Here is a 222,979-nt window from a genome sequence, read left to right as displayed (position 1 = left end):
GCCAGACAACTTTGTGCGTGGTCAGATCGATCCCCGCGATCGTGCCCCACGGCGGCGCCGCGCACGGCAGGCCGAGCGGTGACAGGAAGGCATGGATATCGACACCGAACGGCGCGCCGTACATCGGCTGGACGCCATTCTCGCTGCCGGGAGGATGCTTGGCATTAGGCGCGGCGGGGTTCTCGGGACCGCGCGGCAACAGCTTTGAGATGAACGGCATCGCCATCGGGTTGGCGATCGCGACCTGGTGGATCGGATCGAAGGCGACGCCGCCCCACTCGAACATGCCGACGTTGCCCGGGAAGATCAGCGTACCTTCGGTCGACGGCGGGGTGAACGGGCCAGAATAGCGAAGCTTCTTGAACTGGATCCGGCACACCAACTGGTCCAGCATCGTCGCGCCCCACATGTTGGCATCGGTCAGCTTTTGTTGCGGCTGGAACGTCAGCTGAGAATAGGGTTGGGTCGGCGAGGTCCAGTCTCCGGGCGCGGCGCCCTGGGGCACGGGTGTCTCGGGCGCGGGTACGATCAACTTGCCGGTACGCCGATCGAGTACGAAGATGTTGCCGGTCTTGGCCGGCGCATAGATCGCCGGAACGACGCCCTTGGCGGTGCGCAGATCGACCAGGCTGGGCTGCGACGGCAGATCCATGTCCCACAAGTCGTGATGCACCGTCTGGTAGGACCAGGCCCGCTTTCCGGTCGCGATGTCGAGCGCCACCAGTGCGCTGGTATAGCGTTCGATCGCCTTGGAGCGGTTGCCGCCCCAGATGTCGGGCGTTGCCATGCCCATGGGCAAGTAGACGAGCCCGAGCTTCTCATCGGCCGCCGCCACCGACCACATGTTCGGGGAGTTCGGCGTATAATGGTGGGTAGCCGACGGCAGCGCGTTCTCGTCGAAGCTGCCCGAGTCCCACGCCCACAACAACTTGCCGGTGTGGACGTCGAAACCACGCACGACGCCGGATGGCTCGTTGGTGGAATAGTTGTCGATCACCGAGCCGCCCATGATCAGGACTTTCGCTGTCACGACCGGAGGGGACGTGCCCTCCCAGAAACCGGGATGCTTGACCGTCATGCCGTCCTTCATGTCGATCTGGCCATGCACGCCGAAGCCGTCGCAGAGCTTGCCGGTCGCGGCATCCAGCGCGATCAGGCGGCCGTCGTTGGTCGGCAGGAAAAGCCGGCGCGGACATTCCAGGCCAGCGGGTGTGGCGCCATTGGCCGACGCAGCGGTTTGCTCCGCATGGTAGGACAGGCCGCGACACGTAAGATGCTGGTAGCTCGGATCATCGACCACGTGCGGATCGAACTTCCACACCAGCTTGCCGGTCGCCGCATCCAACGCGAACACCCGTTGATGCGGCGAGCACAGATAGACGAGATGCCCGATCTTCAGCGGCGTGACTTCGAAGGTCGTCTCGATGGAGTCGTTGGGGCCGCGCATATCCCCGGTGTGGAAGGTCCACGCCACCTTCAGCGCCGACGCATTGGCCGGGGTTATTTCGGTGAGCGGCGAGAAGTGATCGCCAAAATTCGTTCGGCCATAGGCGTGCCACTCATCGGCAGGGATCGAGCCGATGTCCGCTTGCGACGCCGCGGCGATCTGCGGCGAAAGCTGTCCGCTGATATCGCTGGGATCTTTCCACAAGGCCGTGCAAAGGACCACCGCCGAGGCTAGCAATGCGAGCACCAGCGGCGCCCGGCGTGGTCGTGCCGGAAAGGCCCGCGTCACCCACGGCAGGATCAACACGATCCCGAGCGGAACCAGAATGTCGCCGCGTGGCGCCAGCAGCCAGAAATCCAGCCCGGCTTCGGCCACTGCCCACACCAGCGTTCCGGCGAGCAACACGGCATAGACCGTCAGCGCCTCGCGATGACCCCGGAACAGGAGGGTCGCGGTCGCGACGAGCATGACGCCGGCGATGATGTAATAGATCGAGCCGCCCAAGCTCGCGAGCCAGACACCCCCCGCGAACAGGAAAAGTCCAAGGATGGCGCAAAGAACGGCAGCCATGATGACCGGTAGCCCGCGAGCCGGGCGATCACTGCCGTGCAATGTTTCGATGACCATCGCTAGGTCCTTCCTGTGAGTGTGCAGGCGAATGGAGCGTACAATGCTATTCTTATCAAAGCGGGCCGCCCGGGTTGCGTTTGGCTTAACTACGCGTCGATCGATATTGCCGTTATCGATGGTAATGGGCGACCTATCGATTGATTGATCTTTTCGAGAATGCGGAACGCTGCGCCCGTCTCTTCGGCGCTGCATTCGCGCATCGCTTCGGTAAAGAATTCAGCGCGTGTGGCATCCAGGAGGATCGAAGCGCGCTTGCCCTCTGCCGTCACATCCAGACACTGGGTGCGCCAATTCGAAACGTGCGCGGAACGCACGATGAACCCGCGGGATTCAAGCACTTTGATCGCTCGGGCAACCTGCGCCTTGTCGCGATCGGTCGAGGCCGCCAGCGCCAGTTGCGAAATGCCCGGATTGCGCCCGATTACGCTGAGCAGTCGCGCTTGAAATGGTGCCAGCTTCAGATCTTTGATCACCGTCATTTCCGACAAACGCAGCTGGAGGTTGGTGGCAAGTTCTCGCACCAGACTCATCAGGTCGTTGTCCATAGCGCCCTACTAGACCGTCGGTTGACATAGTCAATCCATGCGTTAGACGATCTGGTCGAGAGATCGAGGCAAGGCTGTCCCTGGCCTACGCCCCGCGATCAAGAACCCTGTGACTACGCCTTGGACGAAGCGGCCCGTTCTATGGTCTTCGACGTCCCGATCCGATCACCCCGGTACCGAGGAACCTTGCGATGCAGGCCAACACGCAAAGCACAAGCACCGGCACGTCGCGAACGCTCGCCTGGCTGGTGATCGGGCTATTCTTCATCTGGGGTGGCGCCACCAGCCTGAACGACGTGCTGATCCCGAAGCTCAAGGGTCTCTATTCGCTAAGCTACTCCGAAGTGATGCTGACGCAGTTCGCTTTCTTCATGGCTTATTTCGTCGTCTCGATCCCGGCTGGTGCGCTCGTCGCGCGGATCGGCTATCTGCGCGGCATCGTTACCGGGCTGATCGTCACCGCGGCTGGCGCTTTGCTGTTCTGGCCCGCCGCACTGTCGGGCATCTACGGCAGCTTCCTCATCGCGCTGTTCGTGGTTGCCGCCGGCATCACCATCCTGCAGGTCGCGGCGAACCCCTTCATCGCGCTGCTCGGCGATGAGAAGACATCGAGCAGCCGGCTGACATTTGCACAGGCATTTAACGCGCTTGGCACGACCGTGTGGCCGTATATCGGATCCACGCTGATTTTTGGCGCCGCAGCGACGACCGATCCGAAGACCTTGTCCGGCGCCGCTCTCGATGCCTTTCGCTCTGCCGAGAGCGCCATCGTCGCGCACATCTATGTCGGTATCGCCGTCGTATTGGTGATCGTCGCCGCAATTTTCTGGATCCGCCGGAATGCGGTGCGAGACGAGCGGCCCGACGCGGTCGGCTTCGCCGACAGCTTGGCACTGCTGCTCCAGCGACGCGTGCTGTTCGGCGTCATCGCCCTGTTCGCCTATGTCGGTGCCGAAGTTTCCATCGGCAGCATGATGGTCAATTACCTGGAGCAGCCCGGAATCCTGGGTCTTGATGCCCAGACTGCCGGTCAGCGGCTGTCACTCTACTGGGGAGGCGCAATGGTCGGCCGCTTCATCGGCGCGGCTCTGCTGCAGCGCGTACCGGCTGGCAAGCTGCTCGCGGTTTTCGCGGGTTGCGCGGGCTTGCTGGTGATGCTCTCGATGGCGAGCGGCGGCCCGATCGCAGGATGGAGCCTGCTTGCCGTCGGGCTGTTCAACTCCATCATGTTCCCCACCATCTTCTCGCTATCGCTGAAGGGCCTTGGCGCGAAGACCGCGGAAGGGTCTGGCCTGCTGTGCATGGCGATCGTCGGCGGTGCCATTCTGCCACTGGCGACGGGCGCACTGGCGGACGCGACCACGATCGCGACGGCATTGCTCATTCCCGTCGTCTGCTACGTCGTAATCGCCATCTTCGGTATCGCCGATCGGGAGGAAGCCTGAAGCTACGAAGCTTTGTAAGTGGTTACGTCGGCTCCAGTTCCGCGCGGCGCGCCCAACGGCGCCTAGCGAAGCTGCAGTTCTATAGGGCGGTGACATACGACGAACGATTGGACGTTGGCATTCGTCACAGTGGACGCTCAACGCTTGCTGAAGAGCAATACCGACCGATGCTGCGCCTAAGCGGAAGATCGCCGCGAGCCAGGTGGGCGGTCATCAGGCTCCCCAGGATAGCCTCGCTACGGTTGAAATCGAACTCGCTAACTGGTTGCGCGGGCGCGCGTTGAACGGCGTACCACAGCACTGTCCTTCGAGATCTGAGGGGATGGCTGCATTGGGCCGCTTGTTCGTCAACCCGGTGGTAGCGGCGGTTGCTGCAGCCGAAGCGGGCATCGGGCTGGCAAACGTGCTCAGCTACCAGTCTGCTGCAGCGATCGCCGAAGGCAAACTCGTTGAGATGCTTGATGATTATGCGTCGCCAGCAATGCCTGTCAGCTTGCTTTACGATGCCGCTCGAAGTGCGATACCCGCGGTACGTGCGTTCATCGACGTCATCCGTACACGCGCAAGTGACGGTGCGTGGCGGTAGTGGGCTGCTGCTTGCGTGTGTAACAGCGCTGACTCAGACCGTGGGGCCATGCTGAGACGCGCCCTCATTGCGGACGTACATCGCCCGAAGTTCGAATTTTCTTCTAGGAACTTCGGGTGATCGCCGAGCATACGAGCGTCAGCGAGGCGGATGACTGCCTGGTTGTCGAAACCATTTTTTCGTGCGCCCGTGACGTGAGCGGTGGTGGGGCTTAGCTGCGGCTGCGTTGGGCGGTCTGGTGGTAGAGAAAGGCTGTAAGCGACGCGAACACCAGTGTGCCGGCCCCCAGCGTGACACTGGCCGGAAGATCGGGCATGAACGCCAGGGGGCTGTCCGATCCGGTCACCGCGACAATACCGGCGAAGGCGACACCCCACAGGCTCTCGCCCACGATCATTCCGGTGGCGGTCAGCACGCCCATGCGAAGGGCGCTGTCGGGATTGCGACTGCGCTTGGCCCGGTGGTCGTAGAACCAGCCGATGATCGAGCCGATCACAACCGGGAGGATCACCGCCATCGGCAGGTAGATGCCGATGCCCACGGCAAGCGGCGGAAAGCGCAGCAGCTTCGCCTTGCCCATGATCTCGTCAAAGATCACGAACCCGACGCCGGCGAGCGCGCCGTACTCGATCATTGGCCAATTAAGATCGCCGCCGAGTACGCCTTGCGCCAGCGCCGAGATGAGCCCGGCCTGCGGCGCGGACAGGGCGTTGGGCCCGGCTCCGGGGGCGCCAACGAAGCCGAATGCGGTGTTCAACAGGTCCAGGACGGGAGGGATGATCAGGCTTCCGAAGACGACGCCGATAACCAGCGCCACCTGCTGCTTCCACGGTGTCGCGCCGACAAGCTGGCCGGTCTTGAGGTCCTGCAGGTTGTCGTTCGAGATCGTCGAGACGCCGAACACCACCGCGGTCACGATCAGCGCGTAGGCGATCAGCGCGCGGGTGGTCTCGGGCGGGTTCTCGCGACCGAACAGTCCCGCGAGGAGCAGTGCGGCGGCGAGTACCGCCAGGATGCCGATCGCCGATACGGGCGAGTTCGACGCCCCGATCAGCCCGGCCATGTAGCCGCATACCGCAGCCACCAGCATGCCAAGTACCAGCACGAAGAGCAGGGCGCCCGTCACCAGCAGCAGTGCCGATTCCATCAGCGGACCGTCTTGGAGCGTCGACCACAGCAGCCAGGCAATCGGCACCATGAGCGCGAGGACGCCGCCAATGACGATGGTGATCGGCAGGTCGCGTTCCTCCAGCGCGAGCGCCTCGCCGCCACGCCGCGCGCGGCTTGCCTGAAAGGCGGAGCGGATGCCGCCGATGACAGGACCGGCGATCTTGATCAGGGTCCAGATCGCCGCGACGCCGATCACCCCGGCTCCGAAGAAGCGGACATCGGCGCGAAACACGGCGTTGGCCCAGCCTTCGACATCGCCCGCCATCGGATGCTGCGCGGTGAGCATGGGAAGCAGCACCCACCAGCCGGTCGCGAGGCCGAGGAGCTGCGCGAGGCCGACGGACAGCCCGACGAGATGGCCGACACCGAGCAGCGCGAAGGACAACCCCCCGGAGATGCCGGTGGCGCCCGCCCCGGCGCGGAACCAGACGGCGGCCTCGGCCACGACGAGCTTCGTCTGGGTCAGGATAGCGAAGCCGGCGGATGCAAGGCTGCTGGTGACCAGAAGCCACAGCCCGTTCGCGCTTTCCTGAGCGCCCATGTCGGTCGCCGACCCCACCTTGAGCACTTCGGCGGCGGCACGCCCTTCGGGGTAGGGCAGGTCCGTGTCGATCACCAGCGCGCGGCGCAGCGGGACCGAGAACATCACGCCCAGGATGCCGCCCAGGCCCGTGATCGCGGCGGTGGTCACATAAGGGAAGCCCTGCCACCACCCGATCATGACCAGGCCCGGGAGCACGAAGATGATCGCGGCCAGGGTGCCGGCGGCGCTCGCGATGGTCTGGACGATGTTGTTCTCGAGGATGCTGGCTCCGGGCAGATACCGCAGCACCGCCATCGAGATCACCGCCGCGGGGATCGACGTCGCGAACGTCAGCCCGACCTTGAGCCCCAGGTAGACGTTCGCGGCGGTGAACAGCAGCGTGATGATACCGCCCAGGATAACGCTGCGGACCGTCAGTTCGGCAAGCGGCTGGATCGGCTTTGAAGTCATGGCGGCTCTCTCGGGCAGTGCAGCGGCGCGCATCTGTCGCACAGCGCAAGCGTGCTGACGAGCGCGGTTCGCCTCGTGCTCTTGCTTCTTGTAAATCGCTAAAGGCTGGGTCGATCACAATGGCGCGCTGTAGCGTGTAGCTTTGACTCGGGCGCAGCCCGCTGCCGCCCTCATCGTTCGGTTCAAAGGCGGTCTCAACCGGCATCGCCGCGGGACCGACGATATCGTACGCATCGCCGCGCTCATGCGCGATCTGCCGATCGGCGTGTTCAATCGCCGCTATGTCGTCGTGGGTTATGGCGACATAGAATTCGTGGTGGTCGCCCCCGATGTTACGGTCGAAGCAACAGCGGCGCTCGGCAACATAATCATCGGTTCCCTCAACGAACGCACCCTCATTCTGGCAGCTGAAACAAGCCTAGCGGTCATGGCGAGGATCGGCGCCGCGCAATATGAGCCGGACGAAACCTGCCTGGATTTTCTCGCCAGGGCGGACGGCGCTCTCTACGACGCCGAGCGCGGTGGACGAAGCCGGCTGCGCATCGCCTCCCCCGGCACCTTGCAGTCGCTGTGTAGCCGGCCTCTGCTATTGCCGCATGTCGAGCCTTCCGCTGATGTGGAGCCGCAACGTACGAGAATATTGTTCACTTTTCGTTCCATCTGTGCCATACGGTGCCGATGGCCGACTCTTCTGTCCGCAAGATCATCCAAGTCGATATGGACGCCTTCTTCGCCTCGGTGGAGCAGCGCGACGACCCGTCTCTTCGCGGCTTGCCGCTGGCTGTGGGCTACGGCGCTGCGCGCGGTGTCGTCGCAGCTGCCAGTTACGAGGCGCGCCGGTTCGGGGTGCGCTCGGCGCTTCCGTCGGTCACGGCGATGCGGCTCTGTCCGGACCTCGTTTTCGTGCCGCCCCGGTTCGACGTCTATCGAGAAGTTTCGCGGCAGATCCATGAAGTCTTCGCCCGCTTCACGGACCTGATTCAGCCTTTGTCGCTCGACGAAGCCTACCTCGACGTGACGGCGAACAAGCTGGACATCCCCACAGCCTGGATAACAGCAAAACACATACGCGCCGCGATCCTGGAGGAAACCGGCCTCACCGCTTCCGCTGGTATTTCCTACAACAAGTTCCTCGCCAAGCTCGCCTCCGATCATCGCAAGCCGAATGGGCAGTTCGCCGTGACGCCCGACATGGGCGCGGCCTGGGTCGAGACGCTACCGGTCAGCCGGTTTCACGGCGTCGGCCCGGTAACGGCGGAGAAGATGAAGCGACTGGGGATTGAAACCGGCGCGGATTTGCGCGCCACTTCGCTCGATTTTCTGGAACGCCACTTCGGCAACTCGGCGAACTGGTACTACGCGATTGCGCGCGGCGTCGATCACCGGCCGGTAAACCCCAACCGCGAGCGCAAATCTTCAGGATCGGAGACGACTTTCGACCGGGATCTGACTGATCCTGCCGAAATCGAAGCGGGCATGCTGCGCATGGCCGAAGACGTTTGGCGCTGGTGCGAGGCGCGCGGCGCGTTCGGTCGGACTGTGACAGTGAAGGTCAAATATGCGGACTTCAAGCAGATCACGCGCAGCCGGAGCCAAGACGGCGCGGTGACGACGTTCGGAAATCTGCGTCGAGTTTCCCTCGATCTCTTGAACGCGGTTCTTCCACCGGCGAAAGGTATTCGCTTGGTTGGAGTGACCGTTTCGAATTTCGTTGAGCAGGTCGGGGTGACACAATCTGCACTGCCAATGTTCCCGGAGGGTCAGGCCGCATGATGCTCGACCTGTTCGATGCGCCGGTCCTTCCGGGACTCCGGACCCGACTGGACGTCATCGATACGAATGAGGAGCGCGCACTGATCGACCGCATCGAGGCCACGGACTTGACGCCATTTCGCTTCCAGGGCTGGACGGGCAAGCGGGTCACGACCTCGTTTGGCTTCAGCTACGACTTTGAAATCGGACGACCGCTGGACGCGCCGCATGTACCGGATTGGCTTGCTCCCTTCCGCAGTCGGGCCGCCACGTTCGCCGGGATCGATCCCGCCTGCCTCGTGCAGGCCTTGCTGATCCGCTACGATCCCGGTTCGGGCATTGGCTGGCACCGCGACCGACCGATCTATGAAGACGTGATCGGGATTTCTCTTGGGGCACCGGCGACGCTGCGGTTCCGACAGCGGCGTGGCGACGGGTTCGCGCGAGCCTTTGTGCCGCTCGAGCCGCGCGGTGCCTATCACCTGAGCGGTCCCTCGCGGCATGAATGGGAGCACAGCATTGTGGAAGGAACCAAGCCGCGCTGGTCGATGACGTTCCGCAGCTTGGCGCAGCGTAAATGATCCCTGACTTCGTCGTCATCGATGTCGAGACGGCCTGCTCGCGCGTCAGCAGCATTTGTCAGGTCGGCATCGTCGGCTTCCGAGACGGCGCCGAGGTCTTCGAATACGAAACCCTGATCGATCCGGTCGATCACTTTTCGTCATTCAACACCCGGATCCACGGGATTACGGTCGATCACGTCAGAGGTAAGCCTACCTACAGAGACGTGCATGAAATCGTCGACGGTCACCTGGCAGGGCAACTCACCGTGGCCCACTCGTATTTCGATAAAGGCGCGCTTGGCGCGGCGTGCCGCGTGCATGGTCTCGCGCCTATCGAAACCAGTTGGCTGGATAGCGTAAGGGTTGCGAAGCGGGCGTGGCCCCAACTTCAAAGCCACCGCCTGAACGTTCTGACAAAATACCTTGGTATTCATCACAAGCATCACGACGCCCTTAGCGACGCCCGTGCAGCCGGCCAGGTGATCGTGCGTGCGATCGAGCACACCGGGATTGCGCTTGCGGGTTGGGTCACGCCGGCAAGTGGCCGAGCCGGGCCGGCGCCAAAGCCTGCTTTTGATGGGCCGCTAAAAGGTCAGCGCATCGCTGTCCTCGGTGCGCCACGGAACGGTCCCCTTGCACAATACTTGGCTGCCGCAGGCGGCAGGATCGTCGCTTCGGTGGGCGTAACCACGACAATGCTGGTGATCAGCCGGGAACAGCCGTTCGGCACCTACGTCACCGCGCACGTGGATCACCGTCGCGCGGAACAGATGCAGCAATCCCGCAGTAATTTCGAGATCGTACATGAGCATGAGATTCGCGCACGCCTGCCCCTGGCATCCTGAGCGAAGGCGCATCTCGGCTTCCATCGCCAATTCGCCGTCTTCACTCTCTAGGCTCGCCGATCTCGCCTGCGATCGGCTCTTCGTCGTTTGCGTCGTTACCCCTAACCCTGTTCGGGTCGAGGTACGTTGCAACCTTGCAACGCATGACTGCTAGACTAGTGTGCCGGCCCAGTCGGGCATCATGTCCTTGGTGATTGCACGATCAGGCGGGAAGCTGACCTTGCCGTCTTTGATCAGACCTTGAAGCTGCTGCAGAAAGGCTGCACGGTTTTTCACGAATAAAGGATCCTGCGCGGGTGTCATCTTTGATGTCGGGTTCTGGATCTGCATGGGCTTGAGTAAGCCACTAAGTCCCCCGGACGTTCCGGCGAGTTGATCATGCAGGAACTGCGCATTGACCAGTTTTTGGGCCCGGTCAGTGGTGTTGTTCATGTACGAAGAAGTCAAGTTGCTGAAGAAGCGGCCATCGTCATAGCTGACCTCGCCCTTGGCGAGGTGCTCCTGAGTTTTGAAGGTGCGGACGCCTTGGGTGGCGACTGACGCGGCGCCGTTCACGGTGTTGTCGCCATACGTGCTGTCATTGTATAAATACGAGCCGATCAGCGAAAGGCTGCGCGCGACGCGGTAGGTCTGCCGCCGGCTAGCGCCAGAAGCGCTTGGTGTCACACAAGTCATCGTAGGCTTCGGCGGCGGCGGTGAGCAGCGTCTTCTTCCTGGTGGTTCCAAGCAGAACGCCGGCGTCGTCGTCGTTCTCCAGGCCAAGTTTGCGCAGTTCTTCGGGAGCCGTGGCAAGATCATTGAGTGTGCCGAGTTCATCCTGCAAAATCTCGAGTGCCGAAATAAAGCGCTTGTACCGCTTGCGCTCGCGTTTGGCGGCGAACAGCGCGGTGAAGAACTCGCTCGCATAACGCAACTTCTTGGCGTCCTTTCGCAACGTGTGGCGTGCTTCGTCGTGCGCCGCTGTCAGATTGCGACCGCCCTTCTTCACCTTGCGTCGGATACGGTCGAGCGAGGCTTCGGCAAAGACCCGCGCCGGCTGTTCACGTAGTTTGCGGGTTTCGTCGATGCGTAACCACTCGCCGTCGAGCAGCCATTCCACCAGGTCGAGCATGGCCCAGCGGGCGCGAGGGGATGCAAAAGCCGTTTCAACTTGCTCGTAGGCCGCGTCGCGGGCGGCCTGTAGGCGATCATGGAGCGGCCCGGTTGCGGCACGTGTGACCAGAACATCGAGGTTGCGTGCCTCGCCCAGTTCCGCTGCAAGCCAGCGCAATTCCTCGCGCAGGGCTGCGGCTTGTTCGTCGCCTGCCAGCAGGTGCTTGAAGATCGAGAACGCGGATCGCAGCCGACGCAGCGCGACCCGGGCCTGGTGCAGTGCCTCGACCGAGCGATCATGGCCAAGGGCGTTCTCGTTCAGCCGGAACTGGCGGATGCAGGCTTGGGCGATGTGCTGGAATGCCTCGGCGGCGTTCATCTCGGACGCAAGCGTTACCTTTCCGGCCTTGAACGAGGAACGCGGGCGGCTGGTCAGACGATAGCCACGCTCCGACTTGGACAGGACGCCGACGTGGACGGGCACATCGGCATCAAGCTTGCGCGCCAGCGCGAACAGCGCAGCCGGGGTGCCGTGCTTGAGTTCCATTTCGACTTCGCAGATCCCGTCCTGGCGTGAACCGGCGATCACCGCGCCGCTGTCGAGCACGAGCTCGATCTCGGCATCGCCTTCGTGCACGATCCAGGTTCGACGCTCGACATTCACCTCGAAAAGCGGTCCGATCTCGTCAGCGCGATCACCCAGCATCGCGCGCACCGGCGTCGCATGGTCGAGCGACGGCACGTCGCTGCTGACCGGCATCTCCCACTCCGGGCGCACGAACAGTCCGGCGCCTGCCGCACCGCTTGCCTTGATCGTCTGAATGCGCGCGTCGCCCGAGCGTCGGATACGCAGTGCGAAGCCCGCCTCAGCCAGGTCGTGATCGGTCGTATCGAAGTAGACCGCGTGCAGTTGCTCCACCTTGGGCTCGCCAGGAAGAAGCGCCGATGCCGCCAGCGCTGCCGCCGCGGTCTCGGAAATCTCGAGCTTTAGTTCCACTTCAAGCACGCGCTGACTACCTTGCAATTGGGTCGCTGCATCTAGAGCGGCGAGGCATTGCATAACGTCTCATTCACGAATTTGCTGCGCCGCTGGCGTCGCGGCGATCGACTACTCGGCAAATATTTCGGCGTAAGTTGCTCGCCTGGCTGAAGCATCGCATCGCGTGGCATCAAGGAACGTTGCCGCACCTTCTGCCCGAGTAGTAGAAGCTGGCGGCAGGTTGGGCAGCACGCAATTGCGGCTTAAGCCGGCCGGACAATCTGCGGCCGGAGGTCCGGCGACAGGGCCTTGGCAACGGGGTGGAAGAGGGTGGAGAAGGCGAGGGTGGCGTACCGCTTTCGCCCCCGTTCGAACCGCCACACCCCATGAGCATCAATGCCAGCGCACAGACGATGGTGCCATGTGCTGTGTGCTTCGTGCGTCCGATCGTCATACCGCAATTGCCCTCATCGGCGATAGACCACGGGCGCATGACAGACCCACGGCATTCCGGACGAGTTCGTTCGCTATGTAAGGCGACGGTCACGCGCCCATGCAAGGCTGCCGCCATCGCGTAGGGTGTGCCAGGACGATGAACTTGCCGATCCACACCAGCTCGACTGCCGACTTCGCGCGGATCAGGGACGAAATCGTCGACAGTTTCGACGAGGAACTGGAGATGGAGATCGACGAGAGCCGGCTCGATGCGCTCCTCGCCACTAGCGACGAACATGAGGCGCCCGAGGGGATCGATCGGCGCTCGTATCTTCGCGAGCTGTTCCGTCCTCAGCACGAACTCGTCCGATGGCAGGACTGGGTGGTGCACAAGGGGCTCAAGGTGGTGGTGATCTTCGAAGGATGCGATTCTGCGGCAAGGGCGGAGCGATCAAGCGGATTGCGCAACGCTTCAATCCACGCGTGTGCCGGGTGGCGGCGCTGCCCGCGCCCAGCGAGCGCGAGCGCAGCCATTGGTACTTTCAGCGCTACGTTGGCCACTTGCCGGTCGCGAGGGAGATCGTGCTGTTCGACCGCAGCCGGTACAACCGCGCCGGCGTGGAGCGCGTGATGGGCTTCTGCTCTGAGGACGAGGTGGAGGAGTTTTTTCGTTCGGTGCCCAAGTTCGAGCGGATGCTGGTGTGATCGGGCATCATCCTGGTCAAGTACTGGTTCTCGATCACCGACGACGAGCAGAAGTTTCGCTTCGACATGTCTGGGGGGCAGCACCGATACGGCGGTGATTTTGCCGACACGTACACGTTGGCATCGAACGTGAACCCGCCGGCTTGCAGGTTGATGTTCAGCGTCAACTCGGCCCTCGGCTGAGCGGTCGTCAGCCAGGCGATCGCGACCGGTCCGGGCAGCGGCAGGCTCGGCAGCGTGGCATTGGTGCCGAGCTTGTCGACGGCGCCATCGGCGTAAGCGTAGCCTGGTGCGACGACAGCGCAAGAATGCCTTCATCAGTCGTGGTATCGGCCGACCAGCGCCCGCCTAAGTATCCTGTCCTCCAGGGAGTAATACAGCGCGATCCGATCACCCTGCGCGACGGTCGAGGCCGCAAACGCGATATCGGTGGCTTCGCGGTTCCGCGCTGGAGGTGGCACCAGCAGCGGTTCGATCCCGCGTCCCGTTACCCGAGCAAAATCCGGACTGAAGGTGATCCAGCCGATCCGCCAGCGCGCATCGTGCGTCGCGCCATTGTAGAACATCACCGGCTCTTGACCTGCCGTCTGCCAGATTGGGCCCGTCGACAGATGCCAGTTGTCCCAGCTATCCTCGCGGATGCCAAAGGGGTCTGGCAACACGGTCCATGGTCCCTTCGGCGTGGGGCCACTCGCCATGCCGATGCGCGATGCGCCCTGCGCCGCATATTCGTAGAACAATCGCCAGTCGCCCGCCGTTGTCTGCGCAAGCGTGGCTTCCTTGATATTGCCCTCTCCTGGCGGTGCCTTCAGCACCAGATCCTCCTTGACCAGTGCCGTCAGGTCCGTCCCTGCTGCCAGGATCATGCTGCCTTGCGCGCGTGCCGCATCGACACCGGTATAATAGACGAGATATTCGTGACCGGTCATGAGGACGGTCGGATCCTCGCAGCCGCCCATGTCCTCCGCACCCGGCCCAGGCACGATCGCCAGCCCGGCGTGCATCGTGAAAGCCAGCCCATCTCGGCTCTCACCGCGTGCGATGATCCCGGTCGGATCGCGAGGGCCGAGCGGATGCGGCACGCCGCGCACCATGATCCGGTAGAGATCTCCTTCGCGCCAGACGAACGGACTCATCAGGTCCATGGTGTCGATGACCGACCCGGCGGAAATCGTGACCGTGTCGAGCTGCTCGACCACATAGGTGATCATCATGCGCCTTGCGCCACGGTCAATGACAGCGCACCATCGATGGTCACGGTCGTCCCGGTGATATAGTCCGCAGCCGGCGACAGCAGGAATGTCACGAGAGCTGCAACCTCATCGGGCCTGCCCGCGCGCTTCCAAGGGATCGCCGCCTCCTTCGCTGCCAGCTCGGTCGGATGATCGAGCGCGGACTGGTTCATCGGAGTAAGGATCATACCCGGAGCAACGCCGTTCACCGCGATGCCCTTCGGCGCAAGCTCCAAGGCCAGCGTGGCGGTCAGCTGCGATAAGCCGCCTTTGGCGGAATCATAATCAGCTCCCCCTGGGCGTGGTGCGTGTTCGTGGATCGACGAGATATTGACGATCCGCCCCCTCGCGTTTTCCGCCTCGAGAGCACGGACCAGCCGCCGGCAGGTGAGGAATGGACCATAAAGGTCGGATCGGACGACGCGGTCGAACTGAGCGAGTTCCATGTCGACGAGCATCGTGCCGCTCATGTTCAACCCAGCAGAATTAACCAGCAGACTGACTGTGCCGAACGCCTTTTCGGCTTCGGCAAATAGCCGCTCCACCGCTGCTTCGTCACTCACATCGACCTGCACCGCCATCGCGCGATCGTTACTCCCGATCGACGCGCAAACGGTCTGAGCGGCAGCCGCATCCTTGAAATATGTGATGACGACAAGAGCCCCGGCGTCGCCGAGTGCTTTGGCGCAAGCGGCGCCAATCCCGGATTCACCGCCCGTGACGATCGCGATCTGATTTTCGAATATGGTCATGACCGGTGAACCGTTGCGTACGCCGCGCGGTTTCATGAATTCGCGGTCATCTCAGCGCCACGTTCGTGCATCGTCGCCGGTAGCGAGACCGCGACCGCGACAACTGACCAAGTTCGATGGACACCGTTTGCTTGCAAGCACTTGGCTTACCCGACAATCAGGGATTGGGATCGGGAAGCTTCCCGACGATGACGCAGTTGTTCTGGTTACAGGTGCCTCGACCGGGTTGGGTCGCGCGATCGCGGCGGGGGCCGCTTTGAGGATATGATCGATGCGGGACTAATTCGGTGGCATGATGAACCAGAAGGTGTGAAAGGCTAGGTCGTCGGTGTGATCGGCGCGCTACGAGCAAGCCGTCATGCTCTCACTGGGAGGATAAAACATGACCGACAGCGATGAAATTCGCGCCAGAGAGGCAATAAAGCAAAGCAAGGCGCGTTACTTTCGCGGCGTGGATACCAGCGATGGATCGCTTGTCCGCAGCATTCTGGCTGCCGACTGCGTCCTCGATTACACCGGCTGCTGTACCGACCCGACCACGGGTGAGGACTTCCTGCCGCAAATGAACATAGTCCTGAACGGTCGTTCATCCTGGTCCGATGGCGGATTTGCGCAACAGGGCATCGTCAGTGTGCACCAGGGTTTCAACTTCGACATCAGTTTCGTCAGCGATGTGGAAGCTCGGTCGATCTGCGCCATGTGTGACCGAATGTACTTTCCGGCAGGCTCTCCTTTGACGCAGTTGACAGGCTTCGGGTACTATCAGGAAACCTACCGCCGCGATGGTGATGTCTGGCGGATCGCGACACTGCGGATTGAACGATTGAAGGTATCGGCAGAGCGCGCCGCTGCCTGAGCACGCTGGCATTCTCACCACTTCGGGACGGGCAGTTCCGATGCGACACTTTTTCAAATCTTGCCGAGGCTCGCGCGCTCACGGTGGCTGACGATCAGCACCATGGCGCGCGAGGGGCGCAGGCGAACAGCGCTGCGAGGGATTTCGCCGCGCGGCTCACCACAGCGGTCGTTGCTGCAAGGTGGCGCGGCGATCGCGGATCTGCTTGTCTCGCTGCTCGGGTGAGATGGTGCCGGTGCCCGTAGGAAGAAGCTGGCGCACTTCGGAGAGCGCGACCTTGCGCACCTGCGGCACCGGCTGGGTCGCGCACTCCATCCATCGGCCCTGAATCATCCCCGTTGGATATCCCGCCGTCGCCAGCCAGTTCGGCACGCCGGGATCCTTGGCCGAAACCACTACCCGCAGCACGCCATCCTTGTCGACCGTCGTCTGCGCGCCGTTGAGGCTGCTGAGGTTGTTGTACCAGTCGGTGGTCTCGTAGATCTCGTTGGTCAGGATCAGCGAGTTGTAGGTGCAGTCTTTGGGAACCGGCGTTTCGATGATGAGAGCCTCGTCATCCTTCAAGTCGTAAGCCCCCTCGAAATAGAACTGCCCGGCCAGGCCACCGAGCGCGTTGAAATCGACAGCCTTCAGCTTGTTGACGAAGCCTTCCTCGCGCAGTTTGCGAGGCCGGTCCACCAGCAGTGGGGCGATAAAGCCGGCCGCGGCAGGAATGGCGCGCAGCTTATTCTCGAGCACTTGCGCGCTGGGGCGCAGTCGCGCGGCAGGGACATCTAGGCGTTCGATGGAGAGCGTCGGCTCCTTCTCCTTGCCCCATTCCGAGCCGACCATGCGGACCAGCAGCGAGCGGGTGGCGGGATCGGACTGCCACCAATCCCCGGTGTAACCCACGGGGCGAACCGGGCTGAGGATAACGTCATAACGGCCCTGAGCATCGACCTTCAGCTTGTTGAAATCGTGCACCGGCCGCGGCTTGGCAGGCGCGCCCGGCGTCGCCGGCTTCGATGGCGGCGCCATCTCGGCGATACGGGCCTGGTTCATCGTCCCGCGCAAGCCCCTGAGCCGGTACGTGCCGCCCGGCGCGATCGTGGCGGCACGATAGTTGGTATCCGCGTTGGGCTGGCCCGTGGTGATGTAGTTGTTGATCTGCGGAAGGAAGACCGGATAGTCGGGATCGCTGGCAAGGGCGTCGATCGTCCCCGCGGCCACGGCCGAGAGCGCCAGCCTGCCCACCTCGGCGCGCACCTGGGGATCGTTGCGCTGGTCTTCAGGCAGCTTGGCGAGGATTCGATCGGGCAAGTCGCGTACCCCGTCGAGGAAAGCGGTCCAGCCGGGCACCGAACTCTCCTTGCCCCCACTGGCCGGGGCAGCCGGGGCGGGGGGCGCCGCGCGGGCACCAGTGGAAAGAAGCGCGCCAACCAGTGCGGCGGCTCCGAGGTAATGATGTAAGCGCATGCGATCCTCTCCCTTGTTCAGTTCGGCTTGTCGTCGGCTCGGGGGCGCTGCAGCGGTCCGAGGTCGAAAGTGACGGAGCGCAATCCGCTGATGGCGAAAGGCACCCGGTAATCATCCGTGACCGGCGTGCCGTTGTCACGCCCCACTGCGGCGTCGGGTTCGGTGAAGTTGATCGGCACGCTTTGCGTCAGCTGTCCGGTTGCGACTTGCGCGCCATCGACCTTCATCGCCAGTGCGCCGCCCTTGCCGAAGCCCTTGCCGGCGACGGTGAAGCGGACGTCCACCTTGTGCCGGCCCGGGGCGAGCCGGCCTGGCGCCGCCACCCGCGTGAGCGAAGCGGCGGTGTCGCTGCTGCGATAGAGGAAAGTCGGCACACCCTGCAGCATCACCAGGCCCCAGCCGGAGAAACGCCCGCCCTGGGTCACGATCACGCCGTCGCCGCCACTGGCCGGGACATCGAGGTCGGCCTCGATCGACCAAGAGCGATTGTTGATGCTGGGAAACACCGCGCGCGGGTAGCGCAAGGTTGAGGGGTAATAGGTGTAGCGCCCCGGCTCGAAGCCCTCCTCCGGTCGATTTTCGGGCAGCAACTGGCGCAAGCCGTCTCTGGACATCGGCAGGACGTGGTTACGCGCAGCCTCGGCATCGAAGTCGGCGCGCAGTTCCTTGACCTTGTCCGGGTGAAGCGCAGCCACATCGTGCGTCTGGCTGGGATCGCGGTTCAGGTCGTACAACTCCCAGACCGTGCCGAACTGTGGCTTGGTCGAGCCCGCTGGACCGAACGCCGTCGTCGGCGAGGCGAGCAGCCAGCCGTCCTTGTAGAGCGCGGTATTGCCGAACATCTCGAAATACTGCTTGTGGTGCTGTGCCGGTACCTTGCCGCTCGCGAACGAGTAGCCGAAGCTCACTCCGTCGATCGGCTGCTGCGCGACACCGTTGAAACTCGCCGGCGCCTGGATCCCGCTGGCCTCCAGGATCGTGGGCATAAGGTCGACCAGATGCGTGAACTGCGGCCGCACGCCGCGCGCCTTGATCTTGTCTGGCCACGACACCACCATGCCGTTGGTGATGCCACCCAGCCGCGAGGCGACCGTCTTGTAGTACGGGAACGGCGTGTTCATCGCTGACATCCAGCCCACCGGCGCGACCGAGTAGCTGCGCGGACCGCCGATGTCGTCGATCCGCGCAAGATCCGCGGATGCCGAGTCCGCATTGCCGAACCGGCCAGCGTAATTGAACAGCCCGTCGGGACCGCCCTCCGGCGTCGAACCGTTGTCTCCCTGGATGTAGACGATCAGCGTATTGTCGAGCTGCCCGCTGGGGCGCAGCGTGTCCAGCATCCGTCCGACCTGTGCATCGCTGTAGGCGAGCGCTGCGGCGTAGGCCTCCATGTAGCGGGCCGACACGCGCTTCTGGTCGGGCGTAAGGGTGGCCCAGGGCTTCACCTCGGGTGGCAGCGCGGCCACCTTGGCATCGCGCGCGATCACGCCGAGCTTCTTCTGGCGCACGAAGATGCGCTGGCGCAGGGCGTCGTAGCCATCGTCGAACTTGCCGCGAAAGCGTAGCAGCCATTCGGCCGGAGCCTGCAGCGGCGCGTGCGCGGTGCCCGGGGCGTAGTAGAGGAAGAACGGCTTGCCGCCGCCTTGCAGCTTTTGCGTGCGCAGCCACTGCACCGCGTGGTCGGTCATGTCGCGATCGAAGATGTAGTCGTGGTCGTTCGGCGGCTCGATCAGCGAGTTGTTCTCGACCAGACCCGGCGCGAACTGGTTGGCGTGACCGCCGTGAAAGCCATAGAAGTAGTCGAAACCCAGTCCGCTCATCCACTGGTCGAAGGGCCCCAACGGCCCTGCCTGCCACATCGGCACGTTATGGTGCTTGCCGAAAGCCGCCGTGCTGTAGCCGTTGGACCGCAGCACCTGCGCGATCGTCGCCGCGCTCTTCGGGATGATCGACGTATAGCCAGGATCCCCGTGGGCAAGATCGGAGACGGTGCCGAACCCTACCGCATGATGGTTGCGCCCCGTCAACAGCGCCGCTCGTGATGGCGAGCACAGCGCGGTCGTGTGGAAGTTGCTGTAGCGCAGCCCGTTGCCGGCCAGCCGGTCCATGACCGGCGTCGGGATCTCGCCGCCAAAGGTACTGGAGGATGCGAAGCCGACGTCATCGGTCATGATGACGATGACGTTGGGGGCGCCGGCGGGAGCGGTCGGGCCGGTGGGAATACCTGGCGTTGGCGTGTTGGCACACGCAGGCGACAGCGCCGTGGCAGCCAGCAGCGCGGCCGCGACGATCCTTGCACTCAGTTTCTGCCTTGCCATCGCCATCACCTCCCGTTGTTCTTTTGCCGCAGGGTACATCGCCGCCGTCACGGATTACAACTTCACGCGCAAGGTGCCGCCGATCGTGCGCGGTTCGCCGGGGCTGGCCGTGATCGCGCCGAGCGGCGACGCCGAGCGGGCAAGATAGTATTCCGCGTCCGTCAGGTTGCGCGCGAAGAACGACAGGTCGTACTTGCCGTCTGCCGTGCGCAGGCCGACCCGCAAGTTGAGCACGCCGTAAGCCGGAATCACGCCATAAGCGCTCAAGGTCGGCGTGGAGTTGGTGGCCGAGCGATGCAAATAATCCGCGCGCAGGTACACCTCGTGATCGTTGCCCAGCGGTCGTGCGGCATCGAGGCCGACGGTGTAGGCGAACTTGGGCACGTTGGGCAGGCGCCGGTCCGACAGATCCTGCACCGCGCCAAGATATGTCGACTCCACCGCCTGTTGCGCCCCGGTGTAGCTGACATACCGCGCGTCGGTGTATGCGGCCGAAGTGGAGAGGCTGAACCACTCGCTCGGTGCGATCGCCAGGCTGGCTTCGACACCCTTGGAGCGGACCTTGGGAATGTTGGCGAGATACTGGATCGTGGCGGTCGGGCTGATTTGCTCGGAGATGTTGGCCTGGTAATCGCGCACTTCGGTGAGGAAGACGGCGCCGTTCAGCGTCACCAGCCGGTTGAGCCACTGCGACTTGAAACCCACCTCGAAGTTGTCGACTTTCTCGGGATCGACGATGCCCACGTCGTCGGGATTGCTCACCGGTCGCGACAGTCCCCCGGCAGTGAGGTTGAGGCCGCCCGATTTGCTGCCATGCGAATAGGTGCCGTAAAGCAGCGCATCCGGCGTCACCTTGTAGCTCAGCGTCGCCAGACCCGACACCGCGTCGGACTTGAGATCGGCGGAAAACCCGACTTGCGGATAGATCCGGTTGCGCAGCGCCAAAGCCGCGGCGGACAGCGTGGCGGCACCCGCGCCGCTGACCCAGAACTGGCGGAACTCGCCTTCCTTGTCCTCGTGAGTGTAGCGCAAGCCGGCGGTCAACGTCAGGTCGTCGCTGATGTGCCAGTCGGCCTGGCCGAAGGCGGCGTAGCTCTTGGTAGCGGGGTTCGAATAGGTGTCGGACTCGAATCCGCCGTATGCCTGCCGGGCTGCCGTCAGCGTGGCTGCGGGGGTGGTCGCGGGATCAAAGTTCCACGCGATGTAGTCGGAACCGAACGCGTTGTAGCCGCGGCTGCGGACCACTTGCCAGAAATAGTACAGGCCGGCGACGTAATCGATGGTGTTGGTGCCGTTCGACGCCACCCGGAACTCCTGGCTGAACTGGCGCTGCCGAGTGGCGGTGTGCTGCCTGGACATGATCGACAGCGACGTGCCGTCGGTGTCGTTGGCGGGGCTCCAGTCCCAGCCGCGATAGGCCGTGATCGAGGTGAGGGTCGCGGGACCGAAGTCCCATTCGATGTGGCCCGATCCGCCATAGCTCTTGCTGTTGGCGAAGAACGGCGCATCGGCCGCTCCCTCGCGCGCAAAGGCGTCCGCCGGAGACAAGGTATAGCCGTTGCGCCGGGCTCGATCGATGAAGTTGTTGGTAATCCGGGCGCCGTTTCCCAGCGTGGTGAAGTAGCCGTCGTAAAGCGACAGGAACGCGCGCTGCTTCTGGCGCGAGTAGTCGCCGATCAGCCGTATCTTGAGGTTGTCCGCCGGCTTGATCAGCAACTGTCCGCGCAAGGTCAGGTTCTTGTAGTTCTGCGCATCGCGGCCATCGTAGGTGTTGAACGCGAAGCCATCGCGGTGCGTGTCGGTAACGCTCAACCGCACCGCCACAGTGTCCGCGATCAGCGGGGCCGAGGCGGAGGCGCGGATCTGGCGAAAGTCGTAGTCGCCCAGGTGCGCCTCGGCCGTCAGTTCCGGCGTGAAACTGGGTTCGCGGGTGGTGATGTTGATGGCGCCGGCCGTGGTGTTCTTGCCGAACAACGTGCCTTGAGGACCGTTGAGCACTTCGACCTGCTGCAGGTCGACGATGTCGAATTGCGACTGACCGGGGCGACCATAGTAGACGCCGTCGACATAGAAGCCGACGCCGTACTCGAGGCCATCGACCGCGACCGAGGAGTTCGCGCCCAAACCGCGGATGGAGATGTTGGTGTTGCGCGGGTTGATCGAGGTGATTTGCAGCGTCGGTACCTGCTGCTGGAGCTGATTAAGCGTGTAGTTGCCGGTTCGTTCAAGCGTCGCAGCGCTGACCACGCTGATGGAGATCGGAACGTCCTGCGAATTCTCCTCGCGACGGCGTGCGGTCACGACGATGTCGCTGCCCGTGGCAGACGCTTGCGCATCCTCGTTCGCGGCAAAAGCAGGCGCGCTGCCGACAAAGGCAAGTGCGGCAAAGGAAGAGTGCAGGAGTGTGGTGCCGCTAACGGCTCGCCTGAAGCGCATTGCAAGGATCCCCGAGGTGCGGCGGCGCGATGAGCCCACCCGCGCTCGACATGCGACCGCAAGGCACGCGCAATGCTTCGGCGTCGCCAAGTGTTGTGTTTTGCTCCGGCATCATGCCGGCCGAATACGTTTGAATTGCCCGCTGATCGTGCCGAAGCGCGATCAGTGCATGCGTGTCGCTTTCGAGTGCACTGCGTTCTCCATGCCCAGGGAGATCACGATGCTTGGCGTGGTCGCCTCGGCATCGCCGCTTTAGCCGTTGGTAACGCGGAGCAAGCTGTTCCCGTCAAATGCCGCGAGTCGATCAAACCCGGCGCGTCCATTCGACCACCTCAGTCGCGCCCAACAAATGTCGAGCTATGTTATAGAGTATGAACTGTCAATTGTTGAAGCTCATGCTGGCCAGCGCCCGGGCGATGGACCGCGCCAAGCGCGCCTATCATCGAGCGGAATGTTGATGTCCGTGATTGGCGCTTTGGTCAGCTGCCCTTCCCATGTCGCGAGAGCCGGCGATTGGAAGGGCAGAGCCTGGTTTTTCTCAGGTCGTTGCTTGTTGGCTACAGTGCCCAACCGCCATCCACCGAGATCGCGGCCCCGGTGACGAAGGCGCCAAGGTCGGCGCTCATCCACAGCACGGCATCGGCGATCTCTTCCGGCTTGCCCAGGCGGCCAACCGGTTCGAGGTCGATGGCTTTCTGGATGTCGCCTCCGGTGAAGCGGTCCATCATCGGGGTCTCGATATTGCCGGGAAGGATGGCGTTCACGCGAATGTTCGATTTGGCGTAGTCGAGCGCGGCGGATTTGGTCAGGCCGATTATCGCGTGCTTGGAAGCGGCGTAACTGGCGCCGCCCGCCACGCCGCGGATGCCGGCTCCGGAAGACGTGTTGACGATCACGCCGCTGCCCTGGCGAACCATCTGCGCCAGTTCGTGTTTCATGCAGACGAACGTACCGCGCAAGTTGATGTCGAGGATGCGGTCCCATTCTTCCAGTTCGATGTCGGCGACGCGAGCAGCCTTGTTCTCGACGCCGGCATTGTTGAAGGCGATGTCGAGGCGGCCGAAGGTGTCGATCGTGCGCGAGACCGCCGCCTCCACTTGGTCGGGCTGGGCCACGTCGCATGCGATGACGAGCACTTTGCCTCCCGCCTGTTCGACGGCGGCGGCAGTCTCTCGCAAGGCATCTTCGGTTCGGTCGAGAACGGCGACGTGCGCGCCTTCGGCGGCGAACGCGATGGCGGTGGCGCGGCCGATGCCGCTGGCGGCGCCGGTAACAAGAGCGACCTTGTTGGTGAAACGTTGGATCCGGGTCATGAACGTGCGCCTTTCAGTTGATGAGCTTCGGGCCAAGGCGAAGCGGTTTCAATCCTGCGTCGGCCCGGCGAGGTATTGCGCATCGGTCACCGGCTCCATCCATGTGACCGGTGAACCGTCGAGCGATTCCTGGATGGCGATGTGGGTCATGGCGGTGGTGGGCGTGGCGCCATGCCAGTGCTTCCGGTCGGCCGGGCACCACAATTGGTCTCCAGCGTGAAACTCCAGGATTTGTCCGCCCTCGACTTGGGTCCAGCCGATGCCTTCGGTGACGATCAGCGTCTGCCCGAGCGGATGCTTGTGCCACGCGGTGCGTGCGCCAGGCTCGAAGTGAACGATCGCGCCACCCACTCGAGAAGGTTCGGCACGCTGAAACTGGCCGGTGATGATCACCGTGCCGGTAAAGTTTGCCGCCGGACCGGTCGTGGTTTTCATGTCGGCTTTGCGGGTGATTTCCATGGGCTGGCTTCCTTGCTTGGCAGCGTCCGTCCGGGCTGCGGTACTGGCCGGTGCGGACATCGTGATCAGGAACGACATCGTCAGGAGTGTTGGCAGATGCGGCGTCATGTCTCTCGTCCTCCTCCAAGGTGTCGTGCAGCGTTCGTGTGTGCGCAGCTTATATGGAGGAGCGGCAAGCCCGGGGTACCGACGGCTACGTTGATGCCACGATGAGCCGAGCTCATGGGGCAAGACCTTTCAGCCGAGCGGCCGCAGCTCGCGGATCAGGTCGATCAGCAGGCGAAGTCCGGTCGGCAATTGGCGGCGACCTGAGTAGTAGATGTGAAAGCCAGGGCCGATCGATGTCCAATCGGCCAGAACGATGCGCAACTTGCCGGACTGCACCAGGGGGAGCACGCAAGCCTCGGGCAAGTAGGCGAGCGCGACATGATCGCTGGCCAGATCCAGCGCGAGCGGAGTGCTGTCGATGGTGATGACGCCCGGCACGTCGAGTGCCATTTCGTCGGTGCCCCGCTCGAATTCCCAGCGGTAGATGCTATCGTCGCCTAGCCTGATGCGTAAGCAGCGATGGTTCATCAACTCGCGCGGATGGCCAGGGGTGCCGAAACGCTCGAGATATGCGGGTGAGGCGACCACGACCCAACGGATATCTGCTGAGAGGCGCTGGGCAATCATGTCCTCGGGAACGGTGCCACCGTAGCGAATCCCGGCATCCGCGCCTTGAGCGATGACATCCACCATATGGTTGCTCACCGCGATGTCGATCTCGATGCCTGGATAACGCTCCACGAATATCGGCAGGACTTTGGCTAGAAGCAGCGAACTGCCATGCTCGAGGACGTTGAGCCGGATCCGCCCCATCGGCTCGGCACGATAGCGGTTGAGGCCCTCGACGGCGGCGCCAATCGTAGCGAACGACGGTTCGATCTGCGCCAGCAGCGCCTCGCCGGCTGCGGTGAGGGTGACGCTGCGGTTGGTGCGATTGAGCAGGCGAATGCCGATTTGGCCTTCCAGGCCCTTAGCGAATGGCTGAGCGCAGATGCGCTGACACCCAGCTCAAGACCCGCGCGCCGAAAGCTGCGATGCCTGGCGATGGCAACGAAATAGCTGAAATCTGCCAGATCGGCGCGGCTGATGTGCATGAGCGAAGGGTGCCGCGTCGATCGATGTTACGCAATCGTGTTGAACGCTTTTCACCGTCTGCAGGATCAGCCACTCGGACTTCACGTTCGTTGCTGGAAAGGGAGCCGGCGATTACGCGTGGCTGGCAGCGTTGTTGGCTGCCATGTCAGTGCAGTTCCGCCAGGTCGACGTCGACTGCGTCGAGGGCCGTATCGGTGAACTGGTCGGCCGCGTAGGCTTGAACCGCGCGCAAGGTCATGCCCTTGGCCATGGCGATCTGGGGGTTGTCCGCCATTCCCGGAAAGTGCTTCTCCAGCACGGCCCGCGCCGATGCATCGCCAAGCAAATCGCCGATGCGGCTGCTTTGGGTCGACCATGTCCTTGCTGCCACCGCAGCAGGCTCGCGTTTTTCAGGGGCGACAAAGCCTTCGGCCGGGGTCAGCTTGATGTGCATGCGATCGAGCCCGCGAATGATGAAGCTCGGCTCGTAGCTGAGATCGCTCACGCCGTTCGGATGCTTTTCGAGATCGAGCTCGATCCTGGACGTCATCTGGAGAAACTTCTCCATGATCACACGCACTTCTACGCGCGCAAGCGGCGCTCCGGCACACACGTGCTTGCCGCGCCCGAAGCCAAGATGCTCGATCGCCTTCTTGCGACCGACGATCAGCTCGTTGGGATCGTCCCAGCGACGCGGGTCACGATTGGCAGCAGACAGGGCGACCAAGATCTTGGTGCCGGCGGGGATCTCGACATCGCCGATCTTCGCATCGCGACGGGCGAGCCGCGCCGTCTGCTTGGTCGATCCCTCGATCCGCAGCACCTCTTCCAGGAAGGCTCCGATCAGCTTTGGCTCTTCACGCAGGCGGCTTTGCAGGACCTGATCCTCGACAAGGTACTTCATCGAGTTGCCGAGCAGCTTGGCCGAGGTATCCTGGCCCGCGCCGAACATGAACATGCCCAGCTGGACAAGATCGTAGATGTCGGGCGTGGAGCCGTCGTTGTACTTCGCGTTCGCGAACTGCGTCAGGATGTCGTCGCGCGGATTGGCGCGGCGATCGGCGATATAGCCATAGAAGTAAGTGCCCATGACGGCGAAGGGGTGATCCGCCCCGCCCGACATGGGATCGGTTCCATCGAGCGCGCCTGGAACCGGGCCCTTGGCAATGGCATCCATGAATATCTGCCGGTCGTCCATGGGAACGCCGAGCAGGTCGGCAACCACCATGGTGACATAGGGGGTGGCGATCTTGCTGATCAGTTCCACGCCGCCATCGGCGACCGCGTTGCTTACCATCTCGTTGCAATAGACCTGGATGAACTCCTCGCTCGCCTTGAGACGCGATGGCACGAACAAGGTGTTGACGAAGGCGCGCAACTTGGTGTGCGGTTCGTCATCGAGATTGACGATCTGGTCACCGCCGGCAAATGCCTCGCGGTGTTCCTCGATCTGCGCGGTGATGTCCGATCCGTGCGGTGTGAAGGGGAGCGGAGCCGACGCCCCTTGCAGTCCGATGACCGCCGAAAAGGCTTCATGGTCACGCAACACCTCGAGCGCTTCCTCGAAGCCGGTGACGATGTAGTAGTCCTTGCCTGGGGGGCGATACACCGGGCCCTGCTCGCGGATCGCGTTGAAGAAGGCATAGGGCGCCTTCAACACCTCGTGGTCCGAGAAGTAATCGCGTTCGATCAATTGGGTCGTCACGGGTTCGTCTCCATTCCCAAAGAGGCGGCCCTTGCCTGTTTGCCGCATCGAGGTGCGCCGCGAGACATTCGGGAACAGCCGCTTCCCATATTTATGCGATACAGTGGATCATAGTCAGGTGGATATGCTGGCGTCAAGCACCAAGGATGCGTGACTGATCACGATGCGGGACATCTGCGCCGGTGCCGGCGTGCGTTCAGCGATCTTGGAATGCATCCGCTTCGGTTTTGTCGATTGTCTCTGTCCAACAGGTGATCATCTCGCCGAAGCCGTTCAGCGATCGAGCGGGGAGGTGTGATGCTGTCGGCATGTTGCGCTAACGAGGGACAGGCCGGCAATGACCACCAGAATTGCGCAGACCAGCCACAAGGTGCCGCTACCGACCGTAGCGGGCTATGGCATCGGCCAGCTCGGCGCGCAGATCTTTCGCGATACGCCCGCGGTGCTGCTGCCGGTGTTCATGACGACGATGCTGGGGGTGCCGGCCTGGCTGTCGGGCTTCGCCATTCTGCTGCCCAAACTATGGCTGATCGTGTGCGATCCGCTGGTCGGCGTTTGGTCGGACCGGACCAAGGAGCGGCGGGGGCGTACCCCGTTCCTGCTGTGGGGCGCGATCCTGACCAGCCTGGGCTTCCTGGCGCTGTTCACCATCACCGATTATGGCGGCCCGTATCTGGCGGCGGCGGGCGTATGCGCGCTGTTTTTCGTCGCTTCGACCGCGTTCAGCCTCTACTCGGTGCCCTACCTCGCGGTCGCATCGGAGCTGTCCGAGGATCGGCACGAGCGCACCCGCATCCTCGCCTTCCGCATGGTCTCGACAATCGGCGGCGTGATCCTGGGCGTCGGCGTGGCGCAGCCGCTGGTGTTCTCGCTGGGCGGTGGCGCGCGCGGCTGGCACACGATGGGCATGATCTTCGCCGCCGTGTGCCTGGTGTCGATGATCATCCCCGCCTTCGCCTTGCGCCGCCAGAAGCTGGTCGGCAGCGGCGAGCCACCCGCCAACCTCATCGAGCAATTCCGCCCGGTGCTGGTCAACACGCCGTTCATGGTGCTGCTGGCGACGACCTTCGTGCAAGGCATCGGCCAGGCCTCGGGCTATACCGTGATCGGCTATTTCTATCTCTACGCGCTGGGCGAGGTGGACCTGATCCCCAAGTTCATCGTGGTCATGTCGGTCGGCTCGATGCTCAGCCAGCCGATATTCTACTACCTGTCGCAGCGCTTCGGGAAGGAGCGGGTCTACTGGGTGGCGTCAATCGCGTGGACGCTGATCACGGTGACGTGGTTCTTCGTGAAAGCGGGCAGTCCGGTGCTGCTCGAACTGCCGCTTCTGGGGCGCATCACCGAGCAAGGCGCGCTGGTGCTGGTGCGCGCGTTCCTGATCGGCATCACCAACACCGGCTTCATCCTGCTGGCGCTGTCGATGCTGACCGACACCATCGAATACCAGCGCCATCGCACCGGCATCGCCAACGAAGGCGTGTTCTCGGGCGTATGGTCGGCGGCGGAGAAGCTGGCCTTTGCGCTTGGCCCGTTGATCGGCGGATTGGTGATGAGCCTCTACGGCTACCGGTCGTCGCAGGGCGGGCCGGTGGCGCAGAGCCCCAGCGCGATCACAGGCATCATCCTTCTGTACTCGCTGATCCCCGCCGCGACGCAAGTGGTCAGCCTGGTGATCTTCAGCCGCTACAAGCTCGACCCTTCGCAGCTGGAAAATGGCTCACCGGTCGCCGCGATCGAGAGCTCGGAAGCCGGCCTGCATCACTGAGCGCGTAGCTTTAACCCGCACGCACCGAGTTCAGGAACCCGGCGACGATATCCGCCCAGGCCTCGGGCTGCTGGTCACAGATGTCGACGCCGCCGCCTTCCAGCGCGGCAAAGGCGAAGTCGGGACGGATCGCGTGCGCGGCCTCGGCATGTGGGTAAATCTCGTCGCCCGTGTTGGAGAAGATCAGCGTCGGTTGGGTGATCAGCGGCAGACGGTCCGCCTGGTCGTACATGAAAGCGGCATGGTGGCCGTGCCAGAACGCCCCGCGTCCGACCATCGCCTGCACCACGTAGTCGCTCAACCGGTCGTAGCCGATCGAACCGGCGGCCATGCGGTCGCGGATGTCGAACAGCTGCGCCAAGTGCGCGGCGTGCTCCTGGCCGGCAAAGCCTTGCTCCCAGTCGTTCATGCCGCCGGGTGCGAGGAATTTCTCGCGATCCTCCGATGAGACCAGCAACGGACCGTTGAGGATGAGCGCCGTCACGCGCGCGGGAAAGGCGATCGCCGCCTCGTTGGCGACCAGCGCGCCGGTGTGATGACCCAGCAGCGCGGCGGTTTGCAGGCCAAGCGCGTCGAGCACGGCAGGCACCACTTGCGCGAAATCCGCCACGGCCGGCACGCCCGGTGCGGGATCGGACTGGCCGAAGCCCGGCATATCGACGCCGATCGCCATAAACCCGCGCAAGGCCAGCGGCGCATAGACGGCATCGAACTGGCCCGACGTCATCGGCGCCTGGTGCAGCAGCACCAGCGGCGCGCCGTCCCCCAGAACCTGGAAGTGGATCTGCCCGAACGGCCCGTCGGTATAATGGCGGCGGGGGTAGGGCGGGCTGGTGGGCGATAGGGCGTTCATGCGATGTTTCCTGACAGATGGCAGTCGGACGCGTCGCCCGCCGGCGGTCAGGCGTCCTTGCGAGAGTTCGGTGGCAGGCTAGCCGGTGACGATGCCGGTGCAAGCGGGCGGCCCGGTTCGTGCCCACCTGCCGGCCAGCACTGATCGCCAGTTGAACATTCGGCTTCACCTCCCTCGCCAATGCCGCACGCCGAGTGCTTGTTCGTCGGCACAAGCCTTCTCGGAGAATCTCGAATGTCATATCGCTTGGGGGTGGACGTCGGCGGGACGTTTACCGACCTTCTCCTGCTCGATCCTCAGAACGGCTCGTTCTGGCGTCACAAGACGCCGTCGACGCCGCACGACAGCTCCGAGGGCATCCAGAACGGCGTCATCGCCATCTGCGAGAGCGCCGGGATCACGCCGTCCGAGATCGAGTTCTTCCTCCACGGCACCACCGTCGCTACCAATGCGGTGCTTGAGGGCAAGGGCGCGCGGGTCGGCCTGATCGTGAGCGAAGGTTATCGCCAGGTCATGCAGATCGCGCGCTCGTTCGTCCCCGGGGGTCTGGCCGGCTGGATCGTGTGGCCCAAGCCCGAGCCGCTGGCCGCGCTGGAAGACACCGTCGAGATCAAGGGCCGGATGGACGCGCAAGGAAACGAGCTGCGTGCGTGCGACGATGACGACATCCGCGCCGCGCTGGAGAAGCTGAAAAGCCAGGGCGTCGAGGCGCTGACGGTCAGTCTGATGAACGGCTACCTCAACGGCGCGCACGAGACCCGCGTGGGCCAGATGGCGGCGCAGATCCTGCCGGGCATTCCGGTGTCGCTCAGCCACGAAGTCCTGCCCGAGATGCAGGAGTACGAGCGCACCCTGACCACCGTCGCCAACGCCGCGGTGCGCCCGGTGGTGGGCAAGTACGTGCGCAACTTGCGCGACAAGCTGCGTGGCGGCGGCATGGCCGGATCGCTCTCGCTGCTGCGTTCGGATGGTGGGCTGATGAGCTCCGAAAAGTCCGAGGAGCATCCCGTCGCGCTGCTGATGAGCGGCCCGGCCGGTGGCGTTACCGGCGCATTGTGGGTCGGCAAGAACGCCGGCATCCGCAACATCCTCACGCTCGATGTCGGCGGCACCTCCACCGACGTCGCGCTGATCGAGAACCTGGAAGCGCGCCGGGTGCGCGCCACCGAGGTCGGGCACTTGTCGGTGCGCGCCTCGGCGCTCGACGTGAAGACCGTCGGTGCGGGGGGCGGCTCGATCGCCTACGTGCCCGAGCTGACCGGCGCGCTGCGTGTCGGCCCGCAGTCGGCAGGCGCGGTGCCGGGGCCGGTGGCCTACAGCAAGGGCGGCACCCAGCCGACCGTGACCGACGCCAACGTCGTGCTCGGCTACCTGCCCGAGAATCTGCTCGGCGGCGCGTTCAAGCTCGACCGCGAGGGCGCCAAGAAGTCGGTGCAGACCATCGCCGACAAGCTGAACATCGGCCTGATGGAAGCGGCGCGCGGCATCATCGACATCGTCAACGAGAACATGTTCGGTGCGCTGCGGATGATCTCGGTGCAGCAGGGCTACGATCCGCGCCACTTCGCGGTGATGGGCTTCGGCGGTGCCGGACCACTCCACGTCAACGCGGTCGCCAAGCTGATGGGCAGCTGGCCCGCGGTCTCGCCCGTCAGCCCCGGCGTGCTGTGCGCGTTGGGCGATGCCACCACCCGCATGCGCACCGAGACCGCACGTTCGTTTTCCAAGCGCTTCAGCGAGACGGAGGAGGCCGACGTCCTCACCGTGCTCGACGAAATGGCCGCGCAGACCCGCGAGGAGCTCAAGGCCGAAGGCATTGCCGACGCAGACATCACCGTGCAGTTTGAGCTCGACGTGCGTTACGAGGGCCAGGCCTTCGAAGTGCCGCTGTCGATCGATCCCGCTACGCTCAAGGCTGATGGCCTCGCCGGCGTGCAGGCGCGCTTCGACACCGAGCACGAGCGGCTGTTCACCTTCAACATGGACACCGAGCACGAGCTGGTGAACCTGCGTGCGGTGGCATTGGGACCGCTGCTCGAACTCGAAGCCCAGCGCTTGCCGCAAGGCAACGGCGATCCCAGCGAAGCCAAAGTCCGCGACCACCAGCTGTGGTACAACGGCGCGATGGCACCCGCCGCGATCTACGACCGCTCCAAGCTGAAAGCCGGCGACGTCATCCCTGGCCCGGCGATCGTCACCGAGATGGACTCGACCACGCTGATCGAAGGCGATTGCGTCGGCAAGGTCGACCCGGTCGGCAATATCCTTATCACCCTGGCCCAAGAGAGCAACTGACATGCCCGCACGGATCATCCAGGCGAACGACGCCCCCTTCGCCACGGTCGAGATCGACCCGGTCACGCTTGAAGTCATCGAGAACGCCCTGCGCAACGCGCGGATCGAGATGGACGCGACGCTGGTGCGCACCGCGATGTCGCCCGGCATCCGCGAGCAGGGCGACGCCTTCCCGCTGATCGCCGACCACCAGGGCCGCATGGTCGTGGGCCAGTTCGGCAGCTACATCGGGCCGTTCCTCGACGGCTACGACGGCACGGTCGAGGACGGCGACATGATCTTCCTGTCCGACCCCTACTCGGTCGGCGGCGCGATCAGCCACTCCAATGACTGGCTGGTGCTGCTGCCGGTGTTCAAGGACGGTCGCCTGATCGCCTATACCTCAATGTTCGGCCACATGTCCGACATCGGCGGCATGGTGCCAGGATCCATGCCGATCCACGCGACCGAGATCTTCCAGGAAGGCGTACGTATCCCGCCGGTGAAGATCTACAAGCAAGGCCTCTACAACGAAGATCTGGTCAAGCTGATCATGCACCAGTCGCGCACCCCGGCCTGGTGCAAGGCGGACCTGAACGCGCTGATCGCCTCGTGCCGCGTCGCCGCCAACCGCGTCGTCGAGATGGCGACGCGCTTTGGCGACGACGTGTTCGTCTCGGCCACCGACCTGCTGCTCGATCGCAACTACCGCGCGATGAAGCAGCTGATCGAAACCTCGATCGGCGAGGAGAAGGTCAGCTTCGAAGACTACATCTGCGACGACGGGATGGGTTTCGGCCCGTACAAAATCAAGTGCACGATGTGGCGTGAGAACGGCCGCGTGGTGCTCGACTTCGACGGCACCGATCCGCAGTCCAAGGCTTCGATCAACATGTTCCTCAACGAGAACATGATGCGGATGTTCTTCGGCATCTACATGATCATGATCTTCGATCCGCAGATCCTGTTCAACGACGGTTACTATCCGCTGATCGACGTGCGCATCCCCAAGGGCTCGCTGTTGAAGCCGAACTTCCCCGCCGCGCTGTCGGGCCGCACCCACGTGCTGGGGCGCCTGTTCGACATCCTGGGCGGACTGCTCGGCCAGAAGACGCCCGAGTTTCTGGCCGCCGCCGGCTTCTCGTCCAGCCCGCACTTGTTCTACGCCGGCACCGACAAGACCGGTAAGTGGTTCCAGCTGTTCCAGATCGGCTTCGGGGGCATTCCCGGCCGGCCCTTGGGCGATGGTCCCGACGGACACTCGCTGTTCCCCGGCTTCACCAACGTGCCCAACGAGTTCCTCGAACGCTACTTCCCCCTGATCATCGAGCGTTACGAGACCGTACCCGACTCCGGCGGCCCCGGCCTGCACCGCGGCGGCAACGGCATCGACATGGTCTATCGCTTCCTCGAGCCCGGCGTGATCGCGATCCACGACGACCGCTGGTTCGTGCCGCCCTGGGGCGTCAACGGCGGTGAGCCCGGTGCCCGCGCGCGCAAGCTGCTGATCAAGGCGGACGGCACCGAGATCGTCGTCGGCAACAAGCTGGAGGACTATCCGGTCGAGGCCGGCGACCAGCTGCACTTCATCACCTGGGGCGGCGGTGGCTGGGGCGATCCTCTGGAACGCGACCCGGCGCTGCTGGTCAAGGAGATCGCGCAAGGTCTGGTCACCGTCGAAGGCGCGCTGCGCTATGGCGTGGTGATCGCGGACGGCATGGTCGACGAAGCTGCGACCACGGCGTTGCGCGACAAGCTGCGCAGCGAGCGCGGTGAGATCGGAGTGTTCAACTTCGGTCCCGACATCGAGACGCTGCGCGCCAACTGCCTCGCCGAGACCGGCCTGCCGGCACCCGAAGCGCCCAAGTGGCACCACGAACTGGCCGAGGCAGCTGAATGAGCGACGATCTCACCAACGACTATGACGCCGGCGGCTTCGGCGGCGCGCTGCAGCCGGGTAAACGCCCGGCGCTGCTGCTGGTCGACGTGGTCATGGCGTACCTTACGCCGACTTGCGGCCTCTACTCGCCCCGGTTCGAGGATGCGCTCGCCTCGTGCGAGAAGCTGACCGCCGCAGCGCGCAGCTCGGGCACGCCAGTGATCTTCACCAACGTGTCGTATTGCGCCGACGGCGCCAACGGCGGGCTGTTCTATAAGAAGGTGCCGGCACTTGAGGCGTTCCTCGACGGCTCGCCTCTCGGCGCATTCCCGCTCAGTCTGCAGCCCGAGCCAGGCGACGTCGTCGTTACCAAGCAATACGCCTCGGCGTTCTTCGGCACCTCGCTGGCCTCGACGCTGACGGCGATGGGGATCGACACGCTGCTGATCACCGGCTTCTCGACTTCGGGTTGTGTTCGCGCATCCGCGCTCGATGCGCTGCAATCGGGCTTCGTGCCGCTGGTCGTGGCCGACGCCTGTGGTGATCGCGACGAACGGCCCCACGAGGCCAACCTGTTCGATCTGTCCAAGAAATATGCCGAGGTACTCAGCGAAGCGCAGGCGCTCTCGCTGCTCAAGTAGACCCGCAAAGGGTTCGCAGGAGGAAAGCGCCGGTGCCGCAAGGTGCTGGCGCTTTTCATGAGGCGCTATCGAAAGCGGATGATTTGCCTGATCGCCTCACCACGATGCATGGCGTCCATCATTTCGTTGAGATCGCCCAACTCGTGCGTCGAGCTGATCAGCTTCTCGACCGGCAGCTTGCCCGCCTGCCACATGCCGATGTAGCGCGGGATGTCGCGCGCCGGGATCGCCGATCCCATGTACGAGCCGATCAGCGTCTTGCCATCACCCACCAGCGAGAGCGGGCTGAGCGCGAAGGTCTGCTCCGGCGGGGGCAGGCCGACGGTGACGATACGGCCCCCGCGCCGTGCCGAGGCATAGGCCTGTGCCAGCACCTTGGCGTTGCCGACCGTCTCGATCACCGCGTCGGCGCCGCCCGCGGGCAAGTGCTGCGCAATCGCGTCGGCTAGGCCGTCCGGCTTGACGGCAATGGCGCCGAGCTCATTGGCCAGTGCGATCTTGGCATCGACCATGTCGACCGCGATGACCTTCGCCGCGCCGCTGCCCAATGCGCCCATTGTCGCCGCAAGACCCACGCCGCCGAGACCGAACACGATCGCGGTCTCGCCCGGCATCACTTTCGCGCTATTGATGACCGCGCCGACACCCGTGAGTACCGCGCAGCCGAACACTGCCGCGATCTCTGGCGGCAAGTCACGATCGACCTTTACCGTGGAACGCTGGTCGACCACCGCGTAGTTCGCAAAGGCGGAGACGCCGAGGTGATGGTGCACGTGAGTGCCGCATTCGTGCAGGCGACTGCCACCGCCGATCAGCTCACCCTTGCCGTTCGCCGCCGCGCCGACCGCGCAGAGGTAGCCTTCGCCCGAAAGGCACTGCACGCAGCGCCCGCACGACGGCAGGAACACCAGCACCACCCGGTCGCCCTCGACCAGCCCATCGACGCCGGGCCCGAGCGCTTCGACGATGCCGGTGCCTTCATGCCCCAGCGCCATCGGCATCGGCCGGACGCGGTCGCCGTTCACGACCGACAGGTCGGAATGGCACAGCCCCGCCGCCTCGATCCGCACCAGCACTTCGCCAGGCCCCGGAGTGTCGAGCTCCAGGTCGGCGAAGCGCATCGGCTTGCTGCCCGCATAGGGCGTCGCATTGCCCCCGGAACGATCGAGAACGGCCGAGCGGATCTGCATTACCGCGCCCACTTCTTGTCGAAGGCCCACACGTCCTCGAAGCCGATCAGCGAGCAGAACTCCTTGAAGTCGAACAGCGGCGGATCGCTGGGCTCGCCGTCGCCCTCATCGCGCAGCAGGGCGTAGGCCTTTTCGATCGCGGACGCCGCGACAAGACTGGAAAGTGACGGATAGATCGAGAACGCGAAACCGATCTCGGCGAACTCATTTGCCTTCAGCGGCGGGGTGACGCCGCCGTTGGCGACGTTGACCATGATCGGCTTGTCGAAGGTCTCGCAAACCTTGCGCATCTCTTCCTCGGTGGTGATCGCCTCGGGGAAAAGGATGTCGGCGCCGGCCTTGTCGTAGGCTTCCAGGCGGCGCAGCGTCTCGTCCAGGCCATAGGTCTGGTAAGCGTCGGTGCGGGCGATGATCAGCATCTCACGCCGCGCTTCGGCGGCGACCTTGATCTTCTCGACCATGTCCTCGGCGGGCACGACGCGCTTGCCGGGGGTGTGGCCGCACTTCTTGGGGAATTCCTGGTCCTCCAGCTGAATCGCGCTGATCCCGGCGGCCTCGTAGCCCTTGACCGTGTGATGGACGTTGAGCAGGCCACCAAAGCCGGTGTCGGCATCGGCGATGAGCGCGGAGGAGATCGTCTTCTTGATCGTCGCCATGCGGTCGAGCATCTGGGTGTAGGTGACGATGCCGGTGTCGGGCAGGCCATAGGCGCTGGCGGTGGTCCAGTAGCCGGAGCCGTAGACGATGTCGAAGCCGGCGCGCTCGGCCATGACGGCGGCGATCATGTCGTGGACGCCGGGAACGACGAAGAATTCCTTCGAGGCGAGGCGATCCTTTAGGCGCGTATCGGTCATGCGGGGTCCTTGGTCCAGAGCCAGGGTTCGCGGACGCGCTGGCTTGCTTCGAATGTGGCGATGTCGTCCCCGTGCAGGGCGAGCATGCGGGTGGTGGTGTTCCAGCCGCCAAGCACCAGCTCGCGATCGGCATCGGGAATGGTGAAGGCGGCGCGATGCTCTCCGGCCCGGACCGTCGTTTCGCGCAAGTCGACGGTCAGGTCGGCTCCCGCTTCGGCCGCCGCGACCAGCGCGGGCAGATCGGCCAGATCCACTTGCGCGGCGACTACGGCGTTGTTGGCGCAGTTGGAGCGGAAGATCTCGCCGAACGAAGGTGCGACGATGGCTTTGAGCCCGAGGTCTGCGAGTGCCCAAACGGCATGCTCGCGGCTGGAGCCGCAGCCGAAGTTGGCGCCTGCGATCAGGATCGGTGGTGAGCCGGCCAAAGCATAGGCCTCGCGGATGGCGGGGCGGTCGTGGAAGGCGAACCGGCCCAAGCCCTTCTTCTCGGTGTGGAGCAGGAACAGCGCGGGATAGATGACGTCGGTGTCGACATCGTCCAGCGGCAGGGGGAGGGCCTTGCCGGTCACGACCTCGATCCCGCTCATGCTGCTTGGTCCTGTCGCACGTCGACCAGCTTGCCGGCCAGTGCCGCCGCCGCGACCATCGCCGGGCTGGCGAGGTGGGTGCGCGCACCGGCGCCCTGGCGGCCTTCGAAGTTGCGGTTCGAGGTGGAGATGCAGCGCTTGCCCTCGGGTACGCGGTCGCCGTTCATTGCCACGCATAGCGAGCAGCCGGCGTTGTGCCACTCGAACCCGGCGGCGAGGAACAGGCGATCGAGTCCTTCGGCCTCGGCCTGCTTCTTCACCTGGGTCGAGCCGGGCACGACCATCGCCGTAACGCCCGCCGCGACGTGGCGGCCCCGGATCACGCCCGCGGCGGCGCGCAAGTCCTCGATGCGGCTGTTGGTGCAGCTGCCGATGAAAGCGTAGTCGATCGGCAGCCCGGCCAACGGCTGACCGTGCGAAAGCCCCATGTAGGCCAGCGCCAGGCTCGCGCCTTCGGGCACGACGCCGTCGATGCCGACGACCTGATCGGGTGAGGTGCCGTAGCTGACTTGCGGGGCAAGGGAGGCAGCGTCGATCGCCACTTCGCGCTCGAATGCGGCATCGCCGGAATTGAGCGTGCGCCAGTGCGCCAGTGCCGCATCCCACATCGCGCCCTTGGGTGCGCGCGGGCGGTCGGCAAGGTAGGCGAACGTCGTGTCGTCAGGCGCGACCATGCCGACGCGCGAGCCGGCCTCGATCGCCATGTTGCACAACGTCATGCGCGCTTCCATCGAGGCGGCGCCGACGGCTTCGCCGGCGAACTCGATGGCGTGGCCCATCCCGCCCGAGGCGCCGATCTTGCCGATCAGCGCCAGGATCATGTCCTTGGTAGTGACGTGGGGCGCAAGCTGCCCCTCGAACGTGACGCGCAAGTTCCTGGCCCGCGTCTGCCACAGGCACTGCGTCGCCATCACCGTGCCGCTCTCGCTCGCGCCGATCCCGAAGGCGAGCGCGCCGAACGCGCCATGGGTGGCGGTGTGGCTGTCGCCGCACACGATGGTCAGGCCGGGGAGGGTGAAGCCCTGCTCGGGCGACATGACGTGGACGATGCCCTGGCGCGCGTCGGTCAGTTCCAGCAGTTCGATGCCGAACGCGGTGCAGTTGCTTTCCAGCAGCGCGACCTGCTTCCTCGCCATCGCGTCTTGGATGGTGCCGTCGCGGGTGCGGGTGGGCACCGCATGGTCGGGTACGGCGAGCTGCGTCGCGGGGCGGTGGGCGGTCAGGCCGTTCTCGCGCAGCAGCTCGAACGACTGTGGCGTGCTCACCTCGTGGAGGAGATGGCGATCGACGTAGAGGAGGTCGTGGCCGCCGTCGCCGGTGACGACGACATGATCGTCCCAGATGCGGTCATAGAGGGTTTTGGGCTGCGGCATGGTCGATGGAGATATGAGCGCGCATGGGCGCGGTTGCGATGCCGAGACGCTCTATGTCCGTCCTACGGATAGTCGCGCCTAGGCGCAGTGGACCCGGACGATCACCACTCGCCGCCACAACCCGCCAAGGCGGGCACTCGCGCAATCGTGCTTAAAGTGGTAATAATGATCGCACTGCGGATAGAGTCGTTTTCGCCAGGCGGATAATCTGGCGGCAGACTTACAGTGTGAGTCGCAGGAGGAGCGGAAAATCCAACGACGGCACGTGCCGAATGAAAGGGTTACGCTTATGGAACGAGGTGTACCAATCCGTGCGGTTTGCCGCGCGATATCGATCCTTCAGGAAATCAACCAGATGGGATCGCTGACGATGATGCAGATCGCGAAACGCGGTGGCATCCCCTATCCGACCGCATGCCGGATCGTTCAGACGCTCATCCATGAGGGCCTGATCGAGCAGGAACCGGCGCGCAAGTACTACCGGCCCACCGCGATGGTGCAGTCGCTGTCGCAAGGCTTCCAGGCGGACAGCCTGTTGGTCGAGCGCGGCAAGCGCTACATCCGCGCGCTGACGGCGAAGATCGGCTGGCCGGTTTCGCTGACGGTGCGCATCGGCACCAACATGGTGGTGCGCGATTCCACCCACGCCGAAACCTCGCTGACGTTCGAGCGCTACTACCCCGGCTATCGCCTGCCGCTGATGGACTGCGCATCGGGCCGGGTGTGCCTGGCGCAGATGGCGCCCGAGGAACTCGATCGGGTGATGAACTGGGTTTCGCTGGTCGGTGCTCCCGAAGAGCAGGACCAGACCGCCTACGTCTCGGTCAACACGCTCAACAAGATCCGGGACGAAGGTTATGCCGCGATCGGCTGGGGCCAGCACAACCTGACGCCGGGCAAGACCTCGTCGATCGCCGTGCCGATCTTCCGCGACGGCAAGTTCGAAGCCGCGCTGACGCTGATCTACTTCGCCGCCGCCATGAAGCAGGGCGAGGCGGTGGAGCGCTACATGACCGATCTCAAGGCGACGGCGGAGGCGATCTCGGCCGAACTGAGTGCCTTCGATCGTGAAGGCGTGCTGCTCAACTAACAGGCTTACGGGCCGCAACGCTTCTCCCCGTTCACGCCAGCGCCTGAACGGGGAGCAAGGCCGCGTCAGGTGATTTCCGCCTCGCGCTCCAGGCTCTTGAACATCGCCTGCTCGACGATGTAGGCATGGCGTGCCTTCGGATCGTTCTCCAGCCGCGCCAGCATCTGCTCGCGCGCGGAGAGGCCGCCGCCGGTGGCGGTCTCTTCCGCCGCTTTCTTGTTGGCGATGGTCTGCGCCTGGACGAACTCGCGCGTCACCGTGCGGCGCTGGCGGTCGTAGAGGTCGAGCAGTTCGTCGCCCGCGCCGTCGAGGATCACCTTGCCCAGCTTGTCGGCCAGGTTCATCGAATCGTGCACGCCAGAGTTCATGCCGAAACCGCCCAGCGGATTGTTGAGGTGCGCCGAGTCTCCCACCAGCAGGATCCGCCCTTGCCGGAAGCTGGTGGCGACGCGCTGATGCACCCGGTAGCGCGTGCGGTGCGTGGTCTCGATCTGGACATTCGCGCCCAGCAGCTGCGCGAAGACCTCGTCCTTGCGCGCGTCGCTGGTCACGTCCTCGTCGCTCTCGGTGTCGCTCACCGGCACCAGCACGCGCCACTGGCCGGGCACCCGCAGGGCCACGCACCAGAACGGGTCGCCACTGACGTAGTTTACTTCCTTGAGCCAGGGCAGATGCTGTTCGATCGGGTACTGCGTCGACAGCGTCAGGAAGGTCTCGGGGTAGGTGAATCCGTCGAAGCCGATGCCCAGCCACTTGCGCACTGTGGAGTTGCCGCCATCCGCGCCGATCAGGTAATCGGCGGAGAACAGCTGGATATCGTAAGGTGTCTCGGCCGAGATGTGAACGCCGTTGGCGCCCTGATCGACTTTGAGGATGCTATGCGAGAACAGCACTTCGGCATTGGGCATCGCGGCCAGCTTGGCCGCGATCAGCCGGGTCAGCTTGAACTGCTCGCACTGCAGGCGATAGGGGTATGGTGTGACGTCGGCGATCTCGCTCATGTCGAGCGTGAAGTTGCGCCCGGTGGCGCGGTTCGAATACTGATAGACGGGTGCGCGCAGACCTTCGGCCTCGAGCGTTTCGCGCAGGCCGAGCGACTCCAGCATCTCCAGCGTGGGCGGATGCAAGGTGGAAGCGCGCATGTCCTCCATGCAGGTTGGTGCGTTTTCCAGCACGCGGACCGAGATGCCCTTCAGCGCAAGCGCATAGGCGACCACCATGCCGGCTGGACCGCCGCCTGCGACCAGCACCTGTGATCGCGAACTGTCGAATGATGTAAGCAAGCTTGCCCCCGCGTAATCGTCTCGATACCGCCGGACCGCTCGAGCCTGTGTTGCGGAGCGCTGAGTTCCTCCGGCAACCCGGATGCTCGACGTTCCCAAACCTGCGCCTGTCCTGCGAATTATCTTGTCTCGACAATGCATAGGCAAGTGGGCGACAGGGTCGTGGCATCATCGTCGGCCTGACCGCGCTGCGAATAGTTGAGGCCGGCGCGGCGCGAGGCTTTGCCCGCCATGCAAGAAGCGGCGGCACAGTTTAGCGACGGAGAACGCCATGCACCTTCAGCCAGAGCCGCAGCACCCCAGGATCGCGGCGTTGCTGACGCAGCCTTACGCCGGCCGCATGCTGATCGGCGGCGCGTGGGTCGAGGCCGAGGGTGGCAAGACACTGGAGTCGCTCGATCCCGCTACGGGGCAGGTGGTCGGACTGGTGCCGGACGCCAGCGCCAGCGACATCGACGCGGCAGTCGCGGCAGCGCGCGCAGCGCAGCCGGGCTGGGCGGCGACCCCTCCGGTCGAGCGGGCGCGCATGCTGTGGACAATCGCCGACGTGATAGAGGCGAACATCGACGAGTTGTCCGAGCTGGAAGCGCTCGACCAGGGCAAGCCGCTCTACGTCGCGCGCTGGGCCGAAATTCCCGGCGCGGTGGCGCAGTTCCGCTTTTTCGCAGGGCAGGCGATGGCGATCGAGGGCAGCACCATCACGCCGTCGATCACCTACCAGCCGCCGGGCAAGCAGATGCGCGCCTGGACCCTGCGCGAGCCGGTGGGTGTGGTGGCGGCGATCGTGCCGTGGAACTCGCCGGTGGTGCTGACCTGCATGAAACTGGCGCCCGCGTTCGCCGCTGGCTGCACCGTGGTGCTGAAGCCGGCCGAGGACACCTCGCTGACCGCGATGCGGCTGGGCGAGCTGATCGAGGAGGCAGGACTGCCCGCCGGCGTGCTCAACGTGGTAACCGGGCGCGGCGCGACGGCCGGTTCGGCGCTCGCCTCGCACGCGGATGTGGACAAGGTCGCCTTCACCGGCAGCACCCAGACCGGGCGGGCGATCCTCGATGCGTCGAAGGGCAACCTCAAGCGCGTGTCGCTGGAGCTGGGTGGCAAGTCGCCGGTGATCCTGATGGGCGATGCCGACCTCGACCTCGCGATCGGCGGCGCGGCCAACGCGATCTTCTTCAACGCAGGGCAGGTCTGCGTCGCCGGATCGCGCGCCTATGTGCATGCCTCGATCTACGACCGGGTGATCGAGGGTTTGTCGAGCTACGCCTCGGGCATCGCCATGGGCCACGGCCTGAACGCGGCAACGCAGATGGGCCCGCTGGTTTCGCCACGGCAGGCCGAGCGGGTCAGCCAGTTCATCACCAGCGCACGCGGCGAGGGTGCCGAGATCGTCACCGGCGGCGGGCGCTCTGGTCCGAACAACACCTTCATCAGCCCGACCGTGATTGCCGGTGTGACGTCCGACATGGAGATCGTACGCGAAGAAGTGTTCGGCCCGGTGCTGGCGGTACAGAAGTTTGACGATGTCGAAGAGGTGGTGCGCTCGGCCAACGACAGCGTCTACGGCCTCGCCGCCAGCGTGTGGACCGAGTCGCTCTCCGCCGCGCACCGCATGTCCTCGGCGATCAAGGCGGGCACGGTGTGGATCAACTGCCACTCGATGTACGATGCCAGCCTGCCGATCGGCGGCATGAAGCAGTCCGGTTATGGCCGCGACAGTGGGCGCGAGGCGCTGGACAGTTATCTGGAGACCAAGACTGTCTGCGCGGTGGTGTGAACCTATCCGAACAGCGGAGACTCACCGTACCGGGTTCATTATGATCTATTCTTAAGCCATATAACGAACGTCGCGTTCTAGGATCCCACCATGCTCAACACCTTCCAGCAGCAGTTCCACGGCATGCTTCCCGTGCCCACGCCCGAAGAGGCGTCGCGCCAGGAGTTCGCCAAGAGCCTCAAGCACTTCGTCCAGCAGGGCATGCTGCCCGGCCTCGGTCCGATCTTTCAGGGCCGCGCCGCGCCCAAGTTCGAGAAGGAGCATGGCCGCGCGCCGGCGGATCGCCACGACATCCGCAAGGCGATGGTGCCCGACAACTACTTCCGCCACTACGGCGCGCTCAACCGCATCAGCCAGGAACTGCTGTGGGACTCGGTGATCGACAGCGTCGAGCGCGAGGCCGAGCAGCTCGAAGGCGTCGCCGCGCAGATGTCCGGCCGCAACAAGGGCAAGCTGGTGATCCCGAAAGGCTTCGAGGTGCCCCGCTACGTCAGCGCGCTCGACATCCACTGCATGCCAGGCGGCTATGTCGGTGCGGGCGAGACGGTCGATCAGGTGCTGCCCGGCGTGCTCTACGATCGCGGCGTCTACATCTATGCGATGGGCTACACCGGGCCGTACAACGACGACATGGGCCGCTCGGTGTGCAACTACGTCAAGCGCAAGCTGCCAGAGTTCAAGCCCAGGCGCATCCTCGACATGGGCTGCACCGTTGGCCACTCGACGCTGCCCTATGCCGAGCTGTTCCCGGATGCCGAGATCTGGGGCATCGACGTGGGCGGGCCGATGGTGCGCTATGCCCACGCTCGCGCCGGCGCGATGGGCTTCGACGTCAACTTCGCGCAGATGAACGCCGAAGCGACCACGTTCGAAGACGGCTATTTCGACCTCGTCGTCAGCCACATCCTGCTGCACGAGACCAGCGGCAAGGCGATGCCCAAGATCGTCGAGGAATGCTTGCGCGTGCTGCGCCCCGGCGGCCTGATGATCCACGCCGACTTGCCGCCGTTCGACCTGATGGACCCGTTCACCCAGTTCATTCTCGACAACGAGACCTACTACAACAACGAGCCGTTCTGGGGCGCGATGCGCGAGCTGGACCAGGTTGCCATCGCCAAGGCGGCGGGCTTCGATCCCGAGACCATCCGCTTCGACACCGCGCCGATGGCGGTGATGGAATACGCCGGGTCGGGCTACACCGAGGAAGCGGCGGCCGACGTCGCCGAGCGCGAGTTCACCGCCGGTGAGTTCGCGCCGGGGGGCGGCTGGGAAGTGCTGATCGCCCAAAAGCCGGAGCTTGCGGCGTGAAGCGCGAGGCCAAGGGCAAGCGCCCGCACTTCTACCAGGACCCCGCGCTCGACCAGATGATGAGCATGATCATGGTGCTGGCGGGCGAGGTCTCGGTGCTGGCCGATCAGCTCGATTCCACCCACCGCGTGTTGGCCAATCACGGTATCGATGCCGCGCTGGAGATCGCCGCGTTGGAGTTCGACGATGAAGCGCTGCAACAGCGCGAGGGCCGTCGCCAGGCGATGCTGGAGCGCATGTTCTACCTCGTGCGAAAGGAAGCCGCCGAAGCCGGTGCGGCGGAAACCGTCGAAAGCTACATCAAGACCATCGACGAGATCGCGGTCGGATGAACGCGCCTCTCGACTGGCAGGCCCAGCTCGCCGCCACGGTGGGCACCGACGGGCTTATCGTGGAGCCTGAACGCACGGCCGCGTTCGCCACCGACGTTTACCGCGCGCAGGTTTCGCCCGCAGCTGTGGTGCGCGTCCGCAGTGTCGAGGAACTACAGGCAGTGGTGCGGATCGCCGCTGCAGCCAAGTTGCCGTTCACCGTGCGCGGGGGCGGGGCGTCCTATACCGATGGCTACAACAGCGCCGATGCCGGGCACCTGCTGATCGACCTCAGCCTGATGACACGCATCGTCGAGATCGATGAGTACGGCGGCTTCATCACCGTCGAGGCGGGCGTGACCTGGGCGCAGATGTCCGATGCGCTGGCGGCCAAGGGCTTCCGCACGCCGTTCCGTGGCCCGTTCTCCGGGCTGGCAGCGACTGTGGCCGGATCCATGTCGCAGAATTCGATCAGCCACGGTTCGGGCGCTTACGGCATCTCGGCGGAGTCGGCGCTGTCGTTCGACGTGGTGCTGACCGATGGCACCTTGCTGCGCACCGGCTCGGCGGCGGCGGGGCTCAAGCCTTTCGCGCGTCATTTCGGGCCCGACCTCACCGGCTTGTTCACCGGCGACTGCGGCGCTTACGGGATCAAGGCGCGCGTCACCCTGCCGGTCATCCGTAACCGCACGGCGCACCGCGTCGTCTCGTTCGCCTTCGCCGAGTTCGCGCATATGCACGAATCGATGCGGCGGATCGCCATCGAGCGGATCGAGGATTCGCACTTCGCGCTCGACGCGGCTCTGTCGCAGGGGCAGATCGCGCGGCAGGACCGTGCGGGCAACACGCTGGGCATGGCGCTGTCGATTCTGCGCAGTTCGCCGGGGCTGGTCTCGGGTCTGAAGCAAGTCGCCGCCGCCGGTCTCTCGGCGCGCCGGCAGATCGGCAAGTCGGCGTTCATGACGCACTACATCGTCGAGGGCTTCGACGATGCCGAAGCCAAAGCGCGCCTGCACCGCGTGCGCCAGCTCAATGCCGATCTCGCCACCGAGATCGCCGCGACGGTCCCCTCGGTGGTGCGCGGCATGCCGTTCGCGCCGCTCTACAATACGCTGGGCCCGGGCGGCGAGCGCTGGGTTCCGCTGCACGGCGTGTTCGCGCATGCCGACGTCGTGCCGTTCCATCAGGCTTTGCAGCGTTTCTATGCCGATCGCACCGCCGAGATGAAGCAACACGGTGTATGGGGCGGCGGCATGTACTCGACCGTGGGCAGCAGCGGCTTCCTCTACGAGATCGCGCTGTACTGGCCCGACGAGCAGACGCCCTACCATGCCGCGCACATTCCCGCCGACTACCTGGCGAACTTGCCGAGGTTCCCGGCGAACCCGGCAGCGCGCGAGTACGTGCATCGGCTCAAGGGCGAACTGGTGGATCTGTACGATAGCCACGGTGCGATCCACTTCCAGCTTGGCCGCGCGTACCCTTATGCGGCGCGGTTGGACGCACCGGCGGCGCGGCTGGCGGGCGCGATCAAGGCGGCGCTCGATCCGGATCGGCTGATCGGACCGGGGGTGCTGGGGCTCTGATCGTGTCATCGCCGTGCGTTCAACAATGAGAAAGAGCCAGGCCCGACCGTGCTGTCCATAACCAAATAGGTTGTAATTATCAAGGTCGTGCCGGCAAGCTCCTCACGATACGGCGGCGTAATCCAGTTCGGCGCCGGTGCGGTCCTGCTCGGCGGGGTCGTTCTCGACCAGGTTGATGAACACGCCGTCGCAGTCGCGGATGCACACTTCCAGCTGTGCGCGGTGTTCCATTGCGAAGACCTGCGGCTCGGGCGCCCAGGTGGCGCCGAGTTCTCGCAACCGCGCGACCGTAGCGATGATGTCGGTCACGTAGAACACCAGCGCCACTTCGCCGATGCGGGCAGGGCCGGTCGCGGGCGGGATTACCTCGTCGGTGGTGCCGTCGGCCAGCTTGAACAGGCCGACCATGCCGTAGTTGGGGCCCGGCCGTTTGACGATGCGGATCTGGAACGGGCGCGGATCGTCGAAGCCGAGGATGGCGGTGGCGGAAGGGTGCGCGAGGTCACCTTCGAAGTAGGTCTCGGTCAAGCCGATCGCGCGATAGAAGGCGGTCGCCTTGTCGAGGTCGCGCACGAAGATGGTGGCGCGGATCAGCGCGGAGCATGGATGGGTCATGCCGCCAGTCTGCCGTCTGCCCGCCGTTGTACCACCCGGCGCAGAACTGTGGCCGTCAGGTGAGCAATCGGCCGCGTGCGCCCTTGCCCCGCAGCTGCCTGGTTCCGACAAGCGCGCACATCGCACGGCCCGAACCAGGATACCCGCCATGACCGACTCGCTTGGATACCGGATGAAGTTCGCGGTGATCGCGCCGTCCACCAACACCAGCGTCCAGCCCGAGTACGACGCGATGCGCCCGCGCGGGGTGACCAATCACTTCGAGCGGATCTCGATCCCCGACACCCAGGTCGGTTCGGACGACAGCTTCATGGTGATGCTCAACAACATCCGCGCCGGCACGATGGACTCGATCGACGTGTCGATGTCAATGGATCCGGGCTGCCTGATCATGGGCATGTCCGCCGAGACCTTCTGGGACGGCGCCGATGGCGCGGAACGGCTGCAGAAGCGTTGCGAGGAGCGCACCAACGGCGTGCCGGTGATCATGGGCTCGCACGCGGTCGACGCGGCGATGAAGGCTTACGGCGGCATAAAGAAGATCGGCATCGTCACGCCGTACATGCCGGTGGGTGACGACAACGTGCGCCGCTTCTTCGAGGACCAGGGCTACGAGGTAACCGCGGTGAAGGGTCTGAAATCGCCCTCGCCGATGATGATCGCGCACGAAAGCAAGCAGACCCTGAAGCGCGCGGCGCAGGAAGTGTCCGAGGGCGCCGATGCGGTGATCCAGTGCGGCACCAACCTTGCCTTCGCCGAAGTGGCGGCGATGGCCGAGTTCTGGCTGGAGAAGCCGGTGATCGCGATCAACACCGCGACGTACTGGCACGCCCTGCGCAGTATGGGCATCATGGACCAGATGGACGGCTTCGGTCGCCTCTTGTCCGAATTCTGATCGGGCTTAAGCCGCCCCACAAGGCAATCGGAGTCACACCCATGGAATACGATTACGTCCCGCTTCCCCAGCGCAAGCCGCTCAAATGGCCGGACGGCAAGCGCGTCGCGCTGATCCTGACGTTCAACCTTGAGACGTGGGATCTCACCAAGGACACCGACAAGCCGTATTACGCCGGCGGCCCGTCGATCCTGCCCGATATCCTGCCCGGCAATACGCCCGATTTCCCCAACTACACCTGGCGCGAATACGGGCAGCGGGTGGGACTGTGGCGGATGCTCGACGTGTTCGACGAACTGGGCGTGAAAGCCAGCTGCACCACCAACGCTGTCACTTTCGAGCGACGCAAGGCGATGACCGACGCGGTGCTGGAACGCGGGTGGGAGCTGCTGACGCACAACTGGGAACAGGGCGAACTCCTGACCAGCTTCGCCAATGATCCGGCCAAGGAGCGGGACATCGTGCTGCGCAGCCTCGACCAGTTCGAGAAGTATACGGGGCGCAAGTCGAAGGGTTGGCTGTCCTCGTCCCTACGCGGTACCATGCGGACCGCCGACATCCTCGCCGAGTACGGTTGCACGTTTTACTGCGACATCATGAACGACGATCAGCCGTTCCTGCTGCGCACGCCGCATGGACCGATCGTATCTGTGCCGTACTCCAACGAGATCAACGACTTCACGTTCATCACTCGCAAGAATTTCACCACCGATCAGTTCGCACAAGCGCTGATCGAGGAGCTGGACGTGCTCTATGACGAGGGCGCGAAGTCCGGCCGGATCATGAACGTCGGCCTGCATCCGCACGTCACGGGACGGGCTCATCGCATCCGCGCGATCCGCGAGTTCATCGAGCATGCCAAGTCGTTGCCCGACGTTTGGTGGGCGACGCGCGAGGAGATCGCTGAGTGGTATCTGCAGAACCACGAGAGCCACATCGAAGGCCAATTGCGCTGATGTGACGAAGATGCCCGGGACCGATCGTGTCGGTTCCGGGCACTCGGCGCGGCGGGGGGCTTCAGGCTTCGACGATCAGGCGCATATGGACCGTTCCGGCGCCTTCGCGCAGCCGAGCGGCGGATCGATACGCATCCGACTGGGCGTAGGCTTTGGCGGAGGCGGCATCTGGGAAGCGGCTGACGATCACGCGTTCGTTGGGATCGATATCGCCTTCCAGAACTTCGGTGATCTTGCCGCGAACGATATATTCGCCACCATGCCGTTCGCTCAACCCCGCGATTGCCTTGGTGTATGCGCCGAACTTGTCAGGATCGGTGATGCGCACGGTGGCGACGATGTAGGCTGCCATGGTCTGGTCCTTCTTGTGAGTTGCGTTTGCCGGCGGGGATCGCGGAAAACCAATCAGGCGGCTTTCAGCGCATTGACGACTTGCAGGCGCATCGTACCCTTGACGCCGTAGTCGGCCCAGTCGGTGCCCATGCCCGAGTTCTTGATCAGCGGGAACGGGTAGCGCGGATCGAATGCCCCATGCTGGTTGACCCATCCGGTGCCGACGTTCAGCCGCGCCGCGACCTCTGCGCCATGCGCCACATCGGCAGCCCAGATAGAGCCGGTAAGGCCGTAAGGGCCACGGTTGATCCTGGCGATCACGTCGTCGAGATCGTCGTAGGCGATGATCGGCAGGATCGGGCCGAACTGCTCCTCGTCCACCAGCCGCGAGCCGTCGCCGAGGCCAGCGACCACGGTGGGCGGGTAGAAATAGCCTTCGCGATCCAACGGCGCGCCGCCGGTCAGCACTCTGCCACCGGCCGCCCTGGCATCCTCGACGAATCCGCAGATCTTGTCGAATTGCGCCTTGTTCTGGATCGGTCCCATCTCGTTCGCCGGATCCAGGCCATCGCCGATGGTGATCTTTTCCGCCGCCGAGGAGACCGCCTCGCAGACCTCGTCGTGCATCGCGGTGGGCACGTAGACGCGCTTGATCGCGGCGCAGAACTGTCCGCGGTTGGCAAGGCCGATGCGCACGGACGTATCGACCATCCTATCGACCGGGCCGCCCGGCAGCAGAATCGCGGCGTCGTTGCCGCCCAGTTCCAGCGTGACCGGTCGCAGAAACTCGGCCGATTGCCGGGCGATATGGATTCCGGTGGCCGTCGAGCCGGTGAACGAAACCTTGTCGAGACCCGGGTGCGAGACGAGCGCCGCGCCTACCGCTCTGCCGCCGCCGATTACGTTGAACACGCCCGCCGGCAGAATGTCGCACGCCAGCCGGCCGACTTCCAGTGTGCTGAGAGGCGTCAGCTCCGATGGCTTGAGGACGATCGTGTTGCCGCCGATCAGCGCGGTGACGACTTTCTGCAGGCCCAGGATTAGCGGTCCGTTCCATGGCGCGATGGCACCGACCACACCCAGCGGGCACCAGCGCTCGGTGACCATGTGGGTGTCGGTATCCGACAGAACGCTGGCATGCGCGCGCACCGCTGCGATGATGCGCAGGCTGACGACTGTTCCGACGACCTGACCCCGCGATGAGGCGACGTTCATCCCTTGCTCGAGGGTGTTCAGAACCGATAGGTACTCTGTGTTCGCCTCGATAACGTCGGCGAGCCGCCCGATATACGCTTCCCGCTCATCCCAGGTCAGCGCCGCCCAGGCGGGTTGCGCGCGGCGGGCGGCGGCGACCGCGGCATCGACTTCGGCAGGCGTGGCCGCCGGGCTCTTGTGGAAGGGTGTTCCGGTCGCGGGATTGATCACGTCCTCGAACGCGGTGGCGACCGGGGCACCGCCGATCGACTGGGTGAACTCGGTGTGCAGGATCCGTTCGACCAGGTCGTTCACTGCCGCTCTCCATAATCGCGCCAAAGGGTGCCTTCTAGCCCGACTGTCCAGCGGCGCGCACCGATCGTCGGTTGCTTGCTCACCATGCGAACAGCAGCGCGTGCCCGCAACTCCTCATCAGCCGGACAGATGCGAACGAGCGCACCAGTTCGTTTCCTCTCGCTCTAAGAAAGCGTGAGCGCCGCAACAAGGAATGTCGCATGCAGACCAAGCCCATCCAGGAAGCGGTGGTGAGCGTGTTCGATATCGAGCGGCTGGTGCGTCCGCTGGTCGAGGTCTGCGGTTATGTCGATACCCCACTGCCCGATGCCCCGCGTGAGCAGTTCGCCGCGTGGCATCTGCCGCCGCAATGCAATCGGATCGAACAACGCCTGCTCGTCCCCCGCCCGAGCAAGGCATTCGGCGCCGACGGGCGCGGGGCCTTGCGGCTGGTGCGCTTCCATGGCGTCGAGCAGAAGGTCATGCGCTCCAGCCAGAGAAGCTGGGATACCGGCGGCATCTTCGATGTCGACGTGTTCTCGGCGGATCTCGACCGCATCTATCATGGCCTGCAACGGCATGGCTGGACCGCGATGGGGGAGCCGGTCGACTACAGCGAGGCCATGTTCTCGGTTCGTCAGGTGGTCGCCATGGGTCCGGATGGCCTGGTTCTGGCCATCATCCAGCGCTACGAGCCGTTCGTCGAGGGGCTCGACCCTGCCGGCTTGCTGTCACCTGTGTTCAACTCGACCCAGATCGTGAGCGACTTCGATGGCGCGCTGCGGTTCTATGGTGAGACCTTGGGCTTCGAACTGCAGATGACCTGCAAGATCGAGAACGTCGTCGAACCCGGGGCCGACGTGTTGGGCTTGCCCTTGCCCTACGCCAGGGATGCGCGGCGCGAACTGGCGATCTTCAAGCCGCAAGGGGCGAGCGAAGGCGGCATCGAACTGGTCAGAAACCGCGACATGCATGGACGGCACTGGGATGCCGATTGCATGGCACCCAACGTCGGCATTCTGTCACTGCGCTTCGAGGTGGCGGACGCTCGCGCCTATGCCGCGCAGATCGAGGGTCGCGGTGGGGTGCTCCATACCCCGATCATGCGGCTCGATATCGCACCGCTCGGCCCAGTGACGCTGTTCTCGGTGCGCTCGCCCGAAGGCGCGATCATCGAGTTCTACAGCCTGTAGGCGCGCTGCCGCATCAACCAGGCAGCGTGGCGAGGAAATGCGTGATCGCGGCGGCAATGCCCACAGGATCGGTTGCTGTCGGCAAGTTGTCACCGCCGGTCACCGCCGCCCGTGCTTGCGGGAAGATCGCTTCGGCGCGATCGAAGTGCATGTGGAAGAAATCGCCCGGCGTCGTCAGCAGCAGCACCGGGCAGGTCACCGCGGTCGCGCGTGCGGCGGTGTCGTGCTGGGCCACGGCCATGTACGCCTGCGGCCGTCCACGCCAGGCGCGCATCAGATCTGCGGTCGAGTCCTGCATGATCGCGACGTCGCAACCGGGATTGTGCGCGGCCACATAGCCCCAATTGGTCATAAGGTGAGTGCCATCGCGCTGCGGAGTGATCGGATCGCGGTAGCCGGCGACGAAGGCGTCGCGTTCCTCGGGTGTCATGAAAACGGGACCGCCAAGCATGATCGACAACACCCGGTCGGGCGAGCGCGCGGCAATCTCGATCGCCAGGCTGGCGCCGGTGTGATGCCCGAACAGGTGGAACGTGTGCGCGCCGAGTGCATCGAGCGCGCCAAGCAGTTGGTCCGCGTAGTCTTCCAACGCCGGCCACCCTTCTGGATCGTAGGAGCCGCCAAAACCCGGCGTGTCGAGCGCGATCAATCGATTGGGCAGGTCGAGCACCCGCAGCGTCGGATCGTAGGTCTTGGCCGAAAGCGCGGTCTGGTGGAGGAAGACGATCGCCGGCTCGGTGCCCTCGACCGCATGATAATGGATCTGGCCATGCGGCGTATCGGCGTAGCCTTTGCGGATTTCACGCAAGTGTCAGCACTCCCTTGGCAAAGGTCCGGCGGGTCGTGCACCCCGCCGGACAATCGGCTTCAGAACGCGTAGCGCGCGGTGCCCAGCACCGTGCGTGGCTCGATCGCGAACTGGGGGTTGATCACGGAAAAGCCGAAGCCGGTCTGCGGCTTCACGTTGTTGGTCAGGTTCTTGCCGGTCACCTGCAATGTGACCGGGCCGTACGCATAGCTGACGTAGCCGTTAAGGACCGATCGCGGCTGGACGAAGCCGATCAGCGCGTTGTCGGGCGTGGAGTAGTATTCGTCGCTCTTGCGGAAATCCGCGCCGAGACCGAGCTTGCCGGGACCGACTTCGGCCGAGTAATCGCCGCCGACGGTGAATTGATAGTCGGGCAGTTCGGGCGGGTCGTTGCGCAGCAGTGCCGCGTTGGTCGAGCTTGAACCGGTGTATTTGCCGTCGTTGATCGCGCCGTTGCCGTACAGCGTCAGGCCCGGCAGCACCAGCAGCGACACCTCGGCCTCGATGCCGCGGATCCGCATGTCGTAGTTCACCACCAGGAACGAGCCGTCGAAGTTGTTCTGCGGCTGCTGGCGATCCTTGATGTCGTTCCAGAAGCCGGCGATGTTCAGGCGCAGCTTGCGATCGAACAAGGTGCTCTTGATGCCGGCTTCATAGGCGGTGGTGACTTGCGGCTTGAACGGCGTCGCCAGCTCGCCGATCGTCCCGGCCTGGCCATTGTAGCCGCCGGCCTTGAAGCCCTTGCTGTACGAGGCATAGAGCAGGACATCGGGCGTGATCTTGAAATCCAGCCCGGCCTTGGGGGTGAACTTCTTGTAGGTGTTCTGCAGGTTGGTGCTGCCCGAGGTCAGCGCGTCGCCGGTGTCCATCGTGCCGAACAGGTGCTTCTCGTCGACCGTGTAGCGGCCCGCCAGGATCAGCGAGAGCTTGTCGGTGAGATGCCCGGTGCCTTGCGCATAGGCGGCGAAACTGTCGGTGCGCGGCTGGAAGAACAGCGTGGTGGGGGCGAAGAAGACCGTCGTCAGCCCGTCCTGCTTGGCCTGTTCGTGGAAGTAATAGACGCCGGTCACGTAGTCGACGGCGTCGCCGAAGCTTCCTGCCAGTTGCGTCTCCTGGCTGAACTGCCACTGCTTGGAAGCCAGCTCGCGGACGAACAGCGCCACCGGCGGCGCGCCGGGGATCAGGGGAAAGCCGCCGGAGAAATCCTGCAGCCAGCTTTCCTTCATGCGCGAATAGCCGGTGATCGAGCGCAGTTCGCCGCCCGGATACTCGAACGACATGTGCAGGCGACCGCCGTACTGCGTGGTGCGGGTGTAGCTGCGTACCGGCGAGAGGACGCGGCGATAGGAGCCCGAGATTGGCTCGTAGGCCGTGCCGGCCGCGTTCAGCTGCGTGTTGACCGCGTACTGGCCGTCGCCGCCGTTGTGGTTGTAGAACCCGGTGAGGCGGATGTTCACGGGATCGGTGACGTAGGCCAGATCGACCTGGCCGCCTTCGAAGTTGTTCTTGCCCACCTTTTTGCCAAGCGTCTCGTTGTACTGCGCGCCACCGTCGCGGGCGCGGACCATGCCGTTGGCCGACAAACGCCACGTGCCCTCGGCATCGAGCGGGCTAGATACATAGGCCTTGGCGCGACGCTCGTTCCAGGTGCCGTAGCCGAGTTCGAGAAAGCCGTTCAGCGCGTCGGATGGTCCCTTGGTGATGAAGTTCACCGCGCCGGCCGACGCGTTGCGGCCATAGAGTACGCCTTGCGGCCCGCGCAGGATCTCGATCCGGTCGAGCACCGCCATGTCGACCGAACCGGCGGACAGGCGCGGCTGGTAGACGTCGTCGATGTAGATCGCGACTTCCGATTCCGACAGCACGAAGCCGCCGTCGGTGATGCCGCCGCCGCGGATATAGGGCTTGAGGCTGGTGGTGCCGCCGGTGCCGGTGTCGAACTGGATGTTGGGCGCCACGCGATTGAGGTCGACCGCGCTGATGATGTTCTTGCGCGTGATCTCTTCGCCGGAGACGGCGGTGACGCTGATCGGCACGTCCTGAAGCTTCTGATTGGTGCGCTGCGCGGTGACGACGATGTCGCCAAGCTGGTCGGCATTGGCGTCTACCACCGCTTCCTGCGGCCCTTGGGTCTGGGCTTGGGCCGAACCGGCGATGCACAATGCGATGACGGAGCCCAAGGCTCCAAAGCTGTTTCTCGTCATGACCCCTGATCCCTCATGTCGGTGTGTGCTTTCCCTGTTACGCGCGGCGCTGTTCCGATCCGTCGCGATTGGGGAAAGCTATGCTGCTGCGCGCCGGCGCCTTGGAGTATTGAGAGATTGGCCGACACGCGGACATCCTGGGCTTGCAGTTGCCCGTGCGCCCGCCGCTCTGACCGCAAGGCGGTCAGCGTCACCGGCCGGGCCTGTCGTGGTTCGAGCGCTGGCCTAGAAGGCGGTGAACGGATACTGGAGGCGCAGCCATGAAACAGGTGATCATCGCAGGCGGCGGCATCGCCGGTCTCGCAGCCGCGCTCTCGTTGCAACAGCAGGGCATCAAGGTCCGCCTGTTCGAGCAGGCGCGCGAGTTCGGGGAAGTCGGCGCCGGCATCAGCCTGTCTCAGCCGGCGAGCCGTGGCCTGTTCTCGCTCGGGCTGAAGGACGCCATCGTCAAGGCTGCCGACATCCCGCAGCGCGCGGGCTCCGTCGATTTCGCGACCGGCGTGCCGGAAGGCGGCCCCGACCTCATGCAAGCCTCGCGCGATGCTGGCGAGATCCCCTATTACTACCAGATCCATCGCGCCGACCTGCACCAGATCCTGGTGGATGCCGTCATGGCCCATGATCCCCGGACGATCGCGCTCAACAAGCGGATCGTCGATGTATCGCAGGATGCCGGCAGCGCGACGGCCGTCTTCCACGACGGCACCAGCGCCACCGGCGACGTGCTGCTGGGGGCCGACGGCATCAACTCACGGGTACGTGCCTGCCTGTTCGGCGATGAGCATCCTCGCTTCACTGGCCAGGTCGCCTACCGCTTCCTGGTGCCGGTGGCCGACGTCCGCGAGTTTCTGGGCCACGGGGCATCGGTGAAGTATGCCGGCATCGGCAAGATGGTGCTGCGCTACATCGTGCGGCATGGCACCTTGGTAAACGGCGTCGGCTTCGTGCCGACCGCATCGTGGACGGGCGAGGGCTGGTCGACGCCAGTCCCGCGCGAGGAGCTGCTGGAGAAGTTTTCCGGTGCCAATCCCGATCTGACCGGACTGTTGGAGCGCGCGCCGCTCGACGGTACGCGCAAGTGGGCGCTATTCGACCGCGACCCGCTCGACCAATGGGTCGATGGTCGCATCGCCCTGATGGGGGACGGCGCGCACCCGATGCTGCCGTTCCTAGGCCTGGGCGCCGCGATGGGCATCGAAGACGCGGTCGTCATCGGTCGGGCACTGACAACAGGGCTCCCGGCGATCGAAGCGCTCAAGGCCTTCGAGGATACGCGCAAGGACCGCGCCAATGGCGTACTGCTCGCATCGCGTGGGCAGGGTTTGGTGGACCAAAACGGCCAGATCGCACAAGCGCCACGCATAAGCATGGCTGAACTCGTGAGTTACGACCCTTCGATGGTGCCGCTGGCGGCCTGACGGTCGGCTTCAACCTGCGCCGCAAAGCGCGACGGTCCAAGTCGCGCCTTGCGGCGTTTTCGTGCCTGGCGAGTGCCCCGGTGCGCGCCGTTCTGGTGCCGCACTTCACCACTTTGGCGCATCGCCTAAGCGTTTCGTAGCCGCAGATGATCAACGCCCCTGGCGCGGTCGATCAAACGGTAGTGCCGAGTGCGCGAACGCGCCAGAACGCAGCTGGAGTGGCCACAACGGCAATGGCCCGCCGCTACGAATTGTAGCGGCGGGCCTGTATCGTGCCTTGAGTGGCGATCAGAACTTGTACTTCGCCTCGACCCCGTAAGTCCGCAGGTCGGGCAGGCCCAGCAGCACGCGCGAGCTGTAGGCACTGTACCGGAAGTCCGGTGTCAGCACCGAACCATAGTCGACCGAGATCGGCGTCTTGGTGTTGAAGATGTTGTTCACGAAACCGCTGATCGAAAAGTTGTCAGTGTCGATGCCGGTGCGCGCATTGAAGAAGTGCGTCGCCGGGGTGCGAAGTTCGTTCGCCTGGGTCGCATAGAGTCCCGACTTGAACGACCAATCGCCGCGCACGAACCACTCACCGAATCCGGCCTGTCCGGTGTACTGAATACCCGCGTTGGCATTGTAGCGCGAGGTGTTCGGATTGTGGTTGCCGCTGAAATCGGTGACGCCGGTCAGCTGCGTCACGGTGGCATTGGTGAAGCTGTTGATATCGCTGTCGTTGAACGAGGCGCCGAAGTTCACGTCGACCGCGCCGAGCTTGAGATTACCCTCCAGTTCGACGCCCTTCATATCCACCGAGCCGCTGTTCGCCGAGGCACGCAGGATCTGCAGGGTGGCACCGTTGACGAAGTTGAAGGTCACCGGGTTGATCTGGTTGCGCCACGGCGCGTAATACGCCGCCAGGGTGAAGGTCAGCTTGCGATCCAACAGGCGGCCCTTCAGACCGACTTCGTAGTTCGTAACCTTTTCGGGCTCGACGGCGATCGACAGGCCGAGATTGCCCGCCGCCTCGACTTGCGCCGGGGTGAAGCTGAGGAACGCGGTGTTGAACGTACCCGGGTTCACGCCCTTCGAATAGGACGCATAGACCATCATGTCCCGGGCGACGTCGTATTGGACGATCAAGCGGGGTAGGAAGTTCTTGTACGTCTGGTCAACCAGCAGCGATTTGCCGGGGTAAGTGCCGCGCGGCAGGAATGCATCGTTGGTCGCGGTGAAGCCTTGCGGCGGGGCATAGGCATAAAGCTTGTCGATCTGATAACGGCCTTCCGCGCTGATCGAAAGTCCGTCGGTGACCTCGTAGGTCAGGCCGAAGAACGCACCGAACGTGCGGGACTTGGTGGCACCGCTCGGAACCGAGAGGCCGGTGGGGATTGCCGCCACACCAGGGCTGACCGGGCGCGCAGGAGAGCCGAGCACCACGTTGCCGCCGCCCAGACCGCCGACCTGCCAGGAACGAAGGTAGCTGACCCCGAAAGTTCCCTTGAGGGATCCACCATCGTCATAGCTGGCGCGCAGCTCTTGCGACCAGTCCTTGTACTTGCGCTCGACGTAGAACGGATAGTCGAAGTAGCTGCGGGCGCCCGCGGCGACATAGGCCGGAACATTGGCAATGCCGTCGCTGCCGTAGTTGTCGATGTCGGCGAGCTGGCTGTAATACTCGTTGTTGTAACCGGTGAGCGACGACAGTGTCACGCCACCACCGATATCCCAGTCCGCGACGAAGTGCAGGTGGTAGTACTGGCGCTTCAGCCCGTAACCCTTCACGCCGTCTTCCGGGTCGACGTAACGACCGGCAGGATTGGAAAGAAAGTTCTTGATATACGGATCTTCGCGCGTGTTCGAGGAAGGCTGGCGCGAGTAGTCGATCTTGGGCGTCACGCCGCAGAACCATGGGTTTGGGTGCGCGGCGCCAGCGGCGGTCACACCGGGCAGGGTGCAATTGCTCTGGTTGGCAGCGACGATGTTGCCCGCCGAATCGCGTACTTCCACCGCCGAAACCAAGGCCTGCGCCGAAGGGCCGTCGTTATCTTCGGAAAACAGGCCGAACGCCTTGAGCTTCAGGCTGGGTGTCGGCTCGGCGTAGAGGGTCAGCGTGGCCGAGTCCGTGCGCTGGTCGCCCAGGGTTTCGCTGGGATTGAAGCGGTTCTTGTATGAGCCGTTCTTGTTGAAGCGATCACCGGTCACGCGAAAGCGCAGCCAGTCCCCGGCAAGCGGTCCTTCCAGTTCGCCATGCAGGCGATAGTAGTCGCGCGTGCCCAGCGTGCCACCGATCGCACCACCAAGCTCCTTGGCGGGCGTCTTGTTCACGACGTTCACGGCGCCGGCGAAGGTGTTTCGCCCGAAGTAGGCGCTTTGCGGGCCCTTCAGAACTTCTACGCGCTCAGGCGAGCTGATGATCGAAATGGCGCTCGACGAACTCACGGGCACGCCGTCGATAAACAGCGACGCGGTTGGGTTGGTGAAAGCCGAGGGCGTAAAGCCGCGCACGATCAACTGCTGCGCGGAACGGTCGTTGCGGCTGGCCGAGTTATTGTTGACGTTGATGCTGGGCGTGAAGCGCGCGATGTCGTTGATCGATGCGATACCGCGCTTCTCGATGTCCTCGGACGTGACGGCCGACACCGACAGCGGCACGTCGAGAATCGACTCGTTGCTTTTGCGGGCAGTGACGACGATGTCGCCGAGCGCCGCGGCATCGTTGCCAGACGCTGTCGCCTGTGGCGCCTCAGCCTGCGCATAAACCGCTGTCGGCAGCGTCACGACGAGGGTCGCGCCGCAGAGCAGCAAGGATTTGCGGTGGAATGTCATGGAACTGAACATATTATCCCCCATAGGAGCCAAAAGCGCGTGAGACCGTTCATGTAAAGACTGGGGGCTATGGCTGGCCTTGGCCGGCGACCGGCCAGGAGTGCCGCCCCTTTTGGCATTGTTCTATGACAATTGGCTGGAGCGCGAATCGTTGGCCGGTCTTTGTCCGACAGACGACCACGGTGACGTCATGGCCGAACGGCGCATGAAGACGAGCCGCTGATCAACGTAAGTAATAACGAGCGCGCGGATCGATCGGGAACGATGGCGACATGATGGACGGACTGCCATCTGCTGCCGATCCGTGGCGATCCAGAAATGCCAGTGATGCGCCGATGGCGAGCCGCAGGGTGGATCTCTGATCGGGGCCCTGCTTGGATGGATCGCAGATCAGCCCGCCGAAATAATGATCCACTCCCTCCAGCACGAGACCATAGTGATCGCGGGTGGGCGCGCTGCGCGCAAAAGCCATGAGGTGACCACGCCAGCTTTGCGGATCGCTCGCCGCGGACGGGAGGACATCGCGTGTTCCGGTCTGGATCAGGGCCGGACGGGCGAGCATGGCATAACCTGCCTCGGTGATGAGCGTCGGGGCAGGTGGCGGCGGCGAGAACGCCAGGACGGCCGTGACCCGCTTGTCCGCCAAGGGCCCGGTGATGCCGGTGGGCACGACCGCCCCCGCTCCACCCAGCACCAACGCCCCCAGCGCGCCGAAGCTGTGACCGGCAGAGATGTACCGTCCCTCGATCGACCTGGCGACCGCGCGCATATCCTCGATCCGCGTCGCCCAAATGGCGGGTCCGGCAAAAACGCCTGGTTGCGGGTACTCACGCGAGTCCACGTGCAGGGGCGCGATCACCTCGTAGCCGGCGTGCGTCCACGCCTGGATGAAATCCGGATAGAAGCGCGGCGAAGAACCGAACCCCGGCGAGAACGCGATTATTCCCTTGCGCTGCCCGACCGCCTGCCAGCTGGTCACTTCGACATCGCGCATGGGTGTCGCGGCGATGCGGCGGACACGAGGGGCAGACTGCGCCGCGAGTGCACGGGCGGCGGTGGATACGGCGATCGGAGCTGCTGCGAGCAGCGAGACGAAGGCGCGACGCGGCAGTTTGTTACCCGTCATGCCCCGGTTGCTGATTTCGCGCCAGACGCCTCGCGCAAGTTCGCAGCCTGCAGGAACGCGCGGATGTCGTTGGCGAATCGGTCAGGGATTTCCCACATCGGCCAGTGACCCACATGAGGGTAGTCCACCACCTTCACCTGCGTGTTGGCGAAGCGTTTGACCGTCGCCTCTGGCCCTTGCGAGATGACGGTATCTTCGCGGCACCATTGCAACAACACCGGAGCCGTCACCGTCTGCGCGATGGCGCCGACGTCGGTGGTCTTGAACAGACGGGTGTTGTCCGCAAGGAACTGGTCTTGGTGGGCGATCGCATGCGGCAGATTGGCCATGTCGTAGCTCATTTGCGGCAGGAAGTCGGGCGGGTTCCAACCCTTGTGCCCGGTATCCTGGTACATCCACTCATAGAAGATCTTCGGATGGTAGTAGGGCAGGGCCGCCTTGTGAAACGCCGCCGCCCACTGCAGTTTCCAGTCGACCTTGCGGGTCTGGCTCGGCCGCTCGAGCGGGAGGATCGAAAACGCCATGGCCGCGATCCTGCCCGGATTGCGCTTGTTCACCTCTAGCGCGATCAGCCCGCCATTCGAGGTGGCAACCGTCGCCACACGCTGCAGGCCAAGCTTGTCGAGCAGATGATTCACCAGGCGACCGGCTTCGGGGGTGGTATAGCCGCGGGGGTTGTCGCCGGTCAGGCCATAAGGCGGCCAGTCCATGCGAACGACCATGTATTCGTTCTTCAACCGCTCGGCGAGCGGGTCCCACTCGCGCAAATTGACACCGGTGGTTCCGTGAAACAGCACGACGGGAAAGCCCTTGCCCTCGATGCGGACGTGCATGGGCACCCCGTCGACCTCGATGAAGCGAGACGGCGGATCCGCATACTTGGCGCTCATCGCATCGCGGTCGCTCGCCAGCCAGCCCAGCTTGGCCGGTATGAACCAGGCGAGGAAGGCCACACCCGACAGCAGCAGGACGATCCCCACCAATCGAACGATCCGCCTGGTCATTGGTACTCCCCTTGGTTGCCTTGGTAGTTGTCGTTCGTCAGCGGTCGCGGCGAACGAAGGCGTCGATCACGTCGGCCACCGCTTCGGGCGATTCCATCGGCGGGTAATGGCCCACCGTGTCGAGCGCCACGAACGAGCGGCTCTTGGCATTTACGAGGAATTTCTCGAGATCGTACGCCTGCTCGGGTGGCAGCACATAGTCACGCATGCCCCAGACCAGCAGCACCGGCGCCGTGACTTTGGCGAGCTGCGCCATGGTCTTGTCGGCGTTCGCGGTGAGCGCATGAAGTCCGTAGACGTTGGGTTCTTTCACCCGCAGGTTGGTCCGGTAGTAATAGTCGACCAACCCGGGTGTCATGCGCGACGTCTCGCCATAAAGCGAGCCGAGATAGGCGGCCCAGAAATCCTCGCCCTCGATCCCGGTCTGCTTGGCACGCGCGGTCGCTGCGGCGAGATCGGGCGGCGTCGTGACCTTCAAGTTGGGCACTGCGTTCGACGGCGTGTTCGAGAGGATCAGGTTTTCGACCCGCTGCGGATAGGCGGCGGCAAAGTAGTACGACAAGGTACCGCCGCTGGAGACGCCGACGATGTTCACGCGTTCGATCTTCAGCGCGTCCAGAAAGCCCGCGACCAGCGCTTCCGGAGAACCGACCGCTGATTTTGCGGCATCGCTGAGCGGTCCCGACAGTCCGTTCGCGGGCATATCGAAACGCACGATGCGGTATCGGCCTTTGAGGTGTGCGGCGACACCATCCCACTGGTTCAACGTCGAGCGCGAACCATGGTTGAGCAGCAGTACCGGCGCATTTCGCGGGCCATCGTCGCGGTAGCGCAGCTCGACACCCTTGATGGTGAGGTATTTGTCACCAGGCTTGCCGAACGTCTTGCGCAACTCGGCAAGCGGAACGCGTTGCGCCGGAGCTTCGGCGCTGGTCGGGGCGGCAAGCGCGGGCGTGGGCAGTAGGACGCTAAGTGCCGCGAGGCATCCGCCCATCACAAGCGCGTTGCGTGATCTCGCAAGCAAAGCCTGCATCAGGCGACGCCCGACGCGATGAACCACGAGCGGAACACGCCCTCGTTCTCCGGTCCGAAGCGGAACGGCCCCTGGCGCGCCGCTTGGCTGGTCGGCTGGAAGCCGATCATCACATCCTTGAAACCGGCCGAGTCCATCAGGCTCTGGTAATCGGCGGTGAGTGCGCCCTTCCAGTTGGGCTCGTTGTTGTACTGCGCTTCCAGCGCTCCGTTGAGTTCCACCCAGGTGTCGGAGTTGTCGTGCAGTCCCGGCACCTCAAGGTGCACGGCCAGGCCACCCGGACGCAACAGGCGGCGCGACTCAGCCACGATGTTCATCATCGCCGCTTGCGAGGTTTCGTGGAACAGGACGCAGCTGAACACGAGGTCGAAGCTGCCATCGGCAAAGTCGGTCCGCTCGGCGCTCTGCTGCGAGAAGTGGACCGCCGCACCCAAATGCTCGGCGCGGGCATGCGCGTACCGCAGCATAGAGGCGCCGACATCGACACCATGCACTTCGGCCGCGGGGAATGCGGTCGCGGCCGGCACGGTGCTGGTGCCGATTCCGCAGCCCATGTCGAGTATGCGCGTGGGTGCAAAGTCGGGAAAGCGCGTCAGCACATGTGCCATCGCGGTCTGACCGCGCAAGTCGTTGAGCATGCCGCCGTTGCGGCCGAGCATGTAGACCGCGCCCCCTCGATCCATGACCGCGCCCTGCAGCAGCGAGCCGTCATCGTGGGCATTGCCGCCGGGCATCAGGTGGATGTCGCCGCGCTGTATATAGGCGGGAGCCTCGAACGCGGCGTCGGTGCGCACCGAACCGAGCGGCGCGTCGACTTGCGCCAGGCGTTCCAGCTCGTCGGCCTGGCGCTCGACGCTGTTGGCGACGGTGGCCCACAAGTGGCGCTGGCTTTCACGCTTCATCGCGAGCCAGGTGCGGAAGCTCTCGTGGCCGGCCATGCGCTCGCGCAGGGCGTCCGCACGATTGTTCGAGACGGTCTCGGGCAGCGCCTGATCTTCGACACGCGCGATTTGCGCCTGCACAGGTTCGAGCTGGCTCCCGACAAACATCTTGAAGTCGCGCACGAAGAGTTGTTCGACGAGTTCGTCGTGGCTCGGTACCGCGATCAGCGGATGGTCGAGCTGGGTGCGCTGCTCGGAAATCTCGATCATCGGCTGGACTCCTCCTGGGCGGTGGCAAGATCCTGTTGTGCGGCTTCTCGCAAAGGTCGGAACACCTTGTTGACGGTCGCCAGACGCAACGCCTCGCGTTCCTGTTGCGCGACGTCGTCGGGCTCGTAATTGTCGATCGAACCCGCAGGCAGCGCGCCGCCCTGGATCAGCAAGCGCTCGGCGGCATCCAGGCGTGCGCGCAGGACGGTGACTTCGGATGCCAGAGCGACGATCATGCCCATGAACTGCTCGTCGAGCGCGCGACTGCCTTCGATCTGATCGAGGCGCTTGGGCAGGCGTGGAAGCGGCGTGCGGGTCATGTCGTGCTTTCCGTGAGGCCAAGGTGCGGGGCCGCCGCTTCGGCGATCTGTCCGGCGGTCGCGAACCACACGCCGTCGCGCGCGGCGAGGCAGTCGAGCAAACCTTCCAGCGCACCGATGCGATATGGAAGACCGGAGATATAGGGTGTCAGGTGGATCGGCAGCATACGGCCACCGAACTGCGCGGCTTCGGTCAACAACCAGTCGCAGGCATCTTCGAGTTGCTGCGCGTAACTGTCCATCGACTGCTGTTGCACGGTCACGATCTGGCGATCCGAGAGCTCGTGATTGAGCGGCACGTTGACCAGCGCACCCTTGGCGGTGTCGAAGCGATAGGGCAGCTCGTCGTTCACCCAGTCGAGCATGTATGCGACGCCGTTCGCCGCCAGGACCTCTGGCGTGTCCATCGCCTGCGAGCGGGCGATGGAGAGCCACCCCTTCGGCCTCGTTCCGGTCACCGCTTCAAGCGTGGCGAGGCTCTCCGCCACGATCGCCTCGTGCTCCGCTGCGTTCATGCCGGAGGCGATGGTACCGTTCATGTCGGTGCCGTGCGCCACGATCTCGTGTCCTTCGGCGACGAGGTCGGCGATGATCTCGGGATAGCGTGTCGCAATGGCGGCGTTGGTCGCGATGCTCGCCGCGATCCCGCGCGCCTTGAAGGCGTCGAGCATGCGGTAGAGGCCGACCCGCGTGCCGTATTCGCGAGAGGTGTAGTGGCGAAAGTCCGGGTAGGCCGTCTGCATGTGCCCGGGTGCGCGGAACGGCTTGTCCTCCGGCAGGATCGGGAACCACTCCAGGCTGACGACGATTGCCACCGCCACGCGGCCCTGCGGCCACGTCAGTGGCGCGCGCTCGAACAGGTTGCTGAAGGCGTAGCGGTCATGATCCATGCCGCGGCGGCGCTTGGGATACTCGAGGTAGGCGGGATCGAGGCTCATGACGCGGCCTCCGTGATCGTCGTCAGATAGTACTCGGCGATGTCGCCCGAACGGGTGATCCAGGCGCGGCCATCGGCGGCGATGTGGCGCAGCACCTCTTCGAACGCGCCGATCCGGTGCGGTTGGCCGATCAGGTAGGAGTGCAGCGGAATGCACATCACGGTGCCGCCGTGTTCGCCCTCGGCCGCGAGCCGCTCGAACTGGCGGATCAGCGTGTCGGCATATTCGCGCGGGCTCATGTTGTAGACGAAGAAGCCGTAGTGGTCGTTGACCTCCAGGCTGTATGGCATCGAGATCAGCCGGCCAGACGCGACCGCAACCTCGCCCGGCTGGTCGTCGTGGTACAGGTCACAGGTGTAGGTCAAGCCGTACTCGGCGATGAGGTCCAGCGTGCGCGGCGTATGGGTGAGAGCGGGGGCGAGCCAGCCCTTGATTGTCTGCCCGGTGAGGTCGCGCACCGTGCGGATCGAATCCTCTATGATCGCGCGTTCCTGCGCCTCGTCCATGCCGTAGGTGTAGCGGGTGTTGTAGATTCCATGGCTGAAGAACTCCCAGCCGCGTGCGTTGGCGTCCTCGACCACTTCGGGGATGTGATCGCACAACGCGACCGACAGGCTGACAGAACCCGGAAAGCCGTGCCTGGTCATGACCTCTGCCATGCGCCAGTGGCCGACCCGGTTGGCGTAGTCGCGGTGAGAGTAGCCGACGACGTCGGGGTGCGGCTTGGCCCAGGCCTTGCGATTGGGGTTCAGCGGCGGGTCGAGTTCATAGAACTCGAGGTTGGGAGAGATCCAGACCGCGACCTGCTTGTCGCCGGGCCAGCGGATGGGCGCACGATCGCGCCAGCGGCGAAAGCCATAGAGCTCGGGATCGCCGGAACCCTCCCGCATCAGCGCGCCTCCAGCCAGTCGACGACCGTCTGCACCGGTTCGACGTCGGCATACTTCAACTGCAGGTCGGTGAGATTGGCGAAGTGATAGGACTCGTGCTTGTCGGCGCACGTCTCGATCGGCACGATCGTGCGGTAACCGCGGCTGAGGCTATCTACGGCGGTGGCGCGGATGCAGCCCGAGGTCGAGCCACCGGTGATCACCACCGTGTCGACCTTGTGCCACACCAAAAGGCTCTGCAGCGGCGTTTCGAAGAAGGCCGAAGGCATGCGCTTGGTGTAGATCGCATCATTGGCACCCAGTTCGCAGCGCGCGTCGAAGGCATGGCGATCGCTATCGACCTTGATGTTCTGCAGCGAGTCCGGCGTGTTCGTGCGGGTGCCCCAGACACCGGCGTCCGCCGCATCGTCCATGTAGGCGACGTGGGTCCAGATGACCGGCATGCCCTTGGCGCGCGCCAAGGCCGAGATCGTGTTCACGTGCTCGATCTGGCGCGGATCCGTTTCGTAGGCCGTCTTGTACGTGTTGATCCGGGTATAGGCGTTCTGGAAGTCGACGTTCACGATCGCCAGCTTCTCGCCGAAGCCGAACTTGGTACGCGCCGGGTTTGCCATGACCTCTTCGAAGATCTGGCGGGCGGTCTTGTCCTCGCGGATCATCCTGGTGCCAATCATGCGGCCATGTCGCTTTCACGCTCCATCTGCTTGTGGCCCAGTGGCAGGCCTGCCTCCGTAACGAACCCGTAGAGTGGCTCGCCGGGTAGCGCCTGTGTCAGGATTGACCGAACAGCGAACAGCTTGTCCAGATCGATGCCGGTATCCAGCCCCATCGCATCGAGCATGAAGGCGAGGTCTTCGGTGACGATGTTGCCGCTGGCGCCGGGGGCGAACGGGCACCCGCCAAGGCCGCCAAGCGAGGAGTCCAACGTTTCCAGCCCCGCGTCCAGCGCGGCAAGGGCATTGGCCAGACCCAGTCCGCGCGTATTGTGCAAGTGGATGCCGGTGACCGCAGCATCGCCGACGGCGCCGCGCACCAGCCTTATCATGCGCTTCACGGCGGCGGGATCGGCATAGCCGGTGGTGTCCGAAAGGCCGACCTCGTCGCAACCAGCTGCCATTAGCTGTTCGGCGCAACCAAGGATCGTAGCGTCGGCGACCTGGCCCTCCAGCGTGCAGCCGAACACCGTCGATAAGCTGCCCTCGAGGTGCGGGCGCTGGCTCTCGGGCAGATCGGCGATCATGGCGGCGATCTGGCGCGCCTCGGCAAAGACCTGTTCGTGCGTGCGATTGAGATTGCGCAGCGAATGAGTTTCGGAAACCGAGAGCGGCAGCGTCAGCTTGTGCGCGCCGGCGGCGATCGCGTTGGCCGCACCGCGAGCATTGGGAACAAGCACCGCTACCGTCAGGCCCGGGATCGTGCGAGCAAAAGCCACGACCTCGGCGGTGTCGGCAAGTTGTGGCAGCACTCTGGCCGGGACAAAGCTGCCCACCTCGATCTCACGCACGCCAGCCGCCGCTTCGGCCGATATCCAGGCTTTCTTGGCCTCGGTCGGCATCATCGCGGAGATGTTCTGGAGACCGTCGCGCGGCCCCACTTCGCTGATCAGGATAGACACGTGTGAGTTTAACCCTTGGCTTATTTGTTATGGAAACATATCAAATGAGTCGGACATGTCCAGCCATTCGGAGATCATGATGTCGGATCGCACCCTTCCACTCGAGGGGCTCAAAGTCGTTGAATTCACGCACATGGTCATGGGGCCGGCAGTCGGCGTGATCCTTGGTGATCTGGGTGCCGATGTGACCCGGATCGAGCCGCCGGGCGGTGACCGCACGCGCAACCTGCTCGGCTCCGGCGCGGGGTATTTCCCGATGTACAATCGCAACAAGCAAAGCCGTTTCCTCGATCTCAAGGACCAGGCCGGGCTTGCCGAGGCAAAGTCGCTGTGCGGGCAAGCCGATATCGTCATCGAGAACTTTCGCCCCGGTACGCTGGATCGGCTCGGCCTGTCCTATGAGGCGATCAAGGCCGGCAATCCCGGTGTGATCTATTGCTCGGCCAAGGGTTTTCTGAGCGGGCCTTACGAGAACCGCGCCGCTCTCGACGAAGTCACGCAGATGATGGGCGGCCTGGCCTACATGACCGGCCCTCCGGGCAAGCCGCTGCGCGCCGGAGCTTCGGTGATCGACGTGACGGGAGGCATGTTCGGCGTGATCGGCATCCTCGCGGCGCTGGAGCGGCGGCATCGCGACGGCGAGGGCGCGCATGTTCAATGCGCGCTGTACGAGACCACGGCCTTCCTCGTCGGCCAGCACATGGCGCAGATGGCCGTAACCGGAAAGGCGGCCGCGCCCATGCCGGTGCGCATTTCGGCCTGGGGCGTCTATGACGTGTTCGAGACCGCAGGCGAAAACGAGCAGGTGTTTGTCGGTGTGGTGAGCGACGGCCAATGGCAGGCGTTCTGCACCGAATTCGGACTCGAGGTGCTGCTTGCCGATCCGGCTCTGGCGACCAACAACGAGCGGGTCAGTTCGCGTGATCGCTTCATGCCGGCGATCCGCGCGATGATGGCCGGCTTCTCCCGCGAGGCGTTGCTGCCGCGCCTGGAGCGCATCGGGTTACCCTTCGCACCGATCGCTCGCCCGGAGGATCTGTTCGACGATCCGCAACTCAATGCCGGCGGGCTGGTAGAGGTGACGTTGCCCTCGGGCGAGAAGGCCCGCCTGCCCGGCCTGCCGCTCACCTTCGATGGAGAGCGCTTGCCGCTTCGCCACGATCTGGCGCCGATGGCCGAGAGCTGATCGCGTGGCGGAGAGATCCGGCGCGTCGGCGCAACGACACAAAAACGCCTTTCGCTATTTGGTATAGAGGCATACCAATTGCCTATGGCTGACTCGCCCCAACTTCTTTGCCAAACGACCGGTCCGCGTACGCTGTTCGCGAAGATCTGGGATCGGCATGTCATCACCGAGACAGGTGATGCCGTGCTGGTTGGTCTCGATCGTGTGTGGTTGCATGAGCGCACTGGCGGTGTCGCCCTTGCGGAGCTTGAGCGTTGCGGCCGTCGCGTCGACAACCCCGCACATGTCTTCGTCACCATGGATCACGTCGTGGATACCCTATCGGGGCGCACGGACGCGACGCAGATGCCCACCGGCACGGCGTTCATCCGCACGACGCGTGAAGCCTCGCGCAAGGCCGGGCTGACCCTGTTCGACATCGGGGACGCAAGGCAGGGCATCGTTCACACCATCTCGGTCGAGCAGGCGGTCGCGCTGCCGGGGCTGACGCTGGTCTGCCCAGACAGCCACACCTCCACCCAGGGCGCGGTCGGCTGTTTGGCCTGGGGCATCGGTTCGACCGAGGCCGAGCATGCGCTGGCTACCTCGACGCTTCGGATGGAGCGGCTCAAGACGATGCGGATCGTCGTCGATGGCGTTCTGGGGCGAGACGTCTTCGCGAAAGATCTGGCGCTCTACGTTATTTCGCAAATTGGATCCGCCGGGGGCAAGGGCCATGTGGTCGAATTCGCCGGAGATGCCATTAGCGCGATGTCGCTCGAAGGGCGCATGACCTTGTGCAACATGGGCGCCGAACTGGGCGCATTCGCGGCGATAATCGCTCCAGATGACAAAGTCTTCGCTTACCTCGATGGGCGGCCCTATGCGCCGGCGGGAGCAGCCTGGAAGGCGGCACTGGCCGACTGGCGCGAACTCGCCAGCGATGCGGGTGCCGTGTTCGATGCCGAGCATCGCTTCGATGCTGCGGATGTTCGCCCGATGATTAGCTGGGGCACCAACCCGCAGCAATCGAAGCCGATCGGCCAGGGCGCGGTTGCCAGCGCACCCTCCGAAGCCTTGGAAAAGGCGCTGACCTACATGGGTCTGGAGCGGCCCGGCGCGGTCGAGGGATTGCCGATCGATGGCGCGTTCATTGGCTCGTGCACGAACGCCCGGATCGAGGATCTGCGTGTTGCCGCTAACGTGTTGGCGGGCCGCCGGGTGGCATCGGGCGTGCGCGCGATCTGCGTTCCAAGCTCCGGCCAGGTCAAAACCACGGCCGAGGCAGAAGGGATCGACCGAATCTTCCGCGATGCCGGCTTCGAGTGGCGCGAGCCGGGCTGTTCGATATGCTTCTTCGTGGGCGGCGAAAGTTTTGGACCTGGCGAGCGGGTCATCTCCTCGACCAACCGCAACTTCGAGAACCGCCAGGGACCGGGCACGCGGACCCACATCGCATCGCCTGCGACGGTGGCGGCGTCGGCGATACTGGGCCGCATCGCCGGCGTCGGCGAGCTTGCCCCGATCGAGCAGGTTTCGGCATGAACGCCTTTACCACTGCGTCCGGATTGCCGGTGCCGTTGGTCGAAGACAACATCGACACCGATATCATCATTCCATCGCGAGAGATCACCACGGTCGGCAAGGACGGGCTGGCCGATGGTCTGTTCGCCGGTCGCCGCTATCGACACGATCGCGACACCGATCCGGATTTCGTGATCAACGATCCGCGCTATGCCGGCTCGCCGATCCTGCTGGGCGGCGCCAACTTCGGATGCGGTTCCAGCCGGGAGGCTGCGGTCTGGGCGCTCAAGGAATATGGGTTTCGCGTGGTGATCGCGCCGTCGTTCAACCCGATCTTCAAGCGCAACTGCGTGCGAAATTTCGTCTTGCCCGCGTTGGCGGATGCGCAAGGGATAGCCGCTACGCAATCATGCGTGACCGTCGATCTGGCCGCGCGTCTAATCCGGGCCGAGAACGGCGAAGTCTGGACCTTCCAGATCGAAGAGGAAGCCGCCGGAATGCTGCTCAGTGGCCGTGACGAGATCGATTTCACGCTGTCGCAAGCCGACATGATCAACGCCTGGCGCATAACCGACCGGCGGCAGCGTGAATGGGCCTACTTGCCGGAAGCGGTGGCATGAGCGTCACCATCCGCAAACGCTACGTCGATGGCCGCTACGGCCAGCTTCACTTGCGTGAAGCCGGTGAGGCGTCCGGCACGAACCGCCCGGTGCTGTTGCTGCACCAGAACCCTTCGAGCTCGTTCGAGTACGAGCCGCTCATGCGTGAACTGGCGAAGGACCGCCGTGTCGTCGCGTTCGATACCCCCGGCTACGGCAACTCGGACGCGCCGCCCGAGCCACTCAGCATGGAAGGGTATGTCACCGCCATGGCGGAGAGCCTGGCGGCGGCTGGATTGGGGCAGGACAACCCATTCGACATCTATGGCTTTCACACCGGGTCTCTGCTCGCCATCGAAATGGCGCTCGCGCGGCCCGATGCCGTACGCCAGATCGCATTGACGGGCATTCCGATGCGCTCGCCGGCCGAGCGGGCCGAACTGCTGGCCAAGGCCAAGCAGCCGCTTGTGTTGGACGAGGCGGGCAGCGTCGCTGTCGGCCAGGCCAGGCAGTTGTGGGACTATGTCGTCGCGCAACGCACCCCCGGCATTCCGCTGGCGCATCAGGCGGCGTTGTGGGTCGACAAGTTCCGTGCCTTCGACCAGTCGTCATGGGCCTATGTCGGCGTCTGGGGCTACGACTACGCCAGGTTGAGGCGCGTTGCCTGTCCCGCGCTGCTGATCCAGCCGGACGAGGCTATCGGCGACGTGTCGCTTGCCGCCTCTCGCCTCATTCCCAACAGCACGGTCCGCGCACTTCCCCAATTCAAGCGCGATGTTCTCGACATTCCTGATGCCGTCTCCGCAATCGCCGATGCGATGCGTGATTTCTTCGGCGCCCCCTTCGACACGGAGACAAAAGCATGAGCCTTGCCGCCATCAAGACCGACGGCTCCGAACCCCTGGCGGTCGCCCGCATCACGCATTCGGTGGTCGACCCGCAGTTCATCAACGAGGAAGTCACGCGCCGCTATGACTTGAAAGGGCCGTTCGAGACCTTCCTGCTCTATCGCGGCATGAACGATGTCTACCTCGTTCAAGGCGCCGAGGAGCGTTACGCGCTGCGCGTCTGGCGCAAGACCTACCGCGAGGTCGACGAGGTCAGCTACGAGCTCGATTTCCTCGATTTCCTTCGCGAGCGGGCGTTTCCGGCATCGGTCGCGCTGCGTACAAGGGATGGAGAGCTCTACTTCAAGGCACAGACACCCGAGGGCGTGCGCGCCCTGGCGCTCTATACCTGGGCGCCGGGCAAGAAGTTCGGCGACATGCTCTCGGACGAGACCGCGTTTCGCATCGGCGCTGCTTTCGCCAGGATGCACCTGCTCGGGCAGGAGTATCACGGCGACAAGCCCTATAGCACCGAGAACGCGAAACGCTTCACGGTGACGGTGCCCGCGCTGCTCAAGTTCGTCTATGACCGTCCTGACGATCTGCGCGACTACGCCATCATCGCCGAGCGGCTTGCCGCCAAGCTGGACGCGATTCAGGGCGAAGACGTGCCGATGGGCATCTGCCACTGCGACTTTCATCCCAGCAACGTCCACGTTTCCGAAGATGGCACGATCACGCTGCTCGACTTCGACGGCACGGGTGAGGATTACCTGATGCAGGACGTGCAGAATTTCGTGTGGGGCAATCTGTTCTACGGCTTCTCTGACAGCATCGGCGATGCATTCGAGGCCGGCTACGAGAGCGTGCGTCCCTTCACCGCAAAGGAGAAGGAGTACCGCGACCTGTTCCTGCTGGCGAAATGCTTCCGCCTCGTTTCCGGCATGGCCGAGTCCTCGTCGGCCGTTGGTCGTGGCACGCTGCGCTTCCGGGGTCTTGACTGGCTGGGCGACTACATCAAGACCCGTGCCCGCCCGCTGGGCCTGCTGTAAGCCATGGCCGTCGTCATCCCGCCTGTCGACTCGACCGAAGGCCCAGACCGGGTCTGGCCGTCGCGCTGGCAGGCGTGGCTGACGATCGGCCTGTTGTTCCTGGCGTCGATCGTTTCGGTGATCGACCGCCAGATCCTGAGCGTTGTGACCGATCCCGTCCGCGCCGAGCTCAATATCAGCGACGTCCAGATCAGCCTGCTTCAGGGCATCGCCTTTGGGCTGTTCTACGCGACGATGGGCGTGTGGCTGGGGCTTGTCGCGGACCGCACCAACCGGCGCAACCTGATCGTTTTTGGAATAATGCTGTGGAGCGTGGCGACGTTGGGTGGTGGTATCGCCGCCAATTTCGGCCAGTTCTTCGTGTCGCGCATGCTGGTCGGGCTGGGTGAGGCCTCGCTTTCGCCGGCGGCGATCTCGTTGATCGCGGACTTGTTCGCGCCCGGCAAGCGCGGGCGGCCGATCGGCGTATTCCTGATGGGACAAGCCGTGGCCAATGGCATCGCCCTGTCGTTTGCCGGGGTGATACTGAAGAGCGCGGCTGCGGGGCACTTCGCCGGTTTGCCGATAGTCGGGCTCATGTCGCCCTGGCGCCTGCTGTTTATCCTGAGCGGCCTTGGCGGTGCGCTTGTCGGCTTGGCGTTTTTCTTCACGCGCGAACCCGCGCGTGGGGCCATGGTGCGGTCGGGCGGATTGGGTGCGCAGGCGCGACATTCGATCGCATACCTCGCGGGCAACTGGCGCCAGTTTTCCGGCCTTTATCTCGGATTCGCGATATACTTCCTGGGCGCTTACGGAGCCGGGACCTGGCAGGTGGTTTTCGTCTCACGCCACTATGGGTTGAGTCCGGCGCAAGTTTCGCTCCTGTTCGGGCCGATCGCTATCGTGTTCGGCCTGGCCGGTCCGCTGGTCGGCGGCTGGCTTGTCGACAAGGTCGTCGGCCGTAGCGGTGTGGGCGGTCTGTTGCGGATGCTCTCGTTCGCACCGCTGTTGGCGATCCCGTCTGCGCTGGCGGTGTTCGCGCCCAACGCGCAACTTGCGATCTTCCTGGCTGCCACCCAATCCGGCTGTTCCGCGATCGTCGGAAGCGCCACGCTGGCCTACCTGCAATCGGCGGTCCCGCCTGAACTGCGCGGCTTCTCGGTTTCGCTGACCGGGCTGGTCAACACGCTGCTCGGTCTGGCGCTTGGGCCCATGCTGGTAGCGATGACGACGCAGAACATCCTCAAGGACGACGGCCAGGTCGGCTGGGCGATCTTCTGGGTCGCAGCGCCGGCCTTCTGCCTCTCCGCCGCTCTTTACGGCTCAGCCCGCCGGGCTCGAAGCGCGCGTGAGGCGCGGCCTACATCGGAAGCCCTGCATGCCTGATATCCCATCCCTGCTCGCCAACGGTGACATCCTGCTTGACCGCCTGGCCCAAGGCGGGCCGATGAACTTCGCCCGCGCGCAGGAGGTCATGGAGCGCTTCGGGATCGACGGGATCGTCGTGGGCGATCCGCTGAACGTGTTCCACATGACCGGCTATTACCCGCAGATCGGGCTTACGCGACTGGGCCATCCGCCGACGACGATGGCCATCCTGAAACGCGGCGAGAGCGAGCCGGTGGTGATCACCTCGCACTTCATCTTCTATTATTCGTTCGCGGACGGCAGGACGCATGGTGACACCCGCGCCTACCTGTTCGAGGCCGCGGACGACGTCGGTGATGCGCAGCGGGCGCAGGCCGATCCGGCCTTCTTCGCCAGCTGGCATGAAACGGCGCTGACCAACGTCGAGCATCAGCGCCGTACCCAGACCGATCGCATCCTGTCGGGCGATACCTTGTTCGAGCGGTCCGGTGCCGCGTTGGCGGAGGCCCTGCGCGACATGGGGCTGTGGAATGCGACACTGGCCTACGATCATGACGTGGTGCGCGCGGTGTGCGAGCGGCGCGACTGGTCGGGTGTGCTGGTGCCGGCCGATAACATCCTGCGCTGGATCCGCATCGTGAAGTCGCCGCTGGAAATCGAGCTGATGAAACAGGGCGCCACCGCCAATGCCGCAGCGGTCGAGGCGGTCGTCGCCTCGGTGCGGCAGGGCGCCAGCTACCGCGACATTCGCCGGCTCTACGAGGTCGAGACAGCCCGGCGTGGCAATCGCCCGGTGTTCATGACGATCGACCGCGTCTCTTCGCCGCTGCCGAACGACTATGCCGTGCGCGAAGGGCAATCGCTGTTCTTCGACGGCGTCAGCCACTTTCAGAACTATCACGGCGATTATGCCCGTACCGTCTTCGTGGGCGAACCCAGTGCTGCGGCTCGTCGCGAATCGGACGTAGCCGTGCGCGGCTGGGAAGCGATCCGCGCGGCTCTCAAGCCCGGCATGCGGTATGCCGAAGTCAGCGCGATCGGACGAGACGTGTTGGAAAAGACCGGCGCGGCGTCTTCCGTCACCTTCGGCCCGCACAGCTGCGGTCTGATGCACACCGACGAGCCGGCATCCGAGATGGGCGGCTTCTACGGCAAGCACGACCTCGTGCTGGAAGAGAACATGGTCCTGTCCGTCGACTGCCCTTCGCTGGCGACAGGCATCGGCGGCTCGGTTCACATCGAGGACCTCGTCCTCATCACCGCCGACGGCGCGGTGCCGATTCATCCGGTCGGCGCCCACGTCATCACGATCTGACCCGCATAGGACATGACCCAGATGAAACTGTCCCTCAGCCTCGATCTTGCCAAGACCGGCGAGCCGCTTTCGGCCTTCAAGGCGCGCGCGGAGCGCATCGACAAGGCGCTACCCGATTTCGTAATCCTGGCAAGCGAGGACGCGGTCGGAAACCCGGCGCCGCCGCTGTTGGAAGCGCTGGTCGACAGCGCCTGGATCACCGGGGTGCTCAAAAGCGCCTGCGTCGTCGCCGGACTGCCGGCGTTGCATGCTTTGCCTTTCCACGTCAGTCGCGCGCTCTCGGCCATCGACTTCCTAAGCGCGGGCCGATCGGGCTGGATGCCGCTCACGGGTGAGGTCGCTCGCTTCGACGAAGCTTATGGCACCCGGCTTGTCGACATCGACGCAGCGGAAGTCACCGCCCGGACCGACGACCTCATCCGCGCGACGCAAGCGTTGTGGGACAGCTGGGACCAGGACGCGCTGGTGCTGGACAAGGCCAGTGGCGCGTACCTGGACAGCAACAAGGTGCGCCGTGTCGGATATGACGGCCCGTTCTTCAAGACCATGGGCCCGCTCAACGCCGCGCGGCCTCCGCAAGGTTACCCGATACTGGTGAGCGACGTTGACGCCATCAAGGATAGCACCGTGCCTTGCGATGTCGCGATCGGGTCGCGCGAAGGACTTGCCGTCAGCAAGGCGCCGATCAAGCTGCTCAAGGTCGACAGCTCGTCCGATTGCGCATTGGATGGCGCGCTGGCGGGGGTAGCCGCTGGCGCGTTCGATGGCATTCACCTTTACGGGGCTCGCGTGGTCGAAGTGCTTGGCACGCTCGATCGAGGGCCGGGCACCGCCGGCCGAAGCATGCGGGATGCGCTTGGCCTCGCGCATCCTGCCAACCCTTATGCGCAAGGAGCCGTGAAGTGAGCAACAAGGCGAACGGCAAGGTCCACCTCTGGGCGTTTCTCCAGGGTATCGGCTTCTTCCCTGGCGGCTGGCGCATGAAGAAGGCGGCGCCAAGCCAGGTGTTTACCCGCGAATATTACGAGCACATCGCCCGCATCGTGGAAGCAGCGTGTTTCGACGCGATCGTATTCGGCGACCAGCTTCAAGGACGTGACGCCGCTGGACGCACGCCGGGCCGTCTCGCCGCGCCGACGCTCGATCCGTTTACCCTGCTGGCGGTCATGGGCGGCGTGACCGAGCGTGTCGGCCTTGTCGCCACGGTCAGCACGACTTATGCCGAGCCGGCCGAAGTCGCGGCCAAGTTCGCGGCGTTGAACTATGTCAGCAATGGCCGCGCCGGCTGGAACATCGTCACCAGTGCGCATCCCAATACGCCGTGGAACTTTGGCGAGGACGAACTGCTCGACAAGTCGCTGCGTTATCAACGCGCCGCCAGCTTCGTGAAAGCGGCCGAGCATTCGTGGAATGCGGCCGCCGGGGGTGGGCAGGGCGGCTACAAGGACAAGTGGTTCGATAACCCCGCGCCGCTTGCCATGCCGACATCGCCCCAGCGCCGCCCGGTGCTGGTCCAGGCCGGCCAGTCGGAAGAAGGCCGCGAGTTTGCGGCAGATTGCGCCGAAGCGATCTTCTGTCCCGCGCCGACGATCGAGGCGGGCAAGGCTTATCGCGACGACCTGCGCGCGCGCGCCGCCAATCACGGGCGCAATCCCGACGACCTCATCATCATGCCCGGCCTCGCCTTCGTGCTGGGCGATACCGAGGCGCAGGCGCAGGAGAAACATCGCGAGGTGCTTGAGCTCGCCGACGTTTCGCTTTGCGTCGAGTACCTGAGCGAGTCGATCGGCTATGATCTCACCGTGCACGATCCCGACGCGCCGATCCCGCTCGCCACGATCCTGGAGACCTGCGAATTTCCCAAGGGCATGGTGCGCGCGATGCTGACGCCCAGCGTCGAGGCCGGCAAGCCGCTTGGCGAGCACTGCCGCGATTATGCCACCAAGCCGCGCGGCCACGCGATCTTTGTCGGCACGCCCGAGCAGATGGCGGATCGCATCGAAACCTGGGCCGATGCCGGCGCCTGTGACGGTTTCACGCTGCAGCCCGGCTTCATGCCCGAGGAACTGGAGCTGTTCTGCAAGCACGTCGTGCCGATCCTGCAGGATCGCGGCATCCTGCGGTCCAGCTATCAGGGACCGCTGCTGCGCGATCATCTCGGCCTTGTGCCGGCATGATCGCCGCCGGGTCCGTCGAGCGCGCGTTCGCATGCATCGCCGAGGGGCAGGTACATTACCGCGTGGTCCGCGGCGATGATGCGCTGCCGCCGATCGTGCTGCTCCACGCCTCGCCTTCGTCCTCGCGTTCGACAGCGCCGCTGGCCGAGGCGCTGGCCTTTACCGGGCGGACCATCGTCGCGCCCGATACCTTGGGCAACGGCGATTCTCCACCGCCGGCGGTCGATAATCCGGACATCGCCTACTACGCCGACAGCGTGGTGCGGCTGATGGACGCGCTGGGCCACGATACCTTTGTGCCTTACGGATCGCACACCGGAGCGCGTACCGCCTGCGAACTTGCCGCCTCCCGGCCAGACCGGGTCAAGGCGGCGGTGTTCGACGGCATCAAGGAATACGACGATGAAACGCGCGAGCGGATCATCGCCAACTATGCGCCGACGCCGAAGCCGGACAACCACGGCACCCACATGGTCTGGGCCTTCCACTTCGTGCGCGATCAGGCGCTGTATTTCCCCCACTTCGAGCGTGATCCCGAGCATCGCCTGCCAGGCTTCATGCCATCCAGTCAGGCGCTGACCGACGGCGCGATCGATGTGCTCAAGGCGATGGACACATATGCCAAACCCTACATCGCCGCCTTCCGTTATCGCGCCACGCAACGGCTGCCGCTGATCCGGGGACGGGTGCTGTTCATGAAAGGTGAGCGCGAACTCGCGGTACTGAACGCCGCGATCGAGGAGATGGCGGGCCTGGTCGCTCTTGGCGAGACCAAGCCGGTCGCCTTCACCAACGAAGCCAAGGCGCAAGCCATCGCGGACTTTCTCCGGCGGGGATGACGACAATGACAAGGGCCACGCTCAATCCGGACGGCACCAGCGATCCCAGGTTGCCTCTATCCACCTGCCTGGGGTTCGGAGTGGGCACGGTGGGCGTGTCGGTCATGCTCAACGCGGTGACGACATATTTTCCGGCGTTCATGTCGACGATAATGGGCAAGGACGCGGCGATAGCCGGTTACTTGCTGATGCTGTCCAAGCTTTACGATGCGGTGGCCGACGTGGTTATCGGCTCGATGAGCGACCGCACGCGTTCACGCTGGGGTCGGCGCCGGCCGTACCTGCTGGTCGGCGCGTTCGTCTCCGCCATTTCGTACCTGATGATCTTCTCGCCCCCGGCGCTCAGCGAGAGCATGGTCTCGGTCTACATGTTCATCGCGCTGGTGATCTACTCCACCGGCTACTCGCTGTTCAACGTGCCCTACATGGCGATGCCATCGGAGATGACCGGCTCCATGTACGAGCGGTCGCGCCTGATCTCGATACGGACGGTGTTCGTCTCGATAGGCCAGACATTGTCGATGGCGGGCACGGCGGCGCTGATCCAGTGGGGCGGCGGCGGCGCGCGCGGCTACCAGATCATGGGGCTGACCCTGGCACTCATCATTGGCGGCGCCATGCTCCTGTCCTTCTTCGGCACCGCCAAGGCGCCGCACCTGACGGTCGAAAGCAAGCACACGCCGATGAGCCGCGAGATGTTCGTGAAGATGTGGGCGAACAAGCCGTTCATGCTGCTGATCGCCGCGAAAGTTTTCCAGTTCCTGTCATTCGCCAGCATGGCCACCACCAGCCTGCTGTACATGCTCAACGTGTTGAACGCAGGATATGCCGGTCCAGTGAAGCTGGGGCTGGCGTCCAACATCGCGACCGCGCTCTCCATGCCGCTTTGGCTTTGGGTCGAACGTCGTTTCGGCAAACGTAACGCCTATATCGCGGCGATCACGCTCATGGGCTTGACCTCGCTCAGCTGGCTGGCGGCGGATCGCAGCATCGACTTGTGGGGCTTCATCTGGCGCGGTGTGCTGAGTGGCATCGGGGCGGGCGGCATGATCCTCATGTCGATCTCGATGCTGGCCGACACGCTCGCCTATGATCGCACGCTCACCGGCATGCGGCGCGAGGGGCTTCTCTCCAGCATGATCGCCGTCGTCGAGAAGACGACCTATGCGCTGGGCGTGGCCGTCGTCGGCGTGTATCTCAGCTGGGCACATTACGTTCCCACCAAGGGCGGGCAGATCATCGAACAACCCGGCTCTGCGGTGAGCGCGCTCACCTTCTGCTTCACCGTTTTGCCGGTGCTGTGCGCGATCTGCAATATCGCCTGCATCAGCTTCTACAAGATCGGAGGGCGCTACGAAGCGCCAGTCGTACCGCCTCCGCTGGATGGCAGCCTGGAGTCGGTAGCCTGATCCGCAAAGTGGAAAAGCTTCTTTCAGGAAGCGGCGATGGTGACTTGGGCAGCGATCTGCTTCAGGTGTCTCCCAGGATGAACGAAGCCAAGGTACAGCGCAAAGCCGCGCTGCCGCTATACCACCAGATCTACACGTCGCTGCGGGATGAGATCCTGTCGGGCGCGCTGCCGTTCGGTGCAAGCGTCCCGACCGAGTTCGAAATTTCCAGCCGCTTCGGCGTGTCGCGGATCACGGCGCGCAGAGCAATGCAGGAACTCACCGTTTCGGGCCTGGTCGAGCGTCGCAGGCGCATTGGCACCCGCGTCATTCACAAGATCCGTCGGTCAGCGGACAGTCCCAAGCGCACGATCGAATCCTTGATCGCGTTCGGACGTGAGACGGTGGCTACGCTTATCGAATATGGCCATGTGCCGGCACCGGTCGAGGTCGCCGCGGCCCTGGAGATCGAGCCGGGCAGCGAGATATTGCGGGCACTGCGCCTGCGTTCCGCCGGCGGCGAGCCGCTGGGCGTGATCGAGAGTGTGCTGCCGATCGAGGCGGCACAGCAGGTTTCGGCCGAGAAGCTGAGCCAGACCCCGCTACTCGAGATCCTCAAGGCGAGCGGACATCCGATCGTCGCGGGCCAGCAGGTCATTGCCGCGGTGGGCGCGGGGCTTTCCCTCGCCGCCCGGCTCGGTCTGGAACCACAAGCGCCGGTGCTGCGGATCGAGCGCGTCCTGCGTACGAGCGGGGGCAAGCCGATCGCACGTACGGTGGCGCAGTATCGCGGCGATCGGTACCAGCTGGCTCTGGACCTCGAAGCCGTTCCACACCCGCTGATCTCAGGATAGGGCAAGCCCTGCCGGGGCCGGCGACAGGTCAGAAGCGGCTGAAGTCGACAAGCTCGTAACGGCCATGATCGGTGTCGCTGAGCAGCGGCAGGTAGTCGGATCCGGAGACCCAGAAGTTGGTCACGGCCGGCACTTGGTCGCTCCAGCGAATGGCGTAGTGCTCGGCCTCGAATGTGCCCGCGCCGACCGTGACCTCCTCCGGCCCCAGGTACGTGACGAGCGGTTGCAGAAGAAGCAGATCGAGCCCCTCGTCTCCCAGCGGCGCAAGCGAGTTGACCGCGCTTGTGATGGGCACTTCCTTGCCCGGATCGTTCGTGCCCCGCACGGCTGCAATCGAGCTGTCGCCCATCAGGGGATGCGTGCCCAGGAAGAGTATGGGGCCAGGGGCGGTAAGGCGCCGCGACACGCGGCCATGATCGTGCGTGATGCCCTCGCACTCGGCGGTGTCGCCGTCGATGCCGTACCACACGGTGCCGATGGTGACGCCATCGCGCATCACCCGCACGAAGCCGTCGCGCGGGCGCCAGTCGGTTCCGACCGACCAGTTGACGTCGCGATGCAGTCGCGCGTCGTCCATCTCGCATACGGCCCGCAGCGTTCGGCCACGATCGTGCAAGGTTGCGCTGAAAGTCTCTCGCCCCCACTCTCGACCGTCGAGATCCCGGTAGAGAATGCGGCCGCGGTAGCCGGCGTGTAGACGGGTCATGCACGCACCTCGATGCGCGTATTGCCGCCTTTCACGCCGGCATCGCCCTGGAGCGCGGGGCATGTGGTGATGACCTGCATCCGCATCGTTCCCTTGATGCCATGGTCGGCGTAGTCGATGCCAACGCCCGATTGCTTGATCATCGGGAAGGGTATCGCCTGGTCGAACGCCGCGTGCCGGTTGATGGCAGCCGAGCCGACCTCGATGCGTGCGGCGATGCGCTCGCCTTCTTCCAGATTCTCGGTCCAGATCGAGGTCGTCAATCCGTAAGGCCCGGCGTTGATCCGTGCGATCACGGCGTCGAGGTCATCGTAGCCAATTACCGGAATGACCGGTCCGAACTGTTCCTCGTCCACTAGGCGCGTGCCGTCGCTGAGCCCGACGAACACTGTCGGCGGGAAGAAATAGCCGGCCCGCTCCAGTGGCGCCCCGCCTGTGAGCACACGGCCGCCGGCGTTCCGGGCATCCTCGACGATCGCGCAGACCTTTTCGAACTGGGCCTTGTTCTGGATCGGTCCCATCGTCACGCCCGGCGCCAATCCGGGGCCGAGTATGTGGCGCGAAGCAATCTCGGCAAGGCGGTGCCCGACGTCTTCGACCTTGTCGGTGGGCACATAGACGCGCTTCACTGCGGCGCAGAACTGGCCGTTGTTGCCGAATGCCAGCTGACCGGCGGCTGTGACCAGTGCATCGACCGAGCCATCGGGCAGCAGGATCGCTGCATCGTTGCCCCCCAATTCCAGAATCACAGGGCGAAGGTATTCGGCAGACTTCTGTGCGATCGCCAGTCCGGTGCGAGTGGAGCCAGTGAACGAGATCTTGTCGAAGCCGGGATGTGCCACCATCGCGGAGCCGATCGCGCCACCCCCGCCGATGATGTTGAGGACGCCATCGGGCAGGATCCCGCGCGCGATACGCCCGAGTTCCAGCGTACCGAGCGGCGTAAGTTCGGACGGCTTGAGCACGACGGTGTTGCCGGCGATCAGCGCCGTCGCGATCTTGATCGTGCCGAGCAGCAGAGGCCCGTTCCAAGGTGCTATCGCGGCGACCACGCCCAGCGCGTGCCAGCGCTCCGTCACCCTGCGGCCCGGCTCGTCGATCAACACACGATCGACCGCGCGGGACGCGGCGATGGCGCGGATGCGAGGTGCCAGCCCCGCGACGAACAGGTTTGAGGACGAAAGCGGCATGCCCTGTTCCATCGTCTGCAGCGTCGCCAGCCAATCGCGCTCACGCTCCACCGCATCCGCGAATGCGGTTAGGAGCCGTTCCCGCTCGTCCCAACCGAGTGCCTCCCAGGCAGGTTGGGCGCGACGGGCGGCGGCGACCGCCTGATCCAGTTCTTCCGGCGTCGCCACCGGGCTGCGCTGGAACGCCGCGCCGGTCGAAGGGTCGATTACGTCTTCGAAGCGGCTCGCGATGGGCTGGCCGTCGATCGTCTGGGTGAAATCCGCGTCACGCGCGTGGGCAGCATGGTCCGTGGGCATGGTGCTCGAACTCCTAAGAAACGGTATGGTCTTCGCTGGCGGGCCGCTCACAGCGCCACGGTTGCGGGATCGTACTGCATGCGTTGCTGATGCGTCGTTTGCGTGCGTTGTAGGGTGCCGCCTGGCCCTTCGCTGAAGGCCTGCCCCTGCCTGCGCGATTCCAGCAGCATGAGAGCCGCGCGCTCGACGCGGGCGTTCTCGTACACCGCCAGCGCCTCGGCTACGCCATCGCCTTGTCCAAATGCGCGTCCCAGCACGACCGCATCCTCGATCGCCATCGCCGCGCCAAGCCCCAGGAACGGAAGCATAGGATGTGCGGCATCGCCGAGCAGGGCCACCCCTCCCTGAACCCAGCTGTCGAGTGGGTCGCGGTCGTACAGCGCCCACTTCGCAGTGCCTTCGGCCGGGGCGTTGCGGGCAAGCCCCTGCACGTCGGCGTGCCACCCATCGAACAGCGCCTGCAGTTCTTCGATAGAACAGCGCTCGGACCATCCTTCACCGGTCCAGGCATCCGTCGTGACGAAGGCGGCGCAGTTCACCAACGTCCCGTGGCGGATCGGATAGCGCGTCATCGAGCGGCCCGGACCGACGTAAGGCCCTGAAGGGCTGGCGGTCATGTACGGTTGCGCGCGCGCCATCGGCACCAGGAAGCGATAGGCGACCTGCCCCGTGAAGCGTGGGCTCTGCGCGCCGAACATCTGCGCGCGAACGGCTGAGCGCACCCCGTCGCAGCCGATGAGCGCCGAGCCTTCGGCAACGTGTCCATCGGTGAAGCGTACGGAGACCTTTCCGGGTTCTTGTTCGAACGCTTCGAACCGCCGGTTCAGATGGATGGCGCCGGGGGCGAGGTCCAGCACGGCGTTGCTGAGGATCGTGAACAGATCGGCGCGGTGGATCATGTGCGTGGGGCCGAAGTCTTCGGGCTTCCACTGTCGATCCTTGAACGCCCCGCCCAGGACTTCCCCCGTCTGGTAGTGCAACGCCGCCGATGCGCCTTGAGGCCGGTCGCCGGCCATCTCGAGCGCGGTCTGCAGCCCCAGCGAGTACAGGCCACGACTGGCGGTCGGGCCGATGCTGATGCCGGCGCCGACTTCGCCCGCAACCCGCGCCGCCTCGTGAACCTCGACGTCGCACCCCTGCCGCAACAACGCCAGCGCCGCGGTCAGGCCGCCGATGCCGCCGCCGACGATGATGATCCTGGTCATGGCATCAAACTCCAAGGCGTAGCGCGGCGCGGCGCGCCAAGGCGAACAGCGCCGAGGCCAGCAACAGCGCCGGGATGGTGACGAGGGCGATGGAATAGCCAACCATCATCGGATCGGCCTTGTCGGTCTGGGTGATCGAGGCGACCAGCACGGGCCCCAGCGCCGCTCCGAGAAGGGTGTTGAGCAGACCTGCCATGGCGATCGAGGTGCCGCGCATGTCGGACGGCATGATCGTCTGGAACATGGCGAACACCGTCGTGCCGACGATCGGGAACACGCCGCCGCTCCAGGCGACCAGCAGCATGGCGACGCCGGGCGAGGGCGCGAAAATGGCGAGACCGGATGGTATCGCCACCAGGGGTGCGACGATCAGCATGATGTACTTGGCGCCGTGCAGCGAACGTCGCGCGAAGGCGTCGATCAGCGCGCCGCCGATCAGCGGCCCGGCGATGGAGAACGCCATCGAAAATGGGCCAAGCCATGTGCCTAGCGCCGCCGGGGTCAGCTTGAAGCTGCGGAGCAACATCGTCGGCGTCCACGCCGCCGCGCCGTATGCGGCCATGAAGCAGATGGCGAAGCCAAGGTACAGGGGCACGAGCAGCGCGGCTTTGCCTCGCAGGAAGGCCAGCTTGTCGGCGAGCCCGGGCGTCGCCGCCGCGCCGCCAGGATTGGCCTTGCGCGTCGGCTCCGTGGTGGTGAGCATCAGCACCGCCACCACCAGGCCCAGAAAGCCGCAACCGATGAATGCGACGCGCCAGGGGGCGGCATCGGCCAGCAGCGGAAAACCGTCGAAGCGTCCCTGCGCCGCCGCCGTGACGAGGAAGCTCGTTATCGAGATCGCGAGCCCGTTCGAGATCGCGTTTCCGGCAAGATAGATGCTCAATGGGCGGCCACGCCGATCGGGCGGGAACAGGTCGGCGATCAGCGAAATCGCCGCCGGGCCGAGTGCCGCTTCGCCCAGCCCGACCAGCAGCCGCGCGCCGAAGAGTTCGCCGAAGCTCTGGGCAAAGCCGCCGCCGACCGTCGCCAGGCTCCAGACCAGCGCGCCGGCGGCAATCAGCCGTCGCCGCGAGGTGCGATCGGCCAACAGGCCGAGGGGAATGCCGACGAGCGCATAGAACAACCCGAAGGCCAGGCCCTGCAGCAAGCCGATCTGCACGTCGCTGAGGCCAAGGTCATGCCGTACCGGATCGACCACCACGTTGAGTATGCCGCGATCGACGATCGAGACGACGGACGCGACGAACAAGGCTGTGATCGACCACCAGGCGGAGCGTGCCTTTGGATACCGGCACGCAGCGGTTTCGCTCACCGCCATCGGTGTGGCGGCATGGTCCAGCGACGAGGAGCGAGAGGACGGGAGTTGCGACACTTGGATTTACCCCTCCGACTGAACCTGCGATCGCGGTGATCTTGTCTGCAGTCATTCGGACTTTGCCGCGTGATGCAAAACGGCGGCTGACCACCACGCGAGTATCCCTGCGCGTCATCCAGTTTTTGGGGGGTGGCCGCGTTTTGCCTCAAAACCGGCATGCCCATCTTGCATCGTCCCATCTAAACGAGGGCCGGAGCGAAATTCTCTCATCATCGACGCAATCGAATGCACACCGCGCTCGATCGACGATGACCTGCATCCCCATCTGGGGATAGCGGCGCCGATTGTATCGTGGTCTCAGACCGCCATCACGGGAGAGTTACAGATGGATCTGGACTTCAAGGGCCGGCGCGCGTTGGTTACCGGTAGCAGCAGTGGCATAGGCGAGGCCATCGCGCACATGCTCGCCAAAGAGGGTGCGCATGTCGTCATACACGGGCGCAACCGCGAGAGGGCCGAAGGCGTCGCGAACGCCGTCGGCGCGGCGGGCGTCGCGATCGGCGAACTTGCCGACGATGGCGGCGCTCAGTTGGTTCATGCCGAGGCGGTGGCGGCGCTCGGTGGTCATGTCGAAATCCTGATCAACAACGCCGGCGGTAACTCGGAGGGTAATTCCGCCAAGGCGCCGGTGGAGATCGATGCGAGCGACTTTCTATCGAACTATCGCGCCAATACGCTGGGCGCGGTGCAGTTATGCCAGTTGTGCGTGCCCGACATGGTGGCCGCCCGCTTCGGACGGATCGTCAACGTATCCAGTGCGGTGGCGATGCAGCCCAACTACGTGGGCGCCGACTACTCCGCGGCGAAGGCCGCGCTCAACAACTATACCGTGAGCCTGGCGGGATCGCTGCGCGGCGTCGGCGTGACCGCGAACATCCTTACTCCGGGTATCATCATGGTCGATGGCTTGCTGCGATTCGGGCGCGAGAAGTTCGGCAACTCGCAGATGAGCTTCGAGGAGGTGTGCGAGCGGTTCGGCGAGGCGAAAGTGTTCGACATCCCGCCCGTTGGCCGGGTCGGCAAGCCTGAAGAGCTGGCGATGGTGGCCTGTCTGCTGGCGAGCCCCCTGTCCGGTTTCATCACTGGCGCCAACTATCGCGTCGACGGCGGCCAGAGCCGCGGCTTGAACTGAGGAGCATCGTCATGGCAGAAACGACTTACCGCGTCATCCAGTGGGCCACCGGCACGGTTGGCAGCGCCGCGCTCAGATGCTTCATCGAAAATCCGATCATCGAACTGGTCGGGGTCTATGTCACCAATCCCGCGAAGGTCGGCATGGATGCGGGCGAGCTGGTCGACCTGCCGGCGACCACCGGCGTGAAGGCGACCGACGACATCGGCGCGATCCTGGCGATGGAAGCCGATTGCGTGCTGTTTGCCCCTAGCATGCTGACACCTCCACTCGATCAGGTATGCCAGTTGCTCGCGTCGGGTAAGAATGTCGTGTCGCCTGCGGGGCCGTTCCTGCCTAACAAGTGGCTGACCGGGGAAACGGCGCGCATCGAAGCCGCATGCCGCGAGGGCAACAGCTCATTTCATGGCTGTGGCATACACCCCGGCTTTGCCGGAGACATCCTGCCGTTGACGCTGGCGCGGCTGATGAACCGGATCGATTGCATCGAGGTGTCAGAGATCATCGACAAGGTTCGTAACCCGATGATCTACACCGAGATCATGGGGTTCGGCGCCGATCCACAAGAGTTGCTGGCGAATCCGCGGCGTTCGTCAGAAACCTACAAACACTTCTACTCCAGCATGATCCTGATCGCGGAAGGTCTGGGCAAGGAGATCGAGAACGTCACCGTCAAGTTCGAGGTCGCCACGGCCAAGAAGGACATCCAGCATCTCTATGGCGAGGTGAAAGCCGGCACCGTTGGCGGTCAGCACTACGAATGGACCGCTTGGTGCGAGGGAGCGCCGTTGATCGTGTACCACTTCTACTGGCAGCTTGGTGAGGACATCGACCCTGTCTGGGAGGAGGGAGAGGCGAAATACCGCGTGCGGATAAAGGGCGATCCGCCGCTGGAATGCCATTTGATGGCCATGCAGGATGACGATGGCCGTCACCCGTTTCTGGGCTTGCCCTGGACCGGGCTCGTCGGCTGCACCGCGGTGCCCGCCGTTTGCGACGCAGTACCCGGTATCGTGACGCATCTGGATCTTGGTGTGGTGCAACCCAAGGGGCTGGTGCGCCGCTGACTGGATCAACCTCGATAGACGTGGCGGTGACCGTCATCCGGTCCTGGACGTGATTGCACGAGTGGTTTTTGGTCGGTCGGGTGAACATGAAAAAACCGTCAAGCCACTCATCGCTATCTCGGGCGAGATGAAGGAGCGCGGCAGGTCCAACGATCCTAAACTCATGCAGCGCCAGCCAAGACGTCTTCTTTGCGTGAGCTGTCGCTAAGCCACGTCAGGAAATCGTCGCAGCGCATAGGGCGGCCATAGCAGTAGGCTTGCGCTTCATCGCACCCCAACGCGATGACCCAGTCACGAAGGGTGGCGGTCTCTGCGCCCTCGGCAACGACGTGGTAGCCAAGATCGTGCGCAAGCGAGACCATCGAGCGAACCAGAGTACGCTGGCGTTCACCGCTGTCGATTTCACGGATGAAGGACTGGTCGATCTTCAGGATCTTGGCGGGCAATGTCTGCAGGTACGCCAAGCTGCTGTGGCCTGTTCCGAAGTCGTCGATCGCGATGTGGATGCCCGCTTCGACAAGGGTTGTGAGCTGCCTCGTGGCATTCGCGACATTGGACATGACCGCGCTTTCGGTCACCTCCAGTTCCGGCCACTCGGGCCGCACGCGATGCCGCAGGACCTGCAACTGCACCTGTTCGGCGAAGTACGGATCCTGGAGGTTGGAGGCGGATACGTTCACCGACAGGCGATGCTGATGACCTGCTTCGCGCCACTGCGCCAACTGGCGCAGGGCGGCATCGAGTACCCGCATGTTACCGCTACCCCGCCGCTGGGTTGTGTCATACTTTCCCGTGCGACGGAGCCGGAATGGCAGGAAGTTCGGCATGCCCGGCTGCCGGCGCCGGCAGCGCGCGGCGGCCGAATTTCGCGTATAGGGTCGGCAGCACAAATAGGGTTAGCAGCGTCGCGGAGATCAGGCCGCCGATGACCACGGTCGCGAGCGGCTTTTGCACCTCCGCGCCCGCGCCATGCCCCAGTGCCATCGGCACGAAACCGAGCGAGGCCACGAGCGCCGTCATTGCGACCGGCCTGAGGCGTACCAATGCGCCTTGATGGGCGGCACGCGTCCGATCCATGCCGTCCCGCATCAGGTCGTGGATCGACGTCACCATGACCAAACCATTGAGGACCGCGATACCGGATAACGCGATGAAGCCGACAGCTGCGGAGATGGAGAAAGGCAATCCACGCAGCACCAGCGCGAGAACCCCTCCCACCAGCGCCAGCGGGACGCCGGTGAACACGATCAGCGCGTCTCGAACAGAGCCCAGTGCCCCGTAGAGCAGGAGCATGATGACAACGAAGCAGACCGGCACCACGAGTGCGAGGCGATCACGGGCGGATGCCAAGTTCTCGAACTGACCACTCCATTCGAGGTACGTTCCTGCCGGTAGCTTTACCTGAGCATCGATCGCCGCGCGGGTGTCCGAGACCACGCTCGCCACGTCACGGTCGCGCACGTTCGCTTGCACCACCACGCGCCGCTTTCCGTTCTCGCGGCTGATCTGATTGGGTCCATCGACAACGGCGATATCGCTCACGGTCGAGAGCGGCACGAAGCCGCCACCGGACGTCGGCACCGGCACCTGGGCAACAGCTGTCAGGTCCGACCGGGAGCTTTCCGCCATTCGGATGACGACGGGGAAGCGGCGATCCCCCTCGAAGATCACGCCGGCCTGTCGGCCGCCGATGGCTGCGGCAACCGTGTCCTGCACGTCTCCAGCGGTGACGCCGACGCGCGACATGGCAGTGCGGTTCGGCCGAATGTCGAGCATCGGCAGCCCCTCGGTCTGCTCGACCCGCACGTCAGCGGCACCTTGGGTCCGGCGCAGGATGCCGGCAATTCGATCGGCGGTCGCGTTCATCTCGCCAAAGTCATCGCCGAAAACCTTGATTGCGATGTCGCCGCGAACGCCCGCGATCAACTCGTTGAACCGCATCTGGATGGGCTGGGTGATCTCGTAGGCGTTTCCGGGAAGGGCGGAGAGGCGCTTTTCCAATTGCGCCACCAACGCTTCTTTGGAGAGGCTAGGATCGGGCCATTCCGCCTTCGGTTTCAGGATGACGAAGGTGTCCGTGGCGTTCGGCGGCATCGGGTCCGACGCGATCTCGGACGTACCCGTACGGGAAAACGCGAAGCGGACCTCCGGTGCCTTGGCGAGAGCCTTTTCCACCTGGAACTGCATCGCCTGGCTCTGGTCAACCGACGTGCCCGGGATACGAACGGCCTGCACGAGGATGTTGCCCTCGTCGAGCTGGGGCAGAAACTCCTGTCCGAGGGTCGTGAAGGCGACGCCGGCAAGCGCCAGCGCGCCGATCGCGACGCCGATGGTGAGTGTCGGACGACGCATGGCGGCATCGAGACCCGGCTCGTAGCGCTGCCGAAGGAACGTCACGAGCCGGCTTTCCTTCTCCTCTACCCGCTTGCTGAGCCAGATGGCGATCGCCGCTGGCACGAAGGTCAGCGAAAGGATGAAGGCGAACACGAGCGCAATGATGACGGTAAGCGCCATCGGCTCGAACATCTTGCCCTCGACGCCGGTGAAAGCGAGCAGGGGCGCATAGACGAGAATGATGATCGCCTGCCCGTAAACGGAAGGACGGATCATCTCGCGGGCGGACGCGGCGACCAGCCCGAGCCGCTGTTCCATCGCCAGCTCGCCTTCGCGGCCATGCTGTGCTTCGGCGAGGCGCCGCAAGGCGTTCTCGACGATGATGACGGCGCCGTCCACGATCAGGCCGAAATCGAGCGCGCCGAGGCTCATCAGATTGGCCGAGACGCCCGCCTGCAACATGCCGATGCTGGTCAGCAGCATGGTGATCGGAATGACGAGAGCCGCGATCAGCGCCGCACGGAAGTTGCCGAGCAGGGCGAACAGGACGACGATCACCAGCAGCGCGCCTTCGGCCAGATTGCGGGCGACCGTCGCGATGGTGGAGTTCACCAACTCGGTCCGGTTCAACACGGGCTTCACGACGACATCGACCGGCAACGACCGACCGATCTGCGTCAGCCTTTCGCCCACCCCGGTCGATACGGTGCGGCTGTTCTCGCCGATCCGCATGACGGCGGTTCCGACTACCACTTCATGCCCGTTCTCGGACGCCGAACCCATGCGAAGGGCCTGACCCGTCCGAACCGTCGCGATCTGGTTGAGCAGGATCGGCACACCCTCACGGCTGGCGACGACGGTTCGGGCGAGTTCGTCGGCATTGCGCACGCGCCCGTCGGAACGCACGGCAAGCCCTTCGCCATTGCGGTTGACGACCCCGGCGCCGGCGCTGGTGTTGTTGCGCTCCAGCGCGGTGGTGAGGTCCTGCAGCGTCAGCCGCATGGCGGCCATGCGCTGCACGTCGGGAACGACGAGATATTCCTTGGTGTAACCGCCGAGGGAGTCGACCCCCGCCAGTCCCGCCGTGCTCTTGAGCTTGGGGGTGACGATCCAGTCCTGGACGGTGCGCAGGTATGTCGCCTTGTCGGCCTCGCTGACGAGGTGATCGCCTTCGGGTGAGATGTAGCTGCCGTCGCGTTGCAGGCCGGGCTCACCGTTGCGGTGATGAACCTGATCCAGTTCGCGGTACTCGACGGTCCACATGAAGATGTCGCCGAGCCCGGTCGCGATCGGTCCCATCTCCGGGTTCACGCCCTCGGGAAGGTCTTCCTCCGCCGTACGCAGTCGCTCCGCCACTTGTTGACGGGCAAAGTAGATATCGGTCTTCTCGGTGAAGACGGCCGTGACCTGGGCAAAGCCGTTGCGGCTGAGCGAGCGGGTATATTCGAGGCCCGGAATGCCGGCGAGCGCGGTTTCGACCGTGAACGCGACCTGTTTCTCGATCTGGTCCGGGGACAGGGCAGGAGCGACGACGTTGATCTGCACCTGGTTGTTGGTGATGTCGGGAACGGCGTCGATAGGGAGCTGGCGCAAGGCGCCGATCCCCAGCAGCGCAGCGGCGACGGTGAGAAGCAGGACCAGCCAGCGCTTCTCGACGGAGAGGGTGACGAGGCGACCGATCATGGCTCAGTCCTCGTCCCCGCCTTCGCCCTTGCCGAGCTCGGCCTTGAGCGTGAAGCTGTTGGTGGAGGCGATCCGCTCCGAGCCGGTGAGCCCGGACGTGACGACGACCTGGCCGCCGTTGGTGCGCCCCAATGTCACCGGCGTTGCCCGGAATCCGGTAGGGGTCCGCACGAAGACGAACGGTTTGTCCTCGATCATCTGGACCGCGGCCGATGGCACGGCGACGGTGCGATCCCCGCTGGCAGGCACCAGGATCGAGACATTGACCGTCTCGCCAACCCGCCAGGTGCTGCCGGTATTATCGAGCGTGACGATGACGGGCACCAAGCGCGTCGTCTCGTCCAGGATGGGCGAGACGAAGGTCACACGTCCTTCCTGGCGGCGACCCGCTGCTGTAACCTCAACACGCGCGCCCGGCTTCACCCGGCCGGCATCACTGGGCACGAGCGAGGTCGCGACGGTGACTTTGGACAGGTTGGCGACCCGGAACAGCTCGGCGTCGGCTCCGACCGTCTGCCCAAGTGTGGCCGAGCGTGCGATGACCTGACCGGCGATCGGCGAGCGTATCGCGATGCGGTTGGGCGCACCGCCTTCGCTACCGGTCGCGGACAGTTGCTGCTGTGCCAGGCGCAGCGCGATACTGGCTTCGGTCGCGGCGGTCCGGGCGGCGACGAGATCCTGTTCGGGCGAAACGCGCTCGGCGAACAGGCGCTGCTCGCGACGAAGACTCGATTGCGCCAGGGCTGAACGCGCGCGTGCGGCTTCCACCTCGGCTTTGAGAGATGCCGCTTCCCGGCTCTCGATGATGGCAAGGGGATCGCCGCGCCCGACGGGTTGGCCGAGATTGCGGGTCAGCGAGACGACCCTCCCGCCCAGCGATGCCGACACCACCTGCACGCCCTGCGGATCACCTTCGATCGTCGCCGAAAGCTCGATCGCACCGGCAACTCCGCCGACTGTGGGGCGCGTGACTTCGATGCCAGCGTCCGCAATCTGCTGCGCGGACAACGTGATCACATCTTTGGGGCCTTCCCTGGCCTCGCCGGCCTTGGCACCTTCGGTCTTTTCGACCGCGACCTTCTCGCCAGTTTCACCGCTGCTGCCGCTCACGCCGCATCCCGCAAGAATGAGGGCCAGGGTCACGGGCGTTAGCGCCCGCATCATGCACTTGGTCATCACTTGTTTTCCTCAAACGAGGGGGCGGCGGCAACGAGCCGTTCCAGGCGTGCCTTTGCGTCGTGATAGGTGGCGAGCGCTTCGATCGCGGCGGTGCGCGTTTCGGACAGGGTCCGCTCGGCATCGAGCAAGTCGAGCTGGCCGAACTTGCCTTCGCGGTAGCCGATCCGAGCGATACGAGCCGCTTCGGTCGCCGATGCCAAGACCGGACCGCTCGCATTGCGCGCGGACGTGGCGGCGTTCGCTACTTCGACTTGCGTATTCGCTGTATCCTGTGCCGCGTCCAGCTCGGCCACATCCCGCAGCGCCAGCGCCTGATCGCTCTGCGCGCGGGCCTGGGCCACGGCTGCGGCGCCGTTGTTGAAAACGGGGAGGGGGATCGACAGTCCGAATACTGCGGCAACGTCGTTGGTCGCCTCAAGCCGTCGTGCGCTGGCGCTCAGCGTTAGGTCAGGAACGCGCTGCGAGCGGGCAAGCCGCACCTGTGCTTCGGCCGTGGTTGCGTCGGCCCGGGCGGCCGCCAGCGCCAGCGTGCCGGCGGGTTCGAACGTTCTAGCCGGGCCAGGGTCGTCGACACGCTCGAACCAGGCCAAGTCCAACGGTCCGGTAACCGGCTGGCCGATCCGACGCGAGAGATTGTCGCGCGCCACCTCGGCAAGCCGCTCGGCACGCTCCACGGCCATCTCTGCGTTGATGCGCAGCACGTCTGCACGCTGCTGTTCTAGCGGTGACGCGCGTCCCGCCTGCACACGGACCCCGGCGGCACGCAACGCCTCACGGGCGATGCCGGCTTGTTCGCGCGCTGTGACGAGACGACGCTCGGTCGATACGGCCTGTATGTAGAGCCGTGTGACGACGAGCCTGAGATCGGCTTCTGCCAGCACCGTCCCGATTCGCGCCCGGTCGCCGATCGCATTGGCGACCGCGATCCGCGCCGACCTTTTGCCACCCAACTCGATCGGCAGTGCCAGGCCGACAGTCGTCTCCGCGCTGCGTAGGCCGCGATACTGGCCGCTGCCGGCGATGTTCTCAGTCTCGGCAACGATCGACGGATTGGGGCGATAACCGGCGACGGTACGCCCCGCCACGGCGGCCCGCACCCCTGCTGCAGCGGCTTCGAGATTAGGCGCTGTCGCGCTGGCAAGCGTCAGCGCATGCTCTAGCGTGAGTGGAGAACCGGTCGGGGCCGGCTCGGGTGATTGCGCGTGCGCGATCGACGCGCACGACGCCACGGCCAGCAAGGCCGCGATGAAACGGGACATGGTGATGAACTCCTGACGATCCTCAAGTGCCGGGCCAGATGGCGTCGGCGGTTAGGGGCTCGTCAGGCTTGGGGAGGTCGCAAAGCTTGGATCGACAGCACCGGTGCCATGGGGGCGTGGTTCCATGCCATCGGCGCAAGGACCAACTCTCCCATCGATACGACAGGACCGGCTTCGAATGGAACGCCGATATGATGGCCATGGCATCCGCCATGATGGTGCGGGTAGGACCTGTCGGCATCCGCTTGCACTTGGTCCCCGTCACCATCATTGTGTTCTACGGAGCTGGCAGCACCGGTATCGACGCATCCCACAGCTTCTGTCGCATGCGCGACCGATCCCAGCCCGAGCGACAGCAAGAGCATGAGACAGAGGAACAAGGCGGAAAGCCGGTGCATCGGCCTTCGCCCTATCAGCATATTGATCGCCATGGAACGGGCAGGCGCAACCGCGGATCACATTTCCAGCGCGCCTCGCCCAGGGCCTCGAAGGCACAGAGCACCACCATCAACAACGGCATCTCGGTCCTGTTGATCTGGTTATGGCCAAGCGAGCCGACCAATCTCGGGATATTCAGCATGCCCCAAGCGCGCTAGAGCTTGGGGCATGCATCGGAGCTGACGGTGGATCATCCTCGATGCCGTGCCTCGGCCAAATCGAGCTCTCGCGTCAGCTTGCGCACAGTCTCGCTGCCGATGGTTCGGCTGCGTGTGAGTTCCAGCAACTTGGCACGTTCGGCACCGACGCCAATGAGGCGGAACTGCGCAATCAAGCTTTCCTGGGCCCGGCTCTGGCCGGATCGATCGCCGCTCAAGCCCTCGATACGTTCGCGGTAGACATCCATCACCCAAGTGCCGGCCGCAGCATAGAGGTCAGGGTCGTCATGCTCCTCTGCCAGTGCATGCTGATGGCGCTCGATAGCGCGGATTGCGGCTTCTGCGGTGGTGATGCGCGCAGTGTCCTCTTCGGTTTCTTTCGAAGGTTCGGGTGGCATGGTCAGCCCCTTCAGCAAAACGGGCAAAGCGAACGTCGCCAACAACAGGGAGACGACGATGACCCCGGCGGCCAGGAAAATGGCCAGGTCGCGCATGGGGAACGGTGCGCCATCGTTCATCGTCAGCGGTATGGTGAGCACGCCTGCCAGCGTGATCGCGCCACGCACGCCGGCAAACGACGTGGTTGCGACAAGCCGCCAGTCGGGGCTGCGGACAGCACCGGGAGTCGCCTTGCGCAGGATGGTCAATCGCAAAGAGACCCACACCCACCCGAACCTAAGCGCTGCCAGCCCCGCGACGATGGCGAGGACGTACGCCCCAAGCCATAGTGGCGATTGATGACCCGTCAGGGCCACGGTCGTGCGAGCGCCCCTCAGGATTGACGGAAGTTGCTCGCCCAGCAGCACGAAGATGATGCCGTTGAGCGCAAACTGGATCGTGTCCCACACCGAGTTACGGCGCATTCGCGTGACGGCGAGCGCCTGACGGGAGATTTCCGCGAAGCTCATCGTCACGCCGGCACCCACCGCTGCCAGGATCCCCGAAGCATGGACGTGTTCGGCCAGCAGATAGGACCCGAACGGGATCAGCAGGCTCACCAGGATTTGCGAGCCCGTATCCTCGCCCCACCGTTTGGTGACCCAGGCCTTCGCGCGTGAGACGAGCATGGTCACAAGGACGCCAATTACCAGCCCACCGACGGCGACCCACAGAAAGTTCAGAGCCGCTTCGCCGACCGAGAAGCTGCCCGTCAGCGCCGCAGCGATCGCAAAACGCAGGCAGACGAGGCCCGAGGCATCGTTCAGCAACGATTCCCCTTCCAGAATGTGCATCATGCGCTTGGGGATCGGTACGCGTGCAGCGATGGCGGACACTGCGATCGGATCGGTTGGAGACACCACAGCGGCCAAGGCGAAGGCGACCGCCAGCGGCATCGCCGGGATCATCCAGTGGATGAACAGCCCCATGCCCAGCACCGTCAACAAGACAAGTCCAAGCGCGAGTTCCACAACCGTGGATAGGTCCTTGAACAACTCGTCCTTGGGTATTCGCCAACCATCGAGAAAAAGCAGTGGCGGAAGGAACAGGAACAGGAACAGCTCAGGATCAAGCGCGACGCGGTGTGAGCTGGACAGCCCGATCAAAGCTCCGAAGGTGATTTGCACCAGAGGGGTCGGAAGCGAAAACGGCAGCATCCGCGCGATAGCGCCACTCACGACAACTGCGAGTAGCAGGAATAAGGCAATCGATACGACTTCCAAGTCGAACTCCTTTGGTGAGGCGTCACCGGTAGCCTCCAGAGCGCGGCCAAAACAACCCTCGAGAGTTCGGAACCCCGCACACCCGGTCGTGCATGAGATGAATTAGATTACGACTAGGGTATGGTTCAATGAACGCGGCTCACCATTCGGCGTCTGCTTCAGGCGCGGCAGAACCTGGCTCCCACCGCGGCTCCGCTTTCCACGTGCCGTTCGCGATCTCGCGACAGGCTGGAGGCCTACGCGATCTTCGCCAAGCGTGAGACCACGTACTCCGGTTCGAATACATCATCCGACCAGACGATGCAGTTGCGGCCTTGGCGTTTCGCGCGATACAGGGCTTCATCAAGGCGCAGGAGCAGTTGCCTAAGGTCCTCTGGCGCCTGCACGAGGTGGCAAGCGCCTATGCTGACCGTTGCCTTAATCGCAACGCCGCCCCACATTGTCACATGGTCCGCAAAGGATTTTCGCAGACGTTCTGCAACGGCCATGGCAGCGCCTTGATCGGCGACGGCTATGAGCAGCGCGAACTCTTCTCCGCCCATCCTACCGACCAGGTCGGTGCTTGCGCAGGCCGCGCATGCGATGGCGCCGAAGTCTTGCAGCACCAGGTCTCCAGCGAGGTGCCCGAAGTCGTCGTTGATGGACTTGAAATGATCGACGTCCAGCCAGAGGAGCGTGTAAGTGCTGCCGGCACCTGGTGCTGCGGTGAAACGATCGTTCATTCGCTGTTCAAATGCGCGTCGATTGAGCAGTCCGGTTAGTCCGTCATGATCTGCGGCGACGCGTAGCTTGTTCAACAGGTCCTCGCGAACCGCCATCGCACTGCTGATGGTAAGCGGCACCAGCACCAGAAATGCGACGGCAACGCGCACCGAAACGACCATGGCCGGGATCGACATGTCCTGACCGATGTCGACGAGTCCAAGACCGATTACGTTCAGGCAACCCGCGCCCAGCAGCGCGGTGAGCATTGCGGTGGTGGACGTGCTATAGGTCAGCGCGCACAGGAGTAGAGCAGGCATCGGAAACATGATGCTTCCTGGCCCATCGAAAACAACCGCCACCAGGCAGGATGCCGCAAGCGCAATGCATGGCCATATGGGGCGACGAGCGATGCTTGCGAGGTGGGAATCATACCTCGTGCTATCCACTTTCGCGGCCGAGAGGCTCAGCATTGCAGGCAGTATGATGAGGTAGTTCACGAGTTCGCTGGCGGGCCATGTCAGCAGCGTCTGCGACACCGAGCCCCCGAATTGCACTTTCACCAGAAGTGCGCCTACCAAAGCCGCCGCAAACGATGCCGGAACCAGACACGCGAAGATCCGCGACACGGAGTGGACCCGACGCAACTGCAGGTCGCGTACGTCGAGGCGCAGGAGCAATGTCGTCGCCGTCCAGGTTCCCAAAAGGTTTGCAGCCGCAAAGAAGGCCGCCAGCGCAAGGGTGCTCCCGAAGAGGACGTCCGCACTCATGAAGCCCAACCCTGCACCGACCCAACCTGAGAGACGATGGAGTTGCGGGCGACGAACCAAGAGTCCGACTAAAATACCGTTAGCTGGCCAGAACGAGACCGAAAATGCGTGCTTGGATGCAAGTCCAAGGGAGCTGGCGAGCAGTACGACGAGTGCCACCGCGACGAGCGGCCTGGTGATCTCAAGGATCTTCGGCAGGATACCAGCAAGCATGCTCGCGAGAGCACCGTGGGCTGGGGCGATAGACGGAGCGGCCGAAAACATCCACGAACCCTTAAGCGCAGTACCGTAAACATACGGTTGAGCCCCTCGCTCACGGGCGAGGCCACGGTGGACTGCCAAGCAACCAACTGACCCTTTGGCAGCCTGTATTGAGCTCGCCCAGATCAGCCATCGGTTATGATGGACACGTCCCCTATGTCGGAGAGCGGGATGGGTGATCTGAATGGCGGATTGTGGCTCTCGCCGCCGCCGGTCCGTTTTGTTTGGCCTTTGTGCATCGCAACACAGCAGGGGCGTTCCTATCTGCTGCGTCACATACCCAGGAGCGCTTGAATGCCATCACTTTTTGATCCCATCGAGCTTGGGGTCGTCGCCTTGCCCAACCGCATCCTGATGGCGCCGCTGACCCGCGCACGGGCGACGCGCAGCCATGTGCCGACGCCGATAATGGCCGAATATTATGCTCAGCGGGCGAGCGCGGGCCTCATCATCAGCGAGGCCACGGGCATCACCCAGGAAGGACTGGGTTGGCCCTACGCGCCAGGCATCTGGTCGGACGAGCAGGTCGAGGCTTGGAAGCCAGTGACGGCGGCTGTGCATGAAGCCGGTGGCCGGATCGCACTGCAGCTGTGGCACATGGGGCGCATCGTCCACCCCAGCTTCCTTGGCGGCGCGCAGCCGGTCTCTTCATCGGCGACCACCGCGCCAGGCGATGCGCACACGTATGACGGCAAGCAGCCTTACGTGGAGGCGCGCTCGCTGGGACTGGACGAGATCAAGCGGCTGCTTGACGATTATGGCCATGCCGCGCGCAACGCGATCGCCGCCGGGTTCGATGGAGTGCAACTTCACGCGGCCAATGGCTATCTGATCGACCAGTTCCTCCGCGACAATTCGAACTTCCGGGAAGATATCTACGGTGGTCCGATCGAGAACCGCATTCGCCTTCTGGCTGAGGTGTCCCAGCGGCTGGTCGAGACCATCGGCGGCGACAGAGTCGGCGTGCGGCTGTCACCCAATGGCGATTCGCAGGGAGCCAACGACTCCAACCCGCATGCCTTGTTCCCGGCGGCTGCGGCTGAGCTTGACCGGATCGGCGTGGCGTGGCTGGAACTGCGCGAGCCGGGCTTCGACGGTACGTTCGGCAAGGCGGAGGTGGCACCGGTGCATCCGCTGATCCGCCATGCGTTCAGTCGCCCGCTCATCTTGAACTCAGATTACGACGCGGCGAGCGGGCAGGCTGCGCTCGATCGCGGCGAGGCGGACGCGATTGCCTTCGGTCGCACCTTCCTCGCCAATCCGGATCTGCCGCACCGTTTCGCTGCGCAGATCGCGCTGAATCCGGACGATATGGCGACGTGGTACAGCCAGGGGCGGGAAGGGTATATCGACTATCCGGCGGCTCAGACCCTGCCGAACGGTAGCGGCAACTAATGTCAAACGGCGGGCGGAGAGAAGAGGCGGTTGATCCGCTTGCTGCTCGCCCATGACCTCCGCCGAACCGATCTTGGTTGCCGATAGCGGGGGTGTTGACCACCGAGCGTTCCGACAGCCGCTTTTCGATGTGAGCCCGCTGATAAAGAGCGGTGACGATTGCCTCCAAGGCATTGGCGAGCCAAGGAATCTGAAGTCTTGTGCATCGTATGCAGCTTCTGCGGCTGCATAATCAGGCGGAGATGGCGGCACATAAAGGGTTTGAGAGTGCACGGTGGCAGCAGTGATGGGTGGAGCGCCGCGCTTAACATGTTAAGGGGCATCGCATGCTTCACATGCACGGCCGCGGCGGCACCGTCGAAATCGATGGCGTCAAATATGACTGGGAACTCCTGAGCGAGCCCCAGCTGTCTTCTTTCGACGGCTGGAAGGGCATGACGATCTCTTTGCGCCAGAGAGATATGCAGCGCGAAGCCGTCCTGGAATTTCCGACTCCCAAGCGTCTGCTGAAAGGATTGCCGAAGGGGCGATTGCACATCAACGACGCAATAGCCTCGCGCGGGGTGCGAGCGGCTTTGTCGGCAGGATGGGACCCGGCTTCGCGTGGCAAGCCGACAGTGTTCATGGTTGATGCCAACGGCGACTAGGCGCGGTCCACTTTGGTCGCAACCTGACGCGCTCTACTTTCACTTTCAAAAAAAGTTGAGATCAGGATTCACTTCGCACCGCTCAGCCAATCCGATGCGATCTCGCCTTTATGCCCCTCCGGCGCCAGCGCTGCGCGCAAGGCTTCCAGCAGAGGTGGCAGCGCCTGCGTGAAGGCGTACGGTGGGTTGACGATATAGAGACCCGCGCCGTTGTAGATGCCGGGCTGCTCGCCGTCGTACAACCAATGCTCCACCCACAGCAATTTGGGGATGCCCAGCTTGCGGAGCAGCTCCTTCCACTGCGAATGCGCGGCTCGGTTCTTCAGTGGATACCAGATTACCGTCACGCCATGCGCCCATTTGCGGTGAGCGGCGGCGAGGGTGGCGGTGATACGTGCGCGTTCGTCCGGCTGCTCGTATGGCGGGTCGACCACCACCACGCCGCGCGCGGTGCGGGGCGGCACCATTGCCAACCAAAGCTCGTAGGCGTCGCGCTCATGCACGGCGGCGGATGTGTCGCGCATCGTGCCGCGCAAGGCATGGGCATCCTCAGGATGCTTTTCGTTCAGAACGAGAAAATCCTGCGGACGCAGAAGCTGCGCCAGAACCTGCGGCGAACCGGGGTAGAGGCGCGGCTCGGCTCCGACATTCATCGCCTGTACCGCAGCGCGGTAGTCGTTCAGCAGGGGGTCTGCGTCGGCAAAGACGCGCAGAACGCCCTGCGTGGACTCGCCGGTGCGCTGGGCATTCTCGCCGCCAAGGTCGTAGAGACCACGGCCAGCATGGGTATCGATCAGGGTCAGTGCGCCCTGCTTGTGCTGCAAGGCCCGCACGAGGGCGATCAGCAGGCTGTGTTTCACGACATCGGCGCTATTGCCAGCGTGGAAGGAATGGCGATAATTCATTGGGATCCGAAATCCGGACGGTGGAGTGGGTTGTGAGTGAATGGCAACCGAACTTTGTTTCGGACGACGCCTTAGCTGTTATTGCGGGTAACCGTTAGTAGCTCACGTCGAACGGTGCGCCAACAGGCTGCTGGAGCACCGCGCGCGGTCGATGTGCTGATCGCCTGAACAGGATCGGCATCCGCCAGTCCACGCCGCCGTTGAACCTCAACAGCACCTTGGATCGCGAGCCTGAGAGCGGGTCATTGTAGATCACCTCCCGTGTTTCGCCGCTTTTCACGATACCGCGCACGACCATCGGGAAACCGAACGTGGTGAGTGCAGCATGCCACTGTGCCGCGCCCATCCTCGGAAGCACGACCTTGGATGGCGAATGCTCGAGCCTTGCCTCTTGCGCCTGCCGATCGAGGTGGTGTGGCTGAACACCATAGTTCTTCCAGAGGCGAGCGGCCGTCTGCCGTTTGTAAGCTCGCGTGGAAGAAGCGGTTCGCGGTAGCTCAACACCATCATGGCCGCAGCATACCAGCACGCGCGGTTCTCTACCGGATCGGCTGACGCGAAGACTTGGTGCTGGCTGATGGGACGGACCGGGAGGACCAAGTCGGATAGTTCAGGCGATCGATGCACTGAACGGCCTTCCCCGGCGCGATCGGTACGTCCTAGCCCCGAGCAATGCGCGGGCATCATCGACGTTGCGCAACACCCTGCTATCCTCTCGGCCTTTTCGAGAACACCGTGGTGCGGACGGCCATTCTGAAATCAGTGCTGAAAGCCCAGCGCATGCTCCACCGCGTCAATATGCGCGATATGGATGGGCGAGCGTCGAAAGTCGTTGAAGTCGATGTAACCAAGCTCGCGGATCACCTCTCCCAAGCGATACCGGACGGCATCGCTTCTGCTTGCCCGGAATAGCCGCTCCAAATTCTGCAACCGTTCGCCCATAAGAAGCCCTCAACTTGCCGATCGTGTTTAACAGAATGTTGCTCATTGCAGACGGACTGGCAAGCGCTCATCGCCTGGCTAGCCTCATGGGAAAAGCCATAGGCAACGTGAGCATTCGAATATCTTTGCAGGATCCGGCCGGGATGAGACGACCAGATCCAGCTTTGGCGGTTGGGGGCGCGATGCGAGCGGCCAAGGCGACCCGCATGATTTCGTGACGATCGATGATCGCGGCAACTCCATTGCGAACGTTCCGCGCCAGTCCCTTCCGCATCAAGCAGAGGCCCCCCAATGCAGATATTTATGAAAAGTTAATGCCTTATGTGGTTCGATCGGATGGTTGATGTGCAAGGTATCGGCCGTGTTTAGAAGCTTGGTGAGCAGGATCGTAGGCTTTGGCGTACTGATCACCTGCGCCCTGCTGGGCCTCGCCGTACTTCTCGCCAGTTCGTCCCAACACATGGCCGACAGCTTTGCATGGATAACCCATACCCATCAGGTTCTTCGCGCGGCGCAGGAGCCGGCGAACCTTGTGCGTCAGGTCGAGTCCGAACTGCGCGGCGCTGTGGTCTATGATGATCGGGCCAGGGATCGCGATTGGCAGCCGTTGCTCGAACGCGCGGCGCAGGATCTGGACAGATTGGTCCGCCTGACGGCAGACAATCCGATGCAGAATGCGCGTGCGAAAACGCTTCAGGCAGCATTGCTGAAGCGATCCGCGCTTCTGGCTACCAGCATTGCGCAGCGGCGCGACGGCGCGCCGGGCGCCGCGGTTGCTGTCGGCACGGATGATGAGGCGCTGCGGCTTATGGCGCAGGTCGACAATGCGCGCGGTGCACTTATCGCCGCCGAGGAACGCTTGCTGGTGGAGCGCCGAACCCAGGCCGGCGAGCGGATGGAGTGGAACAGACGCCTGCTCATAATCGGTGTGCCGATCGTGGCGTTTCTGATCGCCTTCGCCCTCTTCATGACGGTACGCGATATCCGGCGACCCTCACGCGCGGTGATGAACGCCATGGAGGCGATGGGCGGGAGTAATTCGGTAGCACCGCTCGACGAGCGAACGATGCACTCTCTTGAGTTCGCCCGCATTGCCCGTGGTTACAACGCGATGATCGCACGGTTAGAAGAAGCGATGGCGTTACAGGGCCGAAGCGAGGAAGCGCTGCAGGCGCTCAACGTCCAGCTTCATGAACGCAGCGCCGCGCTTGAAGTGCGCAATCAGGTGATCGAGCGCCTCGGCCTGATGGCTCACCGGATGCAGGCGGCACGCACCGACGATGAACTTGCCGATGTGATAAGCTGCTTCTTGCCACAGATACTGCCTGGCCTGTCCGGGGCGGTCTACGCCTACAACAACTCGCGCAACCTTCTGGTACAGATCGCCACATGGGGAACTGCCTCCGATGCCGCCGACAGGTTCAGTCCGGAGGAGTGCTGGGCGTTGCGGTTGGGTCAGAGTCACGGCCTGACGCCAGCGCGCGAGGATGTCGCTTGCAAGCATGTCGATGGAGAGTCACCGTATCACTGCGAACCGCTGCTGGCTGGGGGTGAGGTCATCGGCCTGCTGTATCTCGGCAGTACGGTGGATGCGGAAATGCAATTCCGCCTGAGAGCTGTCGCGGAAGATATCTCGTCGGCGCTGGTCAACCATCGGCTCCAGAGGAACCTTCGGGAGCAGACCATCCGCGATCCGCTGACCGGCCTCTTCAACCGGCGCTATCTTGAAGAATCTCTCAAGATGGAGATAGCCCGCTCGGTTCGTTCGAAAGCGCCGTTGACCGTCGTGATGTGCGACCTGGATCACTTCAAGCGCTTCAATGATGAGTACGGACACGATGCCGGAGATCATGTGTTGAAGGCTTTCGCGGCAGCGTTGCAGGCCCACTTTCGGGGCGGGGATGTGGTTTGTCGTTATGGTGGCGAAGAGTTCACCATCATCGTGCCTGGCGCCTTGCCCACGGCGCTGGGCGCGCGCGTGGAATATCTTCGAACGGCAATAAACGCGCTTCAACTGCATTTTGGCGGACAAGCCCTTGGCCCCGTCAGCGCTTCGTTCGGCCTCGCGGCTTTTCACGAAAGCATGCCCGGCGACGGATCGACATTGCTGCATGCCGCAGACGAGGCGCTCTATCGCGCCAAGCGCGAGGGCAGGAACTGTGTCGTCATCGCGGAACAGGGCGGCATGGAGATCCAGAGCAGAAGCGCGCTTACGAGCAATATCTAGAGCTGTGAAGGACGCCTTCTGATCACGGCTGCGATCACAGCTTGAAAGCGTCGGATCTTGCTTCCATCTGGTTTGTCGATCAACCCGGGGACCATTGGAACGCCATGACCACGACTGCCGAAGCCAATCCCGAGACCCGCTCCTTCGAGGCCGATGTCTCCAAGCTGCTGCACCTGATGGTGCACTCGGTTTATTCGGACAAGGACGTATTCCTGCGCGAGTTGATCTCGAATGCCGCGGATGCCTGCGAGAAGTTGCGCTATGAAGGCTTGAGCGATCCCGCGCTGCTTGGCGATGACGCGCAACCACGTATCACCCTTTCGCTGGATGCCGATAATCGCCAGCTGGCGATCGAGGACAATGGTATCGGTATGAGCGAGGCTGAACTGGCCGAGGCGCTAGGCACTATCGCGCGATCCGGAACCAAGGCGTTCATGGACAAGATCGCGGGTGCCAAGGAGTCCGAGGACAGCCACCTGATCGGGCAGTTCGGGGTCGGGTTCTATTCCGCCTTCATGGTCGCCGATCTTGTCGAAGTGACATCGCGACGGGCTGGATCGGAAACGGCCGCCAAATGGTCGTCGGACGGCATGGGCACGTATACGATCCAGACATCCGACATTTCGGATGCGCCGGCGCGCGGCACGCGGATCCTTATGCACCTGAAGGAAGATGCGGTCGCCTACACGCAGGCTTTCTCAATCGAGCGTATCATCAAGGCGCAGTCCGGTCATGTACCGGTGCCGATATTCCTGAAGGACGATCCCGCCGCCGAGCCGAGGCAGATCGCCGATGGCGCAGCATTGTGGGCTAAGTCGAAGGCTGAAGTCACGGCTGATGAGTACCGGGATTTCTACCGCACCGCTGCCGGGCAACATGATGATCCAGCACTAACGCTCCATTACCGGGCCGAAGGCCGGCATGAATATACCGTTCTTGCCTTCGTGCCCGAAACGAAGCCGTTCGACCTGTTCGATCCTGATCGCGCCGGGCGGATGAAGTTGTATGTGCGTCGGGTCTTCATCACCGACGAAGCCCAGATCCTGCCGCGTTACCTGCGCTTCGTGCGTGGGCTGGTGGATTCCAGCGATTTGCCGCTGAACCTCTCGCGCGAGATGATCCAGGAGAGCCCTGTTCTTGCCGCCATACAAAAGGGGGTGACGGGTCGCATATTGTCCGAGCTCGAAAAGCTCGCTGCCAGCGATGCAGAGCGCTATTCGAAGGTGTGGGACACGTTCGGTGCAGTGTTGAAGGAAGGGCTTTACGAAGATTTTGCACGGCGAGAGACGCTGCTTGGCCTTGCACGATTCAAGACCACGACTGCAGCGGGCGAATGGCGCTCGCTCAACGAGTATGTCGCAGATATCAAGGAGAACCAGACGGCGATCTACTATGCAACCGGTTCCGATCTCGACAGATTGGCGACGTCGCCCCAGCTCGAAGGGTTTCAAGCACGGGGTATCGAGGTACTGTTGCTTGCCGATCAGGTCGATAACTTCTGGGTCAGTTCCGGCATCGACTTCGACGGAAAACCGTTCAAATCCGTGACGCAAGGGTTGGCCGATCTGGGTCTGATCCCGCTGGCTGAGGGCCAGGACGTCACCGGTCCGGCTTCGGATGCGGTCGATGGGTTTATCACCTTCATCAAAGCCGAGCTTGGCGATGCGGTGTCCGACGTTCGCGCGTCCGAGCGACTGACACAAAGCGCGGTCTGCCTCGTTGCGCCCGAGAATGCCATGGACCGCGAGCTTGAAAAACTACTGGCCGGGGCAGGGCGGTTGGATGCATCATCCAAGCCGATCCTCGAGATCAATCCGCGGCACGCCTTGATCACGCAACTGGCCGGGCTCGACGGAGCGGATCAAGCTATCCGTGCCGATGCGGCCCACCTGTTGCTGGACGAAGCGAGGATTGCCGATGGTGAGTTGCCCCTCGATCCCCGGACGTTCTCTGCGCGTCTAGGCCGCGTGCTTGCCCGCGCGGCTGTTTGAGGACCGGCGGCATCCGAAAGAACCATCCATCCAGTTGCAGCCGGCTTATCGACCACTGGGCAACCTTTTAATCAGGCCCGCAAACGTGGGAACGCGACGCTGTGAGAGGCTGCTTCTCGCAATGCGGCGGCATCAGAATGTGGGTTGGCCTCGGATTTGGGCGTGACCGGTAGGGGCAAGCCGCTTATCGGGTAACTGCGATAAGGAGTATGTGATGACGGATATGCGTTTCGATGGTCGTGTGGCTGTCATCACCGGCGGCGCGCGCGGTCTGGGTCGCGCCTATGCGGAACTCCTCGCCTCGTTGGGTGCGAAGATCGTCGTAAACGACAATGGTAGCGCGGTTACCGGATCCGGCAGCGATGCTGGTCCGGCCGAGGAGGCGGCGCAGGCATTGCGCGATATGGGGGCCGAAGCGGTCGCATCGACCGATAGCGTCGCCACCCCGCAAGGCGGCAAGGCAATCATCGATTGTGCGCTGGATACGTTCGGGCGGGTCGACATGCTGATCCACAATGCAGGGAACAACCGGTACGCCATGCTGGCCGAGACCAGCTATGAGGATTTTCGTGCCGTCCTCGACGTGCACTTGCTCGGCGCATTCCATGTGGTGCGTCCGGCTTTCGAGCGGATGGTGAAGGACGGTTATGGCCGTGTCGTCCTGACCGGCTCGATCGGGGGTCTCTATTCCATGCCGAGCGTGGTGAACTATGCGGTCAGCAAGTCCGGGATGATCGGCTTGAACAACATCGTGGCGATCGAGGGCAAGGATTTTGGCGTCAAGTCGAACATCATCCTGCCCGGCGCCGTCACCCGCATGGCCGATGGGCTCGATATCTCGCAGTACCCACCGATGGGACCAGATCTGGTCGCTCCGGTCGTGGGCTTCCTTGCCCACGAGGACTGCACGGTCTCAGGCGAGATGTACGTCTCGATGGCCGGGCGGATTGCGCGCGCCTTCATCACGGAAACCGAAGGCGCCTATCGACCTGCGTGGACGATCGATGACGTTGCCGCTGAAATCGACACGATCCGCGATTCGTCGCGCTTGTGGACCTTCCATCCGGTGGAGAACGGCTTTGGTGAGCATATGACCAGAAGCTTCGAACTGACGCGAGGAAATGACGGCGATCCGGCGGCGGCCTGATGCGTCTGCTGTGTCTAAGGTACGGCAGCAGCGGCACAAACGAAGCAACGGATCGTTAAAAGGCTAATGCGCCGCTTAATCTATATCAGCCGCTCGCTTATCGGGCCTGGGGCCGGAGAGATCGAAGCGATTATCGCGATCTCGACGGCCAGAAACAGTGCCGTTGGCATCACGGGTATGCTGTGGGTTGGTGACGGTCATTTCGCACAAGTGCTGGAAGGCGTCGATGAGCACGTGGGCGAAACGATGGATCGCATCGGGAATGACAGCCGTCATGCCGAGATCGAGGTGCTGCTTGATCGTGAGGTGTCGACGCGCCAGTTCGGAACGTGGTCGATGCGTCAGGCAGACGATGGCGAAGCCACGGCGTTCATGATCGGCTTCGCGCTGGGCCATGGTACCGCGTCGTCCCAGCGGTTGTACGAGATCGTGCTCGCCAGCATCGGGCATGATGCTCGATCGAGCTAAGTCCGTCTTATGGTGGATCGGCCAGTCTCCTGAATTTCGCGCCAGGCACTCGTTAGATGTCAGTCTGCTTTAACATCACCGTAGCCAGTGACCGGATGTTGACAGTGTCCACCTGAGCCGACGGGATTGTCTGACGGTACGTCGCGGAGTCATGGATCGATCTTTCGGCTTCGTAAAACGCCGTCTGCAAGCCGACGATGACGAGCTTCGCCGAAAAAGCCTGACCTTCGTCGCGCAAAGGACCCAATGACGCGGTGACCAGCACGGTCAGCCAAATCGGCACTTAGCGGGCTGCCCGTAGGCTCATGGAATCGAGCGCGTAGAAGCCCCGGTCGGTTGCCTAAGATATCCAGTCCAAAGCCTCCACAGGTTCATCAAGGCGCGCGACCGACGTGTCTTGAACGCTCTGGGACAGGCTTGGCGCGGGTGCGGCTGACCGCGCCCCAATCGACGCCGCGCGTAGCGTACATAACCCCGCCAAGCGCGACGAACAGCAACACCGAGCCGATCAGGAGCGACCAGGCTTCCAGATTGAGCAGCACGAACAGCAGGGCATAAAGCCCGATCAGCAGTGCGCCGATAAAGCGTGCACGCGTCCAGCTTTTAAGCACGGCGGCGCTGTACGCGGTCAACAGGCCAATTACCGATGCGCTCGCGAGAAGGTAGGCCAGCGTGAATCCGATAACCTCGGCAAAGGCCAGCAACAAGGCAAAGAACAGCACCAGTCCGACGCCGGTGAGTAGATATTCGACCGCAGCTACCCGTGCGCTGCCAACCACATCGAACAGGAAGAATGCGAGAAACGTGAAGCCGATGAACAGGAACCCGTATTTAACCGAACGTACAACCTTGGAATACAAGTTCACCGGCTCGACGAGGTCGACGGTCACGGCACGACTTGCGCCATTGATCACCTCTTCACCGGCGGCGCGCCCGTTGGTGGCAGATGACAATTCCATACCCGTCTCGACGTTGTTGACGGGATAGTCTCCACTCCCGATCGAAGGAACGCCGAGATCTTGCGAGGAAACCGGCGGCTGACCGAGCGCCAGTTTGTCGATTACATAGTTCGCGGAAAAGCCTGCATCGGAAATGCGCGGCTTTTCGGGCAGGAACGAACCCGAGAAGCTGGGGCTGGGCCAGGTGGAACTGATGTCCCAACGGGTCACGCCGCCGCGCGGAACCAGGCTGATGCCACCGCTTCCGCGTACGTCCAGCGCATAGCTGACCGGCAGGCTACCTTCGCCAGACCACGGCAGAAACGCGAAGAAGCCCTGGCCCCCCGACGCAGCCGGCCCCTTGCCAGGCTGTACTTCGAGCGATTTGCCGCCTGCGCGGATCAAGCCGCCAGACGTCAGCCCGCGCGCATCGGACGTGCCCACTCTGATTTCCGCCCGATCCCACAGCAGTCGCTCTCGCGTGACACCGAAGCGCTCAAGATCAGCCGGCAAGCGAAACGTCGCTCTGCCTTTGATCCGGGCGGTGAACAGCACCGAACGATAGATCGACTTGCGCCGCTCCTGTGGCTCGATGCGCGTGATGACGTGATTGTCGGTAGGGGAAACGTAGAGCAGGCGTTCGACCTCAACCACCCGGCTTACCTGCTTGCCATCCACGACCTCGCTCTGCGTCTGGGTGGTGCGGAACGGCACCGCGAGGATGGGCCCCGAAAGCACTTGCGTGCCGCCCCAGCCGGCTGAGATCGCCGCCTGCGCGGTACTGGATTGATCCTGACGATCGTAAACCAGCGCGTAGATCAGCAGCAGAGGAAGTATCAGAACCGTGGCCACGAGCCCGACGAACAACAGCTTCATCCCCGGGGATCGTTCCGGACGGGGCGGTGTCTCATCGGGCATCGGCAAACTTCTCCTTGCGACGCCGACGCTGCACCAGAAGCGTAGGTAAAGCTAGAGTTGGTCGCGGAACCTTGCGCCGTTTACCCAGGTCCTGCCACGTCAGCGCGCATCGCGGAGTTGGCCATAGGCCCAGAAGCTGGTCATCGTGATGCTCGCACCAAGATCAGGGCGAACGGTGGCGCTTACGAGATCGGGAAGGGAGGGAGAGCCGCCGCCAGGGCGCCCCCAGTAGAGCGTCACGAACCTTGGATCCTGCGAAGTCGTGAGTGGCTTGCCCCGATGAGCGCGAAGTCGCCGTGCAAGAGCGCGACTGGAATCGAGGCGCTGCTGCCGGGTTCTGGTATGAGCGTCACGCTCGTCGAAGTTGACGACCGCCAGTCGCCAGCCCTTCTTTCAGCTCGAAGAAGATGAGATGCAGCCGCATCGGGCGGTCCCTCGATTCGAAGCAGCCGGGCTCGCTTCCGCGCACCAGCGATCGGTTGAGGTCGCCTTGTCGTATCAACGTACACCGCGCCCGGGCGACCTTGCCATAGTCGCGCCCGCCGATCTGGACCGGGGGCGCGCTGCCGTCTAGGCATTGCGATATCGACATGCTCCACCTTGCCGGGAGCCGTTTCTGAGGTCTCGTTTGCATGGCCCGTCATGTGCGTTCATTGCTCCTTAGCCTGGCTGCCGTCATCGGCGCTGTCTGGTCGATCGGCGACGTCTGGGCAGCGCCCGTCTCCGGACGATACGGTCCGCTGCTTCTGTCGGTTCGCGATGGGCAGGTGAACGCGGTGTTTTCCGAATGGCGCGTTGGCAACGGCACCGTCGATGCGCCGCAGTTCAGCTGTCTCTTTTTGATCAAAGGCCGGCTGACCGGTAGCCAGGCCGCGATCGACACTTGGTTCCCAGGTGACGGCGAGCACATCCGGGGCACTCTGGATCTTGGTTCGAAACCCGGGATCCAATTGTCGGAGAACCATGGAGGCTGTTCGATGACCTCGGGCGACATGGTCGCGGCTCCTTACACGCTCGATCTGGATCAGGCACAGCCGCGTTGGATCGGCGCGGGTATCGTCACAAGGCCGCGCGTTTTCCTGCGGCGCAAACCGGCTGATCAGGCACGGCGTTCGAGCCCGTACCTTGTCAAATTCGACTCCTTCGCCGTCATCGATCAGCGGGGTGCCTGGTTGTATATCGCCTATGTCGATGCCGATGGCCCACCGGTGACCGGCTGGGTCCGCAAGGACGAAGTGGGGTCGACGGTTGGACGCAGCTGACTTCCGGTACTGCGATGGTGTGGCCATATTTGTATCGAACTGTTTGAGCGTGTACCAGCAAACGTGCTGACGCAAGAAACAGCAATAAGCCCGAATGCCGATCGATACCGGCAACAAGGTAGAGGATGCCAAAGGAAGAGGTCTTGAGTCCCAGCTCGACATCCAGGATCCTGCGCCGCATCTTTGCAGGACCAGCTGATTTTATCCCGCAGGAAACGGGGGACGAGGCCTGGGTCGATCAATCCTCATGTCGCAATTGCGGCGTTCCAATCGATAGCGCTTATTGCGGTGCGTGCGGGCAGAAAGCTGCCCGGCGACTTTCACATCGCACGTTCCTGAAGGAAGTTTGGGAACGGGTGCGCGTTTTCGAATGGCAGCTGCTGTCGACTGCGCTGCGGCTGCTGGTTTCACCCGGGAAGGTTGCACGCGAATTCGTGTTGGGCCGGCGTAGCGCGAACATGCATCCGCTCAAGCTGTTGGTGGCGCTGGTAGCGGTGCTGGTGTTGATCCTGGCGGCGAACAAGTATTTTGCCCGGTACGACTTCTCCGGCCACGATAAGACGATCGATCGCATGGCAGAGCGGGTGATGCTCTATGCCAACTGGAGCTTCTCTCTGGGTATCCTTGCGATCTTCATGGGTTCGTGGATCGCCCTGCGTAAACGACTTGCATTCAACATGATCGAGCATGCCACGCTGGCGATCTACTGCCAGAGCGTCACTTTGGGGGTCGTGATCCTAAACATGCTGCCGACGTTGTTGTGGCGTGACCCGCAGTTCGTGATGGAGCACAAGGCCGCGTCGCAACATTACATGTTCATCATCAAGCTGTTGATCGTGGCGGCAGGTTACAAGCAGTTCTTCCTGCTGGATCTGAAGTCCGACTGGCTACGGTTCACAGCGGCACTCATCGTCTATGCGGTTACTGCCTGGGTGCTGCTGCGGATCTACGCAGCCGCGATCCTATGGTTCGTAAGCTGACGCATGACGTAAAGAGATCAAAGAGGAGCCCGAAGATGCGCAAGGTCCTGTTCGCGACGACCCCGCTTGCTGCGTTGCTGTTGGTGAATTGTGGTTCTGGAGACGATCCGGCCGCTACGGCCCTTTCCGGATCGAAGCGTGTGGAGGCTATCGCATCGACCCTCCAGGCATGCTCATATGACGGTCGCCCGGTCGAGGCGCAATCAGCCTCGCTCAACGGGGCGGCGCCCAACGATTGCGTCGTGGCGGTCAAGAAGGTCATGAACTTCACCGGACTGCCGGCGAACTTCACCGTCGTTTCCGGTCCGGTGGATAACGCCGCGGCCGTGATCCTGCTTGACCAGAACAAGGTTCCGCGCCGCGTCATCGCCTTCAACCCCAAGTTCATGACTGCAGCGCGTTCGCTTGCTGGCGGCAACGACTGGGGACCGATCAGCATCATGGCGCATGAGATTGCCCATCATCTGTCGGGGCACACTATCGTGCCGGGAGGAAGCCGGCCAGAGATTGAACTGGAAGCCGACAAGTTCAGCGGCTTCGTACTCCAGAAGATGGGGGCCAGTCGCGGCGACGCGACGATGATGATCCTGAAGATCGGCACGATCCATGGTTCCGCGACCCATCCTGACAAACAGCGCCGCGCCGAAGCGATCTCGCAAGGGTGGAACGAGTCCTGCCGGCAGGAAGGCGCAAGCGATTGCGCTGGTGGCAGCGCCGTCGCGGCCTCGCCTGCAAATGCCGGGAGCCGTCCAGGAGCGGCGCCGCTTCCGTCGCTGGCGACCGCGGGCGAAAATCCAAAGTCCACTATCGCGTCGGCGCTGCCGCGCCCAGGATCCATACCGTTCAAGTATGGTCACTTCATCGTCGATGAGACCGGGAAGCTCGATCCCGAACGAGCGCGCAAGATCGACGCGCGGCTTTACCGTCTTGCGAAGGACGTGGGCGCGGAGTTCGCGATTTTGGTGGTGAACGATCTGCGTGGCATATCGGCCAACGATTATGCCTGGGCGATGATGCGCCAGTTGCGCGTGGGCAAGCTGGATGTGGGGAATGGCGCGGTGGCAGTGGTGGCGCCGCGCCAGCACCAGGCTGCGGTCGCATTCGGACCGGGCTTCGCCAAGGAGGCGGAGTTTTCCGATCCGAGCAAGCAGTTGCTGCAGTGGGCGGATGCCGCCTGGGCTTATTGCGACGATGCCGATGGCTGCCAGGGGTGGACCGACAACCTGATCAACATCTTTTCGCAAACGCTCAACAATGTCGAGCACACCAAGTGGACGATTGCGTATCCCAGCCTGGATGCACTGCTGACACACTACAGTCAGGTCAATGCCGAGCGGATGCGCAGCAAGCGGCCCTTCGATGACCAGACCGATCAGCCGTTGGGCAATCTCATCCGCGTGACAGGCACGGTGACCGACCTTACAGCACCCACCGGGTTTGGACAGGCGAACGAGCGCCTTCTCGGAGGCGAACGGGGCTATACCGCCGTCAGCATGAAGACCGACGATGGCTATCCGATCATCCTCTACGTCGCGCCGAGACTTGATGGGCTGATGCCGGCTGGAAAGCTTGTGCAGGGGCAGCGTTACACGATGGTGGGCCGCCTGCAGCGAACAGGTGACAAGGACAAGCAGGCTTCGGCGCTATGGTTATTCAGCTACGACCCCTTGTGATCTCGCTGCTGCGTCACGCAGGCTCCGCCATCGCAAAGATGCGCTTGAGCGCGGGTGCAGCGGCGAGAAAATTTTGTAGCTCGCGCCGTCGGACCGGTTCGCAGGCAAATTCGTCATCGACACCAAGCTGCCAGCGTGCCGCCGCATCCGCCGGGTCATCGTGCAGGGCATCGAACAAGCGGGCATGCTGGTCGACGTCGGCCTCATCCCGCGCGAGGCCTTGGGCGATGAGGTCGCTCGACTGGCGGCGCAATGCGGCCCCGATCTCGCCAGGGGCAAGTTCAGGATGGTATTGCACGCCCCAGAACACCGTACCGTCGTGCCGAATTTCGACAGCCTGAACCCTGGTCGCGCCGTTCGTCGCCAGCAAGGTGGCGCTTGACGGCAGTTCCGCCACTTCATCGCCGTGGATGGCAGGCGCGTCCCAGCATGCCGGTCGCCCCGCAAGCAAGGGATGGTCCCGTCCCGCTGTTGTGGCCATGATCCTGCGGGCAACGCCGGCTTCCATGCGGCGTGGCATTTTGCGCACTGCGCCTCCCGTCGCCGCGACGGCGATCTGCAATCCTGCGCAAGAGCCGAATGAGGGGGTTCCCGATGCGAACACCGCTTTCATGAAATCGAGTTGCCTTCGTACTTCCGGCGTCTCGTCGTAGACGTGCATCGGTGAGCCCGAGAGGAAAACCGCGTCGTATTGCGCCAATCGCGCCGCCGTAAACGGTTGCGCCTCTGGCTCTGCGGGAAACACGATGTCCGTTTCGCATCCCAAAACCATCTGCTGCAGGGTGGCGGCATAACTTTCTGCCGAGCTTTTGCCGACATGATCGCGGCGTTGTTTACGCTCAACATCGGTTTCGCTCTCGGCAATCAGAAACTTCGGCAAACCTGTTCCTCAAGGTGACAGCTGACATGGCGTAAGCTCCAGCTGATTGAAAAGAGATCATGTGATCGATCGCAGGTGAGGACGTGGGGCGTGCAGCCGGGTTTGCAATGCGTGATCGCAGTGCCTTTTGGGTCAGGATCTGCTTAGCGCTGCGAGGTCGGTTGTCGTGCTATCCAGCTTGCCGCCGTCGTCCGAAAACATACCGGTCGGATGCAATCGTCCCCGATTTGCGGGTTGAAGCCGTAAACTTTGCGGTCCCCAAAAACGCGGAAACGATCGGTATCAAGCCGTGGGGGCGGGATATCGCCATCCTTGTTCCGCAGGCTGACCGGGGGCAGCCGTGCGGCTTTGTTCGTCGCTGAGTTGCGCCATCTTACTTGGATGGATGTCGATCCAGCCCCCGGATGGTGCCCGACCTAATCATGGCAGGAGCTTCAGCAAGCGCGCTGGAACGCTTTATAGCGGCTCCCGGAGATGAGGCTCGCCGCCGATCATGCCAGCCGCGCAATGATTTGCGGCAGGTCGATGGTCGTCTGAATGCCGGCAGGCGCCTCGCACACATAGGGCACGGCGTTCACCGGGCGGTGCGCGGTCAGACCGGGGGTCATCTCCGGATAGTCGGCTTCGGACACCGGAAACGTGATCGCGATGTCGAGCGGGCAATCGCCCATCATGACCACGCGCCATCCCGATTCCTTGCGAAATTCCCACTCCTCGCCATCGCTGGTCTCGACGTCGCTGGAAACGAACCAGACGGTCGTGAAGGTGATCAGCGGCTTGCCATTGCGGTAACCCGTCAGCACCGTCTTGGTGGCAGCGACGGTATCCTTGGGGATCACGCCGGCCGCAATCGTCACCTCGTGCCGGGCAAGGCCTTGTGCGCCCGTAACCTTGAAGTCATCGATCGGCAGGCCGAGCGCGGTGGCGGTCAGCTGCAGCGACGGTGCGAACGAGTGCAGCATGTGATCCTGCTGCATTTCGCTGATCGTCCCGCCCGGCGCCCCGAAGCCCATCATTTCGAAGATCATCTCGGGCGAGTTGCGCGACGAACAATCCGCGAATTCGACGATCGCCAGATGATCGAGACGCCGCTGGATCGAGGCCAGGACGATCGGCAGTGCCTCGCTGATGAAGCCGGGGCTGGAGCCGCTGGCATGAACCGAACTGTTGCCCTTGCGGCACGCCGCCTGGACCCGGGCATGAATCGCGGGATCGAACGCCGCTGGATTCTGCAATTCCATGCGGGTCGAGACGATGTTCGCCCCCGATTCCAGGATCCGGCAAATCTCATCGAAATCGCAGACATGCGGCATGTACAGGACGCAATCGGGCTTTAGCGCCAGCACCTCTTCGATGCTGTTCGTCGCAGTCACTCCGATCGGCGCGATCCCGGCAAGTTCGCCTACATCGCGCCCCGCCTTGCTGGGACTGTGCACCCAACAGCCCACGACCTCGAGTTGTGGATGTTGGATCGCCCGGCGCAAGGCACGCGAACCGACATTACCGGTAGCCCACTGGACCACGCGATAGCGCTTCTCGGTAGCTGGTGTTTGAAGCTGCGGATTCGTGATAAGTCCTGCGCTTGCGCCATCATTGCTCATGCGGGGGTAATCCTCTCAAACTGTCGACCCAATTCGTCGGGTTCTTGGCGAGGGTTATCGATCACCACGTCGCGTCGGTCAAATCGGTTACGGTACATCGCTTTCATCGCAGGGCCGATACGCCGGTATCCGTGCGCATGCACCCGGTCGGCTATTGAGCCTGCGCCTTCATCTGTGCATAGGCCGCGTCACGGGCGTCGGGCGCGATGGACCGCAGGTAGCGGCTCGCATCCTTGTAGGTCAGGAACGCCTGGCCATCGGCGATGATCGGCACCGTGCGACCATTGTAGATCCGGCGGAGCAGCCGTCGCTGTGTTCTTGGCAGGGTTTGATCGTCTTCATCGCTCAAAGCCATTCTGGATCTCGGTATGCGCAAAGCCTAGACATACGGCACCTGTTGGCGCCAACGGCCTTCGAGCGAAAGGAAAATAATGACTGCAGCACCCGACCTGACGGACGCTGGCCAGCACTTCGCCTGGTGCGTCCAAGTGCTTGGCGGCACAACGGCCGCCGCGCGACGCCTCGGCATCGATGAGCGGGCGATCCGCCGGTTTATCAATGGCGAGCGGCCGATCAGCAGTGGTCTGTTGGAGGATATGGCCAAGGCACTACGGCTGCTCGCTGACGATGCGACTGCAGCGGAACGGGTGATCGCCGCCACCCTGGCGGACGGACCGGGCGCCGACTGACCATCAACGGTTTTGCGGCACGAGGAACGCGCTGCACTCCCCGTGTCGTCGACCTTGCACGCAAAGCCGCACTTGTCCCGCTCCCGGTTGCACGATGGCGATCACGCGCCATGTGACTGTCTCAACTGAATAGCGGAGACCAAGATGGCGTTCACGGGACGCGAATTGCGATCGACAATCGACGAGGCCGGCAGGCTCATCCTCTCGCTAGACGATGTCGTGATCGAGGATCCGGCGGATGACGAGATCATCGTCAGGATCGAAGCGGCCCCGATCAATCCCAGTGACCTGGGTCTTCTGCTCGGCCCTGCTGACCTTGGCACGATCAAGCAGGGGCCTGACGGCGGGCCCGGCATCGTGCTCGATGTTCCGAAAAGCCGCCGGGCGGGCGTTCAGGGGCGTATCGGCCAATCGCACGCGGTCGGCAATGAAGGCGCTGGTACCGTGGTCGCCGCCGGCAGGGCGTGCGCGCAGCTTGCCGGTAAACGGGTCGGGATGATCGGTGGCGCGATGTACGCGGATTACCGGCGGATCAAGGCAGCCGAGGTCATTCCTCTACCCGACGGGGCGAGTTCGCGTGATGGTGCCGCAATGTTCGTGAACCCCTTGACCGCGCAGGGCTTCGTCGAAACCGCCCGGCGCGAGGGTCACAAGGCGATCATCCACACCGCTGCAGCCTCCAACCTTGGCCAGATGCTGCAAAAAATCTGCGTGGCAGAGGGTATCGACTTGATCAACATCGTCCGATCGCCGCAACAGGCCGAGATCCTGCGAGGCATCGGCGCCACCCACGTCCTTGACAGCAGGGACGCGGATTTCGCCGACCGCCTGGTCGATGCCATTGCCGAAACCGGAGCCACCATCGCGTTCGATGCGATCGGTGGCGGAACCCTTGGCGGCGAGATCATGCAGGCGATGGAACGTGCAGCGGTACGCACCTCGACCGAATACAACCGCTACGGTTCGACGACGTTCAAGCAGCTCTACATCTATGGCGCACTCGATACCTCGCCGACGATCTTCGATCGCGGTGCGGTGGGTTTCCACTGGAGCATGTCGGGTTGGCTGCTGTTTCCCTTCCTGCAAAAAGCAGGAGATGACGTGGCGCAGCGCCTGCGTCGGCGCGTGGTCGACGAACTCACGACCACCTTCGCCAGCGCATACACACGGGTCATCGGGTTGGCGGAGGCTCTCGATGCAGACGTGGTGCGGGCCTACGCGCGAAAAGCGACCGGCGAGAAGTTCCTGATCGATCCCACCAGGGGCTGAAACGGACTGCCGGCAATCTTTCTGGTGATGCGATGGCATCCATCGACGGATACGGGTCATCTCGCCCGGCTTATCCGGCCTTGCGAAAGACGAAGGACTGCACCCAGATAGATCGCGCCGCGCTTTGCGCGACGCGATCTTCCGGTCAATCCTGGACCAGGTATATGGCCTGTGCCGGGCATTGGTTCACGGCCCGCTGGATCGTGTCTTCATCTTCCGGCGCCACGTCACTGACCAGAACGACGGCGTACCCGTCTTCATGAAGTTCGAACACGTCGGGAGCGATGCCGAGGCAAATACCGAAGCCGGCGCATATCTCGGTGTTGATATGGACTTTCACGTTCAGGCGGCCTCCACCGGATCGAACTCCAGCGCGATATGCGTCAGGCCACGCAGGATGAAGGTCGGCAGATAGCTGTAATTCCTGGCGTCGACCGGCCCATGCACCTTCTCCGAAACGCGGATGTCGGTGGTACGATCGAACATACGGTTGATCGCGACGACGGTCTCGGCGCGGGCAAGTGGCGCGCCGGGGCAGGCATGCCGTCCGGCTCCGAAGCCGACGTGCAGGCGGGCGTTCTTGCGATCGACCTTGAACTCGGCCGGATCCTCGAACTTGCGAGCATCGCGGTTTGCCGCGCCATTGGCGATGAACAGGAACGTGCCAGCTTCGACTTCGACACCGCCAACCGTCGTCGGCATCTTCGCCAGGCGGAAGTCGCCCTTGACCGGCCCTTCGGTACGCAGGCATTCCTCGACGAAGTTGGGGATGAGGCTGCGATCCTCGCGCAGGCGCTGTTGGATGTCGGGGCGATCGCCGATCAACTGGAAGGCGTAGCTGAGCAGCCGGACGGTGGTCTCCTGACCTGCGGCGAACATGTTCGCTGCGATCCGTGCAACGTCCATCGGTTCGGGCACCGAGCCATCGGGGAAGGTCGCCTGCGCCAGTCCGCTCAGCACGTCGCCTGCGGGATTGCGCCTGCGGTCTTCGATATAGGTCGAGAACTTGTCGTAGAGGAATTCGAGCGGCCCGTGCGTCACTTCGCCATCGGTGCCGCCGACCACGGCGCCGCCGCTATCCTGCTCCACGCGGATCAGGTGCTTGCGAAACTCGACCCGATCCTCGGGCGGCACGCCGAGCAGATCCGAGACGACCAGCACGGCGAAGGGCTGCGCGAAGGCATCCATAAATTCGCATTTGCCCTGCGACAGGAAGGTGTCGATCTGCTCATCGGCCAGCTTCCACATGAACTCCTCGTTTTCCTTGAGGCGTCGCGGGGTGATCAGCGACATCAGCAAGGATCGGTGGGCCGTATGGGTGGGCGGATCCATCGTTGGCAACTGATCGTGGAACGGCGTCTTGTCGCGCCACTGCTCGATAAGTTCGGAGATGTCCTCGTTCCGGTGATCATCGAGCGGGATGGGGCAGCCGGCGAACGGCCCGGTGGTCGACATGCACGAAGAGAAGCGGACAGGATCGTTGTAGATTTCCAGCGCCTCGCTGTAGCCCGTCACCATCACGATGCCGTGATGCGGCTCGCGATGAACCGGCGACTGCGACCTCATGTAGTCGAAGTACGGGTAGGGATCTTTGATAAACCGATCGCTGCGAAAGAAATCATGCGAATCGAAATCGTGGGCCTGATCGTTCATGTTGGCTCCTTGACGGGCACTGTTTGTATTCTCGCCCGGCCCGACACGCTTAATGTCCGACCCGGCTCTCGCACTCAGGATAGCGGAAGATTGGGCTGGATTGCAAAGCGCCTTATCCGAAAAATGATGTTCATCGCCCCGGTGCACGATCGTCGCGATGCTTCGACCGACCCGGACCACGCACTATCGGCACGCATTGTGAATGGGCGCGCCCCCGCGTAGCCTGCCGCGCATGACCGAAGTTAGCACGATCGATTGGGCACGCGGTGATCTGTCCGGTCTGGATTTTCCGGCGCACCCTGAGGCGTTGCAAGCGGGCGGCCCCGAGTTCCTGACCCGAGCATTTCGCCAAGCCGGTGTGCTCGGCCCTGACAACAGCGTGACGCGGATCACCCGTCTTGCCGAATGGACGCTGGGAGGCACCGGTGTGAAGGCGCTTCTCTGCGTCACCTACCAGCACGATGTCCCGGGTTTGTCGCGCGATCTGTTCGTGAAGTTCTCGCGCAACTTTCAGGACAAGGTGCGCGATGCCGGTCGCCACCACATGCCGCCCGAGGTGCTGCTGGCCAACGTGTCGCGCGATCCGGCGTTTCCGGTGGCAGTGCCGTATTGCTTCTTCGCGGACATCCAGACCGAGACGCTGACCGGCATCATCATCACCGAACGCATACCATACGGGCAGGGGGCCATCGAGCCGCATCATCCCAAATGCATGGACCAGGAGCTACCGGAGCCTCTTGCGCATTACCGGGCGTTGCTCAGCAATCTTGCGCGGCTTGCAGGGTCGCACAAGTCAGGCCGGCTGGGTAGCGAAGCGGAGCGGGCGTTTCCCTTCGATCGCGAGGCGGCGATCCTTCGGCGGCCCAGGTTCGATGCGGCATTGCTCGACAAGCGGATCGGGCGCCTCGCGCAGTTTATCGGGGAATACCCCCACCTGGTGCCGTCGCATCTGGCAGATCCGGCCTTCCTCACCAGTGTGCGCGCTGATGCGCGGCTGGTCGTGGATCAGCAGGAGGACGTCTGGCGTTTCCTGTTCTCGCAGCCCGCCATGATCGCGCTGTGCCATATGAACGCGAACATCGACAACGCCTGGTTCTGGAAAGAGGCCGATGGCACGCTGCAGGCCGGACTGATCGATTGGGGCAGCGTCGGCCAGATGTCGGTGGCATCCTCCATCTGGGGCTGCATCGGCGCCGCCGAACCCGATCTGCACGACCATCACCTTGCCGGACTGCTCAACCATTTCATCACCGCGTTCGCGCAAGCTGGCGGCCCATCGCTCGACAGGGCCGAACTGATGCGACATCTCGAAATGCATGTGCTGATGTCGGCGCTGCATATGACGACGGCGCCGCCTGCGATCTTGCGCGAAGTGCCGGATCCCAACCTGGCCGCCGACCGCTACGATCCGATATTCACGCTCAACGAGACGGCGCGGGTGCAGCTGAAGATCACCGTGTCCCTGCTGAACATGTGGTACCGGCGTGATCTTGGTCGATTGCTGCGCCAGGATGGGGCCTGGCGGCGCTAGCGCCCGGCGAGCGCCATCGCGTCGACCGTGAACTTGAAGCCGACCACGAACGCATCGTCGATATCGCGCGTGCGGAATGGCGCGCCGGTCTGGTCGGGGTGAAGGATGTACTGCAGGTTCGGAGAGATGCGCAACGCGGGGCCAAGCTGCGCGCCATAGGCCAGTTCCATCATGTACTGGTTGCGGCGCACCCCGGCCGTGCCGCCGCCGAACGCCCGCGCCGCGTTCATCCGTTCGAGCGCGAGATCGCTGAAGCTCTGCTGGTTGATCACGAAACCCAGCGTGTCGCGGTCGCGGGCCTCGAAGGTGCCGGTCTGCACCAAGCCAAGCTCTAGAAAATGCCGTTCCTCGACCCGGCCCGACAGATTGGTCATCGCCACGCCGAACACGGCGAGGCCCCGTTCGCTCGTGGGGTCGGGGCGCGTCAGCATCTGGTCGAAGCGGGCGTATATGCCCGAACGGCCCTTGCGAGTCGCCGCCGCCCGGCCCGAGACGATGGCGATGCCGTCCTGATCGTCGCGCAGGGGATCGGCGTAGTCGCCGCGATCGATCCAGCCGCCCAGGATGTAGTGGCGCGGCAACCGATCGTTGCCGAAATCGGTACCGTAACCCACTTCCCACGGCACGATCACGCCGGTGGCGTTGCGGGTCGAGAAGTTGAAGCCGCTGTCGTTGGGGCGCTTGCGGTCGGGATTGACCTCGTAGACGCCGGCATGGGCGAAGACTTTCGACGTCAGGTTGAGCTTGGCGTGCGCCATCCAGCTTGAGGCCGGAAAGTAGGTGAAGTTGCTGTTCTTGAACACGAACGTCGGATTGCCGCAGGCCGAATTGCTCTGGAAATTGCAGTAGAACGGCGAGCTGAGGAAGTGCACGTTGGCCTGGCTGCGCCCCGCCTCGATGGTCAGCGGCCCCAGCTTCTGCTCCCAGGTCAGGATCGCGAGGTGGGTGTTCTGCGTGCCGAAGATCTCCTGCACCGAGGTGTTATTGCCCAGCGCGATCGCGGCCAGGTTCTCGCCATGGCGGTTGGTCACCGCGCCGTGGATGGTGGCCCCGCCGATCCCGGCGATCCGGTCGAGGTCGAGGTCGGCCCCGACGTAGATTTGGCCGGCATAGGCCGCGTCGCGGCGCAAGCCGCCGGTGATGTTGCTCGCCGCCTCGCCGGTGTAGCTGAGCGAGAGGGTGATGCCCTGGTCCGCCAGCGGTTGCCACGGCTTGCTCTGGGTCGCCTGGGGCAGGGTCGGCGGGGGCGCATCCTTGGGCGCGGGATCGTCCTGCGCGTGGGCCATCGGCGCGCACAGCGTCAGCATCGCCGCCAGCGAGGCGGCGGCAAGGTTCGTGGTCTTCATGCCTGCTCTCCCGTGAATTCGATCAGGCCTGAGCCGGCGCTACGATGGGCCGCTTGAGCACGCCGAGCAGCACCGTGCTGGCGAGCGTTCCGGCGACGATCGCGATGGCGTAGGCCGCCAGGTGGGTCACCGCGCCGGGGATCGGCAGCACGAACACGCCGCCATGCGGAACCCGCAGCTCGACGCCCGCCGCCATCGAGATCGCGCCGGTGATCGCCGAGCCCGCCATCATCGCCGGGATCACCCGGAACGGATCGCGCGCGGCAAACGGGATCGCGCCCTCGGTGACGAAGGCGAGGCCCAGCACCGCCGCCGCGCCGCCCGCCTCGCGCTCCTCGGGGGTGAAGCGGTTGGCGAACAGCCGTGTCGCGAGCGCCAGCGCCAGCGGCGGCGTCATGCCCGCCGCCATCGTCGCGGCCATCGGCGTGTAGACCTGGCTGGCGATCAGCCCGACCGAGAAGGCGTAGCTCGCCTTGTTGACCGGGCCGCCCATGTCGAACGCCATCATCGCGCCTAGGATCAGCCCGAGCAGGATCGCGCTCGACCCCTGCATCGCGCGCAGCCATTCGGTCAGGAAGGTCAGCAGCGCCGCGACCGGCGTGCCGACCGCATAGATCATCAGTAGCCCGGTCAGCAGCGTGCCCAGCAGCGGCAGGATCAGCACCGGCTTGAGGCCCTGGAGGTTCTTGGGCAGCTGGATCAGCCGGTTGAGCCCGTCGACGCCATAGCCCGCGATGAACCCCGCGACGATGCCGCCCAGGAAGCCTGCGCCCAGGTTGGCGGCGATCATGCCGCCGATCATGCCCGGCGCGATGCCGGGACGGTCGGCGATCGAAAAGGCGATGTAGCCCGCCAGCGCCGGCACGATTAGCGCGAAGCCGCCCTTGGCGCCGATCTCGAACAGGGCATGGGCGAGGGTACCCGCCGCCGTGTCCTCGTTGGCGTGGATACCGCCCAGCGCGAAGGCGAGCGCGATCAGCAGGCCGCCCGCGACCACGAACGGCAGCATGAACGACACGCCGGTCATCAGATGCTTGTAGGGGCCGGTGCGCTCCTTGCCCGCAGGCGTGCTGTCGGATGCGCCGCCGCCTTGTGTCTTCGCTTCGGCCAAAGCCTGCTCGATCAGCTTGGCGCCGCCGGTGATCGCGGGCTTGGTGCCCCCTGCGAACACGCGCTTGCCGGCGAAGCGGGCGCGGTCGACCTCGCGGTCGGCGGCGATCAGCACCACGTCGGCGGCGGCGATCTCCTCGGCGGTCAGCGCATTGCCCGCGCCGACCGAGCCTTGCGTTTCGACGCGAATGTCATAGCCGAGCTGGCGCGCGCCTTCGGTCAGCCCCTCGGCCGCCATGAAGGTGTGGGCGATGCCGGTCGGGCACGAGGTGACCGCGACGATCCGTGGCGTTCCCTTTGCCGGTGTGGTGGCAGGGGCGCCCCCATCGGTCGCGGCGATCGCGGCGGCGGGATCGGCCAGCACCTGCTCCAGCGTCAGGTGTCGATGCGGTCTATCGCCGAAGCGCAGGGCGTTGTCCGCGGGCGCGACGAGCAGCAGCGTATCGCCGTCGGCGGGCGGCGGGGCCGCCTCCTGTCCCGATTGCACGATCTCGATCGTGCGCCCGCTGGCGCGCGCCGCCTTGCGCAGCGCCTCGCCCGCCAGCACGCCGGTGACCCCGGCTTCCTCCGCCTCGACTATCGCGAGTATCCTGCTCATTTCGCATCTCCCATGCGTGTCGTACCGGCCGTTTCGGCCGTGTTGATGCTAACCTTGCTCGCAAGTGCCTCGACCTCGGGGCGATCGGGCAGGTGTGGTCCGGCTAGCCCGAGCTTGGCGACCGCGAACGCCGTCGCCAGCCGCGCGTTGCGTTCTAACGTCGCGCCTTCCACCAGTGCTGCCGCCAGTCCTGCCACCATGGCGTCGCCGGCACCGACCGTGCTGACGACACTTTGCGCCGCGAGCTTCGCGACAATCGCGCCTTCGTCCGACAGGAACAGCGCGCCTTGCGCACCCATGGAGACCACCACCAGTTCCGCGCCGCGCGCGCGCAGCTGGGTAGCCACCCGGATGATGTCGGACACGTCGCCGAGGGCTTCGCCGCTCCATTCGGCGAGTTCGTGACGATTGGGCTTGAGGCAGTGGGGCAGGACCGGCGCTGCCAGCGCATGGTCGAGCGGGGCGCCGCTGGTATCGAGCATCACCCGGCTACCGCGTGCGCGCAATCGCGCGATGAGGCCGGCGTAGATGCCGGGCGGACACCCCGGCGGCAGGCTGCCAGCCAGCACGACCAGCGTCTCGGTATCTGCCAGCGCCTCGATCTCGACGGCGATCCCCTCGACCTGATCGGGCGTGACTTGCGGACCGTCCAGATTGATGTCGGTGGTGTCGTCGGCGTCGACGATCTTGAGGTTTACCCGCGTCGCCCCGTCCACGCGATGGCAGCGATCCTCGATCCCGCCGTTGGCGAACAGCGCCTCGAAGGTGGCGGCATTCTGTGTGCCCAGCAATCCGAACGCGGTGGAGCGAATGCCCCAATCGGCCAGGCAACTCGCCACGTTGATGCCCTTGCCCCCGGCGTTTCGCCGCACGCTGCGCGCGCGGTGGACTTCGCCGGGCACCAGCCGGTCGACGGTGATCGTCTGGTCGATCGCGGGGTTTAGGGTGACGGTGAGGACGCGCATCACGCCGCCGCTCCATCGAGCGCGCGAACATCCGCCGCGCTCTCCGCCGCCAGCGCCTTTGCCGCCAGCGCGGTCAGCGCCTCGCCATCGGCGGCGCGGATGCGCGCTTTGACCGCGGGGATATCGCGCGGGGTCATCGACAGTTCGCTGACGCCGAGTCCCACCAGCAGCGCCGCGCCGAACGGGTCGCCAGCGATGCCGCCGCACACGCCGACCCAGCGATCGTGCGTCCGCGCCCCTTCCACCGTCATCGCGATCAGCCGCAGGACGGCGGGGTGCAGGCTGTCGGCCTCGCTCGCCAGTTCGGGGTTCTGCCGGTCGATCGCGAGCGCATATTGGGTGAGGTCGTTGGTGCCGATCGAGAAGAAATCGGCGTGCGCGGCCAGCACATGCGCCTGCACCGCGGCGGCGGGCACTTCGATCATGATTCCGATCGGGATTTGGGGAGCACCGAGTTCGGCGCGGATCGCTTCGCAATGGGCGCGTAGCGTGATCAGCTCGGAGGCAGAGGTGATCATCGGGAACATGATCGACAGGTCGCCGCCCAGCTTCGCGGCGCGATACAGCGCGCGCAGTTGCGGATCGAGCAAGTCGGGCCGGCGCAGCAGCAGCCGCGCGCCGCGCACGCCCAAGAACGGGTTCTCCTCCTTGGGCAAGTCGAGGTGCGGCACCTGCTTGTCGCCGCCGATGTCGAGCGCGCGCACGATCAATGGCCGGCCATCCAGTGCGTCGATCATCGCGCGGTAGATCGCGAACTGTTCGTCCTCGCTCGGGCTGTCGCCACGTTCGAGGAACAGGAACTCGGTGCGCATCAGGCCGACGCCTTCGCCGCCCTGTGCCAGCGCGAATGCGGCCTGGTCGGCACGGTTGACGTTGGCGCCGATCGCGACGTGGCGACCGTCGGTGGTGACGGCGGGCTGGCCACGCTCGGCCTCCTCGGCAGCGCGCTTGTCGGCGAGGTCGGCGATCCAGGCTCGTGCGGCGGCGAGGTCTTCATCCGATGGGTTGAGCCAGACGCGGCCGCTGTCCCCGTCGACGATGGCGGTGCTGCCCGCCGCCAACGCGAGCAGTTCGGCGCCGCCTGCGACCACCGACGGCAGGCCGAGCGTCCGCGCCAGGATGGCGCTGTGCGAGGTCGGCCCGCCCAGTGCGGTGGCGATGCCGGCGACCTTGGCGATGTCGAGCGTCGCGGTGTCTGAGGGCGACAAGTCTGCGGCGACGAGGATCGAAAGCTCGTCGGGCAGGTCGGCAAGCGTGCCGGTGCCAAGCGCGGGATCGATCTGCGCCAACACGCGGCGTCCCACGTCGTGCAAGTCGGCCGCGCGTGCCGCCAGCACCGGATTGCCCAAAGCGGTCAGCTGGCCGGCGAGCCGCTGGATCGCTTCGTTCCACGACCATGCCACACCGTGTCCCTCGACCATCAGCTGGCAAGTCAGGGTAATGAGGTCGGTATCGTCGAGCAGCGTCGCCTGCGCGGCGAAGATCTCGGCATCGCCGGCGCCGAGGCGGCGCGAGGTTTCGTCGACCAGCGCCTTCATCTGCGCGCGGGTGCGGACCAGCGCATCGTTGAGCAGCGTGCCGCCCTCGATGAGCGCGACCGGCTGGTCGACCACGTCCAGCTCGGCGGCGGCGAGCAGGTGGACTTTGCCGATCGCGAGGCCGGGACTGGCGGCGACGCCCGCGACCATGCGCGGCGTGCCGGTGGGTTTCCAGCCGCGCACCGGCGCCTGCGCCTTTTCCTGTGCCCGCGCGGCATCGGCCTTTTCGCGCGAGGAAAGCCGGGTGACGACGCCGTGGAACCGGCGGAGCGCTTCGGCCGCACCTTCGCCGCTCGCGGAAATCGTGACGGTGTCGCCGGCCTTCAGGCCAAGCTGGAGCAGCGAGATTAGGCTGCGCGGATCGCCGGTTTCGTCGCCATGGCGCACCCGCAACGTCACGCCACTGGCCTTCGCGGCCTCGACCCAGGCGGAGGCAGGGCGCGCATGCAGGCCGGTGGGATAATCGACGGTCCAGGCGATCGTCTCCGCCAGATCCTCGGCGGGAGAGGCGGGGGCAGGAGCGGCCTCGTCGCGATGCAGCGCATCGGCGATCAGCGTCGCGTCTGCGGTGGTGAAGAGGGCCTGCAACCGTGGCTCGTCCTGGATCAACCGCGTCAGTCGGCGCAGGATGGCGATGTGGCTGTCGGAGTTGGCCGCGATGCCGACGACGAGATGCGCGATCTGTCCCGGGTTCCATTCGACGCCGCCCGGTATCTGCAGCACGACGATGCCGTCACGGCGGACCAGGCCCTTGTCCTCGCCGAGCCCATGCGGGATCGCCACGCCCGAGCCGAGGTAGGTGTTCGCCACCGCCTCGCGCCCCGCCATGCTGACCTCGTATCCCGGCGCCACGCAACCGGCCGCGACGAGCAGCTGCCCGGCCTGGCGGATCGCATCGGCCTTGTCCGTCACGTGCGCGTCGATGCGAATTAGGTCGTTCGCCAGCGTGTCCGCCGGTTCTTGTAGCGTCATTGCGGCCTCTCCTAAGACTTTCGCCCCACCAAGAAAACGTTTTCTCATCACTTTGTCAAGTAGATGGTGAATACCTTGTAAATCGGTGTAGCTTGGAACAGACAGAACCCAGGCTGATGCGGAGAACGATTTCTCGATGGCGGTAGGAATAAAGGACGTGGCGCGTGTCGCCGATGTGTCCGCAGCGACGGTGTCGCGTGTGCTGTCGGGCCGCACGGTGGACGCGGCGATGCAGCAGCGGGTGCTCGCGGCCGTGGCGGAAACCGGCTATCGCCCGAACCTGGCGGCGCGCCGTTTGCGTTCGCGGCATAGCAACACGATCGGTCTGGTAGTCGCCGATATCCGCAACCCGTTCTTTACCGCGGTGTCGCGCTCGGTCGAGGAGATCGCCTATGCCCAGGGGCTACGCGTCATCCTGTGCAACACCGATGAAGATCCTGCCAAGGAAGCGATGTATCTGCAGCTGATGCAGGAGGAGCGCGTCACCGGTGTGATCCTTGCGCCCACGCGTTCCGGGGTCGAAAGTTCGGCGCGCCAGCGCTTCGATTTTCCCGTGGTGCTTATCGACCGAACCATTCCGGGCGCCGCGCAGGATTCGGTCGTGCTCGATAACGAGGCGATGGCGGCGCTGCTGGTTGCCGAACTGCACGGCGCCGGACATCGCCGTATCGCCGGCCTGTTCGGCGCCACCAGCACCACCGGCAGCGGACGCCGCGACGGCTATGCCAAGGCAATGGTCGAGCTTGGTCTGACACCCGAAGCGATACCCGTCGGCCACGGCGCGGGTGAGGCCGAGCGCGCGCTGACGACGCTGATGGCCGCTTCCGATCGACCGACGGCGCTGATCGCCAGCAACGGTGTCATGGTCACCTCGATCCTGCGGGCAGTTCACGCGCTCGGCTTGTCGGTGCCACAGGACATGGCGCTGGCCGGGTTCGATAACGAGCCGTGGATGGATCTGGTCGGCGGCGGCCTTACCGTGATCGAGCAGCCGGTGGAGGAGATCGGACGCACCGCGATGTCGATGCTGTCCGATCGGCTCGAACGGCCTGACGGCCCTCCACGCCAGGTGGTGCTGGGCGGACGCTGCATCGTTCGCGGATCTAGTGTAGGACCATGTCGATGACGATGAAGAAACCGCCGATCGGCCGCGACACCAGGTTGTGCATCTCGCTGTCGGGCCGGCCCGGCAATGCAGGGTCGCGGCTGCACAACCACCTCTATGAGCAACTCGGGCTCGACTTCGTCTACAAGGCGTTCGGGACGGATGACATCGCCGCCGCCGTCACCGGAATTCGCGGCCTCGGTATCCGGGGCGCGGCCGTGTCGATGCCGTTCAAGGAGGCGGTGATCCCGCTGATCGAAGCGCTAGATCCGTCGGCCCGGGCGATCGACAGCGTCAACACGATCGTCAACGATGACGGGGTTCTGACCGGCTACAACACCGACTACGTCGCGGTGCGCGAACTGCTCGGCCGCAGAGGCTTCGATCCGGCGATGCCGTTCCTGCTGCGCGGCAGTGGCGGGATGGCTAAGGCGGTCGTAGCGGCCTTGCGGGACACGGGCTTCGAGCAAGGGACCATCGTCGCTCGCAACGAGGCGGCGGGCCGTTCGCTGGCCGAACGCTATGGCTATGCTTGGAGCGCGCAGGCGGCGGATTACGTGGCGCCGCTGCTGGTCAACGTCACCCCGCTTGGCATGGAGGGCGCGGACGCCGCCGTTCTCGCGTTTTCGGCTGCCCAGATCGCGGCGGCGAGCCACGTCATGGATGTGGTCGCGCAACCCGCCGAAACGCCGCTAATCCTGGCCGCGCTGGCCGGCGGCAAGACGGTCATCTCGGGTGCCGAGGTGATCGTGTTGCAGGCGATCGAGCAGTTCGTGCTCTACACCGGCGTGCGTCCCGATGATGCGATGATCCATGCCGCCGCTGCCTTCGCCCACGGACAGGCTACGGCCGACAGGCTGGTATAGCGCCGGGTTCCTTGCTCCAGCCACCGGGGGCGTGGCCCCCGCGCCGGCACGACGATCAGGGCGCGGGCGGGTGTTGCCGCATCAGCGCCGCCACGATCGCCGCCGTTTCGGACTTCGCGAATGGCGCGCCATAGGCCTCCCGCATCTTGGTCACGGTGGCGGTCCACTGTTTTTCGTTCAGCGGCGGCTGGTAGCGCACCATCGCCACGGAATGACAGGCGAGGCAACTGCGGTTCAGCAGATCCGCATCCGTGCCCTCACCGAAGGTTTCGTCATCCGGCGGCAGGGTGATGTTGGCCGAGCGTACCGAGGCCAGCGGAGCCGCTGGCGTTGTCGTGGCGGTCGTTTCGGGTGCATCGGACGCGTGTTTCGATCCGCAGGCGGACAGCAGCACGATCATCGCCAGCGAAAGCGAGGTTCGCGCCATCATACGATCTCGATCGGGCAGGACTCGACGCAGTTGCGCATGTAGCCGCCCGGGTTCCAGTTCGCCGTCATCGGCTGGATCGCGCCGTCGCCGTTCACCGCCCGACTCATCAGCGTCATCGCACCGCGCGCGCGGATCGGCACATCCGCTTCGAAGCGGCGAAAGCCATAGCGGCCCTCGTCCGGGCCCAGTTTCGCATTCAGCCATGTCTTGCCGTCATCCGTGGAGACCTGCACCCGGCTGAGGACGCCGGCCCCGCCCATCGCGATGCCGCGCACCGGCAATCTGGGCGCAAAGGGCAGGCGGGCGCCCGGCTCGGCGCTGGTGATCCACGATCGGACGTTCATTGCGCTGATCGGCTTTTTGGCGAACTCGGCCGTCCCGGGCGCCACGTCGGCGTCGGGCGTGGTGGGTATCTGGTAAGCTTTCGCCATCCAGTAATTGGTGTCCTTGCCCGAGAACACGTCGATGTGGTTGAGCGACTTGACCCAATAGGTCGAATACCAGCCCGGCACGATCAGCCGCAGCGGGAAGCCGTTGAGCAGGGGCAATTGCTCGCCGTTCATCGCAAAGGCCACCATCACCTCGCCATCCATCGCGTGATCGAGCGACAACGACTTTTCGAACGCGTCGACTTGGGTCAGCGGCTTGTCCAGCCCTCCGAAACGCACCGCCGTAGCCTTCGGATCAACGCCTGCGGCCGCGAGCAGGGTCTTGAGCGCGACCCCCTCCCACATCGCGTTGCCCATCGCGCCATGCGCCCACTGCGCGCCGGGCACGCGGGGCGAGAACAAGGCGCGGCTGTTGCCCGAGCACTGGTTGACCGCGGCGTAGGAGATACGCGGCAGCTTGAGGATCTCGGGCAGCGACAGGGCGAGAGGCTTCTTGCCGCCGGTGATGGTCAGGCGAAAGGTATCGGCATCGACGTCGAGCGGAATGTCGGCCCAGTGCCAGCGCACGAAGAAACGATCGTTGGGAGTGAATACGCCTTCGTCGAACACGCGCATCGGCGTTTCCAGCAGGGGCGGGCGATTGCGCTGCAGGATCATCTCGCCCTTCTCGGGAAAGGCGCTGGTCAGCGGGCGCTGCTCCGAACCACCCGCCGTGAGCAGTTGCGCGAACTTGCCGCTCTGCGCCAGGGCTGCGCTGCCGGCGACAAGGCCGAACGCGCCGCCGGCAAGCAACCGCCGGCGGGCAACGGCCATGGCGAGAAGGGGATCGAGGCGGTCCATGATCGTCTTACCTTAACTTCATTGGTAGACTTGATTCAAGCGAGTGGACGCGTCGAGCCGTCGGCGAAAGAACTTTCCTACACGGCAACAGAGTGCCAGATCGGTGAACGTTCTTTGACATCGTGAAGCCGAAAGCTCGCCGGCGTTCGTTACAGAGTCAGCGGCGCGTGATGCAGTTGCGGTAAGACGTGACGGGCGAACAGGTCCGCTTCGGCAGCGTGGGGATAGCCGGACAGGATGAAGGCATCGATGCCCTCGGCCTGGTAGGCGCGCAGCTTCGCCAGTACCTGATCGGGATCGCCGACGATCGCGGCGCCGCAGCCGGAGCGCGCGCGGCCGATGCCGGTCCACAGGTTGTCTTCGACGAAACCATCGCCACCCGCCGCCGAGCGCAGTTCCGCCTGGCGGGTCACGCCGACACTGGCGCTGTCGAGCGACTTGGCGCGGATCGCCGCGCCGGCCTCGTCGTCCAGCTTGGACAGCAGGCGATCGGCGTAGGTGCGCGCCTCGTCCTCGGTTTCGCGCACGATGACGTGCGCGCGGTAGCCGAACTTGAGCGTGCGACCATGGCGCGCCGCGCGGGCGGTCATGTCGGCGATGATTTCGCGCACCTTGTCCATGGTGTCGGGCCACATAAGGTAGACGTCGCAGCCCTTCGCGGCGGCTTCGCGGGCGTCTTCGGACAGGCCGCCGAAGTAGAGCGGGGGGCACTTGCCGGAGAGCGTGCCGATGCGCGCCGGGGCGAGGTCGAGATTGTAGAACTCGCCTTCGTACTTCAGGTGCTCGCCGGACAGCATGATCTTGAGGATCTGCATGATCTCCAGCGTGCGCTGGTACCGTGCGCGACTATCCAGCTTCTCGCCCGGCAAGTCGGAGGAGATGATGTTCACCGTCAGCCGACCGCCCAGGATGCGGTCGAGCGTGGCGATCCGGCGCGCCAGCTGCGGCGGCCAATCCTCGCCCATGCGCAGCGCCCACAGCAGCCGGATGGTCTTGGTAAGCGGCGCGATGGCACCGGCGAACATCGTCGTGTCGATGCCCAGTTGGTAGCCTGACGGCAGCAGGATGTTATCGAAGCCGCCTTTCTCCGCTTGCAGCACGATGTTGCGGCAGTGATCCCAGCTGGAGGCCAGCATCGGATCAGGTACCCCAAGGAACTCGTAATCGTCGTCACAAAGCGCTGAGAACCAGCTGACTTCGCAGGGTTTATCGATCATGGTAGTGGCTCTCCCTTTGCGGCGACCAGCACGCCATACCACCGCGCCCGGTCCCAGCGGACCCGGAGTGCGTCGGCGGCTTCGGCGATCCGCTCTGCCTTTTGTGATCCGACGATGGGGATCGGGCGCGCCGGGTGCGCCATGATCCAGCTGTAGGCGGCAGCGGTGCGCGATACCGCAAATTCCTGGGCGACTTCGTCCAGCGCGCTGGCGGCGGCTTGCGCGCGTTCGTCAGCAGGGTTGGCGATGCGTCCACCGCCGAGCGGCGACCAGGCCATGACCGCCATGTCCATGGCGATGGCCTGATCGAGTTCACCGTTCTCGATCGGGGCCAGCTTGAGCGCGGAAAGCTCGGGCTGGGTCGAGACGATGGGGAGGCTAAGGTATTGTTGCAGCGTGGCGATCTGGGCGACTGTGAAGTTGGATACGCCGAAGCTGCGGATCTTGCCGGCTTTGTGCGCGGTCAGAACCGTCTTTGCGATTTCCGAAGGGTGCGTGAGAATGTCCGGGCGGTGGATTTGCCACAGTTCCACCCGGTCTGTGCCGAGGCGTTGGAGGGAGGCGTCGATGGCGCCGGTGAGGTATTCTGCGCTGGAATCGTAAGGTACGCCCAACGAGATGCCGCCCTTGGTCGCGATCGTGAACTTGTCACGAAGCGACGGATCGGTGGCGAGGGCGCGGCCGAGCAGCGCTTCGGAGGCGCCGAACGGCTCGTCGTTGTCGGGGCCATAGATGTCGGCGGTGTCGACGAAGTCGATCCCGGCATCGAGCGCGGCGTGCAGCAGCTTCACCACGGCAGCGACATCGTCACCGCACAGGCGCCAGTTGCCCCAGGCGAGCGCGGACACGGTCAGGCCGCTCTTGCCCAGCGGGCGGCGGCTTTCCAGGGGAGGGAGAAGGGTCATGGGCATTCCTGTCAGGCGATGATGTCGGGATTGATGGTGGCCACCGAGGCGCGCTCGACCAGGTCGTGCGGCAGGCGGCGATGGGTAAGTTGGGCGCCGCTCAGCAGCAGCTGGGTCGCGGCCAGCGCCAGTTCGCGGGTGGGCTGGTTGATCGTGGTCAGCTGCGGCCAGACCATGCGGGCGAGGGTGGTGTTGTCGAACCCGGCGACGGAGAGGTCGTCCGGTACCGCCAGGCCCATGTCGTGCGCGACCGAGAGAACACCTGCGGCCATGTCGTCGTTGCTGGCGAAGATCGCGGTCGGTCGGCGGGGGCCGCGCAGGAACTGGCGTGCGGCGGTGACTCCGCTGTCGAAATCGAACTCACCGGGTGCGACCAACGCCGGTTCGAACGCCAGTCCGGCGCGGTCGAGTGCGCGGCGGTAGCCGAACAGCCGCTCTTCCGACGCCATGTGGTTGGAGTGGCCGCGGATGAAACCGATCTGCCGGTGACCTTTGGCGATCAGGTAGCTGGTCATGTCGTCCGCGGCTTGCGCGTCGTCCATGAACACCGACGAGGTCATCGCGTGGTTGGTGCCGGGCGAGATCCGCACGAACGGGATGTCCATGCCTTCCAGCGCCTTGAGCACGGCGGGGCAGTCCGTCACCGGGGACGACAGGATTACGCCATCGACATGCGTCTCGGTGACGAGCCCGCGCACTTGTTCGCCGACCAAAGGATCGGTGACGTCGACCGGCTGGGCGAGCAGGCGCGAGCCGGTCTGCTGGCATCCCTCCCAGCAGCCCATCTGGATCTGATTCATGTAGTAGGGGCTGTGATTGTCGTAGATCAGCGCGACCTGGCCCGACTTGTTGCCCGCCAGGATGCGCGCGGCGACGCTGGGGCGGAACTCAAGCTCCGCCATCGCCTTTTCGACGCGCTCCTTGGTATCGGCGCTGACGTAGCGGTGGCCGTTCAGCACGCGGCTGACCGTCTTTACTGATACGCCTGCTAGCGCCGAGACGTCCTTGATGTTGGAGCGATCGCTCATGCCGGCGCCTCCAAGGTGGCGAAAAGCGGCGCGAACCGGCTTTCCGGACGGTAGAACACCGGCGGCTGACCGTATGGTGAGGGGACGAAGTGGGTGCCCGGCGCGAAGTCCTCGCCCGACCACAAGTGCCGCCAGGGCTGCTTGCCGGGAAGGATGACTTCGCGTCCGGTCACCCTGGCCTCGACGATCGGCGCGACCAGCATGTCCGCGCCATAGAGATACTGGTCCTGGACTGCGAACAGCGCTTCGTCGAAGTAGTGCAGGAACAGCGGGCGCTGCACCGGCATGCCCGTCGCCACCGCCTCGTCGCTCAGGTGGCGCACATACGGCGCCAGGATGGCGTGCACCTTCGACATCGCCGCGAATTGCGAGAGCAGCGCATCCGAGCTGTCGATCTGGAGATTGTCGTCGGGGCGGTTGCCCTCGTGGCTGCGCATGACGGGTGAAAACGCTCCAAGCTCGCACCAGCGCATCATCAGGTCAGCGGTGCGGACGTTGCCATGCAGGCTGGTGTAGCCGCCGACGTCGCTGTGCGAATAGGCGTTGCCGAGCAGCCCGGCCGACAGCGCGGCGGTAATCACCGTGTTGATGCCATCGTGCCGGGTAAAATCGACCGACTGGTCTCCCGCCCATAGCAACGGGCAGTGCGCCTGCACCCCGGTAAAGCCCGCGCGCATGAAGAACACCGCTTCCCCCGTCTTGCCACGCGAAGCGACGGCGCGGGCGTTGGCCTCCGCCCACAGCACTGGCCAGCGGTTGTGCATCAGCATCGGATCGCTGCCGTCGTGCAGGCGCAAGTCGACGGGAAGGTATTCCCCGAAGTCGGCCATCCAGCCGGACAAGCCGAAGTCGAGCATCTCCTGTCCGATCACCCGCTCGGCGAACCACTCCAGGCTGGCGGGATTGGTAAAGTCGACCACGCCGCAGTCGAACTCCCCGAAATCGACGAGGTATGGCTCGTCGCTGTCCTGCCGCAAGGCAAGGTGACCGCCCGCGAGCGCCTCCTGGTACTGCACGCCGTCGTTGGCGAGGTATGGATTGACGTAGCCCATGAAGCGAATGCCGCGCTCCGCCAGCGCGGCGATGCGCGCGGGCAGTTCGGGATAGCGTGCCGCATTCCACGACCAGTCCCAGAACAGGCGACGTCCGAAGGTGGTCTGGCGGATGCCGATCCAGTCCTCACACCACAAGGCGCTGACTTGCGCGCCAGCCGCGAGGATGCGCTCCAATCGGGCGAAGCTGGCCTCGCCTTCTTTCAGGCCGACGATCGCACCGCCGATTACCCAATCCGGCAGCGGTGGTTGGCGGCCAAAGCGGGCGCTGAGCTGGCCGACCAGGTCGGTGATCGTCTCCGCATGGAGGAACTCGAGCGTGAAGGTGCCTTGCCATACTTCGATCTGGTGATGCGTCGGGTCGGTGAAATCGAGAACGCTGTAGGCGCTGCTGTCGAGGTGGCAGGCGATCAGGCTGGAGGTGAGGAACGTCGGCTGCGGATAGTTGGTCCACCAATAGTCGCCGCCGGCCATGCCCTGCTCGTCCATCAACCGGGTCAGCTCGGTGCTCTTGTCGCGACCGACGCCCGGCTCGCTGGTCCAGATCGGAAAGCGGCGCCTCGATAGATCGAGGTAGCTCATCTGCTCGCCGCCACCCCAGACATGCTCGCCGGGCTGTGCGACCAGATCGATCCACACACGGTCGTATCCCGGTTCAAGCGTTTCCACGACGAGATTCGCGCCGTCGCCGCGCAGGCGCACCATGGGGGTGAAGCCGGGCAGCGCCGAAAGCAGGAGGCAGTCGCCATCCCACCGTGCGTGAGCGAGCGGCGTCATCTCGATCGGCGTATCGCTGATGTCGAAATTGCCACGCACCATCAGGACTTGCGCCTGTCCCCTCGCGATGACGATGGCGGGGATTTCAGCGGTGCTGCGCAGCACTTCCCGCCCCGACAGGAGGCATGCAAAACCGTCATCCCGAATGGCGAAAGTCAGCGACAACGAAGCGGCTCTCCGGATCTCGATCCCATGGCGTTGCCAGAACGCGACACGAGCCGCCTATAGCCGCGGCCCTGATATGACACCGCTTGACAGAAACAGGGGTGCCAATCAAGAGGAAGCGACCAAGAGGAAGACCCAAGGCCACGAGGCTCGGGCTTCGCGTCAGGAGGGGCAACCTATGATCCAGTTCACATGCAATCGCATGGCGCGTCGTGCCGTGCTCGCCATGACCGCGTCCACCGTTGCCGTCGCCATGGCAACGCCTGCTGCTGCTCAGGTCGACGAGATCATCGTCACCGCGCAGAAGGTGGAGCAGAACATACAGGATGTGCCGATCTCGATCAGCGCCGTAACGGGCGAGGCGCTGGCACGCGCGGGCGCGAAAAGCCTGGAGGACATCACCAGCATCGTACCGTCCGTCACGTTCCGCAAGGGAACCACCAACGCCAACAGTGCCATCGTCATGCGTGGCGTCGGCACCATCAGCTTTTCGGTGGCGGCGGAACCCAGCGTATCCACCGTCGTCGATGGTATCGTGTTGAGCCGTTCGGGCCAGTCGTTCCTCGATCTCGTCGATTTCGATCGCATCGAAGTGCTGCGCGGCCCTCAGGGGACGCTGTTCGGCAAGAACGCGTCCGCCGGCCTCGTGAACATCGTTTCCAAGGGCGGAACCGACACGTTCGAGGCGGAAGCCAACGCGTCCGCGACCACCGATGAGGAATACCGCGGCCGCCTGACGCTGTCGGGTCCGCTCGGCCAGGATCTCAGCGCGCGCGTCACCGGATTTTACGGCAACTACGATGGCAACATCAAGAACATCACCGGCGGACGCGAGCGTCAGGTCAACGGCTACGAGCATTACGGCGCGCGCGGTCTGATCGACTTCGACGGCGAGGGTGGCCGCGTCCGCCTGATCGCCGACTACTTCAGGGCCAACGACGACTGCTGCGCCGAAGTGACCGGCGTGTCGCGCGGCACGGTGCTTGACCGTGAACTGGGCATCGCCCCCCAGGGCGAGGACACACGCCGGGTCAATCAGAACCTGATCACCCGTTCGCTGGATCGGCAATGGAGCGTGACGCTCAACGCCGATATCGATACTTTCGCGGATCACACCGTCAGCATCATCACCGGCTACCGCAACTGGCGCAACACCGAGATCCGCGACGGCGACTTCCTGCCTCGTGCGCTCGTGGGGACGCCGCAACTGCACGATCGCGGCACCGTGGAGACCGACCAGATCTCCGCCGAGGTTCGCCTCGCCTCGCCGCAGAACCAGGCGCTGACCTATCAGGTGGGCGGCTTCATGTGGTATTCGAAGAACACCCAGGATTTCACCCGCAGCGACGTCACTTGCGCGTCATCGACTTCGCCGATCGATCCGATCACCGGCGGACGTCCCTGCAACCTGGCGGATACGGTGAACACGCTGTTCCCGACCGCCAGCTCGCAAAGCCGGGTCGAGTTCCGCAACTATGCCGCATTCGGTCAGGCGACGTACGAAATCACCCCCGCGCTGCGCTTTACGCTGGGTGGCCGCTACACGCACGACGATGTGAGCTATACGCATTTTCGCGCGCCTTCGGTCAACGCCACGAACGGCGTGATCACGCCGGGAGCGGGGCTCACCACGGTGGGTGCGGGCGGCACCATCGCCACCGGCGGCAACGGCACCAACCAGTCGCGCGGATCGACCAGTGCCGACAATTTCTCGGGCAAGGCGGTGCTGCAATATGACGTCGCGCAGGATGCGATGGTCTATGCCAGCTACACGCGTGGCTACAAGGGACCGGCGTTCAACGTGTTCTTCAATCATGTCGCGCCGACCAACTCGACCCCGATCGATCCCGAAAAGTCGAACAGCTACGAACTGGGCCTGAAAAGCCAGTTCTTCGATCGCGTGTTTCAGGTGAACGCAACCGCATTCCTCGTCGATTACAAGGGCTTCCAGGCCAACAACTTTGTACTGTTGAACGGCGCCGTGGTCACCAACCTGACCAATGCCGGTTCGGTCCGCTCCAAAGGCTTCGAACTGGATGCGACCGTCGCGCCCACGCAGGGTCTGACGTTGCGCGCGAACTTCGCTTACGCGGATGCCAAGGTGCGCCGGTTCAATCCGAACCCGCTGACCAACGCGCCCGATGCACGCGATGGTACGCGTCTGCCGCTCGCGCCAAAGTTCAGCTACACCGTCGGCGGCGACTACGACGTCGACGCCGGCCCGGTGAAGTTCTACCTGTCGAGCGACTGGCACCATGCAAGCCGTCAGTTCTCCGATCTGGGCGAGAGCGGACCGATCGATCCCTATGGCATCTGGAACGCCAGTGTCGGGGTATCGGACCCCGAGGACCAGTATCGCCTGACCTTCATGGTCCGCAACATCCTGGATGACAGCTACGTCCTGCTGAACACCACCGCCGGCCAGCGACTGATGATCCCGCGCGATGCGGATCGTTATGCGGGCGTGAACCTACGCGCTCGCTTCAAGTAACCGCGGCGTGGGCGCCTGCGCGTCCGCTCTTCACGCGACACGACAGGAAACCCCCGGCGCCGTCCCGCCGGGGGTTTCTTTTGCGCAGCGTCGTGCCGCGTTACTGCTCCGCCGTCTGGAGCTTTGGCTGCATCAGGTGAATGAACAGCAGCGCGACCAGATACGCCCCACCGCAGATCACGAACAGCGGAGCATATCCCATGCCGTGATCGAGCGACCAGCCGGCGAACTCGATGATCCCCGTGCCCGTCAGGTTACCGCCGATCGCGCCCAGGGCGATGACGGTGGCGATGCGGCGGGTCGGGATGATCTCGGTCGCCATGCCGAACAGGTTGGTCGAAAAGCCCTGGTGCGCGAACAGGCCAAGACCGATGCAGAGCGCCGCGATCCACGGGCTGGTGGCCAGCATCGCGAGCGGCATGACCAGCACGACGAGCGCGAAGAACAGCATCGCGCTCTTGCGCGCGGCGTTCAGGGAGAACCCGCGGTGCAGTAGCACCGGGTAAAGCGCACCGCTGCTGACCGCGCCCAGCGCCGCCAGTGCGAAGACGACCGCGATCGGCCCGCCGAGCGCGCCCTGGCTCAGGCCGAACTGGCGCGAAAAGAAGTCCGGAGCCCAGAACAGCACGAACCACCACACCAGGTCGGTAATCGCCTTTGCCCCGATCACCGTCCAGCTGCGACGGTCGGCCAGAACCTCGCCCCAACCGACTTTCTGCGGCTTGGCCGCCACCGCGCCGCCGATCGGGCGCAGCTTCGCGGTGTTGAGGTGCCAGACGACCAGCCAGATCAGGCCGAGCGCGCCCGTCACCACGAAGGCCGCTTTCCAGCCGAATGCGATCGCGAATGGCGGGATGAGCAGGGGCGTGATGATCGCGCCGACGTTGGGCGCCGTGTTGATGATGCCGATCCCCACCGAGCGCCGTTCGATCGGCAGGTAGGTGGCGGCGGTCTTCATCGCCGCTGGGGTGTTCACCGATTCCGCTGTCGCCAGCACGGCCCGCGCCACCACGAACTGCTGCACGCTTGCCGCCAGCGCATGCGCCATGCCCGCCAGGCTCCAGACCGCGACGGCCAGGCCATAGGCAAGCCGCACGCCGACGCGATCGACGAACCAGCCGACGCCGATCAGCGAAACCGCGGCGGAAAGCTGGAATATCGATCCCAGATGCGCGAACTGCTGATCCGACCACTCGAACTCCGCCTCGAGCATGGGCTTGAGCAGCGCCAGCACCTGACGATCGACATAATTGAGCGCGGTGGCGAAGAAGATCAGCGCGATGAGCACGTTCTGTGCCCGTGCGGTGCCGGGCAGAGCGCCGTCCGCCGATCGCGCGGCCGGTTCCAGGTGCATCGTCATCGCCTTCTCCCACCCACGCCGGTCATCGCCGGCCTTTACGCAATGCGCCTGCAAAGCTCTTGCTCGCAATGGCGCATCGACTTAGGAGACGTATGACACCGTAGGACATACAGCAAGCGTCTTCATGCGATGGACGCGCGAGGGACATGACGTGGCTCCAGATCATGCCGGCGACCTGTATGGCGAGCTGTTTCTTGCCCGCCAGGATCAGCCGCAAACCCGCCGATCGCGCCTCGACGAATGGAAGATGCTGTGGCCGGGCTTTGCAGTCTGTGCAATCGCGAGCATCGCTGCGGCCTGGCTGTCCGAGCATTATGGCGCTCCGATCATCCTGATGGGTTTGCTGATCGGGCTGGCGTTGAATTTCGTTACCAGCGAGCCTCGGGTGCATCCCGGCCTCGATTTCGTGTCGAAGTCGTGCCTGCGATGGGGCATCGTCGTCTTGGGCACGCAAGTCACCATTGCGCAAATCGGCGGTTTGGGACCGGTACCGTTCCTCGCGTTGCTCATGGTGATGGCGGCAGCGATGGGCACGGCGCTGCTGGTCGCGCGTTTGACCGGGGCGTCGACCGCGATGGGCATCCTCGCCGGAGGAGCGACCGCAATTTGCGGGGCCTCGGCCGCGCTGGCGCTGTTCGGCGTGCTTGGCGCCAAGCGGATCAGCCAGGCGCAGTTCGCGCTGACGCTGGTGGTGATCTCATTGGCGAGCGCACTGGCGATGTCGTTCTACCCGCCGCTAGCCGCAATGCTGCATCTCGACGATCGGCAGGCCGGTTTTCTGATCGGCGCCTCGATCCATGACGTCGCACAGGCGATCGGCGGAGGCTATGCCTACTCTGATACGGCGGGCAGCTATGCCACCATCGTCAAGCTGTCACGCGTGGCGCTGCTGGCGCCGATCGTCACCGTGGTGTCGTTCTGGGCGGCCGACAGCGACAAGGCGGGGCGGCACTGGATCCGCAAACTGGCGCTGCCCTGGTTCATCGCCCTGTTCCTGGCCGTCGTGGTGCTGAACTCGATCGTGGTCGTGCCCACGTCCGTCGCTCACGCCTGCCTAACGCTGTCGAAGTCGCTCCTGCTGCTGGCGGTGACGGCCACGGCGATGCGATCGCGGTTGGACCTGGTGATGCAGATGGGCTGGCGCGCGGCCATGCCGGTGGTCGCCGCCACGCTCGCATCGCTGATGGTCGCGACGGCGTTCAGCCTGATGATACTGTAAAGCCTGCGCCTACCAAAGCCTGACGAATACGGCGCCTTGCGCAACGCGTTGCCGAGCCGCGTGACAGATCCAACGCGACAAAAGTCCGTGACCGGTCCCGCAAGGCATGTGATTATCGGACACGGGAGAACATGCCATGGCCAAAACTATCGATGACGTAATTGCCGAATCCGAGATCCGCGACGTCCACTTACGCTATTGCCGCGCCAACGATCGTCGCGATGACGCCTTGCTGCGCAGCTGTTTCCATTCCGACGCCGTGATCGAACTGCACAAGGAGGTCGGCGTCGAGGAGTTCATCGCGTTCGGCGACCAGGTTCTCAGCCATTATCTTTGGACTTGGCACAACACCGGCAATCAGCTGGTCGAAGTCGACGGCGATGTCGCCTGGGCAGAGCATTATACGGTTTCGTCGCACCGGATGGCCGCCGATGAGGACGGGCCCGAGCGCGACTGGGTCTCGCATGGCCGCTACGTCGATCGCATGGAGAAGCGGGAGGGAACCTGGCGCATCGCACGCCGCAGGATGCTGGTTGATTTCGGCCGGATGGATCTGGTGGTGCCGGGCGTACCCTCGGGCGCGGTAGGCGGCGCGACGCGAAACCGGAACGACCCGTCCTACGCGATGCGCTTGCAACGCTGACGCGGCTTCCGCCGTCCGGGCGGCCTGAACGGATGGCGGGCTTAACCTTCTCTACACCCGGTTCTGCGATGCAGATCGGCATGTCCCCAGAAGTTCCTCGGCGCGTCGAACGCAGGTCGGTGGTGCTGCCCGCGCAGTGCCGCATCGGCAGTGGTTTGCGCGATAGCGGGGAGATCTCCGACATTTCGCCGCAAGGGTGCTGCATCAGGACCGATACCGTGCTGTTCAGGGTCGGCTCGCACGTCGTCATCCGGCCTGCCGGGCTCGAAGCCTTGGGCGCAAGGGTACGGTGGGTCGCTGGCGATTGCGCCGGCGTAGAGTTCGATCGCGCGATTTACCCGCCGGTCATCGACCATCTTGTGCGCATGCACGAGGCCGGTGATTTGATCCACGTGACCCGCGACTAGCTCATTCTGTCAGGTCACATGGCCTGTCGCGGCAAAAGGTGCTGGCGTTCGCCGTACGATCCGGTCACACTCTCCTGAATTGTCGGGCCCAACAGAGGCCTTCGGGAGAATTGCGTGGCCTTGAATCCTACCGTTTCTGGGGGCGACATGCCGAACCATCCGCTTGCGAAGCGGATGGGCCTTATCGCCGGCGTGTCGCACAATGTCGTTGTCGGAACGGTGATGGGATCGTTCAGCGTCATGCTGGCTTCGGTCGAGACGCGCCTGGGCGTCAAGCTGGAGCAGGCATCCGCCGCGATCCTGCTGATGATGGTGGGCAGTGCCGCGCTCGCGCCGATCGTCGGTGTGCTGGTGGCCCGCTATTCGCTGCGCCTGCTGCTGATGATCGGTGCGGTGCTGACGGTCCTGGGATATCTGATCCTCGGCCTGACCAACAGCTTTCCGCTCTACCTCGCCGCATATGGGCTGTGTTTCGGGCCGGCGTTGAGCCTGGCCGGATCGATCGGACCCGCGACGCTGGTCACACGGTGGTTCAACCATAATCGCGGTCTCGCGCTCGGCCTGGTGCACCTGCCGATCATGATCGCGATCATGCCGGTGGCGATCAATGCCTTCATCGGCGATTTCGGGGCGCAGGCGGCCTACCTGACGCTAGCCGGTGTCTCCGCGCTGCTGATGCTGCCGCTGACCGCGTTGGCGGTCGATCATCCTCCGGGCTATCAGCCACCGGCCGCAACTGTTGAAAAGCGGACGGCGGATGGCTCGCTAAGCGTCGGTCAGTTGCTTGGGCGGCCAAAGTTCTGGGCGCTGTCGCTGGCGAACTGTGCCAGCATCACAAGCTCGGTCATGATGGGCACGCTATTGGTGCCGATGGGCGAGACCTGGGATTTCACGCGCGGTCAGTCCGCCTTGCTCGCCTCGCTGATGTCCATGGTGGGCATTGCCGGATCGGTCCTGTTCGGCTGGGTGGCGGACAAGCTGGGCGGCGGACGGACGTTGGCGCTGGTCGCCTTCGATTGTGCCATCTTGTGGAGCCTGCTGCTGCTCAAGCCTCCTTTCGCCATGGTCGCCATCATCGTCGGCCTGATCGGCATGCACGGCGCCGGCGCCATCCCGGCGCTGGGCAAGGGGATCAGCGATACCTTCGGGCAACCAAGCTACAGCCGTGGTTTCGGGCTCAACACCGTGATCGCGCTGCCGTTCATGGCGCTGGCGATGATCGGTGCCAGTCGGATCGCGCGCGAGACCGGATCCTTCGCGATCCCGATTACCACGATGGCGGTCGTCTTCGCCGCTGCCGTCTTCCTTGGGCTATACGCCGCGAGTGGACGTAAAGCGGGGGTGGCGACGGTACAGCCGGCCGCAGCCTGATGCGGGGACGACGTACCGCCGCCTACCCGCGCTGCGCCGTCACGCGCGGCTGGCCCAGTACCGGATAGCCGTGCCCGTCGGGTATCTCCAGCCAATCCTCGCCATTGCGCTCGACCAGCCTGGGGCAAATGCGGCTGACCCGATGGCGGCCGATATCGGCGAGTGCATCATCGAAGCTCGCGAACTGGGCGAGCCGCTCCAGATTGCGGCGCGTGGGGAAGATGACGCTGATCTCGCCCTGATCCGCAAGTTCGAGCGCGCGGGTGGCGCTGGCCCAGAACAGCTTCGTGTTCTCGGTCGCATCGACGGTGACGTCGACCGCGCCGGTACCCAGATCGATCACGAAGAAGCGCGTATCGAACGCCCGCTCGAAAGGTGGGCACCAGTGTGCGTAAAATGTCAGTCGCTCAAGGTCGAGCGTCCAGCCATGGTGCTGCAGCACCGGTGCAAGGGTGCCCTCGCCAAGCAGCATGGTCCGCGCAGCAGCGGCGTCCGCGCTGGACACTCTCTCTTGCACGGCGATGACCAGTCCGGTTTCTTCCAGCGTTTCGCGAACCGCAGCGATGCGCGCGGCGGTGATTTCGGGATCGCCGTCCGGATATAGCTGCTGGGCGAGCAGCCGATCGGCCGGATCGACTTTGCCGCCCGGGAACACCGCCGCGCCCCCGGCGAAGCGCAATTCGCGCGATCGCTGCACCATCAGCAATTCGGGGAGCCCATCAGCGGCAAGACGGAATATGACGACGGTCGCGGCCGGAATGACCTTTGGACCATCCGCCGGCATCGCGCCGGTACCAGGAAATTCAAACATGCCGCATTGTCGCTTGCCCGGCGCGGGGAGGCAAGCTCTGCTTGAGCAGCCCTGTCAAGCTCGCCCCTGTCGGATGACTTTACAACCGGTGTCGGCAAACCCGATGCAATGGGCGGTGAACGGCGCAAACGGGCGATTGGCACGGGTCATGCTATGATGATCTCGTACCCCCCGAGCACGTCTCGAAGAGGCGGGGTCGAACAAGTCTCCCGGCCCCGCCTCACCCGGTACTTTCCCAAGCGAACCGCGGCCAACACGAAAAACGGCGCACGAGTGCGCCGTTTCTCAACATTTGTAGACGCCCGCCTGAGCGCGGATGGTCAGCTGGCGCGCGCTACGCCTGCCTCACCCATCAGCTGCTGCAACTCACCCGCTTCGTACATCTCCATCATGATGTCGCTGCCGCCGACGAACTCGCCCTTGACGTAGAGTTGGGGGATCGTCGGCCAGTCGGAGAAAGACTTGATACCCTGGCGGATCTCCATGTCTTGCAACACGTCGACGCTGTCGTAGGCGACCCCGAGATGATCGAGGATCGCGATTGCCCGGCTGGAAAAGCCGCACTGCGGGAACAGTGGCGTGCCCTTCATGAACAGCACGACGTCGTTGGATTTGACGATCTCGCCAAGGCGGGTGTTGACGTCGGACATGGTCTGCAATTCCTTGTGGCCGCCGCGCATCGGCGCGACCTGGCTGTTATGGTCAATCAGTTGGGAATACCGGTGGTGAGTTGCAAGGCGTGGAGCACGCCGCCCATGCGTCCACCCAGCGCCTCGTACACCAGCTTGTGCTGGGCGACACGGCTCTTGCCGGCGAACGTGGCGGAGACGACATGCGCGGCGTAGTGATCGCCATCGCCGGCAAGGTCGGTGATGGTAACTTGCGCATCGGGCAGGGCGCTTTGGATCAAGGCTTCGATTTCGGCGGCTGGCATGGCCATCGGATATGTCCTTCGGTCTTTGGGGGCGTTCGCTCAGGCTTCGCCCATGAGCATGCGTCGTGCCTCGACCTGCTTGGCTTCGAGAGCCACGCGAACTTCGGCTTCGTCGGTCTCGATCCCGGCGCTGGTCAGATCGCCCAGCAATTTGCGTATCACGTCCTCGTCGCCCGCTTCCTCGAAGTCGGCCTGAACGACCGACTTGGCGTAAGCTTCGCGCTCGGCGGGCGACAGGCCCATGCGATCGGCGGCCCATTCGCCGACCAGGCGATTGCGCCGGGCCTGGATGCGGAACAGCATGTCGGCGTCATGGGCGAACCTGGCTTCTTCACCGCGCTCGCGTTCGTCGAATATCGTCATCGGCTCGGCCCCTGCTCGGTTGATCGTGATCGTGCGATACGGGCAGGGGGCCGTGCGTTCAATGGCGCAGTTACCGCCATGGCGCTGTCAGTCCACCGTGGCCGGGGTCTTGGCCAGGAACGGCAAGTCGGCGCGCGCCCGGTGCTCATAGCTGCCGATCGTGTCGCCCTGCGCCATGGTAAGGCCGACTTCATCGAGTCCCTCAAGCAGGCAATGCTTACGAAAGGCGTCGATCTCGAAGGAGAAGCGATCCTGGAACGGCGTGGTGACGGTTTGGGTGTCGAGGTCGATGTCGATCGGATCGGTCTGCGCCACCTCCATCAGGCGGTCGATCGCCTCTTGCGGCAAAGCGACCGTCAAGATGCCGTTCTTGAACGCGTTGCCCGAAAAGATGTCCGAAAAGCTCGGCGCGATCACGCATGTCACACCCATGTCGAGCAGAGCCCAGGCGGCATGTTCACGGCTTGACCCACAGCCGAAGTTATCGCCTGCGATCAGCACCGGCGCATGCGCGAATTCCGGGTTTGCGAACACATTGCCCGGCTCCTTGCGGACAGCCTCGAACGCGCCACGACCCAGGCCCTCGCGCGTGACGGTCTTGAGCCAGTGCGCGGGGATGATGACGTCGGTGTCGACGTTCTTGCGCCCGAACGGGATCGCCCGTCCCGCGACGTGGTTGATCGGCTTCATCGTTCGATCGCCTCAGTCGGTTTCGGGCGGGAAGTGCGGCGCGGTGCTGGTCGGCGGCGGCAGGGCGCGCGCGGCGGCTTTCCTGTCGCTGCGCCGCTTCACATAGAGGACGGCGGCGGCGATCGCGGCCGAACCGATCGCGGCACCGGCGGCGATGGCAGCCTTGCCTGCGAGATTGTTGTCGTCTGCCATGTCGATTATCCTACCAGTTCGCGAACGTCAGTGAGCCGGCCGGTCACCGCGGCCGCGGCGGCCATCGCAGGGCTCATCAGGTGAGTGCGGCTGCCCGGACCCTGTCGGCCGGTGAAGTTGCGGTTGCTGGTCGAGGCGCAGCGTTCGCCGGCCGGCACCTTGTCCGGGTTCATCGCGAGACAGGCCGAGCAGCCCGGCTCGCGCCATTCGAGGCCAGCTTCGATGATGATCTTGTCGAGGCCTTCGGCCTCGGCCTGTTCCTTGACCAGACCCGAACCGGGCACGACGATCGCCCACTTCACGTGATCGGCCTTCTTGCGGCCCTTGAGCACAGCGGCGGCAGCACGGATGTCCTCGATGCGGCTGTTGGTGCAGCTGCCGATGAAGACGTTCTGCACCTCCACGTCGGTCAGCTTGGTGCCGGGTGTCAGGCCCATGTAGTCGAGGCTCACCTTGACCGCATCGCGCTTGGATGCGTCGGCGAAATCCTCGGGCGCGGGCACGAAGCCACCGATCGCCGAGGTATCCTCGGGGCTGGTGCCCCAGGTCACGGTCGGCTGAATGTCCTCGGCACGGATCACGCAGGACTTGTCGAACGTGGCGCCGGGATCGGTGGCCAGGCCTTTCCACCAGGCGACGGCCTTGTCCCAGTCGTCACCGGTCGGCGCATAGGGGCGCCCTTTGACATAGGCGAAGGTCTTTTCATCGGGGGCGATCAGGCCGGAGCGGGCGCCGCCCTCGATCGCCATGTTGCACACCGTCAGGCGGCCCTCGATCGACATTTCCTCGAACACGTTGCCGCGATATTCGATGACGTGGCCGGTTCCGCCGCCCATCCCGGTTACGCCGATGATGTGGAGTACGACGTCCTTGGGCGTCACGCCGGGGCCGAGCTGACCGTCGACCCGCACTTCCATCGTCTTGCTGCGCTTGAGCAACAAGGTCTGTGTCGCCAGAACATGCTCGACCTCGGTCGTGCCGATGCCGAACGCGAGCGCGCCGATCCCACCATGCGAAGCGGTGTGGCTGTCGCCGCACACGATGGTGGCGCCGGGCAGCGAGAAACCCTGTTCGGGTCCGACGACGTGGACGATGCCTTGTTCGCGGTCCGTCGCGTCGATGTAGCGGATGCCGAACTCGGGCGCATTGGTGCGCAGCGTCGCGAGCTGGTTGGCGCTTTCCTTGTCCGCGATCGGGATGGGATTGCCGGCGGCGTCCTTGCGCGCGGTCGTGGGCAGGTTGTGGTCTGGCACCGCAAGTGTCAGGTCTGGCCTGCGGACCGTGCGACCCGCCATGCGCAGCCCTTCGAAGGCCTGGGGGCTGGTCACTTCGTGGACGAGGTGGCGGTCGATATACACGAGGCTGGTGCCGTCATCGCGCGTGTCGACGACGTGGGCGTCCCAGATCTTCTGGTACAGGGTGCGTGGGCCGGTTGTCATAATGGCCGGCGATTAAGCGCCCCCGCCGCGCTTTTCAAGCGGGACGGGGGCGGCGTCGTGCGAAGGTTGCCGTTAGCCGCGACGGTTGTCGCGATCACGGCGCTCTGCGCGCAGGGCGACGTGGATGCGGTCGATGCGGTTTTGCAGGGTCTGCGTCTCGGAGCGAGTCAGTCCGTTGCGGGCGTACCGGGTGTAGAGGCGCTGCACTTGCACGGCATCGCGCTTCAGGCTGGTCGCCTCGCGGTTGGAGATGGTGCGGCGGGCGGCGGCCTGGTCGATGGCGCGGTTCAGGCCGGCGATGTCGGCGCGGATGTTCGAATTGCGCACGGGGGTCGGGCGGCCCGCGTCATGGCGACCATTGTGCTGCTGCGCATAAGGCTGCGCCAGCGCCGGAGCCGCGGCAGCGCCGATGCCCATGGCGGCGATCAGGGCGGGAACGACGATCTTGGTGAACTTGCGCATGATATCTTATCCTCGGTGGTACGGCGGCGTATCGTCCGTCGCATTCATATTTAGGCGCACAAAGATGAACGGCGGGAATATAACGCGTCGCATGATTGTGCACGTTTGTATGAAAGTGTCGCGACGCTCGCACGTTCCTCGGGGCGGCTGACAAGCGCGACGAACAGGCGTAGGAGCACGTCATGGCCATCCTCGGACCCTTGCTGATCGTGCTCGCCACCGTCACCGCGATGGAGCTCGTCGCGTGGTCGAGCCACAAGTATATCATGCACGGGTTCGGCTGGGGCTGGCACCGCGATCATCACGAGCCACATAACAAGGTGCTGGAGAAGAACGACCTTTACGCCGTCTTCGGCGCGGCGATGAGCATCGCCGCATTCTCGATCGGATCGCCGCTGATACTGGGCGCCGCCGCCTGGTGGCCCGCCACCTGGATCGGCATCGGCATTCTTGCCTATGGCGTGATCTACACAGTGATCCACGATGGCCTGGTGCATCAGCGTTACTTTCGTTGGGTGCCCAAACGCGGTTATGCCAAGCGCCTGGTTCAGGCCCACAAGCTGCATCATGCGACAATCGGCAAGGAGGGCGGCGTCAGCTTCGGCTTCGTGGTCGCGCGCGATCCTGCCAGCCTGAAACGGGATTTGCGCCGGCAGCGGCTGGCCGGCGTCGCGGTGCTGCGGGACGCGGTCGAAGACTGAGGGGTGCCCGGCCCCCTGTACCCCGGGCCCCCTGTACCCGGGCCTCTGTACTAAGGGCATTCGGACGCGCCTATCGCAGTAATTGATCGAACTCGTTTTTACCTTGGCGGTCGATCCGGCTAATCGGACGACAGTTCAACATTTCGCAAGAGGAGAGCGACCATGGACGCAGAGACAAGCGGTAGCCCGCTGAGCGGCTGTCCGATGAAGGAAGGCCAGGCGATGCGCAAGCTGCTGGGCCGGGCCAACAAGGACTGGTGGCCCAACCAGCTTTCCATCGACATCCTGCCTCAGAAGGGCGCGACCGGCAGTCCTTACGGCGACGACTTCGATTATGCCGCCGAGTTCAAGACGCTCGATCTCGAATCGGTGAAGGCCGACCTGCGCGCGCTGATGACCGACAGCCAGCCCTGGTGGCCGGCGGACTATGGCCATTACGGCCCGTTCTTCATCCGCATGGCTTGGCACAGCGCCGGCACCTACCGCACCGGCGACGGGCGCGGCGGTTCGTCCAGCGGTTCGCAGCGGTTCGCGCCGCTCAACTCATGGCCGGACAACGGCAACCTCGACAAGGCGCGGCGCCTGCTCTGGCCGATCAAGGCCAAGTACGGCCGCAAGCTGTCATGGGCCGACCTGATGATCCTGACCGGCAACGTCGCCATCGAATCGATGGGCGGCCCTGTGTTCGGCTTCGGCGGCGGCCGCGTCGACGTGTTCGAGCCGGAGAAGGACATCTACTGGGGTACCGAGGAGGAATGGCTCGGCCAGACCCGCATCGACGAGAAGGCAGGCCTCGCATTGGAGAACCCGCTGGCAGCGATCCAGCTCGGCCTGATCTACGTGAACCCGGAAGGTCCCGGCGGCGAGCCCGATCCGGTCGGCTCGGCGCGCGACATTCGCGAGACGTTCCACCGCATGGGCATGAACGACGAGGAAGTCGTGGCGCTCACCGCCGGCGGCCACACCTTCGGCAAGTGCCACGGTGCGGGTGACGTCAACCTTGTCGGCGCGGACCCGGAAGGTTCGGACATCGCGATGCAGGGCCTCGGCTGGCAGTCGGGCCACGAGAGCGGCATGGGCGACCACACGATCACCAGTGGCATCGAGGGCGCCTGGACCGCCGACCCGATCACCTGGGACAACGGCTACTTCGACAACCTGCTCAACCACGAATACGAGCTGGAGAAGAGCCCCGCCGGCGCCTGGCAGTGGCATCCGGTCGGCAACCCGCAAGAGACGCTCGCGCCAAAAGCTCATACCGCCGGCGTCAAGGTGCCGACGATCATGACCACGGCGGACATGGCGATGAAGGTCGATCCGGATTATCGCAAGATTTCCGAGCGTTTCCACGCCAACCCCGACCAGTTCGCAGACGCCTTCGCTCGCGCCTGGTTCAAGCTGTGCCACCGCGACATGGGGCCCAAGGCGCGTTATCTCGGATCCGACGTTCCGGTCGAGGACCTGATCTGGCAGGATCCGATCCCCAAGGCGGACTATGCCAGGATCAATGCGGCGGATGTCGCGCATCTGGAAGCGCGCATCCTGCACTCGGGCCTTACCGTCTCGGAACTGGTATCGGTGGCCTGGGCTTCGGCCTCGACCTATCGCTGTTCGGACCACCGTGGCGGTGCCAACGGCGGCCGGATCCGGCTGGAGCCGCAGAAGAACTGGCATGTCAACGAGCCCGCCAAGCTGGCCAGGGTTCTGGCGGTCTATGAGAACATCAAGTCGCAGTTCGACACGCCTGCGAAGAAGGTGTCGATCGCCGACCTGATCGTGTTGGGCGGCGCTGTCGGCGTGGAGAAGGCGGCAAAGGATGCCGGCTACAACGTGCCTGTCACCTTCACACCGGGCCGCACAGACGCCACGCAGGAGTGGACCGACATCGAGAACTTCGAGCCGATGGAGCCCGAGGCGGATGGTTTCCGCAACTATCTGCCGACGCGCAAGAGCGTGCCGACGGAAGAGCTGCTGATCGACCGGGCTGCTTTGCTTGGCCTCAGCGGGCCGGAAATGACCGTGCTCGTCGGCGGCCTGCGCGTGCTTGGTGCCAACCATGGGGATATCGAGGAAGGCGTTCTGACGACCCGCAAGGGCCAGCTGACCAATGACTTCTTCGTCAACCTGCTCGACATGGGCACCGCGTGGAAGGTGATCGACGAAAGCAGCGATCAGGTGTTCATGGGCACCATCCGCGAAACCGACGAGCACAAGTGGACCGCGACGCGGACCGACCTGGCGTTCGGATCGAACTCGCAGCTGCGCGCGATTTCGGAGGTCTATGCGGCAACCGACGCGGGCGAACAGTTCGTGCGCGATTTCGTCGCGGCGTGGACCAAGGTGATGAACGCCGATCGCTTCGATCTGCGGTAAGTTCGATCTGCGGTAAGTCAGAGACTTGCGTCAAACTTCGTCATCCCCGCTTAGGTGGGGATGACGTAAGTTGCTTTGATTACTCCGCCCTGGTCCAGATCCATGGACCAAGGATCACCAGCACCGCCAGCGGCAACAACACCAGCGGATAGCCAAGCACGAAGTACGTGAAGGGCACGCTGGCGCTCATTGCCAGGATCGCCGAAATCTTGCCCTTGCGGCTGATTGCCCGCCGGTCGCGCCAGGCGATCAGGTGCGGGCCATACCGTTTGTCGGCGTAAAGCTTTTCGGCCAGATGCGGATGGCTCTTGGAAAAGCACCAGGCCGCAAGAAGATAGAACACGACTGTGGGCAACAGCGGCAGGAAGATGCCGACCGTTCCGACCCCGACGAAGAACCAGCCGCCGGCCGCCCACAACAGCCGGGCTCTGCCGGTCACCAGTTCGGCAGGCTCATCCGCCTCGTCACCCGGCATAGCGCGCGGCAGTCTCGCGGATCATCGCGATCATGTTGGGCACGCCCTGTGTGCGGTTCGATGACAATTGATTGCGCAAGTCGAACGGTTCCAGGCTTGCCGCGATATCTGTCTGCGCGACCTCGGCGGCCGGGCGATCCTGCACCGCGGAAAGCACGAGAGAGACGATGCCCTTGGTGATCGCGGCATTGCTATCGGCCAGGAAGTGCAGTGTGCCGTCATCAGCCTTGGTGGGATAGACCCACACGCTGGCCGAGCAACCGCGCACCTTGGTGGCGTCGGTCTTGAGCGCATCGGGCATGGGATCGAGTTCGCGGCCAAGCTCGATCAACAAGCGGTATCGCTCATCGCCTTCCAGGAACTCATACTCTTCGCGGATATCATCAAGGGTGCGCATCGCATCGCATGTAAGGGGCGCAGCCAGCGGAGCAAGAGCCACGTCGATCATCCAGCACCTTCGGACCGGGCAGGCGTTGCGGGAAGACGCTGCAACTGACAGAGCGTATGGCATGAGCGAACAACACCCATTCTACGACATGCACCGCCACGGCTTCGTCCGCGTGGCCACGTCCACCCCGAAGGTCCGCACCGCCGACGTCGCCTACAATCGCGACGCGATCCTCGCCGAAGCGCGCCGTGCGCACGCGGCTGGCGTCGACCTGCTTGTCTATCCAGAGTTGTGCCTGTCCTCCTACGCGATCGACGACCTGCATTTGCAGCAGGCGATGATCGAGGCGGTGGAGGAGGCCATCGCCGATATCGTCGCAGCCAGCGCCGGCTTGTCGCCAGTGCTGCTGGTCGGCGCCGCGCTGGCGGATCGCGGCCGACTCTACAACTGCGCGCTGGCGATCGCCGACGGCAAGCTGCTGGGCGTGGTACCCAAGTCGTACCTGCCCAATTATCGCGAATTCTACGAGAAGCGCTGGTTCGTCAGCGGCATCGGCGTGACCGGACGCACGATCCGTCTAGGCGGTGAGGACGTACCTTTCGGCACCGATCTCGTGTTCACCTCGAACACCTTGCGCAATTTCCGGTTCTTCGTGGAGATCTGCGAGGATTTCTGGGCGCCGACGCCGCCATCGTCACTGGGCGCGCTCGCCGGGGCGACGATCCTGTGCAACCTGTCGGCTTCCAACATCGTCATCGGCAAGGCGGACGAGCGGCACATGCTGTGCGCCTCGCAATCGGCGCGCACGGCCTCGGCCTACGTCTACTCCGCCGGCGGGCATGGCGAGAGCACGACCGACCTGGCGTGGGACGGACAGGGGGTGATCTACGAATTGGGCGGGCTCGTCGCGCAATCGGAGCGGTTCTCGCTCGAGCCCGAACTGTGCATCGCCGACATCGACTGCGCTCGCATCGTCAACGATCGCCTGCGCCTGCCGACTTATGCCGACGCCGGCAAGGCGGCGGGCAGCCCGGAGAATACCTTCCGCACCATCGCCTTCGACCACCAGCCTGCCAAGGGCGACATCGGTCTGACGCGCGATCTGCGCCGCTTCCCCTTCGTGCCCGACCGCGCCGACAAGCTCGATGCCGATTGCTACGAGGCGTTCAACATCCAAGTCGACGGGCTGATGCGCCGCGTCGAGGCGACCAAGGCCAAGAGCCTGATCATCGGCGTCTCGGGCGGGCTCGATTCCACCCACGCGCTGATCGTCATGGCAAAGACCTGCGACCGGCTTGGCATGCCGCGCTCGGCGATCCGTGGCTATACGATGCCCGGCTTTGGCACCAGCGAGGGCACCAAGAGCAACGCCTGGAAGCTTATGAACGCGCTCGGCATCACCGCCGAGGAAATCGACATCCGCCCGACCGCGACGACGATGCTGAAAGACATCGGCCATCCCTTCGGACGCGGCGAGCCGGTCTACGACGTGACGTTCGAGAACGTTCAGGCGGGCCTGCGCACCGACTATCTGTTTCGTCTGTCGAGCCAGCATTCTGGCTTCGTGGTCGGGACCGGCGACTTGTCCGAACTGGCGCTGGGCTGGTGCACCTATGGCGTCGGCGACCAAATGAGCCACTATGCGGTAAACGCCGGCGTGCCCAAGACGCTGATCCAGTACCTGATCCGCTGGACCGCCGAGACCCAGGTCGATGCGACCACCGCCGAGGTGCTGCTCTCAATCCTCAATACCGAAATTTCGCCCGAACTGGTCCCCGCTGGCGAGGACGGCGAGATGCAGAGTACGGAAAGCAAGATCGGTCCCTATGCGCTAAACGACTTTTTCCTGCACCACATCATGCGGTTCGGGCAGAAGCCGTCGAAAGTGGCGTTCCTGACCTGGCATGCGTTCCATGATGCGAGCCGTGGGACGTGGCCCGCCGGTATCCCGGAGGATGCGAAGGTCGCCTATGACCTGCCGGTGATCGCCCGGTGGCTCGAGGCATTTCTGTGGCGGTTCTTCAGCTTCAGCCAGTACAAGCGCTCGGCGATCCCCAACGGGCCGAAGGTGTCTTCGGGTGGTGCGCTGAGCCCCCGCGGGGACTGGCGCGCGCCCTCGGATGCGAGCGCGGCAGTGTGGATCGAGGAGCTCAAGCGCGCGCTACCCTGAGGGTGGGATGCAAGCGCCGCGGGGTCTTTCAATCGCGCAGCGCCTCGATCTCGCGTGCCAGCTTGTCGCCGCCGCGTTCCTCGATCGCGATGCGTTCGAGCACCGCGATCCGCTTGCGCAGCCGCTCGATTTCGAGCTCCAGTTCCGGCTCGCGAGAACTTGTGCCGAAAGCGGCGTTATCGCTGCGATATTTCTGCGCGCCAAGCCAGACGAACGCGACGATGGCGACGATGGCGACGATCACAGCTCCAAGACTCATGACTTCACTTCCTTGCTTGCGCGCCCGGGGCGCCGCGATTCAGTTGACGGACTTGTCCGCTGCCCGCTGCGCTTCGACACCGCGGGTATCGCGCAGGGCTTCGATCTGAAGCGCGGTGTCGTAGCCGCCGTCGGTGATGATCCGCTCCAGCACGCGCACCCGCTCCTCGAGTTCGCGCGAGTGAGAGGCGTACTGCGCGGCTTTCTCCGCCGTCTCGGTGACCTGCAACTGCGCGATCTTCCCCTGGTGTTTAATCCAAACGATGAAGCAGACCATAATGAACGGAGCGAGTGGAACTAGAACCGCTGCAGCTTCCATGACGAAATATCCTCTGGTTAGCGCCTAGCGCAGGCTGTCGATCTCGGCGGCGAGGCGCGCGTTGCTGGTGGTGTATCGCGCTTCGATGTCAGCGACGCGCCGGTCTATCTCGGACAGTTCGGAGCGATAGCGGCTTTTGTTGCGAGCCCGATCCAGGCGGCGCAGCATGCGGTCCTCCTCGGCCTCGCTGTAGAGGGAGGCTGGACGCTTTTGCGCGGCGATCGCGGCGCCGATGTAAAGCGGGATGGTGATGAACGACACCGTCAGCGTCAGCAGGACCGCGGCGATGCGGATCCATAACGCGTCGACGCCGGTGTAATCGGCCAGCCCCGCACAAACCCCCGCCAGTTTGCCGTTCGCCTTGTCACGATAGAATTTTCCGCGTGCCACTGTCCTGTTCCCTTCACGGATAGCGAGTCGATGCCCGGTCATGTTGTCGTTCGATCAGTTCGAGGTCTGCGCAGGATCGGCAGGCCTGGCGCCGCCCATCTTACGCTTCATCTCGGTTAGTTCGGCCTCGATGCTGTCGCCATCTTCCAGCGCGGCGATCTCGTCCGCCAGGCTGGGCTGGCGGCTGTCGCCCATGCTCAGGGAGTCGGCGCGGCCCTCGGCATAGTCGACGCGGCGCTCGAGCTGGTCGAACCTCACCATAGCCTCATCCACACGCTCGCTGGACAGCAGCGTGCGCAGCTTGACCCGGTTTTCGGCGCTTTGCAGCCGCGCCGCGATCGAGGTCTGGCGCGAGCGGGCCTCGCGCAGGCGGTTCTGAAGCTTGTCGATGTCCTGCTCGTAGGCGCGCAGGGCATCGTCCAGCACTTCGATCTCGGCGTTGAGCTGGTCACTCATGTCGGCGGCCTTCTTGCGCTCGACCAGGGCGGAACGCGCAAGGTCCTCGCGGCCCTTGCTCAGCGCCAGTTGCGCCTTGTCGGACCAGTCGGCCTGCAACTTGTCGAGCTTGGCGACGTGGCGGCGCATCTCCTTTTGGTCGGCGATGGTCCGTGCGCTGGAGGTGCGCACTTCGACCAGGGTTTCTTCCATCTCGAGGATGATCAGGCGGATCATCTTGGCCGGGTCTTCGGCCTTTTCAAGCAGGTCGTTGAAGTTGGCGGCGATGATATCGCGCGTCCGGGAGAAGATACCCATGGCGGGGATGCCCTTTCTGGTCATGTGCCGGTCGGCGTTGGAAAGACGATAAACCGGGGAGGGGGCTTGCGTCGAGCGGGGTTCGTCCAGCCCGTCGAGCGTCAGCAGCGAAGGCGTTTCCGGAACCCGCGCGTGTCGGAGCCCGGCGATCTCGGCGTCGAGGCGCGTCATGCCAGCGCGACACCGGCGATCGTGCCGCAGTGGCAAGGCGCGGCGGCGTAGGCCTTCGAAGGGCCGATCTGATCCGCGATCACCAGCAGGTTGAGCGCACCCATCGCCAGTACGCTGGCGATGATCGCGGCGTCGAGGCGGGTGCGGGTGTTCGCGTTGCCGGTGTTTGCTTCGTCACGGAAAAGCATGGGTCTCGTCCTTGCCAGTGCCTGGAGTTGTCGTCGTGAACCACTCAGCAAACAACGTGCCAACTGCATTCCGGCGCGCAAAAGTGCGGTTTGACACTTTGCTTCATCTTTCTCGCTAAGGCTGCACTTGCGATAAATTGGTAATTTTCGCTAAGTGTTGGCGATGGAGCGCGACTTCCAATTCATCGGTCAATCAATCCCGTTCCTCGACGCTGTCGAACGCGCATCTCGTGCGGCACCGATGGCGCGGCCGGTGCTCGTCATCGGTGAGCGCGGCACGGGCAAGGAATTGATCGCGCAACGGCTGCATCGCCTAAGCCCTCGCTGGGGCGAGCCACTTGTCACCCTCAACTGCGCGGCATTGCCCGAGACGCTGATCGAGGCTGAGTTGTTCGGGCATGAGGCGGGGGCCTTTACCGGCGCCACCCGGGCGCGTGCCGGGCGTTTCGAAGAGGCCGACAAGGGCACGCTTTTTCTCGACGAACTGGGCACCCTGTCGATGGGCGCGCAAGAGCGGCTGTTGCGCGCGGTCGAATACGGCGAAGTTACGCGCATTGGCGCCTCGCGCCCCATCCAGGTGGATGTGCGAATTGTCGGCGCCACCAATGCCGATCTACCCCGCCTCGCCGCCCAGGGCGGGTTTCGCCCTGATCTGCTCGACCGGCTGAGCTTCGAGGTAATTACCCTGCCGCCGTTGCGCGCGCGCGAGGGTGATGTGCCCGAACTTGCCGCCTACTACGGCCGACGTATGGCGACCGAAATCGGCTGGGACCGCTGGCCAGGGTTCACGTCTGCGGCGATGGATGCGCTTGAAGCCTATAGCTGGCCGGGAAACGTGCGCGAGTTACGCAACGTGGTCGAGCGCGCGGTCTATCGATGGGACGATCACACGCATCCCGTGGGCCGGATAGTATTCGATCCATTCGAAAGCGCCTGGGCGCCTTCGGATGTCGGCGCAGCGGGTTCGGACATCGCGGGCGCGAAGATGGCTTTACCCGTGCCGAAAGCCGCATCCACAGCGTCGATTGCCGGCGAGCCGCCAGTCGACGATCTGCGTGCGGCGGTCGAGCTTCATGAGCGCGCATTGGTGGCAGCCGCACTTGAGCGGCATCGCTGGAACCAGCGCCGGACCGCCGCCGCGCTTGGACTCAGTTACGATCAACTCCGGCATTGTCTCAGGAAGCATGGCCTCGGACCGCATGCTTGAGGCGAACGCCGTGAATCTCCCAAAAAGCCTGTTGGCAAATGCTTCAGCCGGCCCTTGCGTTTTTACTTGCTTGAGACTATCTGCCGCTCATCCCGACATTGGTAACGCGAAATCGGGCTGGCGCCGCAGGGGGCCGGCACTCAGGACGCGTTTGCCCCATCGGCATTTGGAGCTTTCGTTTGGTAGATATCGCGCGCATCACCGAGGTCGTCGAGCCTGAGGTCAAGGCCCTCGGCTTCGATCTTGTGCGTGTGCGCATCTTCGGCAAGAGCGAGGTCGGCGACGACGAGATCGCCTTGCAGATCATGGCCGAGAACCCGGCGACAGGTCAGCTTATCCTTGACGATTGTGCGGCGCTGTCGCGTCGCATTTCCGATCGTTTCGACGTGCTGGAAGCCGCGGGCGAGATGCTGATAGAAGAGGCCTATCGCCTCGAAGTCAGTTCGCCCGGCATCGATCGCCCGCTGACCCGCGCCAAGGACTACGCCAACTGGTCGGGCCACGAAGCGAAGATCACGCTGACTGAACCGATCGAGGGCAACCGCAAGGGTCTGCACGGCGATCTTGTCGGCCTCGAAGGCGATACGGTGTCGTTCGATGATCGCAAGTCGGGCCGGGTCACGTTCCCGCTCGACCATGTCGTTTCCGCTCGGCTGATCCTTACGGACAAGCTGATCGCCGCTACCCGCCCGCTCGAAGCAGAGGGCGCCGACGAAATTCTTGAGGAACAGGAAGACTAAGCCATGGCCAGTGCGATTACCGCCAACCGCGCCGAGCTGATCGCGATCGCGAACTCCGTCGCCACCGAGAAGATGATCGACAAGTCGATCGTCATCGAAGCGATGGAAGAAGCGATCCAGAAGTCGGCCCGCAACCGCTACGGCGCGGAGAACGACATCCGCGCCAAGCTCGATCCGCGCACCGGCGACTTGCGCCTGTGGCGCGTCGTCGAAGTGGTCGAGGCGGTCGAGGACTACTTCAAGCAAGTCGACGTCGCGCAGGCGCAGAAGCTGCAAAAAGACGCCAAGGTCGGTGACTTCATCGTCGATCCGCTTCCTGCCGTCGATCTTGGGCGCATCGATGCGCAGTCGGCCAAGCAGGTGATCTTCCAGAAGGTTCGCGATGCCGAGCGTGATCGCCAGTACGAGGAATTCAAGGACCGCGCCGGAGAGATCATCACCGGCGTGATCAAGTCGGTCGAGTTCGGCCACGTGATCGTCAACCTCGGTCGTGCCGAGGGCGTGATCCGCCGCGACCAGCAGATCCCGCGCGAAGCCGCCCGCGTCGGTGAGCGCGTTCGTGCGATCGTCCTCAAGGTCGAGCGTCAGAACCGCGGCCCGCAGATCTTCCTTAGCCGCGCGCACCCCGAGTTCATGAAGAAGCTGTTCGCGCAGGAAGTGCCCGAGATCTACGACGGCATCATCGAGATCAAGGCTGCTGCTCGTGACCCGGGTTCGCGGGCCAAGATCGGCGTGATCAGCCACGACCACTCGATCGATCCCGTCGGCGCCTGTGTCGGCATGAAGGGCAGCCGCGTCCAGGCGGTCGTGCAGGAGCTGCAGGGCGAAAAGATCGACATCATCCCCTGGAGCGAAGACACCGCGACGTTCGTGGTCAACGGCCTCCAGCCCGCGACCGTCAGCCGCGTCGTCATCGACGAGGAGGAGAACCGCATCGAAGTGGTGGTACCCGACGACCAGCTCTCGCTGGCCATCGGTCGTCGCGGCCAGAACGTGCGTCTCGCCTCGCAGCTGACCGGCTCGCAGATCGACATCATGACCGAGCAGGAAAGCTCGGAGAAGCGCCAGAAGGAATTCCTCGAGCGCTCCAAGATGTTCGAGGAAGAGCTCGACGTGGACGAGACGCTGTCACAGTTGCTGGTCGCCGAAGGCTTCAGCGAGATGGAGGAAGTCGCTTACATCGAGATTTCCGAGCTCGCCAACATCGAAGGCTTCGACGAGGAACTGGCCGAGGAACTGCAGAGCCGCGCCGCCGAAGCGCTGGAGCGCCGTGAGGAAGCTTATCGCGAACAGCGCCGGGCGATGGGTGTCGACGATGCCCTGGCCGACCTGCCCCACCTCAACGAGGCGATGCTGGTCACGCTGGGCAAGGCGAAGATCTGCACGTTGGACGATCTGGCCGATCTCGCCACCGACGAGCTCATCGCCAAAAAGCGCGTCGAGCAGCGTCGTCGTGACGGCACCGTCAATCGTCGCGCTCGCGACGAGGACAAGGGCGGCGTCCTGGGCGAATATGGCCTGAACGAAGAGCAGGGCAACGAGATCATCATGGCCGCGCGCGCTCACTGGTTCGAAGACGAACCGAAGGCTGCAGAGCCTGCAATCGAGGAGGCCGCCAATGCGGATTCCTCACAATGATCGCGTAAGTTCCGACAGATCCGATACCCGCGCCGGCACGTCCGGTGACGAGCCGGAGAGGACATGTATCCTTTCCGGGGAAGTCGCCGCGCGTGATGCACTGACCCGCCTGGCGGTATCGCCACCGGGGTTGGACGGCGCTTGCATCGTGCTACCCGATATCCACGCGCGTGCCCCCGGGCGCGGCGCGTGGATCGGTGTTTCTCGCGCGGACCTTGAAAAAGCGCAGTCGAAGGGCAAACTAAAGGGTGCGTTGATGCGCGCCTTCGGCAAGTCGCTCGACGGCGCAACTCTCGTTATTCCCGACGATCTGGCTGACAGGATCGACAGCGCGCTGGTGCGTGCGTTCACCGACCGGCTTGGCCTCGAAACGAAGGCGGGCCGCTTGCTGCTCGGCTCCGACCGGATCGCCGAAAATGCGCGCGGCGGCCAGGTGCAGTGGCTGGCGCATGCCGCCGATGCTGCCGAGGACGGGTCGCGTAAGCTCGACCAAGCCTGGCGGGTGGGCAGCGAGAGTGAAGGAAGTGGCTTGCGTGGGACAGTGTTGCCACTGGACCGAGCGGCGCTGTCTGTGGCATTGGGCCGCGACAACGTCGTTCACCTGGCGCTGACGGACGGCAAAGCGGCACAACGAGTCGCCGCGCCGTTGCAGCGCCTGCTGCATTTTCGCGGGCAGGCCGCAGCCGTGGCCGAGACTGATGCAAATGAAGGTCAGGGGCCGGCGCAAGCCGACGCCGCGGCCGCAACGACGATTTGATTCGAAGGGCGATTAGAGACTTATGAGCGAGACCGACAACAAGCCTACCCTCGGACGCAAGCCGCTTGGTATCAAGCGCTCGGTCGAGGCCGGCGAGGTCAAGCAGACCTTCAGCCACGGCCGGACCAACAAGGTCGTGGTCGAAGTGAAGCGCCGCAAGGTGCTGGGCCGTCCGGGCGAAGCTGTCGAGACCAAGCCCGAAACCGTGGCCGTTGCCCCCGAGCCGGCACCGGTCCAGGCTGCTCCGCCACCGCCCGCGCCTGCGCCGGTGAAGCGCGCGCCGCCATCGAACGAGACGCCGCAGGAGCGCGTTGCCCGTCTCCAGCGCGAGGCCGAGGAAGATCGCCTTCGCCAGGCCGAGGAATCGCGGCGCCGCGAGGAAGAGCAGCGTGCCCGCACGCTCGAGGAAGAAAAGCGCCGCGCCGAAGGGAAGCGTCGCGCTGAAGAGGAGGCGACCGCAGCGCCAGCGCCGGTAGCCGAAGCGCCGGTCGAAGTTGCTCCGGCCACACCTGCGCCGGAAGCCGAGGAAAAGGTCGCTACCGAACCGGCTGCAGCGCCGGAAGCCACGGCTGCCGCACAGCCGGCCGAAGCACCCGCGCCGGCTCCACAGCCGGTGGCCGCGCCCGAACCCGAAATCACGCCCGCACCACGGCGCTTCACGCCCGTGGCGCGCCCCGAGCCGCGCCGTCCCGAACCGGCAGCCCCTGCCGCCAATGCTGCGGGTTCGAGCCCGACCGTTACCGGCGCTTCGCCAGCCAAGAAGGTCGACGCCAAAAAGGGCGCCCCGGCTCCTGCACCTGCACGCCCCGGCGATCGTGCCAAGGGTGGCGCGGGTGCTGGTGCCGATCGGCGCCAGTCCGGCAAGCTTACCGTCACCCGCGCGCTCAACGATGACGAGGGTGCTCGCGCCCGCAGCCTCGCCGCGCTCAAGCGTGCGCGTGAGAAAGAGCGTCGTTCGCACTTCGGCGGCAAGTCGCAGCCGCGCGACAAGCAGATCCGCGATGTCATCGTGCCCGAAGCGATCACCGTCCAGGAACTCGCCAACCGCATGGCCGAAAAGGGTGCCGATCTCGTCAAGTCGCTCTTTAAGATGGGCATGATGGTCACGGTCAATCAGACGATCGACCAGGATACCGCGGAACTGCTGGTCACCGAATTCGGCCACAACCTTGAGCGTGTGTCCGAGAGCGACGTCGACCTCGACAGCTCCTACGATGTCGACACCGATGAGTCGCAAGTCCCGCGGCCGCCGGTCGTCACCATCATGGGTCACGTCGATCACGGCAAGACCAGCTTGCTCGACGCCTTGCGCGGCACCGACGTGGTGCGCGGCGAGGCGGGTGGCATCACCCAGCACATGGGCGCTTACCAGATCAAGACCAAGGGCGGCGATCTCGTCACCTTCCTCGACACGCCGGGCCACGCCGCGTTCACGCAGATGCGCATGCGCGGTGCCAACGTGACCGACATCGTCGTGCTGGTGGTTGCGGCCGATGACGGCATCATGCCGCAGACGATCGAGGCGATCCGCCACACCAAGGCGGCCGGCGTGCCGATGATCGTGGCGATCAACAAGATCGACAAGCCCGAAGCGAATGCGCAGAAGGTGCGTGAGCGCCTGCTTGAGCACGAGGTCGTGGTCGAAGACATGTCGGGTGACGTGCAGGACGTCGAAGTCTCGGCCAAGACCGGCAAGGGTCTGGACGAACTGATCGAGAAGATCCTGCTGCAGGCGGAATTGCTCGAGCTGCGCGCCAACCCGGACCGTCATGCCGACGCGACGGTGATCGAGGCCAAGCTCGACAAGGGCAAGGGTCCGCTCGCCACCGTGCTGGTCCGTCGCGGTACCCTCAAGGTCGGCGACATCTTCGTCGTTGGGTCCGAGAGCGGCCGTGTGCGCGCCATGCTCGACGACAAGGGTCGCCCCATCAAGGAAGCCCCGCCCTCGCTGCCGGTCGAGGTCCTGGGCCTTGGCGGCGTGCCGATGGCCGGTGACTTGCTGTCGGTCGTCGAGAGCGAGCAGCGTGCCCGCGAAGTCGCGTTGTACCGTCAGGAGCAGGCGACCGCCCAGCGCACCGCCACGGCGCCCGCCAGCCTCGACACGATGTTCTCTGCCCTCGCGGACAAGAAGAACGTCATCGAGTACCCGGTGGTCATCAAGGCCGACGTGCAAGGCTCGGTCGAGGCGATCAACCAGGCGCTGCATGCCTTGTCGAACGACGAGATCAAGGTGCGCGTGCTCAGCTCCGGCGTGGGCGCGATCACCGAGAGCGACGTGACGCTGGCTGCTTCCAGCGGCGCGCCGATCATCGGCTTCAACGTGCGTCCCAACGCGAAGGCGCGCGAGCAGGTGGCGCGGACCAAGACGCCGATGATGTACTACGACATCATCTACGAGCTGACCGCAGAAGTCGCCAAGCAGATGGCCGGCATCTGGGGCCCCGAGCGGATCGAGACCGTCGTCGGTCGTGCCGAGGTCAAGCAGGTGTTCCCCGCGGGCAAGAAGGACAAGGCAGCCGGCTTGCTGGTCGTCGAAGGCTTCATCCGCAAGGGCATCCACGCGCGGCTTACCCGCAACGACGTCATCATCTCGGCCACGCTCATCCAGTCGCTGCGCCGGTTCAAGGACGATGTCGACGAAGTGCGCGCCGGTACCGAGTGCGGTGTCGTGTTGGCGGAGACGAACGACGTGCGTGCCGGCGACCAGCTCGAAGTGTTCGAGGTCAGCCATCGCGATCGTACGGTCGGCTGACTGGGCGGGGGTAGCCGGCAATGACGTGCGGCTCCCCCGTTCCGATCCTGCGCAGCTTCGACGAGGCGCGAGCCCGGGCCTTCTATCGTGACTTCCTGGGCTTCGAAGTAACATTCGAGCATCGCTTCGAGCCGGACCTGCCGCTGTACTTGGGCTTGAGGCGCGGCGACTGCGAGCTTCATCTGTCCGAGCATTATGGCGATGCCACGCCGGGTTCCGCCGTTCGCATCCCGGTCGATGATGTCTGCGGTTTTGCGGCTGAGCTGCGTGCCAAGCGCTTCGGCAACGCCCGTCCCGGTAAGCCGAAGCGGACGCCCTGGGGAACCGACGAGATGACGATCACCGATCCCGCAGGTAACCGCCTGACTTTTTATTCGAAGGCGTGCTCCGGATGACCCGCTATGTTGCGCTGTTCGGCCAGCTGACCGCGGGTGGCACTCGCCTGACGCTGGCGGATTTACGCTATGCGCTGGAGCGTGAGGAGTTCGACGACGTCGAAACCGTCGTCTCCGGCAGCAACGTGCTGTTCTCCTACGACGATAGGCCCACTGAGGGCCTGGAAGACCTTCTGAGGCACATGATGGTCGAGCGGTTCGACATGGAGAGCTTCGTCGCCGTTCGCAACACGGGCGAGATCCGCGCTGGCATCGAGGGCAATCCGTTCAGGAATGACGATGCGGACGGCTCGGTTCATACCCAGTTTCTTGCCGGGCGGCCCGAGCCCGCGCAGTTCGCCAGGCTTGTCGCCGATTTTTCCGGTCGCGGTCCCGAGCGTTTGGCGATAGCCGAGCGAGCTTTGTTCATCGATTATCAGGGTGATCCCGTCGCCAGCCGTTTGACCGGCCCGTTCATCGCGCGTCGGCTGGGGTGTGAAGGCGCCTCGCGCGATGTGCGCACGCTCGCGCGCATTCTTGATAAGATGATCTAACGCAGCGCTTTTGAATGAGGGACATTGCGTCCCCCCGCCGGGGCAGGGCGGGGGGAAGAGCTTGCCGGACGGCGGCGAAAAAGCCGGTTCGCCCTGGGCCTCGCAAGGCCCCGCAATGTCATCGGTCAGGATCGCAGAAGGCAAAGGGACACCGTGCCTCCACCGACCCCGACGGATCTGCCTAGCGGTAGACTCCCGCGATAATCGATGAGATCACCTTGTCGCGTGAAGACACCAGCAGTGCATCGTTGCCTGAACGCACCCATTGGTATCCACGTGGCGGTGCCTTGAGCCGCTTGTTCGTACGATAGTCGATTGCCTGATAGTTAGAAGCTTGGCGGCGGTCGAACTTCTCGCCGCGCTTGAACTGGTGATGAGGCGCAGCATGACCGACCTGGCGACCACGATCGTCCGCCCGGTTATCCTTCGCTATCGCCGGGATCGAAATCGTCGGCACGAGGGAAACGATCGCGAGGCTGGCGAGCACTATGCGTCTCATCGGGTAACTCCTTGGATTGCAATTTCGCTGGATAAACGGTGTGCGTCCAGCTTTGTGGCGTAATCAATTGTTGCAATATGTCGCCACGCCGCCAAATGGACGCAATCATGGCTCGCCAGCAGATCACTCCCGAACAACACTCTGTCCGCTTGCTCAAGGTGGGTGAGCGCGTTCGTCACATCCTGTCCGAGATCCTCACGCGCCAGCAGGTGCATGATGCCACGCTCAGTGCACACTCGGTAAGCGTGACGGAAGTGAGGATGTCGCCAGACCTGCGCCTCGCCACCGCTTTCGTGAAGCCGTTGCTCGGCTCTGACGAGGCTGCGGTGTTGAAGGCGTTGCAGCAGAACACCGCTTTCTTCCAGAAGGAAGTCGCGCGCAACCTGGGCCTTAAGTCGGCTGCGAAGCTGCGGTTTCGGGTCGATTCGACGTTCGAGGAGGCCGACCGGATCGATCGCTTGCTCTCCGATCCACGCGTAGCGCGCGACCTTGGAGATCAGCCCAGCTAGGCCGATTGCCTGACATGGGCGACCCGATACCATCCTGAGCAAATGCGAGGGGAGAGTGGCGGCATGCGCGATATCGCATTCTTGCATGGAGGCGGGCAAGGCCGCTGGGTCTGGTACGAGACAATCGCGGCGATCGCTCAGCAGTCGGGTGGCGCAGCACGCTGTCTGGCCCTGGACGGTCCCGGCTGTGGTGCAAAGCGCGATCGATCCACCGCATCGATGCCGGGCAGCAGGTGATGAACACGCGCCCCCAGGCGCTTGCCGAAGTCCTGCTGATCGAGGCGGCGCGATAAGGCTTTATTGCGGCCGCCTTGCAGCGCCTGCGTGCTCCGCCTAGATCGCGGTCATGCAAGATACTCTGCTGCAGGCTGCGGCGCTCATCGTTCCCCTGATCATCGCGATCGTCTTTCACGAGGTGGCGCATGGCTGGGTCGCGCTGGCACTGGGCGATCCGACCGCGCGCGAGCAACGGCGGCTGACGCTCAATCCGCTGCGCCATGTGGACCCGATGGGGACGGTGGTGATCCCTGGCATGCTTGCGCTGGCCAGTTTGCCGACATTCGGCTGGGCAAAGCCAGTGCCGGTCAACCAGCGTCGCTTGCGCAATCCGCGCTATGGCATGATGGCCGTGGCCGCGGCCGGGCCGCTGACCAATTTCGTGCTGGCGGCGATCGGCGCGGTGATGCTGGGCTTGTTGGCGCGAAGCGGCGGTAGCGGCGATGTCGTGGGCTTCGTGGTGCTCAACTTGCGCAACTTCATCCTCATCAACCTGTTTCTGGCGCTGTTCAATCTGCTGCCGATCCCCCCGTTCGACGGTTCGCATATCGTCGAAGGCCTGCTGCCGCGACGCGCAGCGCGCAGCTATGCCCGGCTGCGACCTTATGGTTTTCCGCTGCTGTTCCTGCTGCTCTTGGTGGTGCCGTACTTCTGGCCGCACCTGGGCGTCGTCGAGCGGTTTGTGCTGCCCCCGGTTGGCTGGGCTGCGGATCAATACGACGCGCTTGCGCGCGCTGTCGCAGGCGTCTGAACGGTGCCGTCGGGCTGGATCATTCTCGACAAGCCTGTGGGGCTGGGTTCGACGCAGGCCGTTGCCGCCGTCAAGCGCAACCTGCGGGAGGCTGGCCTTGGCAAGTCGACCAAAGTCGGCCACGGCGGTACGCTCGATCCCCTGGCAAGCGGCATCCTGCCGATCGCGCTGGGTGAGGCGACCAAGCTGGCGGGGCGGATGCTCGACGCCAGCAAGGCTTACCAATTCACCGTCCGCTTCGGCGAGGAGACCGACACGTTGGACCTTGAAGGTGCGGTGATCGCGACCAGCGATGTGCGTCCGTCAGAGGCTGACGTTCACACGATCCTGTCGCGCTTCACCGGTCCGATCGCGCAAGTTCCGCCGGCTTATTCTGCCTTGAGGGTAGGCGGCGAGCGGGCATACGATCTCGCGCGTGCCGGCGAGACGGTCGAACTCGCCAGTCGCGACGTGACGATCCACGCGCTGACCGTCACTTCGTTCGAGTCAGATGGAGTGACTCTCCTGGCGAACGTGTCAAAGGGAACCTATATCCGGAGCCTCGCGCGGGACATCGCGCAGGCGCTCGGCACATGCGGTACGGTGACCATGCTGCGCCGGACCAAGGCCGGTCCGTTCGAAGTCAGCCACGCGATTACGCTGGACAAGTTGAACGAAATCGGTAAGGGCGCGCCTCTTGAACACATACTCTTGCCGCTGGAGGCGGGGCTGGACGACATCCCGGCCATCGACCTCGACCCGGAGCAGGCAAGGGCGGTCCGACAGGGCCGCGTTCTAACCGGACTGCCCCTTGATGACGGGCTCCATCTGGCGAGACTACGGATGATCCCGGTCGCGCTGCTGGAATTGACGGGCGGTGACGCCCGCGTCGTCAGGGGCTTCAACCTCGTAGATGTCGCGGAGTAAGACTATGTCGGTTACGGCTGAAAAGAAGCAGGAAATCATCACTGACAACGCCCGCCAGTCGGGTGATACCGGTTCGCCGGAAGTGCAGGTCGCGATCCTGACCGAGCGGATCAACAACCTGACCGGGCACTTCAAGGCTCATCACAAGGACAACCACTCGCGCCGCGGTCTGCTGGCGATGGTCAACAAGCGTCGATCGCTGCTGGACTATCTCAAGAAGGTCGAAGTCGCGCGGTACAACGCGCTGATCCAGAAGCTGGGTCTGCGTAAGTAAGTTTCACGGCGGCTCCGGGAAACCGGGGCCGCTGCTCTATTGGGCTCTCGAGATCCCGGCTGCGACACGCATGCCAACAAAGGGAACGAGGGCTTGAGGCCAGCGCTGCAATTCGGCGGCAAGGCCAGGGGCCACGAAAGGCTCCACACCGGACCGGGACGGGATCCCCGGCAGTAAACCCCGCGAGGCAATTGGGCCCGTGGGTCGAGGATAAAACCAAATGTTCGACGTAAAAACTGTATCCATGCAGTGGGGCGGCAAGACGCTCACTTTGGAAACCGGCCGCATCGCCCGTCAGGCCGATGGCGCCGTGTTGGCGACCTTGGGCGACACCGTGGTGCTGTGCGCCGTGACCGCCGCCAAGTCGGTGAAGGAAGGGCAGGACTTCTTCCCGCTCACCGTTCACTATCAGGAAAAGTTCTCCGCCGCTGGCCGTATCCCGGGCGGTTTCTTCAAGCGTGAGCGTGGCGCGACCGAAAAGGAGACGCTGACCAGCCGTCTCATCGATCGCCCGATCCGCCCGCTGTTCCCCGAAGGTTTCTACAACGAGATCAACGTCATCGCTCAGGTCATGAGCTACGACGGTGAGAACGAGCCCGACATCGTCGCGATGATCGCCGCTTCGGCCGCGCTGACCATCTCGGGCGTGCCGTTCATGGGCCCGATCGCCGCCGCCCGCGTCGGCTTCGTCGATGGCGAGTACACGCTGAACCCGAAGCAGGACCAGACTCTGGCCGGCGACGGTCGCCTCGATCTCGTCGTCGCCGCCACCGGCGATGCCGTGATGATGGTGGAATCGGAAGCCAAAGAGCTGTCCGAGGACGAGATGCTCGGCGCCGTGATGTTCGCCCATGACGAGATCAAGAAGGTCGTCGACCTGATCATCGATCTCGCCGAGGAAGCCGCAAAGGATCCCTGGGACATCGACGTGTCGGACAACACTGCCGACATCAAGAAGAAGCTCAAGTCTGCCATCGGCAAGGACGTTGCCGCCGCCTACAAGCTGACCGACAAGTCGGCCCGCTCGAACGCGCTCAACGAAGCGCGCGCCAAGGCGAAGAAGGCGTTCGCGGACGAGACTCCGCAGACGCAGATGGTTGCGAACAAGACCATGAAGAAGGTCGAAGCGGACATCGTTCGCGGCGCCATCCTCAAGGACGGTTCGCGCATCGACGGCCGCAAGCTCGACCAGATCCGTCCGATCGAGGCGATCGTCGGCTTCCTGCCGCGCACGCATGGTTCCTCGCTGTTCACCCGCGGTGAAACGCAGGCGATCTGCACCACCACGCTGGGCACCAAGGAATCCGAGCAGATGATCGACGGGCTGGAAGGCCTGTCGTACTCGAACTTCATGCTGCACTATAACTTCCCGCCGTACTCGGTTGGTGAAGTTGGGCGTTTCGGCGCGCCGGGCCGTCGCGAAGTCGGCCACGGCAAGCTGGCATGGCGTGCGCTGCACCCTGTGCTGCCGACCAAGGCGGACTTCCCGTACACCATCCGCGTTCTGTCCGACATTACCGAGTCCAACGGCTCGTCCTCGATGGCGACCGTCTGCGGTGGCTGCTTGTCGATGATGGACGCGGGCGTTCCGATCGAGCGTCCGGTGGCCGGTATCGCCATGGGTCTGATCCTGGAAGGCAAGGACTTCGCGGTCCTGTCCGACATCCTGGGCGACGAGGATCACCTCGGCGACATGGACTTCAAGGTCGCAGGCACCGAGGCCGGCATCACCACGATGCAGATGGATATCAAGATCGCCGGCATCACCAAGGAGATCATGGGCAAGGCGCTCGAGCAGGCGAAGGCCGGCCGCACGCACATCCTGGGTGAGATGCAGAAGGCGCTGGGTTCGGCTCGTACCGAGCTGTCGGCCCACGCGCCCCGCATCGAGACGATCAAGATCGACAAGTCGAAGATCCGCGACATCATCGGCACCGGCGGCAAGGTCATCCGCGAGATCGTCGCCGAGACCGGCGCCAAGGTCGACATCGACGACGAGGGCGTGATCAAGATCTCGTCTTCCGACACCGCGCAGATCGAGGCCGCCAAGGCCTGGATCCTGGGCATCGTCGAGGAAGCCGAAGTCGGCAAGGTCTACGACGGCAAGGTCGTCAACATCGTCGACTTCGGCGCCTTCGTGAACTTCATGGGTGGCAAGGACGGCCTCGTCCACGTTTCCGAAATGAAGAACGAGCGCGTGGAAAAGCCGACCGACGTGGTCAAGGAAGGCCAGGCCGTGAAGGTCAAGGTTCTTGAGATCGATCCGCGCGGCAAGGTTCGCCTGTCGATGCGCGTCGTCGATCAGGAAACCGGCGCCGAGCTGGAGGACACCCGTCCTGCCCGTGAGCCTCGCGAGCCGCGCGGCGATCGTCCGGGTGGCGATCGTGGTGGCCGTAGCAGCGGCGGCAGCGACGGTGATCGCCGTCGTCCGCGCAACGATCGCGGCGGCAGCGGCGGTGGTGACCGTGGTGGCAACCGCGATGGTGGCCGTGGCCCGCGTCGGGACGACAATGGCGGCGGTTCCGCCGGTGGCGATCCCAACCACATGCCGGCTTTCCTCAAGGAAGATTGATCGCGATCATCGCGTAACGGCAAAAAGGCCGCGTCGGGAAACCGGCGCGGCCTTTTTGCTAGCGGCTGCTCGCACGCTTCTCTGACGGTCGGTCGGCAACTACGCGAAGATCAGCCCAGGACTGCCAGCCTCGGCGCGCTCTTGTCGTCACGATCGCCACGTCTGTCGGCATTGGCGATACGGTTCTTGCCCGCTTTCTTGGCGTCGTACAAAGCCGCGTCGGCCATCGGAATGACATCGGTTGCGCTGGTCGACGTTTCGGGCACTGAAGCGATCCCGAACGAGGCACTGATTGCGGCGCCGTGCACGTCCGACAAGCCGGCGATCCGCAGGCGCAGCATCTCAGCCTTGAGCGCAGCATCCTCAAGGCCGCAATTGGGCAGGATCACGATCAGTTCCTCCCCGCCATAGCGAGCCACCACGTCGGACGGCCGCAATGCCGTGACCAGCTGGCTGGCCACGTCCCGCAGCACCGCATCGCCCTTTGCATGGCCATGCTCATCGTTGACGCGCTTGAAATTATCGAGATCGATCATCAACACCGCGGTGGCGCTGCCGGTGCGCTCGCCAAGGCTGATGTAGCGCTCCAGCGCGTCTTCCATGTAGCGGCGATTGTATAGCCCGGTGAGGGGATCGCGCAGCGATTGCGTGCGCAGCTTCTCCCGCAAGGCGATGTTCGAAAGCGCGAGCGACATGGAGTCGGCAAGCGCACGCGCAACGCGGCTCACCTCGTCGAGTTCGACTTGCGCGTCATCGCTGTCCGTCGCCAGCATCAGCAGGCCATGCACTTGTCCACGCGCCATCATCGGCACTTCGACGGTTGCGGCCGTTCCGACTTGGTGCATGCAGCACAAGGTGTTGGATCGGGTATCGTTGACATGCGGTTTGCCACGCTTCAGCGCCCAGCAATTGCTGGGCAGCAGCGTTTCACCTGGATGGAAGCTGTCAACGACGTTCCAGGCTTTGGCAAGATCCAGGCGATCCCGCGAATTGTTGAAGACGTACAAGGCCCCGCTGAATGTCGGCAACAGTCGTTGCGCGGTTGCCATGAGCACGGCGCCTGCGTCTTCGTGATCCTCGGCGGCCTGGAGCATGTCGGTCATCGCGAAGAGCTGCTCGACTTGCCGTTTGGCGCTCTCGGCCTCTGTAAACAGGCGATGCTGGCGCTGAGCCTGCGTCAGCGCGCTCCTGGCAAAGCCGAGACCGGTCAGGAACACCGTTACGACGATGATCAGCGATACCGTCGCCGCCGGGCGTACCAGCCACTCGGGCCCGAACGCCACCATACCCACACTCACGCAGCTGCTTGCCTGCACCAACATGATAGCGGCGCGACGTTTGGACGTCATGCGCAGGTTCGCGGTGAATGTATTCTGTTGGTGCACAGCGATGTGCCTCGTTTCTTTTATGGTCGTGACGATAAGACGAAATCCCTAACGATTGCTGATGATTTGCCTCGCTCTCGAATGTTCCTGGTTGCGTTTAAGTAACGCCAGCGAGGTAATCTGATGGCTCGCCAAATAGAGGAGGGGTACGGGTCACGCGAGTTGCTTCCGCGAGTCTGACAAGCGAGCATAATGACCTTGCCGTCGGCAGCCGATTGCCACACCGCGCGTTTGCCCATCAACAAGGGAGGCAGGTCGGTGGCTCGCACAGATGCGGGGAAATGGCGGATCGTAACTCTGCTCGTCGGCGTCAGCATGTCGGGCTGCAAGCTCGATCCGACTGCGGGACAGCAACAGCGCACACAAAGCCGCTCTGATCATGACCTGCGATCGAGTTCGGAGAGGCCCGAGGGAAAATCCCCCCGTCGAGGTTTTCTGGCGCTTTATTCCGGATCTACGCGAGTGGCGCCACCTGCTGGCCTTTTGCAAGCGCATGCCGGATCAAGCGGTCTGCGCATACCCGTCGTGGGCGTGCGGCCGTCTCAGTTGGTCGACACGTTCGCGCAAGCCCGCGCGCAAGGTGCCCGCCGCCACGACGCAATCGATATCCTATCGCCTGACGGCACGCCGGTGGTCGCGGCGACAGCCGGGCGGGTGGAGAAACTGTTCGCTTCGCATGACGGGGGCAATACGATCTATGTGCGCTCATCGGATCGGCGGATGATATACTACTACGCGCACCTTTCCGCTTACGCGAACGGCTTGCGCGAGGGCTTGGCGATAAAGGCGGGACAATTCCTGGGCACGGTCGGTCATAGCGGCAATGCCAGTCCCGAGGCGCCGCACCTGCATTTCGCCATGTGGGTGACCAATCCGGCGCAAGGCTGGTCACAGGACGCGCCCGCGCTCGATCCCTATCCCTACCTGACCGGCAAGGCGGCGACGGCCGGCCCTGCCTCCGGGCGCTGAGCAAGCCCGCGATGGCCGATGCGTTCAATCGGCAGCTGGTGTTTGCATGGCGGCATCTTGGGGGAGTGCAGGAGCCGTGATCTGCGCTGGAGGCGGCACGCGGCGCATGCTGATGATCTTTACGGTCGGGTCCAGCATCTGACCTTTCATCACGCCCACGCCTTTGGTGGCGGAGCGGGGCATTCCCCAGATCCTGTCGACGGTCTCCATACCCGAGACGACATGCCCGAACGCTGCGAAGCCGGCCTTTGCGTCGGCGTCGGCGGCATCCGGTTTGGCGTCGAGGCCGGGTTGGTCCGATACCATGATCGAGAAGTCACCCGTCGCGGTACCCGGTGCGAAGCGCGCCATCGAGATCGTACCCCGCTTGTGGAGTACGCCCGTCTGACTGGTGGGCTCGTGCGGGACCGGCTTTAGAATGCGCTTCGGATCGTTCTGGGTACCCCCCTGGATCAGGCCATTGGGCGGCGTGCCCCAGTCAAGGTGCATCGCGCGATAAAAAGTGGTGCCGTCGAACCGTTTCGCGTCGACGTATTTCAGGAAGTTGGCGGTCGTCAGCGGCGCATGCGCGCTGTCGAGGTCGAGGGTTATGGTGCCCGCCGATGTGCTGATGGCGACAAAGACATCGCCGGCTTGCGGCGCCGACGCGGTGGTGGGACCGGGCGCAGCGGCCGTAAGGAACAGCAGGGCAGGGGCGACAAAGGGCGCGAATCGTTTCAGCATCGCCTGATCTTGCCGCGCGGGGCGAAGGCTGCAAGTGGAAGCCGCCAAATCGCTTGGCGCATGATCGCAACATGCTTAGGCGTGCCTGCGCAGGCCGAAGAACAATTCGGCTGCATTGGAGAGGCTGCCATGCAATCACGCCCGGCTACGATCATCGCTGCGCTGTTCCTGGCGGAGATGACCGTCACGTTCGAAGCGTCGATGATCTACGCCGCGTTGCCGACCCTGATCCGCCAGTTCGGCGATCCGATCAGGGTGGGGTGGCTGATCACGATCCATATGCTGATCGCCGCTGCTGCTTCTCCGGTCGTTGGCCGGCTGGGCGACATTCGAGGACGTAAGCGGCTGGTGCTGGTGCTGCTGGCGCTGGCGTTGCTGGGGTCCGTCATCAGCGCAATGAGTACGAACCTGGGCGTAGTGCTGGTCGGCCGGGCTTTGCAGGGGCTTTCCGCCGTGGTCCTGCCGCTGTCGGTGGGAATAGTTCGTGAGAGCCTTCCCGAGGACAAGGTGCCGATGGGTATCGGCGTATTGACGACGGCGCTGGGCGCGGGTGCCGCGCTGGGGCTGGTCGCAGGTGGGTTGATCGTCGACAACCTCGATTGGCACGCATTGTTCTGGGTCAGCGCGGCGCTGCTCGCGGCTTCGATCGCTGCCATCGCGGGCTTCGTCCCGGACCGTCCCGGTACGCCGACCCGCCGCCCGATCGACTGGATCGAGGGGCTGCTGCCAGTGCCCGCCATCGGGCTGATGCTGTATGCCATCGGAGCTACCAAGCAGGCTGGCTGGCTCGCACCACAGGTGCTGGTCATGTTCGCGGTCTGCCTGGCGTTGTTCGGCCTTTGGGCACGGCGAAGTCTTCGTGCCGAGGAACCGTTCGTCGATCTGCGCTTGTTCCAGAACCGCAACTTCGCGGTCGCCAATCTTATCACCATCCTGCTGGGTATGGGCACGATGCAGATCGTCTATGTTTTTTCTTCGTACATGCAGTCGCCTGGGTGGACGGCGGTCGGCCTGGGGCTGACAGCTACGGTCGCAGGACTGGCAAAGCTGCCGTCCAACCTGCTGTCGTTCTTCGCTGGACCGCTTGCAGGGCGGATGATGCAACGCCTGGGCAATCGCGCCACGGTGACCGTGGGCGCCCTGCTTGCGGCGACGGGCTGGTGCGCGGCCATGCTGCTGCCCAACGTGTTGGGCCTGGTCATCGCATTGTTGTGCGTCATCTCGTTTGGCACCACCATCCTGCAGGCCGCATTGCCCAACATCGTCGTCGCTACCGTGCCGCCGCATCGTACCAGCGAAGCAATCGGTTCGATGCAGGTGGTGCGCGGGATCGCCGCGGCCATTGGCGCACAAGTGATCGCGATGCTGCTGGCGAGCCGGACGATCCCGGCGCCGGGGGGAGGGGCGCAATTTCCGGCGCCCTCGTCCTATCTGATGACGATGGCGGTCATGACAGCGCTGACTCTGGCAGGAGCAGCGTGCGCGATACTGTTGCGGGCAAACAACAAGGCCGGACCCGCGCCAGCGTGAGCCGACGCGCGTCCGGTAATGTTACAATGTTCAGCGAACGCGCGGTCCGCCAAATGGTAGCGGCGGAGGTGGACGGCGCGCACCGCGAGGCAGCTGTGCCTGGTAGGCCCGACCGCAATGTTCGACGCAATAAGGGAAGCCGGGGTTCACCTTTTCGCCGCAGAAGTGGAAATCCGGCTCGCCCGGATGCCCCATCGGCCAGCGGCAGATACGATCGTTCAGGTCGAGCAGGCTGGTCTTGCCGGCGATATCCGCGCTTGGCTTCGATGGTACGAGACGACGCGGCGGAGCGGGCGGGATAGGCTGCTGCTGATCTCCCGGACCTTGGCGGAGGAAACCGCCGGGGCCAACTGAGACGATCCGCGGCCGATCAGACACCGGAGGGGGCGGCGCGGCCGGTTCCGACGCCGGCTCGCTGGCAGGAGACGGCGTGGTAGCCGCTGCCGGGGCGGGCGTCGGCCGCTCGACCGCTGGCTGCGCTGGCGTGGCCTTTACCGCAGGCTCGTCGATATCGAACGGCGGAGCATCGTCGTCGCGCGGCTTGGTGGCGACGGGCGCAGGGCGAGCCGGCTTCTCATTGGGCTTCACCGGCGACGGGCGCGCCTTGAGGCCAAGCCGATGAGCCTTGCCGATGACGGCGTTGCGGCTGACGCCGCCCAGTTCGTCGGCGATCTGGCTGGCGGTCGCGCCGCCCTCCCACATCGTCCTCAGCTTGTCGATCCGCTCGTCCGTCCAGCTCATCTGCATTCCAATCTGCTGGCCTTCACCAAGGCCGTCTTTACGTTTTCTCGCGCCATCATCGGCCGACACGGCCCATCTGCAAGCTTGCCTGCGAAGCGGTCAGCCGATAGTCGCGGCAACATGGCCGATCAACCCTCTTCGGCGGACCTCATCACGCCCGCCCACATTCCGCAACCTCGTAGCTTTCCGGCAATGGGGCAGCCCGTGATCCACCGGATCAACTGGGTAGGGCTCCAAACCCTTTATATGAAGGAGGTGCGCCGTTTCTTCAAGGTGCAGACCCAGACCATCTGGGCGCCCGCGATCACGACGCTGCTGTTCCTGGTGATCTTTTCCGTAGCGCTGGGCCGGGGTGACCGGCAAGTACTGGGCGTGAACTTCGCCACGTTCGTCGCGCCGGGTTTGATCGTGATGGGCATGATGCAAAACGCCTTCGCCAACGCCAGCTTCTCGTTCCTGTCCGGCAAGATCCAGGGCACGATCATCGACTTCCTGATGCCGCCCCTGACCAATGCCGAACTCATGGCGGCGATGACAGCCGCGGCGGTGACGCGTGGCATTCTGGTGGGACTTGCGCTCTCGCTCGCGATGATGCTGTGGCCTGGCGTCAGCCTGGCAGTCGCGCACCCCTGGGCGGTGATCTGGTTCGGACTGATGGGCACGTATTTTCTGGCGCTGCTGGGCTTTTTGTCTTCGATCTGGGCCGAAAAATTCGATCACAACGCAGCCGTCACCAATTTCGTCATCGCACCCTTGTCGCTGCTGTCGGGCACCTTCTACGTCATCGACAACCTTTCGCCGGTGTTCCAGACGATCAGCCGTTTCAACCCGTTTTTCTACATCATCTCCGGCTTCCGCTTCGGCTTTCTGGGGCAAAGCGATATCGGCGATACCACCATGGCGGTGCTTCATTCGGCCATTGGTTTCGGCGTGGTCAACCTCGTGCTGAGCGTTGCCACCTACTTGGTCCTACGATCGGGTTGGAAGCTCAAGAGCTGAGGCTCCGCAGCAAGCTGGAGTGGCTCAGTGCGTCATGCCGTGGCGCATACAATAATGCCCCTCGGCGAAATCCTCGAAGATCTGGGGAATGGATGGGTGATCGACCGGGCCCCCATCACCGTCTTCCAGCAGGTTCTGCTGGCTGACATACGCGACGTAGCTCGACTCGTCGCTTTCCGCGAGCAGGTGGTAGAAGGGCTGTTCGCGTTGCGGGCGGACATCGGCAGGGATGGATTCATACCATTCTTCGCTATTGGCGAACACCGGATCGATATCGAACACGACGCCGCGAAAGCCATGCAGCTTGTGGCGAACGATGTTGCCGATGGTGAAGCGGGCCCGCACTCGCGTCGGCGCCTCGATGATGCGGCCGGCCTGAGGTGAATAGAAGGACGCTCGGTTCATGCGGCGGATATAGGCTTGCTGCGGTAGCGAAACAAGCAAGGCTCAGGGGCGATATCCGGTTTTGCTGCGGATAGGGCTTGGCAAGCCCGCCGGACTTCGCTAACCGCGCCCTTCGCTCGACCGGTGGGTTCGCCCACAACAGCACGACTTCGCGGAGAGGTGGCAGAGTGGTCGAATGCGCTGCACTCGAAATGCAGTGTACGGGAAACCGTACCGTGGGTTCGAATCCCACCCTCTCCGCCAAGTGCCCGTTCTCAGGGGTTCCCAGCAGTGCAATGGGATTGACAAAATCGGCAGAAATGCGAGGGTTTTCGGCATTGACCGGTTCCTTCTCGTTCACGCCCATCCACGGGCGGTAGGGTGGCAAAATAGGGTATCGAACCTCGAAAATAGGGTGTCGATCTCATGCTCAGCGATGCGCAGATCCGGGCTGCCAAACCGAAGGATCGAAGCTACAAGCTTTTTGATGACCACCAGCTGTTCGTGCTGGTGACAACGGGCGGTTCGAAGCTTTGGCGCCTCAACTACAAATATGACGGTAAGCAGAATAGCCTCGCGCTCGGCCGCTATCCCTCACTGGGCCTGGCTGAAGCGCGCAGGCTGAGAGACGATGCTTTGGCAAAGCTGCGAGAAGGTCACGACCCGGGCGTTGCGAAGAAGCTAAAGCTGAAGGCCAACATCGAGGCTTCTCGCAACAGCTTCGAGAAGGTCGCGCGGGAGTGGCACTAGGTCAACGCGCCCCAATGGGCCAAGGTCCATGCCGCCGACGTTCTGCGCTCGTTCGAACGCGACGTCTTCCCTGCAATCGGCAGTTTGCCGATCTCCGCGCTCACGCCGCCCAAGCTGCTTGAGGTCCTCCGCGCGGTCGAAGCGCGCTCGGCCATCGAGACGGCCAAGCGCCTGCACCAGCGCATCTCCGGTGTCTACGCCTACGCAATCGCATCGGGCATCGCCCAGAGTGATCCTGCAGAGAAGGTCGGTGCCGCCCTGAAGCCGATGCCCAAGAAAGGCCGCCAGCCAGCCATCACCGATATAGTCGAATTGCGTCGCATGCTCGCGACAGTCGATGCTGACGTTGCACGTCCGGCGACCCGCGCCATCGCAAAGACGAGTAGCGACGCGGTAAATGCTTGCACCGCGAGCATGCCGCCCACGATCAGGCATCCGGCGGCGAACCAGGGCGCGGGATCGCGGTCCCGCAGATGCCGCCCCAGTGGAAGACAGGCGAATAGATAGACGATGTGGGGCAAACCGAAGAGCCAGCCGGCCGTGCCCGCACCCTAAAAGAGGGGCAGGACCGTGCCGATGTTCCTGTCCTCGGCCCTGCCGAGAATCGCCTTGGCGCAGGCGATGTCGTCGATCGCCATTCCCATCGGATTGAGCAGGATGATCTCGTCATCCGTCTCACGGCCGGGCTTGTCCCCGACGATGATCTCGCCAAGCTCCGCATGCAGCTGCTCGCGCGAGAACTCACCCGCTTCGACAAGCAGGTTGATGATCTTCTTCTCGCGGTTGGACTGGTCCCAGTCGTCGACAACGACTTTGTCGACCTTGAGGAATACATTCCGCTCCACGTCCATGATCGAGACGTTGGCCAGGAATGTTCCCCTGCTGAGCCAGTGGAAGGCGAGATAGGGCCTATCGGTCACGGTGCAGGTAATCACGACCGGACAGTCGCGAGCGTCGGCTTCGGCGCTAACGGCGTCGCCACAGTGCTGCATAAGCTGAAATTGTTCGACAGTCGGTAACTCGAGCGATCCGTCTCGTTGCTCGTACTTGAAGATTTCGCCCGTAATCAGGTGGGTGAGCTGGACCTGGCCATGAGCATAGGCAGGGTAATATTCGGCTCCGCGGACATCGACGACTGCGCCGGGAGAGCCGATGTACGCCATGAGATGCTATCCGTTCTGGCCGCGCCGGAAGGTGGCCGGGACCGAGATGATGCCGGCAACAAGCGCGGGTGGGATCAAAGATGGATTGTTGCCGGGCCTGCTGAGGACATCGGGTTTTGGGCAACCGCTACGGCTCAGTTAATGGTCACTGGTATCGAATCCATCAGCGGACGGGTGAGGTCGATCTCAATCCGACGGGCCACTGTCAGCGCCTGAAGGACCGCTTCACCGGTGCGAAGGCACTCGGGGGCAATCGAGTTGGCTGTGCTGCCGAACGTCGCATCCATGCCTACCTGCCTCGCGTGAGCTTCCAGGCGCTGGACATGCTCCGGAAAGACCGTAACGAAGGGGGGTTTCGGACACCATCTATGGTTCTATTGTCCACTAGCGATATAGAACTGGGCAACCGGCAGATTCAAGTGGTCACTCTCGATAGATTTGGTGATGAGGCTGAATCCGGATGTCGCTAATTGCAGAGGGACTGTTTTCCTGCCCAACAGCTGCAGGTCGGCTCTAGGCGGAGCTGTTGGACACAATTAGCTTCGAACACGATGTCGTGGTGGAAAGCAGAACGGCCGCTTTGGAGCGCCACATCCCAGTAATCCGTCGTTCGGGCGTGAGCCGATTTCCGGTGTCGCCCCAGTTGCGGACGTGCCCAACGTTGTGCATGTTTCGTTTATGAATTCCGCTCGCACCCGTTCGATGCATACTCTCTCATCACAAAGCCGCGCCACCTGTGTAGTCGCTGGCACGCTGTCGATCATATTAGCAGTTCAAGCGTCGGCCGCACTTGCTGCTACAATCAATGAGCCAAGATTTAAAGCCGTCGAGACCCAGATATTGAAGGTAGTTCTACAGCAGAAATCCGATAGCTTAACTCGTGGACGGTTCTGCGTCAGTACACAAACCAGTGAGCAACCCCGACCTCCCAAGTACTTGATCGCGATCACAAAGCGGATGATCACCGAGCTACATAAGACAGATAAACCTCACCAGGCTTTCTTGTCCGAGTTAGAGGAGCAAAGCCGCACTTATATCCCACAACTCAGTCGCATACTACGCCTTGAAGATTTTGAACCTAGACTAGAGAATGCTAGACTTGTTTCTCCAGAAGCATGCAGTGACACGCACACGATAGGGTTTAACAGACCTTTGATCGGTAACCATAATGCAATAATCTTCGCGAGCGATACATCAATATTGCAGGTCATCGACCCTTGCCGTATTCATGGAGCGAAGGAAGTTGAAGTGGCGCAAAATGCTGATTGTCTCATATGACACTGTGATTGGACCGCCGCGGTACTATGACTTGCTTAGGAACAAGCCAGAGCCGAATAATCGTAGTTTCGTCGATATTGTAAATTGATGATAAACATACAATAACTCATGTGCGTGTGCTGCATTGCTAATTATCACCTCCGCGCGGCTTATTTTATCGGAAGCATTCTGTTGGTGGTGCCGTTAGACAGAGGCATTGTGAGGGCACTTAAAGCGAACAGCCAGTGTCGGCTCGCCACCGCCAACCTCGTCATGAATCCCGGTTACGACGTAGCCCGAAAGCTGAAGCCCGTTCATCGAGCGGGCACCCACTCTGAGCGTCCGTCGGTCCTTCCCAATGGGATCCCTTATGAGACGGGAACGGCAGGAAGCGCGCCACCTTCGGCCTTTCCCGATACCGATTATTGACACCCAGCGAGACGCCCTCATGATTTGCCGATGGCCATCACCGTAGGTATTCTGCTGTTTCCTGACGTAGAGGTACTGGATTTTGCCGGTCCGTATGAAGTGTTTTCCGTCGCGGCGCGCGTCGCGACCAAAGCCTTGGGGATTGATCGTCCGCCCTTCCGGATTGTGACTGTCGCCGAGGGACAGAAGACCCTGGTAGCGCGGCACGGGCTGCGGGTCGCGGCAGATTATGGCTTTGAAGATGCTCCTGCCATCGATGTTCTGATCATCCCAGGTGGCATTGTCACTGAGCCAATGAACAATCGTCTGACGCTAGCTTGGCTGAAGCGCGAGTCAGCTCACGTTGCCATCACCGCGTCTGTTTGCACAGGAGCCTTCCTCCTCGGCAGCATCGGGGTTCTCGACGGCTTGAAGGCCACCACACATTGGGAAGACGTCGACGAGATGCGGCGCATGTTTCCAAAGGTCGATGTCGTTGACGGATTGCCTTACGTCGATGAAGGACCGGTGGTCACGTCAGCTGGGATCTCGGCGGGGATCAGCATGAGCCTTCATCTGGTCAAACGCCTGATTGGAACAAAGATAGCGCGGCTTACCGCTCGGCAGATGCAATACGACTGGCCTCTGGCCTGATTCAGCCGCTTCAGTCCATCCGGCCTCCTTTCCCAAAAATCGATCCCTATGGAAAAGCCTCGGTCGTCTCGATCGCCGTTCCCAATCGAGAACGGCGGCGGCATAGGCTTGATCCAATCTGTCTCGACCTGTCAAATTAGCAGACGTACTATGGGCCTATCGAAGGATAAGGGGACCGTCTGTGGGGGCATGGGGCGCGCTGATTATGAGCTTCTTCGGAGCGGCGTTCGCGGCGATGACGCTATATTGGCAATGGCACTTGTCCGGGATCACTCTGGCGCTACCCTTCTTGGGGTTCATCCTCATCGGTCTCGCCGCGAGCTATGTGATCCGTGCACCTGGCGAGGGCATCAAGCCGTCGCCGAAGGAAGAACGAGCGATCATGTGGAGCAGCATCGGTGAAGGCGTCGGCCTTTTCCTAGCCGCTAACATCGTCATGAACCTGCACCGGCCTGATCTTCTGTTGCCATCAATGGCGTTGGTCGTCGGCCTGCATTTCCTGCCAATCGCTTTTGCCGCTGGCTTCCGTCCGTTCTATGTTCTTGGAACAGCGCTGATTGTTGCAGCGATTATGGGCTTCGTTGTCAAAGCCCCCACAGGCGGCGAGATGGCCGGGTTCATGGCCGCTGGTGCGCTCTGGCTTGCGTCCAGCATCGCAGTTCGTCGAGACTGGTTGGCAAAGGCGCGGACGGCAACCACGATCTAATCGTTTCCCAAATTTCTATCCCTTGGCGGAACGGTCGTCCTATGTGCGAAGAGGGGTATCGGGTGCGAGATGGTGCGATTGGAACCCCTAAAACCACAGCACGCGGCCGAGATGCTTCCCGGTTTGAGCGCACCCGAGGGCTATTGCTTCCTCCCCGACGACCCGCCTGCTGATCTAGCCGAGCTGACCGGCAGATATGAGCGTCAGGCTCGCGGCCGCTCCGACGACGGCACCGAACGCTGGTATAACTGGGTCATTCGAGACGGGGGCTCTTGTGCGGCGTTGGGCTATACACAGGCAACGATCCAGGCGCGGTCGGCACTTAACGCCTATCAAGTCTTTCCAGCGTGTTGGCGCTCTGGCGTCGGATATCGTGCGTTGTCCGAGACGCTGGACATGCTCTTTTCGCGTCTCGGTGCAGATCGCGCTTGGGCGCTAGTCGATACCCGGAATGTGGCTTTGTTGGGCCTCCTTGCCAAACTCGGGTTTGCGATCGTCGCGCGACACGATGGCACGGGCTTCTTCAAGGGCGAACCTAGCCACGAATTAGATCTGGAAATCAGGCGCATGACATGGCGTGGGGCTTCCCAATAGCGGTCTGTTAGGGCTTTTGGGAAGCTCTCAGGATTCCCGAAATCCGATGGTGAATTGGGAAAGTGACGCCTGATGCTGACGGGAGACAGGCAAACGATACTCGCCCATAACCGCGCCGCTGTTGTAACAGAACCGGGGCGATACCGTGTCCGTACTGCCGTTCTCGACCGTTGATGTATTTACTGACACGCGCTCTGGCGGAAATCCCCTCGCCGTCGTCACCGGGCGAGACGCTCGCGAGCGAGACGATGCAGTCGATCGCTGCCGAGTTCAATTTGAGCGAGACCACCTTTCTCCTTCCTCCAACGGAGGCTAGCAACACGGCACGTGTCCGCATATTCAACAGGACAGCGGAGATGGCCTTTGCCGGTCATCCGATGGTCGGCACCGCTTTCATTCTGGCGGGTCAGCGGCCCGACCTGAACGCTGCAACCTTCGAGATTCTGGCAGGCATCGTGGGGGTAGAGGTTCATCGCGACGCGGACGGCAACCCGGTCGCGGTCAGCATCGCGGCACCTCAAGCATTGAGCATCGGGGAGACGGTCGCGCCGGAAGTGATCGCCAAAACGCTCCAGCCAGACCCGGCGGATGTAATCACGGCTAACCACCCTCCGACCGTTGCCTCGAACGGCACGTTCTACATCATCGCCGAACTGACTCCCGAGGGGCTATCACGATGCGCGCCCTCGCTGCCCGCTTTCAAAGAAGCCCTCGGGAACCACCCTCAGTTTGGAACCCGCTTCCCCGTTCACGTCTATTGCAAGGATGGTGGGTCCATTCGCGCGCGCATGTTCGCGCCTCTCTCCGGGACATGGGAAGACCCCGCTACAGGCAGCGCCAATGCACCTCTCGCGTGCTTCCTGTTGTCGCTAGACCTAAACACGGAGCAGGCCAGCTTTGTGATCCATCAAGGCGTGGAGATGGGCCGTCCCAGCCTGCTGCATGTTAATGCGGCTCGCAGTCCCGAGGGAATTGTCGCCACAATACGCGGCTCGTGCGTATCGGTCATGCGTGGTGAAATCAGCCTCTAAATGGCCTTCCCGATTGGGAACGGCACCCGAGACGGTGGAGGCCTTCCCGATGGGATAGAGAAATGGGAAAGCGCTTCGCCTCAGGAGCGAAGCTGATCCGGCGCCCGCAGGTCATTCAAAGTGCGTTCCGCAATGACCGAGATTGGCGGCGACGCAACGGCGTCCACCACGTCGAATGTAAGCGTAAACGGCGTAAAGTAGGTCTCCAGCAGGCGACCTGCCGCTTCGCGACGCTCGTCCGCCACCCGGAGCGCGATCGAGCAGTGCGGCGTCCAATTGGCTGGACGATATGGCGATTTGCATCGCGCTGGATCAATGATGCTGTGCGCACGGGCGTGCAGGTCGAACAAAGCTTGCTGCGGCTTCGGTGCAGCCCAGAGTATCAGGAACCCTTGTCGCCTTCTTTACGCGTTCCGGCAACACGCAGGTCATCGCCGGAACGGTGTATCGGCTTCATCGCACCACATTGTTCCAGATCCGTCCCGAGAGCCCCTATCCAGAAGACTACGAGCAGACCGTCGAACAGGCACGACAGAAGAGCGAGCGCGGATTCCGTTCGCCACTCGAGGCGCTCGTTCCAGATTTTGGCCGTTACACGACGGTCTATCTAGGTTTTCCCATCTGGGGCGAGACCGCTCCGCCGGTCATTCGCTCATTCCTGAAATCGCACGATTGGCGCAACAAGACCTTGCGGCCGTTCATCACGCATGGCGGCTATAACTTGGGAAACAGCATGGACATCGTTCGGAACGAAGCCATCGGCGCGACGATCGTGGAGCCCTTCGTGATGGAGGCCGATCAGGAACGCCGGACCCTCAACCAGGTCAAGCAGTGGCTCGGAGCATCAACGCCTGATCCTCTAAGCAAATGCCACCGCCAACAAAAGGAACGCACCATAATACTGCATCGACCCGGTAGCCTGCCTTAGCAGCCCGGCCCGGCTGATTTCTTTACCAGCACCGTGCGCATTGATCCGCTGAACGCACCCCCAGCACCCGCTCGCCACTCTTGCGCGGCAGTGACGTTCGAGCCCGGCGCGCGTTCGGCCTAGCATACCCATCCGTTCGGACAGACACTCGTGGTCACCGCCGGTTGCGGGTGGACCCAGTGCGAAGGCGAAGACATCGTCGAAATCCGCGCCGGTGACGTCATCTGGTGCCCGCCGGGCCATAAGCACTGGCACGGCGCCACTCCCACGACGGCCATGACCCATATCGCGATCCAGGAAGCCTTGGACGGTATCAGCGTCAGTTGGATGGAAAAGGTAAGCGACGAGCAGTACCTGGCCGGTCCGCAGCTAGGCTGATTTGCAGCGGCGCAAGGCAATCAGGATCAGGTGCTCCGACGTGCAGGGTGGAAAGCAATCCGTTCCACGCCGAACGCCCTCCTTGCGGCCACTGTGGTCCTAAGATGACGTGCGCGAAAGCGGCCCTTTGTTCATCTTCATGTTGGCGGCTGACCTGGTGCTAACAGACGCCAGCAAAGGGCGGCTTTCAGGCGGCGCGGCTTGCACCGTCGTCGTCTGGGTTGGCGGTGAAAGCGGTCATGATCCTGCCGTGTTGAACTGGGTAACGGAAATGACGGAACTCCCGCATACTCGTAAGTATGAGAGTTACTCACGTGGACATTTAGTGCCCAGGGGATAACCAGGCCGCGATCTGACGACTTTGCAGCGCTTGTTCAAAGGTCCAAACAAGACCGCCGCTCTTGTCTTCATGAAGCGTGTTGCAGCGTAAATGTCATCCAAGCTGGTAATGGACGAATTGGTCCCCTCAGATTTATGTCGCGTGCAACGTATTTCGAGAAATATATCTTTCAACTTACTTTTGCTAGAAATGTCCTTGTAGGTGAAATAAGAGACGCTGCCGCAATCAGCTGTCTTGTAGATCACACGCAGTTCGTCACCAAAATCATAAACATAGAACGGTGCTGCTGAAAACCCAACCCTAGTGTCCTTGTTCTCACAATAACGCTGTCTGTGGTTTGCACACTCGGCTTCAGAGTACATAGCGGCGCCAAATGCGCGGGTAGCCGGTTCATCAACCGTCAGGCCGGATGCAGCAGCGAAAAGCAAGCCAACGAATATACTCAGCATCTATAAGCCCCATCCTACCAACCATCGCATTATCGGCGACCGGTGAACGAATGATTGCGTCCGAGGCTTACATCAGTTGGTATGTTCGATCCTGGGGCGCGCACGGCCTGTCCGGAATAGAGCGATGATGCCAGCATAGCAGACCTGGCGTCGGCTTTCCCATTTCAGCATCGAATTTCGGGAATAGTCGCTACTCTCGGTCCGTCGCTTGATACCGGACGGCCCGTTCACGCCTAATCAAACGTCCAACGGTAGGGAAAGGTCCGATGGTCAGGATTGGATCGCGTAGACTACCTGTACTCGCACTTGCGTTTCGATAGCCCGGGGCTGCAATCCGACCACGACCGGCGGCGGTGGTGGAGGCGGGGGCGGTGCCGGGACCCGCGCCGCGGTGACAGTGATGTCATCATATGGGCCCGGGCCGTTGAAGCTCAGGTTGGAGACGCTGAGAACGCCGCCGAGCTTGACCCCAGAGGCGCGCGCGATCGCTTCCGCCTGAAGCTTGGCTTCGGCCAGAGCCTCCGTGATCCCGCGCCGTCGAACCTCCTTGTCCTCGGCGAGGAAGAAGCGTTCGATCCGCGGGTTGGTCGCTCCGAGCCGGCCGGCAAGCGACACCATCGTGCCGGCCTCGTTCACTGCGGCGGTGCGGACCTCCACTTGAAGATCGGCGGTATAGCCAACGATCGCGCATTCGCCGGTCGATAGACGCGGATTGCCATAGCCGTTGCGATTGCAGTCACGCCCACGCACCTCGGCGATCCCCACTTGCGCCGCACGGATGTCCGGCCGCGCGGAAATGCCGGCAAGTCCCTCCTCGATCGCCTTCCGCTTCGTCACCATTGCGCGTACGGCCTCGTCGCTGGTCGCGCCCTCCCCATGGACGGAGAAGCTGACGACGGCACGGTCGGGTGGGCTCTGGATCGTCGCGGCACTGCTGACGATGATCCGGGGATGCGGCTCCTCGAGGGGTTGACCTATCGCAGCGCTCGGCACGAGGGTCGCCAGAAGGGCTGCAAAACGGCGCATGACAATCTCCGGTAACCGAGCCACCAGCCTAGCCCATTGCGCCCCTGGGGCAAGCCACAACCGGACCACCTTGCTCACGCTCCGCCAAGCCACGAGCGGTGCTTACAGAGACCGTATCATAGGCCATTACGGTCTACTCGGCGCAGGCAATCGACATGGCAGAACCTGCCCGATTGGAACGGCGATTGGGACGGCCGAGCCGTCTCGAAGGGGATGGTTGAACGGGAAAGCGTGGTCCCTTCAGAAGCGCTTCTGCAGAAAAAAATCGCTTCTGACCGACAGGATGATCTTCCAATTCCCCAAAAACTTTGAATCCCAGCTTTTCATGGAAACCGCGAGCTTGAAACTCATAGGTATCAAGCCAAAGACCAATGCAGCCGTTCGCGAGAGCAATGCTCTCGGCTTCGTGCATCAACTTCTTGCCATAGCTGCCGCCTCGGTACTCCTCCGGGACAGCCAAAAGCTCCACAAACAGCCAGTCGTAAGCGCATTTACCCCATAAGCCGCCCACATGAGCGCGCCATGTTCATCGGTCAGCAATAGTGCGACTGATCGGATACGCGGATCGCCAGCATGGGCGATATTGTAAGCGCGAAGCGGCGCAATGACCGCTTCGCGATCGGTATCGGATGGGTTCTCGGGAATTATAATGTTGAGTGCCATAAGGCTGACTTAACCGAACTTCGTCACGGATCGAGGGCTTCTCAAAAACGAACGGCCAGCGAGACGGCCCAGACATTCCCAGAATGGATCCCCTATCGAGAAGCGGTTACAACGCCTCCGCTTTGTGAATTGCGATGCCCGAGAAGCTTTCCACGATCAGTGCTTCCCTCAAAACATCGGAGAGAGAGGGACCGGATAAGGGCAGGAATTTGCCCCCAATGCGTGCTTGTTCCCAATTTGCGTATTGCTGAACACAATTCTGGGTTTCGCATCAATATCACGAACCGGTCGGGATTTGATCGAGTCTGTTTTGCCGATCCAAATCCATTGCTGGACGCCACAAATGATTTGTTACCAGAACCATCGTAGAATGAACGCGATTAGGCCCACGATTCATTGATCATGCCAGAAGATGACGGTGGTGGCGAGGGTGATGGCGCCAGTCTTTCAGACGTTCGAACATAATCTAGATACGGCTCCTGATTCTTCAGGCGCTTTGTTTTTTGCAACGCTGGAGCAAATTTAAAGCGTTTGATGGGCTGCGGCCGGCATCATACTGCAAGCGCGGCGGGTCGGCGCCCGTCACAAGTTAAGGATAGGCGCATGGCTAGAAGTTATCGAAAGCTATGGCGAACGGCATGGGCGGCGGCGTTGCCGTCGGCCGTCGGCCTATCGGCGATGAGCGCCGTCCATGCGACCGAGCCGCCCGTGCCGTTGTTGCCGAAGGTAACGCCCATCCCGGTGAAGGTCATCGTCGTCGCCAATTTCGAGCCGGACAAGGATGTCGGCGATGCGCCCGGCGAGTTCCAGTTCTGGGCCGAGCGTGAGAAGCTGGACGAGGCGATCCCGATCCGCGGCGCGCTGCACCCGTTGCGGCGCAACGCTCGGGGCCTCTATGGCATGGTCTGGGGCAGCCCAGATACCATGCTGGGCGGCGTGTCCGAACAGTTCATGGCACTGCTGCTCGATCCCCGGTTCGATTTCTCCAAGACTTACTGGCTGTTTACCGGAATCTCCGGGGTCGACCCGCAGGTCGCCTCCGTCGGCAGCGCGGCGTGGTCCCGCTGGGTCGTGCAGGGCGACACCCTGCGTGAGTTCGACGATCGTGAGGTGCCAAAGGACTGGCGTTACGGCCTCTTTGCGATTGGGGCCGAAAAGCCCAACCAATTGCCAAGCGCGACGCAGGACTTCGCCGCGTTCACCGATACTGGCAAGCTTTCCATGGCGGCCAAGCTCAACCAGGGACTTGCCTACTGGGCTTATGACATGACGAAGAGCGTGCCGATCCCGGACAGTCCCGAGCTGGCGAAGGATCGCGCGCGATGGCGGGGTTTCCCCAATGCGCAGAAGCCCCCGTTCGTGCTGCTGGGTGAGACGCTCGGTTCTGTGCGCTACTGGCACGGCCCCGGACGTACGCAGTGGGCGCGCGATTGGGTCAAGCTGTGGACCGGCGGGAAGGGCCGCTTCGCCATGACCAACATGGAAAGCCAGTCGATGGCCGGCGTCGTTTCGATCGCCGGCAAGCTCGGGCTGGTCGATCCCGCGCGTGTCTTGGTGCTGCGTACCGGCAGCAATCCCTCCATGCCGCCTCCGGGCGTCTCGGCAGTGGCGAGCGTCGCCAACGAAGGCGCCGGGCAGAAGGCTGCGTTCGAAGCCAATTACCGCGTCGGCGCGTCTGTCGTGCACGCGCTTCTGGCGAACTGGGCCAGGTACAAGGACACCATCCCTGAGGCGCCCGCTCCGTGAGAGCGAGCTTGCGCCTGTTCACGGCGTGCGCCTTGGCGCTGGCAATAGCCGCGCTTGCAGTGACCGGTACACCGCCCGCGCATGCCGACGAGGTGGCTGCCGCCGCGGCCTTTGCCGCGGTGAAGGACAACGCTGCGCAGCTTCGGGTTTTTCTGCAGGTGATGCCCAAGGGTGGCGACCTGCACAATCACCTGAGCGGCACGCCCTATGCCGAGGACTATCTCCAAGCCGCGGCGGCCAAGGGGCTGTGTGTCGATGCGGCGGGAACTGCGCTCGCCCCCGCGCCTTGTTCGGCCGAACGCACCGTCGCGGCGCTCGCCGTGCACGATCCGTTCGCCTTCGCGCGATTGGTCGATGGTTTGTCGACTCGCGGATTTCAGCAGGGCGTCGGCTTCGGGACCACGTCGAGCCACGATCAGTTCTTCGCCAGCTTTCGCCGGTTCGACCCGGCTTTCGCCGTCGATGTGGCCCGATGGCTGGCGGTGGCCCGGCGTAACGCGGCACGCGACCACGCCATTTACCTGGAGTTGATGCACGACCCCAAAGCCTTGGTGGACTACACAATGGCCGCAAACGAGGAGCCGCTGCTCACGGACCAGATCGCCGACACCTACAAGCGCGAGGCGCCGTTGCTCGAAGCGGTGATCAAGCAGAGCATGGCCGAAGTGGACGGTTTGGAGGCTCGGGCGAGCCGGCGGCTGGGTTGCGGTGGCAAGGCTGCGGATCCCGCCTGCGACGTGACCGTGCGTTACCTTGGCTTCGCGTGGCGTGGAGTGGCGCCCAGGCGCGCCTTCCGTTCGCTCCTTTGCGCCTTCGCGCTGGCCGACGCCGACCCGCGTTTTGTCGGCGTCAACATCGTCATGCCCGAGGACGACCCGGTCGCGCTGCGCGGCTACGACCTGCACATGGCGATGTTCCGCTTTCTGGCGGCACGTTATCCTCAGGTTCACATCTCGATGCATGCGGGCGAACTCGCGCTAGGGCTGGTGCCGCCGGACGACCTGCGCGACCATATTACCGAGGCCGTGGCCGCAGGCGCGCAACGTATCGGACACGGTACGGACATAGCCTATGAGGACGACGCGAACGCCACGCTCGCCCGTATGGCGCGCGACCATGTCGCCGTTGAAATTAACCTGACTAGTAACGCGGTGATCTTGGGCGTTTTCGGCGGCATGCATCCCTTAAAGCTGTATCGCAGCCACGGCGTTCCGGTGGTGCTGTCGACCGACGACGCCGGTGTGCTTCGCTCCGACCTCACCAACGAGTACCAGCGCGCCGTGACCGAGCAAGGCATGGACTATGCCGACCTGAAGGATCTGGCGCGCGCCAGCCTGCAGTATGCCTTCATTGCCGCTCGCGACAAGGCTCGACTACAGGGAGAGTTGAAGACCGCTTTCGAACGCTTTGAAAATACATTCCCCACCGCCGGCAACAGTGCAACGCCTTAAATCATCAGCGGCATGCCAGACTGAAATCGTTCGTACCGATGGCGTTCCAGCCCTCGTGCCCGTGGCTGATGACATCCAGCACCCTGAGCTAATGCGGGATCGTATAGGGCTCGGTCAAAGGGGTCACTACACAAAAGTGAGTTTTACGTACGCTAACCGCAAACAAAGAGAGAACGGTGCATACTGAGGATGACAATGGTCCACTTCATTGGACCATATTAATGAAGCCGACCGTCTCGATTACGCAACCGGCATTGATCTTTTGAAATAGTGAAAAGGCATCCAGCTGAATACAAATATCCATCCCACCTTCTTCATCTCCGGATTCATCGACGCAGCGCCGATCGTTCGCCAGCCGTTTCGTGTCTCACAAACGAACGGCCAGCGAGGCAACCGAGCCATTCCCGTTAGGATCGAATTTCGGGAATACCAAAGCCTCCCCGGTATTTTGGTCTAGGAAACCATGGCCTTCGCAGCGAACTACCGGTGCAGTGTCTCATGATCCTCAATATGCCGTTTTCGACGATCAAATCTATCAGCGGGCTGCGCGGCACTCCGAAGAGACGAGTTCTAGCTCCGGGTAGGCTGCCAGCGGTTCATCTCGCGTCCTGGTGCAGTGCCGGCCGGAGTGGAAGTCAACTCGATCAATGTACCCCATGGTGCCCGAACATAATGCATTGCATTGCCGGGCCCTTCTTCCGCCCCAAACAATGGGTTCAGCCCGCGAAGCTGCGTACCTCCCGCCGCCAATACTCGACGAAGCACCTCTGCAATGTCGTCACAGTAGACGGCGAAGTGCTGGAGCCCGAGCGCACCGATCCCGTGGACCCCGGGCACGGTATCCTTGATCTCGAACAGTTCAATGTTGCGCTGTCGCCAAGGCGAACGATGCGGGTCGCAATGACACGTTGAGTTTGGTTCAGCGCGACCGTCGCGGCGAGATCCTCGGGTGACCGGCGCGGTAGACCATCAACTACTGTATCGTAGACGACGGTTGCGTTGAATGCCTGACTTAGGAACCGGGTCGCCGCTTCCACGTCAGGCACCGTAATCCCAATGTGATCGATCCCGCGTACATTGCCGGCCATGCTGGCATCGGGTGTCATGGTCGAGCCAGGAATGAGGTAATTAGTGGGTCCAGCGCCGGCGCGCATTCCTCGGGAACCCAGTGACCGCACCCGGGCAGCACGTGCGCCTCGACGTTGGTGGCGTAGCGTCGGATGTTTTCCGGCTGCTTTGCGCCGAAGCCGCCATTGCCACCCCCGCCAACGGCAAGAACCGGCATGGTCAGCTTGCTCGCCGCCAATGCCTGATTTTGCACGATCGATCGGGGTAACGCGCGGTAATATTCGAAGGCGTGATGGAACGTCTGCGGCTTTGCATAGGAGCGGACGTAGCGATCGATCAACGCATCGGTGAACACCGCCTGGTTGCTTGCATGATGGCGAATGAAGTGCGTCAGGAACAGCCGCTCATTGCCTTTCACCATCGCGTCCGCCAGCTGATCGTCGGCTGCGAAAAAGCTATGATGCCAACCCGCTGCCTCGCCGGTCGAGACGAACGCGGGTAGCGAATAGAGCGTGTCGTCGGGTACAGTCGCTTCTATGAAAGCGGCCTTGACGATGTCGGCGGGGTGGCGCGCAACCATCGGATAGCTGTTCCAGATGCCGATATCGTGCGCGACCAGATAGAAAGGTTTGTCCGGGCTGAAACGCTTGGCGAATTTGTACAGATAGTCGGAAATGTCGACGCCGGTGTAGGACGTGCGGGGTCCTTCCGACAGGCCAAGACCCGGCAGCTCGACCGCCACCACCGTATAGCGCCCGGCAAGTTCCGGCATGAGGCGGTTCCACTCATACCATGTCTGCCCAAAACCGTGGACGAGGAGCACGAGCGGGCCTCGACCGCCGCGCACGAAATGCAGCTTCACGCCGTCAATGGTTTCGTAACCGTCGCTAAATCCATCAGGAATCGGAAATTCCTCATGCGCGGCGGGTAGAACAGCACGCGGCGCGGCTTGGATCGGCGTTGCTGTCATAGCGAGTGCAGCAAGCGCAAAGGAGATGCTGTAGGGCTTCATGTCTGAACCTCGTTCTCGAAGAAAAGGGGCGGGTCAGCGGCGCGACGGCGCGCGGTGACCGGGTGGAAAGGCGAAACGGCGTGCGGCCAGCGCGATGAGAAAGGCTATCAGGGCCAGCGCCGCGACAGTGGGCGGCAACAGCGAGGTCCCTCCCGTCGTGAGCAGCGCACCGCCGAGCGCACCGCTGACCGCGATCGCCAGGTTCCACGCCGTGGTCACCATCGCCTGCGCCAGATCGACGCCATCACCGGCCGCGTCTGCCGACGCCGTCTGCATCATCGCTCCGGCACCGCCAAAGCCGAGGCCCCAGATGACGGCCGCCGCATAGACGGCGATGCCCTGTCCGCCGGCAATCGTGAGGAGCACCGCGACCGCCGCGAACGATCCGATCGCAAGCAGTACCAGCACACGGAGCATCCGATCCACCAGTCGCCCTACGGTCCAGATGCCGGCGAGCGAACTGAAACCGAATGCAAGCAGCACGAGATCGACCCGAACGGCCGCAGCCGTCGCGAACGGCGCAATGTAGGTATACAGGATGTTGTGCGCCGTCATCCAGGTTAGGATGACGAGCAGAATCGGCACGACTCCCGGCGTGGCTATGACCCGGCGTAGCGACGGACGATCATCGCCCGTCCGGCCAGGCGCATCGGGCACTTTTGCGATGATCCAGCCGATCAGCACGACGCTGAGCGCGGAGAGGACCAGAAACGACCCGCGCCAACCAACCAGACCACCCAGGAAGGTCCCCAAGGGCACCCCTAGCGAGAGCGCCAGCGGCACGCCAACCATGGCAAGCGCCATGCCCGGGCCGGTCTGGTCCGGACGTACGATGCTGCGCGCGTAACCCGCGAGAATCCCCCAGGCGAGCCCCGCTGCGCACCCGGCGACGAACCGCGCGACCAGCACGAGGCTGATAGACCCTGCCCATGCCGTCAGCGTATTCCCGACAACGAAGCAGATGATGGTACCGAGCAATAACGGCCGGCGGGGAAGGCCTTGGGTCAAGCTGGTAAGCGGAATCGCCGCGAGCAAGGACCCCAGAGCATAGACCGCAACAAGTTGTCCCGCGATTGCTTCAGAGATCCGCAGGCCAGAGGCAATTTGCGGCAGCAAGCCAGCGGGAAGCGTCTCGGTAACGATGCACAGGAAGCCACTGGCGGCGAGGCCTGACAGTGCTGCGGTAGGGAGTGCGGTACGCGGCACCGCCCCGGTTTCGACGAGGCCACCGTCGGCAATGCCCGGAGCATCAACCTCAACCGCGACTACGCCAAAGTGGACGCGCCCGAGACCCGCGCGATGATCGCATTGCTGCGCCGGCTGGATCCGATCCTCTATATCGACTGCCATGTCAGCGACGGTTTCGATATGCAGTACGACGTCACCTTCAACCGTAGCGCGGGCGGCGCGTGACCAGCACGCGGAAGGTGGTTGGTACGACATCGAGCCGCTCGGCCACATCCTCGCCGATCTGGTAAAGTGCGCCTCCACAGCACGGACAAGCCTTGTCCTCAACATCGACGATCTGTTCGATCCGCTCGAGATGAGCCGGCAACGAACCGCGGTTGGTCTTGCGCGGCCGCTCAATCGGCGTCCGACTTGCCTTGTCGCGAGCGTGCTCGGCCTGGGCCAATGCCGCCTCAACCTCTTCGAGAGCCCGCTCGAACTGATCGGGATCGAGTTGTTCGGAACGGCGACCGAAACGGTGGCGTTGCAAGGCGTCGATGATTGCCTTCAGGCGCTCTACCTCAGCCTTGAAAACCTTGAGCGCATCGAGCTCGCGAGCCTGTTCGAGGACCAGCACGCGGAGCGCTTCGATGTCCTCGGAAAGATCCGCTTCCATGAGCATGGAAGCATTGAATCAGCAGTCAAAAGCCCCGTCAACCGGCAATCTGCGGGGCGATCGGTCGTCGCCAGCCATGCACCCGACGTCAGTCCAGACCCTCTAGCAAAGCGCCGAGCTGCGCCGCCGTCAGCCGCATAACGCCGTCCTGGATGCCCGGCCACTTGAAACCGCCGGATTCCAGCTTTTTGGCCATTAGGCACAGACCCGTGCCATCCCACCAAACGAGCTTGATACGGCCCGAGCGCTTCGCCCGGAACACGTAGATTACGCCCGAAAACGGATCGCCGCCGTACTCCTTGCCGACCAGCGCCGCCAACGCGTCAGGTCCTCTGCGGAAATCCACGGGGCGCGTCGCCACCATCACGCGCGCGTTGGCGCCCGGTCCGATCACCGGGTTGCCTTTAGCGCTTCGATCACCGCAGCAATCACACCAGCATCGGCGCCGCGCGCAATCGTTACCGCTACGCCGTCAATCTCCAGTTCTACCGCAGCTGTTGGCGCACGCCGCCTCCGCCGGGCTCGGCGCGCAGGTGCTGGATCCGGTCGCGGACCCAACTCGACCACTGCGGGGACAAACGTCGCGGCGACCGGCTCTGCCGACGAAGGTGCCGGTCCTTGGTCCGCCAGTTGCTTGTGCAAATCCTTCCGCCAGGCATAGACCTGCGAAGGGTCAGGGCCATGGCGACGGGCAACAGCGCCGACACCTTCGTTGCCTGCATAGCACTCCGCCACGATCGACGCCTTGACCTCCGATGGCCAATCGCGCCGCTTGCCCGCACCGGTGAATATCTCAAACCGCTGCGGGCCCTTGCTCACAGGATGATCACACGGGATTATCATAGGACTAGCGCCTCGGCCCAAATCAGGCCGCGCAAGCTCAACGCTGGACGTTACCCGCGCAAGGTGGGGGCCGCACAGCGCTTACGCAGCACGCGATCCTCGCGCCGCTCGACAAATCCACGGTTTAGAACACAGAATCCCAGTGAGCGAGGCGGTCGCACCAGCTAGACCAGTTGTACGGGACGCCGACATGGGACCTTCTTTATGCATTTAGACTCAGAGGTGGCAGAGCGTAGGAGTGGACCTGAACCTCCTTTTGGCATCATATAGCGCGAGATCGGCACTCACGAACAGCTCTTCGGCGTCATACGAATGTGAATCGGAAGGGATGGCGAGGCCGCTCGTTGCCGCGATGGTGAACATATGCTCCCGCCAAAGGATTGGTGCGCGCAGCCTGGTCAGAAAGCGGGCCACGTGCGCCTCAATCAACAGTTTCGGCTCTTCGTCGCCGACGATCACGGCAAATTCATCTCCGCCTATTCGTGCGATCAGCAGGGCCTTCGGGAAGTTGGCGGACAAACGTTCCGCAAAGACTCTCAGGCAGGCATCGCCAGCGGCATGGCCCAAGCGGTCATTGATGCTCTTAAAGCCGTCCAGGTCGAAAAGAATAAGGGCGCCAAGCCGCATGACAGATGAAGTGAGCCGGTGCCTGTTGAGGAAGCGATCTTCATATACGGCGCGACTTGCCAGGCCGGTAAGCGTGTCGTTCTCCGCAAGACGTCGCAGTTCTTCAGAGCGGGACTTCTCCTCCGTAATGTCCTGCTTCAGGCCATGCAGATGAGGGGTCCCGTGCTTATCATCGGTCACCTCCCCAGTTATCCGCATCCACCGCTTGTCGCCCGTTGCACGCTCAATCTGGGCGTCGAGAGTGAAAGTGCCACGCTTGGCGATTGTCTGCGTTCGCAGTCGCTCCAAGGCTTCACGGGACTCCTCAGTGTACATTTCCACAGTCTGTCGCCGGTCAAGAGCTGTTCTAACCGAAAGGCCGAATAGATCGTAGACGCCGGTGCTCCAGTTCAGACGATTGTCCGCAAGATTGCATGACCAAGCACCGATCTTTGCCAAAGCCATCGCGCGGTCGAGTAGTGGATCCATTTGTCCGAGACAATGCAATCCAGACCCGCTTGGCCAGCTGCTGTTCCCTTCGGGCGATTGCGGACGAACCTGTTGGATGAGCGTCGACATCCTCTACGTCTTAGTGCCGGTATCTTAAAAGACTATGCTCGGTGGGTGAGAGCAAAAGATCCTAGCCTCGAAGCTGCCACTTCCGCGATGAACAGCCAGAAGGTTGCAGCTGCCGGATTATATCCTGAATGCAATCAATTGCGGTGGGACCGGCGCGCTCGGTCTCAGCCAATCTGATGCAAACCGGCATCAGAATGATAGCAGGCAGGGCGGCGGCGGATGTTGACAGAGGTCAACGCGCTCATTCGAGCTGTTCAGATTGCACAGTCAAATTTGTTACGGTCGGCTCGGCACTGGTTGTTTTGTTAACGCGAGAACGTATCCAGGGGCCCGGATTAGGACGCAACAATGGTTAGAATGAGGCCCACTGTTCAGCCTCAGGCCGCGCCTTGATGGCGCAAACGCGTTGAGCCACAGGTCGCACTTTCGGCTTGTCCCACGCCATAGCGGATACTGGGCGCTTCTTTGCCTCACCAATGTCAAACCGTGCGGTCGCATCAGTCAACTGGCTGACCTCGCCTGCAAGGTTGCGCGCAGCTGCCGAGGTCTGCTCGACCATCGCGGCATTCTGTTGAGTCGCCTGGTCCATCGCTTCGACAGTAGCCGTGATTTCACTAATGGCGCTCGCCTGCGCATTGTTGTCCTTGGCGATGTTGCCAAGCAGATCATGGACCTCGGAAACGTTGTTGGAGATGCCCACGAAGGCGTCATCCACCTTGCGTACCATTTCGACTGCGGAGGTAATTTCGGTTTGCGTCGTCGTCAGCTGATCGCGGGCGCGACCCGCTTCTTCCTCTGCGCGCATTGCCAGGGCGGAGACGAGATCTGCGACGACCGCGAAGCCACGGCCCGATTCCCCGGCGCGACCTGCCTCCACGGCGGCATTCATGGCGAGGACCCGTGTTTGGAAGGCGATCTTGTCGAGGCCTTCGATGACGCTATCGATGCCCTTGGCACTATCGGCAACGCGTCCCATGGCTGATACCGCCTCGTCGGCGATCTCGCGTCCGCTGGAGACCGTACCGATTGCGGCATCGGCGCGCATGACGGTGCGCGCAGCGGCGGTGGCGGTTTGCTTCAGGCGTTCATCCATCTGGGAAATTGCCGCCGTGGTCTCTCCCAGGTTGGCAGCGCTCGCTTCGGTTCTGCGCGCGAGATCTTCAGAAGCGTGCGCAATTTCGCTCGCACCAGTCTCGATCGTCGTTGCGCTTGTCGACACCGCCCCGATCAACTCACGCAAGCTTTCCAGCGTGAGGTTGTAGTCCTCGCGAAGTACCGCGTACGTTGCGGGAAATTGCTGATCGATGGATGCCATAAGGTCGCCTGCGCGAAGGCGTCCAAGATGCTCGCCGAGCGACTGCACGATCTCGGCTTGCTCGGCTGCCTGGCGCTGCTGCTCGACGGCGGCATCACGGAAGGTCAGCATCGCCTTGGTCATGCGCCCAACGCAGTCTTTGTAGTGGGTATAGGCCACCGGACTGCGAAGATCGCCGGCGGCCAGGCCTTCCATGCGCACCACCGTTTCGACGTAGGGGTCGGCGATCGCCGACCGAAACTTCATCGCGACGATGACGGCGGCAACAAGTATCGCAAGATGAAGTGCGGCGCCGATCCAGCCATCAAGGAAAATGGCAATCATCGCGGCAAGCGCTACCGCGCCAATCATCGTTCCAAACGCTATTTGGAGCTTTTTCCTTATTGGTGCTTCAACCGTGAACCACTCCATGTTCGAAAATCCCCGTCATGCAAGCATCATTTTTTTGGCGACTGGCAGTGCACGAATCATAGACGGATTTAATTCGAACAGAACAAATCCATGCTAAAAAGTTCAGGTTCCGTACCTTGGATCTGCTAATGCTGTTTGTCCCAACAGTGCGGCGCCGGCTCGTTTTATTCGAGAACGCACTCGCGGCCGGTCGCGGTAAATCGGCGAGTGGGCCCAGCGCCGATCACAAGGACGAAGAGCTACGTTTGCCCGCCGCGCACGAACGGCTGCTAACAAGAAACGATTTCATCTGCTAACAGACGCCGGCACGGCTGCAGTAGTTGGGGCCCCGAGCCCCACTGCACATGCATCATGCCTGCCGGTTAACAAAGCTGTCGCTACTTCTAGTGTTAACCATGCTTCATTGAACAGTTGTATCGGCGATTGCGGCAGTGCCCATGGCGCCGCGACGTCTTGATAACGTCTGCTGCTTTGTGAGTGGGGCACCGAGCGCTTTTCGTTCAGGTAGTTGGGGTTTGAGTAGCCCCGAGTTTTCTAGACGCCTTCCAGTTTCAAAATCTGCTGCCGTTCGAATCGGACGGGCGACAGCATGCCGGTCCTGACGTGCTTACGCACCGGATTGTAGAGCATCTCGATGTAATCGAACACGTCCTGCCGGGCTTCCTCACGGGTTTTGTAGGCGCGGCGCCGGATGCGCTCACGCTTGAGCGAGGAGAAGAAACTCTCGGCGACGGCGTTGTCATGGCAGTTACCGCGTCGGCTCATTGAGTGCTCAAGATTGTGAGCCCTTATGAACGCGGCCCAGTCCATGCTGGTGAACTGCGAGCCCTGGTCCGAGTGGATCAGCACCTGGTGCTTTGGCTTACGCCGCCATACCGCCATGTGCAGCGCCTGCAGCACCACATCGGTGGTCTGGCGGCTTTGCATCGACCAACCCACCACGCGGCGGGAGTACAGGTCGATCACGACAGCCAGATAGGCGAATCCTTCCAGAGTAAATAGCCTCTAGTCTCTTAGACGCCTTCTGCTTTCAAAATCTGCTGAGGCCTCTGTTCGATGAATGGGGGGCGGGCTTGGCGCTGGCTCTCCCGTTTAACCATCGCCCGGCAGCAGCGCGCGCTGCGCCATAGCTACGTGAAACAAGCTCAGCGTGGCGATCCGCTGTGCGAAGCCGGCGGTGATATCCCGATCCACATGCTGTCAGGCATGATCCGCTAGTCGGCGACGCTGACCTCAATGCTTGTGCCGGTCGTATCGATTGGGAAGATCGAGGCGCTCGAAGCATCCTCCACATACAGCACCTTGCCGCCGGGCATCGCGGTGTCGAATGTACCTTCATCACCGCGACGGTGCTGACGGCCTATGTCCGACGACGATGGCCGGCTTCGCCCTCATTCCGGCCGCTGAGGGCGCAAGATGACGTGCGCGAAAGCAGACCGTCGTTCATCTCCATCGTCGCGCGGGACGCGGCTGCCAAGAGGCGCTGGCGACGTCAGCTTACGGGCTTGTCTCCGGCACTGCTCCTGTCCGGTTGGGCTGGCTAGTTGCTGGTAGCGGCGCATGGGCCAAAATAGATTATAGCGGCACCGATCAGGCAGACTGGCGCACCGATGACATCCATCGATCAGGCTTCGTGCCTTCAGCGAGCCATAGCCAAAGCACGGCTGAAAATACGTAAACACCACCGTAAGCGGCATATGACCTTCCGGCCTGATCAGCATCCGGCAACATGAGTAAGTAAAGCGAAGAGACATAGCGACAGCACGCCGGGGGCAACCCACCAAGGCGACTTGTCCAACCTGAGCCAAGTCCAGAACGCAAAGGTGCAAGCATCTAGTTGATGGATTGCACCTGTCCACCGTCGATGCGGTAGTTGGCGCCGTTTACAAAGGCTGCGAGCGGGCTCGCCAGGAATGCGACCAGAGCGCCTATCTCTTCAGGCCGACCGTATCGTGACGACGAGCAATGAAACAGGCCAAGGTCCATAAAGGCCTTTTCACGCGCATCCAGGTCGTCGGGCCAACCGTTCGCGTCTCCCATGGTGTTGAGCGTGCCTTCGAACATCCGGGTTCGCGTGCAGCCCGGGCTGACGGTGTTGACCGTTATGCCGCAGCGGGCAAGTTCCATGGAGAGGCTGACGGTCAGGTTGTTGATGGCTGCCTTTGCCGCGCAATAGGCTGGGGCTTGCGGCGTCGGCTGAATGGCGCCGCCGCTCGATATGTTGATGACGCGACCCCATCCGCGTTCGCGCATCTGCGGTACGAAGGCGTGGATCATCCGTATCGGGGCGACCAGGTTCTGCTGCATTGTCCCGGTCCAGACCTCGGGCGTGTCGTTGAACCATCCGTTCAGACCGCCCCCGGCGGACTCGTTGCCACCGATGTTGTTGACCAGGATGTCTAGGCCATCAAGGGCGTGGCCTACATAATCGATCACGGCTCGTGCGCCATCGTCCGTGGCCAGATCGCCAATGGCAACGTAAGCCGAGCCGCCAGCCGCTTCGATTGTGCGTGCCGTTTCTTCGGCTCGCCCACGATCACGTCCGTGCACTGCGACCGCGACGCCCTCGCCCGCGAGGGCGATCGCGACGGCTCGTCCGATCCCAGCGCTGCTTCCAGTGACGAGGGCTCGCTTGCCGCTAAGTTGAAAGTTCATTCGTGCATCCTCAGTCCGTCAAGTCGATGTGGTAAGCCTCGGCCGCCGTGGTGCGGAAGAGCTGCTCCTTTTCAGCCTCGCTGTATCCTTCCGCCAGCAGCTTGAAGGCGTTCCAGATTGCTCCATAGCACCCCGCCGACCGATCCGCGGGATAGTTGCTGGCGAACATGCAGCGTGCGGGACCAAAGGAGTCGATGACCAACTCGACGCGGGCGCGCCACTCCTGCGCAAGCATCTGCGACGGCGCGGTTCCAGTCCTGGCACTGAGCGGTCGGGACACGTCCATCCCAAGGCCGCTGATCTTGACCCGTACGTTGGGCTGCAACGACAGCGTCCGCATGTCCCCACGCCAGTCTTCCCACGCTTCTTCGGCTTGCTGTCGATATGCGCCGCGCCGGTCGGGCGTCCCCACGTGATCGAGGATGATCGAAAGATCGGGGACCGCACGCGCAAGGGCGATGAGCTGAGACAGCTGTCGGTGGAGGCACCATACGTCGAGGCTGAGGCCCATCTGCGCAAGCACACCGGCGCCGCGTATGAAATCGAAGTTCTCAAGCCGCGTCCTGGCACCAGGCTCGGCCGGAGCTCCGAACAGGCCGGCCTCGCTGAAGGAGGTGTTCATCCGTACGCCGCGCAGCCGCTCGGGCGCGCGGGCGCGGTGCGTCTCCAGGACCGGGGCGAGCGCATCTCCCATACCAAGGTCGACATGCGCGACGATGCGGTGGGCGATTCGCGAAGGTCCATACAGGCCACTTTCCGCCATGGCGGCCATGCCGACGGCAAACTCGGTCTCGCCCAGCGATCGCAGCTCGGGCGGACCGCTCGGGCGGTACATGGCATGGCATTCGACGAAGACGGTGTGCGTCACGCAATGACCGCTGACTTGGATGGCGTCGGCGGCCTCTCGCACAAGGAAGGTCTGCGCCTCCTGCAGACCACCGTCCAATGTGGGAATGTCCCACAAGTGCATATGCGGGTCGATGATACGCCGACCCGGCTCCAGGACTTCCTTCCCGGCTTTGCTTCTGTCCGACCCGCCCGTCACCTGCAATCCCTCTACTTCTTCGCGAAACGAGCAACGCGCTCGTTGTGATCGAGAGCGTCTCCGGGATAACGAAAACCGTCGTGTGCGAGCGCGGACGAAAGGCTCATCCCCTCGGTCTCGCGCAAGGTCCGCTTCACTGCGAAATTGGTGTGCCAGGAACTGTCCATGATTTCACGCGCCAGACCGACGGCCGTCGCCTCCAGCTCTCCTTCGCGCGCCAGGATGTCGACAAGACCCAGTGCATGCGCCTCGTTGGCCGCGACGTGCCGCCCGGTCATCATCATCCGGCGCGCAGACGCCGCACCGATCCGCCGGGGCAGGCGCTGCATGAGCCCCCACGCGGCCACGAGGCCCCACTTGCCATGAGTGTCGGCAAAGCGGGCGGAAGTGTCGGCGACGATGAAGTCGCAGGCCAGCACCAGTTCCAGGCCGCCCGTCAGGCACACGCCATGGACGGCAGCGATCACCGGTTGGGGCAGATTCGACAAGCGCTCAATCACTCGCGGCTTATACCGGGGATCGATCGCCGACCCGTCGCTCCTCACCCCCATCGCTCCGAGATCGGCACCAGCACAAAAGCCGCGACCTTGCCCCCGCAGCAGCACGCATCCGGTCGTCTCGGTCTGCTGCTCCAGATCCGCGAGATGCGCGTCCAGTTCCTCAAAAGCTTGGGAGTCGAGCGCGTTCAACTTGTCCGGTCGGTTGAGTATCAGGCTGCAGAGGCCGCCTTCGTCGTGTCGGATGATACGAGGGACCGTCATGCGCGCTGGCCTTGTGGGTCGCGCGCCGCCTCGGCCATGTCGGGCACATGACAGGCGGCTCTATATTCTCGCTGCAGCCGGTTCACCAGGTCCGCAACTGTGGGCACATCGTCGATCAGGGTGATGCCCTGGCCGCCGCTCCAGATGTCGCGCCAGGGTGCCTTGCCATCCGGCAGGTGCTCCGTGCTGCGACCTTCAGGTATCAGCAGGTTGTCGGGATCGAGGCCGATCGATCGCAGCGATGCCGTAAGCCAACTGGCCGGCAATCCATTCACACCCCTCGTGTAGATGACGTCGGTCACTCCGCCCTGCACGAGCATGGTCTTGTAGGCATCTGGCGCCGCGGATTCGCGCGTGGCGATCATCCGCGTGCCGACATAGGCCAAGTCCGCACCCAGAACCTCGGCGGCGCGGATCACCGCTCCGGTCGAGACCGCGCCCGCCATCACGACGATGCCGTCGAACATCGCGCGGACGTGCGGAATGAAGGCGAGATGGCTGATCGTGCCGGCATGCCCGCCGCCGCCGGTACCGATGCACACGATGCCATCCACGCCCGCTGCAGCAGCCTTCTCGGCGAACCGGATCGTTGTCGCATCGTGAAAGTGGAGCAATCCATACTCCTGCACCAGCGGCGCATTCTTCGTCGGATCGCCGACCGAGGTGACGATGATGCGCACCCCGTGACGGCGGCATATCTCAAGATGCGCGCGAAACTCTTCTTGGCTGAACGTGGGCGAGATGTTCATCGCCAGCGGGCCGATCTTCGCGTCCGGGCTCTCCCCGGCGTAACGCGCCAGCGCCTGCGCCACGGTGACGAGCTGCTGCTCCATCTCGGCGATGTCGCGACAATGATTGCGGGTGAGCGAGCCGATGATCCCAGCCTTGCAACAGGCGATCGCCAGTTCGACGCCGCTGACGAGAAACATCGGTGCGCAAAACGCCGGTAGCGTCAGGCGGTCGCGCAAGTCAATGGGAAGGGTCATCGTGCATCTCCATCAATCCGGCATGGTCCGATGTTACGAATGCAGCCCCCAAACCCGACCTGAATTCGACGTATTGCAAGGTCTCATTCTCCCGATCTTCCCGGTTGCCGAGCTGTGACGTCGCACCGGGATGGCGAGCATTATGGGCCAGTGACAGTTCCGCGCCACCCCTGTTGCGAAGTGATCCAAGTGTTCACCCTCTTTGCAGCGGCCGAGCCAGGGCAAAGATCGGTGGCTCTACGACCTTCAAGCAAGCACCGAGCCTCCATCCGCGACGAGCGTGTGGCCATGAACATATGACGCACGCGAGGTGCAGAGCCACACCGCGACTTCCGCGACCTCCTGGGGGTCGGCAAGCCGCCCCATCGGCGTCATCGCCGAAAGGCGCTCCACATGGCCCGGGATCGTCTTGGCGGTGTCGCGAAGCGCCGGGGTCCACATCGGACCAGGCCCTACCGCATTGATGCGGATCCCACGCGCGCCATAGTCGAGCGCGGCGCAACGGGTCATGCCATAGATCGCGTGCTTGGCCCCAAGGTACCACGACAGGCCCGGCTGCGCTCCGTGCTCGTTGCCTGAGCCGATGTTGACGATGGCACCGGCTCCGCGGTCCAGCATCGCGCGGATCTGGTACTTCATGCAAAGGAAGAAGCCGGTCAGGTTGACGTCTTCGGCTCGCATCCAGTCTTCATCGCTAATGTTTGCAAGCGGTATCCGGCCGATCCCGCACACGGCGTTGTTGATGGCGCAATCGAGCCCGCCCCATGTGGCGAGCGTCGTCTCGACCATGCCCCGGATGTCTTCTGCACTGCCGACGTTGGCCCGAATGAAGATGGCCTCTCCACCCACTTGCTCGATAGCAGCGACGGTCGCTTCGCCATCATCGACGTTGAGGTCCACGACCGCGACCCGCGCTCCCTCTCGTGCGAACGTTCGGGCGCAAGCCTGTCCAAGCCCGCGGCCTGCGCCGGTCACGAGCGCGACCTTGCCTGCCAACTGTCGGTCGATCACATGCGTTCCCCCGTTCATGGCTGCATTCCGCCATCGGCGACCAGCGTATGCCCATGGACGTAGGACGCATCGGAAGAGCACAGCCAGATTGCCGCCGCAGCGATCCGATCCAGTTCCTCAGGAGCCTCCGCGTTCATTCCAGTGCTCCCTGCAAAGCCGGGCAACCACTTCATTCCCGGGCCCACGGCGTTGATCCGCAGGCCCTGATCGGCATAGTCGCGCGACGCGCATCGGGTCATGCCGTAGACCGCCTGCTTGGCGCCGACGTACCAGGCAAGCCCGGCACCAGAGCTATGCTCGGTTCCATAACCGACATTGACGATCGCTCCCCCGTCTCCTTGCGCGAGCATGGCGCGGATCTCGTGCTTGAGGCAAAAAAACACGCCGTTGACGTTGACCGCCTTGGCCGCATTCCATGCGTCGTCGTCGATGTCGGCAAGTGCGGCTTTGCCCATTGCGTAGTTTGCGGCATTAATGGCGATATGAAAGCCGCCGAAAGCGCTTAGCGCCCGGTCGATCATTTTTCGCACTTGGCCGGCATCCCTGACATCCACCTGCAAGGCGATCGCGCTACCGCCGTCAGCGATGATCCCGGCCTTCGTGTCCTGCGCCGCGGCAAGGTCGCCATCAGCGACGATCACGCTGGCCCCGCGCCGCCCGAGCATCATGGCGCAGGATCGCCCCAGATCGACACCGCCTCCGGTCACCAGCGCCACCTTACCCGCAAAGTCCATGATCGACGCATCCATCTGCCTGCCTGCTCGCTTCGGATGAGACCTCATTCGAGCGCTGATCCGTATAAGTTGCGCCGCCGTGTAACCGACACCCCTTTCGTTGGTCATGCGGCGAAGGCGGCGCGATTTGAACGAAAAGGCCTGGATAGAATGTTGTTCGTCACCGCCGACACACCGCAGGATCACGCCTCGATAGATGTGGGATAGGACGAGATCATGAGTGCAAAGCCATACCGAGTGGTCGTGTGGGCAACAGGTGACGTCGGCAAGCGGGCGATCCGCGAAATCATCCGGCATCCGAACCTCGATCTTGTTGGCGTGCTGACCTACAATCCCGAGAAAGTCGGCCGGGATGCAGGGGACTTCACCGGCGAAGCGCCTAACGGGGTGCTGTTCACCATGGACAAGCAGGCGATCTACGACCTGAAGGCTGACTGCTGCGTCTACACGGCAAGAGCTTCGAGCGCTGGGACCAGTCGGATCGGATCGAGCATCGAGGATGTCGTCGATGACGTCGTTGGCTTGCTGTCAGCAGGCACCAACATCACCACGACCGTCACGGACTTTCATGCATTCGGTCACCCGCGCCTGGGCACTGGCCTCGAGCGGATACGACAGGCTTGCGAGAGCACCGGCGCATCGCTTTACGCCGCCGGCACCGATCCCGGCTATGTGCTCGAACAGATCGCCTACGCCTTCCTCGCGGCACAGCGCACGATCGACAGCGTGGAAATCATCGAGTTCGGCGATCTATCCCGCCGTCCGTCTCCCCACATGATCTTCGACCAGATGGGCTTCGGCAAGCCAATGGCGGAATTCTCCGCAGATGCCTGGTCGGCGCACCTTATCGAGGACTATGCGGGCCCCTTGATCCAGCTGGCCAAGGCTGCCGGCTTCAAACCGGATGGAACATCGGTTCGCGGGGAAGTCGCTGCCGCGACCGAGGATGTTCAGATCATCGCCGGGCTGATCAAGAAGGGCAGCGTCGGCGGGCAGCGCTTCATCATGTCGGTCCTCTCGGAAGGCCGGGAAGTCGTCATGCTCGACCAGTACGCCTACGTGACGTTGAAAGTCGACGCTCCGACCTGGGACATGCGCAAGCCAGGCTGGAGAGTGAAGGTCAATGGGGACGCGCCCTTCGACGCGGATCTGACCTTCCCAGTGGCCTACGCTGAATTGGGGCAATACATACCGGCGTACAATGCGAACCTTCCTGTGAACGCGATACCCTATGTGATCAAGGCGAAGCCCGGGATCGTAACGACGGAGCAACTTCCTCCGATCCTGCCGTCGGGCCCCATCGAAGACCGCTGATCGCGGAAGCGTCGCGTTGACCGTCCGGCGCGACGCCGCTGCCACCACCATCGCTACTCCGACATGACGATTGTCCCGCTCGGGGTAGACCGACTTCGCTTGCGTGCTATGCTTTTGCTCAATGCGCCAGATGACCGCCGTTTGGTCGATCGAGAGCGAAGGATCAGGAACAAGTCCTGACGGGAGCGGAGCAAGGATGCAGGTCGAAGCCGACTTAACCACGGATGGTGCCAGGATCCAGCTGATCCATCGGCGAGGTTGGGAGCCGGACTGCGAGGTCGTGCACCATCGCCATCAGTTCCGTCTTGAGATGAGCTTGTCGCCTCAGCCCCGAAGCGCCCGTGCCTGCTTTGGGGCTCATTGGAGAAACCATCGCTTCGAACAGGTCGGCGACGTGTTCCTGGTTCCGCTGGACACCCAGATGATGATGCGCAGCGATGAGCGGTCCTCTCACGCCTCGCTCCTTTGCATGATCGAAGCGGATGTGATCCTGCCATTGCTGGAGACCGTCCCAGACCTCAACGACGAGATGCTCATGGCAAGCCTAGACTTGCGCAGCATCCGACTGCGATCAATCCTGTCACAAGTAAACGAGGAGATCAGGCAGCCGAATGTAGGGCGCGCGCAGATGATCGACTTGCTGATCAAGCAAGCCGCCATCGAACTCGTCCGCTTTGGCTGCGCCATCCAGGAGCGCTCGCGCCAAGGTGGCCTTGCACCATGGCAACTCAGGGCTATCGACGAGAGATTACGAAGAATCGATCGAGCCCCATCGCTTGCGGAGCTGGGAAGCCTTTGCCGTATTTCGGTGCGACAGCTGACACGCGGCTTTTCCACAAGCCGAGGGTGTCCGATCGGCGCATATGTCGCCAATAATCGATCCGAACATGCCAAGGGGCTTCTTTCCGGCGAAATGAGCGTGACGATGGCCTCGCAAGCATTAGGGTTCACCTCGGTTTCCAACTTCATCGTTGCCTTTAAGCGGGCGACGGGCATGACGCCGGGAAGATATCGCCAGCTTACGTCCTAGCGCCGCTGGCAACTACAGGGGATCGTCAAAAACGGGTTCTACGGCTTCAACAAGCGTGTGTGATAGCCGGTCGGGAGCCAGCCTATGTTCGCGCACCTTATTACGCGATCGATGCGATCGCGATATCCGCGTTTGGGCAGCCGTGTCCTACCGGCAGTGGCAGGTCTCTCACCTCGTCAATCGCAGCGAATGCACCACAAAAAGGTGTTTTCGTTATCTACGAGTGAGGTGGTCCCGCCTTTTTGGACAGTTTGGCGGCTAAGTTAAGCTAATCCCGGGTGTGATTATGCCGCCATTTTGGTCACCAGATCATGGGGGGGCATGCCCGCCATGATCTGAAGCGTCGATCCGCCCATAGGCCTCTGCCGGGGTTCGCCCTGCTAGTCCTGAATATGGTCGCTGCGTGTTGTAATAGGTGATCCACCGGCCAAGGCCAGCGCGCAGCTCCGACTCGGTCTCGAAGGCGTGCAGATAAACGCATTCATATTTGAGGGAGCGCCACAGGCGCTCGATGAAGACATTGTCCATCCAGCGCCCACGTCCGTCCATGCTGATCCGTACCTCGGCATCTCGCAGCACACCTGGTGAAGGCAAAGCCGGTGAACTGGCTGCCCTGAGACGTGTTGAAGATTTCCGGCTTGCCGAAGCGCGACAGCGCTTGACCTGCCCCCCGAAAGGTCCCTCATTCTGATGTAGAGTCTGTCCAGGAGAAGGAGCAGACGCATGAGGAAGAGCCGTTTTACCAAGGCGCAGATCATCGGGATGATCAAGGAGCAGGAGTCCGGGCTGCCGACGGTCGAGATTTGCCGGAAAGCATGGGCTGAGCACGGCGACGTTTTACAAGCTGAAGGGCAAGTACGGCGGAATGGAAGTGTCCGATGCCCGCCGGCTCCGCCAGCTTGAGGACGAGAACGGCAAGCTCAAGCGGCTGCTGGCCGACAGCAAACGGGCGCGTGGCAGCCGCACGCCGATGCCCATGCCGCTGGTTCCGGGCGCGCGGTGGTCGATGGACCTTGTCTCGGACACGTTCGGCGCCTCGCGCAAGTTCAGGATTTTAGCCATCAATGATGATTGCTGCCGGGAAAACCTTTGCCTGGTGGGCGACACCAGCATCTCGGGCGCCCGAGTGGCGCGGGAACTCGACACACTGGTGCGCCTCCATGGGAAACCGGCTTGCATTGTCAGCGACAATGGCACCGACTTTACCAGTCGGGCGATCCTGGAATGGGCTGGCAAGAACCGGGTTGAGTGGCATTACATCGATCCGGGCAAGCCACAGCAGAACGGGTTCATCGGGTCCTTCAACGGCTCGCTGCGCGATGAACTGCTCAATGAGGAGCTGTTCGACAGCCTGGCCGATGCCCGCCGGAAGCTGGCGATCTGGCGATACGACTACAACAATGTCCGGCCCCACTCATCTTTAGAAAACCGGACGCCTGCACAAGCGCGTCGAGCCTTCGTGCAGGACGAGACCATCATCCCCGACGCGCTTGTGCAGGCGTCCGGGCCATCGTACTTAACCGCTGGACTCTCGTTATGATCGAGTGACTGCCGGGGGGCAGGTCACAGAACGCATCCCGATCAGCCACCTGTTCGACTACCGGCTTATTGGCCCGTGCGGATACATTACCCATATGCGGTGTAGACATGGTATTAGGAGTGAGAGGTCTAGGTATTACGACGTGGTATAATCCTGTCTCGGGAATTTGGTCAAATGGGAGGTGACGAATCTAGCGGGTGGCAGAATTGGACAACGTCATTTAACAGCAAATCTAGTTATGACAAAAAGAGTACCGGAGTGCAGGCCGGTCTGCATGAATTACGGGACGATTGGCTTACAGAGTTGCCAAATGAGGCCTTGAATGACCAACTTAGGCGCAAGGTGATCATGCCGAGGCCCTTGCCGAATGGCCGCTTGCCACGTCCAACCTCGTCATCTAGCCCGCTCCATACGGAGCCCGAAAGCTGCCGCCCATTCATCTAGCGGGCACCTGCTTTGAGCGCACGCTAATCCTTCCCGATTGGGAACGGCGCTCGAGGCGGCGAAGGCGATCTCGGAATCGATCGGATAACGGGTTTCACGCCCCGCGCGCGAAAGCGTGTCGCTGCCCATCCGAGGATGATTGCGGAGAAGGCCCCTTCCAATATCCAGGCACCGGTCAACAGCTTTCCCCAGAGGTTATAGCCGACCCGCTCGTGCGCATACAGTTCGTAGCGCGAGTTGAACGCGGCGCCGGTCACCAAGATCGCCGCTTCGTGCGCAGGCTTCGGCAGCTTAGAATTGTCGATCAGCGCCTTGGTGTAGGTCCAGGCGGCGCGCCCGAACGTGGGGAAGCGCAGCATGGGGGCGAACGGCCCGACGAGCGCGCCGTCCTCCCGCTTCGATACGAACCCCTTCAGATGCTCGGCAATGTAGCCCGTCATCTCGTCGTTGAGCGCACGCAGGCCGCTCGGCATTTCGGCCGGTGGGAACGGAGGCGCGCGCATCAGGCCGCCTCGTCCATCTCACGCTTGAGGCTCGCCATGTCGATGACGTAGCGGAAGCGGACGTCCTCGTTCTTCACTTTCTTGTAGGCGTCGTTGACGTCCTGAATATCGATGACCTGAACGTCGGGCGCAATGTTGTGCTCGGCGCAGAAGTCGAGGACGTCCTGCGTCTCTTTGATCGAGCCGATCAGCGATCCCGCCAGCGTGCGGCGGTGCATGATCAGTTCCTGGTTGTTGTACTTGGGTTGCTCGTTGAGAGCGCCCACCGCGCAGAACGTCGCGTTTCGCTTCAGGAGCGTGATGAACGGGTCGACCTCGTGCTTTTCGGGCACGGTCGAGAGGATGAAGTCGAAGCTGAGCTCCAGGTCCTTGTAGGCCTGCTTATCGCCCTCGACGACGACCCGGGTCGCGCCGAGCGCCTTTGCCGCCTCGATCTTGTCCTTGTCGGTGGTGAACACCGTTACCTCGGCGTCGAGCGCCTTTGCGAGCTTCACCGCCATGTGGCCAAGGCCGCCGAGGCCGACGATGCCGACCTTGTCGCCTGACTTTACGCCCCAATGACGCATCGGCGAAAAGGTGGTGACACCAGCGCACATGATCGGTGCGGCTGCCTCAACCGGAATGCTCTCGGGTACCCGAAGGACGAAATCCTCGGGCACGACGATCACGTTGGAATATCCGCCATAGGTGTTGTCTTCGGCGTAGGTGTTGACCCCGTCGTCGGTCTGCGCGGCAGGCTTCATCGGACCGTTGTAGGTGGCGAGCCAGCTGTTGTGACCTTCGCAGTGATGTTCGTCGCCCTCGCGGCAAGGCTCGCAGCTCCTGCAGCTGTCGATCATGCAGCCGACGCCAACCAGGTCGCCGACCTTGTGCCTTGTCACCGACGCGCCAGCCTCGCTGACTCGGCCGACGACCTCATGCCCCGGCATGCACGGGTAGACGGTGTTGCCCCAGTCGTTCTCAACCTGATGGATGTCCGAGTGGCAGACGCCGCAGTAGAGCACGTCGATCTGAACTTCGTTGGCCTTGGGCGCCGGCCGCTCGAACTCAAGCGGCTTCAAGCGGCTGAAGGAATGCTTGGCGGCGTAACCGAGAGCCTTGGTCATGCTAGATCCTTTGTAAAGCGGTTCAGGCCTGGGCGCCCGAGGGTTCATGGTAGGGGCAGCCGTTCACACGCGCGCGGAAGTCGGCGGAGTGACGATAGGTCCCGTTCCGTGCTCGGTTGATGTTGCCGAGCGGCTGGTGCGCGGCGAGCCCGGTCCATATCGAGAACCGCATCTCTTCGTTGATCTGCTGAAACTTGTCCGCGCTGAGACTGTCCTGCTTCGCGGCGCGGATTGTCGCGACGGTCTCGAAGGGCGCATCGTCCTGCTTCCACTCGGTGGTGGGGTCTTCGATCGGCTGTTTCTCCAGGTCGCGACAGAGCTGGACCCGCAGCTCCCACTCCATGTCGAGCACCTGGGTCTCGGACCGAATCACATCGCGGAGAGCGTCAGGGCGGTCGCTGGCATCGATCGTCGTATCGGTCTGATCGGTGAGGTCCTTGGACACGGGAAAGACCGCAAACTTGGCTATGTAGTCGCCGTAGCGGAACGGCGTGACGCTGAAGTAGGTCTCGCCGATCGGGTCGGTGCTGGGAGCGCCGCCTAGCGTCTGGATCTTGGGACTCTCGATGCCGACAGCGCTAAGCACAGTGTTCACGCCGCGCAGCACCTTCGACATCGCCTCCTTCGTGCCCTCGAGCTTGTCGGTGGTGCCGGCGAGGAGCTTGAGGTTGCTCAGGAACTGGTCGGCGGTCTTGTTCTGAAATACCGGACCGTTGACCATGACGAAGTCCTGCGTGCGTCCGTCGGCGCCGGGCAGCCGTTGGCCCTCGACATCCATGATCTTCACCGCGAGACCGCGCGGCAGGCTGATCGTGTCGGGCAGGATGTCGCCGGCGTTGGTCGAGAAGCGCATGACGACTTTGTGGTCTCCCGGCGTTGCGAACATCCCCTGAGCCAGCTCGGTCGGCAGGCCGTCGCGGATGGTCAGCGTGCCTTCGAGAAACCCGTGCGCCTTGGCATGGACCGAGCGGACGGCGTGGTCGTAATCTGCTGCGGTCTTTTCGAGGATCGTGTCGAACGTCTCGTTGAGCTTCGCGATCGTCTCGGCCTCTTCGGGCTTCACGTCCTCAACGTCGGGGGAGTAGCGAACAGGGGTGTCGGTCATTATCGCAAATCCTATCGAACAGGGGAGTGGCGGCGGCTCCACGTCGCCGCCAAAACGTTCACCGGCGAGGTGCAGTCGCCGCGAACGCTGCCTTCAGCCGCGCAACCGCGAGATCGTTGGCCTGCTTTGCGCCGCCCACCACCTTGGCCATGCCGAAAAACTCGTGCGTCACGCCGGGAAAGGTCTTCTGCTCTACCTTGTCGCCCGCCGCGCGCATCGCCGCTGCCAGCGTCTCGCCATCCGAGCGTAGCGGATCGATCTGCGCGTTGATGATCGTCGTTGGCGGCAGCGCGCGCAGGTTCGCCGCAACCAGGTTCAGGCGCGGATCCTGCGCATCGGCCTTGCTGGTCTGATAATAGTAGCCGAACCACGGCAGCATCGCGCCGTTGAGCGGCTTGGCGTTGGCCGAGTCTTTCCGGGACGGCAGCGTCATGCTGCTGTTGGCGATCGGGTAGACCGAGACGATGTGGCGTGGCGCGGTGAGGCCGTTGTCGCGTGCGTAGATTGCGGTCGCGACCGCGAGGTTGCCGCCCGCGCTCTCGCCGACCGTGGCGATCCGGGCCGGGTCACCGCCCCAGCTTGCCGCGTTCTGTAGCGTCCAGCGATAGGCCGCAGCCGCGTCGTCGTGCTGAGCCGGGAACTTGAACTCGGGCGCGTGGCGATATTCAACGGATACGACGATGGCATTCAGCGCCTTTGCCATCGCGCGCGGAGCAGCGTCGTAGGTATTAACGTCGGCGATGACCCAGCCGCCGCCATGATAATAGACGATGACCGGCATCGGCTTGCCGTCAGCGGCTGCATTCGCCGGCTTGTAGATTCGCGCGAACTGCTTGGGATCGCTACCATAGGGTGTGTCCAGGGTCGTTACCGCCGGATCGGGGGCGGTCGACATACCCTTCTTCTGCATGACCGCCTTGGCGCCATCGGCTGCCGACGGCTGCACACGCGCCTCCGCAGGAGTCAGCGTCTCGATCGGCTTGCCCCCGAGCGACGCGAGCGCGTCGAGAACCGCCTGCATGTCGGTTGCGGCCTTGGCGGGCTGGACAGCTGTTGCGGGTGACGGAGGGGGAGGGGGCGTCGTGATCGAGCTCGGCGACTGAGCGACTGCGGGAAAGATGGCGATCACGGCGGATGCGGCGATCAGCATTGAAATCGTTTTGCGCAATGGTCCCTCCTGTTGGCGTTCAAATATCAACACCGAACAGGACCCGGTGTTTCTGTACGAAAGTAGACCTAACTTGCGAAGCAAGGGTCGAGATTGTAGGCAGACGCATGAGAGATCAAAGTCTGAATGCGGAGGATGCGGGCTTGCTGCAGGCGAGCCGCATGGGTGACAACGCTCTGTTGCGCGTCTTAGACAGGGCTCACCGCGCTGCACTTGCACCACATCTTGAGTTGGTGCCGTTTCGCAATGGCGACATGATCGCGCGGGCCGGAGATCCGGCGGACAGCATCTGCTTTCCGCTGACTGGGATCGCAGCGGTGCTCGATTCACTAGAGGGCGATCGCCGTTACGCCGTCGCGCTGGTTGGGAATGAGGGGTTTATCGGTTGGCCGCTGCTACTCGGGAACGACCGGTGGCCTCATGACGTGGTGATGCGAGCCGAGCACGGCATGGCGATGAGGCTCTCGGCTGCAGCACTGGATCGAACAATGGCTGAGCATCCAGCAATCCGAACTGTGTTGCTGCGCTTCGTCGGCGTGTTGATGGCCCAGATGGCCAGGACGATCGTCTCGTCGCTCGCGCACTCGATCGAACGGCGGATGGCGCGTTGGATCCTGCTCTATCACGATCGAGTTTGTGAGGACGACATCTGCATGACCCACGAGGAGTTTAGGCTCATGCTCGGCGTTCGGCGCAGCAGCGTCACGGATGCACTTCACAAACTCGAAGAGGACGAGGCGATCCGATCACTTCGCGGCCGGGTGATCGTGCGTGACCGGGAACGCCTTCTGCGTTTAGCAGGTGATACGTACGGCTTTGCCGAAGCTGAATACCAACGCCTAATACTGGGGTAACAGCATTAACGAGCTCGCTGACTTCAACCGCAGTGAATCTAAGACCGGCCGCGCCCAAATTCTTATCCCAATGCGCGAGTTTGGTCATACCCAAAATGGAGATGATCCACCGTTTATTGGCCATCGTCTAGGCGGGCGCCCCCTGCGCGGCCGTTACGCCGTCGGTAGGACCCAAGCTGTTGAGCACCTTGACCATGCGGAGGTTCACCGCAATCGCCTCGGGTTTGAAGCGCGGCAAGTCGTTACGGTTGTCGTCGCCGGTAGCCATTCTGTTTCGGACCTTCTGATGCAGGATCTTGACGCTCTGAAGCGCGCGCAAAAGGATGAGTTTGCCTGCAGCGTAAAAATTATTCGGTAATGACACTTGCGGCCATTATCCGTTGCGCGCCATTGCCCCTGAGCGGACTGCTTCTCAGGGACGCCGCTGAGCACTAAAGATCACGCTACCAATCGTGCAGGCTCCTATGGCGGGCGTATCCACGCCTGAGCTGGCTGCGGCCGTCTCGAACGCCGGTGCGTTGGGCCTTATCGGGGTAGGCGCGACAGACGCGTGTGGCGCTCGCGATGATAGAAGACGCGCGCGCTCGCTCTGATCGACCCTTCAACGTCAACTCGTTCGTTCACGCGCTGGCTCCAAGCGATGCTGCTCGTGAAGCTGCTTGGCTGGACGCGCTTGGACCGGTCTTCAAAAGCTTCGGTGCTGCTTCTCCCGCTGCCTTATGATCGATATATAATAGCCTGGTTGAGGATGAAGACATGCTCGCCATGCGAATTGATCTCGCCCCCCGGTAGTCAGCTTCCATTTCGGCTTGCCGCGCGTGGATGCCATCACCGCTTAAATCGGCGGGTGGCGTCCTGCTTGCGACGGCGACCAACCTCGCCGAAGCGCAAGCGAAGGAGGCGGGGATCGATGCCGTGGTTGCCCAAGGTTGGGAGGCAGCGACGGAGTCGCAGCTCGGCGATCGAAGACAAACCCGGAGGTTGCGCAACTCACGTTGTCGCAGCCGTGGACATCGTCAGCTTAGAGATCAGCCATGCCAAGCTATACCATCAGAATCGTCAGCGAGCACTTCTCCCATACAGCGGAGCAGCAGTCGGCCGACAACATGCAGGCGTGGAAGACGGCGATCGCCAGCGCCGTCACGATCGCGGCGGATCAAGTTTCGTACGGTAACCCATTCTTCAGCACCGAAGTCACTCTTGAACTGGGCGAAGAAGATTGGCCGGTATTTGGTTTCAGTCGGCGCAACACCTCTTAAGGACTGAAGCTCACGGACTGACAGAACGCCACAGGTGGAAGAGTCACATGCAGGCTGGGATTTCAGCAAGTGGGGCGCGAACGGCATGTCCGGAGTTAGGAAACCAAGCTAGAGTTGCGGTCATGCGTGGCTGGAGAGAAGGCGCGGGGCAGGGCGCCTGACGCTCTCATTCCAGCCATTGTGGGTCTAAGATGACGTGCCCGAAAGCGGACCGTCGTTCATCTTCATCGTCGCACGGGGCGCGGCTGCAGAGAGGCGCCGGTGACGTCAGCTTTAAAGAGCAACAGGCATCTGGCCCGGTGTTCGGCACCTACAATTTGCTGGTGCGTCAGCCACCGGGTTGATCATTGCGATCCGAGATCACCTCACCGAGTGTGGCTGGGTGGCGCCGAAGGGGCCGTTGCATGTGACAATGCTCGGCGACCTGCTCGAGAACGAGATCGGCTCATCGATACCCGAAGCAGCCAAAGCCATGTTTCAGCGTCGGAGCCATTCTTGATCTTGGATGTTTAAAGCGCAACAAAAGGGGAGGCGGTCACATGAGGGCGATCATCGTTACTGGATCGGTAATCGTGTTAGGGATGTCAGGCTCAACGCAGGCGCAGACGCAGACGCCTTCTGGCCTAAACGATCTCGTAGGGTCTCGCGCTGCGGGCGCCGAGACCCAGATGCGGTCACGCGGCTACACCCTTGTCAAGACTGAGAGGGGCGATGATCGCAACTACGCTTATTGGTGGAACGCCTCGAGCCGGCAGTGTGTGTCGATCGCCACGATGAACGGGCGCTACGACTCTATTACATCCACGCTCGTGCCCGACTGTGGACAGCAGGCAGATCGGCGCAGTTCGTACAGTCGTGGCGGCAATCGCTCAGGCAGCGGCTTCACGTATGGCAACGCGGCATCCAATCAGCGGCAGTCCCCAAGCTCCGTCGAAGACCGGGACCGTGGTGGGGATCGTTACCAAGTCGCTGGTCGGGATCTTGATCTGGGTCTGGTCTGCTTCGGCGATGGGCAGCGCCCGGGATTGGCGACGACCTACGGCTATTCCTGGAACAGCCGGACCCGGCGCTACGACTATGGCAACCGCACCGAGATGACCGGGCAGCAGTTCGATGCCTCGCTCACCCTGCAGTTCTGGCCGGGCGGTGGTCACATTCGCCTGCCAAAGAAGCTGGTGCCGCCGATCAACAGCCGAGGCAACGATGGCTGGTGGGATCTGTACGACGTCGAGACGGGCTCTGACATTATCCGGGCCAAGTACCGCCTCAACGGCCTTAACAAGCCGCTCATCACCATCAATCGGCGCAGCGGGCAGATCAGCATTCGGGGAACAGAGCCTTATGCGTTCAGGGGGGTGTGCGATCTCATCGACGGCGAGGATCACCGTCGCTTCTAAGATTTCAGGCGAACCTTGGATCTGGGTTCGCGCCGCTAGAGAGTAGGCACATGGTTTGGAAATCTGCATCGATCGTCGCCCTGGCGGTTCTGGCGGCGGTGCCGGTCGTGGCGCAGGCGCCGATCAGAAGCGAGCGGTTGCAGTTCGCCCGCGGCACCAGCTCCAGCACGGTGCGGGGGACTTTGCGCGGCTATGAAACCGTCGACTACACCCTTGGTGCGCAGACGGGCCAGGCCATGTCCGTGACACTGCAGACGACAAACAAGTCGGCTTATTTCAATGTGCTGGCCCCGCGCTCGGACACGGCGCTCTTCAATGGTTCTATAGCCGGAAACCGATTTGAAACGAGGCTGCGGACTTCCGGCGATTACCGGATCCGGGTCTACCTGATGCGCAATGCCGCGCGGCGCGGAGAACGGGCGGCATACGGTCTGACCGTCGCCGTTAGCAGCCGGCCGAGCCCAGGTGGCGGAATGCCGGTTCCGGGCGGGAGCGGCGCACCAATCTCTGCGAGCAACATGACGGCATTTTGTCGCGGCGAGGCGTCGCAACAGTATGGCGTGCGGCCCAACTCCATCACCACCGGACGGGTTGTTGCGGATCGCGGCGGCAGCGCGATTGATGGAAGCGCCGATCAGGGGCGAAATGGGGTGAAGCGGTTCCGTTGCCGCTTCGATGCGCGCAACCGCTTTATCGACGTCATGGCCGTGACCCACAACGGCTTCTAAGTTTTGAAGGACAATCGCCTGATGCGCGCGCTACTGGGCATAGTCAGCTGCCTAAGCGCGACAGGTTGTGCGAGCTTTCCCGCCATCTACACGCCCGCCCCAATGGTTGCGGAAGCGCCCGGCATCGTACCGGGCCCACGTGAAGCCAGCACGACTCTCGACGTCCTCACCTACAACATTGAGGGATTGCAGTGGCCGGCGCGAAGCGGGCGTTCCGGCGATCTGGCCCGGATCGGGCTTGCCCTCAAACAGCTGCGCGCCAGCGGGCATGCGCCAGATGTCGTGTTGTTTCAGGAGGCGTTCTCCGGATCGGCGATCCGTGCACTGAAGGACAGTGGTTATCCTGTCCTCATTGGTGGCCCATCGCGTACGCAGGCCAGTCTCGCTAGCGCGGGAGGCAAGAAGCCGGGTCGAGTCAGGCCAACCAAAGGGGAGCTTGGCATTCGTTTCACTGGCTCGGGCTTGGTAGTCGCCAGTCGTTATCCGATCACCGTATCGGCCATGGACGCCTATTCGCGAAAGACCTGCGCCGGCTTCGATTGTCTTTCCAACAAAGGCGTCATGTTGATCCGCATCGCCATGCCCGGAGTACCCGTGCCGGTGGAAATCGCCAACACCCACATGAATTCGCAAAAGGCATCCAGGGTAAAGCGGGAACGCCACCTCGCCGCACATCGATTTCAGACGCAGGAACTGGCGATGTTCCTCGAGCAAAATCATTCGCCTGACGCCCCACTGGTGCTGGGGGTGACTTCAATATGCGACGCTCTCACGATCGCTATGAGACGTTTTCAGCAAAGATGCCGTTCGAACAGGTGCATCGTTATTGCCTGTCGGGCGAGAGATGCGACGTGCGCATATCATGGGACGGGGATGCACCCTGGATGGACACGCAGGACCTGCAACTCTTCGTCTCGGGCCGCACGGTCAGTATCGTTCCGATGCGCGTGGAGGCCATGTTCGACGGAGCGCCAAGCAGCCCGAAGCTGTCCGATCACGATGGCTTCAGGGTCATCTACAAGCTGAGCTGGCGACCAGCTGCAATCCCAGCCCAATAGCGCCTACTTTGACTCGGTCTGCCGGAATGACGGCGGGATCGGCAGGATCTCGACCCTGCTCGTCGCGACATCGTACAGGGCGGGCACCACCTTGAGCGTTCCGGCGTTCAAGCCAGCCTCGATCACGGTCGAGGAGTTGATGAGGGTCGCCGCCTGCACCACCGCGTTCTGCCGTGTCACGGCCAGCGGATCGCGGCTCTTGCTCATGTAGATCGCAGGCAGGATCGCCGGGAACAAGGCGCTGATCTGGCCCGGAACGTCCGGGTTATCCATCGCCGCCTTGACCGCTCCGCAACTGGAATGGCCCATGACCACGATCGCCTTGATGCCCAACACGGCCACCGCATACTCCAGGCTGGCGATGATCTCCGGCGTCGTGATGTTGCCTGCCACGCGGGTTACGAAAAGCCGTCCGATCGGCTCATCGAAGACCATTTCGACCGGCACCCGAGAGTCCGCGCACGACAACACGCCGGCAATCGGCCATTGCCCCTCGGCCGCCTTGGCGCGTATAATCGCAAGATCGCGGGTATGCGCGACAGGTGCCCCCGCCACGAACCGGGCGTTTCCGGCCATGATCTCCTGAAGCGCCTGATCAGGGGTGATGGCTTTCGCGTCACCTGAAGCCACGGTTGATGGCGCTGCGATCGCCGTCGTATTTCCGAGAACGCCAAACGCACCGATGGTAGTCAGCCCTCCCAGAACGCCGCGTCGCGAATGGACGGAGTTGGCGTAATCAACGCGTGTCGAAGCTTGGCTGTCTGACATTGCAAACCCCTAGGGTCTTACCGTGATCGTCATCCACATTAGCATTTGAACGGGCCCCGGCAAGGCAACACGCGTCGGATCTTCTGGGGACGGCAGCTACGCTACGGGGTTACATACGTACCTCAAGCAATTATGCCTCCGTTACGCTTTGACGAACAAGTGAGGGACATGGTGCACAAAGCAATCGGTCTGGCTGCGGCCCTTTCCTTCCTGGCTTCGGGCATCGTTCAAGCCCAAGGCGCCAAGGCGAGTTCACCCCCTGAGTTCGCGCGCAAGATTGATCGGCTCAAGCCGGGCGAGTGGGTCTGGGCGCCGGCTGTCGCGCCTGCCGGGCCGATCCTGGTCTATGTCGACCTGTCGAAGCAGATCGCAATCGTCTATCGCAACGGCGTGCGCATCGCCGCCACAACGGTGTCGTCCGGAAAGGAGGGCCACGTTACGCCCACCGGTGTGTTCACGATCCTGCAGAAGGACGCTGCCCACCGCTCCAGCCTCTACAACAGCGCGCCCATGCCGTTCCAGCAGCGCCTGACGTGGGACGGGGTGGCGCTGCATGCCGGCGGCCTGCCCGGTTATCCCGAGAGCCACGGTTGCGTTCATCTGCCCTATGTCTTTGCGCAAGAACTGTTCGGGATAACCAACCTGGGCATCACGGTTATCATCGACGGCGATGCCGCTGCTCATATACGCACCAGCGACAACAGTCTGCTCGCGGCGTTCGATGCGAAGGGAAAGCCGGTCACTCACCGTCCGCTCCAGAAGGAAGAATATCGCTGGACGCCTGAACTGGCCGCTCAAGGGCCGTTGAGCATCATCGTCTCCAAGAGCGACCAGCGCATCGTGGTCCTCCGCAATGGCATCGAAATCGGGCGCAGCGTGGCGCAGATCAACGACGACGATCCAGGGTCCCACGTCATCAATCTGGTGACCCGCAACGGCAAACCGCAGTGGGTCTATGTCGGGATGCCGGGTCATGCCGAGGAGGAGGGGCGGCAAGTGGACGAAGCCGTGCTCAACCGCGTCCGAATGCCCAGCGCGTTCTACCAGCTAGTGCGCGCGCAACTGCGCCCCGGCGCAACAATCCTGGTGACGGCTTCTCAGGTCGGGGCCGAACCGCTGGAAAGGCTGACGATAGTCGATGCGGTCATGCCGCGGCCCTGACGATCAGGACCGTGGCGCTGTATTGTAGGCGTCCAAGATAAGCATTTTTGCATTTCTTAGCTTGCTGGGCACGACTTTTTTACGCGTTGAGTAATTTGACCGTTTTGTTCCAATCACGATGACGCGGCTGCTACGCGCGCCACTCGCCACGATGCGCTATGCTGCAGTGTAGCTCGAGCTGGAGGAGGATGGACAGTGTCTCAATACTGTTTGCCCGCCGATCCTCACCGCAGGCTAATTGAGCTTCAAAGAATGAGTCTAGACCCGCCCTCATATAAGACGTTCCGAAGCCTCATTAGGGCTCCCGATAGCGGACTCTCATTCATCTTGCTGACCGCGTCGCAACGAAGGGCGGAGACCGGGGACTTCGCCGCCGTTCCAGAGAAGTAGCGCGAATGGCGGGTTTCGGTCAAAGCCGAAATCCAGGGCAACCGTCACATTCATGCGCTTCAATAGCCAGAAGCGACTGACGCACACTGCTGTGGCTTAGGCGCGCGTCGATTGAGCAGCCGAGCTTCGTCCGGTTGAGCAATGGAAAGCAAACGGTGGCGTGACTAACAAAGTCTTTGCAGCTCACCGCCAAACTCCGCGGAGCGACGGATCGCATCCAGCACCCGCATCGTGTCGAGACTGTCGCGAAAGGTTGGCATCGAAGCACTTGATCCTGCACGATCCTCGATGGCCATGGCAAAGGTCTGAGCAAGGGCCGTGAAGGCGCCTAGTTCGAATGGAGTACGCTGATCTGCTTCCGCCATCGTAGGCAGGACAAGATCGGGCGGAATGGAAAGGTCGCGCGTACCGCTTGCATCCGACAATCTGACGATGCCGCGTTCGATCGAAACCGTTCCGCGACTGCCTGCGCAGCGCCATAGCGTCGCCATATCGCCCCACGCGCCGGCGGATTGCTGCAGCGATCCTTCGACGCCGCTCTGCGTCAGGAAACGCATGGAGTAGCTGTCGTCAGCCACGTCGCTGCGGTCGGACACGACGAGGAGGTTCGCGCTGAGCGACGCGAACTCGCCCAGCCAGGCCCGAATCTGATCGATCAGGTGCGACCCGGCCGCACCAAGCCAACCGCCTCCGGACGCCTTGTCGAACCACCAATTCGGCAGTCGTGCCTTCGGATCGGCGACCATCGGCAGGAACTGGTCGATCACGAGGAAGCGAGGTTCGCCGATCAGTCCGTCGGCGATCGCACGGCCGAACAACGCGCGTTCGGGCTGCCAGCGGAATTCATGCGCAACCAGGTTGACGACGTTCGCCTGCTCCGCTGCGGTGACCAGTTCGGCAGCCTCGTTCGCGTCGAGCGTGAACGGTTTTTCGCACAGCACATGGCAGCCGTGCGCAATCGCTTTGCGCACGAGGCCAGCATGGGTGACCGGCGGTGTCGCGATGCTGACCGCCCGCGCGCCCGTGCGCGTGATCGCTTCGTCAAGATCGGTGAAGTGGGCGGGGATGGACAAGTCCGCCGCCTTCCTGGCGAGCCGGTCGGCGTTGGTGCCGACCAGGCCCATGATCTCGAAGCCTGCCGCGCGCAGCGCCGGCACGTGCACACGCGCTCCGAAGCCGGTGCCCACCACCAATGCGGGTATCGCCATTCTATCTTCCCCCGTTCGCACGGGGCTCACAGCCGCACATGCACCTTCGTCTCATGGTTGGGCCCGCGCAGCGCCTCGAAGATGGACGGCAGCGCGTCGAGACCGACGGTGCTCGTGACGATAGCCTTGGGATCGACATGACCCTTGTCCATCTGATCGGCGATGATCCGGAAATCCTGCATCGTGTAGCCGACCAGGAATTGCATGGTGACGCACTTGTAGGCCGCCATCGCCGGCATCACCGGGTCGGGCCGCGTGCAAAAGCCAAGGGAGACAATGCGACCGTAGAGGCTGGCATGCATCACGGCTTTGGTCAGCATGCCCTCGCTGCCGACGCACTCGTAGACGATGTCCGGCGCGCCACCGAGCGCCTCGACGACCTCGCCGATCTCGTTGTCGCCAAAGGTCATGAAGGCGTCCGCACCCATTTCGAGGCAAAGCGCTTTTCGCCGCTCGGACCGGGACATGGCCACGATCCGCCGCGCGCCCATCCGGCGCGCCCAGTAGATCGCGTAGAGCGCGACTGTGCCGCCGCCCAAGACCAGTACCGTGTCGCCCGCTTTGATCCCGGATTGGCGGACGCCATAGCGACTGACGGCGAGCGGCTCGACGAGCGCACCGTCAGCCATGGACAGCGTTGCCGGCAGCTTGACCGCAAGTTCGGCAGGCAAGCGCGCGAACTCGGCAAACCCACGCATCGCGCCGCCGCTCTCCCGGCACAGAACTGGATTGCTGCCCGCACAGCCAGCGCAGTGCCCGCACGCGCCGGACGGAAGCACGCTGATCGGATCGCCGAGACGAAAGCCCTCGACCCCGCGACCGAGCGCGACGATCTCGCCGGCATATTCGTGGCCGAGTTGGCTACCGGGGCCGTAATCCCACATCTCGCCCTTAGTCATCGAAAGGTCCGTGCCGCAGATGCCGCAACGGTGGACCTTGATAACGAGTTCGCCCGGGCCGGGCTCGGGATCAGGCAGGGTCCCGATCGTGATCGGCTTGCCGTGACCTGGATAGATGGCGGCCTTCATCGAAGTACCTCCATGAGATCGTAGCGCTGGACATAGTCGCCGAAGGGCTCGCGGGCTTCAGCCTCG

At 63.6% G+C, this 222,979-nt stretch carries 204 protein-coding genes, 1 tRNA gene and 11 pseudogenes (2 of these 216 only partly in view); 96 read left to right on the top strand and 120 right to left on the bottom strand.

Annotated elements, in window-relative coordinates; translation table 11 throughout:
• Positions 1 to 2,074 carry the 5' portion of a glucose/quinate/shikimate family membrane-bound PQQ-dependent dehydrogenase gene (locus ACXJ1Z_RS02095; RefSeq protein ID WP_463779196.1) on the bottom strand. It extends 314 nt beyond the left edge of the window, so the window shows 2,074 of its 2,388 coding nt (coding positions 1–2,074); its start codon is at positions 2,072 to 2,074; its stop codon lies beyond the left edge, outside the window.
• 89 nt (positions 2,075 to 2,163) lie between these two features.
• A complete protein-coding gene (locus ACXJ1Z_RS02090; protein ID WP_463779195.1) occupies positions 2,164 to 2,622 on the bottom strand; it encodes a MarR family winged helix-turn-helix transcriptional regulator in 459 nt (152 codons plus the stop codon).
• A 191-nt stretch (positions 2,623 to 2,813) separates the two neighbouring features.
• Here ACXJ1Z_RS02090 and ACXJ1Z_RS02085 point away from each other — a divergent pair, with 191 nt between their 5' ends.
• Both ACXJ1Z_RS02085 and ACXJ1Z_RS02080 read left to right on the top strand, forming a co-directional pair.
• Positions 2,814 to 4,067, top strand: a complete 1,254-nt coding sequence (locus ACXJ1Z_RS02085; protein ID WP_463779193.1) for a sugar MFS transporter — start codon at positions 2,814 to 2,816, stop codon at positions 4,065 to 4,067.
• 331 nt (positions 4,068 to 4,398) lie between these two features.
• Complete coding sequence (locus ACXJ1Z_RS02080; RefSeq protein WP_463779192.1) at positions 4,399 to 4,653, top strand: LysR substrate-binding domain-containing protein; 255 nt, start codon at positions 4,399 to 4,401, stop codon at positions 4,651 to 4,653.
• Between the two features lie 211 nt (positions 4,654 to 4,864).
• On the opposite strand, the gene ACXJ1Z_RS02075 is transcribed toward ACXJ1Z_RS02080, so the two are convergent.
• Positions 4,865 to 6,817: an OPT family oligopeptide transporter gene (locus ACXJ1Z_RS02075; protein WP_463779190.1), complete on the bottom strand. Its 1,953-nt coding sequence runs from the start codon at positions 6,815 to 6,817 to the stop codon at positions 4,865 to 4,867.
• Positions 6,818 to 7,061: 244 nt separating this feature from the next.
• Here ACXJ1Z_RS02075 and ACXJ1Z_RS02070 point away from each other — a divergent pair.
• From ACXJ1Z_RS02070 to ACXJ1Z_RS02055, 4 genes and pseudogenes are all read left to right on the top strand, one after another.
• Positions 7,062 to 7,340: pseudogene (locus ACXJ1Z_RS02070) on the top strand (diguanylate cyclase domain-containing protein); the annotation flags it as partial.
• Between the two features lie 155 nt (positions 7,341 to 7,495).
• Positions 7,496 to 8,590 carry a DNA polymerase IV gene (dinB, locus tag ACXJ1Z_RS02065; protein WP_463781141.1) on the top strand — a complete coding sequence of 365 codons (1,095 nt, stop codon included), beginning with the start codon at positions 7,496 to 7,498 and terminating at the stop codon, positions 8,588 to 8,590.
• The gene (locus ACXJ1Z_RS02060; RefSeq protein ID WP_463779189.1) at positions 8,587 to 9,150 is read left to right on the top strand and encodes an alpha-ketoglutarate-dependent dioxygenase AlkB; all 564 of its coding nucleotides are present in this window, start codon (positions 8,587 to 8,589) and stop codon (positions 9,148 to 9,150) included. The genes dinB and ACXJ1Z_RS02060 overlap by 4 nt, the downstream gene beginning before the upstream one ends.
• Complete coding sequence (locus tag ACXJ1Z_RS02055; RefSeq protein ID WP_463779187.1) at positions 9,147 to 9,977, top strand: 3'-5' exonuclease; 831 nt, start codon at positions 9,147 to 9,149, stop codon at positions 9,975 to 9,977. The genes ACXJ1Z_RS02060 and ACXJ1Z_RS02055 overlap by 4 nt, the downstream gene beginning before the upstream one ends.
• A gap of 150 nt (positions 9,978 to 10,127) precedes the next feature.
• On the opposite strand, the gene ACXJ1Z_RS02050 is transcribed toward ACXJ1Z_RS02055, so the two are convergent.
• Positions 10,128 to 10,652, bottom strand: a complete 525-nt coding sequence (locus ACXJ1Z_RS02050) for a hypothetical protein (RefSeq protein ID WP_463779186.1) — start codon at positions 10,650 to 10,652, stop codon at positions 10,128 to 10,130.
• Positions 10,618 to 12,075, bottom strand: coding sequence for a CYTH and CHAD domain-containing protein (locus ACXJ1Z_RS02045; RefSeq protein ID WP_463779184.1), 1,458 nt, complete (start codon positions 12,073 to 12,075; stop codon positions 10,618 to 10,620). The genes ACXJ1Z_RS02050 and ACXJ1Z_RS02045 overlap by 35 nt, the downstream gene beginning before the upstream one ends.
• A gap of 526 nt (positions 12,076 to 12,601) precedes the next feature.
• Between ACXJ1Z_RS02045 and ACXJ1Z_RS02040 the strand changes: the two are divergent.
• A pseudogene (locus tag ACXJ1Z_RS02040) lies at positions 12,602 to 13,188 on the top strand (polyphosphate kinase 2 family protein).
• Between the two features lie 317 nt (positions 13,189 to 13,505).
• Here ACXJ1Z_RS02040 and ACXJ1Z_RS02035 read toward each other — a convergent pair.
• Positions 13,506 to 14,402 carry a glycoside hydrolase family 130 protein gene (locus ACXJ1Z_RS02035; protein ID WP_463779182.1) on the bottom strand — a complete coding sequence of 299 codons (897 nt, stop codon included), beginning with the start codon at positions 14,400 to 14,402 and terminating at the stop codon, positions 13,506 to 13,508.
• A complete protein-coding gene (locus ACXJ1Z_RS02030) occupies positions 14,399 to 15,172 on the bottom strand; it encodes an SDR family NAD(P)-dependent oxidoreductase (protein ID WP_463779181.1) in 774 nt (257 codons plus the stop codon). Before ACXJ1Z_RS02030 ends, ACXJ1Z_RS02035 begins: the two co-directional genes overlap by 4 nt.
• A 382-nt stretch (positions 15,173 to 15,554) precedes the next feature.
• Between ACXJ1Z_RS02030 and ACXJ1Z_RS02025 the strand changes: the two genes are divergently transcribed.
• On the top strand, positions 15,555 to 16,028 hold the full coding sequence (locus ACXJ1Z_RS02025; protein WP_463779179.1) for a nuclear transport factor 2 family protein: 474 nt from the start codon (positions 15,555 to 15,557) through the stop codon (positions 16,026 to 16,028).
• 156 nt (positions 16,029 to 16,184) lie between these two features.
• Here the strand turns inward: ACXJ1Z_RS02025 and ACXJ1Z_RS02020 are convergent, their stop codons facing one another.
• The 8 genes from ACXJ1Z_RS02020 to ACXJ1Z_RS01985 all read right to left on the bottom strand — a co-directional run bounded on the left by ACXJ1Z_RS02020 (position 16,185) and on the right by ACXJ1Z_RS01985 (position 26,836).
• Positions 16,185 to 17,483 (bottom strand): DUF1214 domain-containing protein, encoded by a 1,299-nt coding sequence (locus ACXJ1Z_RS02020; protein ID WP_463779177.1) that lies wholly within the window; start codon positions 17,481 to 17,483, stop codon positions 16,185 to 16,187.
• Between the two features lie 17 nt (positions 17,484 to 17,500).
• A complete protein-coding gene (locus ACXJ1Z_RS02015; protein ID WP_463779175.1) occupies positions 17,501 to 19,801 on the bottom strand; it encodes an arylsulfatase in 2,301 nt (766 codons plus the stop codon).
• 54 nt (positions 19,802 to 19,855) lie between these two features.
• Positions 19,856 to 22,237: a TonB-dependent receptor gene (locus tag ACXJ1Z_RS02010; protein ID WP_463779173.1), complete on the bottom strand. Its 2,382-nt coding sequence runs from the start codon at positions 22,235 to 22,237 to the stop codon at positions 19,856 to 19,858.
• A 557-nt stretch (positions 22,238 to 22,794) separates the two neighbouring features.
• On the bottom strand, positions 22,795 to 23,550 hold the full coding sequence (locus ACXJ1Z_RS02005) for an SDR family NAD(P)-dependent oxidoreductase (RefSeq protein WP_463779171.1): 756 nt from the start codon (positions 23,548 to 23,550) through the stop codon (positions 22,795 to 22,797).
• A gap of 48 nt (positions 23,551 to 23,598) precedes the next feature.
• Entirely contained in the window at positions 23,599 to 24,117 is a 519-nt protein-coding gene (locus ACXJ1Z_RS02000) for a (R)-mandelonitrile lyase (protein WP_463779169.1), read from the bottom strand.
• A gap of 129 nt (positions 24,118 to 24,246) precedes the next feature.
• Positions 24,247 to 24,870 (bottom strand): LysR substrate-binding domain-containing protein, encoded by a 624-nt coding sequence (locus tag ACXJ1Z_RS01995; RefSeq protein WP_463779168.1) that lies wholly within the window; start codon positions 24,868 to 24,870, stop codon positions 24,247 to 24,249.
• A complete protein-coding gene (locus ACXJ1Z_RS01990) occupies positions 24,819 to 25,151 on the bottom strand; it encodes a helix-turn-helix domain-containing protein (RefSeq protein ID WP_463779166.1) in 333 nt (110 codons plus the stop codon). Before ACXJ1Z_RS01990 ends, ACXJ1Z_RS01995 begins: the two co-directional genes overlap by 52 nt.
• A 146-nt stretch (positions 25,152 to 25,297) precedes the next feature.
• Positions 25,298 to 26,836, bottom strand: a complete 1,539-nt coding sequence (locus ACXJ1Z_RS01985; protein ID WP_463779165.1) for a cytochrome P450 — start codon at positions 26,834 to 26,836, stop codon at positions 25,298 to 25,300.
• Positions 26,837 to 27,173: 337 nt separating this feature from the next.
• Here ACXJ1Z_RS01985 and ACXJ1Z_RS01980 point away from each other — a divergent pair, with 337 nt between their 5' ends.
• Positions 27,174 to 28,604 carry an MFS transporter gene (locus ACXJ1Z_RS01980; RefSeq protein ID WP_463779164.1) on the top strand — a complete coding sequence of 477 codons (1,431 nt, stop codon included), beginning with the start codon at positions 27,174 to 27,176 and terminating at the stop codon, positions 28,602 to 28,604.
• 10 nt (positions 28,605 to 28,614) lie between these two features.
• On the opposite strand, the gene ACXJ1Z_RS01975 is transcribed toward ACXJ1Z_RS01980, so the two are convergent.
• Positions 28,615 to 29,457 (bottom strand): alpha/beta fold hydrolase, encoded by an 843-nt coding sequence (locus tag ACXJ1Z_RS01975; protein WP_463779162.1) that lies wholly within the window; start codon positions 29,455 to 29,457, stop codon positions 28,615 to 28,617.
• Between the two features lie 234 nt (positions 29,458 to 29,691).
• On the opposite strand from ACXJ1Z_RS01975, the gene ACXJ1Z_RS01970 reads away from it, so the two are divergent.
• Genes ACXJ1Z_RS01970 through ACXJ1Z_RS01960 form a run of 3 tightly spaced genes read left to right on the top strand, consistent with a single transcriptional unit; the run spans position 29,692 to position 34,251 of the window.
• Entirely contained in the window at positions 29,692 to 31,752 is a 2,061-nt protein-coding gene (locus ACXJ1Z_RS01970; protein ID WP_463779160.1) for a hydantoinase/oxoprolinase family protein, read from the top strand.
• Between the two features lies 1 nt (position 31,753).
• On the top strand, positions 31,754 to 33,631 hold the full coding sequence (locus tag ACXJ1Z_RS01965; protein WP_463779159.1) for a hydantoinase B/oxoprolinase family protein: 1,878 nt from the start codon (positions 31,754 to 31,756) through the stop codon (positions 33,629 to 33,631).
• Positions 33,628 to 34,251, top strand: coding sequence for an isochorismatase family protein (locus ACXJ1Z_RS01960; RefSeq protein ID WP_463779157.1), 624 nt, complete (start codon positions 33,628 to 33,630; stop codon positions 34,249 to 34,251). Before ACXJ1Z_RS01965 ends, ACXJ1Z_RS01960 begins: the two co-directional genes overlap by 4 nt.
• A gap of 65 nt (positions 34,252 to 34,316) precedes the next feature.
• Here ACXJ1Z_RS01960 and ACXJ1Z_RS01955 read toward each other — a convergent pair whose 3' ends face one another.
• The 4 genes from ACXJ1Z_RS01955 to leuC (ACXJ1Z_RS01940) are packed head-to-tail and all read right to left on the bottom strand — an operon-like array spanning position 34,317 to position 38,255.
• Positions 34,317 to 35,441, bottom strand: coding sequence for an alcohol dehydrogenase catalytic domain-containing protein (locus tag ACXJ1Z_RS01955; RefSeq protein ID WP_463779156.1), 1,125 nt, complete (start codon positions 35,439 to 35,441; stop codon positions 34,317 to 34,319).
• Positions 35,441 to 36,295, bottom strand: a complete 855-nt coding sequence (locus tag ACXJ1Z_RS01950; RefSeq protein WP_463779155.1) for an isocitrate lyase/PEP mutase family protein — start codon at positions 36,293 to 36,295, stop codon at positions 35,441 to 35,443. Before ACXJ1Z_RS01950 ends, ACXJ1Z_RS01955 begins: the two co-directional genes overlap by 1 nt.
• Entirely contained in the window at positions 36,292 to 36,882 is a 591-nt protein-coding gene (locus tag ACXJ1Z_RS01945) for a 3-isopropylmalate dehydratase small subunit (protein WP_463779153.1), read from the bottom strand. The genes ACXJ1Z_RS01950 and ACXJ1Z_RS01945 overlap by 4 nt, the downstream gene beginning before the upstream one ends.
• The gene (gene leuC, locus ACXJ1Z_RS01940) at positions 36,879 to 38,255 is read right to left on the bottom strand and encodes a 3-isopropylmalate dehydratase large subunit (protein WP_463779150.1); all 1,377 of its coding nucleotides are present in this window, start codon (positions 38,253 to 38,255) and stop codon (positions 36,879 to 36,881) included. The genes ACXJ1Z_RS01945 and leuC (ACXJ1Z_RS01940) overlap by 4 nt, the downstream gene beginning before the upstream one ends.
• Positions 38,256 to 38,544: 289 nt before the next feature.
• On the opposite strand from leuC (ACXJ1Z_RS01940), the gene ACXJ1Z_RS01935 reads away from it, so the two are divergent.
• The gene (locus ACXJ1Z_RS01935) at positions 38,545 to 39,345 is read left to right on the top strand and encodes an IclR family transcriptional regulator domain-containing protein (RefSeq protein WP_463779147.1); all 801 of its coding nucleotides are present in this window, start codon (positions 38,545 to 38,547) and stop codon (positions 39,343 to 39,345) included.
• 65 nt (positions 39,346 to 39,410) lie between these two features.
• On the opposite strand, the gene ACXJ1Z_RS01930 is transcribed toward ACXJ1Z_RS01935, so the two are convergent.
• The gene (locus ACXJ1Z_RS01930) at positions 39,411 to 40,595 is read right to left on the bottom strand and encodes an FAD-dependent oxidoreductase (RefSeq protein WP_463779145.1); all 1,185 of its coding nucleotides are present in this window, start codon (positions 40,593 to 40,595) and stop codon (positions 39,411 to 39,413) included.
• 304 nt (positions 40,596 to 40,899) lie between these two features.
• Here ACXJ1Z_RS01930 and ACXJ1Z_RS01925 point away from each other — a divergent pair, with 304 nt between their 5' ends.
• From ACXJ1Z_RS01925 to ACXJ1Z_RS01910, 4 genes are all read left to right on the top strand, one after another.
• Positions 40,900 to 42,402, top strand: a complete 1,503-nt coding sequence (locus tag ACXJ1Z_RS01925) for an aldehyde dehydrogenase family protein (protein WP_463779144.1) — start codon at positions 40,900 to 40,902, stop codon at positions 42,400 to 42,402.
• Between the two features lie 90 nt (positions 42,403 to 42,492).
• On the top strand, positions 42,493 to 43,710 hold the full coding sequence (locus ACXJ1Z_RS01920) for a class I SAM-dependent methyltransferase (RefSeq protein WP_463779143.1): 1,218 nt from the start codon (positions 42,493 to 42,495) through the stop codon (positions 43,708 to 43,710).
• On the top strand, positions 43,707 to 44,042 hold the full coding sequence (locus tag ACXJ1Z_RS01915) for a hypothetical protein (RefSeq protein ID WP_463779141.1): 336 nt from the start codon (positions 43,707 to 43,709) through the stop codon (positions 44,040 to 44,042). The genes ACXJ1Z_RS01920 and ACXJ1Z_RS01915 overlap by 4 nt, the downstream gene beginning before the upstream one ends.
• Positions 44,039 to 45,607, top strand: a complete 1,569-nt coding sequence (locus tag ACXJ1Z_RS01910; protein WP_463779140.1) for an FAD-binding oxidoreductase — start codon at positions 44,039 to 44,041, stop codon at positions 45,605 to 45,607. The genes ACXJ1Z_RS01915 and ACXJ1Z_RS01910 overlap by 4 nt, the downstream gene beginning before the upstream one ends.
• 102 nt (positions 45,608 to 45,709) lie before the next feature.
• Here the strand turns inward: ACXJ1Z_RS01910 and ACXJ1Z_RS01905 are convergent, their stop codons facing one another.
• The gene (locus ACXJ1Z_RS01905) at positions 45,710 to 46,222 is read right to left on the bottom strand and encodes a VOC family protein (protein WP_463779138.1); all 513 of its coding nucleotides are present in this window, start codon (positions 46,220 to 46,222) and stop codon (positions 45,710 to 45,712) included.
• A 148-nt stretch (positions 46,223 to 46,370) separates the two neighbouring features.
• On the opposite strand from ACXJ1Z_RS01905, the gene ACXJ1Z_RS01900 reads away from it, so the two are divergent.
• The gene (locus tag ACXJ1Z_RS01900; RefSeq protein ID WP_463779137.1) at positions 46,371 to 47,117 is read left to right on the top strand and encodes a maleate cis-trans isomerase family protein; all 747 of its coding nucleotides are present in this window, start codon (positions 46,371 to 46,373) and stop codon (positions 47,115 to 47,117) included.
• Positions 47,118 to 47,158: 41 nt separating this feature from the next.
• Entirely contained in the window at positions 47,159 to 48,073 is a 915-nt protein-coding gene (locus ACXJ1Z_RS01895) for a polysaccharide deacetylase family protein (RefSeq protein ID WP_463779135.1), read from the top strand.
• A gap of 61 nt (positions 48,074 to 48,134) precedes the next feature.
• Here ACXJ1Z_RS01895 and ACXJ1Z_RS01890 read toward each other — a convergent pair whose 3' ends face one another.
• Together ACXJ1Z_RS01890 and ACXJ1Z_RS01885 are read right to left on the bottom strand one after the other, a co-directional pair.
• Positions 48,135 to 48,425 carry a DUF1330 domain-containing protein gene (locus ACXJ1Z_RS01890; protein WP_463779134.1) on the bottom strand — a complete coding sequence of 97 codons (291 nt, stop codon included), beginning with the start codon at positions 48,423 to 48,425 and terminating at the stop codon, positions 48,135 to 48,137.
• A gap of 53 nt (positions 48,426 to 48,478) precedes the next feature.
• Entirely contained in the window at positions 48,479 to 49,915 is a 1,437-nt protein-coding gene (locus ACXJ1Z_RS01885; protein WP_463779132.1) for an aldehyde dehydrogenase family protein, read from the bottom strand.
• Positions 49,916 to 50,115: 200 nt separating this feature from the next.
• Here ACXJ1Z_RS01885 and ACXJ1Z_RS01880 point away from each other — a divergent pair, with 200 nt between their 5' ends.
• Positions 50,116 to 51,087, top strand: coding sequence for a VOC family protein (locus ACXJ1Z_RS01880; RefSeq protein WP_463779130.1), 972 nt, complete (start codon positions 50,116 to 50,118; stop codon positions 51,085 to 51,087).
• A 13-nt stretch (positions 51,088 to 51,100) separates the two neighbouring features.
• Here ACXJ1Z_RS01880 and ACXJ1Z_RS01875 read toward each other — a convergent pair whose 3' ends face one another.
• Both ACXJ1Z_RS01875 and ACXJ1Z_RS01870 read right to left on the bottom strand, forming a co-directional pair.
• A complete protein-coding gene (locus tag ACXJ1Z_RS01875) occupies positions 51,101 to 51,895 on the bottom strand; it encodes an alpha/beta fold hydrolase (protein WP_463779128.1) in 795 nt (264 codons plus the stop codon).
• Positions 51,896 to 51,954: 59 nt separating this feature from the next.
• A complete protein-coding gene (locus ACXJ1Z_RS01870) occupies positions 51,955 to 54,099 on the bottom strand; it encodes a TonB-dependent receptor (protein WP_463779127.1) in 2,145 nt (714 codons plus the stop codon).
• 260 nt (positions 54,100 to 54,359) lie between these two features.
• Between ACXJ1Z_RS01870 and ACXJ1Z_RS01865 the strand changes: the two genes are divergently transcribed.
• Entirely contained in the window at positions 54,360 to 55,517 is a 1,158-nt protein-coding gene (locus ACXJ1Z_RS01865; RefSeq protein WP_463779125.1) for an FAD-dependent monooxygenase, read from the top strand.
• 288 nt (positions 55,518 to 55,805) lie between these two features.
• Here the strand turns inward: ACXJ1Z_RS01865 and ACXJ1Z_RS01860 are convergent, their stop codons facing one another.
• From ACXJ1Z_RS01860 to ACXJ1Z_RS01815, 10 genes are all read right to left on the bottom strand, one after another.
• Positions 55,806 to 58,343: a TonB-dependent receptor gene (locus ACXJ1Z_RS01860; RefSeq protein ID WP_463779123.1), complete on the bottom strand. Its 2,538-nt coding sequence runs from the start codon at positions 58,341 to 58,343 to the stop codon at positions 55,806 to 55,808.
• 211 nt (positions 58,344 to 58,554) lie between these two features.
• A complete protein-coding gene (locus ACXJ1Z_RS01855) occupies positions 58,555 to 59,457 on the bottom strand; it encodes an alpha/beta hydrolase family protein (protein ID WP_463779122.1) in 903 nt (300 codons plus the stop codon).
• A complete protein-coding gene (locus ACXJ1Z_RS01850; RefSeq protein WP_463779121.1) occupies positions 59,454 to 60,461 on the bottom strand; it encodes an alpha/beta fold hydrolase in 1,008 nt (335 codons plus the stop codon). The genes ACXJ1Z_RS01855 and ACXJ1Z_RS01850 overlap by 4 nt, the downstream gene beginning before the upstream one ends.
• A gap of 37 nt (positions 60,462 to 60,498) precedes the next feature.
• Positions 60,499 to 61,494 (bottom strand): alpha/beta fold hydrolase, encoded by a 996-nt coding sequence (locus tag ACXJ1Z_RS01845; protein WP_463779119.1) that lies wholly within the window; start codon positions 61,492 to 61,494, stop codon positions 60,499 to 60,501.
• On the bottom strand, positions 61,494 to 62,645 hold the full coding sequence (locus ACXJ1Z_RS01840; RefSeq protein ID WP_463779117.1) for a class I SAM-dependent methyltransferase: 1,152 nt from the start codon (positions 62,643 to 62,645) through the stop codon (positions 61,494 to 61,496). Before ACXJ1Z_RS01840 ends, ACXJ1Z_RS01845 begins: the two co-directional genes overlap by 1 nt.
• A complete protein-coding gene (locus ACXJ1Z_RS01835; protein ID WP_463779116.1) occupies positions 62,642 to 62,965 on the bottom strand; it encodes a hypothetical protein in 324 nt (107 codons plus the stop codon). Before ACXJ1Z_RS01835 ends, ACXJ1Z_RS01840 begins: the two co-directional genes overlap by 4 nt.
• Positions 62,962 to 63,903: a polysaccharide deacetylase family protein gene (locus ACXJ1Z_RS01830; RefSeq protein WP_463779115.1), complete on the bottom strand. Its 942-nt coding sequence runs from the start codon at positions 63,901 to 63,903 to the stop codon at positions 62,962 to 62,964. Before ACXJ1Z_RS01830 ends, ACXJ1Z_RS01835 begins: the two co-directional genes overlap by 4 nt.
• A complete protein-coding gene (locus ACXJ1Z_RS01825; protein ID WP_463779114.1) occupies positions 63,900 to 64,793 on the bottom strand; it encodes a polysaccharide deacetylase family protein in 894 nt (297 codons plus the stop codon). The genes ACXJ1Z_RS01830 and ACXJ1Z_RS01825 overlap by 4 nt, the downstream gene beginning before the upstream one ends.
• The gene (locus tag ACXJ1Z_RS01820) at positions 64,793 to 65,467 is read right to left on the bottom strand and encodes an isochorismatase family protein (protein ID WP_463779112.1); all 675 of its coding nucleotides are present in this window, start codon (positions 65,465 to 65,467) and stop codon (positions 64,793 to 64,795) included. The genes ACXJ1Z_RS01825 and ACXJ1Z_RS01820 overlap by 1 nt, the downstream gene beginning before the upstream one ends.
• The gene (locus tag ACXJ1Z_RS01815; protein ID WP_463779111.1) at positions 65,464 to 66,408 is read right to left on the bottom strand and encodes a hydroxymethylglutaryl-CoA lyase; all 945 of its coding nucleotides are present in this window, start codon (positions 66,406 to 66,408) and stop codon (positions 65,464 to 65,466) included. Before ACXJ1Z_RS01815 ends, ACXJ1Z_RS01820 begins: the two co-directional genes overlap by 4 nt.
• Before the next feature lie 55 nt (positions 66,409 to 66,463).
• Between ACXJ1Z_RS01815 and ACXJ1Z_RS01810 the strand changes: the two genes are divergently transcribed.
• From ACXJ1Z_RS01810 to ACXJ1Z_RS01755, 12 genes are all read left to right on the top strand, one after another.
• Complete coding sequence (locus ACXJ1Z_RS01810) at positions 66,464 to 67,594, top strand: CaiB/BaiF CoA transferase family protein (protein ID WP_463779109.1); 1,131 nt, start codon at positions 66,464 to 66,466, stop codon at positions 67,592 to 67,594.
• 84 nt (positions 67,595 to 67,678) lie between these two features.
• Positions 67,679 to 69,118, top strand: coding sequence for a 3-isopropylmalate dehydratase large subunit (locus ACXJ1Z_RS01805; RefSeq protein ID WP_463779108.1), 1,440 nt, complete (start codon positions 67,679 to 67,681; stop codon positions 69,116 to 69,118).
• Positions 69,115 to 69,717, top strand: a complete 603-nt coding sequence (leuD, locus tag ACXJ1Z_RS01800; protein WP_463779106.1) for a 3-isopropylmalate dehydratase small subunit — start codon at positions 69,115 to 69,117, stop codon at positions 69,715 to 69,717. Before ACXJ1Z_RS01805 ends, leuD (ACXJ1Z_RS01800) begins: the two co-directional genes overlap by 4 nt.
• Positions 69,714 to 70,562, top strand: coding sequence for an alpha/beta fold hydrolase (locus ACXJ1Z_RS01795; protein WP_463779105.1), 849 nt, complete (start codon positions 69,714 to 69,716; stop codon positions 70,560 to 70,562). The genes leuD (ACXJ1Z_RS01800) and ACXJ1Z_RS01795 overlap by 4 nt, the downstream gene beginning before the upstream one ends.
• Positions 70,559 to 71,575, top strand: coding sequence for a phosphotransferase enzyme family protein (locus tag ACXJ1Z_RS01790; RefSeq protein WP_463779104.1), 1,017 nt, complete (start codon positions 70,559 to 70,561; stop codon positions 71,573 to 71,575). Before ACXJ1Z_RS01795 ends, ACXJ1Z_RS01790 begins: the two co-directional genes overlap by 4 nt.
• A 3-nt stretch (positions 71,576 to 71,578) precedes the next feature.
• Complete coding sequence (locus ACXJ1Z_RS01785) at positions 71,579 to 72,940, top strand: MFS transporter (protein WP_463779102.1); 1,362 nt, start codon at positions 71,579 to 71,581, stop codon at positions 72,938 to 72,940.
• Positions 72,933 to 74,237 (top strand): M24 family metallopeptidase, encoded by a 1,305-nt coding sequence (locus tag ACXJ1Z_RS01780; protein WP_463779101.1) that lies wholly within the window; start codon positions 72,933 to 72,935, stop codon positions 74,235 to 74,237. Before ACXJ1Z_RS01785 ends, ACXJ1Z_RS01780 begins: the two co-directional genes overlap by 8 nt.
• A gap of 12 nt (positions 74,238 to 74,249) precedes the next feature.
• Entirely contained in the window at positions 74,250 to 75,143 is an 894-nt protein-coding gene (locus ACXJ1Z_RS01775; protein WP_463779099.1) for an LLM class oxidoreductase, read from the top strand.
• Positions 75,140 to 76,414 (top strand): LLM class flavin-dependent oxidoreductase, encoded by a 1,275-nt coding sequence (locus ACXJ1Z_RS01770; protein WP_463779098.1) that lies wholly within the window; start codon positions 75,140 to 75,142, stop codon positions 76,412 to 76,414. Before ACXJ1Z_RS01775 ends, ACXJ1Z_RS01770 begins: the two co-directional genes overlap by 4 nt.
• The gene (locus ACXJ1Z_RS01765; RefSeq protein ID WP_463779097.1) at positions 76,411 to 77,253 is read left to right on the top strand and encodes an alpha/beta fold hydrolase; all 843 of its coding nucleotides are present in this window, start codon (positions 76,411 to 76,413) and stop codon (positions 77,251 to 77,253) included. The genes ACXJ1Z_RS01770 and ACXJ1Z_RS01765 overlap by 4 nt, the downstream gene beginning before the upstream one ends.
• A gap of 5 nt (positions 77,254 to 77,258) precedes the next feature.
• Positions 77,259 to 78,662, top strand: coding sequence for an MFS transporter (locus ACXJ1Z_RS01760; RefSeq protein WP_463779095.1), 1,404 nt, complete (start codon positions 77,259 to 77,261; stop codon positions 78,660 to 78,662).
• A 77-nt stretch (positions 78,663 to 78,739) separates the two neighbouring features.
• The gene (locus ACXJ1Z_RS01755; RefSeq protein WP_463779094.1) at positions 78,740 to 79,495 is read left to right on the top strand and encodes a GntR family transcriptional regulator; all 756 of its coding nucleotides are present in this window, start codon (positions 78,740 to 78,742) and stop codon (positions 79,493 to 79,495) included.
• Positions 79,496 to 79,523: 28 nt separating this feature from the next.
• On the opposite strand, the gene ACXJ1Z_RS01750 is transcribed toward ACXJ1Z_RS01755, so the two are convergent.
• The 4 genes from ACXJ1Z_RS01750 to ACXJ1Z_RS01735 are packed head-to-tail and all read right to left on the bottom strand — an operon-like array spanning position 79,524 to position 84,265.
• Positions 79,524 to 80,201 (bottom strand): hypothetical protein, encoded by a 678-nt coding sequence (locus ACXJ1Z_RS01750; protein WP_463779092.1) that lies wholly within the window; start codon positions 80,199 to 80,201, stop codon positions 79,524 to 79,526.
• Positions 80,198 to 81,688, bottom strand: coding sequence for an aldehyde dehydrogenase family protein (locus tag ACXJ1Z_RS01745; protein WP_463779091.1), 1,491 nt, complete (start codon positions 81,686 to 81,688; stop codon positions 80,198 to 80,200). The genes ACXJ1Z_RS01750 and ACXJ1Z_RS01745 overlap by 4 nt, the downstream gene beginning before the upstream one ends.
• A gap of 47 nt (positions 81,689 to 81,735) precedes the next feature.
• Positions 81,736 to 82,893, bottom strand: coding sequence for an FAD-dependent monooxygenase (locus ACXJ1Z_RS01740; RefSeq protein WP_463779089.1), 1,158 nt, complete (start codon positions 82,891 to 82,893; stop codon positions 81,736 to 81,738).
• A gap of 4 nt (positions 82,894 to 82,897) precedes the next feature.
• Positions 82,898 to 84,265, bottom strand: coding sequence for an MFS transporter (locus ACXJ1Z_RS01735; RefSeq protein WP_463779087.1), 1,368 nt, complete (start codon positions 84,263 to 84,265; stop codon positions 82,898 to 82,900).
• 328 nt (positions 84,266 to 84,593) lie between these two features.
• On the opposite strand from ACXJ1Z_RS01735, the gene ACXJ1Z_RS01730 reads away from it, so the two are divergent.
• Both ACXJ1Z_RS01730 and ACXJ1Z_RS01725 read left to right on the top strand, forming a co-directional pair.
• Entirely contained in the window at positions 84,594 to 85,400 is an 807-nt protein-coding gene (locus ACXJ1Z_RS01730) for an SDR family NAD(P)-dependent oxidoreductase (protein WP_463779085.1), read from the top strand.
• A gap of 11 nt (positions 85,401 to 85,411) precedes the next feature.
• Positions 85,412 to 86,467: an NAD(P)H-dependent amine dehydrogenase family protein gene (locus tag ACXJ1Z_RS01725; protein ID WP_463779083.1), complete on the top strand. Its 1,056-nt coding sequence runs from the start codon at positions 85,412 to 85,414 to the stop codon at positions 86,465 to 86,467.
• 161 nt (positions 86,468 to 86,628) lie between these two features.
• On the opposite strand, the gene ACXJ1Z_RS01720 is transcribed toward ACXJ1Z_RS01725, so the two are convergent.
• Genes ACXJ1Z_RS01720 through ACXJ1Z_RS01705 form a run of 4 tightly spaced genes read right to left on the bottom strand, consistent with a single transcriptional unit; the run spans position 86,629 to position 92,922 of the window.
• Positions 86,629 to 87,219: an EAL domain-containing protein gene (locus tag ACXJ1Z_RS01720; RefSeq protein ID WP_463779082.1), complete on the bottom strand. Its 591-nt coding sequence runs from the start codon at positions 87,217 to 87,219 to the stop codon at positions 86,629 to 86,631.
• 28 nt (positions 87,220 to 87,247) lie between these two features.
• The gene (locus ACXJ1Z_RS01715) at positions 87,248 to 90,484 is read right to left on the bottom strand and encodes an efflux RND transporter permease subunit (RefSeq protein ID WP_463779080.1); all 3,237 of its coding nucleotides are present in this window, start codon (positions 90,482 to 90,484) and stop codon (positions 87,248 to 87,250) included.
• Positions 90,485 to 90,487: 3 nt separating this feature from the next.
• Positions 90,488 to 91,660, bottom strand: a complete 1,173-nt coding sequence (locus tag ACXJ1Z_RS01710) for an efflux RND transporter periplasmic adaptor subunit (protein WP_463779079.1) — start codon at positions 91,658 to 91,660, stop codon at positions 90,488 to 90,490.
• Positions 91,660 to 92,922: a TolC family protein gene (locus tag ACXJ1Z_RS01705; RefSeq protein ID WP_463779077.1), complete on the bottom strand. Its 1,263-nt coding sequence runs from the start codon at positions 92,920 to 92,922 to the stop codon at positions 91,660 to 91,662. Before ACXJ1Z_RS01705 ends, ACXJ1Z_RS01710 begins: the two co-directional genes overlap by 1 nt.
• 191 nt (positions 92,923 to 93,113) lie before the next feature.
• On the opposite strand from ACXJ1Z_RS01705, the gene ACXJ1Z_RS01700 reads away from it, so the two are divergent.
• On the top strand, positions 93,114 to 93,518 hold the full coding sequence (locus tag ACXJ1Z_RS01700) for a hypothetical protein (protein ID WP_463779076.1): 405 nt from the start codon (positions 93,114 to 93,116) through the stop codon (positions 93,516 to 93,518).
• Positions 93,519 to 93,550: 32 nt separating this feature from the next.
• Here the strand turns inward: ACXJ1Z_RS01700 and ACXJ1Z_RS01695 are convergent, their stop codons facing one another.
• Positions 93,551 to 95,179, bottom strand: coding sequence for a Na+/H+ antiporter (locus ACXJ1Z_RS01695; protein WP_463779074.1), 1,629 nt, complete (start codon positions 95,177 to 95,179; stop codon positions 93,551 to 93,553).
• Between the two features lie 236 nt (positions 95,180 to 95,415).
• The gene (locus ACXJ1Z_RS01690; RefSeq protein WP_463779073.1) at positions 95,416 to 96,864 is read right to left on the bottom strand and encodes a GGDEF domain-containing protein; all 1,449 of its coding nucleotides are present in this window, start codon (positions 96,862 to 96,864) and stop codon (positions 95,416 to 95,418) included.
• Between the two features lie 342 nt (positions 96,865 to 97,206).
• Here ACXJ1Z_RS01690 and ACXJ1Z_RS01685 point away from each other — a divergent pair, with 342 nt between their 5' ends.
• Both ACXJ1Z_RS01685 and ACXJ1Z_RS01680 read left to right on the top strand, forming a co-directional pair.
• The gene (locus ACXJ1Z_RS01685) at positions 97,207 to 98,307 is read left to right on the top strand and encodes an alkene reductase (protein WP_463779071.1); all 1,101 of its coding nucleotides are present in this window, start codon (positions 97,207 to 97,209) and stop codon (positions 98,305 to 98,307) included.
• Positions 98,308 to 98,633: 326 nt separating this feature from the next.
• Complete coding sequence (locus tag ACXJ1Z_RS01680; RefSeq protein ID WP_463779070.1) at positions 98,634 to 98,954, top strand: hypothetical protein; 321 nt, start codon at positions 98,634 to 98,636, stop codon at positions 98,952 to 98,954.
• A gap of 68 nt (positions 98,955 to 99,022) precedes the next feature.
• Here ACXJ1Z_RS01680 and ACXJ1Z_RS01675 read toward each other — a convergent pair whose 3' ends face one another.
• From ACXJ1Z_RS01675 to ACXJ1Z_RS01665, 3 genes are all read right to left on the bottom strand, one after another.
• Positions 99,023 to 99,859, bottom strand: coding sequence for a 23S rRNA (adenine(2030)-N(6))-methyltransferase RlmJ (locus ACXJ1Z_RS01675; RefSeq protein ID WP_463779068.1), 837 nt, complete (start codon positions 99,857 to 99,859; stop codon positions 99,023 to 99,025).
• A gap of 94 nt (positions 99,860 to 99,953) precedes the next feature.
• Entirely contained in the window at positions 99,954 to 100,205 is a 252-nt protein-coding gene (locus ACXJ1Z_RS01670; RefSeq protein WP_463779066.1) for a hypothetical protein, read from the bottom strand.
• 413 nt (positions 100,206 to 100,618) lie between these two features.
• Positions 100,619 to 100,801: a hypothetical protein gene (locus ACXJ1Z_RS01665; protein WP_463779064.1), complete on the bottom strand. Its 183-nt coding sequence runs from the start codon at positions 100,799 to 100,801 to the stop codon at positions 100,619 to 100,621.
• Positions 100,802 to 101,177: 376 nt separating this feature from the next.
• Here ACXJ1Z_RS01665 and ACXJ1Z_RS01660 point away from each other — a divergent pair, with 376 nt between their 5' ends.
• From ACXJ1Z_RS01660 to ACXJ1Z_RS01645, 4 genes are all read left to right on the top strand, one after another.
• Positions 101,178 to 103,028, top strand: a complete 1,851-nt coding sequence (locus tag ACXJ1Z_RS01660) for a sensor domain-containing diguanylate cyclase (RefSeq protein ID WP_463779062.1) — start codon at positions 101,178 to 101,180, stop codon at positions 103,026 to 103,028.
• Positions 103,029 to 103,132: 104 nt separating this feature from the next.
• Positions 103,133 to 105,019: a molecular chaperone HtpG gene (gene htpG, locus ACXJ1Z_RS01655; RefSeq protein WP_463779060.1), complete on the top strand. Its 1,887-nt coding sequence runs from the start codon at positions 103,133 to 103,135 to the stop codon at positions 105,017 to 105,019.
• 214 nt (positions 105,020 to 105,233) lie between these two features.
• Positions 105,234 to 106,166: an SDR family NAD(P)-dependent oxidoreductase gene (locus tag ACXJ1Z_RS01650; protein WP_463779058.1), complete on the top strand. Its 933-nt coding sequence runs from the start codon at positions 105,234 to 105,236 to the stop codon at positions 106,164 to 106,166.
• 66 nt (positions 106,167 to 106,232) lie between these two features.
• On the top strand, positions 106,233 to 106,634 hold the full coding sequence (locus tag ACXJ1Z_RS01645; protein ID WP_463779056.1) for a BLUF domain-containing protein: 402 nt from the start codon (positions 106,233 to 106,235) through the stop codon (positions 106,632 to 106,634).
• A 52-nt stretch (positions 106,635 to 106,686) separates the two neighbouring features.
• On the opposite strand, the gene ACXJ1Z_RS01640 is transcribed toward ACXJ1Z_RS01645, so the two are convergent.
• The 3 genes from ACXJ1Z_RS01640 to ACXJ1Z_RS01630 form a co-directional block, all read right to left on the bottom strand.
• Positions 106,687 to 106,917 carry a hypothetical protein gene (locus tag ACXJ1Z_RS01640; protein WP_463779054.1) on the bottom strand — a complete coding sequence of 77 codons (231 nt, stop codon included), beginning with the start codon at positions 106,915 to 106,917 and terminating at the stop codon, positions 106,687 to 106,689.
• Between the two features lie 91 nt (positions 106,918 to 107,008).
• Complete coding sequence (creD, locus tag ACXJ1Z_RS01635) at positions 107,009 to 108,448, bottom strand: cell envelope integrity protein CreD (RefSeq protein ID WP_463779052.1); 1,440 nt, start codon at positions 108,446 to 108,448, stop codon at positions 107,009 to 107,011.
• Positions 108,449 to 108,589: 141 nt separating this feature from the next.
• Positions 108,590 to 108,730, bottom strand: a complete 141-nt coding sequence (locus ACXJ1Z_RS01630; protein ID WP_463779051.1) for a hypothetical protein — start codon at positions 108,728 to 108,730, stop codon at positions 108,590 to 108,592.
• A 404-nt stretch (positions 108,731 to 109,134) separates the two neighbouring features.
• Here ACXJ1Z_RS01630 and ACXJ1Z_RS01625 point away from each other — a divergent pair, with 404 nt between their 5' ends.
• From ACXJ1Z_RS01625 to ACXJ1Z_RS01615, 3 genes are all read left to right on the top strand, one after another.
• Entirely contained in the window at positions 109,135 to 109,752 is a 618-nt protein-coding gene (locus tag ACXJ1Z_RS01625) for a hypothetical protein (RefSeq protein ID WP_463779049.1), read from the top strand.
• 356 nt (positions 109,753 to 110,108) lie between these two features.
• On the top strand, positions 110,109 to 110,732 hold the full coding sequence (locus ACXJ1Z_RS01620; protein ID WP_463779047.1) for a DUF3667 domain-containing protein: 624 nt from the start codon (positions 110,109 to 110,111) through the stop codon (positions 110,730 to 110,732).
• 35 nt (positions 110,733 to 110,767) lie between these two features.
• Complete coding sequence (locus ACXJ1Z_RS01615; protein WP_463779046.1) at positions 110,768 to 112,405, top strand: TPM domain-containing protein; 1,638 nt, start codon at positions 110,768 to 110,770, stop codon at positions 112,403 to 112,405.
• A 13-nt stretch (positions 112,406 to 112,418) separates the two neighbouring features.
• Here ACXJ1Z_RS01615 and ACXJ1Z_RS01610 read toward each other — a convergent pair whose 3' ends face one another.
• The 3 genes from ACXJ1Z_RS01610 to ACXJ1Z_RS01600 all read right to left on the bottom strand — a co-directional run bounded on the left by ACXJ1Z_RS01610 (position 112,419) and on the right by ACXJ1Z_RS01600 (position 115,241).
• Positions 112,419 to 113,285, bottom strand: coding sequence for a type 1 glutamine amidotransferase (locus tag ACXJ1Z_RS01610; protein WP_463779044.1), 867 nt, complete (start codon positions 113,283 to 113,285; stop codon positions 112,419 to 112,421).
• 491 nt (positions 113,286 to 113,776) lie between these two features.
• Positions 113,777 to 114,886, bottom strand: a complete 1,110-nt coding sequence (locus ACXJ1Z_RS01605) for an NAD(P)H-dependent amine dehydrogenase family protein (protein ID WP_463779042.1) — start codon at positions 114,884 to 114,886, stop codon at positions 113,777 to 113,779.
• 151 nt (positions 114,887 to 115,037) lie between these two features.
• Positions 115,038 to 115,241, bottom strand: a complete 204-nt coding sequence (locus tag ACXJ1Z_RS01600; protein ID WP_463779040.1) for a hypothetical protein — start codon at positions 115,239 to 115,241, stop codon at positions 115,038 to 115,040.
• Positions 115,242 to 115,317: 76 nt separating this feature from the next.
• Between ACXJ1Z_RS01600 and ACXJ1Z_RS01595 the strand changes: the two genes are divergently transcribed.
• The gene (locus ACXJ1Z_RS01595) at positions 115,318 to 115,575 is read left to right on the top strand and encodes a helix-turn-helix domain-containing protein (protein ID WP_463779039.1); all 258 of its coding nucleotides are present in this window, start codon (positions 115,318 to 115,320) and stop codon (positions 115,573 to 115,575) included.
• A gap of 144 nt (positions 115,576 to 115,719) precedes the next feature.
• Positions 115,720 to 116,844 (top strand): zinc-binding dehydrogenase, encoded by a 1,125-nt coding sequence (locus ACXJ1Z_RS01590; protein WP_463779038.1) that lies wholly within the window; start codon positions 115,720 to 115,722, stop codon positions 116,842 to 116,844.
• Positions 116,845 to 116,989: 145 nt separating this feature from the next.
• On the opposite strand, the gene ACXJ1Z_RS01585 is transcribed toward ACXJ1Z_RS01590, so the two are convergent.
• Together ACXJ1Z_RS01585 and ACXJ1Z_RS01580 are read right to left on the bottom strand one after the other, a co-directional pair.
• On the bottom strand, positions 116,990 to 117,184 hold the full coding sequence (locus tag ACXJ1Z_RS01585; RefSeq protein WP_463779036.1) for a ferredoxin: 195 nt from the start codon (positions 117,182 to 117,184) through the stop codon (positions 116,990 to 116,992).
• 2 nt (positions 117,185 to 117,186) lie between these two features.
• A complete protein-coding gene (locus ACXJ1Z_RS01580) occupies positions 117,187 to 118,497 on the bottom strand; it encodes a cytochrome P450 (protein ID WP_463779034.1) in 1,311 nt (436 codons plus the stop codon).
• Between the two features lie 232 nt (positions 118,498 to 118,729).
• Here ACXJ1Z_RS01580 and ACXJ1Z_RS01575 point away from each other — a divergent pair, with 232 nt between their 5' ends.
• Positions 118,730 to 120,028 (top strand): hypothetical protein, encoded by a 1,299-nt coding sequence (locus ACXJ1Z_RS01575; RefSeq protein WP_463779032.1) that lies wholly within the window; start codon positions 118,730 to 118,732, stop codon positions 120,026 to 120,028.
• On the opposite strand, the gene ACXJ1Z_RS01570 is transcribed toward ACXJ1Z_RS01575, so the two are convergent.
• From ACXJ1Z_RS01570 to ptsP, 4 genes are read right to left on the bottom strand one after another with little or no spacing between them, the layout of a single operon-like run.
• Positions 120,025 to 121,374, bottom strand: coding sequence for a carbohydrate porin (locus tag ACXJ1Z_RS01570; RefSeq protein ID WP_463779030.1), 1,350 nt, complete (start codon positions 121,372 to 121,374; stop codon positions 120,025 to 120,027). The two genes, ACXJ1Z_RS01575 and ACXJ1Z_RS01570, sit on opposite strands and share 4 nt — an antisense overlap.
• Positions 121,375 to 121,396: 22 nt before the next feature.
• Positions 121,397 to 123,082 (bottom strand): PTS fructose transporter subunit IIC, encoded by a 1,686-nt coding sequence (locus ACXJ1Z_RS01565; RefSeq protein ID WP_463779028.1) that lies wholly within the window; start codon positions 123,080 to 123,082, stop codon positions 121,397 to 121,399.
• Complete coding sequence (gene pfkB, locus ACXJ1Z_RS01560) at positions 123,079 to 124,047, bottom strand: 1-phosphofructokinase (RefSeq protein ID WP_463779027.1); 969 nt, start codon at positions 124,045 to 124,047, stop codon at positions 123,079 to 123,081. Before pfkB ends, ACXJ1Z_RS01565 begins: the two co-directional genes overlap by 4 nt.
• Positions 124,047 to 126,557 (bottom strand): phosphoenolpyruvate--protein phosphotransferase, encoded by a 2,511-nt coding sequence (gene ptsP / locus ACXJ1Z_RS01555; RefSeq protein WP_463779025.1) that lies wholly within the window; start codon positions 126,555 to 126,557, stop codon positions 124,047 to 124,049. Before ptsP ends, pfkB begins: the two co-directional genes overlap by 1 nt.
• Positions 126,558 to 126,693: 136 nt before the next feature.
• Here ptsP and ACXJ1Z_RS01550 point away from each other — a divergent pair, with 136 nt between their 5' ends.
• Both ACXJ1Z_RS01550 and ACXJ1Z_RS01545 read left to right on the top strand, forming a co-directional pair.
• A complete protein-coding gene (locus ACXJ1Z_RS01550; RefSeq protein ID WP_463779023.1) occupies positions 126,694 to 127,683 on the top strand; it encodes a LacI family DNA-binding transcriptional regulator in 990 nt (329 codons plus the stop codon).
• Between the two features lie 2 nt (positions 127,684 to 127,685).
• Positions 127,686 to 128,528: a shikimate 5-dehydrogenase gene (locus ACXJ1Z_RS01545; RefSeq protein ID WP_463781140.1), complete on the top strand. Its 843-nt coding sequence runs from the start codon at positions 127,686 to 127,688 to the stop codon at positions 128,526 to 128,528.
• A 55-nt stretch (positions 128,529 to 128,583) separates the two neighbouring features.
• On the opposite strand, the gene ACXJ1Z_RS01540 is transcribed toward ACXJ1Z_RS01545, so the two are convergent.
• From ACXJ1Z_RS01540 to ACXJ1Z_RS01515, 6 genes are all read right to left on the bottom strand, one after another.
• Complete coding sequence (locus tag ACXJ1Z_RS01540) at positions 128,584 to 128,928, bottom strand: cytochrome c (protein ID WP_463779021.1); 345 nt, start codon at positions 128,926 to 128,928, stop codon at positions 128,584 to 128,586.
• Between the two features lie 26 nt (positions 128,929 to 128,954).
• On the bottom strand, positions 128,955 to 130,187 hold the full coding sequence (locus tag ACXJ1Z_RS01535) for a molybdopterin-dependent oxidoreductase (protein ID WP_463779019.1): 1,233 nt from the start codon (positions 130,185 to 130,187) through the stop codon (positions 128,955 to 128,957).
• Positions 130,188 to 130,336: 149 nt separating this feature from the next.
• Complete coding sequence (locus tag ACXJ1Z_RS01530) at positions 130,337 to 131,404, bottom strand: LLM class flavin-dependent oxidoreductase (RefSeq protein ID WP_463779017.1); 1,068 nt, start codon at positions 131,402 to 131,404, stop codon at positions 130,337 to 130,339.
• Entirely contained in the window at positions 131,401 to 132,309 is a 909-nt protein-coding gene (locus ACXJ1Z_RS01525) for an aldo/keto reductase (RefSeq protein ID WP_463779016.1), read from the bottom strand. Before ACXJ1Z_RS01525 ends, ACXJ1Z_RS01530 begins: the two co-directional genes overlap by 4 nt.
• An 11-nt stretch (positions 132,310 to 132,320) precedes the next feature.
• Entirely contained in the window at positions 132,321 to 133,337 is a 1,017-nt protein-coding gene (locus tag ACXJ1Z_RS01520; protein ID WP_463779014.1) for a LacI family DNA-binding transcriptional regulator, read from the bottom strand.
• On the bottom strand, positions 133,334 to 135,349 hold the full coding sequence (locus ACXJ1Z_RS01515; protein WP_463781139.1) for an alpha-glucosidase: 2,016 nt from the start codon (positions 135,347 to 135,349) through the stop codon (positions 133,334 to 133,336). The genes ACXJ1Z_RS01520 and ACXJ1Z_RS01515 overlap by 4 nt, the downstream gene beginning before the upstream one ends.
• 160 nt (positions 135,350 to 135,509) lie before the next feature.
• On the opposite strand from ACXJ1Z_RS01515, the gene ACXJ1Z_RS01510 reads away from it, so the two are divergent.
• Positions 135,510 to 137,822 carry a TonB-dependent receptor gene (locus tag ACXJ1Z_RS01510; protein ID WP_463779013.1) on the top strand — a complete coding sequence of 771 codons (2,313 nt, stop codon included), beginning with the start codon at positions 135,510 to 135,512 and terminating at the stop codon, positions 137,820 to 137,822.
• A 100-nt stretch (positions 137,823 to 137,922) separates the two neighbouring features.
• Here the strand turns inward: ACXJ1Z_RS01510 and ACXJ1Z_RS01505 are convergent, their stop codons facing one another.
• Positions 137,923 to 139,182 (bottom strand): MFS transporter, encoded by a 1,260-nt coding sequence (locus ACXJ1Z_RS01505; protein ID WP_463779012.1) that lies wholly within the window; start codon positions 139,180 to 139,182, stop codon positions 137,923 to 137,925.
• Between the two features lie 151 nt (positions 139,183 to 139,333).
• Here ACXJ1Z_RS01505 and ACXJ1Z_RS01500 point away from each other — a divergent pair, with 151 nt between their 5' ends.
• The 4 genes from ACXJ1Z_RS01500 (at position 139,334) to ACXJ1Z_RS01485 (ending at position 142,822) form a co-directional block, all read left to right on the top strand.
• A complete protein-coding gene (locus ACXJ1Z_RS01500; RefSeq protein ID WP_463779010.1) occupies positions 139,334 to 140,401 on the top strand; it encodes a YeiH family protein in 1,068 nt (355 codons plus the stop codon).
• A 136-nt stretch (positions 140,402 to 140,537) separates the two neighbouring features.
• Positions 140,538 to 141,044, top strand: coding sequence for a nuclear transport factor 2 family protein (locus ACXJ1Z_RS01495; RefSeq protein ID WP_463779009.1), 507 nt, complete (start codon positions 140,538 to 140,540; stop codon positions 141,042 to 141,044).
• A gap of 80 nt (positions 141,045 to 141,124) precedes the next feature.
• Complete coding sequence (locus ACXJ1Z_RS01490; RefSeq protein ID WP_463779007.1) at positions 141,125 to 141,451, top strand: PilZ domain-containing protein; 327 nt, start codon at positions 141,125 to 141,127, stop codon at positions 141,449 to 141,451.
• Positions 141,452 to 141,565: 114 nt separating this feature from the next.
• Positions 141,566 to 142,822, top strand: coding sequence for an MFS transporter (locus ACXJ1Z_RS01485; RefSeq protein WP_463779005.1), 1,257 nt, complete (start codon positions 141,566 to 141,568; stop codon positions 142,820 to 142,822).
• A 22-nt stretch (positions 142,823 to 142,844) separates the two neighbouring features.
• Here the strand turns inward: ACXJ1Z_RS01485 and ACXJ1Z_RS01480 are convergent, their stop codons facing one another.
• The 8 genes from ACXJ1Z_RS01480 to ACXJ1Z_RS01445 all read right to left on the bottom strand — a co-directional run bounded on the left by ACXJ1Z_RS01480 (position 142,845) and on the right by ACXJ1Z_RS01445 (position 147,713).
• Positions 142,845 to 143,633: an NUDIX hydrolase gene (locus ACXJ1Z_RS01480; RefSeq protein ID WP_463779004.1), complete on the bottom strand. Its 789-nt coding sequence runs from the start codon at positions 143,631 to 143,633 to the stop codon at positions 142,845 to 142,847.
• A 320-nt stretch (positions 143,634 to 143,953) separates the two neighbouring features.
• The gene (grxD, locus tag ACXJ1Z_RS01475) at positions 143,954 to 144,283 is read right to left on the bottom strand and encodes a Grx4 family monothiol glutaredoxin (protein WP_463779002.1); all 330 of its coding nucleotides are present in this window, start codon (positions 144,281 to 144,283) and stop codon (positions 143,954 to 143,956) included.
• Positions 144,284 to 144,339: 56 nt separating this feature from the next.
• Positions 144,340 to 144,573, bottom strand: a complete 234-nt coding sequence (locus ACXJ1Z_RS01470) for a BolA/IbaG family iron-sulfur metabolism protein (RefSeq protein WP_463779001.1) — start codon at positions 144,571 to 144,573, stop codon at positions 144,340 to 144,342.
• A 33-nt stretch (positions 144,574 to 144,606) separates the two neighbouring features.
• A complete protein-coding gene (locus tag ACXJ1Z_RS01465; RefSeq protein ID WP_463778999.1) occupies positions 144,607 to 144,930 on the bottom strand; it encodes a DUF1476 domain-containing protein in 324 nt (107 codons plus the stop codon).
• Positions 144,931 to 145,017: 87 nt separating this feature from the next.
• Positions 145,018 to 145,620 (bottom strand): 3-isopropylmalate dehydratase small subunit, encoded by a 603-nt coding sequence (gene leuD, locus ACXJ1Z_RS01460; protein ID WP_463778998.1) that lies wholly within the window; start codon positions 145,618 to 145,620, stop codon positions 145,018 to 145,020.
• Between the two features lie 12 nt (positions 145,621 to 145,632).
• Complete coding sequence (locus ACXJ1Z_RS01455) at positions 145,633 to 145,812, bottom strand: hypothetical protein (RefSeq protein ID WP_463778996.1); 180 nt, start codon at positions 145,810 to 145,812, stop codon at positions 145,633 to 145,635.
• 5 nt (positions 145,813 to 145,817) lie between these two features.
• A complete protein-coding gene (gene leuC, locus ACXJ1Z_RS01450; RefSeq protein WP_463778995.1) occupies positions 145,818 to 147,251 on the bottom strand; it encodes a 3-isopropylmalate dehydratase large subunit in 1,434 nt (477 codons plus the stop codon).
• A 72-nt stretch (positions 147,252 to 147,323) separates the two neighbouring features.
• Positions 147,324 to 147,713 carry a hypothetical protein gene (locus tag ACXJ1Z_RS01445; RefSeq protein WP_463778993.1) on the bottom strand — a complete coding sequence of 130 codons (390 nt, stop codon included), beginning with the start codon at positions 147,711 to 147,713 and terminating at the stop codon, positions 147,324 to 147,326.
• 182 nt (positions 147,714 to 147,895) lie between these two features.
• Here ACXJ1Z_RS01445 and ACXJ1Z_RS01440 point away from each other — a divergent pair, with 182 nt between their 5' ends.
• Positions 147,896 to 148,414, top strand: coding sequence for a sterol desaturase family protein (locus tag ACXJ1Z_RS01440; protein ID WP_463778992.1), 519 nt, complete (start codon positions 147,896 to 147,898; stop codon positions 148,412 to 148,414).
• A gap of 162 nt (positions 148,415 to 148,576) precedes the next feature.
• The gene (gene katG, locus ACXJ1Z_RS01435; RefSeq protein ID WP_463778990.1) at positions 148,577 to 150,787 is read left to right on the top strand and encodes a catalase/peroxidase HPI; all 2,211 of its coding nucleotides are present in this window, start codon (positions 148,577 to 148,579) and stop codon (positions 150,785 to 150,787) included.
• Between the two features lie 79 nt (positions 150,788 to 150,866).
• Here katG and ACXJ1Z_RS01430 read toward each other — a convergent pair whose 3' ends face one another.
• Together ACXJ1Z_RS01430 and ACXJ1Z_RS01425 are read right to left on the bottom strand one after the other, a co-directional pair.
• On the bottom strand, positions 150,867 to 151,262 hold the full coding sequence (locus tag ACXJ1Z_RS01430; RefSeq protein ID WP_463778989.1) for a YbaN family protein: 396 nt from the start codon (positions 151,260 to 151,262) through the stop codon (positions 150,867 to 150,869).
• Positions 151,252 to 151,659: a SufE family protein gene (locus ACXJ1Z_RS01425; protein ID WP_463781138.1), complete on the bottom strand. Its 408-nt coding sequence runs from the start codon at positions 151,657 to 151,659 to the stop codon at positions 151,252 to 151,254. Before ACXJ1Z_RS01425 ends, ACXJ1Z_RS01430 begins: the two co-directional genes overlap by 11 nt.
• Positions 151,660 to 151,771: 112 nt before the next feature.
• On the opposite strand from ACXJ1Z_RS01425, the gene ACXJ1Z_RS01420 reads away from it, so the two are divergent.
• Positions 151,772 to 153,820 carry an NAD(+) synthase gene (locus ACXJ1Z_RS01420; RefSeq protein ID WP_463778987.1) on the top strand — a complete coding sequence of 683 codons (2,049 nt, stop codon included), beginning with the start codon at positions 151,772 to 151,774 and terminating at the stop codon, positions 153,818 to 153,820.
• 28 nt (positions 153,821 to 153,848) lie between these two features.
• On the opposite strand, the gene ACXJ1Z_RS01415 is transcribed toward ACXJ1Z_RS01420, so the two are convergent.
• The 5 genes from ACXJ1Z_RS01415 to ACXJ1Z_RS01395 form a co-directional block, all read right to left on the bottom strand.
• Complete coding sequence (locus ACXJ1Z_RS01415; protein WP_463778986.1) at positions 153,849 to 154,079, bottom strand: hypothetical protein; 231 nt, start codon at positions 154,077 to 154,079, stop codon at positions 153,849 to 153,851.
• A gap of 39 nt (positions 154,080 to 154,118) precedes the next feature.
• Entirely contained in the window at positions 154,119 to 154,397 is a 279-nt protein-coding gene (locus tag ACXJ1Z_RS01410) for a hypothetical protein (protein ID WP_463778984.1), read from the bottom strand.
• Positions 154,398 to 154,421: 24 nt separating this feature from the next.
• Positions 154,422 to 154,787 (bottom strand): PspC domain-containing protein, encoded by a 366-nt coding sequence (locus ACXJ1Z_RS01405; protein WP_463778982.1) that lies wholly within the window; start codon positions 154,785 to 154,787, stop codon positions 154,422 to 154,424.
• 54 nt (positions 154,788 to 154,841) lie between these two features.
• Positions 154,842 to 155,564: a phage shock protein PspA gene (pspA, locus tag ACXJ1Z_RS01400; protein ID WP_463781137.1), complete on the bottom strand. Its 723-nt coding sequence runs from the start codon at positions 155,562 to 155,564 to the stop codon at positions 154,842 to 154,844.
• A gap of 143 nt (positions 155,565 to 155,707) precedes the next feature.
• Positions 155,708 to 155,899: a hypothetical protein gene (locus tag ACXJ1Z_RS01395; RefSeq protein WP_463778981.1), complete on the bottom strand. Its 192-nt coding sequence runs from the start codon at positions 155,897 to 155,899 to the stop codon at positions 155,708 to 155,710.
• A 163-nt stretch (positions 155,900 to 156,062) separates the two neighbouring features.
• Between ACXJ1Z_RS01395 and pspF the strand changes: the two genes are divergently transcribed.
• From pspF to ACXJ1Z_RS01360, 7 genes are all read left to right on the top strand, one after another.
• Positions 156,063 to 157,106, top strand: a complete 1,044-nt coding sequence (pspF, locus tag ACXJ1Z_RS01390) for a phage shock protein operon transcriptional activator (protein WP_463778980.1) — start codon at positions 156,063 to 156,065, stop codon at positions 157,104 to 157,106.
• 179 nt (positions 157,107 to 157,285) lie between these two features.
• Entirely contained in the window at positions 157,286 to 157,846 is a 561-nt protein-coding gene (gene rimP, locus ACXJ1Z_RS01385; protein ID WP_463778979.1) for a ribosome maturation protein RimP, read from the top strand.
• A 3-nt stretch (positions 157,847 to 157,849) separates the two neighbouring features.
• A complete protein-coding gene (nusA, locus tag ACXJ1Z_RS01380) occupies positions 157,850 to 159,484 on the top strand; it encodes a transcription termination factor NusA (RefSeq protein WP_463778978.1) in 1,635 nt (544 codons plus the stop codon).
• A complete protein-coding gene (locus tag ACXJ1Z_RS01375; protein ID WP_463778976.1) occupies positions 159,465 to 160,241 on the top strand; it encodes a DUF448 domain-containing protein in 777 nt (258 codons plus the stop codon). Before nusA ends, ACXJ1Z_RS01375 begins: the two co-directional genes overlap by 20 nt.
• A gap of 22 nt (positions 160,242 to 160,263) precedes the next feature.
• On the top strand, positions 160,264 to 162,993 hold the full coding sequence (gene infB / locus ACXJ1Z_RS01370) for a translation initiation factor IF-2 (RefSeq protein WP_463778975.1): 2,730 nt from the start codon (positions 160,264 to 160,266) through the stop codon (positions 162,991 to 162,993).
• Between the two features lie 20 nt (positions 162,994 to 163,013).
• Positions 163,014 to 163,388, top strand: coding sequence for a glyoxalase superfamily protein (locus tag ACXJ1Z_RS01365; RefSeq protein ID WP_463778974.1), 375 nt, complete (start codon positions 163,014 to 163,016; stop codon positions 163,386 to 163,388).
• The gene (locus tag ACXJ1Z_RS01360; RefSeq protein ID WP_463778972.1) at positions 163,385 to 163,921 is read left to right on the top strand and encodes a DUF1697 domain-containing protein; all 537 of its coding nucleotides are present in this window, start codon (positions 163,385 to 163,387) and stop codon (positions 163,919 to 163,921) included. The genes ACXJ1Z_RS01365 and ACXJ1Z_RS01360 overlap by 4 nt, the downstream gene beginning before the upstream one ends.
• Positions 163,922 to 164,102: 181 nt before the next feature.
• Here ACXJ1Z_RS01360 and ACXJ1Z_RS01355 read toward each other — a convergent pair whose 3' ends face one another.
• The gene (locus ACXJ1Z_RS01355) at positions 164,103 to 164,408 is read right to left on the bottom strand and encodes an RcnB family protein (protein WP_463778971.1); all 306 of its coding nucleotides are present in this window, start codon (positions 164,406 to 164,408) and stop codon (positions 164,103 to 164,105) included.
• A 119-nt stretch (positions 164,409 to 164,527) separates the two neighbouring features.
• On the opposite strand from ACXJ1Z_RS01355, the gene rbfA reads away from it, so the two are divergent.
• The 5 genes from rbfA to pnp all read left to right on the top strand — a co-directional run bounded on the left by rbfA (position 164,528) and on the right by pnp (position 169,708).
• Positions 164,528 to 164,929: a 30S ribosome-binding factor RbfA gene (rbfA, locus tag ACXJ1Z_RS01350; RefSeq protein WP_463778970.1), complete on the top strand. Its 402-nt coding sequence runs from the start codon at positions 164,528 to 164,530 to the stop codon at positions 164,927 to 164,929.
• 346 nt (positions 164,930 to 165,275) lie between these two features.
• Entirely contained in the window at positions 165,276 to 165,956 is a 681-nt protein-coding gene (locus ACXJ1Z_RS01345; protein ID WP_463778968.1) for a site-2 protease family protein, read from the top strand.
• 3 nt (positions 165,957 to 165,959) lie between these two features.
• A complete protein-coding gene (gene truB / locus ACXJ1Z_RS01340; RefSeq protein ID WP_463778967.1) occupies positions 165,960 to 166,862 on the top strand; it encodes a tRNA pseudouridine(55) synthase TruB in 903 nt (300 codons plus the stop codon).
• Between the two features lie 4 nt (positions 166,863 to 166,866).
• Positions 166,867 to 167,136 carry a 30S ribosomal protein S15 gene (gene rpsO, locus ACXJ1Z_RS01335; RefSeq protein ID WP_463778966.1) on the top strand — a complete coding sequence of 90 codons (270 nt, stop codon included), beginning with the start codon at positions 166,867 to 166,869 and terminating at the stop codon, positions 167,134 to 167,136.
• Positions 167,137 to 167,356: 220 nt separating this feature from the next.
• The gene (gene pnp / locus ACXJ1Z_RS01330) at positions 167,357 to 169,708 is read left to right on the top strand and encodes a polyribonucleotide nucleotidyltransferase (RefSeq protein ID WP_463778964.1); all 2,352 of its coding nucleotides are present in this window, start codon (positions 167,357 to 167,359) and stop codon (positions 169,706 to 169,708) included.
• Positions 169,709 to 169,818: 110 nt separating this feature from the next.
• On the opposite strand, the gene ACXJ1Z_RS01325 is transcribed toward pnp, so the two are convergent.
• Positions 169,819 to 171,057: a sensor domain-containing diguanylate cyclase gene (locus ACXJ1Z_RS01325; protein WP_463778963.1), complete on the bottom strand. Its 1,239-nt coding sequence runs from the start codon at positions 171,055 to 171,057 to the stop codon at positions 169,819 to 169,821.
• A 582-nt stretch (positions 171,058 to 171,639) separates the two neighbouring features.
• Between ACXJ1Z_RS01325 and ACXJ1Z_RS01320 the strand changes: the two genes are divergently transcribed.
• The gene (locus ACXJ1Z_RS01320; RefSeq protein WP_463778962.1) at positions 171,640 to 172,062 is read left to right on the top strand and encodes a M23 family metallopeptidase; all 423 of its coding nucleotides are present in this window, start codon (positions 171,640 to 171,642) and stop codon (positions 172,060 to 172,062) included.
• A gap of 24 nt (positions 172,063 to 172,086) precedes the next feature.
• Here ACXJ1Z_RS01320 and ACXJ1Z_RS01315 read toward each other — a convergent pair whose 3' ends face one another.
• Positions 172,087 to 172,785 carry a peptidylprolyl isomerase gene (locus tag ACXJ1Z_RS01315; RefSeq protein ID WP_463778960.1) on the bottom strand — a complete coding sequence of 233 codons (699 nt, stop codon included), beginning with the start codon at positions 172,783 to 172,785 and terminating at the stop codon, positions 172,087 to 172,089.
• 129 nt (positions 172,786 to 172,914) lie between these two features.
• Here ACXJ1Z_RS01315 and ACXJ1Z_RS01310 point away from each other — a divergent pair, with 129 nt between their 5' ends.
• Positions 172,915 to 174,315, top strand: coding sequence for an MFS transporter (locus ACXJ1Z_RS01310; RefSeq protein ID WP_463778959.1), 1,401 nt, complete (start codon positions 172,915 to 172,917; stop codon positions 174,313 to 174,315).
• A gap of 30 nt (positions 174,316 to 174,345) precedes the next feature.
• Here ACXJ1Z_RS01310 and ACXJ1Z_RS01305 read toward each other — a convergent pair whose 3' ends face one another.
• Complete coding sequence (locus tag ACXJ1Z_RS01305; RefSeq protein ID WP_463778957.1) at positions 174,346 to 175,056, bottom strand: GcrA family cell cycle regulator; 711 nt, start codon at positions 175,054 to 175,056, stop codon at positions 174,346 to 174,348.
• A gap of 120 nt (positions 175,057 to 175,176) precedes the next feature.
• On the opposite strand from ACXJ1Z_RS01305, the gene ACXJ1Z_RS01300 reads away from it, so the two are divergent.
• Positions 175,177 to 176,055, top strand: coding sequence for an ABC transporter permease (locus tag ACXJ1Z_RS01300; RefSeq protein ID WP_463778956.1), 879 nt, complete (start codon positions 175,177 to 175,179; stop codon positions 176,053 to 176,055).
• A gap of 24 nt (positions 176,056 to 176,079) precedes the next feature.
• Here the strand turns inward: ACXJ1Z_RS01300 and hspQ are convergent, their stop codons facing one another.
• Positions 176,080 to 176,460: a heat shock protein HspQ gene (gene hspQ, locus ACXJ1Z_RS01295; protein ID WP_463778954.1), complete on the bottom strand. Its 381-nt coding sequence runs from the start codon at positions 176,458 to 176,460 to the stop codon at positions 176,080 to 176,082.
• 153 nt (positions 176,461 to 176,613) lie between these two features.
• Here hspQ and ACXJ1Z_RS01290 point away from each other — a divergent pair.
• The 3 genes and pseudogenes from ACXJ1Z_RS01290 to ACXJ1Z_RS01280 form a co-directional block, all read left to right on the top strand.
• A tRNA-Ser gene (locus ACXJ1Z_RS01290) sits at positions 176,614 to 176,703 on the top strand.
• Between the two features lie 162 nt (positions 176,704 to 176,865).
• Positions 176,866 to 177,189 (top strand): Arm DNA-binding domain-containing protein, encoded by a 324-nt coding sequence (locus tag ACXJ1Z_RS01285; protein WP_463778953.1) that lies wholly within the window; start codon positions 176,866 to 176,868, stop codon positions 177,187 to 177,189.
• An 18-nt stretch (positions 177,190 to 177,207) separates the two neighbouring features.
• Positions 177,208 to 177,696: pseudogene (locus ACXJ1Z_RS01280) on the top strand (tyrosine-type recombinase/integrase); the annotation flags it as partial.
• 44 nt (positions 177,697 to 177,740) lie between these two features.
• Here ACXJ1Z_RS01280 and ACXJ1Z_RS01275 read toward each other — a convergent pair.
• Together ACXJ1Z_RS01275 and ACXJ1Z_RS01270 are read right to left on the bottom strand one after the other, a co-directional pair.
• Positions 177,741 to 178,352 (bottom strand): hypothetical protein, encoded by a 612-nt coding sequence (locus tag ACXJ1Z_RS01275; protein ID WP_463778952.1) that lies wholly within the window; start codon positions 178,350 to 178,352, stop codon positions 177,741 to 177,743.
• Between the two features lie 134 nt (positions 178,353 to 178,486).
• The gene (locus tag ACXJ1Z_RS01270) at positions 178,487 to 178,639 is read right to left on the bottom strand and encodes a hypothetical protein (protein WP_463778950.1); all 153 of its coding nucleotides are present in this window, start codon (positions 178,637 to 178,639) and stop codon (positions 178,487 to 178,489) included.
• A gap of 670 nt (positions 178,640 to 179,309) precedes the next feature.
• Between ACXJ1Z_RS01270 and ACXJ1Z_RS01265 the strand changes: the two genes are divergently transcribed.
• The 5 genes from ACXJ1Z_RS01265 (at position 179,310) to ACXJ1Z_RS01245 (ending at position 183,002) form a co-directional block, all read left to right on the top strand.
• Complete coding sequence (locus tag ACXJ1Z_RS01265) at positions 179,310 to 179,630, top strand: hypothetical protein (RefSeq protein WP_463778949.1); 321 nt, start codon at positions 179,310 to 179,312, stop codon at positions 179,628 to 179,630.
• A 438-nt stretch (positions 179,631 to 180,068) separates the two neighbouring features.
• Positions 180,069 to 180,671 (top strand): DJ-1/PfpI family protein, encoded by a 603-nt coding sequence (locus tag ACXJ1Z_RS01260; protein ID WP_463778948.1) that lies wholly within the window; start codon positions 180,069 to 180,071, stop codon positions 180,669 to 180,671.
• 205 nt (positions 180,672 to 180,876) lie between these two features.
• The gene (locus tag ACXJ1Z_RS01255) at positions 180,877 to 181,377 is read left to right on the top strand and encodes a hypothetical protein (protein ID WP_463778946.1); all 501 of its coding nucleotides are present in this window, start codon (positions 180,877 to 180,879) and stop codon (positions 181,375 to 181,377) included.
• A gap of 69 nt (positions 181,378 to 181,446) precedes the next feature.
• Positions 181,447 to 181,971: a GNAT family N-acetyltransferase gene (locus ACXJ1Z_RS01250; RefSeq protein ID WP_463778944.1), complete on the top strand. Its 525-nt coding sequence runs from the start codon at positions 181,447 to 181,449 to the stop codon at positions 181,969 to 181,971.
• A 173-nt stretch (positions 181,972 to 182,144) separates the two neighbouring features.
• Positions 182,145 to 183,002 carry a PhzF family phenazine biosynthesis protein gene (locus ACXJ1Z_RS01245; RefSeq protein WP_463778942.1) on the top strand — a complete coding sequence of 286 codons (858 nt, stop codon included), beginning with the start codon at positions 182,145 to 182,147 and terminating at the stop codon, positions 183,000 to 183,002.
• Between the two features lie 80 nt (positions 183,003 to 183,082).
• Here ACXJ1Z_RS01245 and ACXJ1Z_RS01240 read toward each other — a convergent pair whose 3' ends face one another.
• Entirely contained in the window at positions 183,083 to 183,352 is a 270-nt protein-coding gene (locus ACXJ1Z_RS01240; protein ID WP_463778941.1) for a hypothetical protein, read from the bottom strand.
• 17 nt (positions 183,353 to 183,369) lie between these two features.
• Between ACXJ1Z_RS01240 and ACXJ1Z_RS01235 the strand changes: the two genes are divergently transcribed.
• Together ACXJ1Z_RS01235 and ACXJ1Z_RS01230 are read left to right on the top strand one after the other, a co-directional pair.
• Complete coding sequence (locus ACXJ1Z_RS01235) at positions 183,370 to 183,930, top strand: flavodoxin (RefSeq protein WP_463778939.1); 561 nt, start codon at positions 183,370 to 183,372, stop codon at positions 183,928 to 183,930.
• A 135-nt stretch (positions 183,931 to 184,065) separates the two neighbouring features.
• Positions 184,066 to 184,308: pseudogene (locus ACXJ1Z_RS01230) on the top strand (cupin domain-containing protein); the annotation flags it as partial.
• A gap of 306 nt (positions 184,309 to 184,614) precedes the next feature.
• On the opposite strand, the gene ACXJ1Z_RS01225 reads toward ACXJ1Z_RS01230, so the two are convergent.
• From ACXJ1Z_RS01225 to ACXJ1Z_RS01215, 3 genes are all read right to left on the bottom strand, one after another.
• Positions 184,615 to 185,097 (bottom strand): hypothetical protein, encoded by a 483-nt coding sequence (locus tag ACXJ1Z_RS01225; protein WP_463778938.1) that lies wholly within the window; start codon positions 185,095 to 185,097, stop codon positions 184,615 to 184,617.
• A gap of 270 nt (positions 185,098 to 185,367) precedes the next feature.
• Positions 185,368 to 186,123 carry an SIMPL domain-containing protein gene (locus ACXJ1Z_RS01220; protein WP_463778937.1) on the bottom strand — a complete coding sequence of 252 codons (756 nt, stop codon included), beginning with the start codon at positions 186,121 to 186,123 and terminating at the stop codon, positions 185,368 to 185,370.
• Positions 186,124 to 186,256: 133 nt separating this feature from the next.
• The gene (locus ACXJ1Z_RS01215; protein WP_463778935.1) at positions 186,257 to 186,634 is read right to left on the bottom strand and encodes a GNAT family N-acetyltransferase; all 378 of its coding nucleotides are present in this window, start codon (positions 186,632 to 186,634) and stop codon (positions 186,257 to 186,259) included.
• Positions 186,635 to 187,464: 830 nt separating this feature from the next.
• Between ACXJ1Z_RS01215 and ACXJ1Z_RS01210 the strand changes: the two genes are divergently transcribed.
• Both ACXJ1Z_RS01210 and ACXJ1Z_RS01205 read left to right on the top strand, forming a co-directional pair.
• A complete protein-coding gene (locus tag ACXJ1Z_RS01210; RefSeq protein WP_463778934.1) occupies positions 187,465 to 188,532 on the top strand; it encodes a purine nucleoside permease in 1,068 nt (355 codons plus the stop codon).
• Positions 188,529 to 189,983, top strand: a complete 1,455-nt coding sequence (locus ACXJ1Z_RS01205) for an adenosine deaminase family protein (protein WP_463778933.1) — start codon at positions 188,529 to 188,531, stop codon at positions 189,981 to 189,983. Before ACXJ1Z_RS01210 ends, ACXJ1Z_RS01205 begins: the two co-directional genes overlap by 4 nt.
• A gap of 716 nt (positions 189,984 to 190,699) precedes the next feature.
• Here the strand turns inward: ACXJ1Z_RS01205 and ACXJ1Z_RS01200 are convergent.
• The 16 genes and pseudogenes from ACXJ1Z_RS01200 to ACXJ1Z_RS01125 form a co-directional block, all read right to left on the bottom strand.
• The gene (locus ACXJ1Z_RS01200; protein ID WP_463778931.1) at positions 190,700 to 191,071 is read right to left on the bottom strand and encodes a VOC family protein; all 372 of its coding nucleotides are present in this window, start codon (positions 191,069 to 191,071) and stop codon (positions 190,700 to 190,702) included.
• Between the two features lie 14 nt (positions 191,072 to 191,085).
• A complete protein-coding gene (locus ACXJ1Z_RS01195; protein WP_463778930.1) occupies positions 191,086 to 192,063 on the bottom strand; it encodes an alpha/beta fold hydrolase in 978 nt (325 codons plus the stop codon).
• Between the two features lie 33 nt (positions 192,064 to 192,096).
• On the bottom strand, positions 192,097 to 193,413 hold the full coding sequence (locus ACXJ1Z_RS01190) for an MFS transporter (RefSeq protein ID WP_463778928.1): 1,317 nt from the start codon (positions 193,411 to 193,413) through the stop codon (positions 192,097 to 192,099).
• Between the two features lie 40 nt (positions 193,414 to 193,453).
• Positions 193,454 to 193,912: pseudogene (locus ACXJ1Z_RS01185) on the bottom strand (transposase domain-containing protein); the annotation flags it as partial.
• An 82-nt stretch (positions 193,913 to 193,994) separates the two neighbouring features.
• On the bottom strand, positions 193,995 to 194,300 hold the full coding sequence (gene tnpB, locus ACXJ1Z_RS01180) for an IS66 family insertion sequence element accessory protein TnpB (protein ID WP_463778926.1): 306 nt from the start codon (positions 194,298 to 194,300) through the stop codon (positions 193,995 to 193,997).
• Positions 194,297 to 194,749: an IS66-like element accessory protein TnpA gene (gene tnpA / locus ACXJ1Z_RS01175; RefSeq protein ID WP_463778924.1), complete on the bottom strand. Its 453-nt coding sequence runs from the start codon at positions 194,747 to 194,749 to the stop codon at positions 194,297 to 194,299. Before tnpA ends, tnpB begins: the two co-directional genes overlap by 4 nt.
• Before the next feature lie 216 nt (positions 194,750 to 194,965).
• Complete coding sequence (locus ACXJ1Z_RS01170; RefSeq protein ID WP_463778922.1) at positions 194,966 to 195,844, bottom strand: diguanylate cyclase domain-containing protein; 879 nt, start codon at positions 195,842 to 195,844, stop codon at positions 194,966 to 194,968.
• A 442-nt stretch (positions 195,845 to 196,286) separates the two neighbouring features.
• Positions 196,287 to 197,660 (bottom strand): methyl-accepting chemotaxis protein, encoded by a 1,374-nt coding sequence (locus ACXJ1Z_RS01165; RefSeq protein ID WP_463778920.1) that lies wholly within the window; start codon positions 197,658 to 197,660, stop codon positions 196,287 to 196,289.
• Between the two features lie 534 nt (positions 197,661 to 198,194).
• Positions 198,195 to 198,656 (bottom strand): annotated as a pseudogene (locus ACXJ1Z_RS01160) (IS3 family transposase); the annotation flags it as partial.
• Between the two features lie 544 nt (positions 198,657 to 199,200).
• A pseudogene (locus ACXJ1Z_RS01155) lies at positions 199,201 to 199,506 on the bottom strand (YnfA family protein).
• Positions 199,494 to 200,315, bottom strand: a complete 822-nt coding sequence (locus ACXJ1Z_RS01150) for an SDR family NAD(P)-dependent oxidoreductase (RefSeq protein WP_463778918.1) — start codon at positions 200,313 to 200,315, stop codon at positions 199,494 to 199,496. Before ACXJ1Z_RS01150 ends, ACXJ1Z_RS01155 begins: the two are co-directional and overlap by 13 nt.
• Before the next feature lie 10 nt (positions 200,316 to 200,325).
• Complete coding sequence (locus ACXJ1Z_RS01145) at positions 200,326 to 201,360, bottom strand: amidohydrolase family protein (RefSeq protein ID WP_463778916.1); 1,035 nt, start codon at positions 201,358 to 201,360, stop codon at positions 200,326 to 200,328.
• An 11-nt stretch (positions 201,361 to 201,371) separates the two neighbouring features.
• Positions 201,372 to 202,121 (bottom strand): enoyl-CoA hydratase/isomerase family protein, encoded by a 750-nt coding sequence (locus ACXJ1Z_RS01140; protein ID WP_463778915.1) that lies wholly within the window; start codon positions 202,119 to 202,121, stop codon positions 201,372 to 201,374.
• Positions 202,118 to 203,107 (bottom strand): NAD(P)H-dependent flavin oxidoreductase, encoded by a 990-nt coding sequence (locus ACXJ1Z_RS01135; protein WP_463778913.1) that lies wholly within the window; start codon positions 203,105 to 203,107, stop codon positions 202,118 to 202,120. Before ACXJ1Z_RS01135 ends, ACXJ1Z_RS01140 begins: the two co-directional genes overlap by 4 nt.
• Before the next feature lie 246 nt (positions 203,108 to 203,353).
• Positions 203,354 to 204,136: an SDR family NAD(P)-dependent oxidoreductase gene (locus ACXJ1Z_RS01130; RefSeq protein WP_463778911.1), complete on the bottom strand. Its 783-nt coding sequence runs from the start codon at positions 204,134 to 204,136 to the stop codon at positions 203,354 to 203,356.
• Positions 204,133 to 204,852, bottom strand: coding sequence for an SDR family NAD(P)-dependent oxidoreductase (locus tag ACXJ1Z_RS01125; RefSeq protein WP_463778910.1), 720 nt, complete (start codon positions 204,850 to 204,852; stop codon positions 204,133 to 204,135). The genes ACXJ1Z_RS01130 and ACXJ1Z_RS01125 overlap by 4 nt, the downstream gene beginning before the upstream one ends.
• A gap of 216 nt (positions 204,853 to 205,068) precedes the next feature.
• Between ACXJ1Z_RS01125 and ACXJ1Z_RS01120 the strand changes: the two genes are divergently transcribed.
• Both ACXJ1Z_RS01120 and ACXJ1Z_RS01115 read left to right on the top strand, forming a co-directional pair.
• Positions 205,069 to 206,166 (top strand): hypothetical protein, encoded by a 1,098-nt coding sequence (locus tag ACXJ1Z_RS01120; protein WP_463778908.1) that lies wholly within the window; start codon positions 205,069 to 205,071, stop codon positions 206,164 to 206,166.
• A gap of 196 nt (positions 206,167 to 206,362) precedes the next feature.
• Complete coding sequence (locus tag ACXJ1Z_RS01115) at positions 206,363 to 207,196, top strand: helix-turn-helix transcriptional regulator (RefSeq protein WP_463778907.1); 834 nt, start codon at positions 206,363 to 206,365, stop codon at positions 207,194 to 207,196.
• A 284-nt stretch (positions 207,197 to 207,480) separates the two neighbouring features.
• On the opposite strand, the pseudogene ACXJ1Z_RS01110 reads toward ACXJ1Z_RS01115, so the two are convergent.
• Positions 207,481 to 207,854, bottom strand: a pseudogene (locus ACXJ1Z_RS01110) (transposase); the annotation flags it as partial.
• Between the two features lie 65 nt (positions 207,855 to 207,919).
• Here ACXJ1Z_RS01110 and ACXJ1Z_RS01105 point away from each other — a divergent pair.
• A pseudogene (locus tag ACXJ1Z_RS01105) lies at positions 207,920 to 208,736 on the top strand (integrase core domain-containing protein).
• 467 nt (positions 208,737 to 209,203) lie between these two features.
• Here ACXJ1Z_RS01105 and ACXJ1Z_RS01100 read toward each other — a convergent pair.
• Genes ACXJ1Z_RS01100 through ACXJ1Z_RS01085 form a run of 4 tightly spaced genes read right to left on the bottom strand, consistent with a single transcriptional unit; the run spans position 209,204 to position 213,044 of the window.
• On the bottom strand, positions 209,204 to 209,683 hold the full coding sequence (locus tag ACXJ1Z_RS01100) for a hypothetical protein (protein WP_463778905.1): 480 nt from the start codon (positions 209,681 to 209,683) through the stop codon (positions 209,204 to 209,206).
• The gene (locus tag ACXJ1Z_RS01095) at positions 209,683 to 210,789 is read right to left on the bottom strand and encodes an NAD(P)-dependent alcohol dehydrogenase (protein ID WP_463778904.1); all 1,107 of its coding nucleotides are present in this window, start codon (positions 210,787 to 210,789) and stop codon (positions 209,683 to 209,685) included. The genes ACXJ1Z_RS01100 and ACXJ1Z_RS01095 overlap by 1 nt, the downstream gene beginning before the upstream one ends.
• A gap of 22 nt (positions 210,790 to 210,811) precedes the next feature.
• Positions 210,812 to 211,894 carry a catalase family protein gene (locus tag ACXJ1Z_RS01090; protein ID WP_463778903.1) on the bottom strand — a complete coding sequence of 361 codons (1,083 nt, stop codon included), beginning with the start codon at positions 211,892 to 211,894 and terminating at the stop codon, positions 210,812 to 210,814.
• A gap of 58 nt (positions 211,895 to 211,952) precedes the next feature.
• A complete protein-coding gene (locus tag ACXJ1Z_RS01085) occupies positions 211,953 to 213,044 on the bottom strand; it encodes an alpha/beta hydrolase (protein WP_463778901.1) in 1,092 nt (363 codons plus the stop codon).
• A gap of 161 nt (positions 213,045 to 213,205) precedes the next feature.
• Between ACXJ1Z_RS01085 and ACXJ1Z_RS01080 the strand changes: the two genes are divergently transcribed.
• Positions 213,206 to 213,916 (top strand): Crp/Fnr family transcriptional regulator, encoded by a 711-nt coding sequence (locus ACXJ1Z_RS01080; protein WP_463778899.1) that lies wholly within the window; start codon positions 213,206 to 213,208, stop codon positions 213,914 to 213,916.
• A gap of 127 nt (positions 213,917 to 214,043) precedes the next feature.
• Here the strand turns inward: ACXJ1Z_RS01080 and ACXJ1Z_RS01075 are convergent, their stop codons facing one another.
• Positions 214,044 to 214,280, bottom strand: coding sequence for a hypothetical protein (locus ACXJ1Z_RS01075; RefSeq protein ID WP_463778898.1), 237 nt, complete (start codon positions 214,278 to 214,280; stop codon positions 214,044 to 214,046).
• A 100-nt stretch (positions 214,281 to 214,380) separates the two neighbouring features.
• Between ACXJ1Z_RS01075 and ACXJ1Z_RS01070 the strand changes: the two are divergent.
• The 6 genes and pseudogenes from ACXJ1Z_RS01070 to ACXJ1Z_RS01045 all read left to right on the top strand — a co-directional run.
• Positions 214,381 to 214,855 (top strand): annotated as a pseudogene (locus ACXJ1Z_RS01070) (NAD(P)H-dependent flavin oxidoreductase); the annotation flags it as partial.
• 95 nt (positions 214,856 to 214,950) lie between these two features.
• Positions 214,951 to 215,175, top strand: coding sequence for a hypothetical protein (locus tag ACXJ1Z_RS01065; RefSeq protein ID WP_463781296.1), 225 nt, complete (start codon positions 214,951 to 214,953; stop codon positions 215,173 to 215,175).
• A gap of 539 nt (positions 215,176 to 215,714) precedes the next feature.
• The gene (locus ACXJ1Z_RS01060) at positions 215,715 to 216,572 is read left to right on the top strand and encodes a hypothetical protein (RefSeq protein ID WP_463778896.1); all 858 of its coding nucleotides are present in this window, start codon (positions 215,715 to 215,717) and stop codon (positions 216,570 to 216,572) included.
• Positions 216,573 to 216,622: 50 nt separating this feature from the next.
• Positions 216,623 to 217,300, top strand: coding sequence for a hypothetical protein (locus ACXJ1Z_RS01055; RefSeq protein ID WP_463778895.1), 678 nt, complete (start codon positions 216,623 to 216,625; stop codon positions 217,298 to 217,300).
• 21 nt (positions 217,301 to 217,321) lie between these two features.
• Positions 217,322 to 217,756, top strand: a pseudogene (locus ACXJ1Z_RS01050) (endonuclease/exonuclease/phosphatase family protein); the annotation flags it as partial.
• Between the two features lie 428 nt (positions 217,757 to 218,184).
• The gene (locus ACXJ1Z_RS01045) at positions 218,185 to 218,358 is read left to right on the top strand and encodes a hypothetical protein (RefSeq protein ID WP_463781295.1); all 174 of its coding nucleotides are present in this window, start codon (positions 218,185 to 218,187) and stop codon (positions 218,356 to 218,358) included.
• 3 nt (positions 218,359 to 218,361) lie between these two features.
• Here the strand turns inward: ACXJ1Z_RS01045 and ACXJ1Z_RS01040 are convergent, their stop codons facing one another.
• Positions 218,362 to 218,988, bottom strand: coding sequence for a carbonic anhydrase (locus tag ACXJ1Z_RS01040; RefSeq protein ID WP_463778893.1), 627 nt, complete (start codon positions 218,986 to 218,988; stop codon positions 218,362 to 218,364).
• Positions 218,989 to 219,294: 306 nt separating this feature from the next.
• On the opposite strand from ACXJ1Z_RS01040, the gene ACXJ1Z_RS01035 reads away from it, so the two are divergent.
• Positions 219,295 to 220,287: a L,D-transpeptidase family protein gene (locus ACXJ1Z_RS01035; RefSeq protein WP_463778892.1), complete on the top strand. Its 993-nt coding sequence runs from the start codon at positions 219,295 to 219,297 to the stop codon at positions 220,285 to 220,287.
• Between the two features lie 554 nt (positions 220,288 to 220,841).
• Here ACXJ1Z_RS01035 and ACXJ1Z_RS01030 read toward each other — a convergent pair.
• The 3 genes in view from ACXJ1Z_RS01030 to ACXJ1Z_RS01020 are tightly spaced (each overlapping or abutting the next) and all read right to left on the bottom strand, a layout consistent with a single transcriptional unit that may run on beyond the window.
• Positions 220,842 to 221,915 (bottom strand): Gfo/Idh/MocA family protein, encoded by a 1,074-nt coding sequence (locus ACXJ1Z_RS01030; RefSeq protein WP_463778890.1) that lies wholly within the window; start codon positions 221,913 to 221,915, stop codon positions 220,842 to 220,844.
• Positions 221,912 to 222,913, bottom strand: coding sequence for an alcohol dehydrogenase catalytic domain-containing protein (locus ACXJ1Z_RS01025; RefSeq protein ID WP_463778888.1), 1,002 nt, complete (start codon positions 222,911 to 222,913; stop codon positions 221,912 to 221,914). The genes ACXJ1Z_RS01030 and ACXJ1Z_RS01025 overlap by 4 nt, the downstream gene beginning before the upstream one ends.
• Positions 222,910 to 222,979: the final stretch of a sulfotransferase family protein gene (locus ACXJ1Z_RS01020; RefSeq protein WP_463778887.1), read on the bottom strand. Its footprint extends 1,121 nt past the window's final position; the window shows 70 of its 1,191 coding nt (coding positions 1,122–1,191); its start codon lies off the right edge, out of view; the stop codon is at positions 222,910 to 222,912. Before ACXJ1Z_RS01020 ends, ACXJ1Z_RS01025 begins: the two co-directional genes overlap by 4 nt.

This window comes from Novosphingobium sp. TK46, assembly GCF_055361525.1.
This window is presented reverse-complemented; position numbering and strand designations above follow the sequence as displayed.

What these genes read in the sequence shown, in the direction of transcription:
- ACXJ1Z_RS02090 (WP_463779195.1), bottom strand. Translation starts at nt 2,622, where the DNA reads ATGGACAACGACCTGATGAGTCTGGTGCGAGAACTTGCCACCAACCTC.
- ACXJ1Z_RS02085 (WP_463779193.1), top strand. Translation starts at nt 2,814, where the DNA reads ATGCAGGCCAACACGCAAAGCACAAGCACCGGCACGTCGCGAACGCTC.
- ACXJ1Z_RS02075 (WP_463779190.1), bottom strand. Translation starts at nt 6,817, where the DNA reads ATGACTTCAAAGCCGATCCAGCCGCTTGCCGAACTGACGGTCCGCAGC.
- dinB (WP_463781141.1), top strand. Translation starts at nt 7,496, where the DNA reads ATGGCCGACTCTTCTGTCCGCAAGATCATCCAAGTCGATATGGACGCC.
- ACXJ1Z_RS02060 (WP_463779189.1), top strand. Translation starts at nt 8,587, where the DNA reads ATGATGCTCGACCTGTTCGATGCGCCGGTCCTTCCGGGACTCCGGACC.
- ACXJ1Z_RS02055 (WP_463779187.1), top strand. Translation starts at nt 9,147, where the DNA reads ATGATCCCTGACTTCGTCGTCATCGATGTCGAGACGGCCTGCTCGCGC.
- ACXJ1Z_RS02050 (WP_463779186.1), bottom strand. Translation starts at nt 10,652, where the DNA reads ATGACTTGTGTGACACCAAGCGCTTCTGGCGCTAGCCGGCGGCAGACC.
- ACXJ1Z_RS02035 (WP_463779182.1), bottom strand. Translation starts at nt 14,402, where the DNA reads ATGATGATCACCTATGTGGTCGAGCAGCTCGACACGGTCACGATTTCC.
- ACXJ1Z_RS02030 (WP_463779181.1), bottom strand. Translation starts at nt 15,172, where the DNA reads ATGACCATATTCGAAAATCAGATCGCGATCGTCACGGGCGGTGAATCC.
- ACXJ1Z_RS02025 (WP_463779179.1), top strand. Translation starts at nt 15,555, where the DNA reads ATGACCGACAGCGATGAAATTCGCGCCAGAGAGGCAATAAAGCAAAGC.
- ACXJ1Z_RS02020 (WP_463779177.1), bottom strand. Translation starts at nt 17,483, where the DNA reads ATGCGCTTACATCATTACCTCGGAGCCGCCGCACTGGTTGGCGCGCTT.
- ACXJ1Z_RS02015 (WP_463779175.1), bottom strand. Translation starts at nt 19,801, where the DNA reads ATGGCAAGGCAGAAACTGAGTGCAAGGATCGTCGCGGCCGCGCTGCTG.
- ACXJ1Z_RS02010 (WP_463779173.1), bottom strand. Translation starts at nt 22,237, where the DNA reads ATGCGCTTCAGGCGAGCCGTTAGCGGCACCACACTCCTGCACTCTTCC.
- ACXJ1Z_RS02005 (WP_463779171.1), bottom strand. Translation starts at nt 23,550, where the DNA reads ATGACCCGGATCCAACGTTTCACCAACAAGGTCGCTCTTGTTACCGGC.
- ACXJ1Z_RS02000 (WP_463779169.1), bottom strand. Translation starts at nt 24,117, where the DNA reads ATGACGCCGCATCTGCCAACACTCCTGACGATGTCGTTCCTGATCACG.
- ACXJ1Z_RS01995 (WP_463779168.1), bottom strand. Translation starts at nt 24,870, where the DNA reads ATGGGGCGGATCCGGCTCAACGTCCTCGAGCATGGCAGTTCGCTGCTT.
- ACXJ1Z_RS01990 (WP_463779166.1), bottom strand. Translation starts at nt 25,151, where the DNA reads ATGCACATCAGCCGCGCCGATCTGGCAGATTTCAGCTATTTCGTTGCC.
- ACXJ1Z_RS01980 (WP_463779164.1), top strand. Translation starts at nt 27,174, where the DNA reads ATGACCACCAGAATTGCGCAGACCAGCCACAAGGTGCCGCTACCGACC.
- ACXJ1Z_RS01975 (WP_463779162.1), bottom strand. Translation starts at nt 29,457, where the DNA reads ATGAACGCCCTATCGCCCACCAGCCCGCCCTACCCCCGCCGCCATTAT.
- ACXJ1Z_RS01970 (WP_463779160.1), top strand. Translation starts at nt 29,692, where the DNA reads ATGTCATATCGCTTGGGGGTGGACGTCGGCGGGACGTTTACCGACCTT.
- ACXJ1Z_RS01965 (WP_463779159.1), top strand. Translation starts at nt 31,754, where the DNA reads ATGCCCGCACGGATCATCCAGGCGAACGACGCCCCCTTCGCCACGGTC.
- ACXJ1Z_RS01960 (WP_463779157.1), top strand. Translation starts at nt 33,628, where the DNA reads ATGAGCGACGATCTCACCAACGACTATGACGCCGGCGGCTTCGGCGGC.
- ACXJ1Z_RS01955 (WP_463779156.1), bottom strand. Translation starts at nt 35,441, where the DNA reads ATGCAGATCCGCTCGGCCGTTCTCGATCGTTCCGGGGGCAATGCGACG.
- ACXJ1Z_RS01950 (WP_463779155.1), bottom strand. Translation starts at nt 36,295, where the DNA reads ATGACCGATACGCGCCTAAAGGATCGCCTCGCCTCGAAGGAATTCTTC.
- ACXJ1Z_RS01945 (WP_463779153.1), bottom strand. Translation starts at nt 36,882, where the DNA reads ATGAGCGGGATCGAGGTCGTGACCGGCAAGGCCCTCCCCCTGCCGCTG.
- leuC (WP_463779150.1), bottom strand. Translation starts at nt 38,255, where the DNA reads ATGCCGCAGCCCAAAACCCTCTATGACCGCATCTGGGACGATCATGTC.
- ACXJ1Z_RS01935 (WP_463779147.1), top strand. Translation starts at nt 38,545, where the DNA reads ATGGAACGAGGTGTACCAATCCGTGCGGTTTGCCGCGCGATATCGATC.
- ACXJ1Z_RS01925 (WP_463779144.1), top strand. Translation starts at nt 40,900, where the DNA reads ATGCACCTTCAGCCAGAGCCGCAGCACCCCAGGATCGCGGCGTTGCTG.
- ACXJ1Z_RS01920 (WP_463779143.1), top strand. Translation starts at nt 42,493, where the DNA reads ATGCTCAACACCTTCCAGCAGCAGTTCCACGGCATGCTTCCCGTGCCC.
- ACXJ1Z_RS01910 (WP_463779140.1), top strand. Translation starts at nt 44,039, where the DNA reads ATGAACGCGCCTCTCGACTGGCAGGCCCAGCTCGCCGCCACGGTGGGC.
- ACXJ1Z_RS01905 (WP_463779138.1), bottom strand. Translation starts at nt 46,222, where the DNA reads ATGACCCATCCATGCTCCGCGCTGATCCGCGCCACCATCTTCGTGCGC.
- ACXJ1Z_RS01900 (WP_463779137.1), top strand. Translation starts at nt 46,371, where the DNA reads ATGACCGACTCGCTTGGATACCGGATGAAGTTCGCGGTGATCGCGCCG.
- ACXJ1Z_RS01895 (WP_463779135.1), top strand. Translation starts at nt 47,159, where the DNA reads ATGGAATACGATTACGTCCCGCTTCCCCAGCGCAAGCCGCTCAAATGG.
- ACXJ1Z_RS01890 (WP_463779134.1), bottom strand. Translation starts at nt 48,425, where the DNA reads ATGGCAGCCTACATCGTCGCCACCGTGCGCATCACCGATCCTGACAAG.
- ACXJ1Z_RS01880 (WP_463779130.1), top strand. Translation starts at nt 50,116, where the DNA reads ATGCAGACCAAGCCCATCCAGGAAGCGGTGGTGAGCGTGTTCGATATC.
- ACXJ1Z_RS01870 (WP_463779127.1), bottom strand. Translation starts at nt 54,099, where the DNA reads ATGACGAGAAACAGCTTTGGAGCCTTGGGCTCCGTCATCGCATTGTGC.
- ACXJ1Z_RS01865 (WP_463779125.1), top strand. Translation starts at nt 54,360, where the DNA reads ATGAAACAGGTGATCATCGCAGGCGGCGGCATCGCCGGTCTCGCAGCC.
- ACXJ1Z_RS01860 (WP_463779123.1), bottom strand. Translation starts at nt 58,343, where the DNA reads ATGTTCAGTTCCATGACATTCCACCGCAAATCCTTGCTGCTCTGCGGC.
- ACXJ1Z_RS01855 (WP_463779122.1), bottom strand. Translation starts at nt 59,457, where the DNA reads ATGACGGGTAACAAACTGCCGCGTCGCGCCTTCGTCTCGCTGCTCGCA.
- ACXJ1Z_RS01850 (WP_463779121.1), bottom strand. Translation starts at nt 60,461, where the DNA reads ATGACCAGGCGGATCGTTCGATTGGTGGGGATCGTCCTGCTGCTGTCG.
- ACXJ1Z_RS01845 (WP_463779119.1), bottom strand. Translation starts at nt 61,494, where the DNA reads ATGCAGGCTTTGCTTGCGAGATCACGCAACGCGCTTGTGATGGGCGGA.
- ACXJ1Z_RS01840 (WP_463779117.1), bottom strand. Translation starts at nt 62,645, where the DNA reads ATGATCGAGATTTCCGAGCAGCGCACCCAGCTCGACCATCCGCTGATC.
- ACXJ1Z_RS01835 (WP_463779116.1), bottom strand. Translation starts at nt 62,965, where the DNA reads ATGACCCGCACGCCGCTTCCACGCCTGCCCAAGCGCCTCGATCAGATC.
- ACXJ1Z_RS01830 (WP_463779115.1), bottom strand. Translation starts at nt 63,903, where the DNA reads ATGAGCCTCGATCCCGCCTACCTCGAGTATCCCAAGCGCCGCCGCGGC.
- ACXJ1Z_RS01825 (WP_463779114.1), bottom strand. Translation starts at nt 64,793, where the DNA reads ATGCGGGAGGGTTCCGGCGATCCCGAGCTCTATGGCTTTCGCCGCTGG.
- ACXJ1Z_RS01820 (WP_463779112.1), bottom strand. Translation starts at nt 65,467, where the DNA reads ATGATTGGCACCAGGATGATCCGCGAGGACAAGACCGCCCGCCAGATC.
- ACXJ1Z_RS01810 (WP_463779109.1), top strand. Translation starts at nt 66,464, where the DNA reads ATGTCCAGCCATTCGGAGATCATGATGTCGGATCGCACCCTTCCACTC.
- ACXJ1Z_RS01805 (WP_463779108.1), top strand. Translation starts at nt 67,679, where the DNA reads ATGGCTGACTCGCCCCAACTTCTTTGCCAAACGACCGGTCCGCGTACG.
- leuD (WP_463779106.1), top strand. Translation starts at nt 69,115, where the DNA reads ATGAACGCCTTTACCACTGCGTCCGGATTGCCGGTGCCGTTGGTCGAA.
- ACXJ1Z_RS01795 (WP_463779105.1), top strand. Translation starts at nt 69,714, where the DNA reads ATGAGCGTCACCATCCGCAAACGCTACGTCGATGGCCGCTACGGCCAG.
- ACXJ1Z_RS01790 (WP_463779104.1), top strand. Translation starts at nt 70,559, where the DNA reads ATGAGCCTTGCCGCCATCAAGACCGACGGCTCCGAACCCCTGGCGGTC.
- ACXJ1Z_RS01785 (WP_463779102.1), top strand. Translation starts at nt 71,579, where the DNA reads ATGGCCGTCGTCATCCCGCCTGTCGACTCGACCGAAGGCCCAGACCGG.
- ACXJ1Z_RS01780 (WP_463779101.1), top strand. Translation starts at nt 72,933, where the DNA reads ATGCCTGATATCCCATCCCTGCTCGCCAACGGTGACATCCTGCTTGAC.
- ACXJ1Z_RS01775 (WP_463779099.1), top strand. Translation starts at nt 74,250, where the DNA reads ATGACCCAGATGAAACTGTCCCTCAGCCTCGATCTTGCCAAGACCGGC.
- ACXJ1Z_RS01765 (WP_463779097.1), top strand. Translation starts at nt 76,411, where the DNA reads ATGATCGCCGCCGGGTCCGTCGAGCGCGCGTTCGCATGCATCGCCGAG.
- ACXJ1Z_RS01760 (WP_463779095.1), top strand. Translation starts at nt 77,259, where the DNA reads ATGACAAGGGCCACGCTCAATCCGGACGGCACCAGCGATCCCAGGTTG.
- ACXJ1Z_RS01755 (WP_463779094.1), top strand. Translation starts at nt 78,740, where the DNA reads ATGAACGAAGCCAAGGTACAGCGCAAAGCCGCGCTGCCGCTATACCAC.
- ACXJ1Z_RS01750 (WP_463779092.1), bottom strand. Translation starts at nt 80,201, where the DNA reads ATGACCCGTCTACACGCCGGCTACCGCGGCCGCATTCTCTACCGGGAT.
- ACXJ1Z_RS01745 (WP_463779091.1), bottom strand. Translation starts at nt 81,688, where the DNA reads ATGCCCACGGACCATGCTGCCCACGCGCGTGACGCGGATTTCACCCAG.
- ACXJ1Z_RS01740 (WP_463779089.1), bottom strand. Translation starts at nt 82,893, where the DNA reads ATGACCAGGATCATCATCGTCGGCGGCGGCATCGGCGGCCTGACCGCG.
- ACXJ1Z_RS01730 (WP_463779085.1), top strand. Translation starts at nt 84,594, where the DNA reads ATGGATCTGGACTTCAAGGGCCGGCGCGCGTTGGTTACCGGTAGCAGC.
- ACXJ1Z_RS01725 (WP_463779083.1), top strand. Translation starts at nt 85,412, where the DNA reads ATGGCAGAAACGACTTACCGCGTCATCCAGTGGGCCACCGGCACGGTT.
- ACXJ1Z_RS01720 (WP_463779082.1), bottom strand. Translation starts at nt 87,219, where the DNA reads ATGCGGGTACTCGATGCCGCCCTGCGCCAGTTGGCGCAGTGGCGCGAA.
- ACXJ1Z_RS01715 (WP_463779080.1), bottom strand. Translation starts at nt 90,484, where the DNA reads ATGATCGGTCGCCTCGTCACCCTCTCCGTCGAGAAGCGCTGGCTGGTC.
- ACXJ1Z_RS01710 (WP_463779079.1), bottom strand. Translation starts at nt 91,660, where the DNA reads ATGACCAAGTGCATGATGCGGGCGCTAACGCCCGTGACCCTGGCCCTC.
- ACXJ1Z_RS01705 (WP_463779077.1), bottom strand. Translation starts at nt 92,922, where the DNA reads ATGTCCCGTTTCATCGCGGCCTTGCTGGCCGTGGCGTCGTGCGCGTCG.
- ACXJ1Z_RS01700 (WP_463779076.1), top strand. Translation starts at nt 93,114, where the DNA reads ATGATGGCCATGGCATCCGCCATGATGGTGCGGGTAGGACCTGTCGGC.
- ACXJ1Z_RS01690 (WP_463779073.1), bottom strand. Translation starts at nt 96,864, where the DNA reads ATGCTTGCTGGTATCCTGCCGAAGATCCTTGAGATCACCAGGCCGCTC.
- ACXJ1Z_RS01685 (WP_463779071.1), top strand. Translation starts at nt 97,207, where the DNA reads ATGCCATCACTTTTTGATCCCATCGAGCTTGGGGTCGTCGCCTTGCCC.
- ACXJ1Z_RS01680 (WP_463779070.1), top strand. Translation starts at nt 98,634, where the DNA reads ATGCTTCACATGCACGGCCGCGGCGGCACCGTCGAAATCGATGGCGTC.
- ACXJ1Z_RS01675 (WP_463779068.1), bottom strand. Translation starts at nt 99,859, where the DNA reads ATGAATTATCGCCATTCCTTCCACGCTGGCAATAGCGCCGATGTCGTG.
- ACXJ1Z_RS01670 (WP_463779066.1), bottom strand. Translation starts at nt 100,205, where the DNA reads ATGGGCGCGGCACAGTGGCATGCTGCACTCACCACGTTCGGTTTCCCG.
- ACXJ1Z_RS01665 (WP_463779064.1), bottom strand. Translation starts at nt 100,801, where the DNA reads ATGGGCGAACGGTTGCAGAATTTGGAGCGGCTATTCCGGGCAAGCAGA.
- htpG (WP_463779060.1), top strand. Translation starts at nt 103,133, where the DNA reads ATGACCACGACTGCCGAAGCCAATCCCGAGACCCGCTCCTTCGAGGCC.
- ACXJ1Z_RS01650 (WP_463779058.1), top strand. Translation starts at nt 105,234, where the DNA reads ATGACGGATATGCGTTTCGATGGTCGTGTGGCTGTCATCACCGGCGGC.
- ACXJ1Z_RS01645 (WP_463779056.1), top strand. Translation starts at nt 106,233, where the DNA reads ATGCGCCGCTTAATCTATATCAGCCGCTCGCTTATCGGGCCTGGGGCC.
- creD (WP_463779052.1), bottom strand. Translation starts at nt 108,448, where the DNA reads ATGAAGCTGTTGTTCGTCGGGCTCGTGGCCACGGTTCTGATACTTCCT.
- ACXJ1Z_RS01615 (WP_463779046.1), top strand. Translation starts at nt 110,768, where the DNA reads ATGCGCAAGGTCCTGTTCGCGACGACCCCGCTTGCTGCGTTGCTGTTG.
- ACXJ1Z_RS01605 (WP_463779042.1), bottom strand. Translation starts at nt 114,886, where the DNA reads ATGAGCAATGATGGCGCAAGCGCAGGACTTATCACGAATCCGCAGCTT.
- ACXJ1Z_RS01600 (WP_463779040.1), bottom strand. Translation starts at nt 115,241, where the DNA reads ATGGCTTTGAGCGATGAAGACGATCAAACCCTGCCAAGAACACAGCGA.
- ACXJ1Z_RS01595 (WP_463779039.1), top strand. Translation starts at nt 115,318, where the DNA reads ATGACTGCAGCACCCGACCTGACGGACGCTGGCCAGCACTTCGCCTGG.
- ACXJ1Z_RS01590 (WP_463779038.1), top strand. Translation starts at nt 115,720, where the DNA reads ATGGCGTTCACGGGACGCGAATTGCGATCGACAATCGACGAGGCCGGC.
- ACXJ1Z_RS01580 (WP_463779034.1), bottom strand. Translation starts at nt 118,497, where the DNA reads ATGAACGATCAGGCCCACGATTTCGATTCGCATGATTTCTTTCGCAGC.
- ACXJ1Z_RS01575 (WP_463779032.1), top strand. Translation starts at nt 118,730, where the DNA reads ATGACCGAAGTTAGCACGATCGATTGGGCACGCGGTGATCTGTCCGGT.
- ACXJ1Z_RS01570 (WP_463779030.1), bottom strand. Translation starts at nt 121,374, where the DNA reads ATGAAGACCACGAACCTTGCCGCCGCCTCGCTGGCGGCGATGCTGACG.
- ACXJ1Z_RS01565 (WP_463779028.1), bottom strand. Translation starts at nt 123,082, where the DNA reads ATGAGCAGGATACTCGCGATAGTCGAGGCGGAGGAAGCCGGGGTCACC.
- pfkB (WP_463779027.1), bottom strand. Translation starts at nt 124,047, where the DNA reads ATGCGCGTCCTCACCGTCACCCTAAACCCCGCGATCGACCAGACGATC.
- ptsP (WP_463779025.1), bottom strand. Translation starts at nt 126,557, where the DNA reads ATGACGCTACAAGAACCGGCGGACACGCTGGCGAACGACCTAATTCGC.
- ACXJ1Z_RS01550 (WP_463779023.1), top strand. Translation starts at nt 126,694, where the DNA reads ATGGCGGTAGGAATAAAGGACGTGGCGCGTGTCGCCGATGTGTCCGCA.
- ACXJ1Z_RS01545 (WP_463781140.1), top strand. Translation starts at nt 127,686, where the DNA reads ATGAAGAAACCGCCGATCGGCCGCGACACCAGGTTGTGCATCTCGCTG.
- ACXJ1Z_RS01540 (WP_463779021.1), bottom strand. Translation starts at nt 128,928, where the DNA reads ATGATCGTGCTGCTGTCCGCCTGCGGATCGAAACACGCGTCCGATGCA.
- ACXJ1Z_RS01535 (WP_463779019.1), bottom strand. Translation starts at nt 130,187, where the DNA reads ATGGACCGCCTCGATCCCCTTCTCGCCATGGCCGTTGCCCGCCGGCGG.
- ACXJ1Z_RS01530 (WP_463779017.1), bottom strand. Translation starts at nt 131,404, where the DNA reads ATGATCGATAAACCCTGCGAAGTCAGCTGGTTCTCAGCGCTTTGTGAC.
- ACXJ1Z_RS01525 (WP_463779016.1), bottom strand. Translation starts at nt 132,309, where the DNA reads ATGACCCTTCTCCCTCCCCTGGAAAGCCGCCGCCCGCTGGGCAAGAGC.
- ACXJ1Z_RS01520 (WP_463779014.1), bottom strand. Translation starts at nt 133,337, where the DNA reads ATGAGCGATCGCTCCAACATCAAGGACGTCTCGGCGCTAGCAGGCGTA.
- ACXJ1Z_RS01510 (WP_463779013.1), top strand. Translation starts at nt 135,510, where the DNA reads ATGATCCAGTTCACATGCAATCGCATGGCGCGTCGTGCCGTGCTCGCC.
- ACXJ1Z_RS01505 (WP_463779012.1), bottom strand. Translation starts at nt 139,182, where the DNA reads ATGACGATGCACCTGGAACCGGCCGCGCGATCGGCGGACGGCGCTCTG.
- ACXJ1Z_RS01495 (WP_463779009.1), top strand. Translation starts at nt 140,538, where the DNA reads ATGGCCAAAACTATCGATGACGTAATTGCCGAATCCGAGATCCGCGAC.
- ACXJ1Z_RS01490 (WP_463779007.1), top strand. Translation starts at nt 141,125, where the DNA reads ATGTCCCCAGAAGTTCCTCGGCGCGTCGAACGCAGGTCGGTGGTGCTG.
- ACXJ1Z_RS01480 (WP_463779004.1), bottom strand. Translation starts at nt 143,633, where the DNA reads ATGTTTGAATTTCCTGGTACCGGCGCGATGCCGGCGGATGGTCCAAAG.
- grxD (WP_463779002.1), bottom strand. Translation starts at nt 144,283, where the DNA reads ATGTCCGACGTCAACACCCGCCTTGGCGAGATCGTCAAATCCAACGAC.
- ACXJ1Z_RS01470 (WP_463779001.1), bottom strand. Translation starts at nt 144,573, where the DNA reads ATGGCCATGCCAGCCGCCGAAATCGAAGCCTTGATCCAAAGCGCCCTG.
- ACXJ1Z_RS01465 (WP_463778999.1), bottom strand. Translation starts at nt 144,930, where the DNA reads ATGACGATATTCGACGAACGCGAGCGCGGTGAAGAAGCCAGGTTCGCC.
- leuD (WP_463778998.1), bottom strand. Translation starts at nt 145,620, where the DNA reads ATGAAGCCGATCAACCACGTCGCGGGACGGGCGATCCCGTTCGGGCGC.
- ACXJ1Z_RS01455 (WP_463778996.1), bottom strand. Translation starts at nt 145,812, where the DNA reads ATGGCAGACGACAACAATCTCGCAGGCAAGGCTGCCATCGCCGCCGGT.
- leuC (WP_463778995.1), bottom strand. Translation starts at nt 147,251, where the DNA reads ATGACAACCGGCCCACGCACCCTGTACCAGAAGATCTGGGACGCCCAC.
- ACXJ1Z_RS01445 (WP_463778993.1), bottom strand. Translation starts at nt 147,713, where the DNA reads ATGCGCAAGTTCACCAAGATCGTCGTTCCCGCCCTGATCGCCGCCATG.
- ACXJ1Z_RS01440 (WP_463778992.1), top strand. Translation starts at nt 147,896, where the DNA reads ATGGCCATCCTCGGACCCTTGCTGATCGTGCTCGCCACCGTCACCGCG.
- katG (WP_463778990.1), top strand. Translation starts at nt 148,577, where the DNA reads ATGGACGCAGAGACAAGCGGTAGCCCGCTGAGCGGCTGTCCGATGAAG.
- ACXJ1Z_RS01430 (WP_463778989.1), bottom strand. Translation starts at nt 151,262, where the DNA reads ATGCCGGGTGACGAGGCGGATGAGCCTGCCGAACTGGTGACCGGCAGA.
- ACXJ1Z_RS01425 (WP_463781138.1), bottom strand. Translation starts at nt 151,659, where the DNA reads ATGCGCACCCTTGATGATATCCGCGAAGAGTATGAGTTCCTGGAAGGC.
- ACXJ1Z_RS01420 (WP_463778987.1), top strand. Translation starts at nt 151,772, where the DNA reads ATGAGCGAACAACACCCATTCTACGACATGCACCGCCACGGCTTCGTC.
- ACXJ1Z_RS01415 (WP_463778986.1), bottom strand. Translation starts at nt 154,079, where the DNA reads ATGAGTCTTGGAGCTGTGATCGTCGCCATCGTCGCCATCGTCGCGTTC.
- ACXJ1Z_RS01410 (WP_463778984.1), bottom strand. Translation starts at nt 154,397, where the DNA reads ATGGAAGCTGCAGCGGTTCTAGTTCCACTCGCTCCGTTCATTATGGTC.
- pspA (WP_463781137.1), bottom strand. Translation starts at nt 155,564, where the DNA reads ATGACCAGAAAGGGCATCCCCGCCATGGGTATCTTCTCCCGGACGCGC.
- ACXJ1Z_RS01395 (WP_463778981.1), bottom strand. Translation starts at nt 155,899, where the DNA reads ATGCTTTTCCGTGACGAAGCAAACACCGGCAACGCGAACACCCGCACC.
- pspF (WP_463778980.1), top strand. Translation starts at nt 156,063, where the DNA reads ATGGAGCGCGACTTCCAATTCATCGGTCAATCAATCCCGTTCCTCGAC.
- nusA (WP_463778978.1), top strand. Translation starts at nt 157,850, where the DNA reads ATGGCCAGTGCGATTACCGCCAACCGCGCCGAGCTGATCGCGATCGCG.
- ACXJ1Z_RS01375 (WP_463778976.1), top strand. Translation starts at nt 159,465, where the DNA reads ATGCGGATTCCTCACAATGATCGCGTAAGTTCCGACAGATCCGATACC.
- infB (WP_463778975.1), top strand. Translation starts at nt 160,264, where the DNA reads ATGAGCGAGACCGACAACAAGCCTACCCTCGGACGCAAGCCGCTTGGT.
- ACXJ1Z_RS01365 (WP_463778974.1), top strand. Translation starts at nt 163,014, where the DNA reads ATGACGTGCGGCTCCCCCGTTCCGATCCTGCGCAGCTTCGACGAGGCG.
- ACXJ1Z_RS01360 (WP_463778972.1), top strand. Translation starts at nt 163,385, where the DNA reads ATGACCCGCTATGTTGCGCTGTTCGGCCAGCTGACCGCGGGTGGCACT.
- rbfA (WP_463778970.1), top strand. Translation starts at nt 164,528, where the DNA reads ATGGCTCGCCAGCAGATCACTCCCGAACAACACTCTGTCCGCTTGCTC.
- ACXJ1Z_RS01345 (WP_463778968.1), top strand. Translation starts at nt 165,276, where the DNA reads ATGCAAGATACTCTGCTGCAGGCTGCGGCGCTCATCGTTCCCCTGATC.
- rpsO (WP_463778966.1), top strand. Translation starts at nt 166,867, where the DNA reads ATGTCGGTTACGGCTGAAAAGAAGCAGGAAATCATCACTGACAACGCC.
- pnp (WP_463778964.1), top strand. Translation starts at nt 167,357, where the DNA reads ATGTTCGACGTAAAAACTGTATCCATGCAGTGGGGCGGCAAGACGCTC.
- ACXJ1Z_RS01325 (WP_463778963.1), bottom strand. Translation starts at nt 171,057, where the DNA reads ATGACGTCCAAACGTCGCGCCGCTATCATGTTGGTGCAGGCAAGCAGC.
- ACXJ1Z_RS01315 (WP_463778960.1), bottom strand. Translation starts at nt 172,785, where the DNA reads ATGCTGAAACGATTCGCGCCCTTTGTCGCCCCTGCCCTGCTGTTCCTT.
- ACXJ1Z_RS01310 (WP_463778959.1), top strand. Translation starts at nt 172,915, where the DNA reads ATGCAATCACGCCCGGCTACGATCATCGCTGCGCTGTTCCTGGCGGAG.
- ACXJ1Z_RS01305 (WP_463778957.1), bottom strand. Translation starts at nt 175,056, where the DNA reads ATGAGCTGGACGGACGAGCGGATCGACAAGCTGAGGACGATGTGGGAG.
- ACXJ1Z_RS01300 (WP_463778956.1), top strand. Translation starts at nt 175,177, where the DNA reads ATGGCCGATCAACCCTCTTCGGCGGACCTCATCACGCCCGCCCACATT.
- hspQ (WP_463778954.1), bottom strand. Translation starts at nt 176,460, where the DNA reads ATGAACCGAGCGTCCTTCTATTCACCTCAGGCCGGCCGCATCATCGAG.
- ACXJ1Z_RS01285 (WP_463778953.1), top strand. Translation starts at nt 176,866, where the DNA reads ATGCTCAGCGATGCGCAGATCCGGGCTGCCAAACCGAAGGATCGAAGC.
- ACXJ1Z_RS01275 (WP_463778952.1), bottom strand. Translation starts at nt 178,352, where the DNA reads ATGGCGTACATCGGCTCTCCCGGCGCAGTCGTCGATGTCCGCGGAGCC.
- ACXJ1Z_RS01270 (WP_463778950.1), bottom strand. Translation starts at nt 178,639, where the DNA reads ATGGATGCGACGTTCGGCAGCACAGCCAACTCGATTGCCCCCGAGTGC.
- ACXJ1Z_RS01265 (WP_463778949.1), top strand. Translation starts at nt 179,310, where the DNA reads ATGATCACCGAGCTACATAAGACAGATAAACCTCACCAGGCTTTCTTG.
- ACXJ1Z_RS01260 (WP_463778948.1), top strand. Translation starts at nt 180,069, where the DNA reads ATGGCCATCACCGTAGGTATTCTGCTGTTTCCTGACGTAGAGGTACTG.
- ACXJ1Z_RS01255 (WP_463778946.1), top strand. Translation starts at nt 180,877, where the DNA reads ATGAGCTTCTTCGGAGCGGCGTTCGCGGCGATGACGCTATATTGGCAA.
- ACXJ1Z_RS01250 (WP_463778944.1), top strand. Translation starts at nt 181,447, where the DNA reads ATGGTGCGATTGGAACCCCTAAAACCACAGCACGCGGCCGAGATGCTT.
- ACXJ1Z_RS01245 (WP_463778942.1), top strand. Translation starts at nt 182,145, where the DNA reads ATGTATTTACTGACACGCGCTCTGGCGGAAATCCCCTCGCCGTCGTCA.
- ACXJ1Z_RS01225 (WP_463778938.1), bottom strand. Translation starts at nt 185,097, where the DNA reads ATGCTGAGTATATTCGTTGGCTTGCTTTTCGCTGCTGCATCCGGCCTG.
- ACXJ1Z_RS01220 (WP_463778937.1), bottom strand. Translation starts at nt 186,123, where the DNA reads ATGCGCCGTTTTGCAGCCCTTCTGGCGACCCTCGTGCCGAGCGCTGCG.
- ACXJ1Z_RS01210 (WP_463778934.1), top strand. Translation starts at nt 187,465, where the DNA reads ATGAGCGCCGTCCATGCGACCGAGCCGCCCGTGCCGTTGTTGCCGAAG.
- ACXJ1Z_RS01200 (WP_463778931.1), bottom strand. Translation starts at nt 191,071, where the DNA reads ATGGCCGGCAATGTACGCGGGATCGATCACATTGGGATTACGGTGCCT.
- ACXJ1Z_RS01195 (WP_463778930.1), bottom strand. Translation starts at nt 192,063, where the DNA reads ATGAAGCCCTACAGCATCTCCTTTGCGCTTGCTGCACTCGCTATGACA.
- ACXJ1Z_RS01190 (WP_463778928.1), bottom strand. Translation starts at nt 193,413, where the DNA reads ATGGCAGTCGATATAGAGGATCGGATCCAGCCGGCGCAGCAATGCGAT.
- tnpA (WP_463778924.1), bottom strand. Translation starts at nt 194,749, where the DNA reads ATGATAATCCCGTGTGATCATCCTGTGAGCAAGGGCCCGCAGCGGTTT.
- ACXJ1Z_RS01170 (WP_463778922.1), bottom strand. Translation starts at nt 195,844, where the DNA reads ATGGATCCACTACTCGACCGCGCGATGGCTTTGGCAAAGATCGGTGCT.
- ACXJ1Z_RS01165 (WP_463778920.1), bottom strand. Translation starts at nt 197,660, where the DNA reads ATGGAGTGGTTCACGGTTGAAGCACCAATAAGGAAAAAGCTCCAAATA.
- ACXJ1Z_RS01150 (WP_463778918.1), bottom strand. Translation starts at nt 200,315, where the DNA reads ATGAACTTTCAACTTAGCGGCAAGCGAGCCCTCGTCACTGGAAGCAGC.
- ACXJ1Z_RS01140 (WP_463778915.1), bottom strand. Translation starts at nt 202,121, where the DNA reads ATGACGGTCCCTCGTATCATCCGACACGACGAAGGCGGCCTCTGCAGC.
- ACXJ1Z_RS01135 (WP_463778913.1), bottom strand. Translation starts at nt 203,107, where the DNA reads ATGACCCTTCCCATTGACTTGCGCGACCGCCTGACGCTACCGGCGTTT.
- ACXJ1Z_RS01130 (WP_463778911.1), bottom strand. Translation starts at nt 204,136, where the DNA reads ATGAACGGGGGAACGCATGTGATCGACCGACAGTTGGCAGGCAAGGTC.
- ACXJ1Z_RS01125 (WP_463778910.1), bottom strand. Translation starts at nt 204,852, where the DNA reads ATGGACTTTGCGGGTAAGGTGGCGCTGGTGACCGGAGGCGGTGTCGAT.
- ACXJ1Z_RS01120 (WP_463778908.1), top strand. Translation starts at nt 205,069, where the DNA reads ATGAGTGCAAAGCCATACCGAGTGGTCGTGTGGGCAACAGGTGACGTC.
- ACXJ1Z_RS01115 (WP_463778907.1), top strand. Translation starts at nt 206,363, where the DNA reads ATGCAGGTCGAAGCCGACTTAACCACGGATGGTGCCAGGATCCAGCTG.
- ACXJ1Z_RS01100 (WP_463778905.1), bottom strand. Translation starts at nt 209,683, where the DNA reads ATGCGCGCGCCTCCGTTCCCACCGGCCGAAATGCCGAGCGGCCTGCGT.
- ACXJ1Z_RS01095 (WP_463778904.1), bottom strand. Translation starts at nt 210,789, where the DNA reads ATGACCAAGGCTCTCGGTTACGCCGCCAAGCATTCCTTCAGCCGCTTG.
- ACXJ1Z_RS01090 (WP_463778903.1), bottom strand. Translation starts at nt 211,894, where the DNA reads ATGACCGACACCCCTGTTCGCTACTCCCCCGACGTTGAGGACGTGAAG.
- ACXJ1Z_RS01085 (WP_463778901.1), bottom strand. Translation starts at nt 213,044, where the DNA reads ATGCTGATCGCCGCATCCGCCGTGATCGCCATCTTTCCCGCAGTCGCT.
- ACXJ1Z_RS01065 (WP_463781296.1), top strand. Translation starts at nt 214,951, where the DNA reads ATGCCAAGCTATACCATCAGAATCGTCAGCGAGCACTTCTCCCATACA.
- ACXJ1Z_RS01060 (WP_463778896.1), top strand. Translation starts at nt 215,715, where the DNA reads ATGAGGGCGATCATCGTTACTGGATCGGTAATCGTGTTAGGGATGTCA.
- ACXJ1Z_RS01055 (WP_463778895.1), top strand. Translation starts at nt 216,623, where the DNA reads ATGGTTTGGAAATCTGCATCGATCGTCGCCCTGGCGGTTCTGGCGGCG.
- ACXJ1Z_RS01045 (WP_463781295.1), top strand. Translation starts at nt 218,185, where the DNA reads ATGGACACGCAGGACCTGCAACTCTTCGTCTCGGGCCGCACGGTCAGT.
- ACXJ1Z_RS01035 (WP_463778892.1), top strand. Translation starts at nt 219,295, where the DNA reads ATGGTGCACAAAGCAATCGGTCTGGCTGCGGCCCTTTCCTTCCTGGCT.
- ACXJ1Z_RS01025 (WP_463778888.1), bottom strand. Translation starts at nt 222,913, where the DNA reads ATGAAGGCCGCCATCTATCCAGGTCACGGCAAGCCGATCACGATCGGG.